The 164,843-nt window shown below is 63.5% G+C and carries 152 protein-coding genes, 1 tRNA gene, 1 other RNA gene and 2 pseudogenes (1 of these 156 running past the window's edge); 91 read left to right on the forward strand and 65 right to left on the reverse strand.

The window, feature by feature from the left end:
• Nucleotides 1-306 carry the start of a DNA polymerase III subunit gamma/tau gene (locus tag QQK95_RS18000; protein WP_284275092.1) on the reverse strand. 1,512 nt of this gene lie to the left of the window's left edge, so the window shows 306 of its 1,818 coding nt (coding positions 1-306); it begins with the start codon at nt 304-306; the stop codon falls past the left edge of the window.
• Between the two features lie 104 nt (nt 307-410).
• Nucleotides 411-507, reverse strand: an RNA gene (gene ffs / locus QQK95_RS18005) — signal recognition particle sRNA small type.
• A gap of 144 nt (nt 508-651) precedes the next feature.
• Here ffs and QQK95_RS18010 point away from each other — a divergent pair.
• The 3 genes from QQK95_RS18010 to QQK95_RS18020 all read left to right on the forward strand — a co-directional run bounded on the left by QQK95_RS18010 (nt 652) and on the right by QQK95_RS18020 (nt 2,418).
• Nucleotides 652-1,071 (forward strand): HIT domain-containing protein, encoded by a 420-nt coding sequence (locus QQK95_RS18010; protein WP_284275094.1) that lies wholly within the window; start codon nt 652-654, stop codon nt 1,069-1,071.
• A gap of 72 nt (nt 1,072-1,143) precedes the next feature.
• Complete coding sequence (nudC, locus tag QQK95_RS18015; protein ID WP_284275097.1) at nt 1,144-2,091, forward strand: NAD(+) diphosphatase; 948 nt, start codon at nt 1,144-1,146, stop codon at nt 2,089-2,091.
• A 21-nt stretch (nt 2,092-2,112) separates the two neighbouring features.
• Complete coding sequence (locus QQK95_RS18020) at nt 2,113-2,418, forward strand: Dabb family protein (protein WP_284275099.1); 306 nt, start codon at nt 2,113-2,115, stop codon at nt 2,416-2,418.
• Nucleotides 2,419-2,497: 79 nt separating this feature from the next.
• On the opposite strand, the gene QQK95_RS18025 is transcribed toward QQK95_RS18020, so the two are convergent.
• A complete protein-coding gene (locus QQK95_RS18025) occupies nt 2,498-3,361 on the reverse strand; it encodes a prephenate dehydratase (protein ID WP_199645473.1) in 864 nt (287 codons plus the stop codon).
• A 36-nt stretch (nt 3,362-3,397) separates the two neighbouring features.
• Complete coding sequence (locus QQK95_RS18030) at nt 3,398-4,126, reverse strand: 3-deoxy-manno-octulosonate cytidylyltransferase (protein ID WP_284275102.1); 729 nt, start codon at nt 4,124-4,126, stop codon at nt 3,398-3,400.
• 193 nt (nt 4,127-4,319) lie between these two features.
• Here QQK95_RS18030 and QQK95_RS18035 point away from each other — a divergent pair, with 193 nt between their 5' ends.
• The 7 genes from QQK95_RS18035 (at nt 4,320) to QQK95_RS18065 (ending at nt 13,764) form a co-directional block, all read left to right on the forward strand.
• Nucleotides 4,320-4,967, forward strand: coding sequence for a c-type cytochrome (locus QQK95_RS18035; protein ID WP_284275104.1), 648 nt, complete (start codon nt 4,320-4,322; stop codon nt 4,965-4,967).
• A gap of 167 nt (nt 4,968-5,134) precedes the next feature.
• Complete coding sequence (locus QQK95_RS18040) at nt 5,135-7,012, forward strand: extracellular solute-binding protein (protein ID WP_284275105.1); 1,878 nt, start codon at nt 5,135-5,137, stop codon at nt 7,010-7,012.
• 14 nt (nt 7,013-7,026) lie between these two features.
• Nucleotides 7,027-8,895: an extracellular solute-binding protein gene (locus QQK95_RS18045; RefSeq protein WP_284275389.1), complete on the forward strand. Its 1,869-nt coding sequence runs from the start codon at nt 7,027-7,029 to the stop codon at nt 8,893-8,895.
• A gap of 30 nt (nt 8,896-8,925) precedes the next feature.
• Complete coding sequence (locus tag QQK95_RS18050; RefSeq protein WP_284275107.1) at nt 8,926-10,020, forward strand: microcin C ABC transporter permease YejB; 1,095 nt, start codon at nt 8,926-8,928, stop codon at nt 10,018-10,020.
• The gene (locus QQK95_RS18055; protein WP_284275109.1) at nt 10,020-11,165 is read left to right on the forward strand and encodes an ABC transporter permease; all 1,146 of its coding nucleotides are present in this window, start codon (nt 10,020-10,022) and stop codon (nt 11,163-11,165) included. Before QQK95_RS18050 ends, QQK95_RS18055 begins: the two co-directional genes overlap by 1 nt.
• Nucleotides 11,162-12,793 carry an ABC transporter ATP-binding protein gene (locus QQK95_RS18060; protein WP_284275110.1) on the forward strand — a complete coding sequence of 544 codons (1,632 nt, stop codon included), beginning with the start codon at nt 11,162-11,164 and terminating at the stop codon, nt 12,791-12,793. The genes QQK95_RS18055 and QQK95_RS18060 overlap by 4 nt, the downstream gene beginning before the upstream one ends.
• A 29-nt stretch (nt 12,794-12,822) precedes the next feature.
• Nucleotides 12,823-13,764: a 2-hydroxyacid dehydrogenase gene (locus tag QQK95_RS18065; RefSeq protein WP_284275112.1), complete on the forward strand. Its 942-nt coding sequence runs from the start codon at nt 12,823-12,825 to the stop codon at nt 13,762-13,764.
• Between the two features lie 9 nt (nt 13,765-13,773).
• On the opposite strand, the gene QQK95_RS18070 is transcribed toward QQK95_RS18065, so the two are convergent.
• The 3 genes from QQK95_RS18070 to QQK95_RS18080 all read right to left on the reverse strand — a co-directional run bounded on the left by QQK95_RS18070 (nt 13,774) and on the right by QQK95_RS18080 (nt 15,777).
• Complete coding sequence (locus QQK95_RS18070; RefSeq protein ID WP_284275114.1) at nt 13,774-14,301, reverse strand: P-loop NTPase family protein; 528 nt, start codon at nt 14,299-14,301, stop codon at nt 13,774-13,776.
• A gap of 66 nt (nt 14,302-14,367) precedes the next feature.
• On the reverse strand, nt 14,368-14,730 hold the full coding sequence (locus QQK95_RS18075; protein ID WP_284275116.1) for a hypothetical protein: 363 nt from the start codon (nt 14,728-14,730) through the stop codon (nt 14,368-14,370).
• Between the two features lie 129 nt (nt 14,731-14,859).
• Nucleotides 14,860-15,777 (reverse strand): class I SAM-dependent DNA methyltransferase, encoded by a 918-nt coding sequence (locus tag QQK95_RS18080; protein WP_284275118.1) that lies wholly within the window; start codon nt 15,775-15,777, stop codon nt 14,860-14,862.
• A 122-nt stretch (nt 15,778-15,899) separates the two neighbouring features.
• Between QQK95_RS18080 and QQK95_RS18085 the strand changes: the two genes are divergently transcribed.
• From QQK95_RS18085 to QQK95_RS18095, 3 genes are read left to right on the forward strand one after another with little or no spacing between them, the layout of a single operon-like run.
• Entirely contained in the window at nt 15,900-16,907 is a 1,008-nt protein-coding gene (locus QQK95_RS18085; RefSeq protein WP_284275119.1) for a ligase-associated DNA damage response exonuclease, read from the forward strand.
• A gap of 4 nt (nt 16,908-16,911) precedes the next feature.
• On the forward strand, nt 16,912-18,513 hold the full coding sequence (locus tag QQK95_RS18090; protein ID WP_284275121.1) for a cisplatin damage response ATP-dependent DNA ligase: 1,602 nt from the start codon (nt 16,912-16,914) through the stop codon (nt 18,511-18,513).
• Nucleotides 18,514-18,559: 46 nt separating this feature from the next.
• A complete protein-coding gene (locus QQK95_RS18095; RefSeq protein WP_284275123.1) occupies nt 18,560-19,378 on the forward strand; it encodes an isocitrate lyase/PEP mutase family protein in 819 nt (272 codons plus the stop codon).
• 42 nt (nt 19,379-19,420) lie between these two features.
• Here QQK95_RS18095 and QQK95_RS18100 read toward each other — a convergent pair whose 3' ends face one another.
• Complete coding sequence (locus tag QQK95_RS18100; protein ID WP_284275125.1) at nt 19,421-20,569, reverse strand: hypothetical protein; 1,149 nt, start codon at nt 20,567-20,569, stop codon at nt 19,421-19,423.
• Between the two features lie 288 nt (nt 20,570-20,857).
• Between QQK95_RS18100 and QQK95_RS18105 the strand changes: the two genes are divergently transcribed.
• The 9 genes from QQK95_RS18105 (at nt 20,858) to QQK95_RS18145 (ending at nt 26,840) form a co-directional block, all read left to right on the forward strand.
• A tRNA-Thr gene (locus tag QQK95_RS18105) sits at nt 20,858-20,933 on the forward strand.
• A gap of 149 nt (nt 20,934-21,082) precedes the next feature.
• Nucleotides 21,083-21,271 (forward strand): YodC family protein, encoded by a 189-nt coding sequence (locus QQK95_RS18110; RefSeq protein ID WP_284275127.1) that lies wholly within the window; start codon nt 21,083-21,085, stop codon nt 21,269-21,271.
• Nucleotides 21,272-21,488: 217 nt separating this feature from the next.
• Nucleotides 21,489-21,947 carry an EF-hand domain-containing protein gene (locus QQK95_RS18115; protein WP_284275129.1) on the forward strand — a complete coding sequence of 153 codons (459 nt, stop codon included), beginning with the start codon at nt 21,489-21,491 and terminating at the stop codon, nt 21,945-21,947.
• Between the two features lie 46 nt (nt 21,948-21,993).
• Nucleotides 21,994-22,530, forward strand: coding sequence for an RNA polymerase sigma factor (locus QQK95_RS18120; protein ID WP_284275131.1), 537 nt, complete (start codon nt 21,994-21,996; stop codon nt 22,528-22,530).
• A gap of 119 nt (nt 22,531-22,649) precedes the next feature.
• Nucleotides 22,650-23,096 carry a hypothetical protein gene (locus tag QQK95_RS18125; protein WP_284275133.1) on the forward strand — a complete coding sequence of 149 codons (447 nt, stop codon included), beginning with the start codon at nt 22,650-22,652 and terminating at the stop codon, nt 23,094-23,096.
• Complete coding sequence (locus QQK95_RS18130) at nt 23,093-23,548, forward strand: periplasmic heavy metal sensor (protein ID WP_284275135.1); 456 nt, start codon at nt 23,093-23,095, stop codon at nt 23,546-23,548. The genes QQK95_RS18125 and QQK95_RS18130 overlap by 4 nt, the downstream gene beginning before the upstream one ends.
• Before the next feature lie 108 nt (nt 23,549-23,656).
• Complete coding sequence (locus tag QQK95_RS18135) at nt 23,657-23,932, forward strand: GCG_CRPN prefix-to-repeats domain-containing protein (protein ID WP_284275138.1); 276 nt, start codon at nt 23,657-23,659, stop codon at nt 23,930-23,932.
• A 120-nt stretch (nt 23,933-24,052) separates the two neighbouring features.
• Nucleotides 24,053-25,534, forward strand: a complete 1,482-nt coding sequence (locus QQK95_RS18140; RefSeq protein ID WP_284275140.1) for a DUF1800 domain-containing protein — start codon at nt 24,053-24,055, stop codon at nt 25,532-25,534.
• Nucleotides 25,535-25,580: 46 nt separating this feature from the next.
• Nucleotides 25,581-26,840: a DUF1501 domain-containing protein gene (locus tag QQK95_RS18145; RefSeq protein WP_284275142.1), complete on the forward strand. Its 1,260-nt coding sequence runs from the start codon at nt 25,581-25,583 to the stop codon at nt 26,838-26,840.
• Nucleotides 26,841-26,928: 88 nt separating this feature from the next.
• On the opposite strand, the gene QQK95_RS18150 is transcribed toward QQK95_RS18145, so the two are convergent.
• The 10 genes and pseudogenes from QQK95_RS18150 to QQK95_RS18195 form a co-directional block, all read right to left on the reverse strand.
• Entirely contained in the window at nt 26,929-27,183 is a 255-nt protein-coding gene (locus tag QQK95_RS18150) for a GCG_CRPN prefix-to-repeats domain-containing protein (RefSeq protein ID WP_409371699.1), read from the reverse strand.
• 153 nt (nt 27,184-27,336) lie between these two features.
• Nucleotides 27,337-30,744, reverse strand: coding sequence for an acyl-[ACP]--phospholipid O-acyltransferase (locus QQK95_RS18155; RefSeq protein WP_284275146.1), 3,408 nt, complete (start codon nt 30,742-30,744; stop codon nt 27,337-27,339).
• 262 nt (nt 30,745-31,006) lie between these two features.
• Nucleotides 31,007-31,228 (reverse strand): annotated as a pseudogene (locus QQK95_RS18160) (indolepyruvate oxidoreductase subunit beta family protein); the annotation flags it as partial.
• On the reverse strand, nt 31,219-32,223 hold the full coding sequence (locus tag QQK95_RS18165) for a DUF4435 domain-containing protein (RefSeq protein ID WP_322791220.1): 1,005 nt from the start codon (nt 32,221-32,223) through the stop codon (nt 31,219-31,221). The gene QQK95_RS18165 and the pseudogene QQK95_RS18160, both read right to left, overlap by 10 nt.
• Nucleotides 32,147-33,694, reverse strand: coding sequence for an AAA family ATPase (locus QQK95_RS18170; RefSeq protein WP_284275148.1), 1,548 nt, complete (start codon nt 33,692-33,694; stop codon nt 32,147-32,149). Before QQK95_RS18170 ends, QQK95_RS18165 begins: the two co-directional genes overlap by 77 nt.
• Nucleotides 33,695-33,845: 151 nt before the next feature.
• A complete protein-coding gene (locus QQK95_RS18175) occupies nt 33,846-35,411 on the reverse strand; it encodes an indolepyruvate oxidoreductase subunit beta family protein (RefSeq protein WP_284275150.1) in 1,566 nt (521 codons plus the stop codon).
• Nucleotides 35,404-37,557 (reverse strand): indolepyruvate ferredoxin oxidoreductase subunit alpha, encoded by a 2,154-nt coding sequence (locus QQK95_RS18180; protein WP_284275152.1) that lies wholly within the window; start codon nt 37,555-37,557, stop codon nt 35,404-35,406. The genes QQK95_RS18175 and QQK95_RS18180 overlap by 8 nt, the downstream gene beginning before the upstream one ends.
• A gap of 45 nt (nt 37,558-37,602) precedes the next feature.
• On the reverse strand, nt 37,603-38,085 hold the full coding sequence (locus tag QQK95_RS18185) for a MarR family winged helix-turn-helix transcriptional regulator (RefSeq protein WP_284275154.1): 483 nt from the start codon (nt 38,083-38,085) through the stop codon (nt 37,603-37,605).
• Nucleotides 38,085-39,656 (reverse strand): phytoene desaturase family protein, encoded by a 1,572-nt coding sequence (locus tag QQK95_RS18190; RefSeq protein ID WP_284275156.1) that lies wholly within the window; start codon nt 39,654-39,656, stop codon nt 38,085-38,087. The genes QQK95_RS18185 and QQK95_RS18190 overlap by 1 nt, the downstream gene beginning before the upstream one ends.
• A gap of 55 nt (nt 39,657-39,711) precedes the next feature.
• Nucleotides 39,712-40,503 (reverse strand): cyclase family protein, encoded by a 792-nt coding sequence (locus tag QQK95_RS18195; RefSeq protein WP_010913233.1) that lies wholly within the window; start codon nt 40,501-40,503, stop codon nt 39,712-39,714.
• Between the two features lie 119 nt (nt 40,504-40,622).
• Between QQK95_RS18195 and QQK95_RS18200 the strand changes: the two genes are divergently transcribed.
• The 13 genes and pseudogenes from QQK95_RS18200 to QQK95_RS18260 all read left to right on the forward strand — a co-directional run bounded on the left by QQK95_RS18200 (nt 40,623) and on the right by QQK95_RS18260 (nt 54,256).
• On the forward strand, nt 40,623-42,197 hold the full coding sequence (locus tag QQK95_RS18200) for a phytoene desaturase family protein (RefSeq protein ID WP_284275164.1): 1,575 nt from the start codon (nt 40,623-40,625) through the stop codon (nt 42,195-42,197).
• A 111-nt stretch (nt 42,198-42,308) separates the two neighbouring features.
• A complete protein-coding gene (locus QQK95_RS18205) occupies nt 42,309-43,838 on the forward strand; it encodes an ABC transporter substrate-binding protein (RefSeq protein ID WP_284275167.1) in 1,530 nt (509 codons plus the stop codon).
• An 89-nt stretch (nt 43,839-43,927) separates the two neighbouring features.
• Nucleotides 43,928-44,935 carry an ABC transporter permease gene (locus QQK95_RS18210; protein WP_284275169.1) on the forward strand — a complete coding sequence of 336 codons (1,008 nt, stop codon included), beginning with the start codon at nt 43,928-43,930 and terminating at the stop codon, nt 44,933-44,935.
• Complete coding sequence (locus QQK95_RS18215; protein ID WP_284275171.1) at nt 44,928-45,770, forward strand: ABC transporter permease; 843 nt, start codon at nt 44,928-44,930, stop codon at nt 45,768-45,770. The genes QQK95_RS18210 and QQK95_RS18215 overlap by 8 nt, the downstream gene beginning before the upstream one ends.
• Nucleotides 45,767-46,645: an ABC transporter ATP-binding protein gene (locus QQK95_RS18220; RefSeq protein ID WP_284275173.1), complete on the forward strand. Its 879-nt coding sequence runs from the start codon at nt 45,767-45,769 to the stop codon at nt 46,643-46,645. Before QQK95_RS18215 ends, QQK95_RS18220 begins: the two co-directional genes overlap by 4 nt.
• Nucleotides 46,638-47,474, forward strand: a complete 837-nt coding sequence (locus QQK95_RS18225) for an ATP-binding cassette domain-containing protein (protein WP_284275175.1) — start codon at nt 46,638-46,640, stop codon at nt 47,472-47,474. Before QQK95_RS18220 ends, QQK95_RS18225 begins: the two co-directional genes overlap by 8 nt.
• Before the next feature lie 78 nt (nt 47,475-47,552).
• Nucleotides 47,553-48,151, forward strand: a pseudogene (locus QQK95_RS18230) (VOC family protein).
• Between the two features lie 141 nt (nt 48,152-48,292).
• Nucleotides 48,293-50,587, forward strand: coding sequence for a bifunctional salicylyl-CoA 5-hydroxylase/oxidoreductase (locus tag QQK95_RS18235; protein WP_284275177.1), 2,295 nt, complete (start codon nt 48,293-48,295; stop codon nt 50,585-50,587).
• The gene (locus QQK95_RS18240) at nt 50,584-51,357 is read left to right on the forward strand and encodes an SDR family NAD(P)-dependent oxidoreductase (RefSeq protein ID WP_284275178.1); all 774 of its coding nucleotides are present in this window, start codon (nt 50,584-50,586) and stop codon (nt 51,355-51,357) included. The genes QQK95_RS18235 and QQK95_RS18240 overlap by 4 nt, the downstream gene beginning before the upstream one ends.
• Nucleotides 51,351-51,821 (forward strand): MarR family winged helix-turn-helix transcriptional regulator, encoded by a 471-nt coding sequence (locus QQK95_RS18245; RefSeq protein WP_284275181.1) that lies wholly within the window; start codon nt 51,351-51,353, stop codon nt 51,819-51,821. Before QQK95_RS18240 ends, QQK95_RS18245 begins: the two co-directional genes overlap by 7 nt.
• Entirely contained in the window at nt 51,818-52,630 is an 813-nt protein-coding gene (locus QQK95_RS18250) for an enoyl-CoA hydratase family protein (RefSeq protein WP_284275183.1), read from the forward strand. Before QQK95_RS18245 ends, QQK95_RS18250 begins: the two co-directional genes overlap by 4 nt.
• The gene (locus QQK95_RS18255; protein ID WP_284275185.1) at nt 52,630-53,778 is read left to right on the forward strand and encodes an acyl-CoA dehydrogenase family protein; all 1,149 of its coding nucleotides are present in this window, start codon (nt 52,630-52,632) and stop codon (nt 53,776-53,778) included. The genes QQK95_RS18250 and QQK95_RS18255 overlap by 1 nt, the downstream gene beginning before the upstream one ends.
• 64 nt (nt 53,779-53,842) lie before the next feature.
• On the forward strand, nt 53,843-54,256 hold the full coding sequence (locus QQK95_RS18260) for a RidA family protein (RefSeq protein WP_284275187.1): 414 nt from the start codon (nt 53,843-53,845) through the stop codon (nt 54,254-54,256).
• Here QQK95_RS18260 and QQK95_RS18265 read toward each other — a convergent pair.
• Entirely contained in the window at nt 54,253-55,347 is a 1,095-nt protein-coding gene (locus tag QQK95_RS18265) for an LLM class flavin-dependent oxidoreductase (RefSeq protein ID WP_284275190.1), read from the reverse strand. The two genes, QQK95_RS18260 and QQK95_RS18265, sit on opposite strands and share 4 nt — an antisense overlap.
• Before the next feature lie 123 nt (nt 55,348-55,470).
• On the opposite strand from QQK95_RS18265, the gene QQK95_RS18270 reads away from it, so the two are divergent.
• The 4 genes from QQK95_RS18270 (at nt 55,471) to QQK95_RS18285 (ending at nt 59,565) form a co-directional block, all read left to right on the forward strand.
• Entirely contained in the window at nt 55,471-56,232 is a 762-nt protein-coding gene (locus QQK95_RS18270) for an HpcH/HpaI aldolase family protein (protein ID WP_284275192.1), read from the forward strand.
• 388 nt (nt 56,233-56,620) lie between these two features.
• Complete coding sequence (locus QQK95_RS18275; protein ID WP_284275193.1) at nt 56,621-57,418, forward strand: ABC transporter substrate-binding protein; 798 nt, start codon at nt 56,621-56,623, stop codon at nt 57,416-57,418.
• A 151-nt stretch (nt 57,419-57,569) separates the two neighbouring features.
• A complete protein-coding gene (locus tag QQK95_RS18280) occupies nt 57,570-58,244 on the forward strand; it encodes an amino acid ABC transporter permease (RefSeq protein ID WP_019862987.1) in 675 nt (224 codons plus the stop codon).
• A 46-nt stretch (nt 58,245-58,290) separates the two neighbouring features.
• Nucleotides 58,291-59,565: a cysteine desulfurase-like protein gene (locus QQK95_RS18285; protein WP_284275198.1), complete on the forward strand. Its 1,275-nt coding sequence runs from the start codon at nt 58,291-58,293 to the stop codon at nt 59,563-59,565.
• Nucleotides 59,566-59,601: 36 nt separating this feature from the next.
• On the opposite strand, the gene QQK95_RS18290 is transcribed toward QQK95_RS18285, so the two are convergent.
• The 5 genes from QQK95_RS18290 to QQK95_RS18310 are packed head-to-tail and all read right to left on the reverse strand — an operon-like array spanning nt 59,602 to nt 64,843.
• On the reverse strand, nt 59,602-60,435 hold the full coding sequence (locus tag QQK95_RS18290) for a dipeptide ABC transporter ATP-binding protein (RefSeq protein ID WP_284275201.1): 834 nt from the start codon (nt 60,433-60,435) through the stop codon (nt 59,602-59,604).
• On the reverse strand, nt 60,432-61,283 hold the full coding sequence (locus QQK95_RS18295) for an ABC transporter ATP-binding protein (protein ID WP_284275203.1): 852 nt from the start codon (nt 61,281-61,283) through the stop codon (nt 60,432-60,434). Before QQK95_RS18295 ends, QQK95_RS18290 begins: the two co-directional genes overlap by 4 nt.
• On the reverse strand, nt 61,283-62,194 hold the full coding sequence (locus QQK95_RS18300; protein ID WP_407660576.1) for an ABC transporter permease subunit: 912 nt from the start codon (nt 62,192-62,194) through the stop codon (nt 61,283-61,285). The genes QQK95_RS18295 and QQK95_RS18300 overlap by 1 nt, the downstream gene beginning before the upstream one ends.
• The gene (locus QQK95_RS18305; RefSeq protein ID WP_284275205.1) at nt 62,194-63,201 is read right to left on the reverse strand and encodes an ABC transporter permease subunit; all 1,008 of its coding nucleotides are present in this window, start codon (nt 63,199-63,201) and stop codon (nt 62,194-62,196) included. The genes QQK95_RS18300 and QQK95_RS18305 overlap by 1 nt, the downstream gene beginning before the upstream one ends.
• A 43-nt stretch (nt 63,202-63,244) precedes the next feature.
• Nucleotides 63,245-64,843: an ABC transporter substrate-binding protein gene (locus tag QQK95_RS18310; RefSeq protein ID WP_284275207.1), complete on the reverse strand. Its 1,599-nt coding sequence runs from the start codon at nt 64,841-64,843 to the stop codon at nt 63,245-63,247.
• A 467-nt stretch (nt 64,844-65,310) separates the two neighbouring features.
• Between QQK95_RS18310 and QQK95_RS18315 the strand changes: the two genes are divergently transcribed.
• Complete coding sequence (locus QQK95_RS18315; protein ID WP_284275210.1) at nt 65,311-67,347, forward strand: long-chain fatty acid--CoA ligase; 2,037 nt, start codon at nt 65,311-65,313, stop codon at nt 67,345-67,347.
• A 171-nt stretch (nt 67,348-67,518) separates the two neighbouring features.
• Entirely contained in the window at nt 67,519-68,190 is a 672-nt protein-coding gene (locus QQK95_RS18320; protein ID WP_284275395.1) for a class I SAM-dependent methyltransferase, read from the forward strand.
• Here the strand turns inward: QQK95_RS18320 and QQK95_RS18325 are convergent.
• Both QQK95_RS18325 and pgi read right to left on the reverse strand, forming a co-directional pair.
• Nucleotides 68,174-68,896 (reverse strand): HAD family hydrolase, encoded by a 723-nt coding sequence (locus QQK95_RS18325; RefSeq protein WP_284275212.1) that lies wholly within the window; start codon nt 68,894-68,896, stop codon nt 68,174-68,176. The two genes, QQK95_RS18320 and QQK95_RS18325, sit on opposite strands and share 17 nt — an antisense overlap.
• A 5-nt stretch (nt 68,897-68,901) precedes the next feature.
• A complete protein-coding gene (gene pgi, locus QQK95_RS18330; RefSeq protein ID WP_284275214.1) occupies nt 68,902-70,545 on the reverse strand; it encodes a glucose-6-phosphate isomerase in 1,644 nt (547 codons plus the stop codon).
• Nucleotides 70,546-70,847: 302 nt separating this feature from the next.
• Between pgi and pdxR the strand changes: the two genes are divergently transcribed.
• The gene (pdxR, locus tag QQK95_RS18335) at nt 70,848-72,341 is read left to right on the forward strand and encodes a MocR-like pyridoxine biosynthesis transcription factor PdxR (protein ID WP_010913204.1); all 1,494 of its coding nucleotides are present in this window, start codon (nt 70,848-70,850) and stop codon (nt 72,339-72,341) included.
• 192 nt (nt 72,342-72,533) lie between these two features.
• On the forward strand, nt 72,534-74,123 hold the full coding sequence (locus QQK95_RS18340; RefSeq protein ID WP_284275219.1) for a trimethylamine methyltransferase family protein: 1,590 nt from the start codon (nt 72,534-72,536) through the stop codon (nt 74,121-74,123).
• A 42-nt stretch (nt 74,124-74,165) separates the two neighbouring features.
• Here the strand turns inward: QQK95_RS18340 and QQK95_RS18345 are convergent, their stop codons facing one another.
• The 4 genes from QQK95_RS18345 to QQK95_RS18360 all read right to left on the reverse strand — a co-directional run bounded on the left by QQK95_RS18345 (nt 74,166) and on the right by QQK95_RS18360 (nt 78,885).
• Nucleotides 74,166-74,564, reverse strand: coding sequence for a hypothetical protein (locus tag QQK95_RS18345; RefSeq protein WP_284275221.1), 399 nt, complete (start codon nt 74,562-74,564; stop codon nt 74,166-74,168).
• 64 nt (nt 74,565-74,628) lie between these two features.
• Nucleotides 74,629-76,020 carry a chromate efflux transporter gene (gene chrA / locus QQK95_RS18350; protein WP_284275222.1) on the reverse strand — a complete coding sequence of 464 codons (1,392 nt, stop codon included), beginning with the start codon at nt 76,018-76,020 and terminating at the stop codon, nt 74,629-74,631.
• Nucleotides 76,017-76,835 (reverse strand): chromate resistance protein ChrB domain-containing protein, encoded by an 819-nt coding sequence (locus tag QQK95_RS18355; RefSeq protein WP_284275223.1) that lies wholly within the window; start codon nt 76,833-76,835, stop codon nt 76,017-76,019. Before QQK95_RS18355 ends, chrA begins: the two co-directional genes overlap by 4 nt.
• Nucleotides 76,836-77,079: 244 nt before the next feature.
• The gene (locus QQK95_RS18360) at nt 77,080-78,885 is read right to left on the reverse strand and encodes an IlvD/Edd family dehydratase (RefSeq protein WP_284275224.1); all 1,806 of its coding nucleotides are present in this window, start codon (nt 78,883-78,885) and stop codon (nt 77,080-77,082) included.
• A 149-nt stretch (nt 78,886-79,034) separates the two neighbouring features.
• Between QQK95_RS18360 and QQK95_RS18365 the strand changes: the two genes are divergently transcribed.
• Nucleotides 79,035-79,484 carry an SRPBCC family protein gene (locus tag QQK95_RS18365; RefSeq protein WP_019862969.1) on the forward strand — a complete coding sequence of 150 codons (450 nt, stop codon included), beginning with the start codon at nt 79,035-79,037 and terminating at the stop codon, nt 79,482-79,484.
• Between the two features lie 16 nt (nt 79,485-79,500).
• Here the strand turns inward: QQK95_RS18365 and QQK95_RS18370 are convergent, their stop codons facing one another.
• The gene (locus QQK95_RS18370; RefSeq protein ID WP_284275229.1) at nt 79,501-80,670 is read right to left on the reverse strand and encodes an Mrp/NBP35 family ATP-binding protein; all 1,170 of its coding nucleotides are present in this window, start codon (nt 80,668-80,670) and stop codon (nt 79,501-79,503) included.
• Between the two features lie 205 nt (nt 80,671-80,875).
• Between QQK95_RS18370 and QQK95_RS18375 the strand changes: the two genes are divergently transcribed.
• Nucleotides 80,876-81,253 (forward strand): VOC family protein, encoded by a 378-nt coding sequence (locus QQK95_RS18375; protein WP_284275231.1) that lies wholly within the window; start codon nt 80,876-80,878, stop codon nt 81,251-81,253.
• A 16-nt stretch (nt 81,254-81,269) separates the two neighbouring features.
• Here QQK95_RS18375 and QQK95_RS18380 read toward each other — a convergent pair whose 3' ends face one another.
• Nucleotides 81,270-82,274 (reverse strand): inorganic phosphate transporter, encoded by a 1,005-nt coding sequence (locus tag QQK95_RS18380; RefSeq protein ID WP_284275233.1) that lies wholly within the window; start codon nt 82,272-82,274, stop codon nt 81,270-81,272.
• A gap of 3 nt (nt 82,275-82,277) precedes the next feature.
• Nucleotides 82,278-82,919, reverse strand: coding sequence for a DUF47 domain-containing protein (locus tag QQK95_RS18385; RefSeq protein WP_143976066.1), 642 nt, complete (start codon nt 82,917-82,919; stop codon nt 82,278-82,280).
• Between the two features lie 169 nt (nt 82,920-83,088).
• Between QQK95_RS18385 and QQK95_RS18390 the strand changes: the two genes are divergently transcribed.
• The 10 genes from QQK95_RS18390 to QQK95_RS18435 all read left to right on the forward strand — a co-directional run bounded on the left by QQK95_RS18390 (nt 83,089) and on the right by QQK95_RS18435 (nt 93,238).
• Nucleotides 83,089-83,988, forward strand: a complete 900-nt coding sequence (locus QQK95_RS18390) for a LysR family transcriptional regulator (RefSeq protein ID WP_284275238.1) — start codon at nt 83,089-83,091, stop codon at nt 83,986-83,988.
• A gap of 135 nt (nt 83,989-84,123) precedes the next feature.
• Nucleotides 84,124-84,603, forward strand: a complete 480-nt coding sequence (locus QQK95_RS18395) for a formate dehydrogenase subunit gamma (protein ID WP_019862961.1) — start codon at nt 84,124-84,126, stop codon at nt 84,601-84,603.
• A complete protein-coding gene (locus QQK95_RS18400) occupies nt 84,600-86,156 on the forward strand; it encodes a formate dehydrogenase beta subunit (RefSeq protein WP_284275241.1) in 1,557 nt (518 codons plus the stop codon). Before QQK95_RS18395 ends, QQK95_RS18400 begins: the two co-directional genes overlap by 4 nt.
• A 10-nt stretch (nt 86,157-86,166) precedes the next feature.
• Nucleotides 86,167-89,079 (forward strand): formate dehydrogenase subunit alpha, encoded by a 2,913-nt coding sequence (fdhF, locus tag QQK95_RS18405; protein WP_284275243.1) that lies wholly within the window; start codon nt 86,167-86,169, stop codon nt 89,077-89,079.
• A gap of 2 nt (nt 89,080-89,081) precedes the next feature.
• Entirely contained in the window at nt 89,082-89,912 is an 831-nt protein-coding gene (gene fdhD, locus QQK95_RS18410; protein WP_284275245.1) for a formate dehydrogenase accessory sulfurtransferase FdhD, read from the forward strand.
• Nucleotides 89,902-90,210 (forward strand): formate dehydrogenase subunit delta, encoded by a 309-nt coding sequence (locus tag QQK95_RS18415; protein WP_284275247.1) that lies wholly within the window; start codon nt 89,902-89,904, stop codon nt 90,208-90,210. The genes fdhD and QQK95_RS18415 overlap by 11 nt, the downstream gene beginning before the upstream one ends.
• Nucleotides 90,211-90,325: 115 nt before the next feature.
• Nucleotides 90,326-91,879, forward strand: coding sequence for an alpha/beta fold hydrolase (locus tag QQK95_RS18420; protein ID WP_284275249.1), 1,554 nt, complete (start codon nt 90,326-90,328; stop codon nt 91,877-91,879).
• 110 nt (nt 91,880-91,989) lie between these two features.
• The gene (locus tag QQK95_RS18425; protein WP_284275250.1) at nt 91,990-92,469 is read left to right on the forward strand and encodes a carboxymuconolactone decarboxylase family protein; all 480 of its coding nucleotides are present in this window, start codon (nt 91,990-91,992) and stop codon (nt 92,467-92,469) included.
• Nucleotides 92,470-92,553: 84 nt separating this feature from the next.
• Nucleotides 92,554-92,916, forward strand: coding sequence for a nuclear transport factor 2 family protein (locus tag QQK95_RS18430; protein WP_258591518.1), 363 nt, complete (start codon nt 92,554-92,556; stop codon nt 92,914-92,916).
• A gap of 7 nt (nt 92,917-92,923) precedes the next feature.
• Entirely contained in the window at nt 92,924-93,238 is a 315-nt protein-coding gene (locus tag QQK95_RS18435) for a hypothetical protein (RefSeq protein WP_284275256.1), read from the forward strand.
• Nucleotides 93,239-93,371: 133 nt separating this feature from the next.
• Here QQK95_RS18435 and QQK95_RS18440 read toward each other — a convergent pair whose 3' ends face one another.
• From QQK95_RS18440 to QQK95_RS18465, 6 genes are all read right to left on the reverse strand, one after another.
• Entirely contained in the window at nt 93,372-94,799 is a 1,428-nt protein-coding gene (locus tag QQK95_RS18440; RefSeq protein WP_284275258.1) for a gamma-aminobutyraldehyde dehydrogenase, read from the reverse strand.
• Nucleotides 94,800-94,825: 26 nt separating this feature from the next.
• Nucleotides 94,826-95,641, reverse strand: coding sequence for an ABC transporter permease (locus QQK95_RS18445; RefSeq protein WP_284275260.1), 816 nt, complete (start codon nt 95,639-95,641; stop codon nt 94,826-94,828).
• Nucleotides 95,631-96,599 (reverse strand): ABC transporter permease, encoded by a 969-nt coding sequence (locus tag QQK95_RS18450; protein ID WP_284275262.1) that lies wholly within the window; start codon nt 96,597-96,599, stop codon nt 95,631-95,633. The genes QQK95_RS18445 and QQK95_RS18450 overlap by 11 nt, the downstream gene beginning before the upstream one ends.
• Nucleotides 96,596-97,594 (reverse strand): ABC transporter ATP-binding protein, encoded by a 999-nt coding sequence (locus tag QQK95_RS18455; RefSeq protein WP_284275264.1) that lies wholly within the window; start codon nt 97,592-97,594, stop codon nt 96,596-96,598. The genes QQK95_RS18450 and QQK95_RS18455 overlap by 4 nt, the downstream gene beginning before the upstream one ends.
• Before the next feature lie 267 nt (nt 97,595-97,861).
• The gene (locus tag QQK95_RS18460) at nt 97,862-99,016 is read right to left on the reverse strand and encodes an ABC transporter substrate-binding protein (RefSeq protein WP_032933996.1); all 1,155 of its coding nucleotides are present in this window, start codon (nt 99,014-99,016) and stop codon (nt 97,862-97,864) included.
• Between the two features lie 212 nt (nt 99,017-99,228).
• Nucleotides 99,229-100,119 (reverse strand): class I SAM-dependent methyltransferase, encoded by an 891-nt coding sequence (locus QQK95_RS18465; RefSeq protein WP_284275265.1) that lies wholly within the window; start codon nt 100,117-100,119, stop codon nt 99,229-99,231.
• A gap of 31 nt (nt 100,120-100,150) precedes the next feature.
• On the opposite strand from QQK95_RS18465, the gene QQK95_RS18470 reads away from it, so the two are divergent.
• Entirely contained in the window at nt 100,151-100,633 is a 483-nt protein-coding gene (locus QQK95_RS18470) for a helix-turn-helix domain-containing protein (protein WP_284275266.1), read from the forward strand.
• 131 nt (nt 100,634-100,764) lie between these two features.
• Here QQK95_RS18470 and QQK95_RS18475 read toward each other — a convergent pair whose 3' ends face one another.
• The 3 genes from QQK95_RS18475 to QQK95_RS18485 all read right to left on the reverse strand — a co-directional run bounded on the left by QQK95_RS18475 (nt 100,765) and on the right by QQK95_RS18485 (nt 102,866).
• Complete coding sequence (locus tag QQK95_RS18475; RefSeq protein WP_284275267.1) at nt 100,765-101,670, reverse strand: LysR family transcriptional regulator; 906 nt, start codon at nt 101,668-101,670, stop codon at nt 100,765-100,767.
• Between the two features lie 81 nt (nt 101,671-101,751).
• Nucleotides 101,752-102,369, reverse strand: coding sequence for a DedA family protein (locus tag QQK95_RS18480; RefSeq protein ID WP_284275270.1), 618 nt, complete (start codon nt 102,367-102,369; stop codon nt 101,752-101,754).
• Nucleotides 102,366-102,866, reverse strand: coding sequence for a class I SAM-dependent methyltransferase (locus QQK95_RS18485; protein WP_284275272.1), 501 nt, complete (start codon nt 102,864-102,866; stop codon nt 102,366-102,368). The genes QQK95_RS18480 and QQK95_RS18485 overlap by 4 nt, the downstream gene beginning before the upstream one ends.
• Before the next feature lie 390 nt (nt 102,867-103,256).
• Here QQK95_RS18485 and QQK95_RS18490 point away from each other — a divergent pair, with 390 nt between their 5' ends.
• The 4 genes from QQK95_RS18490 to QQK95_RS18505 all read left to right on the forward strand — a co-directional run bounded on the left by QQK95_RS18490 (nt 103,257) and on the right by QQK95_RS18505 (nt 106,710).
• A complete protein-coding gene (locus tag QQK95_RS18490; protein WP_284275274.1) occupies nt 103,257-103,931 on the forward strand; it encodes a response regulator transcription factor in 675 nt (224 codons plus the stop codon).
• 10 nt (nt 103,932-103,941) lie between these two features.
• Nucleotides 103,942-105,303, forward strand: a complete 1,362-nt coding sequence (locus tag QQK95_RS18495) for a sensor histidine kinase (protein WP_284275277.1) — start codon at nt 103,942-103,944, stop codon at nt 105,301-105,303.
• Nucleotides 105,304-105,371: 68 nt separating this feature from the next.
• Complete coding sequence (locus tag QQK95_RS18500) at nt 105,372-105,821, forward strand: RrF2 family transcriptional regulator (RefSeq protein WP_284275279.1); 450 nt, start codon at nt 105,372-105,374, stop codon at nt 105,819-105,821.
• Nucleotides 105,811-106,710 (forward strand): NAD(P)/FAD-dependent oxidoreductase, encoded by a 900-nt coding sequence (locus QQK95_RS18505; protein ID WP_284275281.1) that lies wholly within the window; start codon nt 105,811-105,813, stop codon nt 106,708-106,710. The genes QQK95_RS18500 and QQK95_RS18505 overlap by 11 nt, the downstream gene beginning before the upstream one ends.
• Here the strand turns inward: QQK95_RS18505 and QQK95_RS18510 are convergent.
• On the reverse strand, nt 106,707-107,483 hold the full coding sequence (locus QQK95_RS18510; RefSeq protein ID WP_284275283.1) for a DeoR/GlpR family DNA-binding transcription regulator: 777 nt from the start codon (nt 107,481-107,483) through the stop codon (nt 106,707-106,709). The two genes, QQK95_RS18505 and QQK95_RS18510, sit on opposite strands and share 4 nt — an antisense overlap.
• Nucleotides 107,484-107,996: 513 nt before the next feature.
• Here QQK95_RS18510 and QQK95_RS18515 point away from each other — a divergent pair.
• Together QQK95_RS18515 and QQK95_RS18520 are read left to right on the forward strand one after the other, a co-directional pair.
• Entirely contained in the window at nt 107,997-108,884 is an 888-nt protein-coding gene (locus tag QQK95_RS18515) for a phosphotransferase family protein (protein WP_284275285.1), read from the forward strand.
• Entirely contained in the window at nt 108,881-111,334 is a 2,454-nt protein-coding gene (locus QQK95_RS18520; RefSeq protein ID WP_284275288.1) for a GcvT family protein, read from the forward strand. The genes QQK95_RS18515 and QQK95_RS18520 overlap by 4 nt, the downstream gene beginning before the upstream one ends.
• On the opposite strand, the gene QQK95_RS18525 is transcribed toward QQK95_RS18520, so the two are convergent.
• Nucleotides 111,335-111,967 (reverse strand): class I SAM-dependent DNA methyltransferase, encoded by a 633-nt coding sequence (locus tag QQK95_RS18525; RefSeq protein WP_284275290.1) that lies wholly within the window; start codon nt 111,965-111,967, stop codon nt 111,335-111,337.
• Between the two features lie 101 nt (nt 111,968-112,068).
• Here QQK95_RS18525 and QQK95_RS18530 point away from each other — a divergent pair, with 101 nt between their 5' ends.
• Nucleotides 112,069-112,971: a phosphotransferase family protein gene (locus QQK95_RS18530; protein WP_284275292.1), complete on the forward strand. Its 903-nt coding sequence runs from the start codon at nt 112,069-112,071 to the stop codon at nt 112,969-112,971.
• A gap of 10 nt (nt 112,972-112,981) precedes the next feature.
• Here QQK95_RS18530 and QQK95_RS18535 read toward each other — a convergent pair whose 3' ends face one another.
• The 3 genes from QQK95_RS18535 to QQK95_RS18545 all read right to left on the reverse strand — a co-directional run bounded on the left by QQK95_RS18535 (nt 112,982) and on the right by QQK95_RS18545 (nt 116,032).
• Nucleotides 112,982-113,455, reverse strand: a complete 474-nt coding sequence (locus tag QQK95_RS18535) for a DUF805 domain-containing protein (protein WP_284275396.1) — start codon at nt 113,453-113,455, stop codon at nt 112,982-112,984.
• 265 nt (nt 113,456-113,720) lie between these two features.
• The gene (locus tag QQK95_RS18540) at nt 113,721-114,644 is read right to left on the reverse strand and encodes a DMT family transporter (RefSeq protein WP_095771710.1); all 924 of its coding nucleotides are present in this window, start codon (nt 114,642-114,644) and stop codon (nt 113,721-113,723) included.
• Between the two features lie 107 nt (nt 114,645-114,751).
• Entirely contained in the window at nt 114,752-116,032 is a 1,281-nt protein-coding gene (locus QQK95_RS18545) for an amidohydrolase family protein (RefSeq protein ID WP_284275295.1), read from the reverse strand.
• 152 nt (nt 116,033-116,184) lie between these two features.
• Between QQK95_RS18545 and QQK95_RS18550 the strand changes: the two genes are divergently transcribed.
• Nucleotides 116,185-117,939 carry an ABC transporter ATP-binding protein gene (locus tag QQK95_RS18550; RefSeq protein ID WP_284275297.1) on the forward strand — a complete coding sequence of 585 codons (1,755 nt, stop codon included), beginning with the start codon at nt 116,185-116,187 and terminating at the stop codon, nt 117,937-117,939.
• A gap of 41 nt (nt 117,940-117,980) precedes the next feature.
• Here the strand turns inward: QQK95_RS18550 and ilvD are convergent, their stop codons facing one another.
• A complete protein-coding gene (gene ilvD / locus QQK95_RS18555) occupies nt 117,981-119,825 on the reverse strand; it encodes a dihydroxy-acid dehydratase (protein ID WP_284275299.1) in 1,845 nt (614 codons plus the stop codon).
• A gap of 195 nt (nt 119,826-120,020) precedes the next feature.
• Between ilvD and QQK95_RS18560 the strand changes: the two genes are divergently transcribed.
• From QQK95_RS18560 to QQK95_RS18570, 3 genes are all read left to right on the forward strand, one after another.
• Nucleotides 120,021-120,365 carry an ArsR/SmtB family transcription factor gene (locus QQK95_RS18560; RefSeq protein ID WP_184877243.1) on the forward strand — a complete coding sequence of 115 codons (345 nt, stop codon included), beginning with the start codon at nt 120,021-120,023 and terminating at the stop codon, nt 120,363-120,365.
• Nucleotides 120,366-120,438: 73 nt separating this feature from the next.
• Nucleotides 120,439-120,966 (forward strand): SRPBCC family protein, encoded by a 528-nt coding sequence (locus QQK95_RS18565; protein WP_284275301.1) that lies wholly within the window; start codon nt 120,439-120,441, stop codon nt 120,964-120,966.
• Between the two features lie 43 nt (nt 120,967-121,009).
• Nucleotides 121,010-121,480 carry a VOC family protein gene (locus QQK95_RS18570; RefSeq protein WP_284275302.1) on the forward strand — a complete coding sequence of 157 codons (471 nt, stop codon included), beginning with the start codon at nt 121,010-121,012 and terminating at the stop codon, nt 121,478-121,480.
• A 244-nt stretch (nt 121,481-121,724) separates the two neighbouring features.
• Here QQK95_RS18570 and QQK95_RS18575 read toward each other — a convergent pair whose 3' ends face one another.
• The 3 genes from QQK95_RS18575 to QQK95_RS18585 all read right to left on the reverse strand — a co-directional run bounded on the left by QQK95_RS18575 (nt 121,725) and on the right by QQK95_RS18585 (nt 124,940).
• Nucleotides 121,725-123,317, reverse strand: coding sequence for a peptide chain release factor 3 (locus QQK95_RS18575; RefSeq protein WP_202351760.1), 1,593 nt, complete (start codon nt 123,315-123,317; stop codon nt 121,725-121,727).
• Between the two features lie 100 nt (nt 123,318-123,417).
• On the reverse strand, nt 123,418-124,347 hold the full coding sequence (locus QQK95_RS18580) for a haloalkane dehalogenase (protein ID WP_284275305.1): 930 nt from the start codon (nt 124,345-124,347) through the stop codon (nt 123,418-123,420).
• Nucleotides 124,344-124,940 carry a TetR/AcrR family transcriptional regulator gene (locus QQK95_RS18585; RefSeq protein WP_019862920.1) on the reverse strand — a complete coding sequence of 199 codons (597 nt, stop codon included), beginning with the start codon at nt 124,938-124,940 and terminating at the stop codon, nt 124,344-124,346. Before QQK95_RS18585 ends, QQK95_RS18580 begins: the two co-directional genes overlap by 4 nt.
• Before the next feature lie 127 nt (nt 124,941-125,067).
• On the opposite strand from QQK95_RS18585, the gene QQK95_RS18590 reads away from it, so the two are divergent.
• Nucleotides 125,068-126,141, forward strand: coding sequence for an NAD(P)/FAD-dependent oxidoreductase (locus QQK95_RS18590; protein WP_284275307.1), 1,074 nt, complete (start codon nt 125,068-125,070; stop codon nt 126,139-126,141).
• Here the strand turns inward: QQK95_RS18590 and QQK95_RS18595 are convergent.
• The 3 genes from QQK95_RS18595 to QQK95_RS18605 form a co-directional block, all read right to left on the reverse strand.
• Nucleotides 126,135-127,508, reverse strand: a complete 1,374-nt coding sequence (locus QQK95_RS18595) for an amidase (RefSeq protein WP_284275309.1) — start codon at nt 127,506-127,508, stop codon at nt 126,135-126,137. The genes QQK95_RS18590 and QQK95_RS18595 overlap by 7 nt on opposite strands.
• Before the next feature lie 175 nt (nt 127,509-127,683).
• Nucleotides 127,684-128,484 (reverse strand): class II glutamine amidotransferase, encoded by an 801-nt coding sequence (locus tag QQK95_RS18600; protein ID WP_284275311.1) that lies wholly within the window; start codon nt 128,482-128,484, stop codon nt 127,684-127,686.
• Nucleotides 128,485-128,499: 15 nt separating this feature from the next.
• Nucleotides 128,500-128,748 (reverse strand): DUF6356 family protein, encoded by a 249-nt coding sequence (locus QQK95_RS18605; protein ID WP_024505786.1) that lies wholly within the window; start codon nt 128,746-128,748, stop codon nt 128,500-128,502.
• 113 nt (nt 128,749-128,861) lie between these two features.
• On the opposite strand from QQK95_RS18605, the gene QQK95_RS18610 reads away from it, so the two are divergent.
• The 5 genes from QQK95_RS18610 to QQK95_RS18630 all read left to right on the forward strand — a co-directional run bounded on the left by QQK95_RS18610 (nt 128,862) and on the right by QQK95_RS18630 (nt 132,480).
• A complete protein-coding gene (locus QQK95_RS18610) occupies nt 128,862-129,332 on the forward strand; it encodes an Lrp/AsnC family transcriptional regulator (RefSeq protein WP_284275322.1) in 471 nt (156 codons plus the stop codon).
• Nucleotides 129,333-129,428: 96 nt separating this feature from the next.
• The gene (gene dut / locus QQK95_RS18615; protein ID WP_284275324.1) at nt 129,429-129,914 is read left to right on the forward strand and encodes a dUTP diphosphatase; all 486 of its coding nucleotides are present in this window, start codon (nt 129,429-129,431) and stop codon (nt 129,912-129,914) included.
• Nucleotides 129,914-130,573 carry an HAD family hydrolase gene (locus QQK95_RS18620; RefSeq protein WP_284275326.1) on the forward strand — a complete coding sequence of 220 codons (660 nt, stop codon included), beginning with the start codon at nt 129,914-129,916 and terminating at the stop codon, nt 130,571-130,573. The genes dut and QQK95_RS18620 overlap by 1 nt, the downstream gene beginning before the upstream one ends.
• A gap of 172 nt (nt 130,574-130,745) precedes the next feature.
• Entirely contained in the window at nt 130,746-131,600 is an 855-nt protein-coding gene (locus tag QQK95_RS18625) for a hypothetical protein (protein ID WP_284275328.1), read from the forward strand.
• A 76-nt stretch (nt 131,601-131,676) separates the two neighbouring features.
• On the forward strand, nt 131,677-132,480 hold the full coding sequence (locus tag QQK95_RS18630) for an isocitrate lyase/PEP mutase family protein (RefSeq protein WP_284275330.1): 804 nt from the start codon (nt 131,677-131,679) through the stop codon (nt 132,478-132,480).
• Nucleotides 132,481-132,507: 27 nt separating this feature from the next.
• Here QQK95_RS18630 and QQK95_RS18635 read toward each other — a convergent pair whose 3' ends face one another.
• Both QQK95_RS18635 and QQK95_RS18640 read right to left on the reverse strand, forming a co-directional pair.
• Nucleotides 132,508-133,206 (reverse strand): sulfate transporter family protein, encoded by a 699-nt coding sequence (locus QQK95_RS18635; RefSeq protein WP_284275332.1) that lies wholly within the window; start codon nt 133,204-133,206, stop codon nt 132,508-132,510.
• A gap of 94 nt (nt 133,207-133,300) precedes the next feature.
• Nucleotides 133,301-134,203, reverse strand: coding sequence for a DMT family transporter (locus QQK95_RS18640; protein WP_284275333.1), 903 nt, complete (start codon nt 134,201-134,203; stop codon nt 133,301-133,303).
• Between the two features lie 247 nt (nt 134,204-134,450).
• Between QQK95_RS18640 and QQK95_RS18645 the strand changes: the two genes are divergently transcribed.
• Nucleotides 134,451-135,443: an adenosine kinase gene (locus QQK95_RS18645; RefSeq protein ID WP_284275336.1), complete on the forward strand. Its 993-nt coding sequence runs from the start codon at nt 134,451-134,453 to the stop codon at nt 135,441-135,443.
• A 347-nt stretch (nt 135,444-135,790) separates the two neighbouring features.
• Nucleotides 135,791-136,483 (forward strand): antitoxin Xre/MbcA/ParS-like domain-containing protein, encoded by a 693-nt coding sequence (locus tag QQK95_RS18650; protein ID WP_284275338.1) that lies wholly within the window; start codon nt 135,791-135,793, stop codon nt 136,481-136,483.
• 53 nt (nt 136,484-136,536) lie between these two features.
• On the opposite strand, the gene QQK95_RS18655 is transcribed toward QQK95_RS18650, so the two are convergent.
• Together QQK95_RS18655 and QQK95_RS18660 are read right to left on the reverse strand one after the other, a co-directional pair.
• Nucleotides 136,537-137,622, reverse strand: coding sequence for a sensor domain-containing diguanylate cyclase (locus tag QQK95_RS18655; RefSeq protein ID WP_284275341.1), 1,086 nt, complete (start codon nt 137,620-137,622; stop codon nt 136,537-136,539).
• Nucleotides 137,623-137,799: 177 nt separating this feature from the next.
• The gene (locus tag QQK95_RS18660) at nt 137,800-140,079 is read right to left on the reverse strand and encodes an NADP-dependent malic enzyme (RefSeq protein ID WP_284275343.1); all 2,280 of its coding nucleotides are present in this window, start codon (nt 140,077-140,079) and stop codon (nt 137,800-137,802) included.
• 256 nt (nt 140,080-140,335) lie between these two features.
• Between QQK95_RS18660 and mutS the strand changes: the two genes are divergently transcribed.
• Nucleotides 140,336-143,023 (forward strand): DNA mismatch repair protein MutS, encoded by a 2,688-nt coding sequence (gene mutS, locus QQK95_RS18665; protein ID WP_284275398.1) that lies wholly within the window; start codon nt 140,336-140,338, stop codon nt 143,021-143,023.
• Here the strand turns inward: mutS and QQK95_RS18670 are convergent, their stop codons facing one another.
• The 3 genes from QQK95_RS18670 to QQK95_RS18680 all read right to left on the reverse strand — a co-directional run bounded on the left by QQK95_RS18670 (nt 143,024) and on the right by QQK95_RS18680 (nt 146,899).
• The gene (locus QQK95_RS18670; RefSeq protein WP_284275345.1) at nt 143,024-143,869 is read right to left on the reverse strand and encodes an aldo/keto reductase; all 846 of its coding nucleotides are present in this window, start codon (nt 143,867-143,869) and stop codon (nt 143,024-143,026) included.
• 89 nt (nt 143,870-143,958) lie between these two features.
• Nucleotides 143,959-144,348, reverse strand: coding sequence for a CopM family metallochaperone (copM, locus tag QQK95_RS18675; protein ID WP_284275347.1), 390 nt, complete (start codon nt 144,346-144,348; stop codon nt 143,959-143,961).
• A 43-nt stretch (nt 144,349-144,391) separates the two neighbouring features.
• Complete coding sequence (locus QQK95_RS18680) at nt 144,392-146,899, reverse strand: heavy metal translocating P-type ATPase (RefSeq protein ID WP_284275349.1); 2,508 nt, start codon at nt 146,897-146,899, stop codon at nt 144,392-144,394.
• A 196-nt stretch (nt 146,900-147,095) separates the two neighbouring features.
• On the opposite strand from QQK95_RS18680, the gene QQK95_RS18685 reads away from it, so the two are divergent.
• The 8 genes from QQK95_RS18685 (at nt 147,096) to QQK95_RS18720 (ending at nt 157,115) form a co-directional block, all read left to right on the forward strand.
• Nucleotides 147,096-147,899 (forward strand): glycosyltransferase family 25 protein, encoded by an 804-nt coding sequence (locus tag QQK95_RS18685; RefSeq protein WP_284275351.1) that lies wholly within the window; start codon nt 147,096-147,098, stop codon nt 147,897-147,899.
• A 90-nt stretch (nt 147,900-147,989) separates the two neighbouring features.
• The gene (locus tag QQK95_RS18690; protein WP_284275353.1) at nt 147,990-150,791 is read left to right on the forward strand and encodes a [protein-PII] uridylyltransferase; all 2,802 of its coding nucleotides are present in this window, start codon (nt 147,990-147,992) and stop codon (nt 150,789-150,791) included.
• A gap of 169 nt (nt 150,792-150,960) precedes the next feature.
• Nucleotides 150,961-152,541, forward strand: a complete 1,581-nt coding sequence (murJ, locus tag QQK95_RS18695) for a murein biosynthesis integral membrane protein MurJ (RefSeq protein WP_284275354.1) — start codon at nt 150,961-150,963, stop codon at nt 152,539-152,541.
• A gap of 166 nt (nt 152,542-152,707) precedes the next feature.
• Nucleotides 152,708-153,238, forward strand: a complete 531-nt coding sequence (locus QQK95_RS18700) for a dTDP-4-dehydrorhamnose 3,5-epimerase family protein (RefSeq protein WP_284275355.1) — start codon at nt 152,708-152,710, stop codon at nt 153,236-153,238.
• Nucleotide 153,239: 1 nt separating this feature from the next.
• Nucleotides 153,240-154,541 (forward strand): glycosyltransferase family 2 protein, encoded by a 1,302-nt coding sequence (locus tag QQK95_RS18705; RefSeq protein ID WP_284275357.1) that lies wholly within the window; start codon nt 153,240-153,242, stop codon nt 154,539-154,541.
• A gap of 151 nt (nt 154,542-154,692) precedes the next feature.
• The gene (trpS, locus tag QQK95_RS18710; protein WP_284275358.1) at nt 154,693-155,760 is read left to right on the forward strand and encodes a tryptophan--tRNA ligase; all 1,068 of its coding nucleotides are present in this window, start codon (nt 154,693-154,695) and stop codon (nt 155,758-155,760) included.
• 148 nt (nt 155,761-155,908) lie between these two features.
• Complete coding sequence (locus tag QQK95_RS18715) at nt 155,909-156,400, forward strand: universal stress protein (protein WP_284275360.1); 492 nt, start codon at nt 155,909-155,911, stop codon at nt 156,398-156,400.
• Between the two features lie 145 nt (nt 156,401-156,545).
• On the forward strand, nt 156,546-157,115 hold the full coding sequence (locus QQK95_RS18720; protein ID WP_010913127.1) for a NifU family protein: 570 nt from the start codon (nt 156,546-156,548) through the stop codon (nt 157,113-157,115).
• Between the two features lie 154 nt (nt 157,116-157,269).
• Here QQK95_RS18720 and QQK95_RS18725 read toward each other — a convergent pair whose 3' ends face one another.
• On the reverse strand, nt 157,270-157,887 hold the full coding sequence (locus QQK95_RS18725; protein WP_284275363.1) for a L,D-transpeptidase: 618 nt from the start codon (nt 157,885-157,887) through the stop codon (nt 157,270-157,272).
• A gap of 226 nt (nt 157,888-158,113) precedes the next feature.
• On the opposite strand from QQK95_RS18725, the gene cueR reads away from it, so the two are divergent.
• The 4 genes from cueR to QQK95_RS18745 all read left to right on the forward strand — a co-directional run bounded on the left by cueR (nt 158,114) and on the right by QQK95_RS18745 (nt 160,938).
• The gene (gene cueR / locus QQK95_RS18730) at nt 158,114-158,536 is read left to right on the forward strand and encodes a Cu(I)-responsive transcriptional regulator (protein WP_284275400.1); all 423 of its coding nucleotides are present in this window, start codon (nt 158,114-158,116) and stop codon (nt 158,534-158,536) included.
• Nucleotides 158,537-158,686: 150 nt separating this feature from the next.
• Nucleotides 158,687-159,019 (forward strand): sunset domain-containing protein, encoded by a 333-nt coding sequence (locus tag QQK95_RS18735; RefSeq protein WP_284275365.1) that lies wholly within the window; start codon nt 158,687-158,689, stop codon nt 159,017-159,019.
• An 818-nt stretch (nt 159,020-159,837) separates the two neighbouring features.
• Nucleotides 159,838-160,005, forward strand: coding sequence for a hypothetical protein (locus QQK95_RS18740; RefSeq protein ID WP_284275366.1), 168 nt, complete (start codon nt 159,838-159,840; stop codon nt 160,003-160,005).
• A 546-nt stretch (nt 160,006-160,551) separates the two neighbouring features.
• The gene (locus QQK95_RS18745; protein WP_284275368.1) at nt 160,552-160,938 is read left to right on the forward strand and encodes a hypothetical protein; all 387 of its coding nucleotides are present in this window, start codon (nt 160,552-160,554) and stop codon (nt 160,936-160,938) included.
• A gap of 318 nt (nt 160,939-161,256) precedes the next feature.
• On the opposite strand, the gene QQK95_RS18750 is transcribed toward QQK95_RS18745, so the two are convergent.
• On the reverse strand, nt 161,257-161,505 hold the full coding sequence (locus QQK95_RS18750) for a hypothetical protein (protein WP_284275370.1): 249 nt from the start codon (nt 161,503-161,505) through the stop codon (nt 161,257-161,259).
• On the opposite strand from QQK95_RS18750, the gene QQK95_RS18755 reads away from it, so the two are divergent.
• Nucleotides 161,504-162,457 (forward strand): IS1595 family transposase, encoded by a 954-nt coding sequence (locus tag QQK95_RS18755; RefSeq protein ID WP_284275372.1) that lies wholly within the window; start codon nt 161,504-161,506, stop codon nt 162,455-162,457. The two genes, QQK95_RS18750 and QQK95_RS18755, sit on opposite strands and share 2 nt — an antisense overlap.
• Nucleotides 162,458-162,706: 249 nt before the next feature.
• On the opposite strand, the gene QQK95_RS33535 is transcribed toward QQK95_RS18755, so the two are convergent.
• Nucleotides 162,707-163,456, reverse strand: a complete 750-nt coding sequence (locus QQK95_RS33535) for a DUF3800 domain-containing protein (protein ID WP_409371697.1) — start codon at nt 163,454-163,456, stop codon at nt 162,707-162,709.
• On the opposite strand from QQK95_RS33535, the gene QQK95_RS18760 reads away from it, so the two are divergent.
• Nucleotides 163,439-163,654, forward strand: coding sequence for a hypothetical protein (locus tag QQK95_RS18760; protein WP_284275374.1), 216 nt, complete (start codon nt 163,439-163,441; stop codon nt 163,652-163,654). The genes QQK95_RS33535 and QQK95_RS18760 overlap by 18 nt on opposite strands.
• A gap of 53 nt (nt 163,655-163,707) precedes the next feature.
• Nucleotides 163,708-164,013 carry a hypothetical protein gene (locus QQK95_RS18765; RefSeq protein ID WP_284275376.1) on the forward strand — a complete coding sequence of 102 codons (306 nt, stop codon included), beginning with the start codon at nt 163,708-163,710 and terminating at the stop codon, nt 164,011-164,013.
• A gap of 3 nt (nt 164,014-164,016) precedes the next feature.
• Here QQK95_RS18765 and QQK95_RS18770 read toward each other — a convergent pair whose 3' ends face one another.
• Nucleotides 164,017-164,610, reverse strand: coding sequence for a hypothetical protein (locus QQK95_RS18770; protein ID WP_284275379.1), 594 nt, complete (start codon nt 164,608-164,610; stop codon nt 164,017-164,019).
• Nucleotides 164,611-164,843: the final 233 nt, after the last annotated feature.

Genomic DNA, 164,843 nt, shown 5'->3' on the forward strand with positions numbered 1-164,843 from the left:
CGCCTGGCAATGCTCGCCGAGCACGGCGAGGTCGACGGAAGGCTGGTCGACGGTCGGAGTCTTGTAGTTCAGCGCCCGCGCCAGGATGCGCGCCGTGGTGGTCTTGCCGACACCGCGCACGCCGGTCAGCATCCAGGCCTGGGCAATGCGGCCGGAGGCAAAGGCGTTGGTGAGGGTGCGCACCATCGGCTCCTGGCCAACCAGCTCGGAAAAGTTCGAGGGACGGTATTTGCGCGCCAGCACGCGGTAGGCAGCGGCCTTTCCATCCTCCGGGCCTTTTGGCCCCGAATTTCCGGCTTCGCTCATTCGCCCGTTAAGCTCCAAAAGGCCGCGCCCAAAGGCGCCGATTCCTGCGCATAGTCTCGCCCGCGCTGCAATGCGTCGTCAATGTCGCGAGGAGGGCCGATGAGGTGGGAGGCTGGAACAATGACCCGTTCCGGGCTCGTTAGGGCTGCTTCCTTCCGGACCTGACCCGGTTGGCGAGTGGATCGTCCACCACCAACCTCCCGCTGTCCATATCGGCAATTGCGCGACGAAATGCAAGAGCGCAGGCAAATCGGCGCGATCGCACAAGAGATTCACTTGCAGCCCCGATGCAGCCGCTTTAGCGTTCATGGCTTGAAGAAACCAAGAAAAGCAAGGGAAACGCCGATGCTGCCGGGCCTGAAGGCCGGATTCACGCTGGATGCCCGGCTGGAGGCCGACAGTGAGCAGTTGATGTGGCTTGGGCTGTGCGAATTGCGGGTGATGAACGATCGCCGCTGGCCATGGCTGGTCTTGGTGCCGCAGCGGCCGGGCGCGGAAGAAATCCACGACATGACGCCGCTCGACCAGGCGATGCTGACCTTCGAGACCAATATGGTGGCACAGGCGCTGAAGAAAGTGAGCGGCTGCACCAAGATCAACACCGGCGCGCTCGGCAATATCGTGCGCCAACTGCATATCCATATCGTCGCTCGGTCCGAAGGCGACCCCGGCTGGCCCGGCCCGGTGTGGGGGTATGGCCTGCGCGAGCCGTATCAACCTTCCGATCTGCGCCGGTTTGCCGAAACGATAAGGGCGGCGCTATAAGCCTTCCCCGGTGTTCATCCGAAAAACACATCCATCCCCAGGCATGTCCATCCCAAAGGCATCAGAGTCCGCATGAGCTTCCGCCTGTTTGACGCGCCCTTGCGCGAGCCGAGCCAATTCGTCGGCTTTGCCGGCAACACGATCGACCGGCAATCCGAGAACCGCGCCGACGATTCGGTCGACAAGGCGCTTGCGGATCCGACGACGCGGCTGCTTTTGATGAATGGCGGCCGGCTCCACCTGAAGCTTGGAACAAGCGGCAGTCTCGATCCCTGGTTCGACGCCGCCGGGAGCGAGCCCTTCAAGCCGTCCTTCGCCGGAACTGTGCTGCTCGGCTTTTCCGAACAGGGGCCGGTGCTGGCGACGCCCGTCGGAATCGAAGCCGAACACCTGCCCGAGACCGTCAAGGCGATCGACTACCGGTCCGTCTACATGCAAGGGCTGATCGACGACGCTGCCGCCGGCGCGATGGCGCAAGGAGCGGCCCTGCTCGCCTGGCACGCCAGCCATCGTTTCTGCAGCAAATGCGGCACGCAATCGCAAATGCGGGCCGGCGGCTACAAGCGCCATTGCCCGAATTGCGGCACCGAACATTTTCCGCGTACCGACCCGGTGGCGATCATGCTGACGGCGACGCGGGAAAAATGCCTGCTCGGGCGTGGCCGGCATTTCGCGCCGGGCATGTATTCGGCGCTTGCCGGCTTCATCGAACCGGGCGAGACGATCGAGGCGGCGGTGCGCCGCGAAACGCTGGAGGAGGCCGGCATCCGGCTCGGCCGCGTGGTCTACCATGCCAGCCAGCCCTGGCCGTTCCCCTATTCGCTGATGATCGGCTGCTTCGGCGAGCCGCTCAATGAAGACATCCAGGCCGATCTCAACGAGCTGGAGGACTGCCGCTGGTTCGGCCGCGACGAGGTGCGCCTGATGCTGGCCAGGGAGCATGCCGACAATCTGGTCACGCCGCCGAAAGGGGCGATCGCGCACCACCTCATCCGCGCCTGGGTCGACAGCGAATACTGAAAGTCATTGCAGGAGAGACAAATGATCCGCCACACCGTCGTCTTCACGCTGAAGCATGCACCGCACTCGCTCGAGGAAAAGCGGTTCCTGGTCGACGCCAAGAAAATCCTCTCGGCGATCCGGGGCGTCACGCATTTCGAACAGTTGCGGCAGATCAGCCCCAAGAACGACTATCGGTTCGGCTTCTCGATGGAGTTCGCCGACCAGGCCGCCTACACCAGATACAACGACCACCCCGATCATGTCGCCTTCGTACGCGACCGCTGGGTGCCGGAGGTCGAGAAATTTCTCGAGATCGACTATGTGCCGCTGGGCGCGGTGATCTAGGGCATAATCCCGAAAAGTGGGAACCGGTTTTCTCGGACAAAACGGTTTCCGTTTGTCCAGAGATCATGCTCAACACCAATCAGTCCGCCACCTTCCACTGCTCACGCGACTCGCTGGCCGGGTAGACGCCCAGGATCCGCACCTCCCGGGAAAAGAAGCGAAGCTCGTCCAGTGCCAGCTTGACCAGCGGATCGTCGGGATGGCCCTCGATGTCGGCGTAGAACAGCGTCGCAGTGAAGGCGCCGAGCTGGTAGCTCTCCAGCTTGGTCATGTTGATGCCGTTGGTGGCGAAACCGCCCATGGCCTTGTAGAGCGCGGCCGGCACGTTGCGGACACGGAATATGAAGGTCGTCATCATCTTGGTGTCGGCTGATGGCCGCTCGGCCCATTGCTTGCTCTTGGTCAGGACGACGAAGCGGGTGACATTGGAATCGGTGTCCTCGACATTCTCCTCGATGATATCGAGCCCGTAGAGCGTCGCGGCCAGTGCCGGCGACAGCGCGGCCATGGTGCGGTCCTTGACCTCGGAGATCATCTTGGCGGCACCGGCCGTATCGCCGGCGACGACCGCCTTCCAGCCATTCTTGCGGATGTATTTGCGGCACTGGCCAAGCGCATGGATGTGGCTGTGAACCGTCTTGATTTCTTCCCGCTTGACGCCAGGCAGCACCATCAACTGGAAATGGATCGGCAGGAAATATTCGCCGACGATGTGCATCCGCGATTCCGGCAGCAGATGATGGATGTCGGCGACGCGTCCGGCGATTGTGTTCTCGATCGGGATCATGGCGAGGTCGGCCTTGCCGGTCTCGACCGCGTTGAACGCATCCTCGAAGGTCGGGCATGGCAACGGCTCCATCGAGGGATAGACGTTGCGGCAGGCGGTGTCGGAATTGGCGCCCGGCTCGCCCTGGAAGGATATTCTGTTGGTCTTTTCAGGCATGGGCCAGGTCTCGATTCACGGTGTCGAAGGGAGGTCTCAGTTTGAAAGGATGGTTCGGGCGCGCTCAAGGTCTTCCGGCGTGTCGACGCCGAGCGGCAGCGACCGGACGATCTCGGCATCGATGCGCATGCCGGCTTCCAGCGCCCGCAACTGCTCCAGCCGCTCGCGGCGCTCCAGCGGCGACGGTTTCAGCGCGACGAAGCGTTCGAGTGCCGAGCGGCGATAGGCGTAGAGGCCGATATGGTGATAGAGCGGCCCGTCGCCCCAAGGTGCGGTGGCGCGGGTGAAATAGAGCGCCCTCAGCCGTGTGGCTGACAGCGGCGAACCGACGATCTTGACGACGTTCGGGTTGGTCTTTTCCTCTTCGCGGACGATCTCGACGCCGAGCGTGGCGATATCCACCGCCGCGTCCTCGAACGGCCGGAGCGACGCGGCGATGATGCCGGGGGCGATGGTCGGCAGGTCGCCCTGCACATTGACGATCGTTTCGACCTTGCGGCCGGGATCAAGCGCGGCCAGCGCCTCGTGGATGCGGTCGGAGCCGGATTCGTGGTCGATGCGCGTCATGACCGCCTCGAAACCATGCGTACGCACCGCTTCGGCGACGCTTTGCGTGTCGGTCGCCACCACCACCCGGCCGAGGCCGGCTTCGGCCGCGCGGCGGGCGACATGGACGATCATCGGCGCGCCGGCGATGTCGGCCAGCGGCTTGCCCGGCAGGCGGGTGGAGGCCATGCGGGCCGGTATCAGGATCAAGGTGGACATCGAGATGGCAAGGCGTTCGAAAAGAGGAGGGGAAAAGTGGCAAAAGGTCTCACTGGCAGCGCCCTTATAGGTGTTGCAACGCCGGAGCAAAAGACCTAGTTTCCGCCCGATTTGACCGGCTCTGGAGGGCAGGTCTCGATACCGACGGACGGAGTGGACGGTTCGGTCCGCCGGAAAAGGGAGCAAGGGGCGTATGGATTCCAACGAAGTCAACAAACTGCTCGCCGGATTGCTCGGAACCGTTTTCGTCGTTTTCTCGGTCGGCCTGGTATCCGACGCGCTGTTTGCCTCGCCGGCTCCTGAAAAGCCCGGCTTCGCCATCGAGGCAGCCGAGCCGGCCGAAGGTGGCGCGGCCGCGCCGGCCGCCGAATCCAAGCCGATCGCCGACCTGCTGCAGACCGCCAATGTCGAGGCGGGTGCCGCCGTCTTCAAGAAATGCCAGGCCTGCCATTCCGGCGAAAAGGGCGGCCCCAACAAGGTCGGCCCCGATCTGTGGGACCTCGTCGATCGTCCTGTCGCCGAACATGAAGGCTTTGCGTACTCGGCCGGCATGAAGGAATTTTCCAAGGGCGGCGCCGAGAAGTGGACCTATGACAACATCAACCACTTCATCACCTCGCCGAAGAAATTCGTGAAGGGCACGGCCATGGGCTTCGCCGGCCTGCCGAAGGACGAGGACCGCGCCAACGTCATCGCCTATCTGCGCACGCTGTCGGACAATCCCAAGCCGCTGCCGGCACCTGGCGCCGCCGCCGACGCGAGCGCGCCCGCCAAGCCAGCCGATGGCGCCGCCCCGGCCAAGCCTGCGGCTCCGGCGGCACCAGCCGCGCCGGCGAAATAACCGAATTGTCATCAAAGCGTTCATAGAAAAGCCGGGTTCAGCCCGGCTTTTTTGTTGGGAAATGCCGGATGCGGCGACAAAGCCGGCGCATTGCGGTTTTCACCGGCGCCAAATCATCTAGGATCGCCTTCTGGATGATCTGGCACGCATCGCGAAGAGGAGAGTGCATGACGGTTGGCCGAACGCTTCTCAAGTCGCTGCTGGCGGCGGCTCTGCTGGTGGCGGGGTTGCAAGCGACCTGGGCCGACGAGTGGCGGACCACCTCATCGCTGATTGGCGACTCAAAATACGGCGACAATTTTCAGCACTACGACTACGTCAACCCGAACGCGCCCAAGGGCGGGACGCTGAATTCGGTGCTGCTCGGCACCTTCGACAGCTTCAATCCTTATATCGTCCAGGGATCGCCCGCGGCGGGCCTCGTCGGGTTCGGCGGGGGCCTGCTCTACGACACGCTGATGGAACAGGCGACCGATGAGGGCAGCACCAGCCACCCGCTGATCGCCGATGCCTACAAATATCCCGCCGACTATTCCTCGGCCACCTACCGGCTCGACCCGCGCGCGAAATGGCATGATGGCCAGCCGATCACCGTCGATGACGTGATCTGGTCGTTCCAGGTGCTGAAGGCGAACAGCCCGCAATACAGTCGCTATTTCGAGAACGTTACCGACGCGGTGGCGATCTCCGACCGCGAGGTCGAATTCCATTTCAGCCAGAAGGGCAACCGCGAACTGCCTAAGATCATCGGCGACCTCGCCGTGCTGCCTAAACACTGGTGGGAAGGCACCGGCGCCAACGGCAAGAAGCGCGACGTCACCAAGCCGACGCTGGAAATTCCGCTGGGATCAGCCGCGTACAAGATCGCCAGCTTCAAGCCGGGCTCGGAAATCGTCTGGCAGCGCGTGCCAGACTATTGGGCGGCCAAGCTGCCGGTGAAGATCGGTCGCGAGAATTTCGACACGCGCCGATATACCTACATCCTCGACGACAATGCCGCCTGGCTGGCCTTCACCAAGGGCGGATTGGAAGACATCAACCGCGAGTACAGCTCCCGCAAATGGGCGACCGCCTATAATTTCCCAGCCATCCAGGCCGGTGACGTCATCAAGAAGGACTTCCAGACCCAGTCGCCACAGCCGATGCAGGGCTTTGTCCTCAACCAGCGAAGGCCGCTGTTCCAGGACCGGCTGGTCCGCGAGGCACTGACCCTCCCGTTCGATTTCGAGAGCATGAATCGCACCTTGTTCTTCGGCTTCAACACCCGCACATCGAGCTATTTCCAGGGGACCGAGCTGGCGTCGAGCGGGCTGCCGCAAGGCAAGGAATTGGAGATCCTCGAGAAATATCGCGACAAGCTGCCACCCGAGCTCTTCACGCAGGAGTTCAAGCTGCCGGTCTACGATTCGCCACAAGCGGAGCGAAAGTACCTGAAACAGGCGGTCGATCTCTTCGCCAAGGCAGGCTGGGTGATCAAGGGCGGCAAGATGGTCAACGCCAAGACAGGCGTTCCGTTCAAGTTCGAGATCCTCGGCTGGAATGACACCGACCAGGTGATCGCCAGTCCCTACATCGCCAATCTGCGCAAGATCGGTGTCGACGCCACGTTGCGCATCATCGACCAGACGCAGTACATCAACCGCGTCAACAATTTCGATTTCGATGTCGTCACGGGGATTCTCCAGCAGTCGGATTCGCCAGGCAACGAGCAACGCGACTTCTGGACTTCAAAAGCCGCCGACGCGCCCGGTTCGCGCAATCTGATGGGCATCAAGGACCCGATCGTCGACGCGCTGGTCGACCGCATCATCTTCGCCACCGATCGCGACGACCTTGTCGCCGCCACACACGCGCTTGACCGTATCCTGCTATGGAACTTCTACCTCGTGCCACAATATCACCGGTCCGCGGTCTGGCTGGCCTATTGGGACAAGTTCGGCTTTCCAGACAAGCAGCCCGCCTATGTCGGCGCCGACATCGATTCCTGGTGGATCGACCTCGACAAAGAGAAGGTGCTGGCGGCCAAATACAAGGGTGGCAATTGATGGGCCAGCGATCGATGGCGATGCTGCCCCGCCGCGATTTCCTGGCATTGGGCGGCGCCGCCGCTGCCGCCGCCCTGCTGCCGGGGAAGGCCTTCGCCGATATTGCGACGGGCACCAAGCTGCACGGGCTCTCGGCCTTCGGCGACCTCAAATACAGACCGGACTTTGCGCATTTCGACTATGTCAATCCGGACACGCCGGCCGGAGGGATCTTCAACTTCTCGCCACCGAACTGGGGCTACAACCAGGATACACAGACCTTCAACACGCTGAACTCCTTCACCGACAAGGGCGATGCGCCGCCGCGCATGGAGATGTGTTTCGACGGGCTGATGGTGCGCGCTCTCGACGAACCCGACGCCGTCTACGGCCAGATCGCCGATGGGGTCATGCTGTCGGACGACCGGAACTCCTTCACCTTCTCGCTTCGTCCCGAAGCACGCTTCCATGACGGTTCACCATTGACGGCACAGGATGCCGCCTTCACCTTCTCGCTCTACAAGGACAAGGGCCACCCAGACCTGTCGTTGTCCCTGACACATATGGTCGAGGCCGTTGCCGTTGACGACCACACGTTGCGGCTCACCTTTTCCGGCAAGCAATCAGCCCGCACCGTGCTCAACGTCGTGGAATTCCCCATCCTGTCGAAGGCCTTCTACACGGCCAATCCGTTCGACTCCTCGCAGTTGAACCCGCCACTCGGCTCCGGCGCCTACAAAGTCGGCCGCTTCTCCGCCGGCGCCTGGATCGAATACGACCGGGTCGCGGATTATTGGGGCCGTGACCTCCCGGTCAATCGCGGGCAGAACAATTTCGATCGTATCCGCATCGAATTCTACCAGAACCGCACCGCCGCCTTCGAGGCGTTCAAGAAGGGCGAGATCACCTACCGCGAGGAATTCACCTCACGCGTCTGGGCGACCGCCTACGACTTTCCGGCACTGACCGCAGGCAAGGTGGTCAAGCACGAATTCCCGGCCGAGAAGCGGCCGACGATGCAGGGAACGGCGGTCAATCAGCGACGCGAACAGTTTCGCGATGCGCGGGTGCGTCAGGCAATTGCGCTTTGCTTCGATTTCGAGTGGACACGACGCAACTTCTTCTACGGCTCCTACGAACGCTCGCAGTCATGCTTCGAGAAATCGGATTTTCGCGCCGAAGGTGTGCCATCCCCGCAAGAGCTGTCGCTGCTGGAGCCGCTGCGCGGCCAGCTTCCGGCAGAGGTGTTCGGCGCGGCGGTGAGCCAGCCCGCATCGGACGGCACCGGCCGTGATCGCAAGCTGCTTGGCCAGGCGGCCAAACTTCTGGCCGCGGCGGGTTGGAAACGGTCCGGCGATTTCGTCGTCAACGACAAGGGCGGCCGGCTTTCGGCCGAGTTCATGGTCGACGACGATACCTTCGTTCAGGTCTATTCGCCCTGGGTCGCCAATATGAAGGCGATCGGCATCGACGCCACGATCCGGCTGGTGGACTCGGCGCAATACCAGGCCAGACAGGCCACATTCGATTTCGATCTGCTGTCGGCGGCCTTCTCCTTCAGCGCGACACCGACGCGCGACGATCTCGAAGGTTTCTTCCATTCCAGGACTGCCAATCTCTCCGGCTCGCGCAACCTGCCGGGTATTGCAAACCCGGCGATCGACACGCTGATCGACGCGGTGGGAGCCGCAAAGGATCGTGAAAGCCTGACGGTTGCAATGCGGGCGCTCGACCGGGTCTTGCGCGCGCGGTGCGATTGGATTCCTAGTTGGTTCCTGGCGAATCACCGAAGCGCCTATTGGGACATGTTCGGCTTTCCCGAGCAAAAACCCGATTTCGGCTTTCCGGTCGAAGCGCTGTGGTGGTTCGATAAGGGCAAGGCGGCAAAAATTGGCAAAGACTGAGATATCGGTCCGCAGAGGGCAGGAAGCCTGATGGGCGCCTATATACTGCGCCGCATCCTTTTGATGATCCCGACCCTGTTCGGTATCATGGCGATTTCCTTCGCCGTCATCCAGTTCGCGCCGGGCGGCCCGGTCGAGCAGGTGATCGCCAAGCTGACCAATCAGGGCGGCAGCGACCGCCTCGGCGGTGGCGGCGGCGATGCAGGCGGCTCCAACTTCGACGTCGCCGGCGACGTCAGCTCGAAATATCGCGGCGCGCAGGGGCTCGATCCGGAATTCATCAAGAAGCTGGAGAAGCAGTTCGGCTTCGACAAGCCGCCGCTCGAGCGCTTCGGCATGATGCTATGGAACTACGCCCGTTTCGATTTCGGCAACAGCTATTTCCGCGATATCTCGGTGCTCGACTTGATCCTCGAGAAGATGCCCGTTTCGATCTCGATCGGACTTTGGATCACGCTCTTGTCCTATCTGATCTCCATTCCGCTCGGCATCCGCAAGGCGGTGAAGGACGGTAGCCCCTTCGATGTCTGGACCAGCGGCGTCGTCATCGTCGGCTATGCCATTCCGGGCTTCCTGTTCGGTATCATGCTGATGGTGCTGTTCGCCGGCGGCTCGTTCTGGGACTGGTTCCCGTTGCGCGGCATCGTCTCGGACAATTGGGACCAGTTGTCCTGGCCGGCCAAGATCGCCGACTATGCCTGGCATATGACCCTGCCGCTGACGGCGCTGGTGCTGTCGGCCTTCGCAACGACGACGCTGCTTACCAAGAACTCGTTCCTGGAAGAGATCCGCAAGCAATATGTGGTAACGGCGCGCGCCAAAGGCCTGTCGGAGCGGCAGGTGCTCTACGGCCATGTCTTCCGCAATGCCATGCTGATCGTCATTGCCGGCTTCCCCGGCGCCTTCATCTCGGCCTTCTTCACCGGCTCGCTGCTGATCGAGAACATCTTCTCGCTCGACGGCCTCGGGCTGCTTGGCTTCCGGTCGGTGGTCGAGCGTGACTATCCCGTGGTGTTCGCAAATCTCTACATCTTCTCGCTTCTCGGCCTGTTCGTCGGATTGCTGTCCGACCTGATGTACACCTGGGTCGATCCGCGCATCGATTTCGAGCGGAGAGATATCTGATGTCGGAAGCATCAGTCACTGCCGGCGTGGTGCCGGAGCGGATGCCACGGCCGTTCCTGTCGCCGCTCAACAAGCGCCGCCTGCAGAACTTCAAGGCCAACAGGCGCGGCTACTGGTCGTTGTGGATTTTCCTTGTCCTGTTCGTGCTGTCGCTGTTTGCCGAGTTCATCGCCAACGACAAGCCGATCATCGCTTCCTACAAGGGCGAGATCCTGTTTCCGGTGATGGTCGCCTACCCGGAGGAAAAGTTCGGCGGCTTCTATGCCGTCACCGACTATCGCGATCCGGTGATCCAGGACGAGATCAACGCCAATGGCTGGATGATCTGGCCGCCAATCCGCTATTCCTACCAGACCGTCAACAATGCCATCCCGGAAGCCGCACCGGCCAAACCGTCATGGGAATATGACGCCAAGGTGCGCTGCAACCAGTATCCGCAAGGGGCTGCCGACCCGGCCTGCATCGTCGGCAACTGGAACTGGCTCGGCACTGACGACCAGGCGCGCGACGTCCTGGCGCGCGTCATCTACGGCTTCCGCATCTCGGTGCTGTTCGGGCTGATCCTGACCGCCGGCTCGGCCCTGATCGGCGTCTGCGCCGGTGCCTTGCAGGGCTATTTCGGTGGTTGGACGGACCTGCTGTTCCAGCGCTTCATCGAAATCTGGTCGGCGATCCCGGTGCTCTATCTCTTGCTCATCGTCGCCGCCATCCTGCCACCGGGCTTCTTCATCCTGCTCGGGCTGATGCTGTTGTTTTCCTGGGTGGCGCTGGTCGGCGTGGTCCGGGCAGAGTTCCTGCGCGCCCGCAACTTCGAATATGTCAACGCAGCGCGGGCGCTCGGCGTGCCCAACCGCACCATCATGTTCCGGCATTTGCTGCCCAACGCCATGGTGGCGACATTGACCTTCCTGCCGTTCCTGCTCTCGGGGTCGATCTCGACGCTGACCTCGCTCGACTATCTCGGCTTCGGCCTGCCGCCGGGGTCCGCCTCGCTCGGCGAATTGCTCAAGCAGGCCCAGCGCAATCTCAATGCGCCGTGGCTAGGCATATCCGGCTTCGTCGTCATCTCGCTCATGCTGTCGCTGCTGGTCTTTGTCGGCGAAGCGACGCGCGACGCCTTCGATCCGCGCAAGACGTTCAAATGAGCCAACCGCCCCTGCTCAGCGTACAGGACCTCAGTGTCGCCTTCGCCCAGGGCGGTGGCCAGTCCGTCGCCGTCGACCACATCTCCTTCGACATCGCCAAGGGCGAGACAATCGCCCTGGTCGGCGAATCCGGCTCCGGCAAGTCAGTGTCGGCGCTGTCGGTGCTGAAACTCCTGCCCTACCCCAGCGCCAGCCACCCCTCGGGGAAAATCCTGTTTGAGGGCGCCGACCTGTTGGTGATGAGCGAGAAGCAGTTGCGGCAAGTACGCGGCAACAAGATCACCATGATCTTCCAGGAGCCGATGACCTCGCTCAATCCGCTGCACACGATCGAGCACCAGATCGTCGAGATCCTGAAGCTGCACCAGGGCATGGCCGACCGCGCGGCCAAGGCGCGCACGCTGGAGCTGCTCAACGAGGTCGGCATCCGCGATCCTCAGAAGCGGCTCGACGCCTATCCGCACCAGTTGTCCGGCGGCCAGCGCCAGCGCGTCATGATAGCCATGGCGCTGGCCAACGAACCGGAACTGCTGATCGCCGACGAGCCGACGACGGCCCTCGACGTCACCGTGCAGGCGCAGATCCTCGAACTGCTCGCGGGCCTGAAAAGCCGCAAGGGCATGTCGATGCTGTTCATCACCCACGATCTCGGCATCGTGCGCAAGATCGCCGACCGGGTCTGCGTGATGACCAAGGGCAAGATCGTCGAGACCGGACCGACCAAGGACATCTTCGCCAATCCGCAGCACCCGTATACGCGGCATCTTCTGGCGGCAGAGCCGAAGGGCAAGCCGCCGGCGGCCAATACCGATGCCAAGCCTGTCATGACCGGCACGGACATCAAGGTCTGGTTCCCGATCAAGCAGGGCTTCTTCCGCCGCACGGTCGACCATGTGAAGGCGGTCGACGGCATCGATGTCACCGTGCGCGCCGGCCAGACGCTGGGCGTGGTCGGTGAGTCCGGCTCCGGCAAGACGACGCTCGGCCTGGCGCTGGCGCGCATGATCTCGTCGACGGGCACCATCCGGTTCAACGGCCGCGATATCAACCAGCTCACCTTCAACGCCATGCGGCCGCTCAGGCGCGAATTGCAGATCGTCTTCCAGGATCCGTTCGGTTCGCTCAGCCCGCGCATGTCGATCGCCGAGATCATCGAGGAAGGGCTGAAAATCCATGAGCCGAAGCTGTCGCCCGATGAACGCGACGACAAGGTGGCGGACGTGCTGAAGGAGGTCGGCCTCGATCCGGCGACGCGCAACCGCTATCCGCACGAGTTTTCCGGCGGCCAGCGCCAGCGTGTGGCGATCGCGCGTGCCATGGTGCTCAACCCGCGCTTCGTCATGCTGGACGAGCCGACATCGGCGCTCGACATGAGCGTGCAGGCGCAGGTCGTCGACCTCCTGCGCAATCTGCAGGCCAAGCACGACCTCGCCTATCTCTTCATCAGCCACGATCTCAAGGTCATCCGGGCGCTTGCCAATGACGTCATCGTCATGCGCAATGGCCAGATCGTCGAAGCCGGCCCTTCCCGGCAGATTTTTGAAAATCCGCAAACCGACTATACTCGGGCGCTGATCTCGGCCGCCTTCAAGATAGAGACGGCGCCGGTCGGCATCGTCAGCGAGTAATTTGCGTAAAGAGGATTAGACGAACCGCGATGGAAAAAGGCCGCATCCTGCTTGCCGTCACCGGCTTTCATCCGCAGCGCTGGCGCGAGCTGCTGTCGGCCGAGCGTGAGGTGGTGCTGGAGCCGGACGGCGCCATGGATCCGTCGATCACCTATGCTGTGGTGTGGAAGCAGAAGCCCAATTTGTTGTCGTCGCTGCCCAATCTGCGCGCCATCTTCTCCATCGGCGCCGGCGTCGACCATATTTTCGCCGATCCCGGCCTGCCCGACGTGCCGATCGTCAAGGTCGTCGCCGACAACCTCACGCAATACATGACCGAATATGTCGTCTGGCGGGTGCTCGATCATCATCGCCAGGGCCTGCTCTACCGGCAGCAGCAGCAAAAGAAGATCTGGCACGAGCCGCCGCAGCGGCCGGCCGGCGACATATCCGTCGGCATCATGGGCCTTGGCAATCTCGGGCGCGCCGCGGCCTCGGTGCTGCTGTCGCTCGGCTTCGCGGTCAATGGCTGGTCGCGCACCGAGCGGCCGATGCAGGGGGTGGCCACCTATTCCGGCGAGGCCGGGTTGATCCCCTTCCTCAAGGCGACCGATATCCTTGTCGTGCTTTTGCCGCTGACGCCGGACACGCAAGGCATCATCAATTACGGCGTGCTGAAGGAATTGCGCAAGCGCAACGGCCTCGGCGGCTCGGTGCTGATCAATGCCGGCCGCGGCCGCCTGCAGAAGGATGCCGACATCGTGCGGGCGCTGGACGACGGCACGCTGAAGGAGGCGAGCCTCGACGTGTTCGAGGTCGAACCGCTGCCGAAGACCAGCCCGCTGTGGAGCCATCCGAAGGTGTTCGTGACGCCGCACGCCGCGGCAACCTCCGATCCCATGCACCTGGCGCCGACCATGCTGCGCCAGATGGACGCCTTCGAGCGCGGCGAAAGGCTCGAGAATCTGGTGGACCGCAAGGCGGGATATTGACCAGGATTCCTATCTGGCCAGATTCCACTGCCTGAAGCACCGCTTGATCGCTGCCACCGAGGACAGCTGCAGCTTTGGCAAATCGAGCTCCTCGAACATCGCCTGGTATCTCCGGCGGTTTTTCGGCGTGGTCACGGCGATATGGTGGATCATGTCCCATTTGACGCTGTCGCGCCCTCCCTCCAGGGCTCCGCGTCTGTTTTTCTGGAACAGAGTTCGCCTGAAGTAGCGCAGCAGGCTTGCCGGTATGGAGATATCCAGCAGGATCACTCCCGTCGCCCGCCGGAAGCGTTGCGGCATGCAGATCGAGTAGTTTCCGTCCATCACCCAGCGCTCGCCGGCAATCGCGGCGTCATGCAAGGCGATGAACTCGGCCTTTGGACGCGGCTCCCAGTCGGTGTTGGGCAGATGGTGAAGCAAATCGAGATGAACGGGTTCCAGGCCACGCTTGCGGGCAATCGCGTCGGCCAGGGTCGACTTGCCGCTGTTGGACGGTCCCAGAATGCAGATGCGATCGCCAAGGTCCGATAGTTTCATCCGACAGTGCCCCCATGCGGATGCAGAACGCCGTCCACGATGAGTTCCCCGCCCAACAGCGTGTCTTCAACTGGGCAGGGCGAACTTCTTCTTCTGATTGTCCGGCTTGCCGCAGTCGCGGCGCTCGATCGACCGGTTCATGGCGTCGATCTCGCCCGACGCCTTGTCGCTGTCGCGCTTGGCCTTGGAGCGCATGTCGGGCGTGAACGGACCGAAACCCATGGCGGGATTGGAGAAGGTCGGCTTCGCGGTCACCGGAAGGTTGTATTGCTGCGCCAGGCCATTGCGCTGCGCCAGCAACTGATCGCACGGCACGGTGTCGTATTGCAGTGAGGATTCTACGTTGGCGTCCTGCCGCTCGGACATCGAATTGCCGACGCAGCCGGCTGTTGCCAGGCAAGATGCCAAGATCATCATGTTCCAGCGCATCCGATATGCTCCTCCCGGTATCCCGCCCTGATGCGACCAGATCGCAAATATCAGTCGCGCACGCAAATCGGACTTTTTCGCAGCAGCACTGAGCCGTGGCAGCACCGCCGCACGATGATCCTGCACGCTTCAAACGGCATGAGGCTTCCACGCCACAACGCCCAGCCCTCTGACGGGCTCGCGGCGATCCTGGCGGATGATCGTTGGCTCCAGTGCCAGGATCGTAAGCCCGTTGGCCTCGAGTGTCCGCCTGACATAGGGTTGCGAATGGGCGTAGCGCCGCGAGGGCTGCAGCGCGAAATCGCCGTCGTCTGCAAGCGCCTCCACGGAGAAGGCAAACAGGCCGCCTTCGGCGAGCAGGTCGGCAAGGGTGCCCACCAGGCCATCGAGCGCGCCGATGTAGATCAGGACATCGGCCGACGTCACCAGATCGGGCTTTTCGCCTGAATGGGAAAACCCTTGCAGATCGGCTTTTGTCAGCGTGTCGTAGATACCTTTCGCCCGCGCCTTCTTCAGCATCCTGGACGAGATATCGACCCCTTCCAGCCGGTCGACAATCGGCCTCAGTCTCTCGCCCATCAGTCCGGTTCCGCAACCAAGGTCGAGCGCCAGGCGGAAGCGACCCGGCCTTGCCTTGCGAATCATCTGCTCGAGGAAATCGGGCAAGCGGTAGTCGAGCTTGCCGACCAGCATCTCCTCGAATGTCTCGGCATAGTGGTCGAACAGCGCTTCGACAAAAGCGCTGGGTGGGGCGGTGGCAAGCGGAGCCTTGCCGATCAGCTGCAGCTTGAGGGCCGCGCCCTGACGATCGGCCGGATCAAGTTTCAGCGACATCGCCCAGGCCTGCGCCGCCAGGTCGAGCCTGCCCGATGCCTCCTGCATCTCGCCGAGGCGGAACCAGCCCATTGCCCATCGCGGCGCCAGCTCCAGTGCGCCGAGCAGCAGCTCGGCCGCGGCCGTATGATCGCCGGAGGCAAAGAGCATCTCGGCATAGTCGGCACGGCGATCGGCGTTCAAATCGCCGGACGATGTCTGAAGCGGTTTCATGATGGTGGTTCCGCCGGCGGATGGCTGCCGGGTCGCCATCTCTGTAGAGCAGCCATGTCCAGGAGTCAGCAGTCTCCGACAACAGGCTTCCCGCAGCGGAATTATATCCTATCTTGGGGACCATGCGCGCCAGCGACCTGCTTCATCCCCGGCCCGAAGGCCTTTACTGCCCGCCGGGCGATTTCTTCATCGACCCGGTGCGGCCGGTGGACCGGGCGCTGATCACGCACGGCCATTCCGACCATGCACGTTCCGGCCACCGCTCGGTGCTGGCGACGCAGCAGACGCTCGACATTATGGGCCTGCGCTATGGCGAGGATTTTGCCGGGGCCACGCAAGCGGCTCGGCTCGGCGAGACGATCGCTCTGAACGACGTCAGCGTCAGCTTCCATCCGGCCGGCCATGTGTTGGGCTCGGCGCAGATATCGGTCGAGCATCAGGGTACGCGCATCGTCGCCTCCGGCGATTACAAACGGCAAAAGGACGCGACCTGCGCGCCGTTCGAACCAATCCGCTGCGACGTGTTCATCACCGAGGCGACCTTCGGCCTGCCGGTGTTCCGCCATCCGCCCGACACGGAAGAGATCGCGCGCCTGCTGAAATCGGCGGCGCAGTTTCCCGAACGCTCGCACCTGGTCGGCGCCTACGCGCTGGGCAAGGCGCAGCGGGTGATGCGGCTGTTGCGCGACGCCGGCTATGACAAGCCGCTCTACATCCATGGCGCACTGGCCAGGCTCAGCGAATACTATCAGAGCCAGGGCATCGACCTGGGTATCCTCGAGCCGGCAACGGTCGAGAGCGGCAAGGGGGACTTTGCCGGCGCCATTGTCGTCGGTCCGCCATCGGCCTTCGCCGATCGCTGGGCGCGGCGCTTTCCCGATCCGATCTCGTGCTTCGCGTCGGGGTGGATGCGCATCCGCCAGCGCGCCAAGCAAGGCGGCGTCGAACTGCCGCTCATCATCTCGGACCATGCCGATTGGGACGAACTCACCTCTACCATCAAGGAGACCGGCGCCGAGGAGATCTGGGTAACGCATGGCCGCGAGGAAGCCCTGGTGCGCTGGTGCGAGCTCGAAGGCATAGCCGCCCGGCCGCTGCATCTGGTGGGCTATGAGGACGAGGGCGATTGAAGGCATGAACCGCTTCGCCGAGCTTCTCGACCGCCTGGTGCTGACGCCGTCGCGCAACGGCAAGCTGACGCTGCTGGTCGATTACTTCCGGACCGTTGAGGACCCGGATCGCGGGCTGGCGCTGGCCGCCATCACCGGTGACCTCACGATAGCCGCCGTCAAGCCGGCGATGCTGCGCATGCTGGTCACCGAACGCATGGACCCCGTGCTGTTCGGCTATTCCTACGACTATGTCGGCGACCTCGCCGAGACGGTGTCGCTGGTCTGGCCGCAGACGCCTGGCAAGATCCCCAACCGCGAGCCGACGCTCGGCGAGGTCGTGGCAAAACTGCAGGCGGCAAGCCGCTCCGACGGACCGAAGGTGCTGGCCGGCTTGCTCGACAGCGCCGGCATCTCGGCACGCTTCGCCATCATCAAGCTGGTCACCGGCGGCCTGCGCATCGGCGTCTCGGCGCGGCTGGCCAAACAGGCGCTGGCGGATTTCGGCAAGGTCGATGTCGCCGAGATCGAGGAGCTCTGGCACGGGCTGTCGCCGCCCTATACGGCGTTGTTCGCCTGGCTGGAGGGCAAGGCCGAAAAACCCCGCAGCACGGCGATGGCGTTGTTCCGCCCGGTGATGCTGTCGAACCCGGTCGGCGACGGCGATCTCGAAAAGCTCGATCCGGCGGACTACGCGGCCGAGTGGAAATGGGACGGCATCCGCGTCCAGGCGGTCGCGGAAGGCGGCGTCCGCCGGCTTTATTCGCGCACCGGCGACGATGTTTCCGGCGCCTTTCCCGACCTCGCCGACGCCATGCACTTTTCCGCGACACTGGATGGCGAATTGCTCGTCGGCGACCCGCGAGAGGCGACGGGAACCTTCTCGGACCTGCAGCAGCGGCTGAACCGCAAGACGGTGACGCCGAAGATGCAACAGCAATATCCGGCCTTCATGCGCTGCTACGACCTGCTTCAGCTCGGCGACGAAGACCTTCGTGCATTGCCGTTCCGCGAGCGGCGTGACCGCCTCGAAGCCTTCATGAAAACGCTCGACCCCGGCCGTTTCGACCTGTCGCCCTTCGTCGCTTTCACGGACTGGCAGGCGCTGGAGAACCTGCGCCGCGCGCCGCCGCACCCGATCATCGAAGGCGTGATGCTGAAGCGCTGGGATTCGCCCTATGTCGCCGGCCGGCCAAAAGGCCCGTGGTTCAAGTGGAAGCGCGATCCGCACACTGTGGACGCGGTGCTGATGTATGCCCAGCGCGGCCACGGCAAGCGCTCGAGTTTTTACTCCGACTACACATTCGGCGTCTGGTCCGGAGCCGAGGGCGAGGAGGAACTGGTGCCGGTCGGCAAGGCCTATTTCGGCTTCACCGACGAGGAGCTGAAGCAGATCGACAAATATGTCCGGGACAACACGGTCGAGCGTTTCGGGCCGGTGCGTTCGGTGCGGGCAGACCGCGACAATGGCCTGGTGCTGGAAGTCGCCTTCGAGGGGCTCAACCGATCGACCCGGCACAAATCCGGCGTCGCCATGCGCTTTCCCCGCATTTCACGGCTGCGCTGGGACAAGCCGGCCAACGAAGCCGACCGGATCGAGACACTGCAGGCGCTGCTCGATCGCTAGACCGGGATCCCAAACCGAAAGTTCCATTCCAGGCAGAGGAGCACACATGATTTCCCGATCCGACAAGGTCGAACGTTTTCGCGCTCTTCACAAATCCGGCTGCTTCGTGATTCCCAACCCCTGGGACGTAGGCGGCGCCCGGATGATGGTGAGCCTGGGCTTCAAGGCGCTGGCAACCACATCGTCGGGCTACGCGTTCTCAAAAGGCCGCAGAGACGGAGCGCTGGAGGTCAACCGCAACGAGAGCCTGGCATATGCCGCCGAGATAGCGACTTCGACCGATGTCCCGGTTACCGCGGATTTGGAGGACGGGTACGAGGATACTCCCGAAGGCGTTGCCGAAACCGTTCGGCTCGCGGCGGAGGCTGGGTTGGCTGGGCTGTCCATCGAGGATCGGCAGCCGAAATCGGACTTGCCGATCCGCGATTTTGACGACGCGGTGGCACGGGTTGCCGCTGCGGCTGACGCCGCGCGAAAACACAACATCGTCCTGACCGCTCGCGCCGACGGCCTAGGCAAAGGAGTATATGATCTCGAAGAAGCCATTCGCCGCCTCAAGGTCTTCGAGACTCTCGGCGCCGAGGTCGTCTACGCGCCCGGAGTGCCGGACCTGGCATCCCTCCAGAAGCTTTGCCGCTCGGTCAGCGTTCCAGTAAATCATGTGCTCGGCCAAGGTGTCTCGGGATTGACCCTCGACCAGATTGCCCAGGCGGGCGTGCGGCGGATCAGTGTCGGCGGATCGCTCGCCCGCGCTGCCGGTGCTGCGCTTATGACCATATGCCGGGAGATTGCGACAGGCGACTTCACCGCGTTGGAATCGGCCCCGGGCTGGGGTGATCTGCGCAGCACCAAACCGGTGATATAGCTCCACGAGGTTCGCTTGCGATGTTCCGTCAGGATCCGATATCTACGGCTCGATCGAGACGCGGATCTCGTAGATGTCCACCGCCTTGCCCTGCTTGTCGAAATCGGAATTGACGGCGATGGTTCCGGCCGAGCCCGGATGCTTGTTGGGGAACTGCACGTCGAACAGATATTCGTTGCGCTGCTGGCCGACCGCGTAGCGCTTGCGGCCGCAATCGCCGAGCTCGCCAAAATTGCAGTCGACGGAGATTTGCGTGTCCTTGCCCTCCTCGGCACGAGCGATGATGTCGAACACGGCGTGCTTGCCGGCGAGCTTCTCCAGCACGCCTTGCCCGACATCGAAGGCGATCGCCGAACCGGAGGGGCCGGACTGGATGCGCAGGAACGGACCGGTGTCGTCCTTCATCACCGAAGCCTTGGCGTCCGACGGGGCAGCGACATGCGTGGGGTCTGCCGGCGAGAACACATTGATCCAGTTACGCGACTGGTCCGCGGCACCAGGCTTGGCCGGCGCGTTGGCGCCATCGGCCGGAGTGAAATCGTCGCCCTCGACGGTTGGCGGCGCCTCGGGCGGCGCCGTATCGAGCTGCGCCGCCGTCTTGAACACGCCGGTCTGGATGGCGAAGAACACGCCGATGCCGATCGCCGCTAGCAGGGTCACGGTGAAGAAGATGGCGGTCAACGGCAGGCGGCGCCCGCGAATGCGCCGCTCATCGCGATCGGGCGCCACTTCCGTGGCGGCACCGGATGCAGCGGGAGCGGACATGTCGATGGCCGGCACGCCGGCAAGGGTCGCGTCCGGCATGATGTCGGGAACGACCGGCAGCACGCGCGAGCGCGGTGCGTCGGATGCAGGTTGCGCGGGGCCGTCGACGGTGACGGCGGGCGATGGCGCCTGGTCGCCGCCGATCTCGATCGCGGGCGCCGCGGTGGCCGCGGGCTCGGCCGCCGGCGCGTCGACCTCCAGGCCGACATCCGGCACCGCCGGCAGGAACTCGGATTCGATTTCGGTGATCGTCGCCTGGATCGCCTTGCGGCGCTTGATGGCGACTTCCACGGTCACGCCGGGATTGGCCTGGAGCGCACGGTCGAGCGCGGCAAAGGCCGACCGATAGACCTTCTCGCGAAACGCGCGGTCCTCGGCATTGCCCTTCTCCAAGGCGTTCCGGATCGCTTTTTCGATCGCGTCCAAGCGGGATCCCTCTGCAAATTGCCCAAACTTCGCTGATGGTTAGCCGTAGGCGACCAATCAATCAACGGGCGGGCGGCCGCATTCTGCCTCGACGAGCCGTCCAAAGTCCATCTTGGCGCTATTCCGGCAAACAAAATCGGAACATGCTGGCGATTCTCCCGCGCAGCGTGGCGTGAACCCCGGTTTCGATCGCCGCGGGCGCCCGTGCATGATTTGCCAAGTGGCATCTTGAATTCGCGGCCGGTTGAGTCTATCACCCAGCCCATCTTGGAGGCCTTGGCCTCCCGGGCCGCTTTAGCTCAGTTGGTAGAGCACCGCATTCGTAATGCGGGGGTCGCGTGTTCGAGTCACGCAAGCGGCACCAGTTCCTTCCCTTCTTGCTGTCCTTCCTATGCCGCTACCGGCACTTGACCTCTGGCTGTGCGGTGGATCGCGCAGTGGCGTCCCATATCCGCCATTGTCGCGACTCGGGTTTGGTGGGAAACTCGTGGGCCTCAGCATGGGAGGTCGAAAATGCCCAATACTTTCAAGACCGGAGACGTCGTCAAGCTGAAGTCGGGAGGGCCGAAGATGACGGTCAGCGACGGTGCCGCTTCCGGGATGTATCTGTGTCACTGGTTCAACCGCGAGGGCGATGTCTGGATCCCACAACATGCGGGTTTCAAACCGGACCAACTGGTCGCCGCCGACCCATCGACCTAGCCCGTTCGCCAGGGGCGGTGGCCGGCCGGCGTGAGTTCGGATGACGCCGGATGGGGGTATTGTGGCCGCTGCTTTTGGCACCGGCACCGGGGCGGCATCGCCGAATCGGGTGATCGTCACAGGCGACCGACGGATTTTGCCCGTCGCGGCGTTTAACGGCTGAAGCGTGACCACGGCATGGGCCGTGGCCGACGCGCCAACCGGAGACGCTAAAAGCATGATAAGCCGTTCGATCCTTGCCGCCGCCTTGAGCCTGCTGACCGTTGCAGCCCTTGCTCAGACGGCGACGCAGCCCCCAGTTGCTACGCCTCCCGGCGCCACGTCTCCCGGCGCCACGCCGCCAGCTGCCGCCCCAGGCGCGCCAAAGGCAAGGTCCGACATTACGCTGGCCAAGTTCCAGAAGCGGAGGGAGAAGGCGATCATGGCCGCCGACACGGATGGCGACGGCAAGATCAGCCTGCTGGAGTGGGAGGCTTTCCAGGCCAAGCGCAACATCAAGGGCGATGCGGCCAAATCCTTCGCGCGCATCGATTCGAACCATGACGGCTTCATCGATCGCGCCGAGCTCGATGCGTTCTTCGCCAAGCGCTTTGCCAGGCTGGACAAGAATGGTGACGGCGTCCTGACGGCCGACGAGATGCCAGGCCACAAATCCGCTGCCAAGCCGGAGCAATGACCAAAGAGGCCATGACACGTGATGGATATCGGGAGTGCGCCAGCCGATGAGCGCCGATCCGGACGAGGAGTTGGTTCGCCGGGTCGGTGCCGGCGACCCGGCGGCCGTGCAGACGCTCGTCGCGCGCAAATTACCGCGCATCCTTTCGCTCGCCGTTCGCATGCTGGGCGACGCGGCGGAGGCCGAGGACGTGGCGCAGGAGACCTTCGTGCGCATCTGGCGCCACGCCTCGAGCTGGCGGCGCGGCAATGCACGGTTCGACAGCTGGATCCACCGGGTGACGCTCAACCTCTGCTACGACCGGCTGCGCCGGCGCCGCGAACTGGTGACCGACGATTTGCCGGACATGGCCGACCCCTCCCCACTTCCCGACGCCCGCGAAGAGCCGCAGAGGATCGAGCAGGCCTTGCAAGCCATCGCGCCACGCCAGCGCGAGGCGATCATCCTGGTCTACTATCAGGAGATGTCCAACATAGAGGCGGCCGCGACGCTGGATATCAGCGTCGATGCGCTGGAGAGCCTGCTTTCGCGCGGCCGGCGGGCCTTGCACATGATCCTGGCCAGGGATGGCGTCCATGACTGAGAAGAGCGCGACCATGAATGTCGGACATTCACCGCGCCTCGCGGGCGTCCGGCGGGGGCCGGCCGGCCTCGTTTCCAACCCGCGTGGGCACGCGGCACCAAGGCGCAAGGGGAAGACAGATGGCTGAAGATATCGAGGATGGCCAGGCAATGGACGCCAGGCGTTTCGCGGCGCTCACCGAGGCCTATGGCAGCGATCCACGGCGCTGGCCGAAAGCCGAGCGCGAAGCAGCCATCGCCTATGCTTCAAGCGAGACGGGGCAAGCCATTTCGCGAAACGCCGGCGCGCTTGACGCCCTGCTCGACGGTTATCGCGTCCCGCACCCCGGCAAGGCGCTGCACGACACGATCCTGCGGACCGCCGACCGGTACGTCGTCCGGCGCCGTCGTCAGCGCTTCTGGTGGCTGGGGCTTGGGCTTGCCGGCATTGGGCTGGCCGGCGCCGTAGCCGGATTGGCCCTGGTGACCGTCGTCACGCCCGAGGTTCAGCCCGACCATTATGTGCTCGACGCCAATGCGACCGCGTTCGGCGATGCCGGGCCTGACACGATCGAGGAAGACCTATGAGCACCGGCCGTAATCTCCTCATCGCATCGGTGGTGCTGAATGTCTTCCTGGCCGGTGCGCTTGCCGGCGGGGCCGTCTGGATAAAACGCGGCAAGCCGGCCCAGGGCTATTCGCTGGAGGCAGCCGGCGGCCGGCTTCCCGACCAGCAGCGCACGCTGTTCCGCAAGGCGCTGCGCGAAGTCCGCCAGGAGTCGCGCGACGTCATTCGCGACGGCCAGCAGGCCAGGCGCGAGGCGGCTGATTTGCTGCGGCAGCCCGTCCTCGACACGGCGGCCCTGGCGGCCGCCCTTGAGCGGGCCCGCAATGCCGACGTCACCGTGCGCACGCGGCTGGAGCAGCGCATCATCGAGTTCGCGGCGGCCGGCTCCGCCGAGGATCGCAGCCTGCTGGCGGAAGGGCTCTCGAGGCGCGCCGGGCCGCAGCCGTCGACACCGCCAAAAAAATCACCGTGACGACCGACGGAAATGCCGACGGCGCCCGTTTAACGAAATGAAGGGCAAGGCCTGCCGGGCCATCTGGCGCCGGCAGGTTTCAACCTCGGACAACTTCGGAGCATGGTCATGAACTATCTGACAAAATACGCGGCCACCGCCGCTCTCGCGATGACCGGAACGGTGGCTACGGTCGCGGCATCCTCGGCGATGCCGCTGGCACCGCTTGCCGCCCCGGCGCTGGTCGAGCACGTCGCCTGGGGTTGCGGGCCTGGCTGGCATCCCAATCCCTGGGGGCGCTGCGTCCCCAATCGCGTGGTCGTCTACCCCGGTTACTATTGGCATCGCCCGGCCTTCTACGGGTGGCATCCGCACCGTCACTGGCACCGCTGGCATCACTGGTAAGACTGGTAAGGGCCTCGGGGGCTGACAATTTCGTCGGCCCCGCGACCTCGGTTGAACAGGAAACGGCTCGAACGGGCTTCCGGCGCCGCGCGCGGGAAGCCCCAGCAATGGAGAGCTGACTTGGCTATCCCGGCCTCCAATTCCCCGCCCGATCCAGTGCTCGTCGCTCTCAACCGCTTCGGGCTCGGCGCGAGGCCCGGCGACCGCGACAGGGTGACCCACGACCCGCGCGGCTATCTGAAGGCGGAACTGCGGCAGCCCGACATCGCCATGATCTCGCTCGACGATCCGGCCTATGCAAGCCTGCCGGGCAGCACGCCGGCCATCCAGGCCAGCATGGCGGCAAACTTCCAACGCAAGCTCGACCGCGAGCGCATGGCCACAACCACGGCGCAGCCCGCAATGGCGAGCGCCCAGGCCACACCGGAACGGGTTGCGCCTGCCCAACCCGTGCCACCGCCCGCGGCCCCGGCCAAACCCGCGCCGCCGGTCGAGGCGACGCTGTTTCGCGCGGAAGCCCAGGCGCGCTTCGACAAGGCCTTTCGCGCCGAGGCAGGCTTCGTCGAACGCCTGGTGTATTTCTGGTCGAACCATTTCTGCGTCTCCGTGGCGAAGGACAACATCGTGCGGGCGAGCGCCGGCGCCTTCGAACGGGAAGCGATCCGCCCCTTCGTGCTCGGCCGCTTCGCCGACATGCTGATGGCGGTCGAGCGGCATCCCGCAATGCTGCTCTATCTCGACAACCAGCAATCGATCGGCCCGGACTCGCGTGCCGGCTGGAACCGGCAGCGCGGCCTCAACGAGAACCTCGCCCGCGAGATCATGGAACTGCACACCATGGGTGTCGGCAGCGGCTATACCCAGGCCGACGTGACCAGCTTCGCGCGCATGCTGACCGGCTGGACGATGGCCGGGCGCGAAGGTCGGCTTGGCGAACCCGGCAGTTCCGTCTTCAACGCCAATGCACATGAGCCGGGCGATGCGGTGCTGCTGGGCAAGACCTATCCAGCCAGCGGCATGGGACAGGCCGAGGCGGCGCTCAACGACATCGCCAGCCATCCGGCGACAGCGCAGCACATCGCCACGGAACTCGTCCGTCATTTCATAGCGGACGACCCGCCGCCCGCGGCGGTTGCACGCCTGGCCAAGGTTTTCGCCAAGAGCGACGGCAATCTGCGGGCATTGGCGGCGACCCTCATCGACATGCCGGAGGCATGGTCGACGCCGCTGGCCAAGATGCGCTCGCCCTTCGACTATATCGCCGCCATCCGCCGGGCGGCCGGCCCGGGTCCGGCGAACGATCCCGGCCAGTCGCTCAACTGGCTCAATGCGCTTGGCGAGCCGCTCTGGCAGCCGCCGGGGCCGAACGGCTTTTCCGACCAGGCGGACAGCTGGGCCTCTGCCGAAGGCATGAAGATCCGCCTCGACATCGCCTGGCAGGCGGCCCGCCAGGTCAAGGATATCGGCAATCCCAACGACATGCTCGACGCCGTCATCGGTCCCTCCGCCTCGCCGGAAACGCGGCAAGCGGTCGCCCGTGCCGAGTCCAAGCAGCAAGGCCTGGCGCTGCTGCTGATGGCGCCTGAATTCCAGAGACGATAGCGCGAGCGACAAGTCCGGTGCCGACAACTCCGATGGAGACCAAGTCATGAGCCTGCTGTGTGAAACGCCTCACCCGTCCCGCCGCGCCGTGCTGATGACCGGCGGGGCGCTGTTTGCCTGGGCCTATCTGCCGCGCTTTGCCCGCGCCGCCGACAATCGCGATCCGCGCCTGATCGTCATCGTGCTGCGCGGCGCGCTCGACGGCCTGTCGGCGGTCGGTCCGGTAGGCGATCCCGACTATGCCGGCCTGCATGGCGACATCGCTTTATCGCTTGCCGGCCCGCACGCGGCGCTGCCGCTCGATGGTTTCTTCGCGGTCAATCCGGCGATGCCGGTCTTCGCCAGGCTGTTCAAGGACAAGCAGGCGGCGGTGGTGCATGCGGCCGCGACCGGCTATCGCGAGCGCTCGCACTTCGACGGCCAGGACGTGCTGGAAAGCGGCTTTGCCGGTCCTGGCCATGTCGCCACCGGATGGCTCAACCGGGCGCTGGAGAGCCTGCCGGCGGGCGAGCGCGTGGCAACGCTTGGCGGCTTGGCCGTCGGACCGTCGACGCCGCTGGTGATCCGCGGCGCGGCTCCCGTGCTCGGCTGGGCGCCGCAATCGCTGCCGGCGCCGGCAGGCGACCTCGCGGCGCGGGTCCTCGACCTCTACCAGCATCGCGACCCGGTGCTGGCGGTGGCCCTGCAAAAGGGCCTCGATGCCGACCGCATGGCGCTCGACGACCAGATCGGCGGCAACGCGACGAAGCCGAAGGGCGGTGCGATGAAGCCGAGGGGCGGCCTCGACAGCGCCGCCGGCATGCGGCAGGCCGCGCAAGGTGCGGCCAAGCTGATCGCGGCCGATGACGGGCCGCGTGTTGCGGCGCTTGCCTTCGACGGCTGGGACACGCATGTCAACGAAGGCGGCGCCACGGGCCGGCTCGCCACGCTGCTCGGCGGCCTCGACGGCGCCTTCGATGAATTCGAGAAGGGTCTCGGCGAGCGCTGGAAGGACACGGCGATCGTCGCCATCACCGAATTCGGACGCACGGCGCGGATCAATGGCACGGTCGGCACCGATCATGGCACCGGCACGGTGGCGCTGCTCGCCGGCGGCGCGATCAAGGGCGGCCGCGTCATCGCCGACTGGCCGGGATTGAAGCCGGCCCAGCTCTACGAACAACGCGACCTTGCGCCGACCAGCGATGTCAGGGCGGTGCTGAAAGGCCTGCTCGCCGACCAGTTCGGCCTGTCCGCCGCGGTGCTCGGCGACAAGGTGTTTCCGGAGTCCGCGGCGGTGAAGCCGATGCGGGATCTCATCGCTTGAAGAAGCCCGGTGGCGTCACAGGAGACGCCACCTTTTGGGGAAACGCCCAACGCCGCTTTGGGGCGAACGCCGTCGATCCGCTCCGTGATCACCAGCGGTGGTGCCAGCGATGGTAGTGATGATACCGCCAATGTCCCGGTCGGACTACTATCACGCGACGACGGTTGGGCACGCAATTTCCCCACCGGTTCATGTGCCAGCCGGGGCCGCATCTCCAGCCGACGCTTTCGACTGGCAACGAGCCGGCATTGGGCTTTGCCATGGGCAGGGCCTGCGTGCCGACGCTCGACAGCATCAATGTGCCCGCGGCGATAGCAATCGGCAGAATGTATCTGGTGAGCATGATCGTGTCCTCCATGGTTGACATTCCAAGGGACAACATACCACCCGCCCGGCTGAATGCCGGGTGAGTGGTGCGATCACATATTCGTTAGCGGGCGGAGCGCTCGCCAAGCGACGCCGCGACTTTCAGCGCGGCGTCGTCTCGCGGCATCGATCAGGCGGCCTCAACCTTGGCGACCGGCGCATCCTGCCCCCGCACCAGTTTGGTCACGCCGGCGAAGTCGAGCTTGCCGGAGCCGAGCACCGGGACTTTCGGGACGACGCGCACTTCGGCGGGCACCATCAGGTCCATGGCGCCATTGGCCTTGGCGAAGGCCAGGAATTCGGCACGTGTGGCGCCGGAAGCCTCGGTGATGAGAATGAGCTTCTCGCCCTTTCGCGCGTCCGGCATGGAAGCGACCGCCGACAACGAGCCTTTCCACACTTCACCCGCCAGCGCCTCGACGGCGGCGAGCGAGATCATCTCGCCACCGATCTTGGCGAAACGCTTGGCGCGGCCGCGAATGGTGATGAAGCCGCCCTCGTCGACCGAGACGACATCGCCGGTGTCATGCCAGCCATCCTCCAGCGGTTCCAGAACACCCGGCTTCTCGGCGCGCAGATAACCCGACATGACATTTGGGCCGCGCACGTAGAGACGCCCGCCTTCATCGACGCCGGGTACCGGATCCAGGCGGTATTCCATGCCGGGCATGATTTTGCCGACGCTGCCGGACTTGTTGTACATCGGCGTGTTGATGGCGATCACCGGCGCCGCTTCGGTCACGCCGTAGCCTTCGAGGATACGCACCCCGAACTTCTCCATGTAGGTCATGCGCGTCGCCGCCTTGACCGGTTCGGCGCCGGCAAAACAATAGCGTATCGAGCGGAAGTCGTAGGGGTGCGCGGTGCGGGCATAGCCGCTGAGGAACGTATCGGTGCCGAAGATGATCGTCGCGTTGGACGCATAGATCAGTTCCGGCACGATGCGGTAGTGCAGCGGCGAGGGGTAGAAGAAGACCGGCACGCCCGAGATCAGCGGCAGAACCGTGCCGGCCGTCATGCCGAAGGAATGGAAGATCGGCAGTACGTTGAACACCTTGTCGCCCGAGTGGAAGTCGATGCGCGAGGCCGCCTGCGCGGCATTGGCCAGGATGTTGCGGTGGGTGAGCACGACGCCCTTCGGCGTGCCTTCCGAGCCCGAGGTGAACAGGATCACCGCCGGATCGTCGGGCTTGCGCGGCGCGCGCGGCGTCGACTTGCGCAGCAGGCCGAGCAGCTTGTCCTTGAGACCGATGGTTTTGCGCAGATCGTCGAGCCAGACGATGTCGACCGACCGGCCGACTTCCTCGACCACCGCGCCGAGCTTTGCCTGCTCGACAAACGCGCGGGACGTGAGCACCGTACGCACCTCGGCCGCCTTGCAGGCGGACAGGATGTTGGCTGCGCCCGCGGTGAAGTTGATCATCGCCGGCACCTTGCCGGACGACATCACGCCAAGCAGTGTGGCGCACGAGCCGTTGGCGTTGGGCAGCATGATGCCGAGCGTCTGCTGATCGGCATAAAGGTTCTGGAATTTCTCGCCGAGCACGGCGGCCGCCGTCAGCAGCTTGCCATAGCTCAGCGAGCCGGTGACCGGATCCTGCACGGCGAGCCGTTTCATGCCGCGTTCATTCGCCGTCAGGATGACCTTTTCCAGCACGGTCTTGTCGATGTCCTGGGTGCGGAAGACGAGATCCGACATGACCTGATAGAGTGCCGCACCCGCAGCGGCGCGGCGCTTGCGGCCCTTCAGTTGCGGCGGCACTTCGAGCTTGACCGGCTCCAGAATGGTCACCTTGACCTTCGGGAACAGGCGGCGGCGCACATGCTGCGACGTCAGCCGGGAGAACGGGCTTTTCTCCAACCCGTCGATGCGGATCGGAACGACCATCGAGCCGGTCTTGTCGGCCACCATGGCGGCGCCGTCATAGACCTTCATCAATCCGCCGGTGACGGTGATGCGACCTTCGGGGAAGATAACCAGCGGGTCGCCGCCCTGCACGATCTTGATCAGCGTGCGGGTCGACATTGGCTTGGCCGGATTGAGCGGCAAGGCGCGGGCGAGCTTCATGAACGGCTTCATCCACCAGGCCTGGGCGATGGCGTAGTCGATGGCGAAGACCGGCTCCTCATCGGTCAGCGTCAGCGCCAGCGGGCCGTCGAGGAAGCTGACATGGTTGAGCGCCAGGATCGGCGCCTTGCCGGCCGACTTGAGGTTCTCCATGCCCTCGACTTCCAGGCGAAGGAAGGCGCGGAACAGGATGGAGACGAAATCGCGGAAGGCGTTGGTCGGCAGGAATTTCAGCATCAGCCAGGCGGCGACGGCGTTGGCGGCGGCGAGGCCGAACAGGATGCCGCCGGTGGAAACTTTCGTCTGGATCACGGCGACGATAATGCCGCCGACGGTCATGAAGCCGGCATTGACGATGCTGACCGCGGCGACGACACGGGCGCGACGCGCTTCGGGCGACCAGGCCTGCACGGCGGCGAAGGTCGGCACCACGAGGAAGGCGCTGGCGATGGCCATGCCGGCGAGGTCGATCGCGACACGGATCGTGTTTGGCCCGGCGAAGAACAGGCCGAGGGTTTCCGCCTTCGGCGAAGGCTGCATGCTCCAGATGGTCCAGGCCAGATGCAGACCGAACAGCGCCAGCAACGCCGTGCCGACCGGTGCGGGCAGAAGCACGATGCGTCCCTGCGACATCCATGCGGCAATCGCCGAGCCGATGGCGATCGAAACGGCGAAGACAGCGAGATAGACGGTGACGGCGATCTCGTTGCCGCCGAGCGAATCCTTGATCAAGGTCGGCAGGATCGAAAGCACGATGGCGCCGATCAGCCAGAACCACGAGGTCATCAGGCCGGCGCGCCAGATCCGCGTGTCGGTCCGCAACTCGCTGACCTGGCGCCATGTCGAGCGGAAGATGTTCCTGTCGATGACGAGGCCAGGCGCCGCCGAACCCGTGGGTGGAATATAGCGGCTGACGAACCAGCAGCCGACGGCCAAGGCCATCATGATCGGCCCGAAGACCGTAACGCCTATGCCATCGGCCGACACGACGCCGCCGGCGATAGTGCCGCCGAGAATGGCGGCAAATGTGGCCGACTCGATCCAGGCGTTGGCCTTGGGCAGTTCCTTGCGCTCGAGGTGATCGGGCAGGATGCCGTATTTGATCGGCCCGAACAGCGCCGAAATGATGCCGAACATCAGCAGCGCCGTCATCAACACAGGAATAGACGACAGCGCGATGCCGGCGACGGAGACACCCGCGGCGGCAATCTCGGCGAATTTGAGCCGGCGCGCGATCAGGGCCTTGTCGAAGCGGTCGGCCATCTCGCCGCCAAGCGCCGACAAGAGCAGGAAGGGCGCCATAAAGACGGCCCCGGCGAGCGTGACCAGCGAGGCCGCCTGGCCGGCTGCCAGCGTGAAGAGGATCAGGAACACCAGCGTGTTCTTGAGGAAATTGTCGTTGAAGGCGGACAGGAACTGCGTCCAGAACAGAGGCGCAAAGCGCCGAGACAACATCAGATGCGTGTTCATGGCGATTTCCATTTGGCGAACCCCTACGACGGTGTGCCGGCGGGTCCTGCGGGTTGCAGGCGCGGTTTCGATCTCAGTGATAGTCTTGAGCTGGTTAAACTTCCTTGCAGTGCTTGATGTCCATACCGTGGCTTTCGGCCTGTCGAAAATGAACATCGTTCACAAGTGCACTCTATCACGCTTTGAACATTGTTCAAGTCGAAATTGAACGACGTTCACGACTGTCTGAACGGTGTGATAGCGGGGTACGTCTGTCAGTGTGTCAGGGCGACCCGATTACCGGACCTAGCCCGAGCGTCGCCACCGTCTTCAGTGCGCCGTCGAGCATGTCGCCCTTTTCGTCCTTCAGCGCCGCCTCGCGCAGGCGGCGGATCCAGTCGGCGGCATCGTCGCGGCCCTTGAGCATGGCGAGCGCCGACAGAACGCGGTCGAATTTCGACTGCGCCCGGACATGGGTGTCGCTGTAGCCCTTGATCAGCCGGCGGAAGTGTCGCTTCCCACGACGGGAATTCTGGCTATAAAAGTAGAAAGGCTTGGCGGCATTATCGATTTCATTGCCAAAGCCGCCAACGAAACCAAGTCTGTGTTTACCTTAGCTCGTCGCTCAACACCTTTGAACAACACTGTATCACTGCTGCATCGATCCGTGGCAACAAGTTCCAGCCATTTCTTAAGAAAAAGTAGAGCGAACTTCCCCCTATATCGCGTGATCGGATCCAAAGCTTCGAACTCGGCAACAAGGTCTGGGTGATCCTTTGCATCTATCTCGACATCAAGCTTTATCGACATTTCTTTGTCCGCCGCAGCCGTTGCCGAAGAAACCGTCACACTGGCAAATTTAGACAATTTTGTTGGCAAAGACGCGTTCACACCCAACCGGCGCGCTAAGAATAATCTAAGATTGAGTGGCTTCGTAGCTGTTAAGAAATCCCCATATGCCCTCTCAAAAAGCATAATCACTTCATCCCTAGTCACGGGATGCGCATGGCAATGGAGTTCATTTTTTAAAATCTCATCCACAACATCTTTTGATACAAAGTAATTTTCTACAGAATATCTATCTGTCATAAAAACATTTTTTGCTTCTGGCCAACCTTCTAAATCATCGAAATCCCTATCTACGAATAAATACACCCCATCTCGCAAATTTCCTAAATCTCGCTCCAGCATATGGCAAAAATCCTTTACTTGCTTTTTACCACCGCAAGGGAACGGCTCGTAGCTCAAATTATCTTGTATTCTTCTTATCCACGAATAGTATGCAGACTTGTCATCGTCTCCCTCAAAAGCGAACACCAATGCACGGGGCTTCGAGGCGCGCAAATTGGTCAGCAATATCTTAAGGACGGCCGGCCCCTTCCGCGAAGAGCGCATCCGCTCCAAATAATCCCCACCATCTCCACTACTCACTGATCTCACCTTCATCAACGTCAGCAGGCATCGCGAGAGGGTCAACAATGACCTCCAAAGGTCGCGCATATGGTTCAAGTTCGTTGTCAAATACGAATGGAGAATGTGTAATGGCAACCACCTGCTGGCACGATGGCGCAGATATGACGTCGACCAAAATCTGCTTCTGCCAATCAATCGATAGCGAAAGCTCCGGCTCATCGATTAATACAATTTTCTGCTTTTTGTACAAATATATCTTCGCAAAAAGCGAAATCATTTGTTTTTCTCCCGACGATAGAGCATCAAGAGATATCTTTCTATCCGGAGATATACTATGAACTTCTACCATCATATTTTTTCTGTTAAGGCGAAGCTCCTTCGCGTCAGAATGCCTGATGTCAGGCACGACACCCCACGATAAGGAGGTGCTTAGATCAAGCGAACATAGATACTTATTACAACTAAGTATAAAGTCCTCCACCGGAGACTCTATGCCTCTTGTCGCCTCGATAGGCTTGTTTAATTTACCTAGAAAATAAAATAGAAACTTATTAGATCCGTAAGAGAGATCGGTCTCTCCATATATCTTATCAATCTTGGGGATTGCAACGTCCTGAAATGGCCCATATCGAGGTCCTTCCTTCAAGCGCGAGAAGAAGAGCATCAGAGACTCCCTATCCGGGATATCATCCGAAGCAGGGTCATCTCTATCAAACGTGCCATCGATGAGCTCGTTTATTATATTTGCACTTATTTCTCGATACTTTGCATTTGATTCAAATAGTATCTCCTGATTTAGTTCAGACAACCGCCTAGATATATCGGACAGTCCAAATTGGATGTCGGCCGTAAACAGACTTCTGGGCGGAACCCTGATCTTTGCCGACGACGACCGGCGGCCAACCTGGCGCGAGACGCCGTCTGCCTCTAGCTCTAGAGGTAGTTCTATGCGCCTATAAGTTGGTAGATAGACAACTTCGATACCGCGCAGCGCCTCCCTGACTGATTTTATTATCGACATTATATTCTTGTTCTTTGAAAAAAGAGCGTTTGATAGTCTGTCAAATATCTTCTTTGCCTCAGCGATTGAAGACGTTTTATTGTAAACAGACCTAAATACCTCAGATGTCATTAGATCAGATGTGTTTCCAGAGACAAGAATATACTCATCTCCAACAAAATCCTGTAGAGCCGTCGAATTTATTCCGTATTGTATTGCGGTTGCGGCGATTTCACTTTTTTGTGTTAGACTTAGAGCGTCTATAATATCACTTCTGTGCAGGACCAATTCTTGGTCTACATGACCAAACCGGCAACGTATTGTGCTGAATTCGAGGTTCGCGAGCCGAATAAACCGCGTCTTTAAGAACGCGTCCAGAGCAGCCAGAAGGGTTGTCTTTCCCGACCCGTTGCGGGCAATTAGGACTGTTGCTGCATATTCGGAGTAGAGGCGAACGGTCCTATACCCGAAAAGCCCTTCTATACTAAATTCTTGTACGACAGGCGGACTCGAGGCTTTGAAGTCTGTATTACTTGACGCCGGCTGAGATTCTGTCATCTCGCTCTCTTCCACGTTTTTTCGCTCGATTTTCTAAGGCTGGATGGTACGTTCTGAAATTATGGTGGTCTACGGCCAAGTAGGAATATTTTAAGTGTGCTCTGCCGAACAGCTTATGACACCCTAGCGCATTTGCGGAACAGCATCGCTATCATCCGAGCGTCGCCACCGTCTTCAGTGCGCCGTCGAGCATGTCGCCCTTTTCGTCCTTCAGCGCCGCCTCGCGCAGGCGGCGGATCCAGTCGGCGGCATCGTGGCGGCCCTCGAGCATGGCGAGCGCCGACAGAACGCGGTCGAATTTCGACTGCGCCCGGACATGGGTGTCGCTGTAGCCCTTGATCAGCCGGCGGCAATTGAGGATTTCGACGGCGAGCGCATAGTCCTGGGGCACATGGGCGAGCGCCAGCGCGTACCAGCGTTCGAGATGAGCAGTCTCGACCCTGTGGCGCAGCAGGCCGCGCCGCCAGCGGCGCAGGCCGCCGATGAACCACAAAGCGGCGAAGCCGGCAAAGCTGTCGGTGCGGATGCGGCGGCCATGGTTGATGCGGCGGTCGAGGAAGGCGGCAAGCCTCGGCCGGCTCTCGATATAGCTTCCCAGCCCCGCCGGCATCGTGCCGCAGAACTCCTCGATGCGGGGATGGAAATATTCGGTCACCTGCAGGATCGAGCCATCCTTGACGCCGACTTCCTTGCGCACGCGTTTGTCGCGGGTCGAGCGCGTCTTCAGATCGGCGACGCGGATCATGTCGTCGTAGCAGAGGGCATTGGCGAGATGCTTGGCGGCGGCGATGGACAGCGCATATGCATGGTCGGCGCTGTCCATCGCGACGGCCCGGTCCAGCCGGTCGAGATACTCGCGCCCATAGGCGATGTCCTGATAATCGACGACCTTCCTCAGACCCCGCAACGCCATGTCGCGCACCGCCACGGGCATCAGGTCGATGCGGGCAGCGAGCGCCTGCCAGCCCTGGAGCAGGTTTTGCGGGCCGCTCACGCGCCCTGCGCCCAGGGCGGATTCGACAATGGCCGGCCCTGCCGGCTTCGGCGCCGGCGCGGCCGTGCCGCGTGCGCGGTCATAGGCGGCGCCAAAGGCGGCGAGGCTGGCCTTGACGCCACGGCCGCCGGCACCGATCGCCTGCTCATAGCTTTCGCGCGTGAACGGCAGCGCGTCCGATCCGGCCAGCGCGCCAAGCAGGCTGGCCGAGATCATCGAACCATTGTCGGCGGCGATCTTTTCCATGTCGAAGGCGATGAAGCGCTTCGATGCTGCTTCCGCCGTCGCATGCACCTTGGAAGACGAGGCCCGGCCGTCGCCCGGCTCGATCTTCTCCGACACGGCGGCGATGCGGTGCGAGGACGCGATCAGCGTGGTGCGCTCGGGCGTGACGAAACCCCTGATGATGGCGCGGCCGGCTTCCATCAATTCGGCGGCGATCAGTATGTCGACATCGCCTTGCGAGGGCGACAGAGCGAAGACCGGCAGCCGGCCGGTGTCGCGGGCCATCTCGACATAGTAGATGGTGGCGCCGGTGCGCTGCGCCACGCCGGCGACCGAGGTTGACTGCGCGACGTAGCCATTGCGCTCGGCGACATCGGTGATCCAGTCGGCCAGCACGCCGCCGCCCTGGCCGCCGACCGCCAGCACGGCGAGCTTGATGACGCGCTCGTCGTCCTGGGCGCCGGGCTTGGCGCGGAATGGGGGGACAGCGTCAAGCATCGGCGAAGGTCAGGCGCCGGCTTTCGCGGCGGCGCTGCAGCAGGCTGATCACGGCGCGACGCGCGCTTTCCAGGAAACGGTCCCAGCGGCTTGGATTGTGCACGACGTCAGCCCGGTAGAAGGACGGGCAAAGCACGGCGGCATCGGCGACCTCGCCGCAATTGCCGCAGCCGACGCAGTTCTGGTCGATCGAAGCCACCGGATCGTCGCGCAGCGGATCGTCAAGCGATTTCACCGACAGCGACGGGCAGCCCGACAACCGCATGCAGGCATGGTCGCCGGTGCAAATGTCCTCGTCGACCCCGAACTTCGGTTTAACCACCCGCTCGCCGCCCTTGATCGCCTTGTCGACCAGCGGTTTTTCGCGGCGCTGGCGGTTGAGCATGCATTCGGACGAGGCGACGATGACCTTCGGCCCCTTCTCCTCCGTCGTCAGGGCCTCGCGCAACGTGTCCTGCATTTTGCCGACATCGTAGGTGCGGTCGACATGGCGCAGCCATTTGACGCCCATGCCCTTCACCGCCTCGGTGATCGGATGCTTGGTCGACTTGGTCTTGTTGCCCGCGCGCGACGACAGGATGTCCTGCCCGCCGGTGGCGGCCGAGTAGAAATTGTCAACGATGACGATGACGCCGTCATTCTTGTTGAACACGGCATTGCCGATCGAGGACGTCAGGCCGTTGTGCCAGAAGCCGCCATCGCCGACGAAGGAGATCGAGCGACGCTTGGCGTCGGGTGAATTGAACGCCGAAGCAGAAGCCGGCCCTAGTCCATAGCCCATGGTGGTGGCGCCGAGCTCGAAGGGCGGCATGATCGAGAACAGATGGCAGCCAATGTCGGACGCGATGTGGTGTTTGCCGAGTTCCTGTTCGACCAGCTTGGTCGCGGCGAAGATCGGCCGCTCCGGGCAGCCGATACAGAAGCCCGGCGGACGGCCCGGCACGACATTGATCAGGTCCGCGGTGTCGACGCCGTCGCCGACCTTGTTGGGCGCGCGAACCTCGCCCGGCAGCAGATGCGGCGCCTCGGCGCGCAGGAAAGCACCGATGCCGTCGAGCATGACCTGACCGGTATATTCTCCGGCCATCGGCAGATATTCCTTGCCGACCAGCCTGGAGCCACGCCCGGCCTTGTGCAGCATCGCGGCAAAAGCCTGTTCGATGTAGTTGGGCTGGCCTTCCTCGACCACCAGGACGGCCTGCTTGCCTTCGCAGAAGGACAGGAACTCGTCGTCGATCAAGGGATAGACGGCGTTGAGCACGTAGAGCGGCACGTCGGTCTCGCCATAGGTGTCGGCAAGGCCGAGACGCTGCAGCGCGCGGATGACGGAATTGTACATGCCGCCCTGCATGACGATGCCGACCGAGCCGTGATCCGAACCGAAGAACTCGTTGATCTTGTTCTTGCGGATGAAGTCCACCGCCGCCGGCCAGCGTTTTTGCACCTTCTCCTTCTCATGCAGGAAGGAGGCGGGCGGCAGCACGATGCGCCCGGTGTCGCGGCGCGGCGCTTCCAGCGCGTCGGCCACTGTCATGGGCGGGCGCTTGTTGTCCTTGGCGATGAAATGGCCGTGGACATGGCAGCAGCGGATGCGCACCTGCAGCATCACAGGCGTGTTGGAAACCTCGGACAGCTCGAAGCCGTCCTCCACCGCCTTGACGATCGACGGCAGGTTGGGGCGCGGGTCGAGCAGCCAGACCTGGCTCTTCATGGCGAAGGCATGGCTGCGCTCCTGCATGATCGAGGAGCCTTCGCCATAGTCTTCGCCAACGATGATGAGCGCGCCGCCAGTGACGCCGCCGGAGGCGAGATTGGCGAGCGCATCGGAGGCGACGTTGGTGCCGACGGTCGATTTGAAGGTCGCGGCACCACGGATGGGATAGTGCACCGAGGCGGCCAGCATGGCGGTGGCGGTGGCTTCCGAGGCGCTCGCCTCGAAATGCACGCCGAGTTCGCCCAGAATATCCTGCGCGTCGGCCAGCACATCCATCAGGTGGCTGATCGGCGCGCCCTGGTAGCCGCCGACATAGCCGACGCCGCATTGCAGCAGCGCCTTGGTGATGGCGAGGATGCCCTCGCCGGCAAACTCCTCGCCGGCGCCGAGCCGGAGTTTTTCAACTTCCTTGGCAAAAGACCGTTCGGCCATTTTTCCAACCTTCCGTTGCCGGCCGATGCCCGCCGGCGCGTACGTCTAGATGTCGTGCTTGCGAATGTTCTTGAGCATCTTCAAGAGCGTGGCGATGAGTGCCGCATATTCGGCGTCGTCGATGTCGTCGAACATCGCCTCGAACGCGTCATGCATGGCCGGCCATGCGCGCGCGAACTCGGCGCGGCCCTCATCGGTCAGGAAGACATGGCGGATGCGGCTGTCGGTGACACCCTGCTCGCGCCGCACGAAGCCTTGCCCCTCCAACGTGTCGAGCGTGCGGCTCAAGGTCGACTGCTCGATGACCGTGTAGACCGAGAGATCGTTGACGGTGACGCCGTCGGTGACCGACAGCACGGCAAGCGTGCGCACCTGCGGAATGGTCAGGCCCTGCTTGCGGAAATCGTCGCGCAAGGTGGCGTTGTAGCGGCCCATGATGCGGTTCATCAGATAGGGCGCGAATTGCTGCAGGCCGATCTGGCCGAGCGTCGAAATGCGCTGGCGCTTTTCCGCTACCTTCTGCTCCATCACAGCCTCCCTGACAGGAGAAAGCCGGAGCCGCCGCCGAGACCCGCGCCCGGATGAGTCGAGGCGCCGATATGGTAGAGGTCCTTGATGCCGGTCTGGTGGTTGCGGCTGGTCTTGAACGGCCGCCACACGAAGGACTGGTCGATGGTCGACGACCCGCCATAGGGATCGCCGCCGACCAGATTGATGTTCATCGCTTCGAGATCGGCCGGCGAATAGGCGCGGCGCGCAATCACACTGTCCTTGAAGCCGTCAATGTGGCTGGCGAGGATCGCTTCGGCGCGGTCGGCATAGGCCTCGCGCAATGCTTCGGTCCATTGCCCGTCAGCCGGGGCCTGCAGCTTGCCGGCGGCATCGCCCTTGATGTGGCGAGGCGCCTCGGGCAGTTGCAGCCATAGGATCGCCTTGCCTTGCGGGCAGCGCGACGGGTCGAGCGCGTGCGGCTGGCCGACGCAGATGGTCGGCACGTCCGGCAGCAAGCCGCGCACCGCCTCGTTGCAGGCTTTCGACACGCCATCGAGCCCCGGCGTCAGGTGCAGCAGCGCCACCATGTCCAGTCCTTCGCCGCGCCATGCCGGTGGTCTGTCCAGGGCATAGTGGATCTGGAAATTGCCCTTGCCGTAGCGGTATTGCCGGGTCGCCTCGGCATCGGCCTTGGGTGCCTCGCTGCCCAGCAGCCGGCCATAAAGCTGCGTCGGCGTGACCGAGCAGATGACGCTCTTTTTCGCATGGACCGTTTCGCCGGAGGCGAGCCGCACGCCGGTGGCGCGACCACCAGCCAGGATGATGGAGGCAACGTCCGCTTCGGTGGAGATGACGCCCCCCCGCTCGACGATCAATGCCTCGAAGGCCGACAGCAGGTTCTTCGCCCCGCCCTTGACGATCGGGGCGCCTGCGGCTTCGAGCGCGAAGGCGATAACCTTGGCGATCTGGCCGGAGAAGGCATCTTCCGGCGCAAGCCCGGCATGCAGCACCCAGGGCGCCCAGAGCGCGCGGATGGTCTCGGACTGGTAGGTGCTTTCCAGCCAGCCGCGCGCCGGCACCAGCGCTTCACCGAGAAAGGCGGCAAGGCCCCGTGAGCCGCGCCGCCAGGCATCGCCGGCCAAAAGCTTGGCAGTCGGGTAGGACCACAGGCTGCCGCCGAGCAGGCCGAACAGCAGGCCGGCATTGCGCTCGATGCCGCCGACATCGTCGGCGTGCCGGTCGCCATCACCCGCCGCGATCGCATTGAGGGCGGCGACATTGGCGGCGCGGTCGGTGCTGAGCACGGCGTGGCTGCCGTCCGGCCGCAGCACGCCGGTCGGCGTCCCGGTGTGGCAGAACTCCAGCCCGTGCCGGGCAAGGTCGCCGCCCAATGCGGCAAAGGCCGGTGAGGTGATGAACAGCACGAAGGTCGTCGCCATCACATCATGGATGAAGCCGGGCGCGGTGATCTCCTCGGTGCGCATGCAGCCGCCGATGCGGTCGTTACGCTCCAGCACCAGCACCTTGGCGCCCTTCCCGCCAAGCATCGCCGCGCAGACCAGCGCGTTGATGCCGCTGCCGACGATGATGTGATCGGGCGCTTTCATTGACAGTTGCTCTCGACCGTCGGGCGCATGATCTTCTCCCGAAGACCCCCTCGCTCTATTTTCCCGACACCAGCGCCAGCGCGCGGATCGGGCTGCCGGTGCCGTGCTCGATCTTGAGCGGCGCCGCGATCAGGATGGCGCCTTTCGGCGGCAGCTGGTCGAGATTGCAGAGGCTGGCGAGGCCGTAGCGATTGGCCTTGTGCATCAGCGTGTGCGCCGGGAATGGCGGCTCCATGCCGCCGGCCTTGCCGGCATCGGTGCCGATCGTCTCCGAGCCCCAGCCCTTGATGTCCTTGGCGATCAGGTACTGGATGGCCTCGGCCGTCGGGCCGGGCGTGTGCGGGCCGGTCTCGTTGGCATTGAGGAACTCGGCTTCCGAGCCGTTGCGCTTGTACCAGTCGGTGCGCATCACCACCCATTCGCCGGCGTTGATGGCGCCATGCTTGGCTTCCCACGCCTTGATGTGGTCGACGGTGAGCAGGAAATCATGGTCGGCGGCGGCTTCCTTGGAGCAGTCGATGACATTGACCGGTCCGACGAAATTCTGCGCCGGGATGGTGTCGGTGGCGCCGTCCGGATAATCCTTGCCGGTGATCCAATGCTGCGGCGCATCGAAATGCGTGCCCGAATGCTCGCCGAGCTTCAGCCAGTTCCACGCCCACCACGGACCGTTCTTGTCATAGCGGGAGATCGAATGGATCTCGACCTTCGGCGTGTCGACGGCGAGTTCCGGCGGCAGCTTGATCAGCGGCGTGTCGGGCCCGAGTTGCGCCGAAAGGTCAACCACCTTGATGGCGCCTGACAGCAACTGGCCGGCGACTTCGCCGAGGAGTTTTTGGGTGTCCATGGTCTTCTGTTCCCTCTTTTCGATGATGATCAAGGCTCGTCTCGGCCCTTAATATCCTACTAGACGAAAACATATGCATCTGCAATTATCTTTAAGCATAAAGGAAATGGGAACGGGGCGTGAGCGAGTTCGACGCCATCTTTGTCGGGGCGGGCCACAACAGTCTGGCATGCGCCGCGCATCTGGCGCTCAAAGGCTGGAAAACCGGGATTTTCGAACGCAACGCAACAATCGGCGGCGCCGTCCAGACCCGCGAATTCACCCTTCCGGGCTTCCGGCACGATTTTGGCGCGATGAATCTGAGCCTGTTTGCCGGCTCTGCCTTCCACCGGAAATATGCAAATGAATTGAAAGCACAGGGACTGGAATTCGCCCCGGTCGCCGACTGTTTCGCCAGCGCCTTTCCGGACGGACGCTGGTTCGGCGTCAGCAACGACCTGGAAAAAACCGCCACGCGGATGGCCGCCTTCTCCGCCGCCGACGCAGCAGCATGGCTCCGGCTGGTTGCCGCCTTCCCGGCCGAGGCCGAACATCTGTTCCGGCTGCTGGGTTCGCCAATGAGCGCCCGCGCGCTGGCCGGCACGGCGTGGAACCTGTGGCGCAAGAAGGGCATGTCCGGCGCGCTCGACACCGGCCGGCTGCTGCTGTCGTCGCCACGCGCCTGGCTGGAGGAGACGTTCGAGTCGCCGCATGTGCGGGCAACGCTCGCCACCTGGGGCATGCATCTCGATTTCGCCCCCGACATCGCCGGCGGCGCGGTGTTCCCCTATCTGGAATCGATGGCCAACCAAAGCTTCGGCATGGTGCTGGGCAAGGGCGGGGCCGATACGATCATCCGCGCGCTGTCGGGCATGGTGACGTCGGCCGGCGGCAAGATCGTCACAGGCGCCGAAGTGGCCGAGATCACCATTTCCGCCGGCAAGGCGACCGGGGTGCGGCTCGCTTCAGGTGAAACGCATACCGCGACCAAAGCGGTTATCGCCGGCGTCGCGCCCAAGGCACTGGCCGGCAGGCTGCTGTCCGGCGGTTCCGGCAATGCCGGCTTCGACACGGCGATGAAAAAGTTTCGGTACGCGCCAGGCACGATGATGATCCACCTGGCGCTGGACGACCTGCCGGACTGGCGTGCCGGGGCCGAGTTGCGGCAGTTCGCCTATGTGCATCTGTCGCCGTCGCTCGACGCCATGTCGCGCACCTATCAGCAGGCGATGGCCGGCACCCTGCCTGACGAACCGGTGCTGGTCGTCGGCCAACCGACCGCGATCGATCCGACCCGCGCGCCTCAGGGCAAGCATGTGCTGTGGGTGCAGGTGCGCATGCTGCCTGCCGAGATCCTGGGCGATGCCGCAGGCAAGATCGCGGCCGGACATTGGGACCAGGTGAAGGACACCTACGCCGAGCGCGTGCTCGGCATCATTGAGACCTATGCGCCCGGCCTGCGGAGCAAAATCCTCGGCCGCTCGGTGTTCTCGCCCATCGACCTCGAGCGCGAGAACCCGAACCTTGTCGGCGGCGACCAGGTCTGCGGCAGCCACCATCTGGCGCAGAACTTTTTGTTCCGCCCGGCGCGTGGCTATGCCGGCTGGAACACGCCGGTCGGCAATCTGCATCTCACGGGAGCCGCGACATGGCCGGGCGCCGGCACCGGCGCGGCCTCGGGTTTCATGCTCGCGCAACAGCTTGGCGGGAGGTAGGCTCCGACGATTTTATCGAGGCGACGAGAGGCAAGGCGCTGCTGCCCACGAAGCCTGAACCAACGAACGGATAGTGCCGCGCAAAGACAATAACCAACAAGGGGAACGACCATGAAAATCAACAGACGCGAATTGCTGGGATACAGTGCCGCGGCACTTGGCGTGGCCGCGGTTGGCCTGCCCAAAATGGCCAAGGCCGCCGCCGGTGAACTGACCATCGCCTACAATGTCAACCTGCCGTCCTGGGATCCGACAACCGGACCCTCGGCCGTCAATCCGACGATCCAGGGTCTCTACCAGTCGGTGTTCGACCAGATCATCCCGCAAAAGCCCGACCTGTCCTTCGCACCCGGCCTGCTCACCGAATGGGGCTGGAACGACGACCGCACCAAGGTGATGATGACGGTGCGCGAGGGCGTGAAATGGCATGACGGCTCACCCTTCACGCCCGAGGACGTGGTCTGGTCGCTGCAGCGCGCGGGCGACGAAAAGACCGGCAACCCGATCCAGTTCGTCTGGAAGAACGTCAACAACTTCAAGATCGACGGCAACAAGATCACGGGCGACGTGGTGCAGTTCGACCCGGTCTATTTCAAGTGGATGTCTTTCCTGACCGGCTACATCCTGCCGAAGGCCTATTACGAGAAGGTGGGTGCGGAAGGTTTCGAGAAGGCGCCGATCGGCACCGGCCCCTACATGGTGGAGAAATTCGAGCGCAACGCCTTCCTGCGGCTGAAGGCCAACCCGCACTACTGGGGCGGCAAGCCGGCTTTCGAGAATGTGACGATCAAGTTCGTCACCGACGCGGCGAGCCGTGTCGCCGAGATCGAATCCGGTTCCTCGCAGGTGACGCTCGAAATCCCCTATGAGGAATATGACCGGCTGATCGCCAAGGACGGACTTGCCGGCTCGATCAAGAATGTCTCCGACATCGGCATGATCTTCTTCAACAACAAGGACGCCATGCTCGACAAGAATGTCCGCCAGGCAGCGGTCATGGCAGTGGACAAGGAGCTTCTGGTCAAGCGGTTGCTGCGCGGCTACGGCCAGCCGATCGACACGCTGGAGACGCCGGAATATGCCGCCTACGATCCGTCGATCAAGGTCGAGCACAATCCGGAAAAGGCCAAGGAATTGCTTGCCGCCTCCGGCTATTCGACCAAGAAGCCGGCGAAGTTCACCATCCAGACGACCAAGGGCTTCAAGCCCAAGGATTACGAGATGGTGCAGGCGATCGTCGGCATGTGGCGCAAGGTCGGTATCGAGGCCGAGATCGAGGTCTACGAGATCGCCAAGCACTACGAACTGCGCGCCGCCCACAAGCTGGCGCCGGCGGCGTTCTACAACTGGGGCAATTCCATCGGCGATCCGACCACGTCGACCGGCTTCGCCATGTTCGGGCCCTCGCCGCACTCGTCCTGGAAGACCGACGACCTCGACGCCAAGATCGGCCCGCTGTGGGGCGAGAAGGACGAGGCCAAGCGCATCGCCGGCTGGAAAGCGGTCGACAAGTACATCGCCGAACAGGCCTATGTGCTGCCGCTCATCCAGTACGCACAGCCGATCGTGCACTCGAAGAAGGTCAATGTCGTGCAGCACATTTCCGGTGCGCTGCTGCCGGCCCTGATGACCCCGGCCTGATATCGGCCTGGCTTGCCGCGCGCCGTCCATAGCGACGGCGCGCATATTCTACCAGGCATACGAGCCAGTGGGCTCCTGCAAAGATTTACATGCTCCTGCAACGATTCCTGATCCGTCTTCTGACGATGCTGATCACGCTGTTCGGCGTGGCCGTCGTCGTCTTCGTCGTGATCCGCGTCGCGCCCGGCGATCCGATCGCCATGATGCTGCCGCCCGGCGCGACGGATGACGACATCGCCCGGCTGCGCGCACTCTACGGGCTCGACAAGACCATCGTGCAGCAATTCTTCATCTGGTTGTCCGGCGTCGTCAGGGGCGATTTCGGCACCTCGATTTCGCTGCGGCAGGACGTGCTCGGGCTCGTCTTCAACCGGCTGCCGGCGACGCTGGAGCTGGCCATCGTCGCGTTGATCATGGCGGTGGCGCTTGGCGGCACGACGGCCGTTCTCGGCGCGCGCGAACGCGGCACGGCGGTGGAAGCCGGCATCGACATCGCCAGCGGCGCGGCGCTCTCCATTCCCGATTTCCTCTGGGGCCTGGTGCTGATCCTCTTGTTCGGCGTGCTGGTGCCGATCTTCGACATTTCGGGCCGCGTGTCGCCGCAGCTCGACCTGCCCTTCGTCACCCAGTTCTATTTCTTCGAAAGCCTGCTGCGGCTGCGCTTCGACCTGACCTGGGACCTGTTGAAACACATGCTGATGCCGGCGGTCGCGCTGGCGCTGCCGCTGGCGGCGATCATCTCGCAGCTCTTGAAACAGTCGCTGAAGGAAGTGCTCGACCTCGACTATGTCGTGCTGGCGCGGGTGAAGGGCTTTTCCGAGACGCAGGTCATCCTGCGCGAGGCGCTGAAGAACGCGGCTTTGCCGACGCTGACCCTGGTCGGCGTGCAGTTCACTTTCCTGATCGGCGGCACCGTCATCGTCGAGCGGCTGTTTTCCTATGAAGGCCTCGGCAACATGGCGATCGATGCCGTCATCAACCGCGACCTGCCGCTGATCCAGGGCATCGTGCTGGTCTTCGCGCTGCTGTTCGTGCTGATCAATCTCGTGGTCGACATGATGTACGCGCTGCTCAATCCGAGGCTGCGTCATGGATAGGGCCTCACGACGTGGACTGAGCCCCAGGCTGTGGCTCGCCGGCGGCTGGCTGCTGCTGGCGCTGCTGGCGGCGATCTTCGCGCCGCTGGTCGCGCCGCAGGATCCGCTGGCGCAGGATCTGATGCTGGAGCGGCTGCCGCCTTTGTGGCTCGATGGCGCCGAGCCTGGCTATTGGCTCGGCACCGACAGCCTCGGCCGCGACCTGCTCTCGCGGCTGATCTTCGGCGGCCGCATCGCCTTCATCGTCGCTTTCGCGGCGGCCATCGCCGCCTGCCTCGTCGGCTCGACGCTCGGACTGATCGCCGGCTATTTCGGCGGCTGGGCCGACCGCATCATTTCGCGCATCGTCGACATCTGGATGGCGTTTCCGCCGGTGCTGTTCGCCATCCTGCTGGTGGCGGTGCTGGGCACCGGCCTCAGTTCCGTCATCCTGGCGATCGCCATCATCGACTGGACGCGCTTTTGCCGGGTGATCCGCGCCGAGGCGATGGGCCAGTCGCGCATGGATTATGTCGAGAACGCCCGCATCGCCGGCTATGGCCGCATCGGCATCATGCTGCGCGAAGTGCTGCCCAATGTGGTGCCATCGATCGTGGCGCTGCTGTCGCTGGAAATGGGCATCGCCGTCATCGTCGAGGCGATCCTGTCCTTCGTCAATCTGTCGATCTCGACCGACGATCCGACCTGGGGCGGCATCATCGCCGAGGGCCGGCTGTCGATCCACCAGGCCTGGTGGGTGCTGGTGTTTCCGCTGATCACGCTGATCCTCACCGTGCTGTCGTTCAGCCAGTTCGGCGAAGCGCTGAAAGCGCGTTTCGATCCGGTGCTGCGATGAGCGCCTGTCTGGACATCGCCAATCTCAGCGCCGTGCTGCCGAACGGCCAGCGCGTGCTGCGCTCTGTGTCGCTCTCCGTGCAGCCTGGCGAGGTTCGCGCGCTGGTCGGCGAGAGCGGCGCCGGCAAGACGATGATCGGCAAGGCGGTGCTCGGCGTGTTGCCGTCGAGCGTGCGCATCGTCGAAGGCGACATGCTGCTGGAAGGCGAAGACCTCGGCAGGCTGCAGCCCAAGGCACGCCGCACGCTGATCGGCGCCCGCACGGCGCTGATCCCGCAGGATCCGCTGACCGCGCTCAACCCGTCGCGCCGCATCGGCCCGCAGATGACCGACCGGCTGGTGCGCATCCTCGGCTGGAGCGGCGAGAAGGCCGACATGCGCATCCGGCAGTTGCTGGATGAGGTGCAGATCCGCGACCCAGAGCGCGTGCTGAAGAGCTATCCGCATGAGCTCTCCGGAGGCATGCGCCAGCGCGTGCTGATCGCGGCCGCCTTCGCCGCGGAGCCCCGGCTGATCGTCGCCGACGAGCCGACCACGGCGCTCGACGTCACGGTGCAGAAGCAGATCCTGCGCCTGATCGCCGCGTTGCAGCGAGAGCACGGCACAGCGATCCTGTTCGTCACCCATGATCTCGGCGTCGTCGCCAAGATCAGCCAGAAAGTGTCGGTGCTCTACGCCGGCAAGGTGGTGGAGGAGGCCGATGCGGCCGCGCTCTTCGCCGCCCCACAGCACCCCTACACGCGGGCGCTGATGGCGGCGACGCCGCGCTACACCGACCCGTTTGCTTCGCTGAAACCCGTGGACGAAGCGGTGCTGGCTGGGCTTGCCGCCGAGATCGCGGCAGCAGACCTGGCGTGGAGGCGGCCGCATGGTTGAGCCGCTGTTTTCCGTGCGCGGGCTGAAGGTCGCGCTGCCTGACATGACGCGCAAGCCGCTGATCGGCCGCGCGCCGTTGGCCGAGATCCTGAAGGGGCTCGACTTCGACCTGCCGAAGGGCTCGGTGACCGGCATTGTCGGCGAATCCGGGTCCGGCAAGTCGACGCTTGGGCGCGCGCTGGTCAGGCTGCTGGAGCCGAGCGCCGGCAGCATCAGCTTCGAGGGTCGCGACATCACCCATCTGCCGGAAGCGGAGCTGCGGCCGCTGCGCCGCGACCTGCAGATGATCTTCCAGGATCCGATGTCGTCGCTCAATCCGCGCCGCACCATTGCCAGCATCATCGCCGCGCCGCTCAGGCAGAACGGCCTTGGCGACAATCTGAAGGCGCGCGTCGCCGAGGCGCTGCAGCGGGTCGGGCTGCCGCAGAGCTTTGCCAGTCGCTACCGCCATGAACTGTCGGGCGGCCAGCGCCAGCGCGTCGGCATTGCGCGCGCGCTGGCGCTGTCGCCGAAATTCGTGCTGGCCGACGAGATCGTCTCCGGTCTCGACGTCTCGACGCAGGCGCAGATCCTCACGCTGCTGGAGAAGCTCGCGGCGGAGATGGGCCTGACCGTCGCCTTCATCAGCCACGACCTGTCGGTCATCCGGCGGCTGTGCCGGCAAGTCATCGTCATGCGCGAAGGCGTGATCGTCGAGGTCAGCGCCACCGACGCCTTGTTCGACAATCCTAGAGAGGCTTACACGCGCGACCTCATCGCAGCCATTCCGCTGCCCGAAATCGACGCCGGCTGGCTGGACATTCCGGCCGCCGCCAAGGCCCCGACATGAATGCATACGCATGCCGAAAAGCGGGTTTCGGACATGCGACCGCAAAGACCCAGGTCCCGCCAAATGGAGAGGACTGACATGAAGACGATACTTCGAAATGCAGCGCTCGCCGCCGCTGTCCTTGGCAGCGCCGGCATTGCCTCGGCGGATTCGATCCCCGGCATGCGCGGCCACGACCACACCGGCATCACCGTTCCTGACATGAAGCAGGCGGTCGACTTCTTCACCGAGGTGGTCGGCTGCAAGAAGGCTATGTCGTTCGGCCCATTTGCCGACGACAAGGGCACCTTCATGCAGGATCTTCTGGGCGTCGATCCGAAGGCAGTCATCGAGCAGATCACCATGGTGCGCTGCGGCTATGGATCGAACATCGAGCTGTTCAAATACACAGCGCCCGACCAGAAGGATCTGACGCCGAAGAACAGCGACATTGGCGGCTTCCACATCGCCTTCTATGTCGACGACGTCGCCGCCGCCAAGGCCTATCTCGACGGCAAGGGCGTCAAGACGCGCATGGGGCCATTGCCGGTCAAGCAAGGACCCGCCGCCGGCCAGACCATTCTCTATTTCCAGGCGCCCTGGGGCTGCAACTGGAAGCGATCAGCTATCCCGACGGCATGGCCTATGAGAAGGGTGCCGAGACGGTGCTGTGGAGCCCGAAGAACCCGGAGAAGTGATCCTTTGGCGCGCTTGCGGGACGACCCGCAAGCGCTCTAGCCGGCATCAGCACAATGATTTCGATATAAAACTTTAAGCTTGAAATATTTTACCGCCGGCGCGATACTCACGAGGCAGCAAGCGAAGAGGAGATCGCACGGATGAAGGTTGCGGTTCTCGGCGGCGGTCCAGCCGGCCTCTACTTTGCCATTTCGATGAAGCTCAGGGACGCCGCGCATGACGTGACGGTGTTCGAGCGCAACCGTGCCGACGACACGTTCGGCTGGGGCGTCGTGCTGTCGGCCGAAACGCTCGAGAACCTCGCCAAGAATGATCCGGTCAGCGCCGTCTGGATCAAGAAGCATTTTGCCTACTGGGACGACATTGCCGTCATCCATGACGGCGTGCGCACGGTCTCGTCGGGCCATGGTTTTTGCGGCATCGGCCGCAAGCGTTTGCTGATCCTCTTGCAGCGCCGCGCCCGCGAACTCGGCGTCAAGCTGATGTTCGAGACCGATATCGCCGATCCCAAGCCTTATATGGAGACTCATGACCTTGTCGTCGCCGCCGACGGGCTGAATTCGAGGGCGCGTAACACCTTCGTCGACATCTTCAAGCCCGACATCGACACCCGCAAATGCAAGTTCGTCTGGCTCGGCACCAACCAGAAATTCGACGACGCCTTCACCTTCATCTTCGAGAAGACCGAGCATGGCTGGGTGTGGGCGCACGCCTACCAGTTCGACAGCGAGACCGCGACCTTCATCGTCGAGTGCAGCGAACAAACCTGGGCGGCCTTCGGCTTCGGCGCGATGACGCAGCAGGAATCGATAGCGGTGTGCGAGCGCATCTTCGCCAAGCATCTCGGCGGCCATGCGCTGATGACCAACGCCAACCACATCAGGGGTTCGGCCTGGATCAATTTCCCGCGCGTGCTGTGCGAGCGCTGGTCGTACAAAAACCTTGCACTGATGGGCGATGCCGCGGCCTCGGCGCATTTCTCGATCGGTTCCGGCACCAAACTCGCCCTGGAAAGCGCGGTGGCGCTGGCCGAGTATGTGGAAACGGAGCCGGACCTCGATGCCGCGTTCCGCAAATATGAGGACGCGCGCCGCACCGAGGTGCTGAAGCTGCAATCGGCGGCACGCAATTCGCTCGAATGGTTCGAGGAGGTCGAACGCTATCTTGGCCTCGATCCGGTGCAGTTCAACTATTCGCTGCTGACCCGCTCGCAGCGCATCAGCCACGAGAATTTGCGGCTGCGCGATGCCGAATGGCTTGAAAGCGCGGAAGAATGGTTCCAGCGCCAGGCGGGCGCCGGCGGCAACAGGCTGCGCCGGGCGCCGATGTTCGCGCCGTTCAAGCTGCGCGACATGAGGCTGCAGAACCGCGTCGTCGTCTCGCCGATGGCGCAGTACAAGGCCGTCGACGGCTGCCCGACCGACTGGCATTTCACCCATTATGCCGAGCGCGCCAAGGGCGGCGCCGGGCTCGTCTATATCGAGATGACCTGCGTCAGCCCGGAGGGCCGCATCACGCCCGGCTGTCCCGGCTTCTACGCGCCCGAGCACGAGGTGGCTTGGAAGCGGCTGGTCGATTTCGTCCATTCCGAGACCGAGGCCAAGATCTGCGCCCAGATCGGCCATTCCGGCGCCAAGGGCTCGACCCGGCTCGGCTGGGAAGGCACCGACGTGCCGCTGGCGTCGGGCAACTGGCCTGTCATGGCGGCATCGGCTGTCGCATGGTCGGCCGAAAACCAGATGCCGAAGGCGATGGACCGCGCCGACATGGATCTGGTGCGTGACCAGTTCGTGGCCTCGGCCGAGATGGCTGACCGTTGCGGCTTCGACATGCTCGAGATCCATGCCGCGCATGGCTATCTCCTGTCGTCCTTCATCACGCCGGTCACCAACCGGCGCACCGATGAGTATGGCGGTTCGCTTGAAAACCGCATGCGCTATCCCCTCGAAATCTTCCATGCGGTGCGCGCCGCATGGCCGGCACAAAAGCCGATCTCGATGCGCATTTCGGCCAATGACTGGGTCGGCATCGAAGGCGTCACACCCGCCGACGCGGTCGAGATCGCGCGGCTGCTGCACGAAGCCGGCGTCGACATCTGCGACGTCTCGGCCGGGCAGACCTCGGTGCTGGCCAAGCCGGTCTATGGCCGCATGTTCCAGACGCCGTTTTCCGACCGCATCCGCAACGAGGTCGGCATGGCGACCATGGCGGTCGGCAACATCTACGAGCCGGACCATGTCAATTCGATCCTGATGGCCGGCCGCGCCGATCTGGTGGCGCTGGCAAGGCCGCATCTGGCCGATCCCTACTGGACGCTGCACGCGGCGGTGACGCTCGGCGACCGCGGCGTCAAATGGCCGGATCCCTACCTGCCCGGGCGCGACCAGCTCTACCGTCTGGCGGAGCGTGACGCGGCAGCGGGACTGAAAGTATGACGGCCGCAACAGCGATCACCGGCAAGCACGCGCTGGTCACCGGCGGCGGCTCCGGTGTCGGCCGGGCCATAGCGCTGGCGCTGGCTGGTGCCGGCATCGACGTCACCATCTGCGGCCGGCGTGAGGCGGAGCTCGCCAAGGTGGCCGGCGAAAGCAAAGGCATTTTCGGTATCGCCGCCGATGTCACCAATGAGGCGTCCATGGCCTCGCTCTACCAGGCGGCGGAAGCCGCGCGCGGGGCCATCGACATCGTCATTGCCAATGCCGGCATGGCCGGCAGCACGCCGGCGCACAAGACCACGCTCGCCGACTGGCAGAAGACGCTCGACGTCAATTTGACCGGCGCCTTCCTGACGGTGAAGCCGGCGCTGGCCGGCATGGCCGCGCGCAAGGCGGGACGGATCGTGTTCATTGCCTCCACGGCCGGGTTGAAAGGTTATGCCTATGTCGCGCCTTACGTGGCGGCCAAGCATGGTGTCGTCGGGTTGATGCGGGCGCTGGCGGCGGAAACCGCGAAATCCGGCGTCACCGTCAACGCGGTTTGCCCGGGTTTCGTCGAGACCGACATGCTGGAAGAATCCATCCAGCGTATTGTCGAAAAGACCGGACGCTCGGCCGGCGAGGCGCGGGCTAGCCTTGCCTCGACCAACCCGCAGGGCCGCTTCATCCAGCCGCAGGAAGTCGCCGCCGCCGTGCTGTGGCTGTGCGGCGATGCGGCGGCATCGATCACCGGACAGGCAATTTCCATCTCAGGAGGCGAAACATGGTAGCCGGCCCCCTGCCCGCACCGTCGGGACCCGGCAAGGACCGACTGCGTCTGTGGATCAGGCTGCTGCGTGCCTCGCGCACGATCGAGGCCGAACTGCGCGAGCGCCTGAAGAAGGAATTCGATACGACGCTGCCGCGCTTCGACGTGATGGCGGCCCTCTACCGCGTGCCGGAAGGCATGCTGATGAGCGACCTGTCGCGCTTCCTGCTTGTCTCCAACGGCAATGTCACCGGCATTGTCGACCGGCTGGTTTCAGAAGGGCTGGTCGCTCGGGCCCGCCGCAATGGCGATCGCCGCACCTCCATGGTGCGGCTGACCGAGGAAGGCACCAAATCCTTTGCCATCATCGCTGCCGCGCATGAGGGCTGGATCGGCGAATTGCTGGGCAAGGTCAGCGAGGAGGATGCCCGCAGGCTTACCGGCATGCTGACTTCGTTCCGCAGCAACTGGGAGGGACGCGAATGACCGGGATGGCCGGGCTGAAGCCGAAGCATTTCCTCTGGGAGGTCGAGGGCAGGATCGCCAAGGTCCGGCTCGACCGGCCGGAGCGCAAGAACCCGCTGACCTTCGACAGCTATGCCGAGTTGCGCGATACGTTCCGCGACCTCGTCTATGCCGACGATGTCGACGCCGTGGTGTTCCTCTCCAATGGAGGCAATTTCTGCTCCGGCGGCGATGTCCACGACATCATCGGCCCGCTGGTCAAGATGGACATGAAGCAGCTTCTCGCCTTCACCCGCATGACGGGCGATTTCGTCAAGGCGATGCTCAATTGCGGCAAGCCGATCATCGCGGCGGTCGATGGCGTGGCGGTCGGCGCCGGCGCCATCATCGCCATGAGTTCCGATATCCGCATCGCCACGCCGGAGGCCAAGACGGCCTTCCTGTTCACCCGCGTCGGCCTTGCAGGCTGCGACATGGGCGCCTGCGCGATCCTGCCGCGCATCATCGGCCAGGGCCGCGCCGCCGAACTGCTGTATACGGGCCGCACCATGACGGCGGCGGAAGGCGAACGCTGGGGGTTTTACAACAGGCTGGTCGATGCGGCCTCCCTCGAGGCGGATGCGCTCGACATGGCAGCGCGCATCGTCTCCGGCCCGACCTTCGCCCACGGCATCACCAAGACGCAGCTCAACCAGGAATGGTCGATGGGCCTCGACCAGGCGATCGAGGCGGAAGCCCAGGCACAAGCGATCTGCATGCAGACGCGCGATTTCGAGCGCGCCTACAAGGCATTCGTGGCCAAGGAAAAGCCGGTGTTCGAGGGGAATTGATGGCTGACAAGAGTTTCCTCAACTGGCCGTTCTTCGAAGACCGCCACCGCGAACTGGCCGAAAGCCTGGAAGCGTGGTGCCAAAAGAACCTCCCCGTCGATCACCATGACGTCGATGCCGCCTGCCGCGAGCTGGTGCAAAAACTCGGCCGGGATGGTTGGCTGAAGCCGACCGCTGTCGACACCGACAATCCCGGCCCGCTCGACGTGCGCACCTTGTGCATCACGCGCGAGACGCTCGCACGCCATGACGGGCTCGCCGATTTTGCCTTTGCCATGCAGGGGCTGGGCACCGGCGCGCTCAGCCTGTTCGGAACGGCGGACCAGCAGCAATGGCTGGCAAGGACGCGGGCCGGTAAGGCGATATCGGCCTTCGCCCTGTCGGAGCCGCGCTCCGGGTCGGATGTCGCCAACACCGAGATGACGGCGACCCGCGACGGCGACAGCTATGTTCTATCAGGCGAAAAGACCTGGATCTCCAATGGCGGCATCGCCGACCTCTACATCGTCTTTGCCCGCACCGGCGAGGCGCCGGGCGCCAAGGGGCTTTCGACCTTTATCGTGCCTGGTGACGCCAAGGGCCTCGGCATTGCCGAACGCCTGGAAGTGATCGCGCCGCATCCGCTGGCGCGGCTGTCCTTCGATCAGGTCCGGCTCCCGGCTTCCTCCTTGATCGGCAAGCCGGGCGATGGCTTCCGCATCGCCATGTCCGTGCTGGACGTCTTCCGTTCGACTGTCGGCGCCGCAGCCCTCGGCTTTGCCCGCCGCGCCCTAGACGAGAGCATCAAACGGGTGGCCGAGCGCAAACTGTTCGGCGCACCGATGGCAGAATTGCAGATGGTGCAGGGCCACATCGCCGACATGGCGCTCGACATCGATGCGGCGGCACTTCTGGTCTACCGTGCCGCCTGGACCAAGGACATGGGCGCGGCGCGGGTAACGCGCGAGGCGGCGATGGCAAAACTGTTCGCCACCGACAAGGCGCAAGAGGTGATCGACAGAGCGGTGCAACTGCATGGCGGCGACGGCGTCCGCAAAGGCCACATCGTCGAAAGCCTGTATCGCGAGATCCGTGCGCTGCGCATCTATGAGGGTGCGTCCGACGTGCAGAAAGTGGTCATCGCGCGGCAAGTGATGGGCGCGGCCTGACGGCGGGAAATTGACGGGCATTCGATTTTGAGACTTGGTTTTCAGGAATACCGGGAGGCTTCAAATGCATGAGATTCTGCAGCCGGAAGGCTGGGCCAAACCGGTCGGCTACGCCAATGGCGTCGCGGCGCGTGGACGGCTCATCTTTGTCGGCGGACAGGTCGGCTGGAACGCGCAGTGCCAGTTCGAAACCGACGATTTTGTCGGCCAGGTGCGGCAGACGCTGCAAAATATCGTCGCGGTGCTGGCCGAGGCCGGTGCCGAGCCGCGGCACATCACCTCGATGACCTGGTATTTCACCGACAAGGCCGAGTACCTCGCCAACCTCAGGGGTCTCGGCGAAGCCTATCGCGAGGTGATCGGCCGGCATTTCCCGGCGATGGCCGCCATGCAGGTGGTGGCGCTTGTCGAGGACCGCGCCAAGGTGGAGATCCAGGCGACCGCTGTGATACCCGACGAACTCGTTCGTCCGGACTAAGTCACCCGAAGCCCCGCCTTCCTCAAGATCGGCAGCACGTGGTCGCAGAAATAGGGCAACTCCTGCGTGTAGTTGACGAAGGAGAGCGCGATGCCCTGATAGCCCTGCCCGGCAATGGCGGCCATGTCGGCGGCGATCGTTTCCGGCGTTCCGATCAGCGGATAGGTGCCGGCGCCACCGGCGAAGCGTTGGCGGTACCGGTCATAGGCGTGCGGGTCGTGCGACTGCGAGAATTCCTTCTTGCCGGCCATATGGGCGTCGACCGCGTCATGGTCCGCCAGATCGACCGCGTAACGCGTGTAATAGGCCTGCGCCTCTTCCATCGTCGGGCGACAGACGACATGCGCCACGGTGTAGACGCCGACATCACGGCCGACCTTTTCGGCCCGTTCGCTTATGTCGGCGACATGCTTGCCGGCATCGCTCATCTCGGAAAAGGTCGTGAACAGATAATCGCAACGGGCGGCGGCAAAATCGCGGCCCGGACCGCCGAAAGCGGCATTCATCGTCACCGGGCGCGGAGCCTGCAGGCTGGCCGGCCGGCTCACCGCTTCCTTCAGGCGATAATAGGTGCCTTCGTAGTCGAGCGGCTCGGCCGACGCATAGAGCTTCTCAAGAATCTCGATCCACTCGGCTGCCTGGTCATAACCCTTCTCGACCAGCGGTGTGCCGAACATGCCGAATTCCTTCGGGTTCCAGCCGCAGACGATGTTGAGGCCGGCGCGGCCCTGGCTGATGTGGTCGACCGTCGCCAGCGCCTTGGCGGCATAGAGCGGATGCACCAACGGCACGTGCACGGTCATGAACAGGCCGATCTGTTCGGTGGCCACCGCCAGAGCCGCCGCCCAGGTGAAGGTCTCGAACGACCATTCTCGCACCTTGTTGCGGCCACCAAAGCCGCGCCAGCGCGCGATCGGCAGCATGAACTCCAGCCCGGCGCGGTCGGCAATTTGCGCCGCCGTCAGATTGTCCTGCCAGCTTGCCGTCCAGCGTTCCGGCACATCGGTGATGGCAAGCCCGCCATCGGCATTGGTCGAGAAGACGCCGAGCTTCAGTTTGTTCGGGCCGTGCAGGGGATGCGCTTTGATCATTTCGGGAACTCGCGGCGGGAGGCTATACGCTAGGCCCGCGGCAAAATATTTCAAGCATGAAATAGCTTCGCCTCGCCGCCGGTTGCGGATATGAATTTGGGCGACGCCAAAAAGGGGATCGGCATGAGCGAATTCCGCCAGAAATGCATCGGCAAGGCAAACCTCGTCGGTTCGTTTGCCGCCATTCCCCATCCGGTCGCTGTCGAAGTGATGGCGCTGTCGGACCTCGACTTCCTCTGCATCGACTGGGAACATGCGCAGATCTCGCGTGACATGATCGAGACCATGGTGCGTGCGGCCGACGTGCATCGTGTGCCGGCGCTGGTGCGCGTTCCCGGCCATGCGCCGGAAGCCATCCAGGCGGCGCTGGATAGCGGCGCGCAAGGGGTGCTGGTGCCGCGCGTCTCGACCGCCGACCAGGCGGCGATGGCGGTCAAAGCCTCGCGCTTTCCGCCGCTGGGCGAGCGTGGCGTCGGGCCCGGCCGGGCCGCCGGCTATGGCTATCGCATTCCTGAGTATCTTGCCGGCGCCAATGACAGAACCGTCGTCGCGGTGCAGGTCGAGACAGCGGAGGGGCTCGCCAACATCGAAGCGATCGCGGCCGTCGGCGGCGTCGACCTGATCTTCGTCGGCCCCGGTGACCTTTCCGTGTCGATCGACGCGATCGGACCGCAAGGCGCCGACAAGCTCAATGCGGCGATCCGGACGATCATTGCTGCCACGATCGCACATGGAAAGACATCCGGCATATTTTGCGCTAGCCCACAGGCCATCGGCCGGTGGGCTGCCATCGGCGCGAGTTTCTTCGTGCTGGCCAGCGACACGATGTTTCTTGGCGCCGGCGCCGCGGCCAACGCTGCCGCGGCGCGAGACGAATTGGCATAAACAGGCGCGGCCAGACAAAAAAGCGTATCGCCGGAGCAACACGTAAGCCAAGCTTTTTAAGCTTAAAACTTTCGCCTTGAAATGTGCCCCACTTTGGATAGCATTCAAGTTCGATGACGCCGTGCCGCAGGGGTTGCCGGCCAGTCCATCGTGGTGCTTCGGGGGTTCGGTCCTTGTCGTTCATGCTGCCCCAGTCATCATCCAGCGCGCGCTGTGCTTTCGGCGGCGTGCGCGGCCAAATCCGTGATCCGCATACAGAGACCATCGCGAAGCGCTTATGGTCGCTGCTATGAATTGACGCCCCGCTGGGAGGTGGGACGGCAAGAAACCGTGCGGGGCGAGCCCGCCCGATCAACAACCAGAGGGGATACCCCAGAGGGAACACCAAATGAACCTGACACGTCGCAATCTCATCCTGCTCGCCGCCGCCATCGGCATCGCCGCCGGCCCGGCAACCGCCTACGCTGCCGATGTGCTCAATGTCGGCGCCTATCCGACCAATCCGCCCTTCGAGTACAAGAACGAGAGCGGCACCTTTGAAGGCTTTGAAGTCGACATCGTCAACGAAGCGGCCAAGCGCATCGGCATGACCACCGATATCGCCGATCTCGGCTTCCAGGCGCTGTTCGCGGCCACCACCTCGAAGCGCATCGACGTCGCCATCTCGTCGATCACCATCACGGCGGAGCGGCTGAAGTCGCAATCCTTCACCCAGCCCTATTATGATTCCGACATGGGTATTGCGACAAAGACGGACAGCGCTGTCAACACCGAGGCCGACCTCAAGGGCAAGATCGTCGGCGTGCTGTCAGGCTCGACCGGCGAGACCTGGGTCAAGGCGCATCAGGAAGTCGACGGCTTCAGCGACGTGAAGGGCTATGACACGCAGCAGAACCTTTTGCTCGACCTCAGCGCCGGCCGCGTCGACGCCGCCGTCAGTGACATTCCGGGCATGGAATACTCCTTCACCAAGATGAAGGATCTGAAGGTCAAGCAGCGCATCAAGACCGGCGAACAGTACGGCCTGATGATGACCAAGGACCACCCGCTGCTCGGCAAGCTCAACGACGCGCTGACGGCGATGAAGAAGGACGGCACGCTGGCCGCGATCCACAAGAAGTGGTTCGGCAGCGACGCGCCGGCCGATTCCTCTACGGTCAAGGAAATGCCGCTGCCAAAGGCCTGAGCGGAGAAGCACTGAAATCGTGCCGGCTTACCAGGCCGGCACGATTCATTTCCTGCTCCGGCGCCGCTGCCGCGCGGGCCGTCTCGCGATTGGCGAGGTCGATTGGTTTTAACTTTGAGCACCCCTTTGCTTGGGGTTCGGGAACGCTCCCATGTCGCTGATCGACACCTTCTTCAATCCCGACGTCATCATGTCCAGCCTGCCGGCGCTGCTGCGCGGCTTCCTGAACACGCTGCTGCTTGGCATCTTGAGCATCGGCATCGGCATTCCCATCGGTCTGGTGATCAGCCTGTTGCGGCTCTATGCGCCGAAGCCGGTGCGCTGGCTGGCGGTTGGCTACACCGACATCTTTCGCGCCCTGCCGGTACTGGTGGTGCTGATCCTGATCTACTACGCGCTGCCCTTTCTCGGCATCCGCCTGTCGTCCTGGGCCTCCGCCGTGACGGCGTTCGCCTTCATCATGTCGGCCTATTCGGCGGAAGTGTTTCGCTCCGGCATCGAGAGCATTCCGAAAGGTCAGTTCGAGGCGTCGCAGGCGCTTGGCCTGCCCTTCCTCTTGACCCTCCGCAAGGTGGTGCTGCCGCAAGCCATCCGCGTGGTCATCCCGCCGATGACCAGCAATTGCGTCTCGATGTTCAAGGACACCTCGCTGGCCTCGACCGTGGCGCTGCCGGAACTCCTGAAGGAAGCGACCAACGCGCAGTCGCTCTACGCCAACCCCTCGCCGCTGATCGGCGCCGCACTGGTCTATCTCATCTTCCTCTGGCCGATGGTGCGCCTCGTCAGCCTGCTTGAAGATCGCTTCAAGACCGAGAAGGCGCGCTGACCTCGCCAACCGATCTCCACCGCCAATTCTTCGCAGGAGCCTGCCCGTGAACAAGCACCAAACCGACAATGCAAACGCCGCCGCGTTCCCCGTCGACACCATCCGCGCCATGTTTCCTGCCCTGCAGCGGGCCGGCGACTTCATCTTCATGGACAATGCCGCCGGCGCGCAAATCCCGCAGAGCGTGCTCGACGCGGTGACCAACCATCTGGTTTCGCACAATGTGCAGCGCGGCGGCCGCTATGGCCGCAGCGTCACCGTCGACCAGTCGGTCGCCGATGCCCGGACAAGCGTGGCGCTGCTGATCAACGCCTACAGCCCGGCGGAAATCTGCTTCGGCATGAACGCCACCTCGTTCATCCGCCTCGTCAGCCTCGGCATCGGCCAGATGCTCGCGGAACGCGACGAGATCATCATCACCGACATGGACCACGACGCCAACATAGCCACCTGGCTGGCTCTGGAAACCGCCGGCGCCAAGTTCAAGTGGTGGCGCATGCGCGAGGACGGCAATCTGCATGTCGACGATCTCAAGCCCCTGGTTTCCGACCGCACCCGCCTCGTCGCCTGCACGGTGACGGCGCATTCGATCGGCTCGATCGTCGATGTCGCATCCGTTGCCGAGATCGCGCATGCGGCCGGCGCGGAAGTGTTCCTCGACTGCGTGCATTACGGGCCGCACGGGCTGATCGACGTGCAGGCCTGGGGCTGCGATTATCTCGTCTGCTCAGGCTACAAGAATTTCTCGCCGCATATGGGTTTCCTCTGGGGCCGCTTCGAAACGCTGAAGCGGCTGCCGACCTTCCGCGAGGATTTCATCCCCGACGAGCCGCCCTACAAGGTCGAGGCCGGCACCTTCATCTACGAGAATGTCTCGGGCATGGATGCGGCCGTGCAGTATCTGGAACTGATCGGCCGCAATCTGGCCCCCTCCAACAACCGCTCGCGGCGCGAAAATATCGTCGCCGGCATGGGCGCCATCCGCGACTACGAGCTGGTACTGGCGCGCGAGATGCTTGCCGTGCTGAAAGGTTGCGGCGCGACCATCTATGGTGTCGCCGACGAGGCCCGCATCAATGAGCGCGTGCCAACCTTCTGCTTCAACATCGGCAAACTGTCGCCGCAGCGGATCGTCGAGGAGATGGCCGAGATGCAGATCGGCATCCGCGACGGCCATATGTACGCGCCGCGGCTGATGAAGCGCCTCAATCTGTCGATGGACAGCGGCGCCATCCGCGCCTCGCTGGTGCATTACAACACGGTCGAGGAAGTGCACAAATTCGGCGAAGCGTTGCGCGCCATCATTGCCAAGCTGTCCTGATCGACGAGGGCGGCCTGACGGCTGCGGCCAGCAGTCTCAGGCCGCCGCCTTCTTCTTCGCCAGCCTCGCCTTGATCGAGGCAACGTCGGCGCGCGGCGTCGCGGCGAACAGCGTCTTCGTGTAGCTGTGCTTGGGGTCGGAAAAGACCTCCTCGCGAGAGCCGTATTCGACCGCCTCGCCGAAATACATCACCATCACGTCGTCGGCGATGTAGCGCACCACGGACAGATCGTGGCTGATGAAGACATAGGTCAGCTGGAACTCGTCCTGCAGGTCGGCGAGCAGGTTGAGCACCTGCGCCTGAACCGAGAGGTCGAGCGCCGAGACCGGCTCGTCCAGCACCAGCAGGCTCGGATTGAGCATCAGTGCGCGGGCAATCGCGATGCGCTGGCGCTGGCCGCCCGAGAACATGTGCGGGTAGCGGTTGTAGTGCTCCGGTCCGAGGCCGACCTTCTTCAGCATCTTCATGGCGAGGTCGCGCCGTTCCTCGGCCGGCTTGCCGGTGTTGATGAGCAGCGGTTCCCCCAGCACGTCGCCGATCTTCTGGCGTGGATTGAGCGAGCCGTACGGGTTCTGGAAAACGATCTGCACCTTGCGGCGCATCTCCTTGGTCAATCCGCCCCTGGCGATGTCGACCTTGTTGCCGTCGATTAACAGTTCACCCGACGTCGCCGGGTCGACCAGCGTGATGATGCGCGCGAGCGTCGACTTGCCACAGCCGCTTTCACCGACGATGGCCAGCGTCTTGCCCTTGTCGACGCTGAAGGAAACGCCCTTGACCGCATGCACGGTGCGCTGCGCGCGAAAGAGCCCGCCACCGACATGGTAGTCGCGCACGATATTCTTGCCTTCGACGACCTTGATGCTCATGCTGCGGCTCCCGACGGCGCCGGCTCGAACAGCATGTCGGAGACGGTCGGCAGCCGGTCGCCGACGGCGTTCTCCGGCAGCGCCGACAAAAGCGCGCGGGTGTAATTGCTCTTCGGCGATTCAAACAGCGACAGCACGTCGGCCTCTTCCATCTTGCGGCCCTTGTACTGGACGATGACGCGATCGGCGGTCTCGGCCACCACGCCCATATTGTGGGTGATCATGATCAGGCCCATGCCGTATTTGGCCTGCAGCGAGACCAGGAGATCGAGGATCTGCTTCTGGATGGTGACGTCGAGCGCGGTGGTCGGCTCGTCGGCGATCAGAAGCTTCGGATTGCAGGCGATGGCGATGGCGATCATGACGCGTTGGCACTGGCCGCCCGACATCTGGTGCGGGAACGAATTCAACCGTTCCGCCGGCTCCGGAATGCCGACCTGCCGCAGAAGTTCGATGGCGCGTTCCCGGCGCTGCGCACCATCCATGCCCATGTGGAAGCGCAGCACCTCCTCGATCTGGAAGCCGACGGTGAAGCAGGGATTGAGGCTGGCCATCGGCTCCTGGAAGATCATCGACATGTCCTTGCCGACGATCTTGCGCCGCTCGGCCGGGCTCAGCTTCAAGAGATCGCGGCCATTGAAGCTCATGCGGTCGGCCGTGACCTTGGCTGTCCACGGCAAAAGGCCCATCACCGCCAGCATCGAGACCGACTTGCCGGACCCGGATTCGCCGACGATCGCCAGCACTTCGCGCTCGTCGACATGCAAGGAAACGCCATCGACCGCCCGGAACATACCTGCTGCGGTCTGGAATTCGACGACGAGGTTCTTGATGTCCAGCAGCGCCATCACGACCTCCTCAGTTTCGGATCGAGCGCATCGCGCAGACCGTCGCCGATCAGATTGATGGCGAGCACGGTGATCAGGATCGCCAGGCCGGGGAACGTCACCACCCACCAGGCGCGCAGGATGAATTCGCGCGCCGTAGCAAGCATGGTTCCCCATTCCGGCGTCGGCGGCTGGGCGCCAAGGCCGAGGAAGCCAAGGGCGGCCGCCTCGAGGATGGCGTTGGAGAACGACAGCGTGCCCTGGACGATCAGCGGTCCAAGGCAATTGGGCAGGATGGTGCGAAGCATCAGCCTGACATGGCCGGCGCCGGCGACCTTCGCCGCCACGACATATTCGCGGCTCTTCTCGGCCATCACCGCGGCACGCACAAGGCGCGCGAAATGCGGCTGCAGGACGAGCGCGATGGCGAGCATCGCATTGAACAGGCCGGGACCCAGGATGGTGACCATCACCAGCGCCAGCAGCAGCGACGGGAAGGCCAGGATGAGGTCCATGACGCGCATGATCGCCACGTCGACCCAGCCGCGGAAATAGCCGGCCAGCAGGCCGAGCGTGATGCCGCCGATGAGCGCCAGCGAGACCACGACCGCGCCGATCAGCAGCGAGAAGCGCGCGCCGTAGAGCAGGCGTGAAAGGATGTCGCGCCCGACCGGGTCGGTGCCGAGCAGATATTGCGAGCTGCCGCCTGCCTGCCAGGCTGGCGGCCGCAAGAATGCGGTCTTGTCCTGGACGTCCGGCGCGTAGGGGGCCAGCAGCGGCGCAAAGAGCGCCGCCAGCACGAGGAGGATGAAGATGAACAGGCCTATCACGGCACCCCGGTTCACCGAGAAATAATACCAGAAGGTCCTGAGTCCGGTGAGGCGATCCGGGTTGCCGGCGGCCATCGGGGCGATTTCGGTCGACTGGCTCATCACGCCGCCCTTATGCGTGGGTTGATGACGGCGTAGAGCACGTCGACGATCAGATTCACGGCCATGACGATAAGCGCGATCAAGAGCAGGCCAGACTGCACGACAACATAGTCGCGCTTGGATATGGATTCGACCATCCACCTGCCTATGCCCGGCCACGAGAAGATCGTTTCGGTAAGGATGGCGCCGGCGAGCAGCGTGCTGACCTGCAGGCCGATGGTGGTGACCACCGGGATCAGTGCATTGCGCAGGGCATGCACGCCGATGACCCGGGCCGACGAGAGGCCTTTGGCTCGGGCCGTCCGTACATAGTCCTCGCCCAGCACCTCGAGCATGGCGGAGCGCGTCTGGCGCGCTATCACAGCCAGCGGAATGGTGCCGAGCACAATTGTCGGCAGCACCAGATGGCGCAATACCGAGCGAAATGCATCCCACTTGCCGTAGATCAAGGTGTCGATGGTCATGAAGCCGGTGATCGGCTTGAAGAAGTACTGCAGGTCGATGCGGCCGTTAACCGGCGTCCAGCCGAGATAGCCGGAGAAAAAGATGATCAGCAGCAGGCCCCACCAGAAGATCGGCATGGAGTAGCCGACGAGCGCCGTGCCCATCAGCGACTGGTCGAACCACGAGCCGCGTTTGACGGCCGCGAAGATGCCGGCCGGAATGCCGAGCACCATGGCGAAAATCATGGCGAAGAACGACAATTCCAGCGTCGCCGGGAAGAGCGTCTTGAACTCTTCGAGCACCGGGCGCTTGGACGAAATCGAGACGCCGAAATCACCGGTCACGACCTCGCCGACATAGCGGGCATATTGCTGCCAGATTGGCAGATTGTAGCCGAACTGTTCCTTGAGTTCCTCGTAACGCGCGGGCGCCACGCCGTGTTCGCCGGCCATGGCAAGAATAGGATCGCCAGGCAGCAGCCTGACGAAGGCGAAGGCACAGATAGTGATGCCGACAAGCGTCGGGATCAAAAGTGCAATTCTGTGAAGAATATATTTGAGCATGGCGAAGGGGACGGCGCTCTAGAGCGCCGTCCCACTCAATATCTTATTCGGCTTTGTCGACGCCGTCGAAGCGGTGAATGCCGAGCGGGTCCATCATGAAACCGCTGACATTCTTGCGCACGACCGCGTAGACCTGACTATGTGCCAGCAGGAAGGCCGGAGCCTGCTTCTGGAAGACGACCTGCGCCTCTCCATAGAGCTTGGTGCGTTCGGCCTGGTCGTTGGTCTTCTTGGCCTTCTGGATCAGGTCCTCGAAATCCTTGTCGCACCAGCTGGAGTAGTTCGAGACGCCGATGGCGGAGCAGGCGAACAGGGTGGCGAAGAAGTTGTCAGGATCGCCATTGTCGCCGGTCCAGCCGATCTGGAACGCACCGGGACGGTCCTTCTTCTTGCCTTCCGAGCGATACTTGGTCCACTCGTAGTTGACGATCTCGGCCTTGACGCCGACCTTGGCCCAGTCGGCCTGGATCAGTTCGGCGGCGCGCTGGAAGTTCGGATTGTAGGGACGAACGCGATCGGAAGCCCAGAGCTGGATTTCCTTCAGCCCGGCAGCCTCAAGCACCTTCTTGGCCGCTTCCGGATTGTAGGCGTCGGCCTTCACATCCTTGTTCCACGACCACATGGTCGGCGGGATCAGGTTTTCTGCAGGCGTGGCGCCGGCATCCTGGAACAGCGACTTGATCAGCGCTTCCCGGTCGATCGCCTGGTTGAGCGCATGGCGCACCTCAGGCTTGTCGAGCGGCGGGATGGTGGTGTTGTAGCTCATATAGCCGATGTTCAGGCCGGCCTGATCCATCAGGGTCACGTCCTTGTTGGCCTTGATCGTGCCGATGTCGGCAGGATTCGGATAGGGAGCGATATCGCACTCGCCGGCGAGCACCTTCTGGATGCGCGCGGTCGCGTCAGGCGTGATGGCGAAGACGAGATCGTCGATCTTCTCCTTGCCCTTGAAATAATCCGGGTGGGCCGCGTAGCGGATGACCGAATCCAGCTGGTAGTCGACGAACTGGAACGGACCGGTACCGATCGGCTTGGTCGAGAAATCGGCCATCTTGCCGTCCTTCGCCAACTGGTCGGCATATTCCTTCGACACGATCGAGGCGAAGTCCATGCCCAGGTTGGCCAGCATCGGCGCGTTCGGCTCGGTCAGCGTCAGCTTGACGGTCAGGTCGTCGACCTTTTCCCACTTGGCGACATATTTCGGCATGTCCATGCCGGTGTAATAGTCCCAGGTCAGGTTCGGCAGATACTTGTCGCCGTTCCAGGGGTTCGCCTTGTTGAACTGGCGGTCGAAGGAGAAGACGACGTCGTCGGCGTTGAGGTCACGCGTCGGCTTGAAATAGTCGGTGGTCTGGAACTTCACGCCGGGATGCAGGTGGAAGGTGTAGACCAGGCCGTCGTCGGAAATCTCCCACTTGTCGGCAAGGCCGGGCTCGACCTCGGTGCCGCCATGCTTGAATTCGACCAGACGCGAATAGACGGTACGCGACGAGGCATCGAAGTCGTTGCCGCCGGTCGTGGTACCCGGATCAAAATTGGCAGGCGACGCTTCCGAGCAATAGACGAGCGTCTTTCCATTGGCCATGCCGCTAAGAACGCTTGCGGCCAGCAAAGCGGCCGCAAAAGCGAGTTTCTTTTTCATTGAGCACTCCCTGATGTTCTTCCAAGCCCCTCTATCAGGCTCGCGAAGCGCGCATATAAGCACCGTTTTTCCGGCTTTGGAACACCCCGTTTGCTTACCCCGCGGGAAGCAGGAAAAAAATCCGCCATTTTGCTAAATGGCAGAAAAAATTAGCAGTTTTTTCCACTCACGAGATTATTAACGACCGCATTTTTTTATTGATCTGACATCTGGCGACATAAATGCGGCGTCCGCCTTCATCCGATCATCGATGCGGAAAGATGCCGGTTCCAAGTGTCGCCGGCGGGAAAGATTTTCGACGGCAAATCTTTCGGCGGCTTGCCGCAAGGGCAAGACTTGCACCACCGCCGATAGAGGCAATACATAGATGGATATGCTGGCGGCACGGAGGACGTCTCTGTCAATTCGGAGGCGGGCGCGGCATGGGCGACCGAAACGGGCGAACAGGAATTGTCGAGGAGGAACGGGTGGCAAAAGCATCAAAGGCGCCGGTGAAAGCGTCGGCAAAGGCGGTCTCGAAACCAGCCGCCGCCGACGGACAAGGCAAAGCTGGCGCCAAGGCCGCGACCGCCGGGACAGGCGCAAAGCCTGCCAAGACTGCACCGGCGGCCAAGGCGGCCACCGCCAAGGCCGTCGCGCAGCCGGCGGCAAAAGCCGCTCCGGCAAAAACCTCCGCAACGAAGACTTCTCCGACGAAGACTCCAGCAAAGACTCCTGTCGCAAAGACTGGGGTAGCGAAGGCCGCATCGCCGGCAAAGGCGGCGCCACCATCGAAACCGGCGACGGCTGCCACCAAGCGGTTGCCGAAGGCGCTCACGGAACTTGCCGCCGGCCTGCCCGAAAAGCCCTGGCTCAAGAGCTATCCGAAAAATGTTCCGGCCGAGATCGGTGCGTTGCCCTACAGTTCGATCGGCGATTTCCTCGTCGCCGCCTGCAAGCAGTTTTCCGCCCAGTCGGCCTTCACCTGCATGGACAAATCCATCAGCTACGCCGATGTCGAGCAGCTGTCGGCGGCCTTCGGTGCCTATCTGCAATCGAAGGGGCTGCAAAAGGGTGCGCGCGTCGCCATCATGATGCCTAACGTCCTGCAATATCCGGTGGCGATGATGGGCATCCTGCGCGCCGGCTATGTGGTGGTGAACATCAATCCGCTGTACACGCCGCGGGAGCTGGAGCACCAGCTCAAGGATTCCGGCGCACAAGCCATCGTCATCCTGGAGAACTTCGCCAACACCTTGCAGGCGGTAATCGCCAGGACCGCGGTCAAGCATGTCGTGGTGGCGGCCATGGGCGACATGCTCGGCGGCCTCAAGGGCACGATCGTCAACTTCGTGGTGCGCCGCGTGAAGAAGATGGTGCCGACATGGTCGCTGCCCGGGCATGTCAAGTTCAACGCGGCGATGAAGGCCGGCGCCGGCCTCGGCTTCAAGCCGGCCAAGGTTGCGGCCGACGATGTCGCCTTCCTGCAATATACGGGCGGCACCACGGGCGTGTCGAAGGGCGCCACGCTGCTGCACAGCAATGTGCTCTCCAATGTCGTGCAGAACGCGCAGTGGATGGAAGACGCCTATACGATCAAGCCGAAACCCGCGCACCCGAACTTCATCTGCGCGTTGCCGCTCTATCATATCTTCGCGCTGACGGTGAACGCGCTGATGGGCATGCAGCAAGGCGCCCGCAACGTGCTCATTCCCAATCCGCGCGATATTCCAGGCTTCGTCAAGGAACTGCAGAAGTATCCGGTCCACATCTTTCCCGGCCTCAACACGCTGTTCAACGCGCTGCTCAACAATGAGGACTTCCGCAAACTCGACTTCAAGCCGCTGGTGCTGACCCTGGGCGGCGGCATGGCGGTGCAGAAGGGCGTCGCCGAACGTTGGAAGGCGTTGACCGGTTGCCCTGTCACCGAAGGCTACGGCCTCTCGGAAACATCGCCGGTGGCGACGGCCAACAAGTTCAGTTCCGGCGATTTCACTGGCACGATCGGCCTGCCGCTGCCCTCGACGGAAATCGCCATCCGCGACGATGACGGCAACAATTTGCCGCTCGGCGAGGTCGGCGAGATCTGCATCAGGGGACCGCAGGTGATGGCGGGCTATTGGAACCGGCCCGACGAGACCGCCAAGGTGATGACCAAGGACGGCTACTTCAAGTCCGGCGACATGGGCTTCATGGACGAGCGCGGCTACACCAAGATCGTCGACCGCAAGAAGGACATGATCCTGGTCTCGGGCTTCAACGTCTATCCGAACGAACTCGAGGAGGTCGTGGCGATGCATCCGGGCGTGCTCGAGGTGGCGGCGATCGGTGTGCCGGACGAGCATTCTGGCGAAGTGCCGAAGCTGTTCATCGTCAAGAAGGATCCGGCCCTGACCGTGGAAGCCATCAGCGCTTTTTGCCGCGAGAACCTGACCGGCTACAAGCGGCCTAAATATATCGAGTTCAGGACCGAATTGCCGAAGACGCCGGTCGGCAAGATCCTGCGGCGGGCGCTGCGCGCCTGATGCATGTCGCCCAAAAGTGCCTCGGTTTTGGGAGAACGACATGCATCAAAACAAAGAGCTAAGGGGCAGCGCGCTTTAGTGGCGGAAGATGCCGTCGGCGACGATGCGCCAAGTAGGGATTCGTCCAGCCGCCGCCCGCGCCTCGACCCCGCGGAATTCATCAAGGCGAACATGCGCCTTGTCCCGCTGACCGCGCTTCCCGAAATCCGGTTCTACACCGCCCACCCGGGCAGCGGGTTGAGACGCCTCGTAGACCCTGAAGACGATATTGACGCGGACGACACGCCAGAACCGCAGCCGCCCTACTGGGCCTATGCCTGGGCCGGCGGCGCCGTGCTGGCACGCCACATCCTCGACCATCCGGAGACGGTGGCGGGCCGCCGCGTGCTGGACCTTGGCGCCGGTTCAGGCATTGTCGGCATCGCCGCCGCGAAGGCCGGTGCAAGCGAGGTGATCGCCGCCGAGATCGACCGCAACGGCGTTGCCGCTATCGGCCTCAACGCGGCGGCGAACGGCGTCGCCATCACCATTGTCGACAAAGACATCACCACGGGTCCGCCGCCGGCGGTCGACCTCGTGCTTGCGGGCGACGTGTTCTACGGCCACGAGGTTGCCCTGAGGGTCACCCCGTTCCTCGATCGCTGCCTGGCGGCCGGCATCGAAGTGCTGGTCGGCGATCCCCGCCGCCATGACTTGCCGCTGTCCCGGCTGCGGCTGCTCGCCGAATATCAGGTGCCGGATTTCGGCGAGGCAAAAAACGCCGCGCTGAAGCCGAGCGGCGTCTTTCGTTTCGAGGCCGAGATCGCACCTGCCCTGGCGGGAGCGATCAAACTGTCTCCTTGACCCGCGTCGACAGGAAGTCCGGCAGATCGGCGACGGAATCGAGAACGACGTCGGCAATGCCTGCCAGCGATTCACGCGTGCCGGTGCCGGAGAGCACGCCTACCGCCAGGCCGCAGCCGCCAGCGCGCGCCATTTCGAGATCGTGGCGGTTGTCGCCCACCATGGCGATCTCCGCCGGCTTCAGGCCGGTGAGGTCGCAAAAGGCCTGGATGGTGTCGGGCGCGGGTTTGGGATTGGCCACCGCGTCATAGCCATACGCGGCGTCGAACAGCTGGGCGACGCCCAGCGTGGCCAAGGTCTTTTCCGCGCCGCTGGTGGAATCGTTGGTGGCGACGCCAAGCCGGTAGGATCTTTTGTGCAGCACCACCAAGGTGTCGACGATGCCCGGCAGCGCAACCGCCATCGCCGAGCCCTGCACCGAGGTGATCTCGTTGAAGCGGGCGACGGCCAGCATCTGGTCCTCGTCGGACAGACGCGGGAACCACAGCTCGACGACGTCCATGTTGGTGCCCGAGGCAAAGATCGAATCGGGCTTGAAGCGGCGGTTGGCGAAATCGAAGCCGGCGGCCGCGAGCAGCCTGTCGGCCTTCCAGCGGTCGCCATCGGAGGCGTCCATGGCCATGAAGTCGGCGACGCCGAGCCAGGTGGCGTTGAAGTCGACAAGTGTCCCGTCCTTGTCGAACAATATGCCTTTGATGTCTGCCAAGTCAGTCACTCCGAACCACGCAATTGGTGGATGCGTTCCACAAGGCCCCTGGTCGAGGCGTCCCGGTTTGCGGCGCTTTCCTTGCCTTCCACGACAGGCAGCAGGCCGGTCGCCAGTTCCTTGCCGAGCTCGACGCCCCACTGGTCGAAGGAATTGATGTTGAACAGCGTGCCCTCGACGAAGACACGATGCTCATAGAGCGCGATCAGCCGCCCGAAAGTGCGCGGGTCGAGCTTGCGATAGAGGATGGTCACCGAAGGCCGGTTGCCGGAGAAGACACGATGCGGCGCTATTTTGTCGACATCGGCCGGCTTCATGCCCTTGGCCAGCATCTGCGCGCGCGCCTCGTCCAGCGTGCAGCCCTTCATCAGCGCTTCCGACTGCGCGAGGCAATTGGAGAGCAGCAAATCATGCTGGTGCTTGAGCTCCGGCTCATGGCCGACGGCCGCGGCAAGGAACTCGACCGGGATGAAGTCCGTGCCCTGGTGAAGGAGCTGGAAGAAGGCGTGCTGGCCATTGGTGCCCGGCTCGCCCCAGACCAGCGGCCCGGTCGGCGTCGCCACGGGCGTGCCGTCAAGGGTGACACCCTTGCCGTTCGATTCCATGTCGAGCTGCTGCAGATAGGCCGGCAGCCGCGACAGGCGCTGGTCATAGGGGATGACCGCGCGGGCCGGATAGCCGCAGATCACGCGATGCCACCAGCCGACCAGCCCCAGAAGCGCCGGCAGATTCCCGGCAAGCGGCGCGGTGCGGAAATGCTCGTCCATCTCGTGCGCACCATCGAGGAAGGCGCGGAAATTCCTTGGACCGACGGCGATCATGACAGGCAGGCCGATCGCGCCCCAAACCGAATAACGGCCGCCGACCCAGTCCCAGAAACCGAAGACGCGATCCTGCTCGATGCCGAACTTGGCCACAAGGTCGAGCGCGGTCGAGACAGCGGCGAAATGCTTGCCGACCGCCTGCTTGCCGAGCGCCTTCTGCACCCAATCGCGCGCCGTCTGCGCGTTGGTCATCGTCTCGACCGTGGTGAAGGTCTTGGAGGCGACGATGAACAGCGTGGTTTCGGCGGACAGGCCCTTCAGCGTGTCATGGATATGGGCGCCGTCGATGTTCGAGACATAGTGCGCGCGCGGCCCGTCATGATAGGGCGCCAGCGCCAGCGTCGCCATGGCCGGGCCGAGGTCGGAGCCGCCAATGCCGATGTTGACGATGTCGGTGATCTTCTTGCCGGTGGCGCCAACAGCCTTGCCGGAACGGATGGCATCGGCGAAGGCGCCCATCGCGTCAAGCACGGAAAGGACGTCCGCTTTGACGTCCTGGCCATCGACAGTGACGCCCTTGCCGCTGAGATTGCGCAGCGCTGTGTGCAGCACGGCGCGGTCTTCGGTGATGTTGATCTTCTTGCCGGCGAACATGGCGGCGCGGCGGCCTTCGAGATCGGCGGCGCCGGCGAGCTTTTCCAGCAAGTCCATGGTGGTTGCGTCGACGGCGCATTTCGACCAGTCGAGCAAAAGGTCGCCGTCGGTAGCGGAGAATGTCTGGAACCGCTGCGGATCTGCGGCGAAGGCCTGACGCATGCTGGCAGGTGCCGCAGCGCGATGATCGCGCAAGGCGGCAAGCTGTTTCTGGAAGGCTGACTTATCCAATGGCGGGGAGCTCCTGGCGTTTTTCGACGTACTTTATCAGACCGGATGTTTCCGGCGCGTGTCGTCGCGACAAACCTATTGAGCCGAATTCCGTGCGGTCAATACGCGGTGATGCCGCATCGCATCACGATGCGATGACACAATGTGTCACTTCGAGCGGCCGCAGAGCCGATTTCGGCTGAAGGATCACTGGCATAAATCCCAAAGATCAGAAAAATTGATTGGCGCAACCCCTTGTGCCACCCATACACTCGACTGGTCCAGCCAAATGAAAATGGCTGGCCATCCGAGGAAGATTTCCCATGCCACAGCGCAACGACACGGCCATATGGTCCGGCCTGTTCCGGATTTCGGCCGAATCCGGCCAAACCCTGCAGGCGCAGATCCGCCAGGCCATCGTGGCCGCCATTCTCGACCGGCAGATCGCCGCTTCGATGCCGCTTCCCTCCTGCCGCATCCTGGCCGAAAAACTCGGCGTCGCACGCGGGACGGTGGTGCTGGCCTTCCAGCAGCTCGTCGACCAGGGGTTCCTGGTGGCGCGCGAGCGGCGCGGCCATTTCGTCAATCCCGACGTGCTTGCGACACCGGCCAAGCCGCACCAGAAGGCGCCCGACCAGGCCAATGAGATCGACTGGAAGGCACGCCGGCAGATCGCCGCCAGCGACATGCCGCCGCCGGCCAAGCATGAGAACTGGATCAAGTCGTCCTATCCCTTCGTCTACGGCCAGTTCGATCCGGCGCTGTTCCCGACCGCCGAATGGCGCGAGTGCAACCGCATGGCGCTGGCGGTGCTCGAAATCCGCAACTGGGCGTCGGACATGGTCGACCGCGACGATCCGCTGCTGATCGAGCAGATCCAGGCGCGGCTCTTGCCCCGGCGCGGCATCTTCGCCAATCCGGACGAGATCATCGTCACGCTTGGCGCCCAGAACGCGCTCTATATGCTGGCTTCGCTGCTGATGACCAAGGGCTCGAAGGTGGCGATGGAAGACCCGGGCTACCCCGACGCACGCTCGATCTTCCGGCTTGCGGGCGCCGACATCCAGCCTGTGCCGGTCGACCAGTCCGGCATCGTAACCTCTTCTATCCCCAATGATTCCGGCTTCGTCTTCGTCACGCCCAGCCATCATTGCCCGACCATGGTGCCGTTGTCGGCAGAGCGGCGGCAGGATCTTCTGGCGCGCGCCAACCGGCACAACCAGATCATCATCGAGGACGGCTATGACAGCCAGCTTCTCGACGAGGCGCCGCAGCAGGCGCTGAAGAGCCTCGATCGTTCCGGCCGCGTCGTCTATGTCGGCTCGATGTCGAAGACGCTGGCTCCAGGCCTGCGGCTTGGCTACATCGTGGCCTCTGCTGGACTAATCTCGGAGTTGAGGGCACTGCGCCGCTTCATGCTGCGCCATCCGCCGGCCAACAACCAGCGTGCCGTGGCGCTCTTCCTATCGCTCGGCCATCACGAAGCATTGGTGCGACGTCTGTCCAGCGCTTTCGACGAGCGGCGCAAGCGTCTGGTCCATGCGATTTCCGCTTTCCTGCCGGAATGGCGCTCGACCGACTCCGCCGGCGGCACGTCGCTCTGGCTCGAGGGCCCGCGCGGCACCGATTCCCGCGGTTTGGCCGAGGCCGCGGCCTCGCGCAGCGTGATCATCGAGCCGGGAGACCGTTTCTTCGACCGCACCGAAAAGCCCTCACGTTTCATGCGTTTGGGCATTTCCTCGATCGCCCTGCAGCACATCGAACCAGGCATCCGCGAACTGGCCACCGCCGCCGGACGAAGGCCCGCCGCCGCCTGATCCACGTACCCGATCCTTTGAGCGGAGCCGCACGATCGCGGCTCCGTTTCCTTTGGCGCTGGCATATGCAACCACACCCGCTGGCCCATGGTCTGTGCCAATGCCGGCGGCATAGTCGTGGCACAAAGGCAAACAAGCAGCCGATGGTGGACCAACCGCCGCCCTGTTTCCGTGAAAAAGTGGAGTGCCTCCATGTCAGTGGTTCTTGAAAAGCAGGAAGCGGCGGCGGATCAGCGCTCGCGCCGCTCCGGTGGACGCGAAGCGCGCCGTGCCATGCGGGCAGCGCCGCTCGCCGACGACATCAGGCCGGTGCGCGCCGGCCTCGAGGGCGGCAGCTACGGACCGTTGCGCGGTAACGACCAGGAACGCATCCACGAGGCGGTGCTGACGCTGCTGGAAACGGTCGGTTTCGCCAATGCCATCCCCTCATGCATCGAGGCACTGACCAAGGCCGGCGCCACCTATGGCGACGATGGCCGCATCCGCTTCCCGCGCGCGCTGGTTCTCGATACCATCAAAAAAGCGGCGCGCAATTTCACCTTGCACGGCCAGGACCCGAGACATGACATGGTGATCCAGGGCAAGCGCGTGCATTACGGCACGGCCGGTGCCGCCGTCCATCTGGTCGATGTCGAGAAGCGCGAATACCGCGAATCGCTGCTGCAGGACATCTATGACGCCGCCCGCATCGTCGACGGGCTCGACAACATCCATTTCTTCCAGCGGCCGATGGTGCCGCGCGACATTCCCGATCCGCTCGAAATGGACTTCAACACGCTCTATGCCTGCGTGATGGGCACGTCCAAGCATGTCGGCACCTCGTTCACGGTGCGCGAGAACGTGCAGCCGGCGCTCGAAATGCTCTATGCCATTGCCGGCGGCGAGGAGAATTTCCGCGCCCGGCCGTTCGTTTCGAACTCCAACTGCTTCGTCGTGCCGCCGATGAAATTCGCCGAGGACGCCTGCGGCGTGCTCGAGGCCTGCGTCGAAGGCGGCATCCCGATCCTGCTTTTGTCGGCCGGCCAGGCCGGCGCGACCGCGCCGGCGGCGATTGCCGGCGCCGTGGTGCAGGCCGTGGCCGAAGTGCTGGCCGGCCTGGTCTATGTCAACGCCATCAAGCCGGGACATCCGGCGATCTTCGGCACATGGCCGTTCGTGTCGGACCTGCGGACCGGCGCCATGTCGGGCGGCTCGGCCGAGCAGGCGGTGCTGACCGCGGCCTGCGCGCAGATGGCGCAGTTCTACGATCTGCCGGGCGGTTCGGCCGCCGGCATGACGGATTCGAAACTGCCCGACATCCAGTCCGGCTACGAAAAGGGCATCACCGACGTGATGGCCGGCCTTGCCGGGCTCAACCTGGTCTATGAATCGGCAGGCATGCATGCCTCGCTGCTTGGCTTCTGCCTGGAAAGCCTGATCATCGACAATGACATGCTTGGCCATTGCCTGCGCTGCGTGCGCGGCATCGAGGTGACCGACGAGGCGCTGTCGATCGACACGATCGCCGAAGTCTGCCTGAATGGGCCGGGCCACTATCTCGGCAACGAGCAGACGCTGCGGCTGATGCAGACGGAGTATTTCTATCCAGCCGTCGGCGACCGGTTTTCGCCGAAGGAATGGAACGAGAAGGGTCGGCCCGACATATTGCAGCGCGCGATCATCGAGAAGAAGCGCATCCTTGCCGAGCGTTTCCCACGCCATGTCCCAAAGCTGCTCGATGACAAATTGCGCGCCCGCTTCGGCGACATGATCAAGCTGCCGCGCGCCAATATGGGTGGATAGCCGGTTTGCAGACCGGCATCATCGCCTGAATACCAACATGCCCTAGTCGGTGCCCAGCCGGTAGCGCTCGACGACCTCTGCATTGATCAGCTTGGCGTGCAGTGCCATCAACACGATCTGGGCGTCGAAACTGTCGCCGGCTTCCACCGCGGCCTCGATCCGGCGCTCGACGTCCTGCCGTTGCTGCAAGCCATGCGCGCTTTCGAAGGTTTCCGGCCCAGCGATGCAATAGCTGAACAGCCGCGCCACGTCCGGATAGGCCTGCGGCGGCGGCTCGTCGGGCCAGCGATCCTTCATCAGATTGACGATTGTGAGTTTCACGCCCTCCGGCACGAGGGCGGGATGCAGGTCGGCGCCGCGCAAGGCGGTATCGAGCTGCCTCAGATCACCCGAGCGGCCGAACATGCCGAGAAAACCGAGGGAAGAGCGTCGTTGCGCCATGATGTTCCAATCCGTTTCCGACCACTTAAGTGGTCGGAAAGCGGAATACAAAGCAGATAGACATCTAGCCACCCGCCGCCAGCAGCAAGACGCCAGCCAAGGCTGATCCGGCGAGCGTCGGCAGCATGCCGATCTTCAGCTTCAGGATGGCGATCATCGCGGCCAGGGAAAGCAGCGCCGCACGCCAGTCGATCGACGAAAGCACCGGCACGTTCATGCCGAGGCTCATTGCGTGCACCTCTCGGAAAACGACGTGCAAGGCAAACCACAAAGCGAGATTCATGATGACGCCGACAACAGCGGCGGTAATCGCGCCGAGCGCCGCCGACAAGGCCCTGTTGCCGCGCAGGGCCTCGATATAGGGGGCACCGAGGAATATCCAGAAGAAGCAGGGCGTGAAGGTCGCCCACAAGGTCAGCAGCGCTCCGAGCGATCCGGCAAGCAATGGGTTCAACGAGCCGGCGTGGCGGAACGCCGCGATGAAGCCGACAAACTGCAGCACCAGGATGAGCGGGCCAGGCGTCGTTTCGGCAAGTCCAAGCCCATCGACCATTTCACCGGGAGCCAGCCAGCCGAAGGACTGGACGGCTGCCTGCGCGACATAGGCCAGCACCGCATAGGCGCCACCGAAGGTGACGACCGCCATCAGGCTGAAGAACCGGCCGATCTCCGTCCACACACTGGCAGAACCGGTGAACCACCAGATCAGGAGAACAGGTCCGAGCCAGATCGGCAGCCAGATCGCGACAGTGCGCGGCGCATGCCATCTGGTCGGTTTGACATGGGTCAGTTCGCCGCGTTCGAACATCAGGTCGACGGCGCCCTTGACATCAGGGCCATCACCCTTGCCATGCGCCGAACCGGAGAAGAGGCCCGGAGCGAGGCGGTTTCCCAGCCATCCTGTCAGGCCAGCAAGCAGGATGATCAGCGGGAACGGCACATTCAACGCGTAGATGGCGATGAAGGCCACGACCGCGATCGACACCATGGCCGGGTTCTTCAGGGCGCGCCGTCCGATGCGGATCACCGCCTCGATGACGATGGCAAGCACCGCCGCCTTCACCCCGAGGAAAAGCGCCTCGACGAGCGGCATGTCGCCATAGAGCACATAGAGGCTGCTCAGGATCAGCATCACGAGCGCGCCGGGCAGGACGAACAGGATGCCGGCGACAAGGCCGCCGATCGTCCTGTGCAGCAGCCAGCCGATATAGATGGCGAGTTGCTGGGCTTCCGGGCCAGGCAAGAGCATGCAGTAGTTCAGCGCATGCAGGAAACGCTGTTCGCCGATCCAGCGCCGCTCCTCGACCAGTTCCCTGTGCATCAGGGCGATCTGTCCCGCCGGCCCGCCGAAGCTGAGCAGTCCGATCTTCGCCCAGAGCTTCACGGCTTCGGCAAAGGTCGGCACAGCCGGCGCCTCGACGTTCCCCGACTTGTGTGCAGGCGCAACGGCGATCATGACGGCTTACCTGCGCTGGGCCAGTTGTGCGTTTCCTCGGTGGCGTCGCGGCACCAGCGGAAGAACGCATCGTAGAGCAGCATGCCTGCTTCCAGTTGTTCCAGATCGTCGCGGAACATCCGCGACAGGCCAAGAGAGGCGGCCAGAAAGCCGGCCGCCTGGGGCACCAGATCGAGCCTTGCGGTGTCGGCCGCGCGCACGATCGCGGCGAGGCGGTCGAGTGCGATGGATTCCAGCCCGAATTCCTCGATCATCGTGTCGAAGGTGCAGCGTTCACCACGATGGCTCCAGAACACATTGTCGATGTCGAAAGGCACGGCCTGAAAGCGGTCGGCGACAGCAGGCACTTCGGCCGCCTCGACAAACAGGAAGACCGCATGAGGATCGACGAAACGCCGGATCAGCCAGGGGCAGGCGATGCGGTCGACCTTCGGGCGTGCCCGCGTCACCCACACGGTGCGCCCCTTTTCGTCGCGCGCCGGCAATTTGTGGGTGCTGACCAAGAGCCCATCTGCCTCGCGCCAGGCTTCGAACCCACCTTCAAGGGATTCGGCGGGAATCCCCTCATGGCGCAGCCATGCGGCGACACCTTGCGAGAGCTTCAGGCCTTTCTGGCAGACGACCGCCACAGGCCTGCCGGCGAAATCGGGCCCCCAGGTCGAAACGGTTTTGAAGTCACGCCGGATCGAGGCCGGCAGCAGGCGCGGATCGGCGTCGAAATCCTCATCGATGCGAACATCGATGATTACCGGGGCTCCCGGCAGGCCGACCAGACGGGACAGTTGCGATACGGTGATAGCGGTTGTTGACGGCATGGCGTCCACCTCCTGATAGAGAAGCCTGGACGCGAACGTTGGGCTGACGCCTCACGGGGTCGTCGCGATGCACCCCTTGGCCGCAATGGTGGATTTGTTGGGAGCGCTTGTCAAGGATCGTGACCAGCCTCGACCGGGACGAACCATGCTGAAGGGAAAACAACGGCGGCCCGATTGACCAGGCCGCCGTCGATTCAGTGTCAGTGATTGTCCCGGAGCAATCCGTGATTGTCCCCCGGAGCAATCAGTGATTGTCCCTGGGCACGCCCCTGGTGTGAGCGACATCCTGGTATTTCACCGCCGGCTTCAGCACCATGCCCTGGTCGAACTGGTCGACCATGCCGCGCTGGATTTCCTGCCATGGCGTCTGGTGCTGCGGATAGTGGTAGCCGCCATTGCCCTGCAGCGCCGCGCGCCGCTTGGCGATCTCCTCGTCGCTGACCAGAATGTTGGCGGTGCCTTTGTTCAGGTCGATGCGGACGCGGTCGCCGGTCTTGAGCAGCGCCAGTCCGCCGCCAATGGCGGCTTCCGGCGAGGCGTTGAGGATCGACGGCGAGCCCGACGTACCCGACTGGCGGCCGTCACCGATACAGGCCAGCGCATGGATGCCCTTCTTGATGAGGTAGGCCGGCGGCTGCATGTTGACGACCTCGGCGCCACCGGGATAGCCGACCGGGCCGGCGCCGCGCATGAACAGGATCGTGTGTTCGTCGATGCCTTGCGCCGGATCGTCGATGCGGGCGTGGTAATCCTCCGGCCCGTCGAAGACCATGGCGTTGCCTTCGAAAGCTTCGGGATCCTTTGGGTTGGACAAATAGCGCTCGCGGAATTCCGGCGAGATGCCGCTGGTCTTCATGATCGCCGAATCGAACAGATTGCCGCTGAGGTTGATGAAACCGGCATTGATCTTCAACGGCTTGTCGACGCTGCGGATGACGTCGGCGTTTTCGACGACCGCCGCCTTGCAATTGTCGCCGATCGACTTGCCATTGGCGGTCAGCGCATCGGGATGCGGCAACAGCCCGCCCTTCATCAGCTCGGCCACCACGGCCGGCACGCCGCCGGCGTGATGATAGTCCTCGCCGAGATACTCGCCCGTCGGCTGCAGGTTGACGATGAGCGGCACCTTGAGGCCGATCTCCTGCCAGTCGTCATTGTCGAGCGGCACGCCGAGATGGCGGGCAATGGCGTTGAGATGGATCGGCGCGTTGGTCGAGCCGCCGATCGCCGAATTGACGACGATGGCGTTCTCGAAGGCCTTGCGCGTCATGATGTCCGAGGGCTTCAAATCCTCATGCACCATGTCGACGATGCGCTTGCCCGTCTCGTAGGCGATCTGCCCGCGCTCACGGTAAGGCGCCGGGATGGCGGCCGAGCCCGGCAGCTGCATGCCGAGCGCCTCGGCCAGCGAATTCATCGTGGTGGCGGTGCCCATCGTGTTGCAGTAGCCGGTGGAGGGCGCCGAGGAGGCGACGATGTCCATGAACTCGTCATAGTCGATCTCGCCGGCCGACAGGCGCTGGCGCGATTCCCAGACGATGGTGCCGGAGCCTGTGCGCTTGCCCTTGTGCCAGCCGTTGAGCATAGGGCCGACCGACAGCGCGATGGCCGGGATGTTGACGGTGGCCGCCGCCATGAGCAGCGCCGGCGTCGTCTTGTCGCAACCGATGGTCAGCACGACACCGTCGAGCGGATAGCCGTAGAGAACCTCGACGAGGCCGAGATAGGCAAGGTTGCGGTCAAGCGCCGCGGTCGGGCGCTTGCCGGTTTCCTGGATCGGATGGCAGGGGAATTCGAAGGGAATGCCGCCCATCGAGACGATGCCTTCGCGCACGCGCTTGGCAAGCTCGATATGGTGCCGGTTGCAGGGCGACAGATCCGAGCCGGTTTGGGCGATGCCGATCAGCGGCTTGCCTGACATCAGTTCGGCACGCGTCAGTCCGTAATTCAGGTAGCGCTCCAGATAGAGCGCCGTCATGCCGGGGTTGTCGGGGTTGTCGAACCACTCCTGCGAGCGGAATTTTTTCTTCTTGGTGGGGGCGCCGGCCATCACGGTCTCCGTATTTGTATGACAAATCGATATGACAACGCGTCAATGCAAGCAAGGGGCACGCGCGCTCCCAACCCGCACTTTGGTGCGATAGACACAACAGCACCTCTGCGCTAGGGCTTTGAACCATTGTTTCCGGGAGGTTCTTGATGGCTTTGGTGATCGAAGGCGAGGAACGCATTGCCGCACCCCTGCAAAAAGTCTGGGAAGCGCTGAACGATCCCGAGGTTTTGAAGGCGACCATTCCCGGCTGCCAGAGCCTCGATATGAAGTCGCCGACCGAGATGGCCGCAACGGTGGTGCTGAAGATCGGGCCGATCAAGGCGACCTTCAACGGCGAAGTGACGCTGAAAAATCTCAAGCCGCCGCATTCCTACACCATCCAGGGCGAAGGCAAGGGCGGCATTGCCGGCTTCGCCAAGGGCGGCGCCGACGTGACGCTGACCGAGGATGGGCCGGATGCCACGGTGCTCAAATACGCGGCCAAGGCCGATGTCGGCGGCAAGATCGCCCAGCTCGGCAGCCGGCTGATCGAATCGACGTCGAAGAAACTGGCCGGGCAGTTCTTTTCCAGTTTCGGCGAGAAGGTCGGCGGCTGACCCCTCTGCTGCGGGGTCACTCGAAGACGATGCTCGGCACCGCCGCTTCGGCCGCGCCGCGTTCTTCATTGACCCTGTCCCAGACCTTGGCTGCGATGTCGCGATAGGTTTTGGCCTCGGCGCTATCGGGCTTCGAGACAACCACTGGCGCCCCGGCATCCGAGCTTTCGCGGATTCCCATTTCCAGCGGCACTTCGCCGAGGAAAGTGACGCCGAGGCGTTCGGCCTCGCGGCGCGCACCGCCATGGCCGAAAATGTCGTAGCGCTTGCCGGTGTCCGGGGCGATGAAATAGCTCATGTTCTCGACGATGCCGAGCAGCGGCACGTCGACCTTCTTGAACATGTTCAGCCCCTTGCGGGCGTCGATCAGAGCCAGGTCCTGCGGTGTCGAGACGATGACGGCGCCGGCCAGCGGCACCTGCTGCGCCATGGTCAGCTGCGCGTCGCCGGTGCCGGGTGGCATGTCGACGACGAGCACGTCGAGCCGGCCCCATTCGACCTCGCGAAGCATCTGCGTCAGCGCCGACATCACCATCGGCCCGCGCCAGATCATCGGCGTCTCCTCATCGACGAGGAAGCCCATCGACATCACCTTGAGGCCGTAATTCTCCATCGGCTTCAGGATCTTGCCGTCAACCGTCTGCGGCCGGCCGTGAATGTTGAGCAGCTTCGGCATGGACGGGCCGTAGATGTCGGCATCGAGCACGCCGACGCGCAAGCCATTGGCGGCAAGGCCGAGCGCGAGGTTGACGGCGGTGGTCGATTTGCCGACGCCGCCCTTGCCCGAGGCAACGGCGATGATCGCCTCGATACCGGGTACGCCGCGCTTGCCCGAACTGTGCGAAGCGGGGGCATGCGGCGCGGGGCGCTGCGGAGCCGCCGGCGGTGCCGGCCTGGGCGCCGGGCGCGCTGGGACCGGTGCCTCCATGCCGCCGCCCTTCTTTTCCGCCGTCAGCGCCACCACGGCGCCGGCAACCCCTGGAATTGCCTTGACGACGCGCTCGGCGGCGGCGCGCAGCGGTTCCATCTCCTGCGCCCTGGCGGCGGGAACGGTGATCGAGAAGAACACTTTCGAATCGGCGATGAAAATCTCGGAAACCATGCCGAGGTCGACGATGTTGCCGGTAAAGTCCGGCCCGTTGACCGTCTTCAGGCGCTCGGTGACGATTTCCTTGGTGACGGACATGATCTTTCCTCGGCGTTTGGCATCCAGATAGTGCAGTTTCCGGCGAGAACCAAGCCGTGACGCAAAGGCTTGCGCAGCGTGCCACGGAAAACGACCGATGCTGTCGCCGGATGACGCTTCCGGCCGATTGCCGATGGCCAAACGGGCGGCGTGCCCTATTTCGGTTGCCTGGATGAGGACACGATGGTCCGGGAAGGAGACGGTCATGCTCGAAAACAGCAACGCAACGGCCAATCTCGCCGTCAGGGACCTGACAAAGGCAAAGGCCTTCTATGAAGGCACGCTAGGCCTCAGGCAGGTCGACGATATGGGCGGCGAGCTTGTCGTCTACAAAAGCGGCGACACGCTCATCAATGTCTACCATTCGCAATTCGCAGGTACCAACAAGGCGACGGCAGTGACGTGGACGGTGGGCGATCAGATCGAGACTGTCGTCAAATCATTGAAATCGAAAGGCGTTGTCTTCGAGCATTACGAAATGCCCGGCCTGACGATCAAGGGCGACATCCATGTCGGCCAAGGCATGAAGGTCGCCTGGTTCAAGGACCCGGACGGCAACATCCTGAACCTCGTCGACAAATAGGCTTCGGCGCTCCGCGTCAGCCTGCCAGGTTCGTGACGAAATAAGTGAGGGCCGAGATCGCCGCCGTCGCCGGCAAGGTGACGATCCAGGCAATGACGATGTTGCCGGCGATGCCCCAGCGCACGGCCGAGACGCGGCGGGCCGCGCCGACGCCGATGATGGCGCCGGTAATCGTATGGGTGGTCGATACGGGAACGCCGAGCCAGGTGGCGGCGAACAGCGTGATGGCACCGCCGGTTTCGGCGCAGAAGCCCTGCATCGGGTTGAGCCGGGTGATCTTCGAACCCATTGTGTGGACGATCCGCCAGCCGCCCAACAGCGTGCCAAGCGCCAGCGCCGACTGGCAGGTCAGGACGACCCACAGCGGCACGTAGAATTTCTCGCCGAGCATGCCTTGCGAATAGAGCAGCACGGCGATGATGCCCATGGTCTTCTGGGCATCGTTGCCGCCGTGGCCGAGCGAATAGAGCGAGGCGGAAAAGAACTGCAGGACGCGAAAGGTGCTGTCGACGGCGAACGGCGTCTGGCGCACGAACAGCCACGAAACCACCAGGATCAGGACGAGCGCCAGGACAAACCCGGTCGCCGGCGAGAGCACGATCGCGGCGACCGTCTTGCCAAGTCCCGACCAGACGATGGCACCGATGCCCCCTTTTGCGACGCCGGCACCGACCAGCCCGCCGATCAGCGCGTGCGAACTGCTCGAGGGGATGCCGGCGATCCAGGTGACGATGTTCCAGACGATGGCGCCGACGAGGGCCGAGAAGATCACCGCCGGCGTGACGATGCTGACGTCGACGATGCCTTTCCCCACGGTCTCGGCGACATGAAGGCCGAAGAACATGAAGGCAATGAAGTTGAAGAAGGCCGCCCAGAGCACCGCATATTGCGGCCGGAGCACGCGGGTGGAAACGATGGTGGCTATGGAATTAGCCGCATCGTGCAGGCCATTGAGAAAATCGAAGAATAGCGCGACGGCGACGAGGCCGGCCAGCAGGGGGAAAGCGATCGCGACGTCCATCGCCTAGACGTTCTCGATGACGATGCCGCTGATCTCGTTGGCGACGTCCTCGAAACGGTCGACCACCTTCTCCAGCTGGCCATAGATCTCGCTGCCGATGAGATAGGCCATCGCGTCGCCGCGGCCATGGCGCCTGAACAGATCCTTAAGGCCCTGCTCATGCAGATCGTCGGCCCGGCCTTCGGCGCGCATCACCTCCTCGGCAAGGGCATTGAGGCGTGCGCTGTTGGCGCCGACCTTGGCAAGCAGCGGGATTGCTTCCGCGACCAGCCGGGCGGCGTCGACGATGACGGCGCCCATTTCCTGCATCAGCGGATCGAACTCCCTTTTCTCGAACAGCCTCACCGTCTTGACGGTCTTGTGCATCATGTCGATGGCGTCATCCATCGACTGGATCAGATCCTTGATGTCGCCGCGATCGAAAGGCGTGATGAAGGAGCGCCGCACGGCAAGCAGGACTTCCGCGGTGATATGATCGGCCTCATCCTCGAGATCGACGATCTTCTGGCACCAGCGATCGATGTCCTTGCCCTGGAGAAGCTGCTGCAGCGCTTCCGCGCCCCCGACCACGGTGCGGGAATGCCGCTCGAACAGCTCGAAGAAACGATCTTCCCGCGGCAGCAGCTTGCGGAACCAGCCCAGCATGTCAGTCTCCCATCGCGCCCGGTTCACGACCGTTTCATTGACATAGCGCCGCATGACGCTGCGGGAAACAGTAAGCCGGCTGAAAGATGTGGATGCGGAACGATTACGCGTGGTGCTTGCGGCAAAGGAGAATTTCCCCGAGCCTGCGCGTGACGACCGGAAGGATGGCATGATCGACAAACTCGAATTCTTCATCGCATTGGCCAAGGAAGAGCATTTCGGCCGGGCGGCGGAAGCCTGTGGGGTCACCCAGCCGACCCTGTCGGCCGGCCTCAAGCAGCTGGAGGGGCAGCTCGGCGTCATGCTGGTCAATCGCGGGTCGCGTTTCCAGGGGCTGACGCCTGAGGGCAAGCAGGTGCTGGTCTGGGCGCGCCGCATCGTCGGCGATACAAGGACCATGCGCGAGGAGATGCGCGCGGCGCGCCATGGCCTTTCCGGGCGCATCCGCATTGCCGCCATCCCGACGGCACTGGCCATGGTGGCGCGGCTGACGACGCCGTTTCGCGAAAAGCATCCGGGCGTCACCTTCTCGGTGCTGTCGCGCACCTCGATCGAAGTCTTGTCGCTGCTCGGCAATTTCGACATCGACGCCGGCATCACCTATCTCGACAACGAGCCGCTCGGGCGGGTGACCAGCGTGCCGCTCTATGACGAGCGCTATCGGCTGATCACGGCGGTCGGAAATCCCTATTCCGACCGCGACAAAGTGACATGGGCCGAGATCAGCCGGTTGCCGCTGTGCCTGCTGACGCCGGACATGCAGAACCGCCGTATCATCGACCAGCATCTGGCCGAGGCCGGCGTTCAGGTGCGGCCGACGTTGGAATCCAACTCGATGATCGTGCTGTTCTCGCACATCCGCACCGGCAAATGGTCGTCGATCATGCCGCTCAACCTTGCGGAAACATTCGGCTTTTCAGAACCGATCCGGGCCATTCCGATCGTCGAGCCCGACGCCAGCCACACGGTCGGCCTGGTGGCCGCGCCGCGCGAGCCGCACACGCCGCTCGTCCAGGCGCTGCTGGACGAGGCAATGGCGCTGGCAGACGATTTCCGCGCCCACCGCTAGGGTAGAGAATGGCGGCTGAGCGTGCTCGATAGAAGATTTCTATCAAGCGACGGATCAGCTTTATTGATTTCGCTGGTTTCCTCTGTTTTTGTAACGACTTAGCGCTAGAACGCTACCGACCAGGGAGGGCGCTGCATGACGATGCAGCCTGCAAGTACCGAGATCGCATCGCGCACGGCGGCGATTATCCAAGAGTTGAAGGGCCTCGAAGGCCCGTTGCTGCCGATCCTGCACGAGATCCAGGAAGAATTCGGCCATGTGCCGCAGGCGGCGCTGCCGGTCATCGCCGATGGGCTGAACCTCTCCAGGGCCGAGGTGCACGGCGTCGTCACCTTCTATCATGATTTCCGTGCCCGGCCGGCCGGGCGGCATGTGCTGAAGCTCTGCCAGGCCGAAGCCTGCCAGTCGATGGGCTCGGATGCCGTCGCCGCCAAGATCAAGCAGTTGCTAGGCATCGGTTTCCACGAGACCACCCGCGACGGATCGGTTACACTCGAGCCGGTCTATTGCCTCGGGCTTTGCGCCTGTTCGCCGTCGGCGATGCTGGACGGCGAGGTGATCGGGCGGCTCGATGACGAGAAGATCGACGAGATCCTTGCCGAGGTGCGCTCATGATCCCCCGCATCTACATTCCCGGCGATTCCGGTGCGCTGGCGCTCGGCGCTGAAAAGGTCGCCAAGGCGATCGCCAAGGAACTAGCAGAGCGAGGCATCGAGGCCAAGATCGTGCGCAACGGATCGCGCGGCGCCTATTTCCTCGAGCCGATGGTCGAAGTGGCGACTGCCAATGGTCGCGTCGCCTACGGACCGGTCAAGCCTTCCGACGTCAAGAGCCTGTTCGACAGCGGCTTCCTCACCGGTGGCCACCACAAGCGCTGGCTCGGCGCGCCCGACAAGATCCCGTTCCTGGCCAAGCAGACCCGGCTGACCTTCGCCCGCTGCGGCATCAACGACCCGCTGTCGCTCGACGCCTACAAGTCGCTAGGCGGGCTCAAGGGGCTGCAGAACGCCGTCGCCATGGCACCGGCCGACATTGTCAAGCAGGTTACGGATTCGGGCCTGCGCGGCCGCGGCGGCGCCGGCTTCCCGACCGGCATCAAGTGGAAGACGGTGCTGGATACGACATCCGAGCGCAAATACATCGTCTGCAACGCCGATGAGGGCGATAGCGCCACTTTCGCCGACCGCATGATCATGGAAGGCGACCCCTTCGTGCTGATCGAAGGCATGACGATCGCCGGCGTCGCCACCGGGGCGACCAAGGGCTTCGTCTATATCCGCTCGGAATATCCGCATGCGGTGGCGACAATGAACAAGGCCGTCGAAATCGCCCGCAAGGCCGGCGTGCTCGGCGTCAACGTGCTGGGTTCGCCCAACGCATTCGACATGGAAATCCGCGTCGGCGCCGGCGCCTATGTCTGCGGCGAGGAAACCTCGCTGCTGAACAGCCTGGAAGGCAAGCGCGGCGTGGTGCGCGCCAAGCCCCCGCTGCCGGCCATCCAGGGCCTGTTCGGCAAGCCGACGGTGATCAACAACGTCATCAGCCTGGCCTCGGTGCCCATCATCATGGATAAGGGTGCGGCCTTCTACAAGGATTTCGGCATGGGCCGCTCGCGCGGCACCATCCCGATCCAGATCGCCGGCAACGTCAAGCAGGGCGGCCTGTTCGAGACCGCTTTCGGCCTGACGCTCGGCGAGATCGTCGACGACATCGGCGGCGGCACGGCAACTGGCCGTCCGGTGAAGGCGGTACAGGTCGGCGGTCCGCTTGGCGCCTATTTCCCGCGCGCCCTGTTCGACACGCCGTTCGACTACGAGGAATTCGCCAAGCGCGACGGGCTGATCGGCCATGCCGGCATTACCGTGTTCGACGACACCGCCGACATGCTGAAGCAGGCGCGCTTCGCCATGGAATTCTGCGCCATCGAAAGCTGCGGCAAGTGCACGCCCTGCCGCATCGGCTCGACGCGCGGCGTCGAGACCATCGACAGGCTTGCCGCCGGCATCGAGCCGGAAAAGAACCTCGCTCTGGTCACCGACCTCTGCAACACGATGAAGTTCGGTTCGCTGTGCGCGCTGGGCGGCTTCACGCCCTATCCGGTGATGAGTTCGATCACGCATTTCCCCGAAGATTTCAAGCCCGCGCCGGCGCGCGTGGCTGCTGAATAGGAGCTGGCAGATGAACATCAAGGCCGACTTCCCATCGCTGGTCGAAGAGATCGACTACGGAACCCCGGAGTCACGGGCGCAAAAGCAGGTCACGCTGAACGTCGACGGCCGCAGCATCACCGTGCCGGAAGGCACCTCGATCATGCGCGCGGCGATGGAAGGCGGGGTCGAGATTCCGAAACTCTGCGCCACCGACATGCTGGACTCCTTCGGCTCGTGCCGCGTCTGCCTGGTCGAGATCGAAGGGCGTGGTGGCACTCCGGCGTCCTGCACGACGCCTGTCGGTGAAGGCATGGTGGTGCGCACGCAGTCCGATCGGCTCGACGCCATCCGCCGCGGCGTCATGGAGCTTTACGTCTCCGACCATCCGACCGGCTGGAACGAGAAGGCCGGCACCGGCGCCAGCGAATTCGACACGGTGGCGAAGTCGGTCGGCCTGACCGAGAACCGCTACGGCGTCGAGGGCCGCAACCACGTCAAGCAGGAAGACGGCGTGGCGCCTGGCCATGGCTCGCTGGCGGTCGACTACATCGCCCGCGACGAATCCAATCCTTATTTCACCTATGATCCGGCGCAGTGCATCGTCTGCTCGCGCTGCGTGCGGGCGTGCGAGGAGGTGCAGGGCACCTTCGCGCTGACCATCGAGGGCCGCGGTTTCGAATCGCGCATGGTCGCCGGCATGCATGAGGATTTCATCGCTTCAGAATGCGTGTCCTGCGGCGCCTGCGTGCAGGCCTGCCCGACCGACGCGCTGCGCGAGAAGACGGTGCTCGAGAAGGGCATGCCGGAACGCTCGGCCGTCACCACCTGCGCCTATTGCGGCGTCGGCTGCTCGTTCAAGGCCGAAGTGAAGGATGACGAAGTCATCCGCATGGTGCCCTACAAGGACGGCAAGGCGAACCACGGCCATAGCTGCGTCAAGGGCCGTTTCGCCTATGGCTACGCCACCCACAAGGACCGTATCCTGTCGCCGATGATCCGCGAGAAGATCTCCGACCCGTGGCGCGAAGTGAGCTGGGAAGAGGCGATCGCCCACACGGCCAAGGAATTCCGCCGGATCCAGTACCAGTACGGCCGCACCTCGATCGGCGGCATCACCTCCTCACGCTGCACCAATGAGGAGACCTATCTCGTCCAGAAGCTGGTGCGGCAGGGTTTCCGCAACAACAATGTCGACACCTGTGCCCGCGTCTGCCATTCGCCGACCGGCTACGGGCTCGGCCAGACCTACGGCACCTCGGCCGGCACGCAGGATTTCGACTCCGTCGAATTCACCGACGTCGCCGTCGTCATCGGCGCCAATCCGGTTTCCGCCCATCCGGTGTTCGCCTCGCGCCTCAAGAAGCGGCTGCGCCAGGGCGCCAAGCTGATCGTGCTCGATCCGCGCCGCACCGAGATGGTCAAGTCGGCGCATATCGAGGCCGACTATCATCTGCCGCTGAAGCCCGGCACCAACGTGGCGGTGCTGACGTCGCTGGCGCATGTCATCGTCACCGAAGGGCTTTTCGACGAAGCCTTCATCCGCGAACGCTGCGACTGGACGGAGTTTCAGGACTGGGCGTCCTTCGTTGCGTTGCCGGAGAACAGCCCCGAGATCGTCGGCAAGCTTTCCGGCGTCGACCCGGAACTGATCCGGGGCGCCGCGCGGCTCTACGCCAAGGGCGGCAATGGCGCGATCTATTACGGCCTCGGCGTCACCGAGCACAGCCAGGGCTCGACCACGGTGATGGCGATCGCCAACCTTGCAATGGCCACCGGCAATATCGGCCGGCCGGGCGTCGGCGTGAACCCGCTGCGCGGCCAGAACAATGTGCAGGGCTCGTGCGACATGGGCTCCTTCCCGCACGAATTGCCCGGCTATCGCCATATCTCCGGCGAAGCCGTGCGCGACATCTATGAGAGCCTGTGGGGCGTGAAGCTGGACGACGAACCCGGCCTGCGCATCCCCAACATGCTGGACGCCGCCGTCGACGGCTCCTTCAAGGGCATCTACATCCAGGGCGAGGACATATTGCAGTCCGACCCCGACACCAAGCATGTCGCGGGCGGTCTCGCCGCCATGGAATGCGTCGTCGTGCACGATCTCTTCCTCAACGAGACGGCGAACTACGCGCATGTCTTCCTGCCGGGTTCGACCTTCCTGGAAAAGGACGGCACCTTCACCAATGCCGAGCGCCGCATCAACATGGTGCGCAAGGTGCTGGAACCGAAGGCGCGCTATGCCGACTGGCAAGCGACGCAGGAGCTTGCCCGCGCGATCGGGCTCGACTGGAACTACACGCATCCGTCGCAGATCATGGACGAGATCGCCCAGACGACACCGAGCTTCGCCAATGTCTCCTTCGAGTTGCTTGACCGCGTCGGCTCGGTGCAGTGGCCGTGCAACGAGAAGGCCCCGCTCGGCACGCCGATCATGCACATAGACGGCTTCGTGCGCGGCAAGGGCAAGTTCATCCGCACCGAATATGTGGCGACGGACGAAAGGACCGGGCCGCGCTTCCCGCTGCTTTTGACCACCGGCCGCATCCTCAGCCAGTACAATGTCGGCGCGCAGACGCGGCGCACCGACAACGTCATGTGGCACTCGGAAGACCGTCTGGAGATCCACCCGCACGACGCCGAGAACCGCGGCCTGCGCGATGGCGATTGGGTGCGGCTGACCAGCCGTTCGGGCGAGACGACGCTGCGGGCGCTGATCACCGACCGGGTGTCGCCAGGCGTGGTCTACACCACCTTCCACCATCCGGACACGCAAGCCAACGTCATCACCACCGACTTCTCGGACTGGGCGACCAACTGTCCGGAGTACAAGGTGACGGCAGTGCAGGTCGGTGCCTCGAACGGCCCGTCTGACTGGCAGCGCGAGTACGATGAGCAGGCCAGGAACAGCCGCCGCATCGCCTCGCTGCAGGCGGCGGAGTAGCCGTGGCCGCGCGCCGCAGAGCAACGACCGAGACATCGCGGCTGGCGCACCGCGCCGGCGGTACGGCTATTGCCAACCGCATGGTGCCGGAGGAGACGCCGGTGGCGTTTTCCTTTGCCGGCACCACCCATGCGGTGATGATGGCGAGCCCCGCCGATTTCGAGGATTTCGCGCTCGGCTTCTCGCTGACGGAAGGCATCATTGCCGACCCCCAAGAAATCGAGGCGATCGAGGTCGAGGATCATGGCGCCGGCGTCGATATCCAGATCCGGCTGAAGGACCGGGCCAATACACGCTTCGAGGCGCGGCGGCGCAGGCTTGCCGGGCCGGTTGGCTGCGGGCTGTGCGGCATTGAATCCATCGAGGAAGCGATGCGCTCCGTCGACGCCGTTGGTGCGTCAAAACTTACGCTTGATGCCGACGACATCGTCCGCTCCGTCAAGCTATTGTCGAAGGTGCAGCCGCTGCATCAGGAAACCGGAGCCGTGCATGCCGCCGGCTTCTATATTCCCGGCAAGGGCATCGTGATGGCGCGCGAGGATGTCGGCCGCCACAATGCGCTGGACAAGCTGGCCGGCGCGCTGGCCAAGGCCGGCATCGACGGCGCGTCGGGCGCCGTCGTGGTGACGTCGCGCGTGTCGGTGGAAATGGTGCAGAAGACGGCGGCGATCGGCTCCGCCTTCATCATCGCCGTCTCGGCGCCGACCGCGCTTGCCATCCGCACGGCCGATGAGGCCGGCATGACACTGGTGGCGCTGGTGCGCGGCGAGGATTTCGATGTTTTCACCCACCCCGACCGGGTGGTTTTGGGAGTTGCCCAGCATGTCGCATGACGAAGATCACATCACCAGCACCCGCGAAAAGCTGGTGCGCATGGCCAACCAGATCGCGGCCTTCTTCCATTCCAAGTCGCGCGAGGAAGGTGTTGCCGGCGTCGCCGAGCACATCAACAAATTCTGGGAACCGAGGATGCGGCGGCAGTTCTTCGAACTGCTCGACGCAGGCGAAGGCTTCGACGAACTCGTCGTGGCCGCATCGGCCAGGATCAAGCGGCCGATCACGCCAGCCGAGGCCGATCTGAAGCTCGGGCTCAAGCCCTTCCCGGCCGACGTCGCGGCGTCGCAAAAGTAGCCGCAACGGGCCGTCCACGCTTACATTCACTTTCGCTAAAGTTTGAGCTGCCGCTGTTGGCGCGGCTCTGCTATGGTTGACGATCAGAAATCGTCAGGCCGGGCGGAAGAAACTCGTGAGGCCGATCGAGACCCGATATGCCCTCAGTGGCGAGGCGCGGATCGCCTATCAGGTGGTCGGCCAGGGTTCGTTTGATCTTGTCTTTGTCCCGGGCTTCATTTCCAATCTCGACCTGCATTGGGAAGACGAGGGCTATACAAGGCTCTTGAGGCGGCTTTCGGCGTTCTCGCGGCTGATCCTGTTCGACAAGCGCGGCACCGGCCTTTCCGACCGTGTCGATGCGCACAACCTGCCCAGTCTTGAAACGCGCATGGACGATGTGCGCGCGGTGATGGACGCCGCCGGCAGTGGTCGTGCCGCGCTGCTTGGCGCTTCAGAAGGCGCGCCGATGGCAATGCTGTTCGCCGCCACCTATCCCGAGCGGACGCGGGCGCTGGCGCTCTATGGCGGCTATGCGCATTTCCACAAATGGGTGATGCCGCCCGAACGCCTCAATGCCTTCATCGCCACGGCCGAGACGGCCTGGGGAACCGGAGCCACCTTGCCGAATTTCGCGCCGGGCCGGGTCGACGACGCGCATTTCACCCAGTGGTGGGCGCGTTTCGAGCGGCTGTCGGCGAGTCCGACGGCAGCGGCGGCACTGGCGCGAATGAATGCGGAAATCGACGTGCGTGGTGTGCTGGCGGCGATCAGCGCGCCGACGCTGCTGATCCATCGCCGCAACGATGCGCGGGTCGATCCCGACGCCAGCCGCTTCCTGGCCAAGAAAATCCCGAATGCGCGGCTGGTCGAGATTCCGGGGCGCGACCATCCGATCTGGACCGGCGATGTCGACCGGGTCGCCGACCTGATCGAGGAGTTCCTGACCGGCGAGCGCGCCGTCGCCGAAGCGGACCGCGTGCTGGCGGCACTTCTGGTGACGCGTATCTACGATACGACGCGGATGGGCGACCGTATGTGGAGCGAACGCAGCGAGCGCTTCCAGGAAACCTGGCGGTTGCTGGTCGGGCGCCATGGCGGCCGAGCGCTGGGTACGCAGGGCGAGATGATGATTTCGCGTTTCGATGGACCGGCGCGCGCCATACGCTGTGCGGCGGCGCTGCGCGAGGCAGCGCAAGGGATCGGCGTGGCCAGCGCGCAGGGCGCGCATGTCGGGGAGATCGAGTTGCGCGGGCCGCCAGTGGGGCTGACGGCCCGCGTGACGATGCAGATCGCCGCGCACGCCAGCCGGGGCGATATCCTAGCGTCGCGGCTGGTCGCCGATCTGGCAACCGGCTCGGGCCTGCATTTCGAAGACGCCAGCCGGGTCACGCTGGACGATCTGGACGAGCCGATGGCGCTGGTGCGGGCAATGTCGGAACAGCATCTGGAGCCTGACTGCCGCGCCAGGACCAAAGCGACCGAACCGGCCGTGCTGACTGCGAGGGAAAGCGAGGTGGTGAGCCTGATCGCCGACGGCAAGAGCAATGCCGCGATTGCAGCCGAACTCAGGCTGAGCGAACACACGGTCAAGCGCCACGTCGCCAACATATTGCTCAAGCTCGACCTGCCGTCGCGAGCGGCGGCGGCGGTATTCTCGGTCCGGCACGCTGGCCCGGATGGGCCATGAGGGCCATGGCGCTTTCGGGCGAAGCGGGCGCGCCGATGCAAGCGCTATCAATTCCCTCATGCAGGCCAAGGTGGATATCGCCGGGAAGGGCACTGCGAACGGAGGATGAAATGCTCAAGTCAAAACTGAACGTCAGATCATCTGTGATCGCGGCAGGCATTGGCGCGCTGTTCACGATCACTCCCGCAAAGGCCGAGGATGCGTCGGCGACAGCCGCCTACAAGGACATCCAGGCGACGCTCGGCTCGGTGCCGGACATGTTTAGGACACTGCCCGACGTGGCGGTCGCCGGCGCCTGGGCGGAAATCAAAGGCGTACAGCTCAACCCCAAGACCGCGCTCGACGGCAAGACCAAGGAACTGATGGGCCTTGCGGTGGCTGCGCAGATACCTTGCCAGTACTGCATCTATTTCCACACCGAGGCGGCCAAGCTCAATGGCGCGAGCGACGAGGAAATCAAGGAAACGATCGCGATGGCGGCGATCGTGCGCCACTGGTCGACGATGCTCAATGGCAGCCAGGTCGATCTCGCCACTTTCAAGAAGCAGACCGACGACGTCTTCGCGGCCGTCAAGGCGAAGTCGCAGTGAAAATCCCTGCCTGGCGGTGAGCGTCGGGCAGCGCCTGCTGAATATCAACCGCCCGATCGTGAAGACGGGCACATGGAGGATGAAATGCTGACCAAGACACAAGCCGTGGATGGCGCGGCAATCAAGAAGGCGATCGAATCCCGGGACGGCAAGATGCTGTCGAGCTTCTATGCCGATGACGCGCTGGTGCGGGTGATCGACCGCAACAACCCGCCGAGCAAGCCGCGCGAAGTCCGCGGGCGCGCGGCGATCGCCACCTTCTGGGACGACATCTGCAGCCGGGCGATGACCCACAAGGTCGACACCACGATCGCCGATGGCGACAGCCTGGCCTTCACGCAGGCCTGCGCCTATCCGGACGGCACGAAAGTGTTCGCCGCCGCGATGCTGGAGCTGAAGAACGGGCGGATCGCGCGGCAGACCGTCGTGCAGGCCTGGGACGAGTGAGGCAGCCATGTTCAGCGCCAGATGGCAGATCGACGCCAAGTTTGGGCATAAACAGGCCGTGCTCGACCTGTTGAAGAAATGGGAACGCGAGATCGGCTCGCAGGTCGGCCTCGCCGAGTTGAAGTTCCAGATCATGACCGGATCGATCGGCGCACGCGAGGCGACGATCGAAACGCATCACCAGGTCGAAAGCCTGGCCCAGTTGGAGGCGATGTTCGCCAAGATCGGCAAGATCGACGCACACGCCAGATGGGGCAAGGAGATGGAGCCCTATGTCGTGTCGGGCAGCAGCCTGTGGAACATCTATCGCATCGTCGAATAGCGGTCTTCTCCCCGTTCATGGGGAGAAGACGCCGGCAGGCAGATGAGGGGCGGAGCCAGCCTTCGCAAGGTTTGCGCCGCCCCTCATCCGGCCCTTCGGGCCACCTTCTCCCGTGAACGGGAGAAGGAATGCGCTACGCGTGTGCCACCATCACATGCCGCACGGCGGTATAATCTTCCAGTGCATAGAGCGACATGTCCTTGCCGTAGCCGGACTGTTTCAGACCGCCATGCGGCATCTCGTTGGTCAGCATGAAATGGGTGTTGATCCATGTGCAGCCATATTGCAGGCGCGCCGCCGTCGCCATGGCGCGCGAGACGTCCTTGGTCCACACGGATGACGCCAGGCCATAGTCGCTGTCATTGGCCCAGTTCACCGCCTCGTCGACTTCGGTGAAACGGGTGATCGAGACGACCGGGCCGAACACTTCGCGGCGCACGATCTCGTCCTCCTGCAGCGCGCCGGCGACGACGGTCGGCTGATAGTAGAAGCCGGTGCCCTCCCCCGGCTTGCCGCCGGTGGTGATCTCGATATGATTCAATTCCGAGGCGCGTTCGACGAAGCTCGAAACACGGTCGCGCTGGCGGCGCGAGATCAGCGGACCGATCTCGTTTTCGGTGTCGTCCGGCTGGTTGTACTTGATGGTCGAGACCGCCGAGGACAGATCGGCGACGAGCTTGTCGTAGATCTTCTTGCCGGCATAGATGCGGCAGGCGGCGGTGCAATCCTGGCCGGCATTGTAGTAGCCGAAGGCGCGCAGGCCGTTGACCACCGCGCCAAGGTCGGCGTCGTCGAAGACGATGACCGGCGCCTTGCCGCCGAGTTCGAGATGCGTGCGCTTGACCGATTTGGCGGCCGCCTGCAGCACCTTCTTGCCGGTGGCGACGTCGCCGGTGATCGAGATCATGTTGATCTTGGCATGGTTGATCAGCGCGTTGCCGACGCTGTCACCGCGGCCGAGCACGACATTGACCACGCCTTGGGGCAGGATGTCTGCCAGGATCCTGGCCAGTTTCAGCGCCGTCAGCGGCGTCTGCTCCGAGGGTTTAAAGACGACGGTGTTGCCGCCCCCGATAGCCGGCGCCAGCTTCCAGGCCATCATCATCAGCGGGTAGTTCCAGGGCGCGATCGAGGCGACGATGCCGATCGGGTCGCGTCGCACCATCGAGGTGTGGCCGGGCAGATATTCGCCAGCGACAACGCCCGGCATCGAACGGACCGCGCCAGCGAAGAAGCGGTAGCAGTCGACGATCGCCGGAATCTCGTCATTGAGCACAGCATTGATCGGCTTGCCGCAGTTCAGCGCCTCGAGCGCGGCGAACTCCTTGGCCTCGGCCTCGATGCGGTCGGCAATCTTGAGGAGATAGCCAGACCGCTGCGCCGGCGTCGTGCGCGACCACGAGACGAACGCCTTCTCGGCGGCCGCCACCGCCGCCTCGATCTGCGCCTGGCTGGCCTCGGGCAGGTTGAGAATGGTCGCCCCGGTCTTCGGATTGAGGATCGGCTCCTCGGTCTCTGCGCCGTTCTCGAATTTCGAGCCGATCAGCATCTGGGTGTCCATGGACGTCTCTCCCTTACGAACTGCCGTTATTTGCCCGAACCGGCGATCTGGTCGCCGTCGCGGGTGAGGTAATAGGCAAACAGGATGGGCAGCAGCGTCACCAGCACCACGACCATGGCCACGACATTGGTGACCGGGCGCTGGCGCGGGCGGATCAGTTCCTCCAGCATCCAGATCGGCACGGTCTGCTGCTGGCCGGCGGTGAAGGTGGTGACGATGACTTCGTCGAAAGACAAAGCGAAGGCCAGCATGCCGCCGGCAAGCAGCGCGGTGGCGATGTTGGGCAGCACGACGTGGCGGAAGGTCTGAAAACCGTCGGCGCCGAGATCCATCGAGGCCTCGATCATCGAACCGGATGTGCGGCGGAAACGGGCGACCGCATTGTTATAGACGACGACCACGCAGAAAGTGGCGTGGCCGAGCACGATCGTCCAGAACGAAAAGGGGATGTCAGCGAGCGAAAAGGCCGAGCGGAGCGCGATGCCGGTGATGATGCCGGGCAGCGCGATCGGCAGGATGACCAGCAGCGAGATCGTCTCGCGGCCGAAGAATTTCGTCCGCGAGACGGCGGCCGCACACAGCGTGCCGAGCACCAGCGCGATCGCAGTCGAGATGGCTGCGACGCGCACCGACAGCGACAGCGCCTCCCAGACGTCGGGCCGGTTCCATGTGACGGCGAACCATTGCGTGGTCAGCCCCGGCGGCGGCCAGACGAAACTCTTCTCCTCGGTGGTGAAGGCATAGACGAAGATCAGCAGGATCGGCAGATGCAGAAAGAGCAGGCCGCTGGCGGCGGCGATCTTCAGGCCGAGCGGAGCCGATTGACCACGGTCAGAGCGCATCGAAGGCCCCCATGCGCTTGGCGCCCCAGAGGTAGAATCCCATGATGACGATGGGCACCACGGTGAAGGCGGCGGCGAGCGGGATGTTGCCGGCGGTGCCCTGCTGCGAATAGACGGCTTGGCCGATGAACAGGCGCGAGGTGCCGATGATCTGCGGGATGATGTAATCGCCCAATGTCAGCGAGAAGGTGAAGATCGAGCCGGCGACGATGCCGGGCAGCGCCAGCGGGAACAGCACGTTGCGAAAGGTTTGGCCGGGCGAAGCGCCGAGATCGGAAGAGGCCTCGACCAGATTGCCGGGCACCCGCTCGAGCGCCGCCTGAACGGGGAGGATCATGAAGGGCAGCCAGACATAGACGAAGACGATGAAGGTGCCGGTGAACGACACCGACAGCGAGTTGCCGCCGACGACCGGCAGCGACAGCCAGCCATCGAGCAGCCACAGCAAATGCAGCTTGGCGAAGAGCCAGGTGAGGATGCCTTCCTTGGCCAGGATCAGCTTCCAGGCATAGATCTTGACCAGGTAGCTCGACCACAGCGGCAGCATGACGCCGAGATAGAACAGCGCCTTCCAGCGGCCACGGGCATAGCGCGCGGCATAGTAGGCGATCGGAAAGGCGACGACAGCCGAGGCCAGCGTGACCAGTGCCGCCATGGTGACCGTGCGCAGGATGATGTCGAGATTGGCGGCCTGGAGCAGATCGCCATAGGTCTTCAGCGTGAACTGGCGGTTGATGAGGCCGGAATACTCGTCGATGGAGAAAAAGCTCTGCGCCAGCAGTGCGAAGAGCGAGCCGATATAGACGATGCCGAGCCACAGCACCGGCGGCAAAAGCATGAGCAGCAGAAGCAATTGCGGCCGGCGCCAGAACAGGTCCGACAGCGCGCCGCGCATGCCGCCGCTGCCGGGCAGGATGGCGGGGGCCGTGGCGCGCGGCATGGTGACGTCGACGCTCATGCCGGCTCGTCCATCAGGTGCAGGTGCTCGCGATTGAAGGTGAGCATCACCGCCTCGCCTTCGGCAGGCAGCGCCGTGCCGGCCGGCACAACGGCATGCAGCTTCAAGCCATCGGCATCGAGCGCCAGCCTGGTGGTGGCGCCGAGATAATTGGTCGAGACGAGGCGGGCAGCGACGCCCTCGCCGCTCGCGGCGCGGCTGACGCGAATGGATTCGGGGCGCAGACTCCCCCAACGGTGCTGGCCGGAATAACGCTGGACGAAATCCGGCGGCAGCACGTTGGAGGAGCCGACGAAATCGGCGACGAAGCGGGTTCTCGGCCGTTGGTAAATATCCTCCGGCGTGCCGATCTGCATGATTCTGCCGTCGTTGAAGACGGCGACGCGGTCAGCCATCGACAGCGCCTCCCCCTGGTCGTGGGTGACGAAGACGAAGGTGATGCCGAGCGCCTTCTGCAGCGATTTCAGCTCCTCCTGCATGTTCTCGCGCAGCTTCAGGTCGAGCGCGCCGAGCGGTTCGTCGAGCAGCAGCACCTTGGGCTGGTTGACCAAAGCGCGGGCGAGCGCAACGCGCTGGCGCTGGCCGCCGGAAAGCTGGCCGGGGCGGCGGGCGCCGTAGCCTGGCAGCCGCACCAGCGACAGGGCTTCCTCGGCCGCCTTGTGCCGTTCGGCCTTGCCGACGCCCTTGACCATCAGCCCGTATGCGACGTTATCCAGCACATTGAGATGCGGAAACAGCGCGTAGTCCTGGAAGACGGTGTTGACGTTGCGGCGATAGGGCGGCACGCCCTCGGCGCGCTCGCCGAAGATCGAGATCGAACCCGAAGTCGGCTGCTCGAAACCGGCGATGAGACGCAGGCATGTCGTCTTGCCGGAACCGGAGGGACCGAGCATGGCGAAGAACTCACCCTGCGCAATGTCGAGGTCGACTGCGTCGACGGCGCGCACGCTGCCGAAATGGCGCGAGACTTTCTGGAAGGAGACGGCTGATGTCATGGGACTGTCAGTCTGTTGCCGGTTGATCTTTTGACGTCGCCTGCACCGCACTGAGGCGGGCCGCGAAGTCGCGCGGCGCCCTACCTCCCCTTGTGGGGGTGAGAAGTGGTTCGCAAAGCGGACGAAAAGCCAATTGCTTGGCTTTTCGAGCTTCGAACGCCCTGAGCCTCGCGAAGGGCCGGGGTTGGGTTCCGGCATGAACGTCCGCGCTGTCCCCGCCCCGACGCTGCGCGTCGACCCTCCCCACAAGGGGGAGGGTAAGCGAAATCACCGTCCGCCGATGACGCCGATATAGTCCGACACCCAGCGGTAATAAGGCACGCACTGGTCGTTCTGGGTGGCGCATTTCGAAACCGGCGTCTTCCAGAACTTGATCTTGTCGAAATTGTCGTAGCCGTTGGTCTTGCAGCCTTCATCGGTCAAAAGCTCGTTGCCCTTGCAGGCGGCGGGCACCACGGGGAGCGAGCCGAACCAGGCCGAGACATCGCCCTGCACCTTCGGCGACAGCGAATGTTCGAGCCACATATAGGCGCAGTTCGGGTGGGCGGCGTCGGCTTCCATCATGGTGGTGTCGGCCCAGCCGGTGACGCCCTCTTCCGGCACGGTGGAGGCAACCGGCTTCTTGGCGGCGACCAGCGTGTTGACCTGATACGGCCACGATCCGGAGGCGACGACGCCTTCATTCTGGAAATCGTCGACCTGGATGGCGGCGTCATGCCAGTAGCGGCCAACCAGCGTGCGCTGGACGCGCAGCAGTTCGAGGGCTGCCTTGTACTGGTCCTCGTTCAATTCGTAGGGATCCTTGATGCCGAGTTCCGGCTTGTGGAACATCAGGTAGTTGGCGGCGTCGGCGATGTGGATCGGGCCGTCATAGGCCTGGACGCGGCCCTTGTTGGACTTGCCGTCCGGCAGCTTCATCTCCTCGAAGACGACGTTCCAGCTCTTGGGCGCTTCCTTGAACACCTCGGTGTTGTACATCAGGATGTTCGGTCCCCACTGGTAGGGGACGCCGTAATGCACCTTGTCGACGGTGAACCAGGGGGCGTCCTTCAGCCGGTCGTCGACCGTCTTCCAGCTCGGGATGAGATCGGTGTTGATCGGCTGCACGCGCTTGCCGGCGACGAGGCGCAGCGAGGCATCACCCGAAGCCGTGACGAGGTCGAAGCCACCCTCGTTCATCAGCGAAACCATCTCATCGGACGTGTTGGCGGTCTTGACGTTGACCTTGCAGCCGCTCTCTTTCTCGAAGGCGGTGACCCAGTCATAGCCCTTGTCAGTCTCGCCGCGCTCGATATAGCCCGGCCAGGCAACGATGTTGACCTGGCCCTCGCCCTTGCCGAGTTCCTTGACCTGGGCGATGGCCTGACCGGAGAAGGTCAGCGCGACCGTCAGCGCCGTGCATGACTTCAGGAATGAATTCATCATCGATCTCCCATTTTGGCGCATGCCCCCGAAACCGCTCCGGTTTTCGCCAGATCACGCGCGGACTGAAAAATATCAGTTCGAACTATGGACTTGATGCCCCTCTGATGGCGGCTTTGGTCCCTGAAACCGAAGGTGCTTGGAAAATTCCGGTTTCGCAAATTCATTTATCAGAAAGGCGATATCGGTTTTTCCGATAGACAGCCACCGCTTCAGGCAAGCGCCGTCACCAGCCAGCAGGCGGCGTTAAAGCGAGCCTCACCGTCCTCAACGAAAGGCGCGAACGCGGTTGGCAACACCGCAGTGATCTTTTCGGCCGTTGCCCGGTCAACCTCGCGCAGCGCGGCGCCGAGCGGCCCTAGCCGGGTGGCATACGTCATCAGATCGCGTTGGTCGATCCGACACGGGAGGTCCGCCTGTTCGACTTCGATTGAAGCCCAGCCGCTCGCGTCCAGGATCCGCTTCACCTTGGCGCTGTCAGCAAAGGCAAACTGACCCGGCGCATCGGGGTCCGGCGCGGGTGCGGGCGGCAGGAACGGCGCAGCCGCTCGCGCGGCGGTCGTCATGAAATCATTCTCGAGCGGACTGCGCCAGGCAACAAAGGCGAGTTTGCCACCGCGCCTCGCTGTCCTTCTTATATTGGCGAACGCGGCCACGGGATCATCGAAGAACATGACACCGAAGCGCGAGATAACAGCGTCGAAGTGTCCCGATTCGAACGCATATGTCTGGGCATCGCCCACTTCAAAACTTGCGTTTTCTGCCTCTCCCAGCTTCGTGCGTTCCGTTGCCAGGGCGACAAGCGGCTGCGAGATGTCGAGCCCCACACATCGTCCGCCGTTGCCCACGCGGCGCGCCATCGCCAGGGTTGTAGCGCCGGCGCCGCAGCCGAGGTCAAGGACATTACCCCCTTCCCCGGGATAGCCGGCGTCGACCACCAGCCGCTCGAACGGCGCCAGTATCTCATCGAGGATCGGCTGCATCTCGACCCAGGCCTTTCCGCTGACATCGTTCCAGAGCGCGGCTTGGCGTGTGTTTGGCGGTGCGGATTGCGGCATAACGGACCTCGCTTTCGTGTTGCTCTCACCGATCGTCGCGAGCACTCTACGAGTTCAAGCCGACTTGAGGTCAAGCATGAAAGACATGGACATTGCCGAAGTGTCGCGCCGCACCGGCGTGCCCGCCTCGACACTTCGCTACTACGAGGAAAAGGGCCTCATCGCCTCGACCGGTCGTCGCGGCCTGCGCCGCCTGTTCGACCCGGCCGTCCTGGAACGGCTCGCCTTGATTGCGCTCGGACGCGCCGGTGGATTCGCATTGGACGAGATTTCCGCGATGCTGGCGCCCGACGGCCTGGATAAAATGGATCGAGGGCGCCTGGATGCCAAGGCGGACGAATTGGACCGCACCATTCAGCGCCTCACCGCGATCCGAGAGGCTTTGCGTCACGCCGCCAGATGTCCGGCCGCCCGGCCAATGGAGTGCCCGACGTTCCGCCGCGCCATCAGGCTTGCAGGCGCCGGCCGCTTCGACGTTGCGCCGATCGGGCCGTTCAAGGCAGAGGCGGTTTCCGTCACAAGGCGCAAGCGCGAGCCTGGTAACGTCCGCCTGGAGTAGGCCAAGCTAGATCAGTTCATCGTTTCACGGAAACGGCGAACTGCTCCAACTCTTTGTTTTGACGCAATTCCCAAGGGAAGGTGCTATGCGCTTTTCCCGGGAAAACCGCTCACACTTCTCCCGGAATTGCTCTAGCGACGGACCGTGCGCTGCGACTGGGCAAGGCCGATGAAATCGCGCGCCGCCTGCGGCAGGCTGGAGCCACGCCGCCACACCATGCCGACCTGCACCACCGGCAAGGAGCCCGAAATATCGCGCGATTCGATGCGGTCGCCTTCGAGCGACCATGGCCGATAGACGAGATCGGGCAGCAGCGCCACGCCGGCGCCGGTGGCGACCAGGCTGCGCACGGCTTCCACCGAACGGGTGCGGAAGGCGACATGCGGCTTGGCGCCGATCGCCGTCAGCAGTTTTCCCGTGTTCTCCTCGATCTCGTCGACAGTGAGCATGATCAGCGGCTCGCCGGCGATATCGCCAATGCTGATGATGTCGGCGCCGACGAGCGAATGGCCGAGCGGCAGCCACAGGCGGTAGGCCGAGACTTCGAGGATTTCCGACTGCAGCGCCGTACGATCGCGCAAATTGGAGGTGACCATGACGGCGATGTCGAGCTTGCCGCCAATCAGCAGGTGTTCGAGGTAGTCGCCATTGTCCTCGATGGCCGAGACCTCGACGCCCGGATAGGCGCGGCGGTAGCGGGAAAGCAGATCCGACAGCACATAGCCGGCGACCAGCGAGGTGACGCCGAGTTGCAGCCGCCCTCCAGCCACAGCCTGCTCGCCGGAAAAAGAGCGGCGGGCGTCGGACACGTCGGCAAGGATCTTGGTCGCGTGGCGCAGGAACTGGTGGCCCTTATGGGTGATGTTGAGGCCGCGCGGATGGCGTTCGAACAGTTCGACGCCGAGATCGCTTTCAAGCTCCTTGATCGCTTCGGTGACCGACGATTGCGAAATGGAGAGGTTCTGTGCGGCGCCCGACACCGTGCCTTGTTCGGCAACGGCGATGAAGAACTGCAGCTGGCGGATGGTGAAGGCCATGGCCGGACTAAACACCGGCGGCCGGGCGAAGGAAAGCCGATGGCGGAACTTATCCAATGACCGGAGACTGGTGCCATGCGCTCAGCCGAGCGCCAGCCTGATGCGCCGCCGCCATGCGGGGCCATAGCGCAATGCAAGCATGAAGGCCGTCTCCAGCGCCACGACAATGACGATGATGCGCAAGCCCACCGTGAAGGAATCCTGGCCACTGCCGCGCAAGAGATAACCGGTCAGGAGGAAGCCTGTATTCCAGATGGTGGCGCCCAGCAGTGTCGCCATCGCGAAGGGCAGTGCCGGCAGACAAAGCGCGCCGGCCGCGATCGGCAGATAGTTGCGCACCGTCGGGATAAACTGCGCCAGCAGCGACACCCGGACATGATTGCGGCGATAGGCCTGGCCAAGCTTGCGGTAGGTTGCCGGGCGCAGGAAGACATACCTGCCGACCCGTTCGATCAGCCGATCGGCACGGTCGAATCCGATCCGGCGGCCAACGCCATACCAGACAAGGCAGCCGGCGAAGGAGGCAAGTGTCGTCACCGCCAGCAGGATCGCCAGCATCGAACTATCCGGCGCCGCCGTCATGCCGAGGAACAGCAGCAGCACATGCGAGGGCGGAACCGGCAGGATCTTCTCGGTGAAGGCAAGGCAGAAGACACCGAACAGGCCGAAGCCGAGAATGGCCGACAACGGACCCGTCATGCGAAGCGCCAGTCATAGGTCCCGAGCGTCTTGACCCTGGTGACGCGATAGACCGTCGCCGGCGGGAAATTGCGAAAGGTATGGCCGACCCGCGTGACTTCGAGATCGAGCCGGTCAAGAAGCGACTGGTCGAACGGGCAGCGCCGGCCGAGCGTGAACTGGTAGAGCGCCGCGCCCGGGCGCAGATTCGCAAAGACGCCTTCGAGAATGGCAAGCGTCTTGCGCGGCGAAATCAGGCGGAAGGGCAGCCCGCTGACGGCAGCGCCAACCACCGGCCCAGGGAAGAGCGACAGATGGCGCAGACCGACGGCATCCATCTCGACGATCCGGGCGGCGGGAAAGCGGCGCATGAGAAGCGCGGCAAAATCCGGATCGGATTCGATCAGCGTCAGATCGTCTTCCCTCACCCCGCGTGACAGCAGCGCCCGTGTGAACGGGCCGGTTCCGGGACCGAGCTCCAGCACCGGGCCTGTCTGGGGACCGATATCGCGTGTCATCAATGCCGCCAGGGTGGAACTGGACGGCGTGACGGAGCCGACCCTGAACGGCGCAACGGTCCACGCCATGAGAAAAGACAGGGCATCATGTGCAGGCATAAGCAACCTCAATCCCGGACAACGGCACGCCAACCAATTTGGCGCGGCCGCTTGATTTCGTTTCGGCGTCGGACCCGAACCTGTTGCATCGTCGAGCCCGACGCCTTGACGCCGGCATGGGCGGTTCCTGCCGACCGGCGCTGTTTGCCGTGGCTGGATTGCATAGACATTGCGCAATAGCTTGGACGCAAAGAAAGAACTTGCCGGCCTCGAGCCATTCGGCTTTGCCATGTCCACGCAATGTTGGCGCGGTAGCGCCCGATGTGGTGTGTTCGTTGCCGGGGAGTGTGGATGCGGATCTTGCTGGTCGAAGACGAGCCCGAGATGGTCTCGGCGCTGCGTGCCGCGCTGAGGCGCCACGACATGGTGGTCGATCACGCCGGCACGTTGCTCGAGGCGGAAGGCTTCGTTGCCGTCGACAGCTACGACGCCATCCTGCTCGACCGCCAGTTGCCTGACGGCGACGGGCTGTCGCTGGTGCCGAGATTGCGCTCGGCGGCGAACACGACGCCGGTGCTGGTGCTGACGGCGAGAGGCGACACATCAGACAAGGTCGATGGGCTGGACATGGGCGCGGACGACTATCTGGCAAAACCGTTCGCCTTCGAGGAACTGCTGGCCCGCTTGCGCGCCTTGCTCAGGCGGCCGGCGCCGATGCAGTCGCAATTCATCCGCGCCGGCCATCTGGTGCTCGATGTCGGACATCGCGAGGCGGCGATCCGCGGCGAGCCGCTCAGCCTGCCGCGACGTGAATTGCTGGTGCTGGAAGCGCTGATGCGGCGCACCGGGCGCATGGTGCAGCGCGAGGCGCTGATGGAAGCGGTGTTCGGCCTCGACGACGAGATTCAGTCCAATGCGCTCGACACCCATGTCTCACGCCTGCGCCGCAAGCTTGCCGACGCCGATGCCGGGGTGACGATCAACGGCATTCGCGGCGTCGGCTATCTGCTGCGCGAAACGACGTGAGCCTCAAGCAATGAGCCTCAAACGCCCGCGTTCGCTCAAATGGAGCCTGGTGCTGCGCATCGCCTTGCTGCAATGCGCGATGCTGACGCTGATCATCATCGGCATTCTCGGCGCGTTGCTCGCCACCGGCCTCATTCCGCACGACTATGAGGACGGCACGATGGACGTGCTGGCGGATGCGGTGGCGCGTGACGCGGGCAGCAAGCTCGTGCTGCGCGAGACCTCGGATCTGACGAAGCTGCGATCCGACGTCCCCGGCCTCTGGTTCATCATCCGCGACAAGCAGGGACAGCGGCTGCAGGAAGGTACGGTTCCGACCATCTTCCAACCTTTCGCCGGGCTGCTGGACACGATCAGCGACGCGCGTATCGACCATTCCATCGGCGAGAGCGCGCCGCCAGATGCAAAGATCCGCTGGACCGAGACGGCCGCGGGCAACGTCCAGATCTTCACCGGCACCAAGGGCGGGCTTTCGCTGCTGCGCCTGCTCGGGCAGGCGCCGGCATTCTTCCTGCAGGGCATATTGCCGCTTGCCGGCCTCATGGCGCTGGCCACGCTGTTCGCGACGCCCTGGGTGGTGCGCGGCGCGCTGTCGGGTCTTGGCCATGCGGCCGCCGAGGCCGAACGTATCGACATCGACCAGCGCGGCGTGCAATTGCCGCTGAAGGACGTGCCGACGGAAGTGGCACCGCTGGTGAAAGCAGTGAATGCAGCCCTTGCGCGCCTCGACAAGGGCTACGAGCGCCACAAGCGCTTCCTGACCGACGCCGCCCATGAGCTCCGGACTCCGGTCGCCATCCTCAACACGCGCCTGGCCTCGCTGCCGGCGACACCGGAGCGGGCCCGGCTGCTGCAGGACGCAGCACGGCTTTCGACGCTGACCGACCAGTTGCTCGACCTGCAACGCCTCGACCGGCAGACCTCGCCTTTCGAGAAAGTCGATCTCGTGACGATCGCGCGCGGCGTCATCGTCGATCTGGCGCCGATGGCGTTTTCAGCCGGATACGAGATGTCGTTCGAGCCGGAACGGGAAACCGTTTTTGCCACCGGCGACCGCACGGCGATCGAGCGCGCGGTGACCAACATCGTCCAGAACGCCATCGAGCATGGCGGCAGGGCTGGCAAGATCACCGTCAGTGTCACCGCTCCCGCCGTCATCGAGGTGCGGGACGAAGGCGACGGCGTGCCGCCAGCCGAGCGCGAACGCATCTTCGAGCCCTTCTACCGGCTGCGCCCCCAGGATCACGGCGCCGGGCTCGGCCTCAACCTGGTGCAGGAGATCATGCAACTGCATGGCGGGCGTATCGATATCCTCGACGGCAAGCCGAGCGGCGCCTGCTTCCGGATGAGTTTTCGCGCCTTGTCGGCATAGCACCGTCCTTAACGACAAAATTGCGTTGGTGTGTTTGACATCGACGAAATCGTAACTAATTAAGTTACATGAAACGCAACAGCCGACTGTCCTCCACCTTGCACATTCTCGTCCACATGGCCGAGAAGCCAGAGCACGCGCTGACCTCCGAGCAGCTCGCCACCTTCATCCACACCAATCCGGTGGTGGTGCGTCGCACCATCGCCGGCTTGCGCGACGCCGGCATCGTCACCTCGTCGCGCGGGCATGGCGGCGGCTGGCTGCTGGGACGCGCGCCCGAAAACATTTCGCTGGCCGAGATCGGTGCCGCGCTTGGCGAGACGCTGCTGCCGTTCAGCACCGAGCCGGAAAGCCCGGGTTGCCTTGTCGAACAGGCGGTGATCGCCGTGCTCGACGATTTTCGCATCGCGGCCGAAAAGCTGCTGGCGGAGAAGCTCAGCCGCATCACGCTGGCCGACCTGACCGCCGACTTCCGCCGCCGTTACGACCTCATTGGAGTTTCCAGCCATGCAGTATGATCTTGCCGTCGTCGGCGGCAGCTTTGCCGGCCTGTCAGCCGCCATCCAGGCCGCGCGGGCCCGGCGCAACGTGCTCGTGATCGACGCCGGCCAGCCGCGCAACCGCTTTGCCGCGCATTCGCACGGCTTCCTCGGCCAGGACGGCCGCGCGCCCGGCGCCTTCCTCGACGAGGCAAGGCGACAATTGCTGGCCTATCCCACAGCCAGGTTTGCCCAGGCACGCGCCGACAAAGCCGTCGCCAACAGCAGCAGCGATTTCGAGATCACCACCGATGGCGGCGAGACATTCGGTGCCGCGCGGCTGGTGCTGGCCACCGGCGTGCGCGACATCCTGCCGAAGGTTCCCGGGCTTGCCGAGCAATGGGGCAAGAGCGTGCTGCACTGCCCCTATTGCCACGGCTACGAGGTTTCCGGCGGGCCGCTTGGCGTGCTGGCGACCGGCGCGATGTCCCTGCATCAGGCGCAGTTGATCGCCGATTGGGGTGACGTCACGCTGTTCGGCAACGGCCAGATCGAACCCGACGCCGAACAGATGCTCGCTTTGGAGAGCAAAAATGTCAGGTTCGAACCCGCGACCGTCAGCGAACTCAGGGGAGACGGCTCCGGCGGCCTGATCGTCCACCTCGACGGCGGCCGAAAAGCTGGCGTCAGGGCGATGTTCACCGCGCCGCGCAACACGATGGCAAGCCCGCTGGCCGAGCAGCTCGGCTGCGGCTTCACGGACGGCCTTCTCGGCCCGATGATAGCAGTCGACGACCGGCAGCAGACGACAATTCCCGGCGTCTATGCCGCCGGCGACGCGGCACGCGCGATGCACAACATCGCCTTCGCCGTATCGGGCGGAACCTTCGCGGGCGTGTGCGCCCACCAGTCGCTCGTCTTTGGCTAGAACCCGGCTTCGCCGCCGGCAATGCTGAGCCGCGCGCCGGCCTGTGCCAGCGCCGCTTCTATGTCGTGCGGCGGCGACCGGTCGGTAGCGAGTTCGGAAAAGCCGTCGAAGCCGCAGACCTGGACCAGGCCCTGACGGCCGAATTTCGTGTGGTCGGTGATGACGAGCGAACGCTGGCCGCGCGACAACACCATGCGGGCGAATTCGGCCTCTTCCAGATCATAGTCCATGACACCCGTCACCGCGTCGACGGCGCCTGTGGAGATGATGGCGTGGCTGACCGAGAAGCGACTGACGAACTCGATGGCCGAAGTGCCGAACGCGGCGCCTGAATCGCTGCGCAACTCGCCGCCGGCCATATAGACCTTGTTGCCGTTGATGGTGGCCAGCGTGCGGGCGATGTCGGACGAATTGGTGACGACCGTCAGGCGCCGATGGCCGAGCAGTTCCCGGGCTAGGAACGAGGTTGTGGTGCCGGTGTCGAGCATGACCGATTCCCCGTCACGGATGGTGGCCGCGACCATGCGGGCAATGACGCGCTTGGCATCGGCATTCTCGCGCATGCGCCGTTCGAACGGCGCCTCGCCGACAATGGACGGCAGGCCGATGGCGCCGTGCATCTTCAGAACCGAGCCGTCGCTGCTGAGCGGCTTGACGTCGCGGCGAACGGTTTCCAGCGAAACACCCAGCCGATCGGCCAGGCTGGCGATGGTGACGGTTCCCTCTTCCTGCAGCAGACGCAGGATCTCGCCGTGGCGTTTGGAGTGGACCATTGGGTTTCCCGGCTTAGGCTTTTGACCGGTTTTAAGGTAATTCAAGCGCTTTTAAAGGGATTGACCTTTGGTTTCGGGCAAAACACCCAAAAAAAGTCACATCTTTTTATTGACAACCGGGCAACCCTGGCGTGAAATCTGAGTATTAGCAGGGGTTCGGAGCTGCAACGGGAGGGCGATGGCAGAGCCGCAACTCACTGGCCAGACAGTCTTGAATATGTCTGGCGCAAGGAATTTTCAAATCCGCGGGGGCGGATGCCGGGATCAAAATCCTGGCCAAGGGGCTCGTCGGTGCGGTGCGGGATACCGATCCTGGCGTCTCGCACCGACGAGGTTATTCGCGTTTCTCCACGCTCTCGTCGCGCTTTCCATGGCGCCTCATGCATGTCGCCCAAAAGTGACCTCGGTTTTGGGAGAACGACATGCATAAAAACAAAGACCTGAAGCGCGTCGCATGGATCCGTTTCAACGCGACGCGCTTTAGTCGAAGCCCAGCAAACCAGGGATGATCCCGTGATTGCCGAAGATCGCATCCGCGCCCTGCCCTGCTGGACCGGCGCCATCGAGATCGCCCCCCTGCCTGGCGGCCTGAGCAACGCCAATTATGTGGTCAGCGACGCTGCCGGCAAACATGTCGTGCGCTTCGGTCAGGACTACCCCTTCCACCATGTCTTCCGCGAGCGCGAGGTGATGACGGCGCGGGCGGCGCATGCGGCAGGCTTCGCGCCGGCCGTGTACTATTCCGAACCCGGCATCCTGGTGACGCAGTTTCTCGGCGCCAAGACCTTCCTCGCAGAAGACGTGCGCGCCAATCTCGGCCGCGTGGCGGCTCTGCTGCGATCCTTCCATCGCGAGATGCCGAACCATGTCTCCGGCGCCGGCTTCATGTTCTGGGTGTTCCACGTCATCCGCGACTATGCGCGCACGCTCGAGGAGGGCAACAGCCGCAAGCGCAACGACTTGCCGCGCCTGCTGACGCTGGCCGACGAGCTGGAGCGGGCGCAGAAACTGCTGCCGATCGTCTTCGGCCACAACGATCTTTTGCCGGCCAATATTCTCGACGACGGCAACAGGCTGTGGCTGATCGATTTCGAATATGCCGGCTTCAACACGGCAATGTTCGACCTTGCCGGTGTCGCCTCGAATGCCGGCATGAGCGACGAGGAATCCTTTGCCTTCCTGACCGCCTATTTCATGAAGGAACCGGACGCGGCGATCCGCCGCTCGCACGCCGCCATGCAATGCGCCTCGCTGTTGCGCGAGGCGATGTGGAGCATGGTGTCGGAACTCTATCTCGACGCACCCGGCATCGACTACGTCGCCTACACCGAGGAAAATCTGGTGCGGCTCGACGCGGCGCTGGAAAACTACCGGACAAAATACGGGATCCTGAAATCATGACCTTGCCCAGCCAGGCCGCCATCGTCGTCATCGGTGGCGGCATCATCGGCTGCTCGACGGCCTATCATCTGGCGCGCGACCACAAGGCCGACGTCGTGCTGCTCGAACAGGGCAAGCTGACCTCGGGCTCGACCTGGCACGCTGCCGGCCTGGTCGGGCAATTGCGCTCGTCTGCCTCGATCACCCGGGTGCTCAAATACTCGGTCGACCTCTACAAGGGGCTGGAGGCCGAAACCGGCCTTGCCACCGGCTGGAAAATGACCGGCTGCCTGCGGCTCGCCACCAATGCCGACCGCTGGACCGAGTACAAAAGGCTGGCGACCACGGCGAAGAGTTTTGGCATGGACATGCATCTTTTGTCCCCGGCCGAGGTCAAGGCGATGTGGCCGCTGATGGAAACCGGCGACCTTGTCGGCGCCTCCTGGCTGCCGACCGACGGCCAGGCCAGCCCCTCCGACATCACGCAGTCGCTGGCCAAGGGGGCGCGCATGCATGGCGCCAAGCTTTATGAGAATGTCCGCGTCACCGGCTTCGAGATGAGGAATGGCCGCGTCACGGCGGTGAAGACCGATCAAGGCGACATCGCCTGCGACAAGGTGGTGAACTGCGCGGGGCAATGGGCGCGGCAGGTCGGCGCCATGGCCGGCATCAACGTGCCGCTGCAGCCGGTGAAGCACCAGTACATCATGACCGAGAAGATCGACGGTCTGGCGACCGACGCGCCGACGTTGCGAGACCCTGACCGGCGCACCTATTTCAAAGAAGAAGTCGGCGGGCTGGTGATGGGCGGCTATGAGCCGAACCCGCAGGCCTGGGCGACCGATCTCCCTGGCGGCGACGTGCCCAATGATTGGGAATTCCGCCTGTTCGACGACGACTACGACCATTTCGAGCAGCATATGACGCAGGCGATCGCGCGGGTGCCGGCGCTGGAAACCGTCGGCGTCAAGCAGATGATCAACGGGCCGGAAAGCTTCACGCCGGACGGCAATTTCATCCTCGGCACGGCGCCGGAATGCGCCAACATGTTCGTCGGCGCCGGCTTCAACGCCTTCGGCATCGCATCTGGTGGCGGCGCCGGCTGGGTGCTGGCGCAATGGGTGGTCGACGGCGAGGCGCCGCTCGACCTCTGGGTGGTCGACATCAGACGCTTTTCCAACCTGCACCGCGACCGACAGTGGGTGCGCGAGCGCACGCTGGAGGCCTACGGCAAGCATTACACGATCGGCTTCCCGCATGAGGAGTATGCCAGCGGCCGGCCGCGCATCGTCTCGCCGCTTTACGACAGGCTGAAGCAGCAGCGTGCCGTGTTCGGCTCGAAGCTCGGCTGGGAGCGGCCGAACTGGTTCGCGCCGGAAGGCGTCGAGCCGCAGGACATTTATTCCATGGGCCGGCAGAACTGGTTTTCGGCGGTCGGCGACGAGCACCAGCATGTGCGCGAGAAGGTCGGCATCTTCGACCAGTCGTCCTTCGCCAAATACGAATTGAGCGGGCCTGACGCCGCCAAGGCATTGGACTGGATCTGTGCCAACGACGTCAGCAAGCCGGTCGGAAGACTGACCTACACCCAGCTTCTCAACACGCGCGGCGGCATCGAGGCCGACCTGACCGTGGCACGGCTGGCCGAGGAAAAATTCTACATCGTCACCGGCACCGGCTTCCGCACGCATGATGCCTCCTGGATCAGCGACCATATCGGCCAGGGCCTCGATGCGGAGTTGAACGATGTCACCGAGGATTTCGGCACGCTGTCGCTGATGGGTCCCCGGGCGCGCGACGTGCTCTCCGCGGTGACCGATGTCGATGTGTCGAATGCTTCGTTCCCGTTCGGCCATGTGCGCGAGATCGCCATCGCCGGCCACGCGATTCGGGCGCTGCGCGTTACCTATGTCGGCGAACTCGGCTGGGAATTGCACGTGCCGATCGCGGCGACCGGCGAAGTCTTCGACGCGCTGATGGCGGCCGGCAAGGCGCACGGCATCCGCCCGGTCGGCTACAGGGCGCTGGAATCGCTGCGGCTGGAAAAGGGCTACCGCGCCTGGGGTTCCGACATAACGCCCAACGACACGCCGCAGGAAGCCGGGCTCGGCTGGGCGGTCAAGCTCAGAAAGAACACCGATTTCGTCGGGCGGCGCGCGCTGGAGACGGCTGGCGGCGCGCCTCTGAAGAAACGCTTTGCCGGCTTCACGGTCGACAGTCCCGAAATTGTGCTGCTCGGCCGCGAGACCATCCTGCGCAATGGCGAGCCGGTCGGCTATCTGACCAGCGGCGGCTATGGCTACACGCTGGGCAAGAACATCGGCTACGGCTATGTGCGCAACGCCGAGGGGGTGAGCGATGATTTCCTCGCCGCGGGCGACTATGAGCTGGTTGTCGCGATGGAGCGGACGCCGGCCAGAATCCATCTCGAGCCGATGTACGATCCGACAGCGGAGAAGGTAAAGGCCTAGCTAGTTCACCCGCAGGACGAGGCCACGGCTGGGCACGGTGTCGGCCTCGCCCGGCATCGAGACGTAAGGGCGCGTTTCCTCGACGCGGGTAACGACGTCTTGTGCTTCGAGTTCGGCGATGCGTGCGGCAAAACCCTGGTCCCACAGCGTGTTCTTCACCGTCAGCACGATCACCCCGCCCGGCCGGCAGATGCGGATCAGCTCGTCCAGCCCTTCGACGCCGACATGGCCTGAGGTGAAGACGCCGGCCGAGACGATCCCGGCATAGGCATCGTCGGCAAAAGGCAGCGCGCCGCCGAGCGCGAGGCAGTGCAGTGCGGAATAGACACCCTTGCGGGCGGCCTGGTCCAGCATGCCTTGCGAGATGTCCAGCGCCTCGACTTGCGGATAGCCTGATATATCGAGCCATTCGCCAATGAGCCCGGTGCCCGCGCCGGCATCGAGCAACGGCGCCGCGCCCCGCGGCAGATGGCGGGCGATCAGAGCAAGGCAGATTGTCGGATGACGATAACCGGCGGCCGACATGTCGGCGTCATAGGTCTGCGACCAGCGGTCATAGAGTGCGGCCACCTCCTCCGGGCGCTTGGCTGCGTAGGCCGCGCTGAGCGCGTCCAAATGTTTACCGTCCGTCATCGCTGCTGTGTCACCTGCTCGAGTTGCCTTCGATCCGATGATAGCCAAACGGCGAAAATTGTGGAACCGTTGCGGTGAGAAATAACGGCGGGGGCGCGGGCATGGCGACAGACGAGGCGCGGGCAAAACTGGCCGCCATTCCCATGCTGGCCGGCTATACCGGACCGCTGGAGCGGCTCGGCGGCCTTACCAATCTCGTCTTCAGAGCCGGCGATCTCTGCCTGCGCATCCCAGGCAAAGGCACCGAGGAATATATCAACCGCGCCAACGAAGCGATGGCCGCGCGCGAGGCTGCTAAAGCCGGCGTCAGCCCCGAAGTGCTGCATGCCGACGCCGATACCGGCGTGATGGTGACGCGCTTCATCGCCGGCGCTGTGACGATGTCGCCGGAGAAATTCAGGGAGAGGCCGGGCAGTCCGGCCCGGGCCGGCGAAGCCTTCCGCAAGCTGCACGCGTCCGGTGCGGTGTTCCCCTTCCGCTTCGAGCTGTTTTCGATGATCGACGACTATCTCAAGGTGCTGTCGACCAAGAACGTCGCCCTGCCTGCCGGCTATCACGACGTGGTGCGCGAGGCCGGCAGCGTGCGCTCGGCCCTGGCCGCCCATCCGCTCCCCCTCGTCGCCTGCCATTGCGATCCGCTGTGCGAGAATTTCCTCGATACAGGCGAGCGGATGTGGATCGTCGACTGGGAATATTCGGGGATGAACGACCCGCTCTGGGATCTCGGCGACCTCAGCGTGGAAGGCAGGTTCGATGCGGGCCAGGACGAAGAGCTGATGCGCGCCTATTTCGGCGGCGAGGCGCGGCCGGCGGAGCGCGGCCGCATCGTCATCTACAAGGCCATGTGCGATCTGCTCTGGACGCTGTGGGGCCTGATCCAGCTTGCCAACGAAAATCCCGTCGACGATTTCCGCGCCTATGCCGACGGCCGCTTCAGCCGCTGCAAGGCGTTGATGGAAACGCCGGAGTTCTCACGACACCTGGCGGCTGTGCGTATAGGTTAAGGGCTCCAGTCTACCTGAAAACCCTCTCAATTTCAGTCAACGTCACCGTATCGTCAGATTTTTTGCAATACCAAATGATCAGCGCGATGGTGCCGATGGGGAACAACCCCGCAAGCAGTTGATGCCAGCCGCTTCTGTTGATGTCATGCAGCCGGCGAGCGGTCATGGCAAGCGTCGGCAGAAGGATGGCGAGGTTCCAAATCGACGAGATGATTTCATTCTTCACAATGGCATCGACGATGAAAAGAATGACGCCGACTATGAAAATGAAGAGGTAGGAATACCAGAACTCCGAGCGGCTGGCCCTGCCGGAAAAATTCACATAATTTCGAAAGAAGCTTGAAACGGCTTCACCGAAATTCATCGGATGCGGCATTTCTCCGAACCGATTCGCACCGGCTGGCGCTGCTCTTAGAACAAACACCAGCGGCAAGCCGATCAGGATCAAAACGATCAGCCAATGCCATATGGAAAAACTACCCATCATCACCCCTCTGTCGCAGTTTTCTTGAGACGTTGATCTTGCCTCTCCCGGGCAAGAATCAATCCCGTATTGCTCTGGAAAGGGCAACGTACACCGCACAATATCGATGTAAATATCGGATCTTCTGACTGGAACCTTCAAAAATTCTGGATGATAGCCTTCGGTCACTAGACGTTGAGCTTCGAAAAGCCGTGTGTGACGTGCTGGATGCTTTGTTTGTCCGTGCTTGCGGACGGAAAGCCGCCTCACACTTCCTGGAACCGCTTTAATTCACGCCCTTCGGCACGTTTTCGGGCGGCACAGTGGTGTCGACCACCTTCTGGCGATGGAAAATGAACAGGCCCGCCAGCACGACGATGCCGGAGCCTATCAGGATGCGCGGACCGGGGACGTCTCCGAAGAACACCAGGCCGAACACCACGGCCCACAGGAGGAGCGTGTAGTGCAGCGGCGCCAGGGTCGAGGCCGGCGCCAGCTTGAGTGCCCGCGTGATCATCAGATGGGCGCTGCAGGAAACGATGCCGAGCAGCAGCATGGCGCCAAAATCGAGCGCCGAGGGGGTTTGCCAGGCGCCGATGGTCAGCACTCCGCCGACCAGCAGCGTGCCGATCGTCTGCCATGTCACCAGATTCGTGTCGCTGGTGCCGCGCAGCCGCCGGTTGAGGATGATGGCGAAGGCAAAGGCGATGCTGCCGGCAAGCGCGAAGCTCGACGACAGCGAGAACGCGGCAGACGAAGGCTTCAGCATGATCACCACGCCGCAGAAGCCGAGCAGGATCGCCACCCAGCGGCGCCAGCCGACCTTTTCGCCGAGCAGCAGGTGCGAAAGCGCCGCGACATAGATTGGCCCCGCCATGTAGAAACTCATGACGTCGGCAAGAGGCAGATAGACGACCGCCGCATAGAAGAGCGCGGTGTCGAGCGTGGTCATGACGACACGCAAGATCTGCAGTTCAGGGCGCTCCATGCGAAACAGCCTGGCGGTGCCCTGATGCGCGATCATCGGTCCGAGAACGAAGAAGGCGCCGATGGAGCGGATCAGCACCACCTGGCCGACGGAGAAGCTGGCGACCAGCCACTTGCCCATCGCATCGTTCAGCGCAAACAGGAAGTCGCCGGCCAGCATCAGCAGAATGCCGGCCAGAAGCACGTTCCTGATCGTGGAATTCTGCGCAACGGGTTGCGTCATGCCGATCCCGATTCCTCCCTCGCTTAAGTCGCGTCGTAGACGGAAGCAGCGGCTTTGACGAGAAGAATCCGGCAAATCGCGAGACCAGGACCGGGAATCGGCTGGGCCTAGGTGGCTTTGTGCCTGCGGTTGACCAGTGGCGGCCTGCCCGGGATGGAAAGCCTTGTATCCTGCCGCGTCCGTTCCGCCACCACCTTGCCCCTGGCGATGACGCAGATGCGCTCGGCGCGCAGGCGCAGGGCCTCGATCGGGTTGCCGGCGTCGAGGATGACGAGGCTGGCGCGCTTGCCGACGGCGAGGCCGAGATGGTCGAGCCCCATGATGGCGGCGTTGACATTTGTGACCATGTCGAAGCAGCGCGCCATGTCGGCCGGGCTCGACATCTGGGCAACGTGCAGGCCCATGAACGCGACGTCGAGCATGTCGGCGGTGCCCAGCGAATACCAGGGATCGAGCACGCAATCCTGGCCCCAGCCGACACGGATGCCGAGCGCCTGCATCTCCTTGACCCGGGTCAGGCCGCGGCGCTTCGGGAATGTGTCGTGGCGGCCCTGAAGCATGATGTTGATCAGCGGGTTGGGAATAGCCGAAACGCCGGCCTCAGCGATCAGCGGCAGCAGCTTCGAGACATAGTAATTGTCCATCGAATGCATCGAGGTGAGGTGCGAGCCGGCCACCTTGCCCTGCAGGCCGAGGCGCTGCGTCTCGTAGGCCAATTGCTCGATGTGGCGCGACAGCGGGTCGTCGGTCTCGTCGCAATGCAGGTCGACCATCAGCCCACGTTTGGCCGCGATCTCGCACAATTCTGTCACCGAGCGCGTGCCGTCGGCCATGCTGCGCTCGAAATGCGGAATGCCGCCGACGATGTCGACGCCCATGTCCAGCGCACGGATGGTGTTCTCACGCGCCTTCGGCGAGCGGTAGAAACCGTCCTGAGGAAAGGCCACGAGTTGCAGGTCGATATAGGGCGCGATCGTCTTCTTGACGTCGAGCAGGGCCTCGACCGCCAGCAGCCTGTCGTCGCAGACGTCGACATGGGTGCGGATGGCGAGCAGGCCCATCGACACGGCCCAGTCGCAATAGGCCAGCGCCCGGTCGCGCACCGCCTCTTGCGTCAAAAGCGGCTTCAGCTCACCCCATAGCGCAATGCCTTCCAGCAGCGTGCCCGAGGCGTTGATGCGCGGAATGCCATAGGACAGCGTGGCATCCATATGGAAGTGCGGATCGACAAAGGGTGGCGAGACCAGGTTCCCGCTGGCATTGACCTCAGTCCGGGCGGAACCCTGCAATTTGGGCTCGATCGCCGCGATCGTCTCGCCGCTGATGCCGATATCGGCAATCCTGCCATCCGGCAGCGTGCCGCCACGAACGATAAGGTCGAAATCCATCTGTCGTCATCTCGCCTGAAGAATCACTTTGCCATCGTGTCCCAAAAGACAGCATGACGCAGCGGTTTCTTTCCAGAAGCCGCCAATGGTTCCATCCGGCGACAACTCCCTCTATAAGCCGCCTTCGTCATTCCGCTATCAAGGATCAGCCTTTGTTTCGTTTCTTCCGCTCGACGGAAAACCAGCGCCTCGTCGCAAGGCTGGTCAGGGAATCCTTCCGGGAGCACATGTTCGGATATGGCGCGGCCATCGTGTCGATGCTGGTTGTGGCCGGCATGACCGCCGCCAGCGCCTGGATCCTGCGCGAAATCACCAATGAATTCGTGATCGACAAGCGGGTCGACCGCGTCAACATGATTGCCGGGGCGGTCGCCGGGATCTTTATCCTCAAGGGCCTCGCCAATTTCGTCCAGGCCTATTTCATGAGCCGGGTCGGCAATGCCATCATCGCCGACCGGCAGCGCAAGATCTACGACCGCATCCTGGCGCAAGGCATCGAATTCTACCATTCGACCTCGTCATCCGACCTGATCACCCGCATGACCAACAATGCCCAGGCGGCACGCAACGTGCTCGACCTGATCGTCACCTCCTATGTGCGCGATCTGGTGACCCTGCTTGCCTTGATTGGTGTCATGGTCTGGCAGCAGCCGGTGCTGTCGCTGATCTGCTTCGTCGCCGGGCCCGTCGCCATCTATGGCGTCAATCGCATCCTGAAGCGCGTGCGCAAGTTCGCTGCCATGGAGTTCCGCTCGGTTGGCCAGATCATTCAGGTAATGCAGGAAACCGCTATCGGCGTGCGCGTGGTCAAATCCTTCAACCTCGAAAGCTTGATGCGCAAGCGCATGTACAAGGCGGTGGCCGACGTCGAGGATCGGGCCAACAACATTGCCGCGCTGGAAGCGGTGACCAGTCCGGTGATGGAGACGCTGGCCGGGCTGGCGATCGCCGGAGCCGTCATGGTCAGCGGCCTCCTGGTTCTGCAGGGCGGCCAGATGCCTGGCAACATCATGGCGTTCATCGCGGCGCTGCTGCTCGCTTATGAACCGGCAAAGCGCCTGGCGCGCGTGCGCATCTCGCTGGAAAGCGGCATTGTCGGCGTGCGCATGATGTTCCAGCTCGCCGACGAGCCGCTGACGCTGGCCGAGAAGCCCGATGCAAAGCCGCTTCGAGCCGGACCGGGCGAGATCCGGTTCGATGCCGTCAGCTTCGCTTACCAGAACGGTCCGCCGGTGCTCGACCAGTTCGACCTCACCCTTGCGCCGGGAAAGATGACGGCGCTGGTCGGGCCTTCCGGCGGCGGCAAGTCGACGATCCTGAACCTGATCATGCGCATGTACGACCCGAACAGCGGCAAGGTGCTGCTCGACGGCCAGGACATTTCCCATGCGACGCTCGCCTCACTGCGGGAAAAGATCGCCTATGTCAGCCAGGACACGTTCCTGTTTGCCGGTACCATCATGCACAATATCCGGCTTGGGCGGCAGGGCGCGACCGACGAAGAGGTGATCGCCGCGGCCAAGGCCGCCAACGCGCATGATTTCATCATGGCGCAGGCGAAGGGCTATGAGACCGATGTCGGCGAGAATGGCGGCCTCTTGTCGGGCGGCCAGCGCCAGCGCATCTCGATCGCGCGCGCCATGCTGCGCAACGCCGAAATCCTGTTGCTGGACGAGGCGACCAGCGCGCTCGACGCCGAATCCGAAGCGCTGTTCCGCGACGCCCTGCAACAGCTGACCGAAGGCCGCACGACGATCGTCATCGCCCACCGCCTGTCGACCGTGCACCAGGCCGACACGATCGTCGTGCTGGAAGGCGGCAAGGTGGTCGAGAGCGGGCCGCATCGTGCCCTGCTCACGCAAGGCGGGCTTTACCAGAAGCTTTATGAATATCAGCTGATGCCGTAGCACACTCTTTCCTTCTCCCCTGTGGGAGAAGGAAGAAACCTTCACTCCGGCACGTGCCTCACAGCCCCCTTGTCGGCGCTGGTGGCGAAGGCGGCGTAGGCGCGCAGCGCGGTCGTCACCTTGCGCTTGCGCTTTTCCTCCGGCTTCCAGGCCAGGGCGCCCTTGGCTTCCATCGCCGCGCGGCGTGCTTCAAGCTCAGCATCGCTGACAGCGAGGCGGATGGTGCGGTTGGGGATATCGATCTCGATCGTGTCGCCTTCCTGCACCAACCCGATCGTGCCGCCTTCGGCGGCTTCCGGCGACGCATGACCGATCGACAGGCCTGACGTGCCGCCCGAGAAGCGGCCGTCGGTGACCAGTGCGCAGGCCTTGCCGAGGCCCTTCGACTTCAGATAGCTGGTCGGGTAGAGCATTTCCTGCATGCCGGGGCCGCCGCGCGGGCCTTCATAGCGGATGACGACGACATCACCGGCCTTGATCTCGTTGGAGAGGATTGCCTTGACCGAAGCGTCCTGGCTTTCGAACACCCGCGCCGGGCCGGTGAATTTCAGGATCGATTCATCGACGCCGGCCGTCTTTACGATGCAACCGTCGAGCGCCAGATTGCCTTTCAGCACGGCAAGGCCGCCATCCCTGGAAAACGGCGTTTCCGCCGAACGGATGACACCTTTTTCACGATCGAGGTCGAGCTCGTCCCATCGGCGGTCCTGGCTGAAGGCGACCTGCGTCGGCACGCCGCCGGGCGCGGCAAGGAAGAAGTCGCGGACATTCTGGCTCGAAGTGCGGGAAATATCCCAGTGGTCGAGCGCCTCGCCGAGGCTTGATGTGTGCACAGTCGGCAGGTCGCGGTTGATCAGCCCGGCATTGTCGAGCTGGCCGAGGATGGCCATGATGCCGCCGGCGCGATGGACGTCTTCCATGTGGACGTCGGACTTGGCCGGCGCCACCTTGCAGAGCACCGGAACCCGCCGCGACAGCCGGTCGATATCCTCCATGGTGAAGTCAACCTCGCCCTCATGGGCGGCGGCCAGGATGTGCAGCACGGTGTTGGTCGAGCCACCCATGGCGATGTCGAGCGTCATGGCGTTTTCGAAAGCGCCTTTCGAAGCGATGCTGCGCGGCAGCGCCGTCTCGTCATCCTGCTCGTAATAGCGCTGGGCAAGGTCGACGACGAGATGGCCGGCCTCGACGAACAGCCGCTTGCGGTCGGCATGCGTGGCCAGCGTCGAGCCGTTGCCCGGCAGCGACAGGCCGAGCGCCTCGGTCAGGCAGTTCATCGAATTGGCGGTGAACATGCCCGAGCAGGAGCCGCAGGTCGGGCAGGCGGAGCGCTCGATGACCTTGACGTCCTCGTCGGAGATCTTGTCATCGGCCGCCGCGACCATGGCGTCAACCAGGTCGAGCGCCTGCGTCTTGCCTGCCAGCACCACCTTGCCGGCCTCCATCGGCCCGCCGGAAACGAAGACAGTCGGGATGTTGAGGCGCAGCGAGGCCATCAGCATGCCGGGGGTGATCTTGTCGCAATTGGAGATGCAGACCATGGCGTCGGCGCAGTGCGCGTTGACCATGTATTCGACGGAATCGGCGATCAGTTCGCGCGACGGCAGCGAATAGAGCATGCCGTCATGGCCCATCGCGATGCCGTCATCGACGGCGATGGTGTTGAATTCCTTGGCGACGCCGCCGGCCTTCTCGATCTCGCGCGCCACCAGCTGGCCGAGGTCCTTCAGATGGACATGGCCCGGCACGAACTGGGTGAAGGAATTGACCACGGCGATGATCGGCTTGCCGAAATCGGAATCCTTCATGCCGGTGGCGCGCCACAGGCCGCGGGCGCCGGCCATGTTGCGGCCATGGGTGGTGGTGCGGGAGCGATAGGCAGGCATGTTTTTTCCTTGGTGGCTGGCCTCGGCCCAGGAATGGCGCGGCGGAGCTGAATTCGGATCGGTGGCTTTATAGACGCGCAAGTATGGTCTGGCCAGATTTTTGCAATGCGCCACGAAATCCGGATGGACGTTGACGAGCGGCATTCGCTTGTATATAGCCAATCAGGTATATACCCTTTTGGCTATGGACATTCGATGAACCAGCTGGACGCCACTTTTGCAGCACTCGCCGATCCGACGCGCCGCGCCATTCTCGCCCGGCTCATCCAGGGCGAAGCATCCGTGATGGAACTCGCCGAGCCTTTCGCGATGAGCCAGCCTTCGATTTCCAAGCATCTCAAGGTGCTGGAAAACGCCGGGCTGATTTCACGCGGCCGCGACGCACAGCGCCGGCCCTGCCGGTTGGAGGCAAAACCGCTGGCAGAGGCCAATGACTGGCTGGAGCGATATCGCAAGATCTGGGAAGGCAACTTCCAGCGCCTCGATGCGTTGCTCGGCGCGATGAAGGCCGAGAAAGCCCCCGACAGTACCGACCAATAGCCAAAAAAGGTCGCGGCCTGTGTCGGATCGCCGGCCTGCCGCGCGTCCTTTGGCAAACAGGAGGAGGACCATCATGAGCACCACGACCTTGCCCGGTTCGACCGTCGCCACGCTGACGGTGACCACGCCCAGCGACCGCGAGATTCAGATCACCCGCATCTTCGATGCCTCGCGGCCGATGGTCTTCGACTGCTGGACGATACCGGAGCTGCTGAAGGGCTGGCTGCACGGCCCCGATGGCTGGCGGCTGGTGACCTGCGAAATAGACCTCAGGGTTGGCGGCGCCACGCGCTATGTCTGGCAGCATCGCGATGGCCGCAGCATGGGCATGAGCGGCGCCTATGGCGAGATCGTGCGTCCCGCCAGGATCGTCGCCACCGAACTGTTCGACGAGGACTGGACCGGTGGCGAAACCATAGGGACCGTGGTCTTCACCGAACAGGCCGGAAAAACGCTGCTGACGCAGACGGTGCTTTACGCCTCGCAAGCGGCCCGCGACGGCGCGCTCGGCACCGGCATGACCCGCGGCATGGGCGAGAGCTATGCCCAGCTCGACGCCTATCTCGCTTCACTTCAGGACGCCGCCAAGGGCGCCGCCTGACCCTTCCCCAATGCCCCCAAAGAGAAAAACCGAGGAGAGACGCATGCAGAAGATCACCACCTTCCTGTGGTTCGACGGCCAGGCCGAAGAGGCGATGAACCACTACATGTCGATCTTCAATAATTCGAAGGAGCTGAGCGTGACTCGTTGGCCCAAGGGCCACGCTGATGAGGGCAAGGTGCTGGTGGCCTCGTTCGAACTCGACGGCGTCCCGTTCCTGGCGCTCAATGGCGGACCACAATACAAGTTCACCGAGGCGATCTCACTGTCGATCGACTGCAAGACGCAGGAAGAAGTCGATCATTTCTGGACCAGGCTCACGGAAGGCGGCGGCGAACCAGGACCCTGTGGCTGGCTGAAGGACAAATTCGGCGTTTCCTGGCAGGTTGTGCCGGAACAACTGCCGCGTCTGCTTGGGGATGCGGACCGCGCCAAGGCCGGACGGGCGATGAATGCGATGATGCAGATGGGCAAGATCGACATCGCCAAGCTCGAGGAGGCGGCGAAGGGGTGAGAAGCGGTCCGCGTAGCGGACGAAAAGCCAATTGCTTGGCTTTTCGAGCTTCGAACGGTGAAGACCCGGTCCGCCTTTGGCGGATCAAAAGGTCCAGTGGACCTTTTGAAGGGGCTGAACGCCTGGAGGGCTGGGAGCCCGCGAAGGGCCGGGGCACATTCGCCAGTCCTTCAACGTCGGCGCTGCCCCTCATCCGCCCTTCGGGCACCTTCTCCCCGTGAAACGGGGAGAAGGGAAAGGGTGCCTATGCCGCCTTATCGCGGACCTGGTAGTCCTTGATGGTGGCGAAGCGGATGGCTTTCCAGCGTTCGGCTTCATAGTTCAGCGAGAAGGCGTGTTGGGCCAGGAACACCGGGTCGTTGTCGAGGTCCCTGGCAATGTCGCCGCGATGCGCCTCGATGAAGCGGTGCACTTCGGCCTTGTCGTCGGCCGAAATCCAGCGGCAGACGGAAAAGCGCGACATCTCGAACTCGACCGGCAGCGTGTATTCGAAGTTCAGCCGCTCTTTCAACACGTCGAGCTGCAGGGCGCCGACGACGCCGACGATGGCAGGTGAGCCGTCCTCGGGCGAGAACAGCTGCACGACGCCTTCCTCGGCCATCTGGTGCAGCGCTTCCTTGAGTTTCTTCGCCTTCATGGCGTCGCCGAGGCGCACGCGGCGCAGGATTTCCGGGGCGAAGTTCGGCACGCCCCGGAAAAGAATTTCCTCGCCCTCGGTCAGCGTGTCGCCAATGCGCAGCGTGCCGTGGTTGGGAATGCCGACGACATCGCCGGCGAACGCTTCATCCGCCGTGACGCGGGTGCGGGCGAAGAAGAACTGCGGCGCCGACAGGCTCATCGGCTTGCCCGTGCGCACCAGCTTGGCCTTCATGCCGCGCTCGAGCTTGCCCGAGCAGACGCGCACGAAAGCGATGCGATCGCGGTGGTTGGGGTCCATGTTGGCCTGGATCTTGAAGACGAAGGACGTCATCTTGTCCTCGGTCGCCTCGACCTTGCGGGTGTCGGCCTCCTGCGCGCGCGGTGGCGGGCCGAAGGCGCCGAGCGCCTCGATCAGGTCGCGCACGCCATAATTGCGCAGCGCCGAGCCGAAATAGACCGGCGTCAGATGGCCCTCGCGGAAGGCATCAATATCAAGAGGTCGGCAAGCCTCGCGGGCGAGTTCCAGTTCCTCGATGAAGGCCTCGCGCTCGTTCTCTGGCAGCAGCCCGGCGACGCGGTTGGAATCGGGACCGTTGACCGGCGTGCGTTCCTTCTCGTCGTCGCCCTTGCGCACCGCGTTCAACGCCAGGTGATAGGTGCCGGAAAATGTCCTGCCGCGGCCGATCGGCCAAGTAATGGGTGCGGTATCCAGCGCCAGCTTCTGCTCGATCTCGTCCAGAATCTCGAACGGATCGCGGCTTTCGCGGTCCATCTTGTTGACGAAGGTGATGATCGGGATGTCGCGCAGCCGGCAGACTTCGAACAGTTTCAGCGTGCGCGGCTCGATGCCCTTGGCGGCGTCGATGACCATGACGGCCGAGTCCACCGCCGACAGGGTGCGATAGGTATCGTCGGCGAAATCCTCGTGGCCGGGCGTGTCGAGCAGGTTGAAGACGTTGTCTTCATACTCGAAGGTCATCACCGAAGTGACGACCGAAATACCGCGCTCGCGCTCGATCTTCATCCAGTCGGACCGGGTCTGGATCTTGTCCTTCTTGGCCTTGACCTCGCCGGCAAGCTGGATGGCGCCGCCGAACAGCAGCAGCTTCTCGGTGAGCGTCGTCTTGCCGGCGTCCGGGTGCGCGATGATCGCGAAGGTGCGGCGGCGCGCCACTTCCTCTGGTATTGTTTCGGGCATTCTCTGGGATTTCCGTGTGACAGGCCGGGCTTCTAGCAGCGTAGTGCCGGGCTGTCGACCGGTCCGGCGGCGCGGACGCCGCCGGATGCCATGGCTTGTCTCAGGCCAGCTCGCCCGTCCGGCTCGCCAAAACGACCTCCGGGAGCCAGCTGGCGATGGCGCTGCCTATCGCGTCGGCATGATCCTCCTGCAGATAGTGCGCGCCGGGCCCGAGATTGATGAAACCGCAGTTCTTCAAACCGGCCGCGAATTCCTTCGCAGCCTGCGGCCCGATCAGCGCGCCCGGATCCCCCGCGAATAGCAGTTTCGGATAGGGGGACAGGCGCAGCGAGCGATGGTCGTGCGCGCTGATAGCGGCAACGTCGGCGGGCTGGTTCTCGATAGGCATTTCCCGGGGCAGGCGCAGGGCCGGCTTGCGCGATTGCGGCGTGGGGAACGGCGCCCGGTAAGCGTCCATTTCCTTGTCGCTCATCGTGCGCAGCACCGAGGCCGGCAGCACTTTCTCGACGAAGACATTGTCTTCCAGAACCAGCTTTTCGCCGACACCGGCAGTGCGGAGCGCCTTGAACATTTCGCGGGCTTGCGGGCGCTGGTGAAAATCCTCCCAGCGCTCGAAGGGCCGGATGAATTCCATGAAGGCGAGGCCGAGGATGCGCTGCGGCCGCCTTGCCGCGAGATGGAAGGCAAGGGCCGTGCCCCAATCCTGCGCGACCAGCACCACGTCGCTGATATCGAGGGCGTCGAGGAAGGCATCGAGATAGCGGACATGATCGAAGAAGCGATAGTCGATATCGGGCTTGCCGGACTGGCCATAGCCGATCAGGTCAGGCGCGATGCAGCGGCCAAACGGCGCGACATGAGGGATGATGTCGCGCCAGATATGGGACGAGGTCGGGTTGCCATGCAGGAACAGCACGGTCGGTCCGGAGGCTCCCGCCTCGACATAGGACATGGTCGAATCGAGTACGGCAATCTGCGCACGTCTCGGCGCGGTGGCGACGGGCTGAGGCGGGTTGGCTTTCGAACTCATGGGGTCGGCTCCTTTGCGAACACCGTGCTGAAGATGACTTTCTTGAACCGCTCGAGCGGTTCGGGGCTGCGCTCGACCTTCATGCGCAGCATGGCGCCCTGCCAGGACGACAGCAGGAAATCGGCGAGGTCCTCGGCCTCGAAGGTCTTGGCGATGTCGCCAGCTGCCTGGCCTTCCGCGATGCAAACGGCGAATGGCTGGCGCCAGCGCTCGAAGATAGCGACGAGTTGCAAGCGCAACGGCTCGCTGTGCACCGCTGTCTCGAGGCTGAGATTGCCGATCATGCAGCCGCGCGCCCAGTCATGCGCCTCGAGCTTCGAGGTGATGACGTCGAGGTAGCGGCGCAGCCTGCCGATGGGCGGCGTGCCGTCCTGCGCCAGCGCTGCCTCGACCAGCCCACTGACATAGGTGAAGTAGCGGTCCAGCACTTCGCCGACGAACGCCTCCTTGGAGGCGAAATGATTGGTGAAGGATCCCGGCCGGGCATCGGCGGCGGCAACGATGTCGCGCACGCCGGCGGCAGCATAGCCTGAATTCCAGATGGTCCGGAAACCGGCGTCGAGGAGTTTTTCGCGGAGTGATTGTCTAGCCATGGCCGAATAATACGTACGTACGTATTACTGTCAAGCACATATTTTTGCCGTGTCCGATGTTGGCAAGAGACGAATGGGGTGGCACTGCAAGAGCATCCTCGGCGGACCACCAGGTAAAGGAGCGAACATGGCTGCGGCGAAACAAGTGATCGTCATCGGCGCCGGCATCATCGGCGCCTCGATCGCCTGGCATCTGACCAGGGCAGGCGCGCGGGTCACGGTCGTTTCCGAAAGCGGCCCAGGTGGCGTCGCGACACCCAATTCCTTTGCCTGGATCAACGCCAGCTGGGGCAACCCAGAGATCTATTTCCGGCTGCGAACCCGCGCCATGGCCGAGTGGAGGCGACTGGCGAATGAACTGTCTGGGCTGCCGCTCGCCTGGTGCGGCGGCCTGTGCTGGGACCTGCCGGCCGACCGGGTCGAGGCCTACGCGGCCGAACACTCTTCATGGGGCTACGGCATCGAACGCGTTGGCCGCGAGCGGGCGGCGCAAATCGAACCCAACCTCGCCGAGCCTCCTGAATTCGCCGTCTATGTCGCGGAGGAAGGCGTGGCCGAACCGGTTGCGACGGCCAGGGCCCTGCTGGCGGATGCCGAACGGCATGGCGCGCGGGTCGTTGCGAGCACGGTCTCGGCGCTGGTCCAGACCAATGGCAGGACGACCGGCGTGGACACATCGCATGGGCTGATTGCCGCCGACGAGGTGGTGATCGCGGCTGGCGTCGGCTCGCCCGACATTGCCGCGACGGCCGGCATCAAGCTGCCGATCGAAACGCCCCCTGGCCTGATCGTCCATTCGCGGCCATACAAAAGGCTGCTCAACGGCCTGGTGCACGCCGAGAGGCTGCACATACGCCAGACAGCCGAGGGCCGCATCATCGCCGGCTCGGATTTCGCCGGCGGCGATCCCGGCGAGAACCCCGAAGCCACGGCACGCGACTTGTTCGCGGCCACGAAAGCGGCGTTGCGCGACGCCGAAGGGCTGGAACTCGATTTCCACACCATCGGCTACCGCCCCAATCCGATCGACGGTTTTCCGATCATCGGCCGAGCCGAGGGCATGGACGGGCTCTATGTCGCGGTGATGCATTCAGGTATCACGCTGGCGCCGGCCGTTGGCCTGTTTACGGCCAGGGAAATCCTCGATGGTGAGCGCGACCCGTTGCTGACGCCCTATGGGTTGTCGCGCTTCGCTCAATAGCCCGGCGGGCGGCGAAAGCCGCCGGTGAGCGGCTCGATCGCCGCCGCGACACCAAGCAGCCGCGCCTCCGACCAGCGTTTGCCGACCAATTGCAGGCCGATCGGCAGGCCGTCGCGATCTTCTCCGCACGGCATCGAAAGTGCCGGATGGCCGCTGTAGTTGAAGACGGCGCCATAGGCCGGCAGCATCCAGTAGTTTTGGCCCTTGCCGTCAACCTTGATCGGCGTGCCCGGTTCGCAATGCGGAAAGGCCGTGGTCATCGCGACCGGGCAGAGCAGCGCATCCCAGTCGTCGAAGAACCGGTCCCAGGCGAGAATGGATCGGTCGCGGCGGGCGAGCGCTTCGAACCAGCGCGATACCGGTGTCGGTCGCTCCGGCGGCTCCTGCTGCGCCGCCTCCATCATCATGCCGATCAGTGCCCCGCCTTGGGCGAGATCGTCGTGCAAGTCGAGCTTGGGCAGCTTCGCCTGCTCCACGATCGCCCCAGCCGTTTGCAGCTGCCTTGCGAGGTTCTCGACCGTGACGCCGATGTTGCCGGCCACCGGCAAGCCGGGGAAGGACGGCGCGCAGGCGATGCGCAATGTCTTCAGGTCGAGCCTCGGCGTGGTCTCGACCGGCACCGACGCCAGATCGGTGTCGCGTCCATCCGGCCCGGCTATGATTCGATAGATCAGCGACAGATCGTCCACGCCGCGCGCCAGCGGGCCAAGGCAGGACATCAGCCGCACGCTGCGCGCGGCATCGTCAGGATTTGGGAAGGCGCCGGCCAGCGAGACGCGGTGTTCGGTCGGCTTCAGGCCATAGACGCCGCAGAACGCGGCGGGCAGGCGGATCGAATCCTGCATGTCGGTGCCGACGTCGAACGGCGTCATACCGGCCGCCACCGCCACAGCGGCGCCGCCGCTCGAGCCGCCCGCCGTGCGCTCAAGGTTCCAAGGATTGCTGGTGCGCCCGAACAGCGGATTGTTCGACTGCCAGTCGGACAGCATAGTGGCGACATTGGTCTTGGCCATCAGCACACCGCCGGCTGCCTTCAGCCTGGCAACGACCGGGCTGTCGCGGCTCGCCACATAATCGGCGAAGGGCGGGAAGCCGACAGTGGTTTTCATGCCGGATGTCTCGTGCATGTCCTTCAGCGTGAAGGGAACGCCATGCAGCGGCCCGAGCGTGCCGCCGCGCGCGAGTGCCGCATCGGCCTTCCTGGCGCGTTCGTACGCGCCCTCCCTGTCGAGCGAGATGACTGCGTTGACGCCTCCATTGTGCCGGTCGATCTGCGCCAGATGGGCATCGAGCGCTTCGACGGCGGAGATTTTGCGACGGGCGATGGCTGCGGCGAGTTCGACTGTCGAGGAGAAGACAAGGTCCATGGCGAATGCTCCGGCTTGGCCGCGCTCGCTTGGAAAATGGCGGACAGCGACACGACTTCAAGCGGAGTTGAGCATTCGGAGCCTGGTGGTGCTTGATCGAAATTGCGCCGACCGTCTGTCGAGATCAGCGCTTTGCGCCCCTCCGTCCTGCGGCGTTTCCGACTTGGAGAAGGATTTACCCGACTAGGGCCAGCTTCGCCGCCGTCGGCGCAAATGGCCGAATGCTGATCCCATCGCCAGTCATGGTGACGAAACTCGATGGCGGGATCGCCTGCCAATCTCCACCCTCGCGATCGAAAGGTTCGGAGACGATGCAGCGGCCGCCGCCTTTGCGCAAGGAGGAGGTGTAAAGCGTCGGCGCATGGGCGTCGGTGGCGTAGCGTACCGCATGCAGGGCCTGCCCGTCCGAGAAGGCGGCGGTGAGTTTCAGTGCCGGTTCGAGACCGGCGCGGCGCGAGGCTTCGAGCACACGGGCAGTGGCGCGCGAGACCGCGCCTTGCGGGTCGCCGGCCAACCCCTCGTCGATCATCAGCAGAAAGAACAGTTCGGAATCGGTGGTGCCTTCGCGCTGGTCGAAGACGGCGTCGGACAGCGAATTCTCCAGCGCGCGGCGGATCTTCTCGAAGCCGCCGATCTGGCCATTGTGCATGAACGACCAGCGGCCGGAGATGAAGGGATGGCAGTTCATGCGGCTGGTGGCGCCCCCGGTGGAGGCCCGCACATGGGCGAGGAACAGGCCGGATTTGATCTGCCGGCACAGGCTCTTCAGATTGGGATCGGACCAGGCCGGCAGGATGTCGCGGTAGAGGCCGGGCTCCGGCCGGTCGCCATACCAGGCAAGGCCGAAACCGTCGCCATTGGTCGGCGACTTGGCTTCCTGGGCGCAATGGCTCTGAGCGATCAGCGAGTGGCAGGGAGCCGTCAGAATGTCTTCAAGAAAGACCGCTTCACCGAGATAGGCCGCCCACCGGCACATCGCTTCTGTCGTCCTCTAGGCGCGATCCGGAAGAGCCGCCGGCTCCTTGGTCGCGTGTGTGCCTCTGTTGTGCGTCCGTTCGTAAAGCTCGCGGACGATTCGGCTGGCGGTAGTCTCGAAGAGAAATGGCAAGAAAGCGTGAACGAGGGCGGCGCTGGCCGCCAGCAGCAGGCGCGAGGAGAACCAGGCGGCAAAGGCCATATGGCCGAAATAGGTTTCGCCAACCTTAGCCGGATGAGAAGTGAATATCCTTGCAACCGACATTGAGGTCCCCTTCAGCGCTTGCTTGCCGATATGAGTATCCTGGCATGCTTCGCCGGTTCATCGGTCTCAAAATATCCTTGTGTTTTACCATTTCATGAGACAAGCATCCCAACATGGCGCTTGATATCGACGAAATAGACCGGAAACTGCTTACCGAATTGCAACGCGACGGCACGCTGTCGGTCGACCAGCTGTCGGAACGGGTGGCGTTGTCGCGCAATGCCTGCTGGCGCCGGGTCAAGCGGCTGGAGGAGGATGGCGTCATCACCGGGCGCGTGGCGCTGGTCGATGCCGACAAGCTCGGGCTTGGCCTTTCGGTGTTCATCCTGATCCGCACGTCCAATCATGATCCCGACTGGTTGCAAAGGTTTCGGGCGGCGGTGACCGGCCTTCCCGAAATCACCGGCGTCTACCGCATGTCCGGCGATCTCGACTATGTCCTGCGTGCCCGGGTCGCCGACGTGAAGGCCTATGACCGGCTCTACCAGCGGCTGATCGCCAAGGTGGCACTGTCCGATGTGTCCGCCTCCTTCGTCATGGAGGAGATCAAGGAGACGACGGTTGTTCCAATGGAAGTGCGCTAAGGCGTGCTCAGGTCATAGTGATGCCTGAAAGAAAGCCGTTGATAGCGGCGCGCGCGAATTGACCGAATCGGCAATCGCGCCGATAGGATCGATTTTATGCGCGCAGCCTTCCAAAACTCCTCCGTCATCGGTCCGACCGTCGGCTTCGTCAGATTGCCGCATGCTGAAGGACTTCCCCTCCCCGCCTACGAAAGCGCCGGCGCTGCAGGCATGGATCTTCGCGCGGCGGTGCCCGACGACCGGCCGCTGCTGATCCTGCCTGGGAAACGCGCCTTGGTGCCGACCGGGCTGATCCTGGAAATACCCGAAGGCATGGAAGGCCAGGTGCGGCCGCGCTCGGGCCTTGCCTTCAAGCATGGCCTCACCGTCCTCAATTCGCCCGGCACGGTCGACAGCGACTATCGCGGCGAGGTGAAGGTGCTGCTGGTCAATCTCGGCGACGAGGATTTTGCCGTGACGCGCGGCATGCGCATCGCCCAGATCGTTTTCGCCGCTGTGACGCAAGTGGCTGTCGAAGAGCGTTCGCTGGCCGGTGGCACGGCGCGTGGTTCGGGCGGGTTCGGATCGACCGGCACCGCCTGATGCGAGTACCTAAACTCGTTATCTTCGACTGCGACGGGATCCTCGTCGACACCGAAAATCTCGCCAATCGACGCCTTGCCGAATGGCTGAGCGCGGCCGGCTATCCGACGAACTTCGAATATTGCCGCAAGAATTTCTCCGGCCGCAGCATGGCCTCGGTGCAGAAGGAGATCGAGGAGACAACAGAGGTCAGGCTCGGCGTCGATTTCGTCGATCGCTGGAATGCCGGCCTGCCCGACCTGTTTTCCCATGGCGTCGAGGCGATCCCCTATGTCCGGGAGTTCATCGAGGCGGTCCGCGCGGCCGGCATTCCCTATTGCGTCGCCACTTCGGCACGGGTGTCGAAGATGCACATCACGCTTGGCCAGACCGGGCTGTTGCCGCTGTTCGAACATGCGATGTTTTCCTCGACCATGGTCGGGCGCGGCAAGCCATTCCCGGACCTGTTCCTGCATGCGGCCAAGACAATGGGCTTCGCGCCCGCCGATTGCATCGTCATCGAGGACAGCGTCGCCGGCACGCAGGCCGGCATCGCCGCCGGCATGCGGGTGTTTTCCTATCATGGCGATCCCTATTCCGACCGCGATGGTCTGATCGAGGCAGGCGGCATCCTGTTCGACGACATGCGCGAACTGGCCGGGCTTGTGCCGATCCACTGATCCGGTTCCAGCACGGCTGCGCGGTGCTGGAACCCGTGCTAGAGCGTTTCACCGTTTCATGGAAACGGCGAACCGCTCTAACTCTTTGTTTTGACGCAATTCCAGACGGAAAACCGCTCACACTTTTCCTGGAACTGCTCTAGCGTGAGCGGCCTGATCTTGGGGGGCGCTCATGCCAACGAATTCTTTTCGCTTCATCCTCGCCGTGATGCTGCTGCCGTTCTTGTGGACCGCGGCCGGCGCGCAAGCCGTCAGCTTTCCGGACCTGGGCAGCCCGCTGCCTGGCCGCGGCGATGTCGCCTATCTCGACCTGGCCAAATTGATCATCCCGAGCCTCGCCGCGGACGGGAACGGTTTCTACAAGGGCGGGCCGCCGATCGAAATGCGCCACATCGAGGGGCCGGATAGCGGTGGCTCGCCGCCCGAGACGACAAGCCTGCCCAATGCCGCCGTGCTTCCCATCAAGGCCGGCGGCAAGGACCGGCTGGCCATTCTATTCGACCTTGGCGATTCTCCCGACAGCGCCGAGGGCTATGCGGTGCTGGCGCTCTACGACGTCACGGCCAGGCCGAAACTGCTCGATGCGGCCAATGTCGCGGTCGACCGCAGCACCTATTTCCGCGAACCGAACAAGCTTCCGATCGGCGCCGGCGACGACATGCTCATCACCATGAGCACGCATTTCAATTCGAGCCAGGGCTATGTGATCACGCCGCTGATCATGGTTAGCGACGACAAATTCGAGCTGATCGACATGATCTACACGTTCGACGAAAGGCTCTGCGCCTACAGCCGCAAGCAGGACATGGCTTTCGAGACCATCGCCGACGGCCAGCCCTATGCGGCGATCAAGGTGACGGTGACCGACAGCACCGTGCCGAGCGATGAAAGCTGCGATGACGCGCCGCCCGATGCGGCGTCACACGACATTTCCGTCACCTATCATTGGGACAAGAAGACATCGCGCTACCTCAAGGATTCCGACGCATTCGAGAAATTGGCAGCAGAGAACGAGAAACGCTTCTGAACCAAGCGCATTTATTTGCCCGGCCGAAGGCGGCGCGATAGCATCCGCCCCCAAACACTTGTGATGGGGAGCATTCATGGACAAGGGCAAGATCTTTCGCGACCTGCATGCCTCGACCTTCGTCATGCCCAATCCCTGGGATCCGGGCACGACCAAGCTGCTCGGATCCTTCGGCTTCAAGGCGCTGGCGACGACCAGCGCCGGCTTTGCCTTTTCGCGCGGCCTGCCGGACGGCGCGGTGACCTTCGAGCAGATGATCCATCATTGCCGCGAGGTGACGGCGGCGACCGACCTGCCGGTCTCGGCCGATCTCGAGAAAGGCAAGGGCGACAGCGCCGAGCGGGCCGCCGAAACCATTTTCGCGGCGGAAGCGGCCGGCCTTGCCGGCTGCTCTATCGAGGACCACACCGGCGATCCCGACAGGCCGATCTATGATTTCTCCCACGCGGTCGAGCGCGTCGCCGCGGCGGTGGAGGCGGCGCGAGCCTTGAAACGCGATTTCGTCTTCACGGCGCGGGCCGAGAATTTTCTGTGGGGCAAGTCCGATCTCGACGACACCATCAAGCGGCTGCAGGCCTTCGAGAAGGCCGGCGCCGACGTGCTCTATGCGCCTGGGATCGGCGATGTCGAGATGGTGCGCACCTTGTGTTCGGCGGTCAGCAAGCCGGTCAACGTCATGGCGAAACCCGGCTTCACCATCGCCGATCTCTCAATGGCAGGAGTGAAGCGCATTTCGCTCGGGCCGTGGCTGACCAATTTCGCCTATGGCATGCTGGAGACGGCGACGCGCGAAATCCAGCAGGACGGCACGTTCGGCTTCACCCGCGCCGCCATGCCGTTCGGCAAATTGCAGGCGCTGTTCGGCAAGTCCCCGGATTAAACGGCCGCCGCCGCATGGCGACCGCGGTCACCGGCGGCTTTCGCGGGCCGAGATTGCCTTGTGCAGATGCACCATCATGGCGGCGGCGAAGAGCGGCGTCAGCAGATTGAGCAGGGGCACGGCAAGGAAGGCCGCAATGACCAGGCCGGCGAGGAACACCGTGCCGGCATACTGCCGGCGCAAGGCCCTGGCTTCGTCCTCGGGGCGAAAGCGCATCGCGGCGAATTCGAAGAATTCGCGACCGAGCAGATAGCCGTTGACGACGAAGAAGGCGGCGATGTTGACGCCCGGCACCAGCAGGAGCATGAGCGCCACGATGTTGCCGAGGATGACGACGCCGAGGAATTTTATCGCCAGCACCAGCGAGCGCAATGCCGGCATGGCGCGCCCGACCGGGTCGCGGGGATAGTCGGTGCGTTCGACCACTTCGGCGACATCGTCGAGGAACAGGCCGGCGATCACCGCCGTGACCGGCGCGACGAGCAGCGCCATGCCGAAGGCAAGCACTATCGCCGCGATGATGCCGCCCAGCCAGCCGGCCCAGGACGGTATGCCCGGCAGCAAGGTCTGGAGCCATGGCAAGGCCAGCCATTCGACAAGGCTGGTCAGGCCGAACCACAAGGCGACCAGCGCCAGCACGGTCAAGCCCAGCGTCTTGATGAACACGGCGCGAAACGGCGGCGAGAGCAGCTCAAGGGCCGCAATGCGGGCAGCGTCGAAAATCACCGTGCTTCAACCCCCAAGTCAGCGGACACCGCCGACAGGCGGGACGCTCACGAGATAGGCAGCGCGGGTCGCGAACACAAGTAAATCGGGGCGTCTAACGGGCGAACGCCGGCTTGCGGACCGGGATGGTCATGGCCGCGACGCCGGCCACGACAAAGGCCATGCCCAGCCATGCCGTCGGTCCCAGGCTTTCACCGAGGAAAACAGCGCCGATGCCGACACCGATCGGTACGCGCAGATAGGCCTGCGACGTCGTACCGACCGAACCCAGCGTGTGGATGAGGCGGAAATAGATGATGAAGGCGAGCGCCGTCGAGAACACCGACAGGCCGAGTAGGGCCAGGATCGACGCCGTCGATGGCGTGAGCGTCCAGGGCTGGTCGACCACGAGGCTGAGCGGCACCAGCATGACCGCGCCACACAGCATCGAACCCGCCGCCGGCAGCATCGGATCGAGACCCTTGAAGCCACGGCCGAAAATGGCGGCGCCGGCATAGCAGATCGTTGCCGCGACGATGGCGACCTGCGCCCACAATTCGTGACCGATGCCACCCAGTGCCTCGGTGCCGACGATGAGGCAGATGCCGGCTATGCCGGCGCCGACACCGATGAGCTTGCGCACCGTGACCGGTTCATGGCGGGTGATCAGCGCGGTGAGCAGGAAGGTGAAGATCGGCGAGGTCGCGTTGAGGATGGTGGCGAGACCGGCGTCGACCGAGCGCTCGGCGGCGGCGATCAGCGTGAACGGTATGACGCTGTTGAGGCAGGCCTGGAAAGCGAAGCGGCGCCAGGTGGCTGCGTCACGCGGCACGGCAAGTCCGCGCCAGCGGATGATGGCGAACAGGATGCCGCCGGCGATCAAGGTGCGGGCGGCGATGAAGGTGACCGGCGGGATGGTCTCGACGCCGATCTTGATGAAGGTATAGGAGGCGCCCCACAGCACCGCCAGCACGCCGAGCAATGCCAGGTCGGTTGTCGTGTCGTTCTTTGTAGGCATGGGGACTGGCTCGCCTGTGATGGGTGATCGGCAGAGCCAGCTTGTAAGCGACGGCCAGACGAAATGCTTCGTCCACGGTCGAATTGTCATAGCGCCTGGCGTGTCGCGCTCCAGGGTTCATTGCAATTCGGGTCAGGCCGGCATTAGCTGAATAGCAACATGCTCTAGGCAAAGCCGCCGCGAATCGCTAAACCCGCGCCCGGCCAGCGTGGCAAGAAGCCGGCTCGGGTTTTTGGCGGAGACATTGATGCCGGATTATGACGTGCTTTGCATCGGCAATGCCATTGTCGACATCATCGCCCAGTGCGAGGAGGAATTCCTCGAAACCAACGGCATCATCAAGGGCGCGATGAATCTCATCGACACGCACCGCGCCGAGCTGCTCTACAGCCGCATGGGGCCGGCAATCGAGGCCTCCGGCGGCAGCGCCGGCAACACGGCGGCCGGTGTCGCCTCCCTCGGCGGCCGCGCCGCCTTCTTCGGCAAGGTCTCCAACGATGCGCTGGGCGAAATCTACGCGCACGACATCCGCGCGCAGGGCGTCGCCTTCGACACCAAGCCGCTCACGGGCGAGCCGCCGACAGCGCGCTCGATGATCTTCGTCACACCCGACGGCGAACGCTCGATGAACACCTATCTCGGCGCCTGCGTCGAACTCGGACCGGAGGATGTCGAGGCCGACAAGGCCTCTGGGGCCAAGGTCACCTATTTCGAGGGCTACCTGTGGGACCCGCCGCGCGCCAAGGAGGCGATCCGGCAGACCGCCAGGCTGGCGCACGCCGCAGGCCGCGAAGTTTCCATGACGCTGTCGGATTCGTTCTGCGTCGACCGCTATCGTGACGAATTCCTCGAGCTGATGCGCTCGGGCACGGTCGACATCGTCTTTGCCAACAGCCACGAGATCAAGTCACTCTACCAGACATCGTCCTTCGACGAGGCGCTGGCCAAGATCCGCAAGGACTGCAGAATAGCCGCCGTCACGCGCTCGGAAAAAGGCTCGGTCATCGTGCGCGGCGACGAGACCGTGGTCATCCAGGCAACGGCGATCCGGGAGCTGGTCGACACGACGGGCGCCGGCGATCTCTATGCCGCCGGTTTCCTGCATGGCTACACGCAAGGCCGCGACCTCAAGACCTGCGGCGACCTCGGCTCACTGGCCGCCGGACTGGTGATCCAGCAGATCGGCCCAAGGCCAAGGCAGAACCTGCGCCGCGAGGCGGAACTGGCAGGGCTGCTTTAACTGAAAGCCCGGCGCTTCTGTTGTGAACAGCAGGCCGCGCCACGGCCCTTCGCAGGCTCAGGGCGCGTTCGAAGCTCGAAAGGCCAAGCAATTGGCTTTTCGTCCGCTACGCGGACCGCTTCTCACCGTCGCGCAGCTGTCACATATCGCTCCTACACGGAATCGAGAGCGCCCCGTGACTGACATTTCGGGGCGCGCCCGCAGCCAGATGGGATGTTGAAAAGATGCAAGACAGCAAGCTGTCGGGCGGCGCGATCCGTTGCCGCCATGATTTCCGTTTCCCGCAGTAAAAATTCAGCAGTCGGCCGCGGCTGAGGGAGGAGCGCGCGCGGCTGGAAGACATGTACATGAGCAGATTTCAGACAACCGGTCTTGGACAGGACGACTTCGCGGAGATGGTCGCGGAAGACGTCGAGCGCGCGCTTGCCCATTATGACGAAGCCATAAACCAGTCGACCGTGGTCTCTGTCGGCAAGATCGCCGGCAGCATAGCATCCGCCGTCACTCTGCTGTCGCCGAAGCACCAGCGCGCCATCGACGCCATCCATGCCGACCTTCCCGGCCTTGCCTCGAAATTCGTGCGCGCGCTGGCGGCGGAAGCCGCGCGCCGCAGCGAAGCCGGCGTCACCGATATGCCGGGGGCTTTGCCGGCCGATGAAGCGCTTGCCGCGCCGCCACGGTCCGACGACCTCGAATCGATGCTGATCGAGGACTGGGCCGGCCGTGTCGCCGGCTCGACCTATCTGGAGGAAAACCTGCGCATCGCCCGCTCGACCCTGCACCGCTGGCAAAGGCGCGGCGACGTCATCGCCTTGCGCAAGGGCGGACGCAAGCACGTCTTTCCACTGGCGCAATTCGTCGACGGCAGGCCGGTCGCCGGCATAAGCGACGTGCAGTCGCTGATCGGCAATCCGCGACTGGCCTGGCTGTGGCTGACGCGCCCGGCGGCGCAGCTCGACGGCCGCGTTCCGATCGACCTGCTGCGGCTGGACCAGATCAATGAAGTGGTCGAAGCGGCACGGGTCTTCGCGCCGGGCTGAAGCCGGCGCGGTCAATCCTCGGTTCCAGCGTCGATATAAGTTCGCGCCGATGGCTACGCCGTTTTGCGAAGGCGAGGCCTGGATGACGGCTGTTGCGGCGCCATTTCGCTCGCGGTGACCAGCCGGTTGCGGCCGCTCTTCTTGCCGATGTACATCAGTCGGTCGGCGAGCGCGATCAGCGCTTCGGAGTCAGCCGCTTCCGCCGGATACATGGCCACCCCAACTGTGCACCCAACCTGGATGGCGCCATTCGGCGTCGGAACCTTGATCCGCAACCTTTCCAGGATGCGTTCGGCGACGCGCACGGCCTTCTGCCGTGCCAGTTCGGGGTCGGCAGAGAACAGGAAGGCGAACTCGTCGCCGCCGAGCCGGGCGACGAAATCGGCGCTGCGCAGGATCGAGCGAAGCTGGGTCGACACGCGCTGCAGCAGCGCATCGCCGGCCTCGTGGCCGAGCGTGTCGTTGACTTCCTTGAACCGGTCGAGGTCGATGAACAGCAGCCCGGCCGCCTCGCCGTTTGCGCCGCAGCGGGCGACCACCGATTTGAGCTCGTTGTGGAAGGCACGCCGGTTGGGCAGGTCGGTCAAGGCATCGTGGTTGGCCGAATGGTCGCTCTGCTGCTTGGCCACCTCGATCTCGCGCTTTTGCGCGGACAGCTCCTCGTTGGCGGTCTTCAGATCCAGGACCAGCTGGGCGTTGAGGTCCTCGACGACCTTGCGGTCGCTGATGTCGACGACGAAGCCTTCCAGGAATTCGAGTTCGCCGGCTTCGTCCCAGACACCGCCGCCGATCTCGCGGACCCACAGCGGTTCGCCGGCTCTCGGCACGATGCGGTAATCGACGTTCCAGTTGCAGCGCGCCTCGAGCGCGGCGTCGACGGCGGCATAGACCGACGGCAGGTCATCCGGGTGGATGGCCGAGACGTAGTCGCGCACCGCATTGTGGATGAAATCGCTCGGCCGATAACCGCTGACGGTGAAAATGCCGTCGCTGATATAGAGCATGGTGTAGGACGCGTCGTTGCGGCAGCGGTAGAGATAACCGTCCATGCGGCCGGTGATGCTGAGCAAGGCGTCCAGCCGCTCATCGTGGTGGACCACTGGGCCGACCGCGGATACGGAAACTCCGTCATGCTTCATGGCCGCACCCCCATTTAGCGGTCTGAGCGCGCCGTGGATGCCGTTACGGCATGTCGGCAAGAGTTTCAGTATATCAGCTGAATCTTATCAATGTCTTATGGAGAGCCTGCGGCGTTTCAAGCGCCGCCGGGTTCGAAGAGCCAGATCGTTGACTTCCGCCTTCGACGCGGACCGCTCTCAAGTCCCCGCCGTATAAGCCGCGATCGCCGCCATGTTGACGATATCGCTGTCCTTGGCGTTCAGCGAGACGATCTGCACCGGCTTGTTGAGGCCGACCAGCAGCGGGCCGATGACCGTCGAGCCGCCGAGTTCCTGCAGCATCTTGGTCGAGATCGAGGCCGAGTGGAAGGCCGGCATGATCAGCACGTTGGCCGGGCCGGTGAGCCTGATGAACGGATACTGCGCCATGGCGCGCGCATTGAGCGCGACATCGGCGGCCATTTCGCCGTCATACTCGAAATCGACGCGGCGCTTGTCGAGGATGCGCACCGCTTCCTGGACGCGCTCGGAGCGCTCGCCCTGCGGATGGCCGAAGGTGGAATAGGCGAGCATGGCGAGCCTCGGCTCGTAGCCCATGCGGCGGGCAAAGCCAGCCGCCTCCTCGGCGATGTCGGCAATCTGCTCGGCATTCGGCATGTCGTGCACGGCGGTGTCGGCGACCAGCACGGTCTTGCCGCGCGCCAGCACGATCGACACGCCGATGACGCGGTGGCCGGGCTTGGCGTCGATGACGCGCCTGATATCGTCGAGCGCGGTCGAATAATTGCGGGTCACGCCGGTGACGATGCCGTCGGCGTCGCCCAGCGCCACCATGCAGGCGGCGAAGTGGTTGCGGTCGTTGTTGATCAGGCGCTGGCAGTCGCGGAACAGGAAGCCTTTGCGCTGCATGCGCTCGTAGAGATAGTCGGTGTAGATGCCGTTGCGGCGCGACAGCCTTGCATTGATGATCTCTATGCCTTGCTTGTTCAGATCGATGCCGGCGAGCTTGGCGTTTTCCTTGATGACATCGTCGCGGCCAAGCAGGATGGCGGTGCCGAGCTTCTGGTTCACATAGGAAACGGCAGCGCGCATCACCTGTTCCTCCTCGCCCTCGGCGAAGACGATGCGCTTGGGCTGGCGCCGCACGCGGTCGTAGATGCGCTGCAAGGTCGAAGCGATCGGGTCGCGGCGGGCCGACAGTTCCTGCGCGTAGCGGTCGAGATCGAGGATCGGCTTGCGGGCGACGCCCGACTCCATCGCCGCCTTGGCCACCGCCAGCGGAATGGCCGAGATCAGGCGCGGGTCGAACGGCACCGGGATGATGTAGTTGGGGCCGAATTTCGGCCGGTTGCCCTGGTAGGCGGCGGCAACGTCGTCTGGCACGTCCTGGCGCGCCAGTTCGGCGAGCGCGCGGGCCGCGGCGATCTTCATGTCTTCATTGATGGTGGTCGCCCGCACATCCAGAGCGCCGCGGAAGATATAAGGAAAACCGAGCACGTTGTTGACCTGGTTCGGATAGTCCGAACGCCCGGTCGCCATGATGGCGTCGGTGCGGATCTCGGCCACTTCCTCCGGCGTGATTTCCGGATCGGGATTGGCCATGGCGAAGATGATCGGGTTCTTGGCCATGGACTGCACCATGGCGGTGGTCAGCGCGCCCTTGGCCGAGAGGCCGAGGAAGACATCGGCGCCGTCGAGCGCCTCGGCAAGGCTGCGCGCCTCGGTCTTCACCGCATGCGCGGACTTCCACTGGTTCATGCCTTCGGTACGGCCCTGGAAGACCACGCCCTTGGTGTCGCACAAAATGATGTTTTCGGGCGCGAAGCCCATCGCCTTCATCAGTTCGATGCAGGCGATGCCGGCGGCGCCCGCGCCGTTGCAGACCATCTTCGTGGCCTTCATGTCGCGGCCGGTGATTTCCAGCGCGTTGATCAGCCCGGCGGCCGAGATGATGGCGGTGCCGTGCTGGTCGTCGTGGAAGACCGGGATGTCCATCAGTTCGCGCAGGCGCTGCTCGATGATGAAGCACTCCGGCGCCTTGATGTCTTCCAGGTTGATGCCGCCGAAGGAGGGACCGAGGAAGCGCACGCAGTTGATGAACTCGTCGGCATCCTCGGTGTCGACCTCGAGATCGATGGAATCGACATCGGCGAAGCGCTTGAACAGCACCGCCTTGCCTTCCATCACCGGCTTGGAGGCCAGGGCGCCGAGATTGCCTAGGCCAAGGATGGCGGTGCCGTTGGAGATGACGGCGACCATGTTGCCGCGCGTCGTGTAGTCGAAGGCGCGGCTGGGGTCCTCGGCGATGGCGCGCACCGGCACGGCGACACCAGGCGAATAGGCGAGGCTCAGATCGCGCTGCGTCGTCATCGGCTTGGTGGCGACGATCTCCAGCTTGCCGGGCCGGCCCATCGCGTGAAACTCCAGCGCTTCCTGCGCGCTGACGGACGGACCGTTGTTCTCGGTTTTCCTGGCCATGATGCTTTTGATTTCCTCGCCGGTGCAGCACCTCCTTGAAGCGGGTGCTTTGTTTCGGTCCGAATTAAGACCACGCGCCGCCGCGTGTAAACCGCCAGCGCGCGGGAATCGCAGGCCGAAGCGCAATTGCGTGCAAACGATCGCCTCGGTCTTCCCCTGCTTTTCGAAGCCCCGGCATTAAACCCGGCCATCACATCTGCTAGCGTGCCGCGCCATGAACATGCATAGCCCGAACGAGCCCGACGACCCCGAGGTGATGACGCCGCCGCAGCCCGGCACGGCCGCCGTGACGCCGATGATGGAGCAGTTCATCGAGATCAAGGCGGCGAACCCGGATTCGCTGCTGTTCTACCGCATGGGCGATTTCTACGAACTGTTCTTCGACGATGCCGAAAAGGCGAGCCGCGCGCTGGGCATCGTCCTGACCAAGCGCGGCAAGCACCAGGGTCACGATATCCCGATGTGTGGCGTGCCGGTGCATGCGGCCGACGATTATCTGCAGAAACTGATCGGCCAGGGATTCCGCGTCGCCGTCTGCGAGCAGATCGAGGATCCGGCCGAGGCCAAGAAGCGCGGCTCCAAATCGGTGGTGCGCCGCGACGTAGTGCGGCTTGTGACGCCGGGCACCATCACCGAGGACAAATTGCTGGCGCCGTCGGAATCGAGCTTCCTGATGGCGCTGGGGCGGGTGAAGGGTGGGGCCGACCATTCCTTCGCGATTGCCTGGATCGACATCTCGACCGGCGCCTTCCGTGTCGCCGAGACCACGGCCGACCGGCTGCTCGCCGACATCTTCCGTGTCGACCCGCGCGAGCTGATCGTCGCCGAGCCGGTGTTCCATGATCCCGAACTGAGGCCGGTGTTCGACGTGCTCGGCCGCGTCGCCAATCCGCAGCCGCCATCGCTGTTCGATTCTGCTTCGGCCACCGGGCGCATCGCCCGCTTCTTCGATGTGGCGACGCCGGACAGCTTTGGTACGTTTTCGCGCGCCGAACTGTCGGCGATCTCCGGCGCCATCGCCTATGTCGAGAAGACGCAGAAGGCCGAGCGGCCCCCTTTGTCGCGACCCGAGCGCGAGGAACAGGGCTCGACCCTGTTCATCGATCCGGCGACGCGCGGCAATCTCGAACTCTTGCGCACATTGTCGGGCAGCCGCGAGGGGTCGCTGTTCAAGGCGATCGACCGCACGGTGACCGGCGGCGGCGCAAGGCTGCTTGCCGACCGGCTGATGGCGCCGCTGACCGACCCGGCGGCGATCGGCGCGCGCCTGGACTCGGTGTCGTTCTTCCGCACCGAAACGCGGCTTTGCCAGGCGGTGCGGACGAGCCTGAAAAGCGTCGCCGACATGCCGCGCGCGCTGTCCCGGCTGGCGCTCAACCGCGGCGGCCCGCGCGACCTCGGCGCACTGCGCGCCGGCTTCGAGGCCGCCGGCGCCATCGTCGAAATCTTCGCCGCGACCGCCCTGCCCCAGGAATTGGCGGAGGCGATGGCCGCCATCCAGGCGCTGCCGCAGGCGCTTGCCCAGCACCTGATGCAGGCGCTGGGCGAGGAACTGCCGCTTTTGAAGCGCGACGGCGGTTTCCTGCGCGGCGGCTACCACCCGGAACTCGACGAGATGCGGGCGTTGCGCGACGAATCGCGAAAAGTGATCGCCGGGCTGGAGCGCTCGCTGATCGAGGAGACCGGCATCCGCTCGCTGAAAATCCGGCACAACAATGTGCTCGGTTACTACATCGAGGTGACCGCCAACCACCATGCGGTGATGACCGGCAGCGATGGCGCCAAGGCGCGCTTCATCCACCGCCAGACAATGGCCAATGCCATGCGCTTCACCACGACCGAGCTTGCCGAGCTCGAGACCAAGATCGCCAATGCCGCCGACCGGGCGCTCAGCATCGAACTGGCGGCCTTCGATGCGCTGACGGCGCAAGCCGTCGGCGAGGCGGAAAAGATCCGCGCCGGCGCAGACGCGCTGGCAGCGCTCGATGTGTCGGCGGCACTTGCGCTGCTTTCGGAAAGCGAAGCCTGGTGCCGGCCGGTGGTGGATTCCAGCCTCGCCTTCGAGATCTCAGGCGGCCGGCATCCGGTGGTCGAGCAGGCGCTGCGCCGTTCGGGCGACGGGCCGTTCGTCGCCAATGATTGCGACCTGTCGCCGGAGGGCAGCGCCAAGAACGGTGCGATCTGGCTGCTGACCGGCCCGAACATGGGTGGTAAATCGACGTTCCTGCGGCAAAACGCGCTGATCGCCATCCTGGCCCAGACCGGTTCCTTCGTGCCGGCGGCATCGGCCCATATCGGCGTCGTCGACCGGCTGTTCTCGCGCGTCGGCGCTTCGGACGATCTGGCGCGCGGCCGCTCGACCTTCATGGTCGAGATGGTCGAGACGGCGGCCATCCTCAACCAGGCCGGCGAACGGGCGCTGGTGATCCTCGACGAGATCGGCCGCGGCACCGCCACCTTCGACGGCCTGTCGATCGCCTGGGCGGCGGTGGAGTATCTGCACGAGAAGAACCGCTGCCGGGCGATCTTCGCCACCCATTTCCACGAAATGACCTCGCTCGCCGGCAAGCTGGCACGACTGCACAACGTCACCATGCGGGTCAAGGAATGGGAGGGCGACGTCGTCTTCCTGCACGAGGTCGGCAAGGGTGCGGCCGACCGCTCCTATGGCGTGCAGGTGGCGCGGCTCGCCGGCCTGCCGGAAGCGGTGGTCGACCGGGCCAAGCAGGTGCTGCACCAGCTGGAGGAAGGCGAGGTTTCCGGCAAGACCAACCGGCTGGTCGACGACCTGCCGCTGTTTTCCGTGGCGGTGAAGCGGGAAGCACTGAGGCCGGTGAAGAGCGACGCGCTCGGCGCCGCCCTGGGCGAGATCAACCCCGACGAAATGACACCACGGGAAGCGCTGGAAGCGCTTTACCGGCTGAAGGGGCTGGCGGGGAAATAGTCAGATCATCTCCAGGCCGCGTTTGCGCGTCGGCGGCGGAAAGGCCCTGTCGAGATCCGAGAGGTCCTGCGAGGTAAGCTTTATGTCGAGCGCCGCAAAATTCTGGCGGACATGTTCCTGGCTGCTGGCTTTCGGAATGGCGATGACGCCGTCCTGATGCATCACCCAGGCCAGCGCGATTTGCGCAGCGGTCGCATTGTGGCGGGCGGCGATGGCATCGAGCCTGGCATTGCGCGCCAGCGCGCCCTGCTCGACCGGCGAATAGGCCATCAAGGGGATGCCGCGCTTGCGGCTCCAGGGCGCCAGATCGAATTCGGGGCCGCGCCGGACCAGATTGTACAGCACCTGGTTGGTCTGGACGTTGCCGCCACCGGGCAAGCCGGCCAGGTCCTCCATGTCCTCGGTGTCGAAATTGCTGACGCCCCAATGGCGGATCTTGCCGGCCTTCTTCAAGGCCTCGAAGGCTTCGACCGTCTCGGCCAAAGGCACGCTGCCCGGCCAATGCAGGAGGTAGAGATCGATGCGGTCGGTGCGCAGGCGCTTGAGGCTGTTCTCGCAGGCGCGCTGCACGCCCGCGCGCGACGCGTTCGATGGCAGAACTTTCGAGACTACGAAGACCTCGGCGCGGCGCCCGGCAATGGCCTCCGCCACCACCTCCTCGGCGCCGCCGCTGGCATACATTTCGGCGGTGTCGATCAGCGTGATGCCAAGATCGAGACCGAGTTTGAGAGCGTTGACCTCATCGGCACGGCGACGCCTATCCTCACCCATCTTCCACGTGCCCTGGCCGAGCACTTGGATGGCTTCACCAGAAGGCAGCGTGGTGGTTCTGATGGTCGAGGGCATGGCAGGCTCCGTTTGAGGCCGAATCGCATCACAAGGCGGGCGAGAAAACCAAGAGGCGTTCTCGCCCAAATCTCCCCGCCGCGAAAGGCTCACTTCACCGGATGCGCGGCAAGCCAGTCCTGCATCTGCTTGATTTCGGCTTCCTGCGCGGCGATGACGCCTTCGGCGAGCTTGCGGATTTCCGGGTCCTTGCCGTTGGCAAGCTCGACCTTGGCCATGTCGATGGCACCCTGATGGTGCGGGATCATGCCCCTGACAAAATCGACATCGGCATTGCCGGTGTATTTGACCATCATGTCCTTGTGCATCTTGTCCATCGCCTTCTTGTAACCAACGGTGGCAGGGCTTTGCGCCCCCATCGACATGCCCGCCATGTCGTGTTTCATCTCTTCGCTCTGCGCCGGAACGCTTTCGAGGAAGACGGCGAGCAGCATTCCGGCCGCCATCAGCAAAAGCACGAGTTTCTTGGCCAAGGTCATTCATGATCTCCTGTTGATTAGGTTTCGTATTTGGGGGTTTGGATCAGAGTTTCAACGTTCGCAGCCGCAATGCATTGGCGATGACCGAGACCGAAGACAGGCTCATCGCCGCCGCCGCCAGCATCGGCGACAAGAGCATGCCGGTAAGCGGATAGAGCACGCCGGCGGCGACGGGCACGCCAAGCACATTGTAGAGGAAGGCGAAGAACAGGTTCTGGCGGATGTTGCCGATCGTCGCCTGAGCCAGCGTGCGAGCCCGCACGATGCCGTTGAGGTCGCCCTTGACCAAAGTGATGCCGGCGCTTTCGACCGCGACATCGGCGCCGGTGCCCATGGCGATGCCGACATCGGCACTGGCTAGGGCCGGCGCATCGTTGACGCCGTCGCCGGCCATGGCGACGCCGGCGCCCCTGCCGCGCAGTTCCTCGACCAGGGCTGCCTTCTGTTCCGGCAACAGGCCGGCGCGAACCTCGTCGATGCCGAGGCTTTTGGCGATTGCGTTGGCCGTGCGCTCATTGTCGCCGGTCGCCATGATGATCCGCAAACCGCTGTCATGCAGCGCCTTGATCGCCTCGGCGGTGGTCGCCTTGATCGGATCGGCGACGGCGACGATGCCGGCCAGCTTGCCGCCGACAGCGACGAACATCGCCGTCTTGCCGTCGCCCTGCAGCGCTTCCGCGCTGGCGGCAAGGAAAGAAACGTCGACGCCGAGATCGGCCATCATCGCGGCATTGCCGAGCGCGACGGCCTTGCCCGACACAGTGCCCGAAACACCCTTGCCGGTAACCGCCTCGAAATCGCCGGCGTCGGTGACGGTTGCACCGCGCGCCGTGGCGCCCTCGACGATGGCCTCGGCCAGCGGATGTTCCGAGCCCTTCTCCAGGCTCGCGGCGTGCCCCAGCAATTCGCCTTCGGAAAAGCCGTTTGCCGCGACGACGTCCGTCAGTTTCGGCCGGCCCTCGGTCAGCGTGCCGGTCTTGTCGACGATCAGCGTGTCGACGGAGGCGAAGCGTTCGAGCGCCGCGGCTTCCTTGATCAGCACGCCGGCATGCGCACCGCGCCCGGTGGCGGTCATGATCGACATCGGCGTGGCGAGGCCAAGCGCACAGGGACAGGCGATGATCAGCACCGAGACCGCCGAGACGATGGCGAAGATCAGGCTGGGCTCGGGACCGAATACGGCCCAGGCGATGAAGGCCACGACGGCGACAAGGACGACGGCCGGGACAAAGTAGAAGGAAACGCGGTCGGCCAATCCCTGGATCGGCGCGCGCGAGCGCTGTGCCTTGGCGACGAGCTCGACGATGCGTGCCAGCGTGGTCTCGGCGCCGATCCGTTCGGCGCGCATGATCAGCGAACCTTGCCTGTTGAGCGTGCCGCCGGTGAGAGCATCGCCCTCGGCCTTCTCGACCGGCAGCGGCTCGCCCGTGATCATCGATTCGTCGATGGAGGAGCGGCCTTCGAGCACGGTGCCGTCGACCGGCACGGCGTCGCCCGGCCGGATACGCAGGCGATCGCCGGCCTTGACGCTGTCCAGCGGCACGTCGGTCTCCGAACCGTCTTCGGCGATACGCCGCGCCGTCTTCGGCGCCAGATCGAGCAAGGCACGGATCGCCGATCCGGTCTTTTCGCGGGCACGCAGTTCCAGAACCTGGCCGAGGAAGACCAGCGCGACAATGACGGCGGCGGCCTCGAAATAGACCGGCACAGCACCGCCATGACCGCGGAACTGATGCGGGAAGATGTCGGGGAAGAGCGTGGCGACGACGCTGTAGAGGTAGGCCGCGCCGACGCCGAGCGAAATCAGCGTCCACATGTTGGGGCTGCTGTTGAGGACGGACTCCCAGCCACGGTGGAAGAAGGGAAAGGCGGCCCACAGCACCACCGGGCTTGCCAGGACCAGCTCGATCCAGACCTTCGTGCGGTCATCGACCCAGCCCTCAAACGACAGGCCGACCATCGGCCCCATCGCGACGATCAGAAGCGGGATCGACAGGACCGCGCTGACCCAGAAGCGCCTGGTGAAATCGACCAGTTCGGGATTGGGCCCTTCATCTCCCGATGGCACGCCCATCGGCTCGAGCGCCATGCCGCAGATCGGGCAGGAGCCGGGCTTGTCGCGGACGATTTCCGGATGCATCGGGCAGGTGTACTGCGTGCCCTTGGGCGCGGGCGGTAGCGCCGGCCTGTCGCCGAGATAGGCCTGCGGTGCCGCCTCGAATTTCGCCTTGCAGCCGGCGGAACAGAAATAGAAGCCCTGGCCTTCATGGCGGACGAAATGCTTCGCCGTCGCGCGGTCGACGCTCATGCTGCAGACGGGGTCGGTGGCCGTCAAATATTGTTCCGGCTCGGCCTGGAATTTCGAACGGCAGCGCTCGCTGCAGAAATGATAGAGGCGGCCGTCACGCTCCGATGTCGGCTTGCCGGCGACGGGGTCCACGGTCATGCCGCAGACCGGATCGCGCAGCACGGCCTCCGCATCGGCCCCCTTCGGCGCGCAACAGCTGTCGTGCGCGCCATGGGCGTGGTGATCATGGTCTGAATGCGTCATTCCAAAATGCCTCTGTGCGTCTGTCCGATGCGGAGGTAGTGCTTCCAGTAACTGGAAGGTCAAGGCCTGTTCTGATTTTTCGCGTTTCGGAGCCGCCGATTGACCGGATGGCAAAAACCGTACACAAGCGCGCGCCTGGGCGAAGATTTCCCTTGCCAATGTAAAGCTTGCCCCCGTCCCGCTGGACCGTTTTACAATGAAGTGCCTGGTCATAAACCTCGATCGGTCCGCGAATAGGCTTGCCCACATAGCTGCCGAGTTCGACCGTATCGGTATCAAGTTCGAACGGGTCGCGGCGGTCGACGCGCGCAGCCACCCCGAACTCGAGCAGCAGCCGCAGCATCCGATCTATGGGACCCGGCGCCTGCTGGGCAGCGAGATCGCCTGCCTGCACAGCCACCGCGCCTGCTGGTCGATCCTCGTGCAGGACGAGGCCCGCTTTGGCGCCATCTTCGAGGATGACGTGGTTTTTTCGGCCGATGCCGGCCCACTGCTTTCCGACAGTGGCTGGATCCCGGCGGATGCCGATGTCGTCAAGCTGGAGACGTACTTCAAGAGAACCCTGATCGATCGGCGAGGGGTTGCTGCCGGTCACGGTTTTTCGGCGTTCAGGCTCTACAAGAACCATCCGGGAACCGGAGGCTACATCATCTCCAGAGAGGCGGCGCGCGATCTCCTCGAGGCGACCGAAAAGATCAATGTGACCGCCGATGATCTGATCTTCACCCCGGCATTCCCGACCTCGTCCAGCAAGACGATCTACCAGCTCGTCCCGGCGCTTTGCGCGCAGGACCAGTTCGTCGGCGACCGATTGCCAAGCCTGCTCGCCGAAGAGCGGCTCGCTGTATTGGGCACGTCCGGGCCCGCGGCAAAAACCAGAAAGCCGGTCGGCGAGAGAATCATGAAAGAGGCCGGACGAACCATGCGGTGGGTCGTCGATTTCTGTCGATTCCGGCGACATATCATAGTCCCCTTCGATCCGATCGGGACGAACGACTAGGTCGTGGTCCGGACTGTCGACCCGCCCCATACCCAGCGCCGCGAAAACGCGCTATAGACGCCGCCCAAAAGGCAAGGCCAACCGGTACCAATGGCGAAAATCTCCCTGAAGCTCGATGAACTGATCGACGGCGAAGCCTTGCGCCGCGAGATGACCGCGCTGACGGCGGCCACGGCGGGTGATGGTTCGGGACCCGCCGCACGCGCCGGCGTTCTCCAGCTTCTCAAGGCCCGGCTCGCCGAAGGCCGAAAGATCGCGGAGGCGCTGCTGAAGGAGGATGGCGGCGGCAATGCGTGCGCCGAGCGGCTGTCGCATCTGATGGATGAGCTGATCCGGGCGCTCTACGATTTCGCGGCGACGCATGTCTACCGGGTGAAGAACCGGTCGTCGGCCGAACGCATGGCCGTCGTCGCGGTCGGCGGCTATGGCCGCGGCACGCTGGCGCCGGGCTCCGACATCGATCTTCTGTTCCTCTTGCCCTACAAGCAGACGCCGTGGGGCGAACAGACCGTCGAATACATGCTCTACATGCTGTGGGATCTGGGCCTGAAGGTCGGCCATGCCACCCGCAACATCGATGAGTGCCTCAGGCTATCGCGCACCGACATCACCATCCGCACCTCGATCCTGGAGGCGCGCTTCCTGTGGGGCGAACGCAAGCTGTATGACGAGCTGATGCTGCGCTTCGACCATGAGGTGGTGCGCACGACCGGCCCGGAATATGTCCAGGCCAAGCTCGCCGAGCGCGACGAGCGCCACGCCAAGGCCGGCGAGAGCCGCTACCTGGTCGAACCCAACGTCAAGGACGGCAAGGGCGGCCTGCGCGACCTGCAGACGCTGTTCTGGATCGGCAAGTACTTCTACCGGGTGCGCACCGGCGAGGAACTGGTCGAAAAGGGCGTCTTCACCGAGGCCGAGTACCGCGAGTTCCAGAAGGCCGAGGACTTCCTGTGGGCGGTGCGCTGCCACATGCATTTCCTCACCGGCAAGGCCGAGGAGCGGCTGCATTTCGATATCCAGCGCGAGATCGCCGAGCGGCTCGGCTACACCACCCATCCCGGCTTGTCGGCGGTCGAGCGCTTCATGAAGCACTATTTCCTCGTCGCCAAGGACGTAGGCGACCTGACCCGCATCTTTTGCGCCGCGCTCGAGGAGGAACAGGCCAAGCACGTTCCCGGCTTCAACCGCATCTTCCTCACCTTCCAGCGCCGCAAGCGCAAGCTTGCCGGCACGTCCGATTTCATTGTCGACAACCACCGCATCAACATCGCCGACGACCAGGTGTTCGAGCGCGATCCGGTCAATCTGCTCAGGCTGTTCTGGTTCGCCGACAAGCACGGGCTGGAATTCCACCCCGATGCGCTGAAGCTGCTCACCCGCTCGCTCGGCCTGGTCAACAAATCGCTGCGGCGCGACGAAGAGGCCAACCGGCTGTTCCTCGACATATTGACCTCGGACCGCAATGCCGAACTCAATCTGCGGCGGATGAACGAGGCCGGGCTGCTGGGCAGGCTGATCCCCGACTTCGGCAAGATCGTCGCCATGATGCAGTTCTCGATGTACCACCACTATACGGTCGACGAACACCTGATCCGCTGCATCGGCGTGCTGGCCGAGATCGAGCGCGGCGACGGCGAGAAGGTGCATCCGCTGTCGCATTCGCTGATGCCCGGCCTGAAGAAGAGCCGCGAGGCGCTCTATGTCGCCGTCTTGCTGCACGACATAGCCAAAGGCAGGCCGGAAGATCATTCCGAGGCCGGCGCCCGCATCGCGCGGCGCATCTGCCCGCATATGGGGCTGTCGGTGGCAGACACGGAAACCGTCGCATGGCTGGTCGAGAACCACCTCGTCATGTCGATGACGGCGCAGACCCGCGACCTCAACGACCGCAAGACCATCGAGGATTTCGCCTCGATCGTGCAATCGGTCGAGCGGCTGAAGCTGCTGTTGATCCTCACCGTCTGCGACATCAGGGGCGTCGGGCCGGGTGTGTGGAACGGCTGGAAGGGCCAGTTGCTGCGCACGCTCTATTACGAGACCGAGCTGCTTTTGACCGGCGGTTTCTCGGAAGTGTCGCGCGCCCAGCGCACGGCGGCGGCGCGCGAACGCCTGGCCGAGGCACTCGCCGGTTGGCCCGACAAGGACCGCAAGCGCTATGTCGGGCTGCACTACGAGAACTACCTGCTGACCGTCGACCTGCCGGATCAGCTGCGCCACGCCGAATTCGTACGCGAGGCCGACGCGGCCGGCAAGAAGCTCGCCACCATGGTCAAGACCCACCAGTTCGAGGCGGTGACCGAAATCACCGTTCTGGCGCAGGACCATCCCCGTCTTCTCTCGGTCATTGCCGGGGCATGCGTCGGTGCCGGCGGCAATATCGTCGACGCGCAGATCTTCACCACCGCCGACGGCCGCGCGCTCGACACCATCCTGATTTCGCGGGAATTCGACCGTGACGAGGACGAACGCCGGCGCGCCGAGCGCGTCGGCCGGCTGATCGAGGACGTGCTGTCGGGCAAGAGCTGGCTGCCGGAGATGATCGAGAAGCGTACCAAGCCAAAGCGCGGCGCCAAGGTGTTCAAGATCCCGCCTCGCGCCGAAATCCGCAACACGCTGTCGAACAGGTTTTCGGTCATCGAGGTCGAGGGGCTCGACCGTCCGGGCCTGCTGTCGGAGATCACCGGCACGCTGTCCGACCTGTCGCTCGACATCGCATCGGCGCACATCACCACTTTCGGTGAAAAGGTCATTGACACCTTCTATGTCACGGACCTCACCGGCCAGAAGATCGACAGCCCGTCCCGCATCGCCACCATCCGCAACCGGCTGATGGCGACGCTCGAAGGCATCGCGCCCGAGCGCGGCGGCAAGTCCAAGGCGGCCGCCGAGTGACTGCCATCCTCACCTTGTCCCTCTCTCCAAAGCTGTTCACCGTTTCATGGAAACGGCGAACCGCTCTAACTTTTTCTAACGCAATTCCGAAGGGAAAGCGCTACGCGCTTTTCCCGGGAAAACCATTTCACACTTTTCCTGGAATTGCTCTAAGGCAGTCTTCGTACGCATGAGCCTCGTCAAGAAATTCGCCACCGTCGCTTCCGGCACGCTGATGAGCCGCGCGCTCGGTTTCGGCCGCGAGATGCTGATGGCGGCAGCGCTCGGCACCGGACCGGTGGCCGACGCCTTCAACGCCGCCTTCCAGTTCCCCAACACCTTTCGCCGGCTGTTCGCCGAAGGCGCCTTCAACGCCGCCTTCGTGCCGCTGTTTGCCAAGGAGATCGAAACGCACGGCACCGATGGCGCCAAGCGTTTTTCCGAGGAAGTGTTCGGCGTGCTGTTCTCGGCGCTGCTGGCGCTGACCATCGCCATGGAACTGGCGATGCCGCTGATCGTGCGCTACCTGGTGGCGCCGGGCTTTGCCGACACGCCGGGCAAGTTCGAGACGACCGTCCTGCTGGCGACGATCATGTTCCCCTATCTCATCTGCATGTCGCTCGCGGCCATGATGGCCGGCATGCTGAATTCGCTGCGCCGCTATTTCGCGGCGGCTATCGCGCCCGCTTTCCTCAACATCATCCTGATCAGCGTGCTTGGCTATGCCTGGTATCGCGGGCTGGATGCGCATGCCGTCGGCTTCAGCCTGTCCTGGGGCGTGCTGGCGGCGGGGCTGGTGCAGCTCGCCATCGTCTGGGTGGCGGTGCGCAATGCCGGCATCTCGATCGGCTTCCGCCGACCGAAGATGACGCCGAACGTCAAGCGCCTGCTGATCCTGGCCCTGCCGGCGGCGATCACCGGCGGCATCACCCAGATCAACCAGCTGATCGGCACGGCGATCGCGTCGGCGCAGGACAGCGCGGTGTCCTCGCTGGCCTATGCCGACCGCGTCTATCAGCTGCCGCTCGGTGTCGTCGGCGTGGCGGTGGCGATCGTACTGTTGCCCGAGCTGTCGCGGGCGCTGAAATCGGGCAATCTCATCGAGGCGGCCAATCTGCAGAACCGCTCCGTCGAGTTCACCTTGTTCATGACGCTGCCGGCGGCCGCCGCGCTCTGGGTGATGGCGGAGCCGATCGTGCGGCTGGTCTATGAGCGCGGCGCGTTCGCCGCCAACCATTCGACGCCGACCGTGGCGGCGATCCTGGCGATATTCGGCCTTGGCCTGCCGGCCTTCGTGCTGATCAAGGCCTTCACCCCGGGCTATTTCGCCCGCGAGGACACGCGAACGCCGATGATCTTCGCCGCCATCTCGGTGGCGGTGAACGTCGCCACCGCGCTGACGCTGTTTCCAAGGATGGGCGCGCCCGGCATTGCAGTGGCCTCGGCCGTGGCCGGCTGGGTCAACGCGCTGATGCTGCTTGCGGTCCTGATCCGGCGCGGCCATTGGGGCCGCGACGTGCCGCTCCTCAAGCGCATTCCCCGGCTGGTGCTGTCGGCGGCGGTGATGGCGGTGGCGCTGTATTTCGCCGAGCACTGGCTTGCCGTCAGGCTTGGTCCCGGCTCGCCGCTGGTCGTCAAGGCAACGACGCTGCTGGCGCTGGTGGCCGGCGGGGCGGTGCTCTACTTCGTCACCGCCTTTGCCACCGGCGGCGCCGATTTCGGCATGATCCGGAGAAACATCGGGCGTAAGGGATCGCCGCCCGTCGGCTGACGATCACCGGACTCTTGATACTGCCGCCGCTGAGGCCGAGCGACCGCCTTGGACCCTGTGGATATGCGAGTGCCGAGGCGCCATTGCCTCTTCGTGTATTGCCTTTGGCACCGACTGAAAGCAGGACAAGCCTAGAGTTGCGTTGACACTACCGTTGGAGGGCTCGATGGGAACACTGTCACTCGAAGATTTTGTTGATGACCAGCCTTGGGGAGACGACCTTCCGCTTCTGGAAGACATTCCCAGTGAAAATCCCATGCCGGGCGTGCGGATCCAGCGGCTGGTTACAAGAGGCGACAAGCGTGGCGAGCTTACGGTCCTCATGTCGGCACTGCTGGAGCCAATAGCCCCGCCGCCACATGTCTATCAGGTATCGGCCGAGGCGGGATCGATCAGGGCATGGGTCTATCACAAACGACAGTTCGACCGGCTCGCCTACACAAATGGCGACCTCAGGGCCGTACTCTACGATTTGCGCGAGGATAGCCCGACATACAAAAAGCTGGAGATCCTCGACGTCGGCGCGGCGAACAAGATCCTGCTGACGATTCCGCCCTATGTCGTTCACGGGATTCAGAATCGGGGCAAGAGCACCGCGACATTCATCAACATGCCGACAGCCGTCTACGATCCCAAACATCCGGACAAATCACGAATCCCCTTCGATCATCCAGGCGTCCCTTACAAATTCGAATGACATGACCACGTTTTCCGTCATCATGGCCACCTACAATCGCGGCAGGCATATTCTTCCGTCGATACAATCGGTGCTGCGCCAAAGCTGCCGGGACTTCGAGCTGTTGGTGGTGGGCGATTGCTGCACGGACGATACCGCGGATGTTGTCCGGGCGCTCGCGTCTCCGCAAATCCGCTGGTTGAACCTGCCCGAGCGCGGCGGCAGCCAAGCCTTTCCCAACAATGCGGGCATGGAGATGTCGCGTGGGCAATACATTGCCTATCTCGGTCATGACGACATCTGGGCTCCGGACCATCTCCAGGCACTGGCAGATCTTTTCGGGCACAACCCGCAGCCGGACTTTGTCGTGAGCGGCGCGATCTTTCACGGCCCCAGGGCAAGCAATTTTCGGTGGGTGACCGGCATCTTCGACGAATCGGACACCGCTCTCAAGCACTTCTTCCCGCCTTCCAGTTTCGGTCACCGACGCGACGTCGCCGATCGAATTGGGAAATGGCGCCATCCCAAAGAGATCACGGCGCCCGTTGACGCGGATTTCCTTTTGCGGGCGGCAAGGTCCGGGATGAATTTCGTCTCGACACAGCGGGTCACTGTCCAGAAGTTCGCGGCCGGCCACCGCTACCTGAGTTACACGAGCCACACGTCGGACGAGCAGGAACGAATGGTCCGGCGAATGGCCCGGCCGGGATATAACGACTATCTGGCGTCCGAGCTGGCCAAGGCCAAGGCAGCCGGCGGTTACATGGTCGTCGTGCATCCGGACTACGAGCGCTATGAAAATGGTCAGGTTTCGGCTCAGAATGCGATGGCCAAGGGCGTCGTCCGCCCGGATCTGCGCGACCTCAGGCAGCGCGAGGTCATCAAGCAGGACAACTCGCCGAAAGCGCTCGATTGGTTTCCGCACCAAGCGGGCGACGACTGGGTATTGTGGGTCGGCTGCAATCCACGCCCAAAGCTGCTCGTGCCGTTCAAATATGCCGGCAAGGCGCGGATTCGCCTGGACGTCCGGCACTCTCTGCGCGAGGCGCTGACCAAGCTCAAATTGTCCGTAAACGGCCAGCCGGCTGCGGCACGCCTTAGCAAGGTGCGCCAGGAGGGCGATCTGTGGAAAGCACAAGCGACGTTTGAAACGGCGCTGCGAAGGGACGATCCGACGATCCTGGAGCTTCACCTCACCAGATTGCAAAGACCCGCGGGACGCAACGGCATCGGCGTTGCCGACATAGAGGTGACCCCGCTGGGGTGGCAAAGCATTGTTGCAAAGGGCGCGCGGCTGCTCGCAAAGTTCCGTCCGGCCCGCTGATACCTCTTGCCGGTTTTTCACCCTTCGTCCATAAGCGCGCCATCGCAAGACTTTCGCCGCGCGCGGTTTCCAGCCGCGTGATTGGCTCCAAAAAGTCTGCAACTTTTTGGAATCATGCTTATACGGCCCTCCACAAGCCACGAGGAAACCCATGTCCGCCTTCAAGCCACTCGTCTTCTCCGGCGTCCAGCCGACCGGCAATCTGCATCTCGGCAACTATCTCGGCGCCATCAAGAAATTCGTCGCCCTGCAGGACACGTCCGATTGCATCTACTGCGTCGTCGACCTGCATTCGCTGACCGCGCAGCTCGTTTATGACGACCTCGCCGACCAGACGCGCTCGATCACCGCCGCCTTCCTTGCCTCCGGCATCGACCCGAAGAAGCACATCGTCTTCAACCAGTCGCGGGTGATGCAGCATGCCGAGCTCGCCTGGATCTTCAATTGCGTCGCGCGCATCGGCTGGATGAACAAGATGACGCAGTTCAAGGACAAGGCCGGCAAGGACCGCGAGAATGCCTCGCTGGGCCTGCTCGCCTATCCCTCGCTGATGGCTGCCGACATCCTGCTCTATCGCGCCACGCATGTGCCGGTGGGCGAGGACCAGAAGCAGCATCTGGAGCTGACCCGCGACATCGCCCAGAAATTCAACAATGATTTTTCCGACCGCATCGCCCGGCTTGGCGTCGGCGTCGAGATGCAGGTCGGCGAGGAGACGGTGAACGGCTTCTTCCCGATCACCGAACCGGTGATCGGCGGCCCGGCGGCGCGCATCATGAGCCTGCGCGACGGGTCGAAGAAGATGTCGAAGTCGGACCCGTCGGACCTGTCGCGCATCAACCTGACCGACGATGCCGACACCATCTCGAAGAAGATCCGCAAGGCCAAGACCGATCCCGAGGCCTTGCCGAGCGAAGTCGACGGGTTGGAAAGCCGGCCGGAAGCGGAAAACCTGGTCGGCATCTATGCCGGCCTGGCTGAAATGTCGAAGGCCGACGTGCTGAAGGAATTCGGCGGCCAGCAGTTTTCCGTGTTCAAGCCGGCGCTGGCCGACCTTGCGGTGGAGAAGCTGGCGCCGATCGCCGGCGAGATGCGCCGCATCGAAGGCGACCGCGCCTATGTCGACGCGGTGCTCAGGGACGGCGGCGAACGCGCCGGCGTGCTCGCCGAAGCGACGATGAAGACGGTGCGCGATATTGTCGGCCTGCTGCAGGGCTGATCCCTGTCGTCAGGACACCGCACCTACTGGCCGCAAGATATCTGGCCCCAGGATATCTGCCCAAGAGATACCGGCCCAGGAGCCGGCGGCTTGCCGCCGGTCCGCTGCGGTGGCAGATTGCGGCCGCAATAGCACCGAGTAGATAGACATGGTCTCCAAACGCCTCAGCCGCGAAGCCGGTCATCGCAGGAAATTCCTGACGATCATCGACGATACGCCCGAGTGCGAGCGCGCCGTCGCCTACGCCTCGAAGCGGGCGCAAAGCACCAACGGCACGCTGGTGCTGCTCTATGTCATCGTACCGGACGATTTCCAGCATTGGCTGGGCGTCGAGAAGATCATGCGCGAGGAGGCGAACGCCACGGCGCGCGCGGCTCTCGACGGCTACGCCAACAAGGTACGCCAGAAGCTCGGCATCGAGCCGGAGATGGTGGTGCGTGAAGGCAAGCCGACGGAAGAGATCCACAAACTGATCGAGGAAGACCAGGACATCGCCATTCTGGTGCTGGCGGCCGGCGCCGGCAAGGAAGGTCCCGGGCCGCTGGTCGGTGCCGTGGCCGGCAAGGGCGCCGCCTTCCCCATTCCGGTCACGGTGGTGCCGCAGAATCTGTCGGACGAGGAGATCGACAGCCTCGCCTGAAGCCCGCCCGGGATTCTGTCCCCAGCCAGCAAAAACATTCCGGCAGCCAGCCGTTCGGGCGACGCGTTTCGCTTGAATGTCCAGCCGATAAGGCCTATTTAGAACTATTCCAAACTATCTGCCCGAAACGGGCACGGAGACGGCCATGTTCATCCAGACCGAATCGACGCCCAATCCGGCGACGCTGAAATTCCTGCCTGGCAAGGAAGTGCTGCTGGAAGGCACCGCCGACTTCCGCGACGCCGACAGCGCGGCAACGGCCTCGCCGCTGGCCGGCCGGCTGTTCGAAATCCCCGGCGTCACCGGTGTCTTCTTCGGCTACGATTTCATCACCGTGACCAAGGACGGGCCCGACTGGCAGCACCTGAAGCCGGCGATCCTCGGCGCCATCATGGAGCATTTCATGTCCGGCGCGCCTGTCATGGCGAAAAGCGGGCCGGCCGCTGAGACCAGCCAGACCGGCGAGTTCTACGACAAGGCGGATGAGGAACTGGTCATCACCATCAAGGAACTGCTCGACACCAGGGTGCGCCCGGCGGTGGCCCAGGACGGCGGCGATATCACCTTCCGCGGCTTCGAGAACGGAACGGTGTTCCTGCATATGAAGGGCGCCTGCGCCGGCTGCCCGTCATCGACGGCGACGCTGAAGCACGGCATCCAGAACCTGCTGCGGCATTTCGTGCCTGAGGTGCAGCAGGTCGAACAGGTCGCCTGACCTCCCCCGTTGCCAGCACAACCTCAATCGTAAACAACAAAAAACCGGGCCGAACTGCCCGGTTTTCTGTTTGGGACGTCCGTTGTTGCCTAGACGGTCCGCGTACGAAACTTGTCTTCCCGTTTGATCATGATCCCGCGAGGGATCCTGATCCTCACATCACGATGACCTTGGCGCCGACCGAGGCGCGGTCATAGAGATCGATGATGTCCTGGTTCATCAGCCTGATGCAGCCGGACGACATCGCCTTGCCGATCGAATTCCATTCCGGGCTGCCGTGCAGGCGGTAGCCCATGTCGCCGCCCTTGTTGAAGAGATACATGGCGCGCGCGCCAAGCGGGTTCTTCAGGCCCGGTTCCATGCCATTGGCAAACTTCGCCAGTTCTGGCTGGCGCCTGATCATTTCGCGGGGCGGCGTCCAGGTCGGCCATTCGCGCTTCAGCGCGATATGGGCGGTGCCGTGCCACTCGAAGCCTTCGCGACCAACGCCGATGCCGTAGCGGATCGCGAGGCCGTCACCCTCGACGAAGTAGAGGAACTTGTTCTGCGTATCGACGATGATGGTGCCCGGCTTTTCCTTGGTGTCGTAGTTCACTTCCTGCCGGTGATACTGCCTCGGCACTTTTTCGATCGGGATGCGCGGCAGTTGGTAGCCAGCGTCGGTCACTGCGCCGTAGTCGTTGGAGAAGATCTGCCCGCCGATGGTGCTGCAGCCAGAGATGGCCGTGGACAGCGCCAAAGCGGCAATTATTGCAAGCGACTTCATGCGCATGAGATGATCCGGTGCCCTGCCCAAACGTCAGCGGCACGAGTCGACCGCTTTCTTGCCATCATTCATGCTGGCATTTGCTTTGCTTGCCAAGCGCACGATGCCTATATGCTGGGACTTACGTGCTGGTAAGCGTATCACTATGGCATTTCAGCAACAGCCTTCACCGGATTGTGAAGGAAATTCAATGGGCCTGACTCGCGGGCTCCGCAAAAACGAGGACAACGCCATGAATGTCGGCGACGCCGCCCATCGTTCAGGCCTGCCGGCCAAGACCATCCGCTACTACGAGGAGATCGGTCTGATCGCGCCGGCGCGCGCCGCCAACGGCTACCGCGACTATTCCGGTGACGACATCCATCGGCTGACCTTCCTGCGCCGCGCGCGCAACCTCGGCTTTTCCATCGACGATTGCCGCCAGTTGATGGCGCTCTACCAGGATCGCGGCCGCGCCAGCGCCGACGTGCGCGAGATCGCCGCCGCCCATGTCACGGCGATCGAGGAGAAGGTGCGCGAGTTGCAGTCGATGCGCTCGACCCTGCAGAAACTGATCCACGCCTGCCATGGCGATGAACGGCCGGATTGCCCGATCCTGGATGACATGGCAGGGGCCGCGGCGCCTGGCGGCAGGACCGTTTCGGCGAGACCATAGCTGACCCTGGCGGAGTGAGTTGGCTTTCCGTCAGGCACCGCAATGGGCGCCGTTGTTCGCCTTATGCCGGCCGGGACGGCGCGCCAGTAAATTAGACAATACTCATGGACTCATCGCCACAACGGCCGCATTCTCCCGTCGGGAGGGGGAGTGGACAAGTCTCGCTACGACAATCGTTCCGACCGCTGGCGAAGGCGTGCCAGGCGTCGTTGGCGCTGGCGTCCCTCGCGCAAAACCATCTGGTGGACATTGATTGCCGCGGCGATCGCCATCCTTGCCAGCCTGATCGCAGTCAAGGCCGGACCGCCTCTCGTGGGCTGCAACATCAAGGGCAACATCAGCTACAATACGGGCGAGCGCATCTATCACGTTCCCGGGCAGCAATATTACAACGAGACCCGGATCAGCCTGTGGAAGGGCGAACGCTGGTTCTGTTCGGAACAGGAAGCCCGGAAGGCTGGCTGGCGAAGATCAAGATTATGAGGACGTCCGGCCAGGTCCGATGGAACCAGGGACTTCAGTCTTATTTGCGCGATTGCTAATATACATATAGGCTGATCGATGCGGGACAAACACACCCAAAAGCCCAGACCCGCAATGGCCGGTGCAGCCCCCCTTTAGACCCAAAGCCTGACTGCGCCGGCCATTCCGCCGGCCATATCCCCCACGCCATCCTTTATATGCCGACTAACTAAAGTAATGGAACGTCCAAAGGACATTTGTGGAACCTAAAAGGTCCCCTCGGACCTTTGCACACCAGCACACAAGACTTTAGTCCTGCCGCTCTCTAGTGAAGAACGCAAGTTGATCACCACGACATAGGGCCACTCGGCAAGGATGAATACCAGACCGCCCTCAGCTGGATATTGCGCGATCGCGGTGGGCCTCATCGGGCTAGGCCGAGGCTTGCAGACCCTGCAGTCGGCCGGCATGGAGCGATTGCATATTTGACAGACCCGTCGTTCCGTGAGCGGTCGCGCCTTGGGTGCGCCGCTTGCCATGCCCTGTAGGAACGACCCGGCACGCTCGCAAGTCGGGGGGACGTGGGGTCGTGCCGGGTCGTTGCGGGTCAGGCTTTTGGGATCGTCTCCGCACTGCCTAAGCTATACGCGTATTAGCTACAGCTCAATTGAGACTGAAGTCCCGCCGACAGGCTGCCCAGTTGTAGAGAGCAGAACCCGCCCGTGCTGTTTCACGGGATGACTATCCGACAGGGCCGATACACCCAAAAGAAGTCAGGATCGGTTCTTGAAGGCTTGATTTGATGGGCATACCGTCAGCTCAATGGGCTTGGTGACGCCATGTTGAACGACGACAAAGACAAGCAGTTTTGGGCTTTGGACCTGGACGCTCTGCGCAAGGCCTTCGGCACCTACGTTCAAGAGCACAAAACAACGGCTGCGGAGTGGGGGGAACACGCCAAGCGGTTCCTCGAAAAACAACGCATTCGTCAGCGCGAATCGAACTGATTCCCAGCCGCAGGGCCGCACCGGTCCGCTGGATAGATTCGACGTCCTTCCTACCGATTACCACTGATGCTGCCGCAAGACGATTGGCATTCGCTTCATCTCGCGGTCCGCTTCCCGTCTCGCCAGTTTCGTATCCAGCCGGCTCCTGGGCGTAGAGCTGTCTCGTGTGCCCCGAAGCATGGAGTGAATTGGCGTACAGCCATCCTTTGAATTTGCCGGGTCTGACGAGGACTTTGGAGTGGGTGAATTGACGCCGGCGACATCTCTCCGCCTTGGACGCTTCAAAAGCCGTATGCCACTCTTTCCCAAGTCGCCGGCATGTCGTCGGCATCCTTCAGGGTTGCCGCGCTGGCCCGGTTCGTCCCATTGAATGAAGACGACTTCCTTGGCGATTATGCACGTTCGCAAAATACATAATCACCCACCACAAGGCGATTATATCTTTGACGAACCCGGTCATCGGTAGGAATGTATGCCTGACAGGCCGGCATACTGACAATTAGTCATTGCTAATATACTATACCCCTCAAAAGCGAGGGGGCATCATTGAGACAGCCACGAGGATGGATTGCGCTGGCATGGCTTCTCTTGCCCGGCGACGCAGATGCCCACGATTGGTATACCGGCAAAAAAGATCCGGTTCTGCAATACGATTGCTGCGGCAACAAAGATTGCCATCTGATAGACTCTCGCGCCGTGAGGGAGACCAAAGACGGCTATTACATCCGCCTTCCCCGTCCTGCCTATCTGAATGAGCCACAAGAGTCGGAGTGGTTTATCCCCAAGGAGCGCGCCCAAGCCTCCCTTGATAACCACTACCATATCTGTGAGCGTTTAATGACGTTCTATCGAACGATCATTCCCCATATGAAGTTCGAAGCCTACCAAAGATTCAGATGGACGTGTTTCTTCGTGCCTAAGGGCACGAGTTAATTTCGAGATGGGGCCTACCCAGCCGTAGTGGAATGGCTACATGACCATGTAACGGCCCCCTCCACAAGGCGACCTGTTCGCGCTATGACTTAGCTCCTACTCGGGGAATAGGGAGCTAAACGCGAGCTGTCGACGCGATACTATTAATTGCCGTAGTACCGGCAGGCATGGGATTTGTCGTTTGCTTTTTTCTGCAACAGAGATTCCGGATCAGACCGATTATGCTCATGCGCATATTCGCTCTAGTCATGGCTATGATGGGTTACTTGGATATTCGGTTAGCGGAGGCTGTCGGCGGGAAAAGTAATCCTTTGCCCGCTACTTCGATCCAACCTCAAGCCACCGGATGAAGGCGGCATCCTTCCCGGTCACGTCCCGCACCGCGACCTTGGAATTGATGTTGAAAAGGACGTAAACGGCATTGAAATGGGCGTGCTTGAAAATGGCATGGCCTATCTCACTTAACGCGGCCTTGCCGCCATATGCGGCGCCGCCCCACCACAAGGCGATTATCTGGTTGACAAACCCAACCTGATTACGTAGGGTAAGGGCATAGGAGATTTCCATGTCCGTTCTGTCCCGCCCCGAATTCCATGACGAAGCCAAGGCTTTCGAGCATGTCGAATCCATACTGTGGCCGAACGGTCCTGTTTGCCCGAAGTGCGGTAGCATTGATCGCCACTACGCATTGAAGGGCGTCCGCACCAAGCCTTCCAAAAAGAACCCCCACGGCGTCGAACGTCATGGCCTGTACAAGTGCAGCGCTTGCCGCTCGCAGTTTACCGTTCGCATGGGATCCATTTTCGAGGAAAGCCATTTGCCGCTGACCAAGTGGCTTCAGGCTATCCACCTTATGTGCGCTTCTAAGAAGGGCATTAGCGCCCACCAGATGCACCGCATACTCGAATGCACCTATGAGGCGGCTTGGTTCCTGTGCCACCGCATTCGCCTTGCAATGGCTTCTGGTGACTTCTCCCCGCTTGGTGGCAACGGCAAGACCGTGGAAGTTGACGAGACGTACATTGGCCGTCTTGCCGGCACCCCTGTGAAGCGTGGCGGCGGCGCTCACAAGAACTCTGTCGTTACGCTTGTCGAGCGTGGTGGCCGCGCCCGTTCCTTCCACGTCGATACCGCTCGCATCGGCACCGTGATGCCTATCGTCCGCGCCAACATCGCCAAGGAAAGCGCCTTGATGACGGATGAGGCTGGCATGTATCGCCGCGTGGGCCAGGAATTTGCCACGCACGATGTCGTCACGCATTCCAAGGACGAATACGTCCGCTACGAAGGCACAAAGACCATCCACACCAACACCGTGGAAGGCTTCTATTCGATCTTCAAGCGCGGCATGAAAGGCGTCTATCAGCATTGCGGCGAGCATCACTTGCACCGCTATCTCGCAGAGTTCGATTTCCGCTACTCGAACCGCATCGCGCTTGGCGTTGATGACGGCACACGCGCTTTCATCGCCTTGAAGGGTGCCGCTGGTAAGCGCCTCACCTATCATAGACCTGCTTGACGAGAAGCGGACGCACTTCCGAAAGCCGGTTCAACTCGAATTGCCTTACTGGTGATACGCAAGGCAAAAGCGCGGGCGCAAAGGCAAAAGCGATTCATAAACAAAGGGTTAACGTAATATTGCGTAACCATATGATTTAACTTGCTTTTTCCTCGGCGAACCCCTATATTTTAGTCTGCGGTAATCGATCCGGTTGTAGTGGCCGGGGTAGGTTCTGCTTAGAGGCCAAGGTAACCCCTTGGCCTCTCGTCATCTTATGATACCGTATGGGTCTCGCAGGTTGCATTCGCGGACCAACGTCCCGTCCAACTGCTCAAACGATTTATGGATTCCGTAGCGTTTGGTCTTTGGTGTTGGACGCTCCTTCCTCAGCAGACCGTAAGCCAGAAAATCGCATTGCTGAATAAAGTAGCTACGAGCTGAACTTTTGAATTGCGGATCCTCAATTATGCGGTCGAGCGTAATGTTTCTGGTGAGTGACCCAGTGTCGTCCCAAATGCCTCGGTTGCTGGGTATAGGGTTGAACACTCTCATCCGTCGGACCATTTTCGTATAATGCTCCTCCTTGCCTTCGTCGCAAATTAGATGCGCGTAAGAGCCCCAAGCATGCATGGTCCGGTTTATCCGATTCAGAAGTCGTTCGAATGCCCAGTCTTGTCTATCGTCGTTCAGGCATACGTTGAAAACGCGCACATCGAAGCTCAACAGCCATTCCGTGACTGCGAACGATGTATGAAAAATCTGTGCGCGCTTGTGGCGACTAATGGTATTTAAGGCGCCAAGCGAACCCCGGCCTGAAAGGAATTGATTGGCGTGAAGCTCGTATGACGTGGAAATCCCATGTATGGTACGAAGATGCGTCCGCCATTGCTTAAGGCCAAGGAATGTTTCGTTCCACCGACTTACAGGAACGGCCATCGCGGAAAAAATATGCGTCGGACGTTCACTTGAATCATCAATGTAAATGAAATGCATCCTTAGATGACAAAAGCCAACCATCCAAAGAGTCAAGTAGACAAGTTTCGAGAGGCGGCGCGCGAACTGAAAACAGATCAGTCAGACGCCGCCTTTGAGGCCGTGGTGGACAAGATCGCCCGCGCGCCCAAGCTGACTCACGAGCAGATAAAGGCACTCGCGCGACGGAAACGGGATCAAGACAAGCCTGGCGGGGGTCTGGACAAGTCGAAGCCTGATTGACTCTTTCTTCCTACGCCGTAATGTCCCTCCCAAGTATTGGGAGGGGATAGGGCATGACAACAGAACGGCGACTTTCAGAAATTGTTGAGGATATTTTGGTGGATCGTCCTAATGGCGAGGCGCCAATAGCAGCACTCATACAGGAAATACCAAACCGCATAAATCTCACGGCAGACGATTACCTGGGGTCTCAAACTAGGCCAAACGAAGCAATTTGGGAACAGCGGGTGCGCAACATCACTTCCCACAAAGGTTCTAGTAGAAACTTCATCTACCGTGGCTATCTAGAGCAGATAGATGGCGGACTTCGGATTACAGCCGCCGGCAGGCTGCACCAGAAAGCTAGGCATGCGGTTTAGAGGCTACCGAAATTTAGCCTTGTAGCCGGGCTGGAACCACCTCAATTCGGTCTTGGCGGGGCTACCTTTGTCCCAGACAAACCACGCGTAGGCCGTTGTGCCGGACCCGGCTTGGACCGCGCCCGCCGGATAGAACGTGATCCGCTCGCTGAATACCCAAACGCGCGCTGGCGGACATTCGGCGAAGATCGTATTGGCTCGATTTGCCCCCTCCAGAAACGCCAGCCGAAGAAGCAGGGCGAACTTGTTGCGGGCCAATTTGACGCCAGACCGAACGAAACTTTCAGCGCTGTTGTAGGGCGGGTTGGTCACAATGTTGTCGGCTGGCGTCTTTGCGGTATTGAAGTCGATACCGGATGTGCCGAAGCCCCGGTCAAATAGGTCCGAACTGCGTACTGCATTGCCACGGCTCGCGAGAACTCGGGACATTGCGCCGTCGCCGCAAGCACATTCCCATATCTCTCCGGTGAAGATCTCATTTTCCATGAGCGCATGTGTCGCCCATGCTGGCGTCGGAAAATAATCAGGGCCGGCGAGATCGGCAAACCGCTTCATGGTGGGCTTGAAGCCACCGTTGAGGTTATAGGTAGCGTCCATATGATTCGCCCTCCAGTAAGGGAAAAATCATTAACAGAATCATATGGTTAAATAAGAGTTAACGGGTGCGACGGATTGACTCAGGGCTAGCCATTCCCCTACGGCTGGGTAGCGCCTGCGGGCCGAGCAAGATCAAGTATGGCCTTCGCCATCTTAGCCGCGTCGTCCCGACCCTTGACCCGACTTAAACACCGCCTGTGAGAATATGTCATTAAGTCAGCATGTTAGGCGCG

Origin of the sequence: Mesorhizobium huakuii (genome assembly GCF_030160235.1) — a bacterium.
Taxonomy (GTDB): domain Bacteria; phylum Pseudomonadota; class Alphaproteobacteria; order Rhizobiales; family Rhizobiaceae; genus Mesorhizobium; species Mesorhizobium huakuii.

What these genes read in the sequence shown, in the direction of transcription:
- QQK95_RS18010 (WP_284275094.1), top strand. Translation starts at nt 652, where the DNA reads ATGCTGCCGGGCCTGAAGGCCGGATTCACGCTGGATGCCCGGCTGGAG.
- nudC (WP_284275097.1), top strand. Translation starts at nt 1,144, where the DNA reads ATGAGCTTCCGCCTGTTTGACGCGCCCTTGCGCGAGCCGAGCCAATTC.
- QQK95_RS18020 (WP_284275099.1), top strand. Translation starts at nt 2,113, where the DNA reads ATGATCCGCCACACCGTCGTCTTCACGCTGAAGCATGCACCGCACTCG.
- QQK95_RS18025 (WP_199645473.1), bottom strand. Translation starts at nt 3,361, where the DNA reads ATGCCTGAAAAGACCAACAGAATATCCTTCCAGGGCGAGCCGGGCGCC.
- QQK95_RS18030 (WP_284275102.1), bottom strand. Translation starts at nt 4,126, where the DNA reads ATGTCCACCTTGATCCTGATACCGGCCCGCATGGCCTCCACCCGCCTG.
- QQK95_RS18035 (WP_284275104.1), top strand. Translation starts at nt 4,320, where the DNA reads ATGGATTCCAACGAAGTCAACAAACTGCTCGCCGGATTGCTCGGAACC.
- QQK95_RS18040 (WP_284275105.1), top strand. Translation starts at nt 5,135, where the DNA reads ATGACGGTTGGCCGAACGCTTCTCAAGTCGCTGCTGGCGGCGGCTCTG.
- QQK95_RS18045 (WP_284275389.1), top strand. Translation starts at nt 7,027, where the DNA reads ATGGCGATGCTGCCCCGCCGCGATTTCCTGGCATTGGGCGGCGCCGCC.
- QQK95_RS18050 (WP_284275107.1), top strand. Translation starts at nt 8,926, where the DNA reads ATGGGCGCCTATATACTGCGCCGCATCCTTTTGATGATCCCGACCCTG.
- QQK95_RS18055 (WP_284275109.1), top strand. Translation starts at nt 10,020, where the DNA reads ATGTCGGAAGCATCAGTCACTGCCGGCGTGGTGCCGGAGCGGATGCCA.
- QQK95_RS18060 (WP_284275110.1), top strand. Translation starts at nt 11,162, where the DNA reads ATGAGCCAACCGCCCCTGCTCAGCGTACAGGACCTCAGTGTCGCCTTC.
- QQK95_RS18065 (WP_284275112.1), top strand. Translation starts at nt 12,823, where the DNA reads ATGGAAAAAGGCCGCATCCTGCTTGCCGTCACCGGCTTTCATCCGCAG.
- QQK95_RS18070 (WP_284275114.1), bottom strand. Translation starts at nt 14,301, where the DNA reads ATGAAACTATCGGACCTTGGCGATCGCATCTGCATTCTGGGACCGTCC.
- QQK95_RS18075 (WP_284275116.1), bottom strand. Translation starts at nt 14,730, where the DNA reads ATGCGCTGGAACATGATGATCTTGGCATCTTGCCTGGCAACAGCCGGC.
- QQK95_RS18080 (WP_284275118.1), bottom strand. Translation starts at nt 15,777, where the DNA reads ATGAAACCGCTTCAGACATCGTCCGGCGATTTGAACGCCGATCGCCGT.
- QQK95_RS18085 (WP_284275119.1), top strand. Translation starts at nt 15,900, where the DNA reads ATGCGCGCCAGCGACCTGCTTCATCCCCGGCCCGAAGGCCTTTACTGC.
- QQK95_RS18090 (WP_284275121.1), top strand. Translation starts at nt 16,912, where the DNA reads ATGAACCGCTTCGCCGAGCTTCTCGACCGCCTGGTGCTGACGCCGTCG.
- QQK95_RS18095 (WP_284275123.1), top strand. Translation starts at nt 18,560, where the DNA reads ATGATTTCCCGATCCGACAAGGTCGAACGTTTTCGCGCTCTTCACAAA.
- QQK95_RS18110 (WP_284275127.1), top strand. Translation starts at nt 21,083, where the DNA reads ATGCCCAATACTTTCAAGACCGGAGACGTCGTCAAGCTGAAGTCGGGA.
- QQK95_RS18115 (WP_284275129.1), top strand. Translation starts at nt 21,489, where the DNA reads ATGATAAGCCGTTCGATCCTTGCCGCCGCCTTGAGCCTGCTGACCGTT.
- QQK95_RS18120 (WP_284275131.1), top strand. Translation starts at nt 21,994, where the DNA reads ATGAGCGCCGATCCGGACGAGGAGTTGGTTCGCCGGGTCGGTGCCGGC.
- QQK95_RS18125 (WP_284275133.1), top strand. Translation starts at nt 22,650, where the DNA reads ATGGCTGAAGATATCGAGGATGGCCAGGCAATGGACGCCAGGCGTTTC.
- QQK95_RS18130 (WP_284275135.1), top strand. Translation starts at nt 23,093, where the DNA reads ATGAGCACCGGCCGTAATCTCCTCATCGCATCGGTGGTGCTGAATGTC.
- QQK95_RS18135 (WP_284275138.1), top strand. Translation starts at nt 23,657, where the DNA reads ATGAACTATCTGACAAAATACGCGGCCACCGCCGCTCTCGCGATGACC.
- QQK95_RS18145 (WP_284275142.1), top strand. Translation starts at nt 25,581, where the DNA reads ATGAGCCTGCTGTGTGAAACGCCTCACCCGTCCCGCCGCGCCGTGCTG.
- QQK95_RS18150 (WP_409371699.1), bottom strand. Translation starts at nt 27,183, where the DNA reads ATGCTCACCAGATACATTCTGCCGATTGCTATCGCCGCGGGCACATTG.
- QQK95_RS18155 (WP_284275146.1), bottom strand. Translation starts at nt 30,744, where the DNA reads ATGAACACGCATCTGATGTTGTCTCGGCGCTTTGCGCCTCTGTTCTGG.
- QQK95_RS18165 (WP_322791220.1), bottom strand. Translation starts at nt 32,223, where the DNA reads ATGCGCGACCTTTGGAGGTCATTGTTGACCCTCTCGCGATGCCTGCTG.
- QQK95_RS18170 (WP_284275148.1), bottom strand. Translation starts at nt 33,694, where the DNA reads ATGACAGAATCTCAGCCGGCGTCAAGTAATACAGACTTCAAAGCCTCG.
- QQK95_RS18175 (WP_284275150.1), bottom strand. Translation starts at nt 35,411, where the DNA reads ATGCTTGACGCTGTCCCCCCATTCCGCGCCAAGCCCGGCGCCCAGGAC.
- QQK95_RS18180 (WP_284275152.1), bottom strand. Translation starts at nt 37,557, where the DNA reads ATGGCCGAACGGTCTTTTGCCAAGGAAGTTGAAAAACTCCGGCTCGGC.
- QQK95_RS18185 (WP_284275154.1), bottom strand. Translation starts at nt 38,085, where the DNA reads ATGGAGCAGAAGGTAGCGGAAAAGCGCCAGCGCATTTCGACGCTCGGC.
- QQK95_RS18190 (WP_284275156.1), bottom strand. Translation starts at nt 39,656, where the DNA reads ATGAAAGCGCCCGATCACATCATCGTCGGCAGCGGCATCAACGCGCTG.
- QQK95_RS18195 (WP_010913233.1), bottom strand. Translation starts at nt 40,503, where the DNA reads ATGGACACCCAAAAACTCCTCGGCGAAGTCGCCGGCCAGTTGCTGTCA.
- QQK95_RS18205 (WP_284275167.1), top strand. Translation starts at nt 42,309, where the DNA reads ATGAAAATCAACAGACGCGAATTGCTGGGATACAGTGCCGCGGCACTT.
- QQK95_RS18210 (WP_284275169.1), top strand. Translation starts at nt 43,928, where the DNA reads ATGCTCCTGCAACGATTCCTGATCCGTCTTCTGACGATGCTGATCACG.
- QQK95_RS18215 (WP_284275171.1), top strand. Translation starts at nt 44,928, where the DNA reads ATGGATAGGGCCTCACGACGTGGACTGAGCCCCAGGCTGTGGCTCGCC.
- QQK95_RS18220 (WP_284275173.1), top strand. Translation starts at nt 45,767, where the DNA reads ATGAGCGCCTGTCTGGACATCGCCAATCTCAGCGCCGTGCTGCCGAAC.
- QQK95_RS18225 (WP_284275175.1), top strand. Translation starts at nt 46,638, where the DNA reads ATGGTTGAGCCGCTGTTTTCCGTGCGCGGGCTGAAGGTCGCGCTGCCT.
- QQK95_RS18235 (WP_284275177.1), top strand. Translation starts at nt 48,293, where the DNA reads ATGAAGGTTGCGGTTCTCGGCGGCGGTCCAGCCGGCCTCTACTTTGCC.
- QQK95_RS18240 (WP_284275178.1), top strand. Translation starts at nt 50,584, where the DNA reads ATGACGGCCGCAACAGCGATCACCGGCAAGCACGCGCTGGTCACCGGC.
- QQK95_RS18245 (WP_284275181.1), top strand. Translation starts at nt 51,351, where the DNA reads ATGGTAGCCGGCCCCCTGCCCGCACCGTCGGGACCCGGCAAGGACCGA.
- QQK95_RS18250 (WP_284275183.1), top strand. Translation starts at nt 51,818, where the DNA reads ATGACCGGGATGGCCGGGCTGAAGCCGAAGCATTTCCTCTGGGAGGTC.
- QQK95_RS18255 (WP_284275185.1), top strand. Translation starts at nt 52,630, where the DNA reads ATGGCTGACAAGAGTTTCCTCAACTGGCCGTTCTTCGAAGACCGCCAC.
- QQK95_RS18260 (WP_284275187.1), top strand. Translation starts at nt 53,843, where the DNA reads ATGCATGAGATTCTGCAGCCGGAAGGCTGGGCCAAACCGGTCGGCTAC.
- QQK95_RS18265 (WP_284275190.1), bottom strand. Translation starts at nt 55,347, where the DNA reads ATGATCAAAGCGCATCCCCTGCACGGCCCGAACAAACTGAAGCTCGGC.
- QQK95_RS18270 (WP_284275192.1), top strand. Translation starts at nt 55,471, where the DNA reads ATGAGCGAATTCCGCCAGAAATGCATCGGCAAGGCAAACCTCGTCGGT.
- QQK95_RS18275 (WP_284275193.1), top strand. Translation starts at nt 56,621, where the DNA reads ATGAACCTGACACGTCGCAATCTCATCCTGCTCGCCGCCGCCATCGGC.
- QQK95_RS18280 (WP_019862987.1), top strand. Translation starts at nt 57,570, where the DNA reads ATGTCGCTGATCGACACCTTCTTCAATCCCGACGTCATCATGTCCAGC.
- QQK95_RS18290 (WP_284275201.1), bottom strand. Translation starts at nt 60,435, where the DNA reads ATGAGCATCAAGGTCGTCGAAGGCAAGAATATCGTGCGCGACTACCAT.
- QQK95_RS18295 (WP_284275203.1), bottom strand. Translation starts at nt 61,283, where the DNA reads ATGGCGCTGCTGGACATCAAGAACCTCGTCGTCGAATTCCAGACCGCA.
- QQK95_RS18300 (WP_407660576.1), bottom strand. Translation starts at nt 62,194, where the DNA reads ATGAGCCAGTCGACCGAAATCGCCCCGATGGCCGCCGGCAACCCGGAT.
- QQK95_RS18305 (WP_284275205.1), bottom strand. Translation starts at nt 63,201, where the DNA reads ATGCTCAAATATATTCTTCACAGAATTGCACTTTTGATCCCGACGCTT.
- QQK95_RS18310 (WP_284275207.1), bottom strand. Translation starts at nt 64,843, where the DNA reads ATGAAAAAGAAACTCGCTTTTGCGGCCGCTTTGCTGGCCGCAAGCGTT.
- QQK95_RS18320 (WP_284275395.1), top strand. Translation starts at nt 67,519, where the DNA reads ATGCGCCTTGTCCCGCTGACCGCGCTTCCCGAAATCCGGTTCTACACC.
- pdxR (WP_010913204.1), top strand. Translation starts at nt 70,848, where the DNA reads ATGCCACAGCGCAACGACACGGCCATATGGTCCGGCCTGTTCCGGATT.
- QQK95_RS18340 (WP_284275219.1), top strand. Translation starts at nt 72,534, where the DNA reads ATGTCAGTGGTTCTTGAAAAGCAGGAAGCGGCGGCGGATCAGCGCTCG.
- QQK95_RS18345 (WP_284275221.1), bottom strand. Translation starts at nt 74,564, where the DNA reads ATGGCGCAACGACGCTCTTCCCTCGGTTTTCTCGGCATGTTCGGCCGC.
- chrA (WP_284275222.1), bottom strand. Translation starts at nt 76,020, where the DNA reads ATGATCGCCGTTGCGCCTGCACACAAGTCGGGGAACGTCGAGGCGCCG.
- QQK95_RS18355 (WP_284275223.1), bottom strand. Translation starts at nt 76,835, where the DNA reads ATGCCGTCAACAACCGCTATCACCGTATCGCAACTGTCCCGTCTGGTC.
- QQK95_RS18360 (WP_284275224.1), bottom strand. Translation starts at nt 78,885, where the DNA reads ATGGCCGGCGCCCCCACCAAGAAGAAAAAATTCCGCTCGCAGGAGTGG.
- QQK95_RS18365 (WP_019862969.1), top strand. Translation starts at nt 79,035, where the DNA reads ATGGCTTTGGTGATCGAAGGCGAGGAACGCATTGCCGCACCCCTGCAA.
- QQK95_RS18370 (WP_284275229.1), bottom strand. Translation starts at nt 80,670, where the DNA reads ATGTCCGTCACCAAGGAAATCGTCACCGAGCGCCTGAAGACGGTCAAC.
- QQK95_RS18375 (WP_284275231.1), top strand. Translation starts at nt 80,876, where the DNA reads ATGCTCGAAAACAGCAACGCAACGGCCAATCTCGCCGTCAGGGACCTG.
- QQK95_RS18380 (WP_284275233.1), bottom strand. Translation starts at nt 82,274, where the DNA reads ATGGACGTCGCGATCGCTTTCCCCCTGCTGGCCGGCCTCGTCGCCGTC.
- QQK95_RS18385 (WP_143976066.1), bottom strand. Translation starts at nt 82,919, where the DNA reads ATGCTGGGCTGGTTCCGCAAGCTGCTGCCGCGGGAAGATCGTTTCTTC.
- QQK95_RS18390 (WP_284275238.1), top strand. Translation starts at nt 83,089, where the DNA reads ATGATCGACAAACTCGAATTCTTCATCGCATTGGCCAAGGAAGAGCAT.
- QQK95_RS18395 (WP_019862961.1), top strand. Translation starts at nt 84,124, where the DNA reads ATGACGATGCAGCCTGCAAGTACCGAGATCGCATCGCGCACGGCGGCG.
- QQK95_RS18400 (WP_284275241.1), top strand. Translation starts at nt 84,600, where the DNA reads ATGATCCCCCGCATCTACATTCCCGGCGATTCCGGTGCGCTGGCGCTC.
- fdhF (WP_284275243.1), top strand. Translation starts at nt 86,167, where the DNA reads ATGAACATCAAGGCCGACTTCCCATCGCTGGTCGAAGAGATCGACTAC.
- QQK95_RS18415 (WP_284275247.1), top strand. Translation starts at nt 89,902, where the DNA reads ATGTCGCATGACGAAGATCACATCACCAGCACCCGCGAAAAGCTGGTG.
- QQK95_RS18425 (WP_284275250.1), top strand. Translation starts at nt 91,990, where the DNA reads ATGCTCAAGTCAAAACTGAACGTCAGATCATCTGTGATCGCGGCAGGC.
- QQK95_RS18430 (WP_258591518.1), top strand. Translation starts at nt 92,554, where the DNA reads ATGCTGACCAAGACACAAGCCGTGGATGGCGCGGCAATCAAGAAGGCG.
- QQK95_RS18435 (WP_284275256.1), top strand. Translation starts at nt 92,924, where the DNA reads ATGTTCAGCGCCAGATGGCAGATCGACGCCAAGTTTGGGCATAAACAG.
- QQK95_RS18440 (WP_284275258.1), bottom strand. Translation starts at nt 94,799, where the DNA reads ATGGACACCCAGATGCTGATCGGCTCGAAATTCGAGAACGGCGCAGAG.
- QQK95_RS18445 (WP_284275260.1), bottom strand. Translation starts at nt 95,641, where the DNA reads ATGCGCTCTGACCGTGGTCAATCGGCTCCGCTCGGCCTGAAGATCGCC.
- QQK95_RS18450 (WP_284275262.1), bottom strand. Translation starts at nt 96,599, where the DNA reads ATGAGCGTCGACGTCACCATGCCGCGCGCCACGGCCCCCGCCATCCTG.
- QQK95_RS18455 (WP_284275264.1), bottom strand. Translation starts at nt 97,594, where the DNA reads ATGACATCAGCCGTCTCCTTCCAGAAAGTCTCGCGCCATTTCGGCAGC.
- QQK95_RS18460 (WP_032933996.1), bottom strand. Translation starts at nt 99,016, where the DNA reads ATGAATTCATTCCTGAAGTCATGCACGGCGCTGACGGTCGCGCTGACC.
- QQK95_RS18470 (WP_284275266.1), top strand. Translation starts at nt 100,151, where the DNA reads ATGAAAGACATGGACATTGCCGAAGTGTCGCGCCGCACCGGCGTGCCC.
- QQK95_RS18475 (WP_284275267.1), bottom strand. Translation starts at nt 101,670, where the DNA reads ATGGCCTTCACCATCCGCCAGCTGCAGTTCTTCATCGCCGTTGCCGAA.
- QQK95_RS18480 (WP_284275270.1), bottom strand. Translation starts at nt 102,369, where the DNA reads ATGACGGGTCCGTTGTCGGCCATTCTCGGCTTCGGCCTGTTCGGTGTC.
- QQK95_RS18485 (WP_284275272.1), bottom strand. Translation starts at nt 102,866, where the DNA reads ATGACACGCGATATCGGTCCCCAGACAGGCCCGGTGCTGGAGCTCGGT.
- QQK95_RS18490 (WP_284275274.1), top strand. Translation starts at nt 103,257, where the DNA reads ATGCGGATCTTGCTGGTCGAAGACGAGCCCGAGATGGTCTCGGCGCTG.
- QQK95_RS18495 (WP_284275277.1), top strand. Translation starts at nt 103,942, where the DNA reads ATGAGCCTCAAACGCCCGCGTTCGCTCAAATGGAGCCTGGTGCTGCGC.
- QQK95_RS18500 (WP_284275279.1), top strand. Translation starts at nt 105,372, where the DNA reads ATGAAACGCAACAGCCGACTGTCCTCCACCTTGCACATTCTCGTCCAC.
- QQK95_RS18505 (WP_284275281.1), top strand. Translation starts at nt 105,811, where the DNA reads ATGCAGTATGATCTTGCCGTCGTCGGCGGCAGCTTTGCCGGCCTGTCA.
- QQK95_RS18510 (WP_284275283.1), bottom strand. Translation starts at nt 107,483, where the DNA reads ATGGTCCACTCCAAACGCCACGGCGAGATCCTGCGTCTGCTGCAGGAA.
- QQK95_RS18520 (WP_284275288.1), top strand. Translation starts at nt 108,881, where the DNA reads ATGACCTTGCCCAGCCAGGCCGCCATCGTCGTCATCGGTGGCGGCATC.
- QQK95_RS18525 (WP_284275290.1), bottom strand. Translation starts at nt 111,967, where the DNA reads ATGACGGACGGTAAACATTTGGACGCGCTCAGCGCGGCCTACGCAGCC.
- QQK95_RS18530 (WP_284275292.1), top strand. Translation starts at nt 112,069, where the DNA reads ATGGCGACAGACGAGGCGCGGGCAAAACTGGCCGCCATTCCCATGCTG.
- QQK95_RS18535 (WP_284275396.1), bottom strand. Translation starts at nt 113,455, where the DNA reads ATGGGTAGTTTTTCCATATGGCATTGGCTGATCGTTTTGATCCTGATC.
- QQK95_RS18540 (WP_095771710.1), bottom strand. Translation starts at nt 114,644, where the DNA reads ATGACGCAACCCGTTGCGCAGAATTCCACGATCAGGAACGTGCTTCTG.
- QQK95_RS18545 (WP_284275295.1), bottom strand. Translation starts at nt 116,032, where the DNA reads ATGGATTTCGACCTTATCGTTCGTGGCGGCACGCTGCCGGATGGCAGG.
- ilvD (WP_284275299.1), bottom strand. Translation starts at nt 119,825, where the DNA reads ATGCCTGCCTATCGCTCCCGCACCACCACCCATGGCCGCAACATGGCC.
- QQK95_RS18560 (WP_184877243.1), top strand. Translation starts at nt 120,021, where the DNA reads ATGAACCAGCTGGACGCCACTTTTGCAGCACTCGCCGATCCGACGCGC.
- QQK95_RS18565 (WP_284275301.1), top strand. Translation starts at nt 120,439, where the DNA reads ATGAGCACCACGACCTTGCCCGGTTCGACCGTCGCCACGCTGACGGTG.
- QQK95_RS18570 (WP_284275302.1), top strand. Translation starts at nt 121,010, where the DNA reads ATGCAGAAGATCACCACCTTCCTGTGGTTCGACGGCCAGGCCGAAGAG.
- QQK95_RS18575 (WP_202351760.1), bottom strand. Translation starts at nt 123,317, where the DNA reads ATGCCCGAAACAATACCAGAGGAAGTGGCGCGCCGCCGCACCTTCGCG.
- QQK95_RS18580 (WP_284275305.1), bottom strand. Translation starts at nt 124,347, where the DNA reads ATGAGTTCGAAAGCCAACCCGCCTCAGCCCGTCGCCACCGCGCCGAGA.
- QQK95_RS18585 (WP_019862920.1), bottom strand. Translation starts at nt 124,940, where the DNA reads ATGGCTAGACAATCACTCCGCGAAAAACTCCTCGACGCCGGTTTCCGG.
- QQK95_RS18590 (WP_284275307.1), top strand. Translation starts at nt 125,068, where the DNA reads ATGGCTGCGGCGAAACAAGTGATCGTCATCGGCGCCGGCATCATCGGC.
- QQK95_RS18595 (WP_284275309.1), bottom strand. Translation starts at nt 127,508, where the DNA reads ATGGACCTTGTCTTCTCCTCGACAGTCGAACTCGCCGCAGCCATCGCC.
- QQK95_RS18600 (WP_284275311.1), bottom strand. Translation starts at nt 128,484, where the DNA reads ATGTGCCGGTGGGCGGCCTATCTCGGTGAAGCGGTCTTTCTTGAAGAC.
- QQK95_RS18605 (WP_024505786.1), bottom strand. Translation starts at nt 128,748, where the DNA reads ATGTCGGTTGCAAGGATATTCACTTCTCATCCGGCTAAGGTTGGCGAA.
- QQK95_RS18610 (WP_284275322.1), top strand. Translation starts at nt 128,862, where the DNA reads ATGGCGCTTGATATCGACGAAATAGACCGGAAACTGCTTACCGAATTG.
- dut (WP_284275324.1), top strand. Translation starts at nt 129,429, where the DNA reads ATGCGCGCAGCCTTCCAAAACTCCTCCGTCATCGGTCCGACCGTCGGC.
- QQK95_RS18620 (WP_284275326.1), top strand. Translation starts at nt 129,914, where the DNA reads ATGCGAGTACCTAAACTCGTTATCTTCGACTGCGACGGGATCCTCGTC.
- QQK95_RS18625 (WP_284275328.1), top strand. Translation starts at nt 130,746, where the DNA reads ATGCCAACGAATTCTTTTCGCTTCATCCTCGCCGTGATGCTGCTGCCG.
- QQK95_RS18630 (WP_284275330.1), top strand. Translation starts at nt 131,677, where the DNA reads ATGGACAAGGGCAAGATCTTTCGCGACCTGCATGCCTCGACCTTCGTC.
- QQK95_RS18640 (WP_284275333.1), bottom strand. Translation starts at nt 134,203, where the DNA reads ATGCCTACAAAGAACGACACGACAACCGACCTGGCATTGCTCGGCGTG.
- QQK95_RS18645 (WP_284275336.1), top strand. Translation starts at nt 134,451, where the DNA reads ATGCCGGATTATGACGTGCTTTGCATCGGCAATGCCATTGTCGACATC.
- QQK95_RS18650 (WP_284275338.1), top strand. Translation starts at nt 135,791, where the DNA reads ATGAGCAGATTTCAGACAACCGGTCTTGGACAGGACGACTTCGCGGAG.
- QQK95_RS18655 (WP_284275341.1), bottom strand. Translation starts at nt 137,622, where the DNA reads ATGAAGCATGACGGAGTTTCCGTATCCGCGGTCGGCCCAGTGGTCCAC.
- QQK95_RS18660 (WP_284275343.1), bottom strand. Translation starts at nt 140,079, where the DNA reads ATGGCCAGGAAAACCGAGAACAACGGTCCGTCCGTCAGCGCGCAGGAA.
- mutS (WP_284275398.1), top strand. Translation starts at nt 140,336, where the DNA reads ATGACGCCGCCGCAGCCCGGCACGGCCGCCGTGACGCCGATGATGGAG.
- QQK95_RS18670 (WP_284275345.1), bottom strand. Translation starts at nt 143,869, where the DNA reads ATGCCCTCGACCATCAGAACCACCACGCTGCCTTCTGGTGAAGCCATC.
- copM (WP_284275347.1), bottom strand. Translation starts at nt 144,348, where the DNA reads ATGACCTTGGCCAAGAAACTCGTGCTTTTGCTGATGGCGGCCGGAATG.
- QQK95_RS18680 (WP_284275349.1), bottom strand. Translation starts at nt 146,899, where the DNA reads ATGACGCATTCAGACCATGATCACCACGCCCATGGCGCGCACGACAGC.
- QQK95_RS18685 (WP_284275351.1), top strand. Translation starts at nt 147,096, where the DNA reads ATGAAGTGCCTGGTCATAAACCTCGATCGGTCCGCGAATAGGCTTGCC.
- QQK95_RS18690 (WP_284275353.1), top strand. Translation starts at nt 147,990, where the DNA reads ATGGCGAAAATCTCCCTGAAGCTCGATGAACTGATCGACGGCGAAGCC.
- murJ (WP_284275354.1), top strand. Translation starts at nt 150,961, where the DNA reads ATGAGCCTCGTCAAGAAATTCGCCACCGTCGCTTCCGGCACGCTGATG.
- QQK95_RS18700 (WP_284275355.1), top strand. Translation starts at nt 152,708, where the DNA reads ATGGGAACACTGTCACTCGAAGATTTTGTTGATGACCAGCCTTGGGGA.
- QQK95_RS18705 (WP_284275357.1), top strand. Translation starts at nt 153,240, where the DNA reads ATGACCACGTTTTCCGTCATCATGGCCACCTACAATCGCGGCAGGCAT.
- trpS (WP_284275358.1), top strand. Translation starts at nt 154,693, where the DNA reads ATGTCCGCCTTCAAGCCACTCGTCTTCTCCGGCGTCCAGCCGACCGGC.
- QQK95_RS18715 (WP_284275360.1), top strand. Translation starts at nt 155,909, where the DNA reads ATGGTCTCCAAACGCCTCAGCCGCGAAGCCGGTCATCGCAGGAAATTC.
- QQK95_RS18720 (WP_010913127.1), top strand. Translation starts at nt 156,546, where the DNA reads ATGTTCATCCAGACCGAATCGACGCCCAATCCGGCGACGCTGAAATTC.
- QQK95_RS18725 (WP_284275363.1), bottom strand. Translation starts at nt 157,887, where the DNA reads ATGCGCATGAAGTCGCTTGCAATAATTGCCGCTTTGGCGCTGTCCACG.
- cueR (WP_284275400.1), top strand. Translation starts at nt 158,114, where the DNA reads ATGAATGTCGGCGACGCCGCCCATCGTTCAGGCCTGCCGGCCAAGACC.
- QQK95_RS18740 (WP_284275366.1), top strand. Translation starts at nt 159,838, where the DNA reads ATGTTGAACGACGACAAAGACAAGCAGTTTTGGGCTTTGGACCTGGAC.
- QQK95_RS18755 (WP_284275372.1), top strand. Translation starts at nt 161,504, where the DNA reads ATGTCCGTTCTGTCCCGCCCCGAATTCCATGACGAAGCCAAGGCTTTC.
- QQK95_RS18750 (WP_284275370.1), bottom strand. Translation starts at nt 161,505, where the DNA reads ATGGAAATCTCCTATGCCCTTACCCTACGTAATCAGGTTGGGTTTGTC.
- QQK95_RS18760 (WP_284275374.1), top strand. Translation starts at nt 163,439, where the DNA reads ATGACAAAAGCCAACCATCCAAAGAGTCAAGTAGACAAGTTTCGAGAG.
- QQK95_RS33535 (WP_409371697.1), bottom strand. Translation starts at nt 163,456, where the DNA reads ATGGTTGGCTTTTGTCATCTAAGGATGCATTTCATTTACATTGATGAT.
- QQK95_RS18765 (WP_284275376.1), top strand. Translation starts at nt 163,708, where the DNA reads ATGACAACAGAACGGCGACTTTCAGAAATTGTTGAGGATATTTTGGTG.
- QQK95_RS18770 (WP_284275379.1), bottom strand. Translation starts at nt 164,610, where the DNA reads ATGGACGCTACCTATAACCTCAACGGTGGCTTCAAGCCCACCATGAAG.